Origin of the sequence: Bradyrhizobium sp. SZCCHNR1017 (genome assembly GCF_032381375.1) — a bacterium.
Classification (GTDB): Bacteria; Pseudomonadota; Alphaproteobacteria; order Rhizobiales; family Xanthobacteraceae; genus Bradyrhizobium.
Genome location: NZ_JAUHIR010000009.1, coordinates 56,702 through 283,724, shown reverse-complemented (window position 1 = coordinate 283,724; position 227,023 = coordinate 56,702). Strand labels below are relative to the sequence as shown.

General features: G+C 64.5%; 211 protein-coding genes, 1 tRNA gene and 4 pseudogenes (1 of these 216 only partly in view). 133 read left to right on the top strand and 83 right to left on the bottom strand.

Going from position 1 to position 227,023, the window contains the following annotated elements; all coding sequences use genetic code 11:
- The 4 genes from serA to QW863_RS23000 all read left to right on the top strand — a co-directional run.
- On the top strand, window positions 1–442 hold the 3' end of the coding sequence (serA, locus tag QW863_RS23015; protein ID WP_315714129.1) for a phosphoglycerate dehydrogenase. It extends 1,148 nt beyond the left edge of the window; only the last 442 of its 1,590 coding nucleotides appear in the window; the start codon falls outside the window, past its left edge; the stop codon is at window positions 440–442.
- Window positions 443–897: 455 nt separating this feature from the next.
- Window positions 898–2,565 (top strand): mucoidy inhibitor MuiA family protein, encoded by a 1,668-nt coding sequence (locus tag QW863_RS23010; protein WP_315714384.1) that lies wholly within the window; start codon window positions 898–900, stop codon window positions 2,563–2,565.
- Between the two features lie 130 nt (window positions 2,566–2,695).
- On the top strand, window positions 2,696–4,552 hold the full coding sequence (gene ftsH, locus QW863_RS23005; protein ID WP_315714130.1) for an ATP-dependent zinc metalloprotease FtsH: 1,857 nt from the start codon (window positions 2,696–2,698) through the stop codon (window positions 4,550–4,552).
- Between the two features lie 117 nt (window positions 4,553–4,669).
- A complete protein-coding gene (locus tag QW863_RS23000; RefSeq protein WP_315714131.1) occupies window positions 4,670–6,355 on the top strand; it encodes a methyl-accepting chemotaxis protein in 1,686 nt (561 codons plus the stop codon).
- Between the two features lie 57 nt (window positions 6,356–6,412).
- Here the strand turns inward: QW863_RS23000 and QW863_RS22995 are convergent, their stop codons facing one another.
- The gene (locus QW863_RS22995; RefSeq protein ID WP_315714132.1) at window positions 6,413–7,342 is read right to left on the bottom strand and encodes a DMT family transporter; all 930 of its coding nucleotides are present in this window, start codon (window positions 7,340–7,342) and stop codon (window positions 6,413–6,415) included.
- A 196-nt stretch (window positions 7,343–7,538) separates the two neighbouring features.
- On the opposite strand from QW863_RS22995, the gene QW863_RS22990 reads away from it, so the two are divergent.
- The gene (locus QW863_RS22990; protein ID WP_315714133.1) at window positions 7,539–8,144 is read left to right on the top strand and encodes a TetR/AcrR family transcriptional regulator; all 606 of its coding nucleotides are present in this window, start codon (window positions 7,539–7,541) and stop codon (window positions 8,142–8,144) included.
- Between the two features lie 40 nt (window positions 8,145–8,184).
- The gene (locus QW863_RS22985) at window positions 8,185–8,967 is read left to right on the top strand and encodes a sulfite exporter TauE/SafE family protein (RefSeq protein WP_315714134.1); all 783 of its coding nucleotides are present in this window, start codon (window positions 8,185–8,187) and stop codon (window positions 8,965–8,967) included.
- A gap of 10 nt (window positions 8,968–8,977) precedes the next feature.
- On the opposite strand, the gene QW863_RS22980 is transcribed toward QW863_RS22985, so the two are convergent.
- Window positions 8,978–9,907 carry a DMT family transporter gene (locus QW863_RS22980; protein WP_315714135.1) on the bottom strand — a complete coding sequence of 310 codons (930 nt, stop codon included), beginning with the start codon at window positions 9,905–9,907 and terminating at the stop codon, window positions 8,978–8,980.
- A gap of 143 nt (window positions 9,908–10,050) precedes the next feature.
- Window positions 10,051–12,609 carry a magnesium-translocating P-type ATPase gene (gene mgtA / locus QW863_RS22975; RefSeq protein ID WP_315714136.1) on the bottom strand — a complete coding sequence of 853 codons (2,559 nt, stop codon included), beginning with the start codon at window positions 12,607–12,609 and terminating at the stop codon, window positions 10,051–10,053.
- Window positions 12,610–12,817: 208 nt separating this feature from the next.
- Here mgtA and QW863_RS22970 point away from each other — a divergent pair, with 208 nt between their 5' ends.
- From QW863_RS22970 to QW863_RS22945, 6 genes are all read left to right on the top strand, one after another.
- Window positions 12,818–14,086, top strand: a complete 1,269-nt coding sequence (locus QW863_RS22970; protein WP_315714386.1) for an efflux RND transporter periplasmic adaptor subunit — start codon at window positions 12,818–12,820, stop codon at window positions 14,084–14,086.
- Window positions 14,083–15,309, top strand: coding sequence for an ABC transporter permease (locus QW863_RS22965; RefSeq protein ID WP_315714137.1), 1,227 nt, complete (start codon window positions 14,083–14,085; stop codon window positions 15,307–15,309). Before QW863_RS22970 ends, QW863_RS22965 begins: the two co-directional genes overlap by 4 nt.
- Window positions 15,302–15,985, top strand: a complete 684-nt coding sequence (locus tag QW863_RS22960; protein WP_315714138.1) for an ABC transporter ATP-binding protein — start codon at window positions 15,302–15,304, stop codon at window positions 15,983–15,985. Before QW863_RS22965 ends, QW863_RS22960 begins: the two co-directional genes overlap by 8 nt.
- A gap of 347 nt (window positions 15,986–16,332) precedes the next feature.
- The gene (locus QW863_RS22955) at window positions 16,333–17,625 is read left to right on the top strand and encodes an adenylosuccinate synthase (protein WP_315714139.1); all 1,293 of its coding nucleotides are present in this window, start codon (window positions 16,333–16,335) and stop codon (window positions 17,623–17,625) included.
- Between the two features lie 36 nt (window positions 17,626–17,661).
- Window positions 17,662–19,311 (top strand): hypothetical protein, encoded by a 1,650-nt coding sequence (locus tag QW863_RS22950; protein WP_315714140.1) that lies wholly within the window; start codon window positions 17,662–17,664, stop codon window positions 19,309–19,311.
- Window positions 19,312–19,365: 54 nt separating this feature from the next.
- Window positions 19,366–19,803 carry a DUF5413 family protein gene (locus QW863_RS22945; protein WP_315714141.1) on the top strand — a complete coding sequence of 146 codons (438 nt, stop codon included), beginning with the start codon at window positions 19,366–19,368 and terminating at the stop codon, window positions 19,801–19,803.
- Between the two features lie 24 nt (window positions 19,804–19,827).
- On the opposite strand, the gene QW863_RS22940 is transcribed toward QW863_RS22945, so the two are convergent.
- Together QW863_RS22940 and QW863_RS22935 are read right to left on the bottom strand one after the other, a co-directional pair.
- The gene (locus tag QW863_RS22940) at window positions 19,828–20,076 is read right to left on the bottom strand and encodes a GCG_CRPN prefix-to-repeats domain-containing protein (RefSeq protein WP_315714142.1); all 249 of its coding nucleotides are present in this window, start codon (window positions 20,074–20,076) and stop codon (window positions 19,828–19,830) included.
- Window positions 20,077–20,108: 32 nt separating this feature from the next.
- Window positions 20,109–20,354 (bottom strand): hypothetical protein, encoded by a 246-nt coding sequence (locus QW863_RS22935; protein WP_315714143.1) that lies wholly within the window; start codon window positions 20,352–20,354, stop codon window positions 20,109–20,111.
- Window positions 20,355–20,615: 261 nt separating this feature from the next.
- Here QW863_RS22935 and QW863_RS22930 point away from each other — a divergent pair, with 261 nt between their 5' ends.
- A complete protein-coding gene (locus QW863_RS22930) occupies window positions 20,616–21,575 on the top strand; it encodes an AraC family transcriptional regulator (protein WP_315714144.1) in 960 nt (319 codons plus the stop codon).
- Window positions 21,576–21,650: 75 nt separating this feature from the next.
- Window positions 21,651–22,184 carry a DUF4112 domain-containing protein gene (locus QW863_RS22925; protein WP_315714145.1) on the top strand — a complete coding sequence of 178 codons (534 nt, stop codon included), beginning with the start codon at window positions 21,651–21,653 and terminating at the stop codon, window positions 22,182–22,184.
- Between the two features lie 99 nt (window positions 22,185–22,283).
- Here QW863_RS22925 and QW863_RS22920 read toward each other — a convergent pair whose 3' ends face one another.
- The 3 genes from QW863_RS22920 to msrA form a co-directional block, all read right to left on the bottom strand.
- Window positions 22,284–22,568, bottom strand: coding sequence for a hypothetical protein (locus QW863_RS22920; protein WP_315714146.1), 285 nt, complete (start codon window positions 22,566–22,568; stop codon window positions 22,284–22,286).
- A gap of 397 nt (window positions 22,569–22,965) precedes the next feature.
- On the bottom strand, window positions 22,966–23,376 hold the full coding sequence (gene msrB / locus QW863_RS22915; protein WP_315714147.1) for a peptide-methionine (R)-S-oxide reductase MsrB: 411 nt from the start codon (window positions 23,374–23,376) through the stop codon (window positions 22,966–22,968).
- 112 nt (window positions 23,377–23,488) lie between these two features.
- Complete coding sequence (gene msrA / locus QW863_RS22910; protein WP_315714148.1) at window positions 23,489–24,202, bottom strand: peptide-methionine (S)-S-oxide reductase MsrA; 714 nt, start codon at window positions 24,200–24,202, stop codon at window positions 23,489–23,491.
- A 1,046-nt stretch (window positions 24,203–25,248) separates the two neighbouring features.
- Here msrA and QW863_RS22905 point away from each other — a divergent pair.
- Complete coding sequence (locus tag QW863_RS22905; protein WP_315714149.1) at window positions 25,249–25,506, top strand: hypothetical protein; 258 nt, start codon at window positions 25,249–25,251, stop codon at window positions 25,504–25,506.
- Between the two features lie 177 nt (window positions 25,507–25,683).
- On the top strand, window positions 25,684–25,935 hold the full coding sequence (locus QW863_RS22900; protein ID WP_315714150.1) for a hypothetical protein: 252 nt from the start codon (window positions 25,684–25,686) through the stop codon (window positions 25,933–25,935).
- Window positions 25,936–25,945: 10 nt separating this feature from the next.
- Here the strand turns inward: QW863_RS22900 and ppk2 are convergent, their stop codons facing one another.
- The 7 genes from ppk2 to napE form a co-directional block, all read right to left on the bottom strand.
- Window positions 25,946–27,076, bottom strand: coding sequence for a polyphosphate kinase 2 (gene ppk2, locus QW863_RS22895; protein ID WP_315714151.1), 1,131 nt, complete (start codon window positions 27,074–27,076; stop codon window positions 25,946–25,948).
- Between the two features lie 146 nt (window positions 27,077–27,222).
- Window positions 27,223–28,332, bottom strand: a complete 1,110-nt coding sequence (locus QW863_RS22890; protein WP_315714152.1) for an ATP-dependent RecD-like DNA helicase — start codon at window positions 28,330–28,332, stop codon at window positions 27,223–27,225.
- A 267-nt stretch (window positions 28,333–28,599) separates the two neighbouring features.
- A complete protein-coding gene (locus tag QW863_RS22885) occupies window positions 28,600–29,250 on the bottom strand; it encodes a NapC/NirT family cytochrome c (RefSeq protein ID WP_315768674.1) in 651 nt (216 codons plus the stop codon).
- Complete coding sequence (locus QW863_RS22880) at window positions 29,247–29,717, bottom strand: nitrate reductase cytochrome c-type subunit (protein WP_315714155.1); 471 nt, start codon at window positions 29,715–29,717, stop codon at window positions 29,247–29,249. The genes QW863_RS22885 and QW863_RS22880 overlap by 4 nt, the downstream gene beginning before the upstream one ends.
- A gap of 5 nt (window positions 29,718–29,722) precedes the next feature.
- Window positions 29,723–32,227 (bottom strand): nitrate reductase catalytic subunit NapA, encoded by a 2,505-nt coding sequence (napA, locus tag QW863_RS22875; RefSeq protein WP_315714156.1) that lies wholly within the window; start codon window positions 32,225–32,227, stop codon window positions 29,723–29,725.
- Between the two features lie 15 nt (window positions 32,228–32,242).
- A complete protein-coding gene (locus tag QW863_RS22870; protein ID WP_315714157.1) occupies window positions 32,243–32,563 on the bottom strand; it encodes a chaperone NapD in 321 nt (106 codons plus the stop codon).
- Between the two features lie 16 nt (window positions 32,564–32,579).
- Entirely contained in the window at window positions 32,580–32,765 is a 186-nt protein-coding gene (napE, locus tag QW863_RS22865) for a periplasmic nitrate reductase, NapE protein (RefSeq protein WP_315714158.1), read from the bottom strand.
- Between the two features lie 389 nt (window positions 32,766–33,154).
- On the opposite strand from napE, the gene QW863_RS22860 reads away from it, so the two are divergent.
- The 6 genes from QW863_RS22860 (at window position 33,155) to QW863_RS22835 (ending at window position 37,836) form a co-directional block, all read left to right on the top strand.
- Window positions 33,155–34,111, top strand: coding sequence for an aliphatic sulfonate ABC transporter substrate-binding protein (locus tag QW863_RS22860; protein ID WP_315714159.1), 957 nt, complete (start codon window positions 33,155–33,157; stop codon window positions 34,109–34,111).
- Between the two features lie 36 nt (window positions 34,112–34,147).
- Complete coding sequence (gene ssuD / locus QW863_RS22855; RefSeq protein WP_315714160.1) at window positions 34,148–35,326, top strand: FMNH2-dependent alkanesulfonate monooxygenase; 1,179 nt, start codon at window positions 34,148–34,150, stop codon at window positions 35,324–35,326.
- A complete protein-coding gene (locus QW863_RS22850; protein ID WP_315714161.1) occupies window positions 35,323–36,129 on the top strand; it encodes an ABC transporter permease subunit in 807 nt (268 codons plus the stop codon). The genes ssuD and QW863_RS22850 overlap by 4 nt, the downstream gene beginning before the upstream one ends.
- 9 nt (window positions 36,130–36,138) lie before the next feature.
- Window positions 36,139–36,999, top strand: coding sequence for an ATP-binding cassette domain-containing protein (locus QW863_RS22845; RefSeq protein WP_315714162.1), 861 nt, complete (start codon window positions 36,139–36,141; stop codon window positions 36,997–36,999).
- A 14-nt stretch (window positions 37,000–37,013) separates the two neighbouring features.
- The gene (locus QW863_RS22840) at window positions 37,014–37,589 is read left to right on the top strand and encodes a flavin reductase family protein (RefSeq protein ID WP_315714163.1); all 576 of its coding nucleotides are present in this window, start codon (window positions 37,014–37,016) and stop codon (window positions 37,587–37,589) included.
- A 91-nt stretch (window positions 37,590–37,680) separates the two neighbouring features.
- Complete coding sequence (locus tag QW863_RS22835) at window positions 37,681–37,836, top strand: hypothetical protein (RefSeq protein WP_315714164.1); 156 nt, start codon at window positions 37,681–37,683, stop codon at window positions 37,834–37,836.
- Window positions 37,837–38,280: 444 nt separating this feature from the next.
- Here the strand turns inward: QW863_RS22835 and QW863_RS22830 are convergent, their stop codons facing one another.
- The 8 genes from QW863_RS22830 to QW863_RS22795 form a co-directional block, all read right to left on the bottom strand.
- A complete protein-coding gene (locus QW863_RS22830; protein WP_315714165.1) occupies window positions 38,281–39,660 on the bottom strand; it encodes a sigma-54 dependent transcriptional regulator in 1,380 nt (459 codons plus the stop codon).
- Between the two features lie 53 nt (window positions 39,661–39,713).
- Window positions 39,714–40,061 (bottom strand): flagellar motor switch protein FliN, encoded by a 348-nt coding sequence (gene fliN / locus QW863_RS22825; RefSeq protein WP_015669138.1) that lies wholly within the window; start codon window positions 40,059–40,061, stop codon window positions 39,714–39,716.
- Window positions 40,062–40,091: 30 nt separating this feature from the next.
- Window positions 40,092–40,712, bottom strand: a complete 621-nt coding sequence (locus tag QW863_RS22820) for a FliH/SctL family protein (protein WP_315714166.1) — start codon at window positions 40,710–40,712, stop codon at window positions 40,092–40,094.
- Window positions 40,712–41,806, bottom strand: coding sequence for a flagellar motor switch protein FliG (fliG, locus tag QW863_RS22815; RefSeq protein WP_315714167.1), 1,095 nt, complete (start codon window positions 41,804–41,806; stop codon window positions 40,712–40,714). The genes QW863_RS22820 and fliG overlap by 1 nt, the downstream gene beginning before the upstream one ends.
- 44 nt (window positions 41,807–41,850) lie before the next feature.
- Complete coding sequence (fliF, locus tag QW863_RS22810; protein ID WP_315714168.1) at window positions 41,851–43,449, bottom strand: flagellar basal-body MS-ring/collar protein FliF; 1,599 nt, start codon at window positions 43,447–43,449, stop codon at window positions 41,851–41,853.
- Between the two features lie 335 nt (window positions 43,450–43,784).
- Window positions 43,785–44,060, bottom strand: coding sequence for a DUF1153 domain-containing protein (locus QW863_RS22805; protein WP_002714638.1), 276 nt, complete (start codon window positions 44,058–44,060; stop codon window positions 43,785–43,787).
- A 271-nt stretch (window positions 44,061–44,331) separates the two neighbouring features.
- Entirely contained in the window at window positions 44,332–45,030 is a 699-nt protein-coding gene (locus tag QW863_RS22800) for a flagellar hook capping FlgD N-terminal domain-containing protein (RefSeq protein ID WP_315714169.1), read from the bottom strand.
- A gap of 12 nt (window positions 45,031–45,042) precedes the next feature.
- Window positions 45,043–46,647, bottom strand: a complete 1,605-nt coding sequence (locus tag QW863_RS22795) for a flagellar hook-length control protein FliK (RefSeq protein WP_315714170.1) — start codon at window positions 46,645–46,647, stop codon at window positions 45,043–45,045.
- Between QW863_RS22795 and QW863_RS22790 the strand changes: the two genes are divergently transcribed.
- The 5 genes from QW863_RS22790 to QW863_RS22770 all read left to right on the top strand — a co-directional run bounded on the left by QW863_RS22790 (window position 46,634) and on the right by QW863_RS22770 (window position 49,605).
- A complete protein-coding gene (locus tag QW863_RS22790) occupies window positions 46,634–46,861 on the top strand; it encodes a hypothetical protein (RefSeq protein ID WP_315714171.1) in 228 nt (75 codons plus the stop codon). The genes QW863_RS22795 and QW863_RS22790 overlap by 14 nt on opposite strands.
- 142 nt (window positions 46,862–47,003) lie before the next feature.
- Window positions 47,004–48,200, top strand: coding sequence for a tRNA 2-thiouridine(34) synthase MnmA (gene mnmA / locus QW863_RS22785; RefSeq protein ID WP_315714172.1), 1,197 nt, complete (start codon window positions 47,004–47,006; stop codon window positions 48,198–48,200).
- A 28-nt stretch (window positions 48,201–48,228) separates the two neighbouring features.
- Window positions 48,229–48,864, top strand: a complete 636-nt coding sequence (locus QW863_RS22780) for a class I SAM-dependent methyltransferase (protein ID WP_315714173.1) — start codon at window positions 48,229–48,231, stop codon at window positions 48,862–48,864.
- A gap of 76 nt (window positions 48,865–48,940) precedes the next feature.
- Window positions 48,941–49,291 (top strand): hypothetical protein, encoded by a 351-nt coding sequence (locus tag QW863_RS22775; RefSeq protein WP_315714174.1) that lies wholly within the window; start codon window positions 48,941–48,943, stop codon window positions 49,289–49,291.
- Window positions 49,292–49,528: 237 nt separating this feature from the next.
- Window positions 49,529–49,605: transfer RNA gene (locus QW863_RS22770), tRNA-Met, on the top strand.
- Here QW863_RS22770 and QW863_RS22765 read toward each other — a convergent pair.
- Window positions 49,562–51,193 (bottom strand): recombinase family protein, encoded by a 1,632-nt coding sequence (locus QW863_RS22765; RefSeq protein ID WP_315768699.1) that lies wholly within the window; start codon window positions 51,191–51,193, stop codon window positions 49,562–49,564. The genes QW863_RS22770 and QW863_RS22765 overlap by 44 nt on opposite strands.
- Here QW863_RS22765 and QW863_RS22760 point away from each other — a divergent pair.
- Complete coding sequence (locus QW863_RS22760) at window positions 51,177–51,440, top strand: hypothetical protein (RefSeq protein WP_315707331.1); 264 nt, start codon at window positions 51,177–51,179, stop codon at window positions 51,438–51,440. The two genes, QW863_RS22765 and QW863_RS22760, sit on opposite strands and share 17 nt — an antisense overlap.
- A gap of 218 nt (window positions 51,441–51,658) precedes the next feature.
- Here QW863_RS22760 and QW863_RS22755 read toward each other — a convergent pair whose 3' ends face one another.
- Complete coding sequence (locus QW863_RS22755) at window positions 51,659–51,934, bottom strand: helix-turn-helix transcriptional regulator (protein ID WP_315707353.1); 276 nt, start codon at window positions 51,932–51,934, stop codon at window positions 51,659–51,661.
- Between the two features lie 102 nt (window positions 51,935–52,036).
- Window positions 52,037–55,048: a Ti-type conjugative transfer relaxase TraA gene (gene traA, locus QW863_RS22750; RefSeq protein WP_315714175.1), complete on the bottom strand. Its 3,012-nt coding sequence runs from the start codon at window positions 55,046–55,048 to the stop codon at window positions 52,037–52,039.
- A gap of 169 nt (window positions 55,049–55,217) precedes the next feature.
- Between traA and QW863_RS22745 the strand changes: the two genes are divergently transcribed.
- Both QW863_RS22745 and QW863_RS22740 read left to right on the top strand, forming a co-directional pair.
- Window positions 55,218–55,544, top strand: a complete 327-nt coding sequence (locus QW863_RS22745; protein WP_315706518.1) for a conjugal transfer protein TraD — start codon at window positions 55,218–55,220, stop codon at window positions 55,542–55,544.
- Between the two features lies 1 nt (window position 55,545).
- Window positions 55,546–55,815, top strand: coding sequence for a conjugal transfer protein TraD (locus QW863_RS22740; RefSeq protein ID WP_315706517.1), 270 nt, complete (start codon window positions 55,546–55,548; stop codon window positions 55,813–55,815).
- A 94-nt stretch (window positions 55,816–55,909) separates the two neighbouring features.
- Here QW863_RS22740 and QW863_RS22735 read toward each other — a convergent pair whose 3' ends face one another.
- The gene (locus QW863_RS22735) at window positions 55,910–56,107 is read right to left on the bottom strand and encodes a tetratricopeptide repeat protein (protein ID WP_315706516.1); all 198 of its coding nucleotides are present in this window, start codon (window positions 56,105–56,107) and stop codon (window positions 55,910–55,912) included.
- A gap of 274 nt (window positions 56,108–56,381) precedes the next feature.
- Here QW863_RS22735 and QW863_RS22730 point away from each other — a divergent pair, with 274 nt between their 5' ends.
- Both QW863_RS22730 and QW863_RS22725 read left to right on the top strand, forming a co-directional pair.
- On the top strand, window positions 56,382–57,689 hold the full coding sequence (locus QW863_RS22730) for an MFS transporter (protein ID WP_315706515.1): 1,308 nt from the start codon (window positions 56,382–56,384) through the stop codon (window positions 57,687–57,689).
- A gap of 105 nt (window positions 57,690–57,794) precedes the next feature.
- The gene (locus tag QW863_RS22725) at window positions 57,795–59,267 is read left to right on the top strand and encodes a carboxylesterase/lipase family protein (protein ID WP_315706514.1); all 1,473 of its coding nucleotides are present in this window, start codon (window positions 57,795–57,797) and stop codon (window positions 59,265–59,267) included.
- Between the two features lie 27 nt (window positions 59,268–59,294).
- On the opposite strand, the gene QW863_RS22720 is transcribed toward QW863_RS22725, so the two are convergent.
- A complete protein-coding gene (locus QW863_RS22720; protein ID WP_315706513.1) occupies window positions 59,295–60,293 on the bottom strand; it encodes a LysR substrate-binding domain-containing protein in 999 nt (332 codons plus the stop codon).
- Window positions 60,294–60,567: 274 nt separating this feature from the next.
- Here QW863_RS22720 and QW863_RS22715 point away from each other — a divergent pair, with 274 nt between their 5' ends.
- Window positions 60,568–61,662, top strand: a complete 1,095-nt coding sequence (locus QW863_RS22715; RefSeq protein ID WP_315706512.1) for a hypothetical protein — start codon at window positions 60,568–60,570, stop codon at window positions 61,660–61,662.
- Between the two features lie 27 nt (window positions 61,663–61,689).
- On the opposite strand, the gene QW863_RS22710 is transcribed toward QW863_RS22715, so the two are convergent.
- Genes QW863_RS22710 through QW863_RS22700 form a run of 3 tightly spaced genes read right to left on the bottom strand, consistent with a single transcriptional unit; the run spans window position 61,690 to window position 63,834 of the window.
- Window positions 61,690–62,631, bottom strand: coding sequence for an SMP-30/gluconolactonase/LRE family protein (locus tag QW863_RS22710; protein ID WP_315706511.1), 942 nt, complete (start codon window positions 62,629–62,631; stop codon window positions 61,690–61,692).
- Window positions 62,606–63,178: a hypothetical protein gene (locus QW863_RS22705; RefSeq protein ID WP_315706510.1), complete on the bottom strand. Its 573-nt coding sequence runs from the start codon at window positions 63,176–63,178 to the stop codon at window positions 62,606–62,608. Before QW863_RS22705 ends, QW863_RS22710 begins: the two co-directional genes overlap by 26 nt.
- Complete coding sequence (locus QW863_RS22700; protein WP_315706509.1) at window positions 63,175–63,834, bottom strand: GntR family transcriptional regulator; 660 nt, start codon at window positions 63,832–63,834, stop codon at window positions 63,175–63,177. Before QW863_RS22700 ends, QW863_RS22705 begins: the two co-directional genes overlap by 4 nt.
- 217 nt (window positions 63,835–64,051) lie before the next feature.
- On the opposite strand from QW863_RS22700, the gene QW863_RS22695 reads away from it, so the two are divergent.
- From QW863_RS22695 to QW863_RS22660, 8 genes and pseudogenes are all read left to right on the top strand, one after another.
- On the top strand, window positions 64,052–65,071 hold the full coding sequence (locus QW863_RS22695) for a TRAP transporter substrate-binding protein (RefSeq protein WP_315706508.1): 1,020 nt from the start codon (window positions 64,052–64,054) through the stop codon (window positions 65,069–65,071).
- A 74-nt stretch (window positions 65,072–65,145) separates the two neighbouring features.
- Window positions 65,146–65,655: a TRAP transporter small permease gene (locus QW863_RS22690; protein WP_315706507.1), complete on the top strand. Its 510-nt coding sequence runs from the start codon at window positions 65,146–65,148 to the stop codon at window positions 65,653–65,655.
- Between the two features lie 55 nt (window positions 65,656–65,710).
- Window positions 65,711–66,984: pseudogene (locus QW863_RS22685) on the top strand (TRAP transporter large permease).
- Between the two features lie 28 nt (window positions 66,985–67,012).
- The gene (locus QW863_RS22680; RefSeq protein ID WP_315706506.1) at window positions 67,013–67,507 is read left to right on the top strand and encodes a type II 3-dehydroquinate dehydratase; all 495 of its coding nucleotides are present in this window, start codon (window positions 67,013–67,015) and stop codon (window positions 67,505–67,507) included.
- Window positions 67,508–67,520: 13 nt separating this feature from the next.
- A complete protein-coding gene (locus QW863_RS22675) occupies window positions 67,521–68,177 on the top strand; it encodes a hypothetical protein (protein WP_315706505.1) in 657 nt (218 codons plus the stop codon).
- Window positions 68,177–68,992 carry a sugar phosphate isomerase/epimerase family protein gene (locus QW863_RS22670; protein WP_315706504.1) on the top strand — a complete coding sequence of 272 codons (816 nt, stop codon included), beginning with the start codon at window positions 68,177–68,179 and terminating at the stop codon, window positions 68,990–68,992. The genes QW863_RS22675 and QW863_RS22670 overlap by 1 nt, the downstream gene beginning before the upstream one ends.
- Window positions 68,993–69,007: 15 nt before the next feature.
- Window positions 69,008–70,729, top strand: a complete 1,722-nt coding sequence (locus tag QW863_RS22665; protein ID WP_315706503.1) for an FAD-dependent oxidoreductase — start codon at window positions 69,008–69,010, stop codon at window positions 70,727–70,729.
- A 188-nt stretch (window positions 70,730–70,917) separates the two neighbouring features.
- The gene (locus tag QW863_RS22660; protein WP_315714176.1) at window positions 70,918–72,744 is read left to right on the top strand and encodes a tannase/feruloyl esterase family alpha/beta hydrolase; all 1,827 of its coding nucleotides are present in this window, start codon (window positions 70,918–70,920) and stop codon (window positions 72,742–72,744) included.
- Window positions 72,745–73,023: 279 nt separating this feature from the next.
- Here the strand turns inward: QW863_RS22660 and QW863_RS22655 are convergent, their stop codons facing one another.
- Complete coding sequence (locus tag QW863_RS22655; RefSeq protein ID WP_315714177.1) at window positions 73,024–74,151, bottom strand: LysR family transcriptional regulator; 1,128 nt, start codon at window positions 74,149–74,151, stop codon at window positions 73,024–73,026.
- A 75-nt stretch (window positions 74,152–74,226) separates the two neighbouring features.
- Here QW863_RS22655 and QW863_RS22650 point away from each other — a divergent pair, with 75 nt between their 5' ends.
- The 7 genes and pseudogenes from QW863_RS22650 to QW863_RS22620 all read left to right on the top strand — a co-directional run bounded on the left by QW863_RS22650 (window position 74,227) and on the right by QW863_RS22620 (window position 80,894).
- Complete coding sequence (locus tag QW863_RS22650) at window positions 74,227–75,309, top strand: 2,3-butanediol dehydrogenase (RefSeq protein WP_315706500.1); 1,083 nt, start codon at window positions 74,227–74,229, stop codon at window positions 75,307–75,309.
- A gap of 84 nt (window positions 75,310–75,393) precedes the next feature.
- Window positions 75,394–76,530: an ABC transporter substrate-binding protein gene (locus tag QW863_RS22645; protein WP_315706499.1), complete on the top strand. Its 1,137-nt coding sequence runs from the start codon at window positions 75,394–75,396 to the stop codon at window positions 76,528–76,530.
- A gap of 57 nt (window positions 76,531–76,587) precedes the next feature.
- Window positions 76,588–78,078: a sugar ABC transporter ATP-binding protein gene (locus QW863_RS22640; RefSeq protein ID WP_315706498.1), complete on the top strand. Its 1,491-nt coding sequence runs from the start codon at window positions 76,588–76,590 to the stop codon at window positions 78,076–78,078.
- Window positions 78,075–79,040, top strand: a complete 966-nt coding sequence (locus tag QW863_RS22635; protein WP_315706497.1) for an ABC transporter permease — start codon at window positions 78,075–78,077, stop codon at window positions 79,038–79,040. Before QW863_RS22640 ends, QW863_RS22635 begins: the two co-directional genes overlap by 4 nt.
- A 5-nt stretch (window positions 79,041–79,045) precedes the next feature.
- Window positions 79,046–80,017, top strand: coding sequence for an ABC transporter permease (locus QW863_RS22630; RefSeq protein WP_315714178.1), 972 nt, complete (start codon window positions 79,046–79,048; stop codon window positions 80,015–80,017).
- Between the two features lie 288 nt (window positions 80,018–80,305).
- A pseudogene (locus QW863_RS22625) lies at window positions 80,306–80,383 on the top strand (hypothetical protein); the annotation flags it as partial.
- Between the two features lie 43 nt (window positions 80,384–80,426).
- Window positions 80,427–80,894, top strand: a complete 468-nt coding sequence (locus QW863_RS22620) for a transposase (RefSeq protein WP_315706495.1) — start codon at window positions 80,427–80,429, stop codon at window positions 80,892–80,894.
- On the opposite strand, the pseudogene QW863_RS22615 reads toward QW863_RS22620, so the two are convergent.
- Both QW863_RS22615 and QW863_RS22610 read right to left on the bottom strand, forming a co-directional pair.
- Window positions 80,870–81,025 (bottom strand): annotated as a pseudogene (locus QW863_RS22615) (IS256 family transposase); the annotation flags it as partial. The gene QW863_RS22620 and the pseudogene QW863_RS22615 sit on opposite strands and share 25 nt — an antisense overlap.
- A 675-nt stretch (window positions 81,026–81,700) precedes the next feature.
- The gene (locus tag QW863_RS22610) at window positions 81,701–82,063 is read right to left on the bottom strand and encodes a hypothetical protein (protein ID WP_315714179.1); all 363 of its coding nucleotides are present in this window, start codon (window positions 82,061–82,063) and stop codon (window positions 81,701–81,703) included.
- Here QW863_RS22610 and QW863_RS22605 point away from each other — a divergent pair.
- A complete protein-coding gene (locus QW863_RS22605; RefSeq protein WP_315768668.1) occupies window positions 82,049–82,489 on the top strand; it encodes a helix-turn-helix transcriptional regulator in 441 nt (146 codons plus the stop codon). The genes QW863_RS22610 and QW863_RS22605 overlap by 15 nt on opposite strands.
- A 610-nt stretch (window positions 82,490–83,099) precedes the next feature.
- On the opposite strand, the gene QW863_RS22600 is transcribed toward QW863_RS22605, so the two are convergent.
- Window positions 83,100–83,654 (bottom strand): hypothetical protein, encoded by a 555-nt coding sequence (locus QW863_RS22600; protein ID WP_315714181.1) that lies wholly within the window; start codon window positions 83,652–83,654, stop codon window positions 83,100–83,102.
- A gap of 169 nt (window positions 83,655–83,823) precedes the next feature.
- Complete coding sequence (locus tag QW863_RS22595; RefSeq protein ID WP_315714182.1) at window positions 83,824–85,029, bottom strand: glycosyltransferase; 1,206 nt, start codon at window positions 85,027–85,029, stop codon at window positions 83,824–83,826.
- 116 nt (window positions 85,030–85,145) lie between these two features.
- Between QW863_RS22595 and QW863_RS22590 the strand changes: the two genes are divergently transcribed.
- From QW863_RS22590 to QW863_RS22580, 3 genes are all read left to right on the top strand, one after another.
- On the top strand, window positions 85,146–86,021 hold the full coding sequence (locus tag QW863_RS22590; RefSeq protein ID WP_315714183.1) for a DUF6502 family protein: 876 nt from the start codon (window positions 85,146–85,148) through the stop codon (window positions 86,019–86,021).
- Window positions 86,018–87,217 carry a hypothetical protein gene (locus tag QW863_RS22585; RefSeq protein ID WP_315714184.1) on the top strand — a complete coding sequence of 400 codons (1,200 nt, stop codon included), beginning with the start codon at window positions 86,018–86,020 and terminating at the stop codon, window positions 87,215–87,217. Before QW863_RS22590 ends, QW863_RS22585 begins: the two co-directional genes overlap by 4 nt.
- Window positions 87,218–87,964: 747 nt before the next feature.
- Window positions 87,965–88,093: a hypothetical protein gene (locus QW863_RS22580; protein WP_315714185.1), complete on the top strand. Its 129-nt coding sequence runs from the start codon at window positions 87,965–87,967 to the stop codon at window positions 88,091–88,093.
- Between the two features lie 43 nt (window positions 88,094–88,136).
- Here the strand turns inward: QW863_RS22580 and QW863_RS22575 are convergent, their stop codons facing one another.
- The 5 genes from QW863_RS22575 to QW863_RS22555 are packed head-to-tail and all read right to left on the bottom strand — an operon-like array spanning window position 88,137 to window position 93,097.
- Window positions 88,137–88,988 carry an ABC transporter permease gene (locus QW863_RS22575; RefSeq protein WP_315714186.1) on the bottom strand — a complete coding sequence of 284 codons (852 nt, stop codon included), beginning with the start codon at window positions 88,986–88,988 and terminating at the stop codon, window positions 88,137–88,139.
- Window positions 88,989–89,003: 15 nt separating this feature from the next.
- The gene (locus tag QW863_RS22570; RefSeq protein ID WP_315714187.1) at window positions 89,004–89,852 is read right to left on the bottom strand and encodes an ABC transporter ATP-binding protein; all 849 of its coding nucleotides are present in this window, start codon (window positions 89,850–89,852) and stop codon (window positions 89,004–89,006) included.
- Window positions 89,849–90,895, bottom strand: a complete 1,047-nt coding sequence (locus QW863_RS22565) for an ABC transporter substrate-binding protein (RefSeq protein ID WP_315714188.1) — start codon at window positions 90,893–90,895, stop codon at window positions 89,849–89,851. Before QW863_RS22565 ends, QW863_RS22570 begins: the two co-directional genes overlap by 4 nt.
- 49 nt (window positions 90,896–90,944) lie before the next feature.
- Window positions 90,945–92,162, bottom strand: coding sequence for a CaiB/BaiF CoA-transferase family protein (locus tag QW863_RS22560; RefSeq protein ID WP_315714189.1), 1,218 nt, complete (start codon window positions 92,160–92,162; stop codon window positions 90,945–90,947).
- Window positions 92,162–93,097, bottom strand: a complete 936-nt coding sequence (locus tag QW863_RS22555; protein ID WP_315714190.1) for a hydroxymethylglutaryl-CoA lyase — start codon at window positions 93,095–93,097, stop codon at window positions 92,162–92,164. Before QW863_RS22555 ends, QW863_RS22560 begins: the two co-directional genes overlap by 1 nt.
- 101 nt (window positions 93,098–93,198) lie before the next feature.
- On the opposite strand from QW863_RS22555, the gene QW863_RS22550 reads away from it, so the two are divergent.
- The 6 genes from QW863_RS22550 (at window position 93,199) to QW863_RS22525 (ending at window position 101,337) form a co-directional block, all read left to right on the top strand.
- A complete protein-coding gene (locus QW863_RS22550; protein ID WP_315714191.1) occupies window positions 93,199–94,107 on the top strand; it encodes a GntR family transcriptional regulator in 909 nt (302 codons plus the stop codon).
- A gap of 259 nt (window positions 94,108–94,366) precedes the next feature.
- A complete protein-coding gene (locus QW863_RS22545) occupies window positions 94,367–95,026 on the top strand; it encodes a TetR/AcrR family transcriptional regulator (protein WP_315714192.1) in 660 nt (219 codons plus the stop codon).
- Window positions 95,027–95,199: 173 nt separating this feature from the next.
- Entirely contained in the window at window positions 95,200–96,807 is a 1,608-nt protein-coding gene (locus QW863_RS22540) for a DUF2306 domain-containing protein (RefSeq protein ID WP_315714193.1), read from the top strand.
- Window positions 96,808–96,959: 152 nt separating this feature from the next.
- The gene (locus QW863_RS22535) at window positions 96,960–97,418 is read left to right on the top strand and encodes a 4-oxalocrotonate tautomerase family protein (RefSeq protein ID WP_315714194.1); all 459 of its coding nucleotides are present in this window, start codon (window positions 96,960–96,962) and stop codon (window positions 97,416–97,418) included.
- A gap of 976 nt (window positions 97,419–98,394) precedes the next feature.
- Window positions 98,395–99,597 carry an ABC transporter substrate-binding protein gene (locus QW863_RS22530; RefSeq protein ID WP_315714195.1) on the top strand — a complete coding sequence of 401 codons (1,203 nt, stop codon included), beginning with the start codon at window positions 98,395–98,397 and terminating at the stop codon, window positions 99,595–99,597.
- Between the two features lie 63 nt (window positions 99,598–99,660).
- On the top strand, window positions 99,661–101,337 hold the full coding sequence (locus tag QW863_RS22525) for a long-chain-fatty-acid--CoA ligase (RefSeq protein WP_315768664.1): 1,677 nt from the start codon (window positions 99,661–99,663) through the stop codon (window positions 101,335–101,337).
- Window positions 101,338–101,390: 53 nt separating this feature from the next.
- Here the strand turns inward: QW863_RS22525 and QW863_RS22520 are convergent, their stop codons facing one another.
- Window positions 101,391–101,909: a helix-turn-helix domain-containing protein gene (locus tag QW863_RS22520; protein ID WP_315714197.1), complete on the bottom strand. Its 519-nt coding sequence runs from the start codon at window positions 101,907–101,909 to the stop codon at window positions 101,391–101,393.
- Window positions 101,910–102,154: 245 nt separating this feature from the next.
- Here QW863_RS22520 and QW863_RS22515 point away from each other — a divergent pair, with 245 nt between their 5' ends.
- Window positions 102,155–102,781, top strand: a complete 627-nt coding sequence (locus QW863_RS22515) for a 2-hydroxychromene-2-carboxylate isomerase (protein WP_315714388.1) — start codon at window positions 102,155–102,157, stop codon at window positions 102,779–102,781.
- Window positions 102,782–102,865: 84 nt separating this feature from the next.
- On the top strand, window positions 102,866–104,065 hold the full coding sequence (locus QW863_RS22510; RefSeq protein ID WP_315714389.1) for a CoA transferase: 1,200 nt from the start codon (window positions 102,866–102,868) through the stop codon (window positions 104,063–104,065).
- Here the strand turns inward: QW863_RS22510 and QW863_RS22505 are convergent.
- Together QW863_RS22505 and QW863_RS22500 are read right to left on the bottom strand one after the other, a co-directional pair.
- On the bottom strand, window positions 104,062–104,739 hold the full coding sequence (locus tag QW863_RS22505) for a glutathione S-transferase family protein (protein ID WP_315714390.1): 678 nt from the start codon (window positions 104,737–104,739) through the stop codon (window positions 104,062–104,064). The genes QW863_RS22510 and QW863_RS22505 overlap by 4 nt on opposite strands.
- Window positions 104,740–104,749: 10 nt before the next feature.
- Window positions 104,750–105,493: an SDR family NAD(P)-dependent oxidoreductase gene (locus QW863_RS22500; protein ID WP_315714198.1), complete on the bottom strand. Its 744-nt coding sequence runs from the start codon at window positions 105,491–105,493 to the stop codon at window positions 104,750–104,752.
- Window positions 105,494–105,733: 240 nt separating this feature from the next.
- Between QW863_RS22500 and QW863_RS22495 the strand changes: the two genes are divergently transcribed.
- The 11 genes and pseudogenes from QW863_RS22495 to QW863_RS22445 all read left to right on the top strand — a co-directional run bounded on the left by QW863_RS22495 (window position 105,734) and on the right by QW863_RS22445 (window position 116,090).
- Window positions 105,734–106,471 (top strand): SDR family oxidoreductase, encoded by a 738-nt coding sequence (locus QW863_RS22495; RefSeq protein WP_315714199.1) that lies wholly within the window; start codon window positions 105,734–105,736, stop codon window positions 106,469–106,471.
- 12 nt (window positions 106,472–106,483) lie between these two features.
- Window positions 106,484–107,665 (top strand): acyl-CoA dehydrogenase family protein, encoded by a 1,182-nt coding sequence (locus QW863_RS22490; protein WP_315714200.1) that lies wholly within the window; start codon window positions 106,484–106,486, stop codon window positions 107,663–107,665.
- Window positions 107,666–107,689: 24 nt separating this feature from the next.
- The gene (locus QW863_RS22485; RefSeq protein ID WP_315714201.1) at window positions 107,690–108,829 is read left to right on the top strand and encodes an acyl-CoA dehydrogenase family protein; all 1,140 of its coding nucleotides are present in this window, start codon (window positions 107,690–107,692) and stop codon (window positions 108,827–108,829) included.
- A 14-nt stretch (window positions 108,830–108,843) separates the two neighbouring features.
- Window positions 108,844–110,028 carry an acetyl-CoA C-acyltransferase gene (locus tag QW863_RS22480; protein WP_315714202.1) on the top strand — a complete coding sequence of 395 codons (1,185 nt, stop codon included), beginning with the start codon at window positions 108,844–108,846 and terminating at the stop codon, window positions 110,026–110,028.
- Window positions 110,029–110,047: 19 nt separating this feature from the next.
- Window positions 110,048–111,052, top strand: a complete 1,005-nt coding sequence (locus tag QW863_RS22475) for a nitronate monooxygenase family protein (RefSeq protein ID WP_315714203.1) — start codon at window positions 110,048–110,050, stop codon at window positions 111,050–111,052.
- A gap of 65 nt (window positions 111,053–111,117) precedes the next feature.
- Window positions 111,118–111,948 carry an enoyl-CoA hydratase-related protein gene (locus QW863_RS22470; RefSeq protein WP_315714204.1) on the top strand — a complete coding sequence of 277 codons (831 nt, stop codon included), beginning with the start codon at window positions 111,118–111,120 and terminating at the stop codon, window positions 111,946–111,948.
- Window positions 111,945–112,655 (top strand): SDR family NAD(P)-dependent oxidoreductase, encoded by a 711-nt coding sequence (locus QW863_RS22465; RefSeq protein ID WP_315714205.1) that lies wholly within the window; start codon window positions 111,945–111,947, stop codon window positions 112,653–112,655. The genes QW863_RS22470 and QW863_RS22465 overlap by 4 nt, the downstream gene beginning before the upstream one ends.
- Window positions 112,656–112,761: 106 nt before the next feature.
- Window positions 112,762–113,268 (top strand): annotated as a pseudogene (locus QW863_RS36020) (fumarylacetoacetate hydrolase family protein); the annotation flags it as partial.
- A gap of 99 nt (window positions 113,269–113,367) precedes the next feature.
- Complete coding sequence (locus QW863_RS22455; protein ID WP_315714207.1) at window positions 113,368–114,165, top strand: enoyl-CoA hydratase/isomerase family protein; 798 nt, start codon at window positions 113,368–113,370, stop codon at window positions 114,163–114,165.
- A gap of 1 nt (window position 114,166) precedes the next feature.
- Window positions 114,167–115,432: a CoA transferase gene (locus QW863_RS22450; RefSeq protein WP_315714208.1), complete on the top strand. Its 1,266-nt coding sequence runs from the start codon at window positions 114,167–114,169 to the stop codon at window positions 115,430–115,432.
- Window positions 115,433–115,541: 109 nt separating this feature from the next.
- On the top strand, window positions 115,542–116,090 hold the full coding sequence (locus QW863_RS22445) for a helix-turn-helix domain-containing protein (RefSeq protein ID WP_315768661.1): 549 nt from the start codon (window positions 115,542–115,544) through the stop codon (window positions 116,088–116,090).
- 83 nt (window positions 116,091–116,173) lie between these two features.
- On the opposite strand, the gene fabF is transcribed toward QW863_RS22445, so the two are convergent.
- Genes fabF through QW863_RS22425 form a run of 4 tightly spaced genes read right to left on the bottom strand, consistent with a single transcriptional unit; the run spans window position 116,174 to window position 121,161 of the window.
- Window positions 116,174–117,436, bottom strand: a complete 1,263-nt coding sequence (gene fabF, locus QW863_RS22440) for a beta-ketoacyl-ACP synthase II (RefSeq protein WP_315714210.1) — start codon at window positions 117,434–117,436, stop codon at window positions 116,174–116,176.
- 13 nt (window positions 117,437–117,449) lie between these two features.
- Window positions 117,450–118,304 (bottom strand): xanthine dehydrogenase family protein subunit M, encoded by an 855-nt coding sequence (locus QW863_RS22435; protein ID WP_315714211.1) that lies wholly within the window; start codon window positions 118,302–118,304, stop codon window positions 117,450–117,452.
- Window positions 118,301–120,673, bottom strand: coding sequence for a xanthine dehydrogenase family protein molybdopterin-binding subunit (locus QW863_RS22430; RefSeq protein WP_315714212.1), 2,373 nt, complete (start codon window positions 120,671–120,673; stop codon window positions 118,301–118,303). Before QW863_RS22430 ends, QW863_RS22435 begins: the two co-directional genes overlap by 4 nt.
- Window positions 120,670–121,161: a (2Fe-2S)-binding protein gene (locus tag QW863_RS22425; protein WP_315714213.1), complete on the bottom strand. Its 492-nt coding sequence runs from the start codon at window positions 121,159–121,161 to the stop codon at window positions 120,670–120,672. Before QW863_RS22425 ends, QW863_RS22430 begins: the two co-directional genes overlap by 4 nt.
- A 161-nt stretch (window positions 121,162–121,322) precedes the next feature.
- Between QW863_RS22425 and QW863_RS22420 the strand changes: the two genes are divergently transcribed.
- Complete coding sequence (locus tag QW863_RS22420; protein ID WP_315714214.1) at window positions 121,323–121,817, top strand: helix-turn-helix domain-containing protein; 495 nt, start codon at window positions 121,323–121,325, stop codon at window positions 121,815–121,817.
- A gap of 103 nt (window positions 121,818–121,920) precedes the next feature.
- Here QW863_RS22420 and QW863_RS22415 read toward each other — a convergent pair whose 3' ends face one another.
- Window positions 121,921–123,117 (bottom strand): acetyl-CoA C-acyltransferase, encoded by a 1,197-nt coding sequence (locus tag QW863_RS22415; protein WP_315714215.1) that lies wholly within the window; start codon window positions 123,115–123,117, stop codon window positions 121,921–121,923.
- A 219-nt stretch (window positions 123,118–123,336) separates the two neighbouring features.
- Here QW863_RS22415 and QW863_RS22410 point away from each other — a divergent pair, with 219 nt between their 5' ends.
- Window positions 123,337–123,957, top strand: a complete 621-nt coding sequence (locus tag QW863_RS22410) for a TetR/AcrR family transcriptional regulator (protein WP_315714216.1) — start codon at window positions 123,337–123,339, stop codon at window positions 123,955–123,957.
- A gap of 49 nt (window positions 123,958–124,006) precedes the next feature.
- Here QW863_RS22410 and QW863_RS22405 read toward each other — a convergent pair whose 3' ends face one another.
- Entirely contained in the window at window positions 124,007–125,101 is a 1,095-nt protein-coding gene (locus QW863_RS22405; RefSeq protein ID WP_315714217.1) for an alkene reductase, read from the bottom strand.
- Window positions 125,102–125,214: 113 nt separating this feature from the next.
- A complete protein-coding gene (locus QW863_RS22400) occupies window positions 125,215–126,000 on the bottom strand; it encodes an oxidoreductase (RefSeq protein WP_315714218.1) in 786 nt (261 codons plus the stop codon).
- A 117-nt stretch (window positions 126,001–126,117) separates the two neighbouring features.
- Here QW863_RS22400 and QW863_RS22395 point away from each other — a divergent pair, with 117 nt between their 5' ends.
- A complete protein-coding gene (locus tag QW863_RS22395; RefSeq protein ID WP_315714219.1) occupies window positions 126,118–126,708 on the top strand; it encodes a TetR/AcrR family transcriptional regulator in 591 nt (196 codons plus the stop codon).
- 66 nt (window positions 126,709–126,774) lie between these two features.
- Complete coding sequence (locus tag QW863_RS22390) at window positions 126,775–127,809, top strand: NAD(P)H-binding protein (protein ID WP_315714220.1); 1,035 nt, start codon at window positions 126,775–126,777, stop codon at window positions 127,807–127,809.
- Window positions 127,810–127,846: 37 nt separating this feature from the next.
- On the opposite strand, the gene QW863_RS22385 is transcribed toward QW863_RS22390, so the two are convergent.
- On the bottom strand, window positions 127,847–129,172 hold the full coding sequence (locus QW863_RS22385; protein ID WP_315714221.1) for a 4Fe-4S binding protein: 1,326 nt from the start codon (window positions 129,170–129,172) through the stop codon (window positions 127,847–127,849).
- A gap of 230 nt (window positions 129,173–129,402) precedes the next feature.
- Window positions 129,403–129,729 (bottom strand): Grx4 family monothiol glutaredoxin, encoded by a 327-nt coding sequence (gene grxD / locus QW863_RS22380; RefSeq protein ID WP_315714222.1) that lies wholly within the window; start codon window positions 129,727–129,729, stop codon window positions 129,403–129,405.
- Window positions 129,730–130,227: 498 nt separating this feature from the next.
- Between grxD and QW863_RS22375 the strand changes: the two genes are divergently transcribed.
- From QW863_RS22375 to QW863_RS22355, 5 genes are all read left to right on the top strand, one after another.
- A complete protein-coding gene (locus QW863_RS22375; RefSeq protein WP_315714223.1) occupies window positions 130,228–130,800 on the top strand; it encodes a 2-hydroxychromene-2-carboxylate isomerase in 573 nt (190 codons plus the stop codon).
- Window positions 130,797–131,510, top strand: coding sequence for an SDR family NAD(P)-dependent oxidoreductase (locus QW863_RS22370; RefSeq protein ID WP_315714224.1), 714 nt, complete (start codon window positions 130,797–130,799; stop codon window positions 131,508–131,510). Before QW863_RS22375 ends, QW863_RS22370 begins: the two co-directional genes overlap by 4 nt.
- 145 nt (window positions 131,511–131,655) lie before the next feature.
- The gene (locus QW863_RS22365) at window positions 131,656–132,825 is read left to right on the top strand and encodes an iron-containing alcohol dehydrogenase (RefSeq protein WP_315714225.1); all 1,170 of its coding nucleotides are present in this window, start codon (window positions 131,656–131,658) and stop codon (window positions 132,823–132,825) included.
- 146 nt (window positions 132,826–132,971) lie between these two features.
- Window positions 132,972–134,792, top strand: a complete 1,821-nt coding sequence (locus tag QW863_RS22360) for an AMP-binding protein (RefSeq protein WP_315714226.1) — start codon at window positions 132,972–132,974, stop codon at window positions 134,790–134,792.
- Between the two features lie 235 nt (window positions 134,793–135,027).
- Window positions 135,028–135,516: a MaoC family dehydratase gene (locus QW863_RS22355; protein WP_315714227.1), complete on the top strand. Its 489-nt coding sequence runs from the start codon at window positions 135,028–135,030 to the stop codon at window positions 135,514–135,516.
- Between the two features lie 156 nt (window positions 135,517–135,672).
- Here QW863_RS22355 and QW863_RS22350 read toward each other — a convergent pair whose 3' ends face one another.
- Window positions 135,673–136,608, bottom strand: coding sequence for an alpha/beta hydrolase (locus tag QW863_RS22350; protein WP_315714228.1), 936 nt, complete (start codon window positions 136,606–136,608; stop codon window positions 135,673–135,675).
- Window positions 136,609–136,732: 124 nt separating this feature from the next.
- Entirely contained in the window at window positions 136,733–137,515 is a 783-nt protein-coding gene (locus QW863_RS22345) for an SDR family oxidoreductase (protein ID WP_315714229.1), read from the bottom strand.
- 159 nt (window positions 137,516–137,674) lie between these two features.
- Here QW863_RS22345 and QW863_RS22340 point away from each other — a divergent pair, with 159 nt between their 5' ends.
- Window positions 137,675–138,184 carry a helix-turn-helix domain-containing protein gene (locus QW863_RS22340; protein WP_315714230.1) on the top strand — a complete coding sequence of 170 codons (510 nt, stop codon included), beginning with the start codon at window positions 137,675–137,677 and terminating at the stop codon, window positions 138,182–138,184.
- A gap of 680 nt (window positions 138,185–138,864) precedes the next feature.
- Here QW863_RS22340 and QW863_RS22335 read toward each other — a convergent pair.
- Window positions 138,865–139,563: a helix-turn-helix domain-containing protein gene (locus QW863_RS22335; RefSeq protein ID WP_315714231.1), complete on the bottom strand. Its 699-nt coding sequence runs from the start codon at window positions 139,561–139,563 to the stop codon at window positions 138,865–138,867.
- A 197-nt stretch (window positions 139,564–139,760) separates the two neighbouring features.
- Between QW863_RS22335 and QW863_RS22330 the strand changes: the two genes are divergently transcribed.
- From QW863_RS22330 to QW863_RS22270, 13 genes are all read left to right on the top strand, one after another.
- Window positions 139,761–142,505 (top strand): MFS transporter, encoded by a 2,745-nt coding sequence (locus QW863_RS22330; RefSeq protein ID WP_315714232.1) that lies wholly within the window; start codon window positions 139,761–139,763, stop codon window positions 142,503–142,505.
- A gap of 11 nt (window positions 142,506–142,516) precedes the next feature.
- Window positions 142,517–146,269 carry a nitrate reductase subunit alpha gene (locus QW863_RS22325; RefSeq protein WP_315714233.1) on the top strand — a complete coding sequence of 1,251 codons (3,753 nt, stop codon included), beginning with the start codon at window positions 142,517–142,519 and terminating at the stop codon, window positions 146,267–146,269.
- Complete coding sequence (gene narH / locus QW863_RS22320) at window positions 146,266–147,786, top strand: nitrate reductase subunit beta (protein ID WP_315714234.1); 1,521 nt, start codon at window positions 146,266–146,268, stop codon at window positions 147,784–147,786. Before QW863_RS22325 ends, narH begins: the two co-directional genes overlap by 4 nt.
- Window positions 147,786–148,496, top strand: a complete 711-nt coding sequence (gene narJ / locus QW863_RS22315) for a nitrate reductase molybdenum cofactor assembly chaperone (RefSeq protein ID WP_315714235.1) — start codon at window positions 147,786–147,788, stop codon at window positions 148,494–148,496. The genes narH and narJ overlap by 1 nt, the downstream gene beginning before the upstream one ends.
- Window positions 148,497–148,506: 10 nt before the next feature.
- Entirely contained in the window at window positions 148,507–149,229 is a 723-nt protein-coding gene (gene narI, locus QW863_RS22310; protein ID WP_315714236.1) for a respiratory nitrate reductase subunit gamma, read from the top strand.
- Between the two features lie 3 nt (window positions 149,230–149,232).
- A complete protein-coding gene (locus tag QW863_RS22305; protein ID WP_315714237.1) occupies window positions 149,233–150,057 on the top strand; it encodes a peptidylprolyl isomerase in 825 nt (274 codons plus the stop codon).
- A gap of 10 nt (window positions 150,058–150,067) precedes the next feature.
- A complete protein-coding gene (locus QW863_RS22300; protein WP_315714238.1) occupies window positions 150,068–150,361 on the top strand; it encodes a hypothetical protein in 294 nt (97 codons plus the stop codon).
- A 45-nt stretch (window positions 150,362–150,406) separates the two neighbouring features.
- The gene (locus QW863_RS22295; protein ID WP_315714239.1) at window positions 150,407–150,748 is read left to right on the top strand and encodes a DUF2478 domain-containing protein; all 342 of its coding nucleotides are present in this window, start codon (window positions 150,407–150,409) and stop codon (window positions 150,746–150,748) included.
- Between the two features lie 91 nt (window positions 150,749–150,839).
- Window positions 150,840–152,039 (top strand): IS256 family transposase, encoded by a 1,200-nt coding sequence (locus QW863_RS22290; protein WP_315714240.1) that lies wholly within the window; start codon window positions 150,840–150,842, stop codon window positions 152,037–152,039.
- Window positions 152,040–152,066: 27 nt separating this feature from the next.
- Window positions 152,067–152,441, top strand: a complete 375-nt coding sequence (locus tag QW863_RS22285) for a DUF2478 domain-containing protein (protein ID WP_315714241.1) — start codon at window positions 152,067–152,069, stop codon at window positions 152,439–152,441.
- Between the two features lie 335 nt (window positions 152,442–152,776).
- Window positions 152,777–154,114 carry a hypothetical protein gene (locus QW863_RS22280; RefSeq protein WP_315714242.1) on the top strand — a complete coding sequence of 446 codons (1,338 nt, stop codon included), beginning with the start codon at window positions 152,777–152,779 and terminating at the stop codon, window positions 154,112–154,114.
- A 10-nt stretch (window positions 154,115–154,124) separates the two neighbouring features.
- Window positions 154,125–154,634 (top strand): DUF2249 domain-containing protein, encoded by a 510-nt coding sequence (locus QW863_RS22275; RefSeq protein WP_315714243.1) that lies wholly within the window; start codon window positions 154,125–154,127, stop codon window positions 154,632–154,634.
- Complete coding sequence (locus QW863_RS22270; RefSeq protein ID WP_315714244.1) at window positions 154,631–154,945, top strand: metal-sulfur cluster assembly factor; 315 nt, start codon at window positions 154,631–154,633, stop codon at window positions 154,943–154,945. The genes QW863_RS22275 and QW863_RS22270 overlap by 4 nt, the downstream gene beginning before the upstream one ends.
- Before the next feature lie 139 nt (window positions 154,946–155,084).
- On the opposite strand, the gene QW863_RS22265 is transcribed toward QW863_RS22270, so the two are convergent.
- Window positions 155,085–155,717, bottom strand: coding sequence for a UbiX family flavin prenyltransferase (locus QW863_RS22265; protein ID WP_315714245.1), 633 nt, complete (start codon window positions 155,715–155,717; stop codon window positions 155,085–155,087).
- Entirely contained in the window at window positions 155,714–157,240 is a 1,527-nt protein-coding gene (locus QW863_RS22260; RefSeq protein WP_315714247.1) for a UbiD family decarboxylase, read from the bottom strand. The genes QW863_RS22265 and QW863_RS22260 overlap by 4 nt, the downstream gene beginning before the upstream one ends.
- A 164-nt stretch (window positions 157,241–157,404) precedes the next feature.
- Here QW863_RS22260 and QW863_RS22255 point away from each other — a divergent pair, with 164 nt between their 5' ends.
- The 4 genes from QW863_RS22255 to QW863_RS22240 are packed head-to-tail and all read left to right on the top strand — an operon-like array spanning window position 157,405 to window position 160,044.
- A complete protein-coding gene (locus QW863_RS22255; RefSeq protein ID WP_315714248.1) occupies window positions 157,405–157,902 on the top strand; it encodes an SCP2 domain-containing protein in 498 nt (165 codons plus the stop codon).
- Window positions 157,893–158,870 carry a peptidase U32 family protein gene (locus tag QW863_RS22250; RefSeq protein ID WP_315714249.1) on the top strand — a complete coding sequence of 326 codons (978 nt, stop codon included), beginning with the start codon at window positions 157,893–157,895 and terminating at the stop codon, window positions 158,868–158,870. The genes QW863_RS22255 and QW863_RS22250 overlap by 10 nt, the downstream gene beginning before the upstream one ends.
- 36 nt (window positions 158,871–158,906) lie before the next feature.
- Window positions 158,907–159,797, top strand: coding sequence for a U32 family peptidase (locus tag QW863_RS22245; protein ID WP_315714250.1), 891 nt, complete (start codon window positions 158,907–158,909; stop codon window positions 159,795–159,797).
- A 49-nt stretch (window positions 159,798–159,846) separates the two neighbouring features.
- Window positions 159,847–160,044 (top strand): hypothetical protein, encoded by a 198-nt coding sequence (locus tag QW863_RS22240; RefSeq protein ID WP_315714251.1) that lies wholly within the window; start codon window positions 159,847–159,849, stop codon window positions 160,042–160,044.
- Between the two features lie 11 nt (window positions 160,045–160,055).
- On the opposite strand, the gene QW863_RS22235 is transcribed toward QW863_RS22240, so the two are convergent.
- Complete coding sequence (locus QW863_RS22235) at window positions 160,056–160,991, bottom strand: LysR family transcriptional regulator (RefSeq protein ID WP_315714252.1); 936 nt, start codon at window positions 160,989–160,991, stop codon at window positions 160,056–160,058.
- A 108-nt stretch (window positions 160,992–161,099) separates the two neighbouring features.
- Between QW863_RS22235 and QW863_RS22230 the strand changes: the two genes are divergently transcribed.
- On the top strand, window positions 161,100–161,513 hold the full coding sequence (locus tag QW863_RS22230) for a hypothetical protein (RefSeq protein ID WP_315714253.1): 414 nt from the start codon (window positions 161,100–161,102) through the stop codon (window positions 161,511–161,513).
- Between the two features lie 414 nt (window positions 161,514–161,927).
- On the opposite strand, the gene QW863_RS22225 is transcribed toward QW863_RS22230, so the two are convergent.
- Window positions 161,928–163,265, bottom strand: a complete 1,338-nt coding sequence (locus QW863_RS22225; protein WP_315714254.1) for an MFS transporter — start codon at window positions 163,263–163,265, stop codon at window positions 161,928–161,930.
- Between the two features lie 450 nt (window positions 163,266–163,715).
- Between QW863_RS22225 and QW863_RS22220 the strand changes: the two genes are divergently transcribed.
- Together QW863_RS22220 and QW863_RS22215 are read left to right on the top strand one after the other, a co-directional pair.
- On the top strand, window positions 163,716–164,741 hold the full coding sequence (locus QW863_RS22220) for a histone deacetylase family protein (protein WP_315714255.1): 1,026 nt from the start codon (window positions 163,716–163,718) through the stop codon (window positions 164,739–164,741).
- A gap of 224 nt (window positions 164,742–164,965) precedes the next feature.
- Window positions 164,966–166,399 (top strand): lysophospholipase, encoded by a 1,434-nt coding sequence (locus QW863_RS22215; RefSeq protein WP_315714256.1) that lies wholly within the window; start codon window positions 164,966–164,968, stop codon window positions 166,397–166,399.
- A 13-nt stretch (window positions 166,400–166,412) separates the two neighbouring features.
- Here QW863_RS22215 and ppsA read toward each other — a convergent pair whose 3' ends face one another.
- A complete protein-coding gene (ppsA, locus tag QW863_RS22210; protein WP_315714257.1) occupies window positions 166,413–168,866 on the bottom strand; it encodes a phosphoenolpyruvate synthase in 2,454 nt (817 codons plus the stop codon).
- A 174-nt stretch (window positions 168,867–169,040) separates the two neighbouring features.
- On the opposite strand from ppsA, the gene QW863_RS22205 reads away from it, so the two are divergent.
- Window positions 169,041–170,168, top strand: coding sequence for an SbmA/BacA-like family transporter (locus tag QW863_RS22205; protein ID WP_315714258.1), 1,128 nt, complete (start codon window positions 169,041–169,043; stop codon window positions 170,166–170,168).
- On the opposite strand, the gene QW863_RS22200 is transcribed toward QW863_RS22205, so the two are convergent.
- Genes QW863_RS22200 through QW863_RS22190 form a run of 3 tightly spaced genes read right to left on the bottom strand, consistent with a single transcriptional unit; the run spans window position 170,128 to window position 173,408 of the window.
- On the bottom strand, window positions 170,128–171,066 hold the full coding sequence (locus QW863_RS22200; RefSeq protein ID WP_315714259.1) for a 1-phosphofructokinase family hexose kinase: 939 nt from the start codon (window positions 171,064–171,066) through the stop codon (window positions 170,128–170,130). The genes QW863_RS22205 and QW863_RS22200 overlap by 41 nt on opposite strands.
- 6 nt (window positions 171,067–171,072) lie before the next feature.
- Window positions 171,073–172,053 carry a glucokinase gene (gene glk, locus QW863_RS22195; protein ID WP_315714260.1) on the bottom strand — a complete coding sequence of 327 codons (981 nt, stop codon included), beginning with the start codon at window positions 172,051–172,053 and terminating at the stop codon, window positions 171,073–171,075.
- A 2-nt stretch (window positions 172,054–172,055) separates the two neighbouring features.
- Entirely contained in the window at window positions 172,056–173,408 is a 1,353-nt protein-coding gene (locus QW863_RS22190) for a GH1 family beta-glucosidase (RefSeq protein ID WP_315714391.1), read from the bottom strand.
- A gap of 212 nt (window positions 173,409–173,620) precedes the next feature.
- Between QW863_RS22190 and QW863_RS22185 the strand changes: the two genes are divergently transcribed.
- From QW863_RS22185 to QW863_RS22165, 5 genes are read left to right on the top strand one after another with little or no spacing between them, the layout of a single operon-like run.
- Window positions 173,621–174,571 carry an ABC transporter permease gene (locus QW863_RS22185; RefSeq protein ID WP_315714261.1) on the top strand — a complete coding sequence of 317 codons (951 nt, stop codon included), beginning with the start codon at window positions 173,621–173,623 and terminating at the stop codon, window positions 174,569–174,571.
- Window positions 174,572–174,579: 8 nt separating this feature from the next.
- A complete protein-coding gene (locus tag QW863_RS22180; protein ID WP_315714262.1) occupies window positions 174,580–175,446 on the top strand; it encodes an ABC transporter permease in 867 nt (288 codons plus the stop codon).
- Window positions 175,443–176,453, top strand: a complete 1,011-nt coding sequence (locus QW863_RS22175) for an ABC transporter ATP-binding protein (RefSeq protein WP_315714263.1) — start codon at window positions 175,443–175,445, stop codon at window positions 176,451–176,453. The genes QW863_RS22180 and QW863_RS22175 overlap by 4 nt, the downstream gene beginning before the upstream one ends.
- Entirely contained in the window at window positions 176,450–177,502 is a 1,053-nt protein-coding gene (locus QW863_RS22170) for an oligopeptide/dipeptide ABC transporter ATP-binding protein (protein ID WP_315714264.1), read from the top strand. The genes QW863_RS22175 and QW863_RS22170 overlap by 4 nt, the downstream gene beginning before the upstream one ends.
- A 34-nt stretch (window positions 177,503–177,536) precedes the next feature.
- A complete protein-coding gene (locus QW863_RS22165; protein WP_315714265.1) occupies window positions 177,537–179,024 on the top strand; it encodes an ABC transporter substrate-binding protein in 1,488 nt (495 codons plus the stop codon).
- Window positions 179,025–179,234: 210 nt separating this feature from the next.
- Here the strand turns inward: QW863_RS22165 and QW863_RS22160 are convergent, their stop codons facing one another.
- Together QW863_RS22160 and QW863_RS22155 are read right to left on the bottom strand one after the other, a co-directional pair.
- Window positions 179,235–179,396: a hypothetical protein gene (locus QW863_RS22160; protein WP_315714266.1), complete on the bottom strand. Its 162-nt coding sequence runs from the start codon at window positions 179,394–179,396 to the stop codon at window positions 179,235–179,237.
- Window positions 179,397–179,406: 10 nt separating this feature from the next.
- Window positions 179,407–179,649 carry a hypothetical protein gene (locus QW863_RS22155; RefSeq protein WP_315714267.1) on the bottom strand — a complete coding sequence of 81 codons (243 nt, stop codon included), beginning with the start codon at window positions 179,647–179,649 and terminating at the stop codon, window positions 179,407–179,409.
- Between QW863_RS22155 and QW863_RS22150 the strand changes: the two genes are divergently transcribed.
- Window positions 179,642–180,535, top strand: a complete 894-nt coding sequence (locus QW863_RS22150) for an NAD(P)/FAD-dependent oxidoreductase (RefSeq protein ID WP_315714268.1) — start codon at window positions 179,642–179,644, stop codon at window positions 180,533–180,535. The two genes, QW863_RS22155 and QW863_RS22150, sit on opposite strands and share 8 nt — an antisense overlap.
- 282 nt (window positions 180,536–180,817) lie before the next feature.
- Here the strand turns inward: QW863_RS22150 and QW863_RS22145 are convergent, their stop codons facing one another.
- From QW863_RS22145 to QW863_RS22120, 6 genes are all read right to left on the bottom strand, one after another.
- Window positions 180,818–181,675, bottom strand: a complete 858-nt coding sequence (locus QW863_RS22145; protein WP_315714269.1) for an ABC transporter permease — start codon at window positions 181,673–181,675, stop codon at window positions 180,818–180,820.
- The gene (locus tag QW863_RS22140) at window positions 181,672–182,601 is read right to left on the bottom strand and encodes an ABC transporter permease (RefSeq protein ID WP_315714392.1); all 930 of its coding nucleotides are present in this window, start codon (window positions 182,599–182,601) and stop codon (window positions 181,672–181,674) included. The genes QW863_RS22145 and QW863_RS22140 overlap by 4 nt, the downstream gene beginning before the upstream one ends.
- On the bottom strand, window positions 182,601–183,593 hold the full coding sequence (locus QW863_RS22135) for an oligopeptide/dipeptide ABC transporter ATP-binding protein (RefSeq protein ID WP_315714270.1): 993 nt from the start codon (window positions 183,591–183,593) through the stop codon (window positions 182,601–182,603). The genes QW863_RS22140 and QW863_RS22135 overlap by 1 nt, the downstream gene beginning before the upstream one ends.
- Window positions 183,590–184,564 (bottom strand): ABC transporter ATP-binding protein, encoded by a 975-nt coding sequence (locus QW863_RS22130; protein ID WP_315714393.1) that lies wholly within the window; start codon window positions 184,562–184,564, stop codon window positions 183,590–183,592. The genes QW863_RS22135 and QW863_RS22130 overlap by 4 nt, the downstream gene beginning before the upstream one ends.
- A gap of 4 nt (window positions 184,565–184,568) precedes the next feature.
- Window positions 184,569–186,206, bottom strand: coding sequence for an ABC transporter substrate-binding protein (locus QW863_RS22125; protein ID WP_315714271.1), 1,638 nt, complete (start codon window positions 186,204–186,206; stop codon window positions 184,569–184,571).
- 64 nt (window positions 186,207–186,270) lie between these two features.
- Complete coding sequence (locus tag QW863_RS22120) at window positions 186,271–187,092, bottom strand: sugar phosphate isomerase/epimerase family protein (protein ID WP_315714272.1); 822 nt, start codon at window positions 187,090–187,092, stop codon at window positions 186,271–186,273.
- Window positions 187,093–187,320: 228 nt separating this feature from the next.
- On the opposite strand from QW863_RS22120, the gene QW863_RS22115 reads away from it, so the two are divergent.
- Window positions 187,321–188,454, top strand: coding sequence for a hypothetical protein (locus QW863_RS22115; RefSeq protein ID WP_315714273.1), 1,134 nt, complete (start codon window positions 187,321–187,323; stop codon window positions 188,452–188,454).
- A gap of 30 nt (window positions 188,455–188,484) precedes the next feature.
- Here the strand turns inward: QW863_RS22115 and QW863_RS22110 are convergent, their stop codons facing one another.
- Both QW863_RS22110 and QW863_RS22105 read right to left on the bottom strand, forming a co-directional pair.
- Window positions 188,485–189,129 carry a PQQ-binding-like beta-propeller repeat protein gene (locus tag QW863_RS22110; protein WP_315714274.1) on the bottom strand — a complete coding sequence of 215 codons (645 nt, stop codon included), beginning with the start codon at window positions 189,127–189,129 and terminating at the stop codon, window positions 188,485–188,487.
- A 32-nt stretch (window positions 189,130–189,161) separates the two neighbouring features.
- Entirely contained in the window at window positions 189,162–190,382 is a 1,221-nt protein-coding gene (locus QW863_RS22105; RefSeq protein ID WP_315714276.1) for a helix-turn-helix domain-containing protein, read from the bottom strand.
- Window positions 190,383–190,469: 87 nt separating this feature from the next.
- On the opposite strand from QW863_RS22105, the gene QW863_RS22100 reads away from it, so the two are divergent.
- The gene (locus QW863_RS22100) at window positions 190,470–191,231 is read left to right on the top strand and encodes a DUF899 domain-containing protein (RefSeq protein WP_315714278.1); all 762 of its coding nucleotides are present in this window, start codon (window positions 190,470–190,472) and stop codon (window positions 191,229–191,231) included.
- A 15-nt stretch (window positions 191,232–191,246) separates the two neighbouring features.
- Window positions 191,247–191,534, top strand: a complete 288-nt coding sequence (locus QW863_RS22095) for a hypothetical protein (RefSeq protein WP_315714280.1) — start codon at window positions 191,247–191,249, stop codon at window positions 191,532–191,534.
- Window positions 191,535–191,838: 304 nt separating this feature from the next.
- Here the strand turns inward: QW863_RS22095 and QW863_RS22090 are convergent, their stop codons facing one another.
- From QW863_RS22090 to QW863_RS22070, 5 genes are all read right to left on the bottom strand, one after another.
- Window positions 191,839–192,624, bottom strand: a complete 786-nt coding sequence (locus QW863_RS22090) for an ABC transporter ATP-binding protein (protein ID WP_315714281.1) — start codon at window positions 192,622–192,624, stop codon at window positions 191,839–191,841.
- Window positions 192,621–193,394, bottom strand: coding sequence for an ABC transporter permease (locus tag QW863_RS22085; RefSeq protein ID WP_315714394.1), 774 nt, complete (start codon window positions 193,392–193,394; stop codon window positions 192,621–192,623). Before QW863_RS22085 ends, QW863_RS22090 begins: the two co-directional genes overlap by 4 nt.
- Window positions 193,395–193,607: 213 nt before the next feature.
- Window positions 193,608–194,552 carry an ABC transporter substrate-binding protein gene (locus tag QW863_RS22080; RefSeq protein ID WP_315714283.1) on the bottom strand — a complete coding sequence of 315 codons (945 nt, stop codon included), beginning with the start codon at window positions 194,550–194,552 and terminating at the stop codon, window positions 193,608–193,610.
- 128 nt (window positions 194,553–194,680) lie between these two features.
- On the bottom strand, window positions 194,681–195,418 hold the full coding sequence (hutC, locus tag QW863_RS22075; RefSeq protein WP_315714284.1) for a histidine utilization repressor: 738 nt from the start codon (window positions 195,416–195,418) through the stop codon (window positions 194,681–194,683).
- Window positions 195,415–196,773 (bottom strand): formimidoylglutamate deiminase, encoded by a 1,359-nt coding sequence (locus QW863_RS22070; RefSeq protein WP_315714285.1) that lies wholly within the window; start codon window positions 196,771–196,773, stop codon window positions 195,415–195,417. Before QW863_RS22070 ends, hutC begins: the two co-directional genes overlap by 4 nt.
- Window positions 196,774–196,860: 87 nt before the next feature.
- Here QW863_RS22070 and hutI point away from each other — a divergent pair, with 87 nt between their 5' ends.
- The 10 genes from hutI (at window position 196,861) to QW863_RS22020 (ending at window position 209,124) form a co-directional block, all read left to right on the top strand.
- The gene (gene hutI / locus QW863_RS22065) at window positions 196,861–198,075 is read left to right on the top strand and encodes an imidazolonepropionase (protein ID WP_315714286.1); all 1,215 of its coding nucleotides are present in this window, start codon (window positions 196,861–196,863) and stop codon (window positions 198,073–198,075) included.
- Complete coding sequence (gene hutH / locus QW863_RS22060) at window positions 198,072–199,619, top strand: histidine ammonia-lyase (protein ID WP_315714287.1); 1,548 nt, start codon at window positions 198,072–198,074, stop codon at window positions 199,617–199,619. The genes hutI and hutH overlap by 4 nt, the downstream gene beginning before the upstream one ends.
- 9 nt (window positions 199,620–199,628) lie before the next feature.
- Window positions 199,629–201,299 (top strand): urocanate hydratase, encoded by a 1,671-nt coding sequence (gene hutU, locus QW863_RS22055; RefSeq protein WP_315714288.1) that lies wholly within the window; start codon window positions 199,629–199,631, stop codon window positions 201,297–201,299.
- An 84-nt stretch (window positions 201,300–201,383) separates the two neighbouring features.
- On the top strand, window positions 201,384–202,430 hold the full coding sequence (gene bchI / locus QW863_RS22050; RefSeq protein ID WP_315714289.1) for a magnesium chelatase ATPase subunit I: 1,047 nt from the start codon (window positions 201,384–201,386) through the stop codon (window positions 202,428–202,430).
- On the top strand, window positions 202,427–204,166 hold the full coding sequence (locus tag QW863_RS22045) for a magnesium chelatase subunit D (RefSeq protein WP_315714290.1): 1,740 nt from the start codon (window positions 202,427–202,429) through the stop codon (window positions 204,164–204,166). The genes bchI and QW863_RS22045 overlap by 4 nt, the downstream gene beginning before the upstream one ends.
- A 133-nt stretch (window positions 204,167–204,299) precedes the next feature.
- Window positions 204,300–205,268, top strand: coding sequence for an alpha/beta hydrolase (locus QW863_RS22040; protein ID WP_315714291.1), 969 nt, complete (start codon window positions 204,300–204,302; stop codon window positions 205,266–205,268).
- Between the two features lie 33 nt (window positions 205,269–205,301).
- Window positions 205,302–206,207, top strand: a complete 906-nt coding sequence (gene bchO / locus QW863_RS22035; RefSeq protein WP_315768650.1) for an alpha/beta fold hydrolase BchO — start codon at window positions 205,302–205,304, stop codon at window positions 206,205–206,207.
- Between the two features lie 51 nt (window positions 206,208–206,258).
- Entirely contained in the window at window positions 206,259–207,797 is a 1,539-nt protein-coding gene (locus QW863_RS22030; protein WP_315714293.1) for a phytoene desaturase, read from the top strand.
- The gene (locus tag QW863_RS22025; RefSeq protein WP_315714294.1) at window positions 207,794–208,834 is read left to right on the top strand and encodes a phytoene/squalene synthase family protein; all 1,041 of its coding nucleotides are present in this window, start codon (window positions 207,794–207,796) and stop codon (window positions 208,832–208,834) included. The genes QW863_RS22030 and QW863_RS22025 overlap by 4 nt, the downstream gene beginning before the upstream one ends.
- A 146-nt stretch (window positions 208,835–208,980) precedes the next feature.
- On the top strand, window positions 208,981–209,124 hold the full coding sequence (locus QW863_RS22020) for a hypothetical protein (protein ID WP_315714295.1): 144 nt from the start codon (window positions 208,981–208,983) through the stop codon (window positions 209,122–209,124).
- Between the two features lie 614 nt (window positions 209,125–209,738).
- Here the strand turns inward: QW863_RS22020 and QW863_RS22015 are convergent.
- Window positions 209,739–210,443, bottom strand: coding sequence for a hydratase (locus QW863_RS22015; protein ID WP_315714296.1), 705 nt, complete (start codon window positions 210,441–210,443; stop codon window positions 209,739–209,741).
- A 155-nt stretch (window positions 210,444–210,598) separates the two neighbouring features.
- Complete coding sequence (crtD, locus tag QW863_RS22010; protein WP_315714297.1) at window positions 210,599–212,128, bottom strand: 1-hydroxycarotenoid 3,4-desaturase CrtD; 1,530 nt, start codon at window positions 212,126–212,128, stop codon at window positions 210,599–210,601.
- Window positions 212,129–212,251: 123 nt separating this feature from the next.
- On the opposite strand from crtD, the gene QW863_RS22005 reads away from it, so the two are divergent.
- The 12 genes from QW863_RS22005 to QW863_RS21950 all read left to right on the top strand — a co-directional run bounded on the left by QW863_RS22005 (window position 212,252) and on the right by QW863_RS21950 (window position 223,154).
- Window positions 212,252–213,121 (top strand): polyprenyl synthetase family protein, encoded by an 870-nt coding sequence (locus QW863_RS22005; protein ID WP_315714298.1) that lies wholly within the window; start codon window positions 212,252–212,254, stop codon window positions 213,119–213,121.
- A gap of 336 nt (window positions 213,122–213,457) precedes the next feature.
- Window positions 213,458–214,603, top strand: coding sequence for a methyltransferase (locus QW863_RS22000; RefSeq protein WP_315714299.1), 1,146 nt, complete (start codon window positions 213,458–213,460; stop codon window positions 214,601–214,603).
- An 89-nt stretch (window positions 214,604–214,692) separates the two neighbouring features.
- Window positions 214,693–215,634: a chlorophyll synthesis pathway protein BchC gene (gene bchC, locus QW863_RS21995; RefSeq protein WP_315714300.1), complete on the top strand. Its 942-nt coding sequence runs from the start codon at window positions 214,693–214,695 to the stop codon at window positions 215,632–215,634.
- Window positions 215,631–216,641, top strand: coding sequence for a chlorophyllide a reductase iron protein subunit X (locus QW863_RS21990; protein ID WP_315714301.1), 1,011 nt, complete (start codon window positions 215,631–215,633; stop codon window positions 216,639–216,641). The genes bchC and QW863_RS21990 overlap by 4 nt, the downstream gene beginning before the upstream one ends.
- A gap of 31 nt (window positions 216,642–216,672) precedes the next feature.
- Window positions 216,673–218,223 carry a chlorophyllide a reductase subunit Y gene (gene bchY, locus QW863_RS21985; protein WP_315714302.1) on the top strand — a complete coding sequence of 517 codons (1,551 nt, stop codon included), beginning with the start codon at window positions 216,673–216,675 and terminating at the stop codon, window positions 218,221–218,223.
- On the top strand, window positions 218,223–219,674 hold the full coding sequence (gene bchZ, locus QW863_RS21980; RefSeq protein ID WP_315768646.1) for a chlorophyllide a reductase subunit Z: 1,452 nt from the start codon (window positions 218,223–218,225) through the stop codon (window positions 219,672–219,674). The genes bchY and bchZ overlap by 1 nt, the downstream gene beginning before the upstream one ends.
- Window positions 219,675–219,703: 29 nt before the next feature.
- The gene (locus tag QW863_RS21975; protein ID WP_315714304.1) at window positions 219,704–219,931 is read left to right on the top strand and encodes a hypothetical protein; all 228 of its coding nucleotides are present in this window, start codon (window positions 219,704–219,706) and stop codon (window positions 219,929–219,931) included.
- Window positions 219,932–220,082: 151 nt separating this feature from the next.
- Window positions 220,083–220,316, top strand: coding sequence for a light-harvesting antenna LH1, beta subunit (gene pufB, locus QW863_RS21970; protein ID WP_315714305.1), 234 nt, complete (start codon window positions 220,083–220,085; stop codon window positions 220,314–220,316).
- 16 nt (window positions 220,317–220,332) lie between these two features.
- Window positions 220,333–220,521 (top strand): light-harvesting antenna LH1, alpha subunit, encoded by a 189-nt coding sequence (gene pufA, locus QW863_RS21965; RefSeq protein ID WP_315714306.1) that lies wholly within the window; start codon window positions 220,333–220,335, stop codon window positions 220,519–220,521.
- A gap of 141 nt (window positions 220,522–220,662) precedes the next feature.
- Window positions 220,663–221,508, top strand: coding sequence for a photosynthetic reaction center subunit L (gene pufL / locus QW863_RS21960; RefSeq protein WP_315768644.1), 846 nt, complete (start codon window positions 220,663–220,665; stop codon window positions 221,506–221,508).
- Window positions 221,509–221,526: 18 nt separating this feature from the next.
- Window positions 221,527–222,453: a photosynthetic reaction center subunit M gene (gene pufM, locus QW863_RS21955; protein WP_315714308.1), complete on the top strand. Its 927-nt coding sequence runs from the start codon at window positions 221,527–221,529 to the stop codon at window positions 222,451–222,453.
- A 17-nt stretch (window positions 222,454–222,470) separates the two neighbouring features.
- Window positions 222,471–223,154 (top strand): biliverdin-producing heme oxygenase, encoded by a 684-nt coding sequence (locus QW863_RS21950; protein ID WP_315714309.1) that lies wholly within the window; start codon window positions 222,471–222,473, stop codon window positions 223,152–223,154.
- Between the two features lie 256 nt (window positions 223,155–223,410).
- Here QW863_RS21950 and QW863_RS21945 read toward each other — a convergent pair whose 3' ends face one another.
- Both QW863_RS21945 and ppsR read right to left on the bottom strand, forming a co-directional pair.
- The gene (locus QW863_RS21945; protein WP_315714310.1) at window positions 223,411–225,585 is read right to left on the bottom strand and encodes a GAF domain-containing protein; all 2,175 of its coding nucleotides are present in this window, start codon (window positions 225,583–225,585) and stop codon (window positions 223,411–223,413) included.
- On the bottom strand, window positions 225,586–226,956 hold the full coding sequence (gene ppsR / locus QW863_RS21940) for a transcriptional regulator PpsR (RefSeq protein WP_315714311.1): 1,371 nt from the start codon (window positions 226,954–226,956) through the stop codon (window positions 225,586–225,588).
- Window positions 226,957–227,023 lie beyond the last annotated feature (67 nt).

Sequence of the window (227,023 nt, the reverse complement as noted above, 5' to 3'; positions counted from 1 at the left end):
CGAGGTCAACGTCGTGTCGGCGCCGGTGATCGCCAAGGAGCGCGGCATGATCGTCGACGAGGTGCTGCGCGCCGGCGAGAGCGACTATGAGAGCCTGATCACGGTCGCGGTCACCACCGAGCATCAGGAGCGCGCGGTGTCGGGCACGGTCTACGCCGACGGCAAGCCGCGCCTCGTCGACATCAAGGGGATCCGTGTCGACGCCGAGTTCGGCAAGTCGATGATCTACGTCACCAACGAGGATAAGCCGGGCTTCATCGGCAAGTTCGCAAGCCTCCTCGGCGACGCGAAGATCAACATCGCGACCTTCCATCTCGGCCGTGTCGCGCCGGGAAGCGACGCGATCGCGCTGGTCGAGGTCGACGGTGCGGTGCCGGCCGATCTGCTCGCCAAGATCCAGGCATTGCCGCAGGTCAAGCAGGCCAAGGCGCTGGCGTTCTGATGACGCGCTAGCGCGCGCGGTGCTTCTTGGTTGAATCGACTTAGCCGCTGGCTCGGTTCACCTCTCCCGTCAAGCGAAGCTTCGCTTCGCCAGAGCGGGAGAGGTCGGCGCGAAGCGCCGGGTGGGGGCTTCCTCCACTCGGGCAGCCTCGATCGAGGAGGCACCCCCACCCCAGCCCTCCCCGCAACTGGGAGAGGGAGCGCACATCCTTCGCGGTTCGCAACCAGACCTCAACTCTTCACGCGCTGGGCCAAATTGGCCGACCGGAAAGGGGCTGCACGGCACCGTGGCCGTGCTGCCCCTTTTCTGTGCTCGTCTGTGCTCGGCGGAATTTCAACGGCAAGCTTTGCGGTCGCACGATTTGAACCCGCGGACCTCTCGTGGCGTCTAACGCCCCGCAAGGGACCGGCTCATCCGGTTCTCAGGGGCGCTGGGATACGGAGAGATCGATGGCAATGCGAACGACGTGGCTGGTTACGACAACTCTCGTTCTCGGTGCCTCGCTGGCGGCGGCGCCGGGCCATGCGGCAAACCTCGACGCGACGTCCACCGTCGATGCCGTCACCGTGTATCCCGACGGCGCGACCGTGACCCGGGTCATCTCGCTCGACCTTCCCACCGGCGACACGACGGCGATCGCCAAGGACTTCCCGCTCGGACTCGATGCGTCCTCGCTTCGTGTGGAAGGCGAGGCTGGCGCCAAGCTCGTGATCGGCACCGTCGACGCCAAGCCACCGCGTGCGGCGCCGCCCGTCAACCTGCCCGACATCGACAAGCGCATCGAAGCGCTGAAGGACGAGCGCGCCAATCTCGATGGCACGATCGCCGCGGCCCTGGCGCGCAAGAAATTTGCCGAGCGTTTTGCCGAGGCATCGCCGGCCGGGCTCGGCGAAAAGGGCGAGGCGCGTCCGATCACGGAATGGCGTGCCGCGTTCGCCGCCGTTGCCGACGAGGTCGGACAGGCCGACGCGGCGATCCGTGATGCCGAACGCAAGCAGCGCGAGATCGATCGCGAGATCGCGCGCCTGCAGGACAATCTCACGACGAAGCCCCCGAGCAAGCTGGAGGTGCGGATCGAATTGTCGGCTGCGGCAGCGACCAAGGCGACCTTGCGCGTGACCTACGCGGTGCGCAATGCCCGCTGGGTGCCGCTCTACGACGCGCGTCTCGACACGACGGCGAAGGACCGCAAACCGGCTCTCGAACTGGTGCGACGCGCCGAGATACAGCAGGCCACCGGGGAGGACTGGTCCGAGGTCGCGCTCACGGTTTCGACGGTGCGGACCGGACGCGGCGGCAGCGCGCCCGAGCTCAGGACGATCATCGCGCAATATCCGCCGCCGCCACAGCCCGCGCCGAAGCCGGCCGCTGTCAGCGCGGCACGAGGACTCATGGAGAGCCGGCAGGAGTTTCGCTTTGGCGGAGGGACGACGTTCGGAGATGTCGCGGACAAGGCCGTCGAGCAGCAGACGGTAGCGGAGATCAGCGCCTTTCAGACCGTCTTCCACCTCCCCGGACGCGTCAGCGTCGGTGCCAATGATGGCGCGAAGAGCCTGCGTATTTCCACCGCGACGATCACGCCCGAACTGACGATCCGTTCGGCGCCCGTCATCGATCCCACCGCCTATCTCGAAGCGAGCTTCCCGCAGAGCGAGGAGGCGCCGCTGCTGCCGGGCAAGGTCTCGATCTATCGCGACGGCATGTTCGTCGGCACCAGCAGACTGGCGTCGGCCGGCAAGGACGAGGTCGTTCATGTCGGCTTCGGGGCCGACGACAAGGTCAAAGTCGAGCGCAGTGTCGTCAAACGGAACGAAGGTTCGGCCGGTCTGATCGTGACGACGGCGAAGATCGACGAGCGCGCCTTCAAAACCACGGTCCGCAACGCGCATGATTTCCCGATCAAGGTCGCGATCCATGATCAACTGCCGGTCAGCGAGAACGAGGAGATCACGGTTGAGATGCTTCCCGCGACCACGCCGCCGGCCTCGACCAACGTCCGCGACCGGCGTGGTGTCGTCGAATGGGTGATCGACGCCAGACCCGGCGAGGCCAAGGATATCGCCTTCGCCTGGCGTGTGCGCTGGCCGAAGGACAAGTCGATCGTGTTGCAGCCGTCGGGCTGATTGCCCGGCGTGGGATCGGCGCCGTTTGATCCATGACAAGCCGCCCGGTCCCGGCCCTGTTATGCGCGAGTGGGACCCCGTTCGATCACGTCCTGTCCGGCCGTGATCGATCTCGACCGAGAGCGCCGACATGGAATCCGACCCGAACACCCGCAAGCAGGCCGTCGCCGTCGGCTACATCTTCCTCGCCGGCGTCGGCATGCTGCTGCTGCAATGGCTTCTGACGACCTACAACACGGTCGAGACGATTCCCTATAGCCAGTTCGAGCAGCTGATCGAGCAGGGCAAGATCTCCGAGGTGTCGGTCAGCCAGGACACCATCCAGGGCAAGTTCAAGGACAAGCAGTCCGACGGCAAGACGTCGTTCATCACCGCGCGCGTCGATCCGCCGCTGGCCGCGAAGCTTGCCGCAAAGGGCGTGACGGTGACTGGTGTGCCCTCGGGCGGGCTGATTCAGGCGCTGCTGTCCTGGGTCGTGCCGGCGCTGATGTTCTATCTCATCTGGGTGTTCCTCGGCCGCAAGGTGATGGATCGCCAGGGCTTCGGCGGTCTGATGTCGATCGGCAAGTCGCGCGCCAAGGTCTATGTCGAGACCGACACCAAGGTCACCTTCGCCGACGTCGCCGGTGTCGACGAGGCGAAGTTCGAGCTGCAGGAGGTCGTGCAGTTCCTGAAGGATCCGAAGAGCTATGGCCGGCTCGGCGCGCACGTGCCCAAGGGCATCCTGCTGGTTGGCCCGCCCGGCACCGGCAAGACCCTGCTCGCCCGCGCGGTAGCGGGCGAAGCGGGTGTGGCGTTCTTCTCGATCTCCGGATCCGAGTTCGTGGAGATGTTCGTCGGCGTCGGCGCTGCCCGCGTGCGCGATTTGTTCGAGCAGGCCCGCAAGGCCGCGCCTTGCATCATCTTCATCGATGAGCTCGACGCGCTCGGCCGCAGCCGAAGCGTCGGCGGCCAGTTTGGCGGCTACGACGAGAAGGAGCAGACGCTCAATCAATTGCTGGCGGAGCTCGACGGCTTCGACCCAAGCTCCGGCGTCATCCTGCTCGCCGCGACAAACCGGCCGGAGATCCTCGATCCCGCGCTCATGCGCGCCGGCCGCTTCGATCGCCAGGTGCTGGTCGACCGTCCTGACAGGGGCGGGCGGCTCGCAATCCTCAAGGTGCATGTCCGCAAGATCACGGTCGCCGACAGCGTCGATCTCGACAAAGTCGCGGCACTGACGACCGGCTTCACCGGCGCCGACCTCGCCAACCTGATCAACGAGGCCGCCATCGCGGCGACCCGCCGCAAGGGCCACGAGGTGACGTTCGACGATTTCACGATGGCGATCGAGCGCATCGTCGCCGGCATCGAGAAGAAGAGCCGCGTGCTCAGTCCCGCCGAGCGCCGCCGTGTCGCCTATCACGAGATGGGTCACGCGCTGGTCGCGGCCAATCTCGTCGGCGTCGATCCGGTGCAGAAGGTCTCGATCATTCCGCGCGGCGTCGGCGCGCTCGGCTACACGATGCAGCGCCCGACCGAGGATCGCTTCCTGCTCGCGGTCAGCGAGTTGAAGAACCGCATCGCCGTGCTGATGGGCGGACGGGCTTCCGAGCAGCTGATCTTCGATGGCGATGTCTCGACTGGCGCCGCCGACGATCTGCAGCGCGCGACCGAGATCGCGATCGAGATGGTCACCAAATACGGGATGGATGCGACCGTCGGGCAGCGCACCTACGCGCCGCGTCCACAGGTGTCGTTCCTGCAGCCACAGGATCAGATCGTGTCGGCGGCGGAGGAGACCGGGCGCGAGATCGACCTCGCCGTACGGGATCTGATTGCAGACGGCGATGCCCGTGCCAGGGCGATTCTCGAAAGCCATCGCCCGGACCTCGAGCGCGGCGTCGCGCTCCTGATTGCCAAGGAGACGCTGACCGCCGATGAGTTCGCGCCGTTGCGGCCGGCCTCCGCTGCGGTCCCGGTCCGGGATGCCGTTGCCCCGAGCTGATCCGGGATTCTACGGAGGGCGTTTGCAACCGAACTCTAACCATCGCCTGATCAGTTAACCAGCGGCTCACCTTGACAGATCGAGGTCGTCGATCGGGGACCGGGCGGAGTTCGTTGCGTGCTGCTGAACAACCTGAAGATTGCCCCCAAGCTCGCCATCGTCGTCGGCGTGGCGATGCTGGGCCTTGCCGCGGCCGGTACGTTTGCCGGCACTCTGATGCAAAAGGAGATGGTCAATGCCCGCATCGAACAGTGCCGGGCGATCGTCGAGACCGCGCGTAACATGGCCCTCGGCCTCATCAAGGATGTCGAAGCGGGCAAATTGACGAAGGAGGCTGCTCTCGACGAGTTCGTCAATCGCGGGAGAACGATGACCTTCGACAAGGGCACGGGCTATCTGTTCGCCTATACGATGGACGGCAATGTGGTGCTGTCCCAGGATCCGAAGCAGCGCGGCTCGAACGTGATCGATTTCGAGCTCAACGGCCGTAAGCTCGTCGTCGAGCTGCGCGACGGCGTTGCCAAGGATGGCGAAGTCACCTTGCACTACGAATACCTGCGCCCCGGCCAGGAGCAGCCGACCCGCAAGATCTCCTATGCCGTGATGATTCCCGGTTGGAATACGTTCGTGGGCACCGGCGTCTATGTCGACGATCTCGACGCGAAGATGAAGCCGCTGAAGTGGCTGATCTGGGTGGCCTGCGCAGGCATCGCGGTCGTCGCCGGCGGGATCGCCTGGCTGATCAGCCGCAGCATCAGCGTGCCGCTCGATCGTCTCGGCGTCCGCATGCGCGAGATCGCCGATGGCCGGCTCGAGGGCGAGATTCCCGGTGTCGGCCGCGGCGACGAGATCGGCGGGATGGCCTCCACTGTCCAGATCTTCAAGGACAACGCGCTGCGGATGCGCGAGCTCGAGCAGGCCGAGGCCGCCACCCAGCAGCGTGCGGCCGCCGAGCGGACCGCGGCCATGCAGAATTTGGCCGCCGACTTCGAGCGCAGCGTCAACGGCATCGTCCGCTCGGTGGCGTCGGCGGCCGAGAGCATGCAGCACACCGCGCAATCGATGACCTCGACCGCGAGCGATGCCAGCTCGCGCGCCTCGACCGTCAGCGCCGCCACCCAGAGCGCCAATGACAATGTCGGCACGGTCGCGGCCGCGGCCGAAGAGCTGTCGAGCTCGGTCAATGAGATTTCGCGCCAGGTCGCCCGTTCCAGCGAGATTGCGAGCAAAGCCGTGGGCGATGCGGAGCGCACCAATGCCACCGTTCAGGTGCTGTCGACCGGCGCCGAGAAGATCGGCGAGGTCGTGAAGCTGATCCACTCGATCGCGGCGCAGACCAACTTGCTGGCGCTGAATGCCACCATCGAAGCCGCGCGCGCCGGCGAGTCCGGCAAGGGCTTTGCCGTCGTCGCCTCGGAGGTGAAGGCACTCGCCAACCAGACGGCGAAGGCGACCGAGGAGATTTCGGCGCAGGTCGCGGCGATGCAGACCTCGACCCAGGATGCGGTCACCGCCATCAGCGGCATCACCCAGACCATCGCGCAGATGAGCGAGATCACCAATTCGATCTCGACCTCGATCGCGCAGCAGGGCGACGCGACGCGCGAGATCGCGCGCAACATCCAGTCGGTCGCCGCCGGCTCGAACGAGATCAGCGCGCACATCGGCGGCGTGACCAAAGCGGCGGAAGCGACAGGCATGGCTGCCGCCGAAGTGCTGTCGAGCGCACGTGAGCTCGACAGCCAGTCGAGCCTGCTGCAGCGGGCCGTCGATGGCTTCATGGCGAAGGTGCGCACGGCCTAGTCGCAGCGGTGATGGACCGGGCCTGGCCTTGAAAGCACGGCGTGAGCTTGCAGGCGCTCACGCGACCTTGGTGCGGCCGGTGCGGGAGGCGATGATCACGCCGGCGATGACCAGCGCGTAGCCGATCAGATGAAACGGCTTCAGCTCCTCGCCGAGCAGCAGGATCGCCAGCACCGAGCCGAACAGCGGCACCAGATGCAGAAACGGCGCGGCGCGGTTCGGCCCGATCAGGCCGATGCCGCGATTGAAGAACAGATAGGCGAGCGTCGAGGCGAACACCACGACGTAGCCGAGGGTCAGGAGCGATAACAGATCGAGCTGCAGCACGAAGCCGGACGCGTATTCCCACGCGGCCAGCGGCAGCAGCAGCAGGGCGCCCAAGGCCGTGCAGGACGAGATCAGCGACAGCTGGTGCACGGCCGGCCGCCGCGTCATGACCGCCGAGTAGATCCCGAACACCAGCAGCGCCCCGGCGAACATCAAGTCACCGCGGTTGAACTGAATGGCGGCCAATGCGCCGAGGTCACCGCGCAGCAAAATGACCAGCACGCCGGTCAAGGATATCGCGATGCCGGCGAACTGCGCCGCCGTCAGCCTGACCCCGAACAGCACGAGCGACCATAGCGCTACGAACAGGGGGGCCGAGGATTGGATCAGCAGCCCGTTGAGCGCCTGGGTGTACTGCATCGCCCAGTAGGACAGCGCATTGTTGATGGCGAAGCCGGTCAGCGCCAGCACCAGCAGCAGCGGCCAGCTGGCCAGCAAGGTACGCCAGTCGCGTACGAGATGCGTCCGCGCGAACGGCCACAGCATCAGGAAAGTTCCGATCCAGCGGATGCAGGACAGGGTCAGCGGCGGCACGTGCCCGGCGACATAGCGCGCCAGCACGATGTTGCCGGCCCAGAACAGCGAGGCCAGCGTCAGAAGCAGATAGGGCTGGTTGTTGAGCCAGGCCAGCGGCGAGGTCGGATGCGATGCGGTGGGCAAGGAATCGGCTTCTCTTGTTGACCGGAGCTTGTGCCCGAAATGGCGGGCGGGACAAGAGCGCCGGGCGGAAGGCCGCCATGTCGAAATACCAATGGGCCTCCTTTACAAAACGAATATTCGTTTTGTATGCTCATCGCAGACGGGAACGCCATCGAGCCGACAGCCGCACCCTGCGACCGCTCGGCAGGAGCTGCGCATGCCGAAACTCAAGCCCGAGACGATGGCCGCGCGCCGGGACGAGATCCTGCGGGCCGCCGAGGCCTGCTTCGCCCGGCAGGGATTCCATCAGACCACGATCGCCGATGTCATTGCGCAATCTGGTTTGAGCGCGGGCTGCATCTACGGCCATTTCGCCAGCAAGGAAGAGCTCATTCAGGCGATCGGCGAGCATCGCCATGCCCGTGATGCCGCCCTGTTAGCCACGGCGCGTGAGATTTCTGATCCGTTGGAAGCGTTGCGCGCCATTGCGCGCGCCTCGTTGGCAGACATGCAAAAGGAAGAGGGCCTGCGCCACCGGCGCATCGCGCTGCAGCTCTGGGCCGAGGCGCTGCGGGACGATGACATCCGCGCGCAGGTGACGGACGGTGTGCGCAAGCCGGCCGTCTTGATCACCGAGCTGCTGCAGCGCGGCCAGCGGCTCGGCGTCATCGACCGCTCCGTTCATCCACGCAGCATGGCCCGCACGATCGTCGCGATGTTCCAGGGGTTCGTGCTGCAGCGATTGTGGGGCGAGCCGTTCTCGTCATCCGAAGCGATGGCCGCATTCGAGACGCTGCTGACGGGACTCACGGCGCGGCGATGACCTGAAGGACTGCCTCTCCAACCGTACCGGGCGGGTCTCAATGACGAGCGTTCCTGATCTCATTGCCGGTCTCGGCACCGGGCTGGTCGGCGGCTTCACTTCGGGGCTGCTCGGCGTCACTCCCGGTGGTGGGCTCGTCGTGTTCGCGGTCATGCTGCTCGGCGCCGAGCAGCACACCGCGCAAGGGCTCTCGCTGGTCGCGCAGATCCCGCCGACCAGCGCGGCCGGCATCAGGCGCTATTGGGATAGCGGCAATCGGGTGACGGCTGCGGTGTTGCTCTGGCTCGGCCTGGGATTCCTGGTCGGCGGCATCGTCGGCGCACTGATCGCGAACTGGACGACGGCGGCGGTCCTGCAATGGGCCTATGTGATCTACCTATTCTTGCTCGATGCTCTGCTGCTGCGCAGGCGACGGGCGAAGGAGTCCGCCGAAGCAACTGGCGCCGCGCCGGATCCACATCGAGCAGCGCTCCTTGCAGTTGGCTGCGCGGCCGGCGTGTCCTCAGGCTTTCTTGGGATCGGCGGCGGGCTCGCCACGGTGGTTGGCTTGAGCGCGGTGCTGGGCATGGCACAGCACCGCGCCCAGATGATCAGCCTGGCGCTGACGCTGGTGCCCACGACGCTTCCATCCGCCTGGATCTACTGGCGGCACGGCGCCATGCCGGCCTGGCCCACGCTCGTCGCGGTGATCGTCGGCCTCGCGGTCGGCACCGATGTCGGCGCGCGTCTCGCGAACCGCGTTCCGCCGGAACGGTTGCGCGTCCTGCTGGTGGGCTTCGTGTCGCTGATGGCCGTCTGCATGACGCTCAAGGCGCTCGGATGAACCATTCGCCTCACGTCGCCTGCTTGCGCGAGGCCGCGTAGACGCCGCTCAGGACCAGGGCGAAGCCGATCACGTGGAAGATCTGCGGCCGCTCGCCGAGGAAGACGAACGCCATGATCGAGCCGAACACCGGCACGACATGGAAGAACGGCGCCGCGCGGTTGGCGCCGATCAGGAGCACGCCGCGGTTGAAGCACAGATAGGCGATGGTCGAGGGAAAGATCGCGACGTAGAGCAGTGACAGCAGATTCTGGGTGTCGAGCGCCATCACCGGGCGCGTGTTGAGCTCCCAGATCAACAGCGGAATCAGGCTCGCGGCTCCGCAGCCGAAGGTGAAGGCGACCATCGACAGGCCATGGATCTGCGGTCGCTTGATCGTCAGCACCGAGTAGAAGCCGAACACCGCCATCGCGACCAGGAAGATCAGGTCGCCCTTGTTGAAGCTGATGTCGGCGAGCGCCGCCGGATGGCCGCGCGTGAGGATCAGCAGCACGCCGATCATCGACAGCACGATGCCGATCGCCTGCGCCAAAGTGAGGTGCACGCGCAGCAACAGCATCGACCAGAGCGCCACGATCAGCGGACCGCCGGATTGCAGCAGCAGCGTGTTGAGCGCCTGGGTGTATTCGAGCGACCAGTACTGCAGCGTGTTGAAGGCGCCGATGCCGGTCACCGACAGCGCGATCATGACGCCGAGCTTGGAGCGGATCGCCGGCCAGTCCTGGCGAAGCTGCTTCCAGGCCAGCGGCAGAATGATCAGAAAGGCGAGCGACCAGCGCAGGAACGACAAGGTCACCGGCGGAATGTGCCCGGCGGCGAGCCGGCCGACGATCGCGTTGCCGGCCCAGCACAGCGCGGTGATGCTGAGCAGCACGTAAGGTTGATTGGCGATCCAGCCGCGCGCGGGCGCTGGGGACGCGGTGGGATCGGCGGCAGACATGCGGCGGTGTTGGCCCCGGTTCGTGCGCCGCGGCATCCGGCCCGGTCATCCCGGCCGCTGGTCCTCCCCGGCCTCGTCGACAGACACCAATTGCAGCTGCCTATCAAGAGGGCAGATGCATCGCGACTATGCAGCGGCGCTGGTCATGAACCGCGGTGGTGATGCTGCCGGTGAGTTCGCAAGGTCGTGGACTGTACGGCGACCGATTTGAGACCTTCGGCGCAGACCAGATAGGCGATAACGAGAGCCGCGATGGTGGCCAGCACGGCGATCGGCGGCACCACGAAGCCGAACCAGGCGCCGGCCGGGGTGAAGGGTACGACGAGCGCGACGGCGAGCGCGGTCAGTGACGACGCAGTCAGCATCGGATCGGCGCGGTTGCTCCATGGCCGTCCGTTGGTCCGGATGATGAAGATGACGAGGATCTGGGTCGCCATCGATTCGAGGAACCAGGCGGTCCGGAACTCGTCGGGCGTCGCATGGAACAAATAGAGCAGGGCGCCGAAAGTGAGAAAATCGAACAGCGACGACAGCGGGCCCATGATCGCGGCAAAGCGCAGCAGCCGCTTCATGTCCCAGCGCTGCGGCCGCGCGGTGGCCTGCGGACTCACACGATCGAACGGGATGCCGAGTTCGGAGAGATCATAGAGCAGGTTGTTGAGCAGGATCTGCGTCGGCAGCATCGGCAGGAAGGGCAGTATGATCGAAGCGACCGCCATGGACAGCATGTTGCCGAAATTCGAGCTCGCGCCCATTCGCACGTATTTCAGGATGTTGGCGAAGGTGCGCCGCCCTTCCTCCACACCGTCGGCGACAACCTCGAGATCGGAGGCGAGCAGGATGATGTCGGCGGCGGATTGCGCCACGGCGGTGGCGCCGTCGACCGACAGGCCGATGTCGGCCACCTTCAGCGCCGGCGCGTCGTTGATGCCGTCACCCAGGAAGCCGACGACGTGGCCCGAGGCCTGCAGCGCCTTGACGATGCGCGATTTCTGATCGGGGGCGAGCCGGCCAAACGCGTCGGCCGAGCGCACCTGCACCGCGAGCGCGTCATCGCTGAGTTCGGCGATGTCGCGGCCGGACAGCACGCGATCCGCCCTCAGTCCGACCAGCCCGGCCAGTCGCTTGACCACGACCGGATCGTCGCCGGAAAGGATCTTCAGCGCGATGCCGGCGCGCGCAAGCTGTGCGATAGCCGCGGCTGCGGTCGGCTTGGGCGGATCGGCGAACGCGCACAGACCCTCGAAGATCAGTTCCTGCTCGTCATCGGTCTCGATCTCGCGCGGCGCGCCGGTCCAGGGCCGTGACGCGATTGCGACCGTGCGCAGGCCCTCGCGCGCCAGCGCGTGAACGCGCGCGCACATCTCGTTGCGGCCGCTGGCGTCGATCGGCGTAGTCGCGCTGCCCTGCCGTTGCTGCGTGCAGAGCTCGATCACCGCCTCTGGCGCGCCCTTCACGATCAAGATCTGATCTGCCCCGCGGATCGCCAGCACCGAGCCGAGCCGGCGCGAGAAGTCGAAGGTCTGCTGTCCGCCCAGGGTCCATCCTGCTGCCGCACGGTCCGCGCCGGCGATGAGCGCGGTGTCGAGCGAGCCCCGATCGCCGCCGAGTGCGGCAGCGATCGCGCCGAGCTCCGCGGCTCGCGGGTCGTCGCTGCCGTCGGGCGCGATGCTTCGGGCGAGCGTGATCTCTGCTGAGGTCAATGTTCCCGTCTTGTCGGTGCACAGCACCGACATCGCGCCGAGATCATGGATCGCCGCGAGCCGCTTCACGATCACCTTGCGGTTGGCCATGCGGAGCGCGCCGCGCGACAGGGTCACGGTGGTGATCATCGGCAGCAGCTCGGGCGTCAGTCCGACGGCCAGCGCCACCGAGAACAACAGCGAGTCGAGCACATCACGGCCGAACACGACGCGCACCGCGAGCACGATCACGACCAGCGCCAGCGTCAGCCGCGCGATGACGAGGCCGAACTCGTGCAGGTCGCGCTCGAACGGCGTGCGGGCCTGCGCTTCGGCCAGCGCCGAGGCGGCAGCGCCGAACATCGTGTTCGGCCCGGTGTTGACGACGAGCGCGACGGCCTCTCCGGTCTGAGCCACGGAGCCACGAAACAGCGCATTCGACGTGTCATTCTCATCGCTGGGAATACCGGCCTGTTTCGTCACGGGATAGGGCTCTCCCGTCAGCGCCGCCTCGCCGGCAGTGAAGGCCTTGCTTTCGATGATCAGCGCATCGGCAGGAACGATGTCGCCCGCGCGGACGCGCAGGATGTCTCCGGGAACGACGGCGTCGACGTCGATCTCGCGATAGGCGCCGTCCCGCTTGACCTCGGCCTTCAGGGCCACGGAGCGGCGGAGCTCCTCGGCCGCCTTGACGGCATGCCCCTCCTGAACCGTATCGAGTCCGATCGACAGCGTGAGGATGAGGACGATGATGGCGCCGCCGATCACGTCGCCCGTCACCATCGAGATGATGCCGGCCACCAGCAGGATCAGCGATAGCGGCTCGAGCAGGCGGCGGAGCACGGCGCGCATCGGCCCCACGACATGCGATGGGGAATCGGCATTCCGGCCGTAGCGTTGCAGCCGCTGCTCGGCGTCGGCTCTGCCGAGGCCGTCCAGGTCGCAGGCCAGCGCTGCGCCTGCCTGCGCAGGCGACAGGCGCCAGAACCGGTGCAGGCCGGGGGTCGTATCAGTGCTCACATGCGTCCGTTCATGTTCGTGGATGATTGGTAATGGTCATCATGCCTGATTTGCATGAACGATCGTCCGCCGGTTGACCTAGCGCAACATCCTGCTGTCGCGATCCCCTAGCTTTGTGTGCAATGCGCCGCGGGCTGACGGCCGCACTCAAGGAATGGATGGCGCGTCACTGGGCATCATCCGCATTGACGAGTTTGTGTTGACGATCATGGCCGATCATGCCGCAGCTCTCCCGTCCCCGACGAAAGCCGCCGTTGGTCCGACCGTCCTAGCGGCGGTCTGGGCGCATCGCTGGTTCGCTCTCGCCATCATCGTGCTGCTCGGCCTTGGCGGCTGGCAAAGCGTCCGGGTCATGCTTGGGCCTGCCATCGTGGTCGATCAGGTCCGGCGCGGCGACCTCGTCGAGGCGGTCGTTGCCAGCGGTCACGTCGAGACGCCGTTCCGCGTCGAGATCGGCAGCCAGATCACCGGCACCGTCGAGGAGGTGCTGGTGCTGGAAGGCCAGCACGTCACCAAGGGCCAGCCGCTGATCTCGCTGGAGTCGCGCGAGCTGAAGGCTGCGGTGGTGCAGGCACAGGGGCAGGTGGCGCAGGCCGAGGCGCGGATGCGCCAGCTCGCCGAGCTGACCTTGCCGTCGGCGAAGGAGGCGTTGCGCCAGGTGCAGGCGACCTTGCTCAATGCCCAGCAGACCTATGACCGGACGTCGCAGCTGACCGGCAACGGCTATGCCACGCGCGCGGCGCTCGACGAGGCTCAGAAGACGCTCGACGTTGCGCTGGCCCAGAAGCGTGCCGCCGAATTCCAGGTCTTCACGGCGAGCCCCGGCGGCAGCGACTACGTCATGGCCGAGACGCAGCTGAACCAGGCGCGCGCCAATCTCGACACGGCGCAGTCGCGTCTCGGCTATGCGACGATCTCGGCGCCGCGCGATGGCGTGCTGATCACGCGCAGTGTCGAGCGCGGCACCGTGGCGCAGCCCGGCAAGACGCTGCTCGTCCTGGCGCCTGCCGGCGATCTCCAGCTCGTCCTGCAGATCGACGAGCGCAATCTCGGCAAGCTGGCGCTCGGCCAGACGGCGCTCGCGTCGGCCGATGCCTACCCCGACAGGCGCTTCCCCGCTGTGGTCAGCTACATCAATCCCGGCATCGATATTTCCCGCGCGTCCGTCCAGGTCAAGCTGATCGTCAAGGACCCGCCCGACTATCTGCGCCAGGACATGACGGTGTCTGTCGACATCGAGGTCGCCTCCCGCAAGGATACGCTGGAGCTGCCGGTGCGCTCGGTTCACGATATCACCTCGGGACAGCCCTGGGTGCTCGGGGTGAAGGACGGCCGCGCGGTCAAGCAGCCGGTGCGCGTCGGCCTCCGCGGCAACAGCCATGTCGAGATCGTCGACGGCTTGAACGCCGGTGACATCGCCGTGCCCCAGAGTTCCGGCATCCTGACCGGCCAGCGCTTCCGCCCGGTGCTGCCGTGAACCGCTGGCTGCCCTTCGAGTGGATCGCGGCGGTGCGTTTCCTGCGCGAGGGCCGGCTGCAGACCTTGTTCATCATCGGCGGCATCGCGATCGGCGTCGGCGTCATCGTGTTCATGTCGGCGATGCTCGCCGGCCTCGAGGCCAATTTCATCAAGCGGGTGCTGACCTCGCAGCCGCAGATCCAACTGCTGACGCCGGATCAGGTTGCGCGTCCCCTGCGCAACGACAATGGCGTGATCGAGGATGCCATCGTGCAGCGTCCGAGCCAGCGCGTGATCTCGATCGATCAATGGCCGAAGATCCGCAATCAGATGCTGGCGATGCCGGAGATCACCGCGGTGTCGCCGACCATCTCCGGCTCCGCCCTCGCCATTCGCGGCGACGCCAGCCGCGCCGTGACGCTGTCCGGCATCGAGCCGGAGAGCTACTTCACAATCGTGCGCGTGCCGGACTACATCGTCGCCGGCGAGCCGCGGCTGACCAGCGAGGACATCATCATAGGTACCGAGCTCGCCAGGGATCTCGGCGCGATCGTCGGCGACAAGCTCAATGTTCAGGCGGCATCCGGCGCCAACCGCGTGCTGATCGTGACTGGTCTCGTCGATCTCGGCAGCAAGGGCGCCAATCAGCGCTCCGCCTATGTCGCGCTGCGCACGGCGCAGTCGCTGCTCGGCATGGTCGGCGGCGTCACCACGATCGACATCACCGTACGGGACATCTATGCCGCTGAGGACATTGCGCAGCGCATCCAGGCCGCCAATCGCGTCAAGGCCGACAGTTGGATCAAGACCAACGCGCAGTTCTTCACGGCGGTGCGCGCGCAGGCGACATCCAACACGCTGATCCGCGTCTTCGTCGCGCTCTCGGTCGCGTTCGGCATCGCGGCCGTGCTGATCGTCTCGGTGATCCAGCGCTCCAAGGAGATCGGGATCCTGCGTGCGATGGGCACCTCGCGCGGACAGATCTTGCGCGTGTTCCTGCTGCAGGGCGGGCTGCTCGGCTTCGTCGGCTCGCTGTTCGGCGCGGCAATGGGCGCGGGTGCGCTGATCTATTGGCATGCGGTGCAGCGCCAGGCCGATGGCTCGGAGTTGTTTCCGTTGATCCTCGAACGCCGATTGTTTCTCATCACGGCCCTGCTCGCGACGGTGACGGGCCTGCTCGCCGCGACCGCGCCGGCGCTGCGCGCGGCCAAGCTCGATCCGGTGGTGGCGATCCGTGGCTGAGGTCCTGCTGCGACTGGAGAAGGTCTGCAAGGCCTACAATGTCGGGCTGCCGACCGAGACCGAGGTGCTGCACGACATCGACATCGAGGTCGACCGCGGCGAGTTCGTCGCGCTGATCGGTCCGTCCGGCTCCGGCAAGAGCACTCTGCTGAACATCGTCGGTCTCTTGGACCGGCCGACCTCCGGCCGGTTGACGATCAAGGGCCAGGATACTGCGTCGCTCAGTGATACCGAGCTCACCCATCTGCGCGGCCATACCATCGGTTTCATCTTTCAGTCTCATCTCCTGATCTCTGCCTTCACGGCCAAGGAGAACGTGATGATGCCGCTGCTGGTCGATCGCGGCTTCCCGGGCCCCGAGATCGAGGCGCAGGCGTCGAAGCTGCTCGACCAGGTTGGGCTGGCGAAATTCGCCGACCATCTCGCGAGCAACATGTCGGGCGGCCAGCAGCAGCGGGTCGCGGTGGCGCGGGCGCTGGCGATGAACCCCGATCTGGTCCTGGCGGACGAGCCGACCGGCAACCTCGACACCAAGTCTGCCGAAGCGGTCTTTGGCCTGATGCGCGACGTCAATCGGGAGGTCGGCACGAGCTTCCTGCTCGTCACCCACAACCTTGATCTGGCCCGGCGCTGCGATCGCATCATCGAGGTTGTCGACGGCCGCATCCAGAGCTGAGGGCGGGCCGCTTCGATCGTAGATTCGCCGCCGTTCGGAGGCTTAATGGAACTGCCCGGGTCGATGCGCCGCCAGAAGCGCACGGCCGGGTCGCCCGATCCGCAGCCGGGGCGGCTTGAAATTTTGGGGCTTATCAAAGGCTTGGTGGCGCTCTTGTGTGCTCCGAAGGCCCGTTCTCGCTTGCCTAGCCCGGCGGCTTCCTTTATCCGGTGGGTCGCCTCGCAAGCGAGCGGTCCTGGCCGCGATTTGGGCTGGGCGCATGGTTGGCCAGGCTGGCCCCTCATCGGAAGCGATTTCGTCCGAACCGATCGTGCTGTTTTGGATCTTGGCAGAGGAAAGAGCTGCGAATGGCTAACGTCGTCGTCGTCGGCGCCCAATGGGGTGACGAGGGGAAGGGCAAGATCGTCGACTGGCTGTCGGAGCAGGCCGACATCGTCGTTCGCTTCCAGGGCGGCCACAACGCCGGTCATACGCTTGTCATCAACGGCGCGACGTACAAGCTGGCGCTGCTGCCGTCGGGCGTGCTGCGCACCGGCAAGCTGTCGGTGATCGGCAATGGCGTCGTGTTCGATCCGCAGGCCTTCCTGGACGAGGTCGGCAAGCTCCAGTCGCAGGGCGTCGCCATCAGCCCGGACAATCTGCGCGTTGCCGAGAACGTCACGCTGATCCTGCCGCTGCACCGTGAACTCGACGCGCTGCGGGAATCCGCGAGCGCGGCGACCGCGATCGGCACCACCCGCCGCGGCATCGGCCCGGCCTATGAGGACAAGGTCGGCCGGCGCGCGATCCGGCTGATGGACCTCGCCGATCTCGATACGCTGCCGCACAAGATCGACCGCCTGCTCGCGCACCATAATGCGCTCCGCCGCGGCCTTGGCCTCGAGCCGATCGACGGCCAGCAGATCCTGCGCGAGCTGACCGCCTTCGCGCCGAAGCTGCTGCCCTATGCGGAGACGGTCTGGCGGCTGCTCGACATCAAGCGCCGCGAAGGCAAGCGCATGCTGTTCGAGGGCGCGCAGGGTGCGCTGCTCGACGTGGACCACGGCACCTATCCCTACGTGACCTCGTCCAACACGGTGGCGGCGCAGGCGGCCACCGGCGCCGGCCTCGGGCCGGGCGCGATCGGCTACGTGCTCGGCCTGTGCAAGGCCTACACGACCCGGGTCGGGCAGGGGCCGTTTCCGACCGAGCAGGACAACGAGACCGGCCGCAAGATCGGCGAGCGTGGCCGCGAATTCGGAACGAATACCGGCCGGCCGCGTCGTTGCGGCTGGTTCGATGCGGTCCTGGTCCGTCAGGCGGTCCGGACCTGCGGCATTAACGGTCTTGCGCTGACCAAGCTGGACATTCTCGATGGTTTCGACACCATCGATGTCTGCACCGGCTACAGGCTGGACGGCAAGGAGATCGATCATTTCCCGGCAGGTGAGGGCGCGCAGTCCAGGGTCGAACCGATCTACGAGACGATCGAAGGCTGGAAACAGCCGACGGCGAACGCGCGCTCCTGGGCCGATCTGCCGGCACAGGCCATCAAATACGTCCGGCGCATCGAGGAACTGGTGGGTTGCCCGATCGCGCTGCTTTCCACCAGCCCCGAACGCGAGGATACTATTCTGGTCCAGAATCCCTTCGAGGCGTGACGGGACCCGACAGCTGAGCGCGCGAATTGAGTTGATATGGCCGACTACTACCCGCTGATAGCCCGTGCCATTGCCGGATTGGACCCCAACGCTCCCGGGGAAAGCCGGCGTGCGCTTTACGAGCGGGCCCGGGCGGCGTTGATCGCACAGTTGCGCAGCGTCCAGCCGCCGCTCAGCGAGTCCGAGATCACGCGCGAGCGGCTGTCGCTCGAGGAGGCCGTTCGCAAGGTCGAGGCGGAAGCAGCCCAGCGTGCCCGCGAGGCGCAGCGGGCGTCCAGTGGCGCTGCCCGCCCAGGCGATGCCCTCCGGCGGGCCGGTGCGCGCAATTCGGATGCTCCGGCAGCCCCCTCGGCTCAGCCCACTCCGACTCCAGACCAGGCCGCCACTGCCGCCCCCCGGCCACGACCGGCGGGCCCGGCTGCTGCCCGGGCCGAGCGGCCGCCGCTCGGCGCCGAGACGGCCGAGCTGCGTCCGGCGCGCAATCCGCGACCGGAAGCGCCGCCGGCTGCCGCTGGCGCACCAGCTGTGCCACCGCGGCCCCAGCCGCCTCAAACGCCTCCACAGGATGGGGCGGCGCCTCCCGTGCGCGAACGTCCGGCTGCCGCCCGCCGCGGTGCTCAGGACAACGGCAATCCGGCAACGCCGCCCGCCATGCGCGGCTTCCGCGACATCACCGCTGATGTCGACGATCTCGGCAAGGCCACCGCGCAGGCCAACCGCGCGGCGCGCAAGACCTACGCCAACGTTCCGGCCACCGATCTCGATCGGCTCGAGGGCGACGACGATGACCGGCCGCCGCTGCCCGAGGCGCCGTACTCCTATGACGAGTCGGTCCAGGAGGCCGAGCGCTACGCGCTGCCGGCCACCTCGACCCGCCAGCGTGGCGCCGCTCCGGATCGCGAGGGCAAGAAGAAGCCGGAGCGCAGCGGCTCGACCTTTCCGTTCAAGGCCGCCATCGCCGCCGGGATCGTGCTGATCCTGATCGGCGCCGGAATTCTGTGGGGCCGGCCGCTGGTCGGGATGGTCAACGGCCTGTTCAAATCGTCCTCGACGGTCGAGGCGCCCAAGGACACCGGCGCGCCGCTGAGCAAGCCGAAGATCACCGACCGCGTCGGCCAGTCGCCGTCCTCGGACCAGATCGCGCCGGTCGCACAGCGCGTCGTGCTGTATGACGAGGATCCCGCCGATCCGAAGGGCAAGCAGTACATCGGCTCGGTGGTCTGGCGTACCGAGCAGATCAAGGCGACGGGCACGCAGAAGGCCGATATCGCGGTGCGCGCCGACATCGAGATTCCCGATCGCAAGTTCAAGATGACGATGTCGTTCCGCCGCAACACCGACACGTCGCTGCCGGCGAGCCACACCGCCGAGCTCACCTTCATCCTGCCGCAGGACTTCTCGGGCGGCGGCGTCGGCAACGTGCCGGGCATCCTGATGAAGTCCAACGAACAGTCACGCGGAACGCCGCTGGCGGGCCTTGCGGTGAAGGTCACCGACGGCTTCTTCCTGGTCGGCCTGTCCAACGTCGACGCCGACCGGACCCGCAACGTGCAGCTCCTGAAGGAGCGCTCCTGGTTCGACGTTCCCTTGGTCTACACCAATCAGCGCCGGGCCATCATCGCGATCGAGAAGGGCGCGCCGGGCGAGCGCGCGTTCAACGACGCCTTCGCGCTGTGGGGTGACTGAGCAGGCCGCACGCGCCTCGCGCGTTCGGCGAATCGCCGAGGCAGGAGATTGGGCATGAAGCGATATCTCATCTTCGTTGCCGTAGGCCCGGCGCTGGGCGGCTTCGCGCTGCTCCTGGTCACGACCTACATGTCCGGTTATTGGACCAACACCAATCCGGGCGAAGTGGCCAAGCTGTTCAAGGTCTTCGTCACCTCGCTGCAATACAGCTACCTGTTCGGCTTCTTGCCGGCGCTGATGATGTGCGCGATCGACGACATCCTGTTCCACGTCAGGCGCATCGGGCCGACGTTGCGGATGCTGCTGGTGGGCGGCATCGCCTTCCTGCTCGCGGCCTTCAACTACGCCTCGCATGGCTCCGAATACGGCATCGTGCAGTGGATCCTGTACGGGCTGGTCGGCTTCATCCCGGCGACGGTGTCATCGTGGCTGGTGCACAGATTCGTTGAGGAGCCGCAGCCGGCGGTCGTTACTGAGCCGCCGACTGCGTAAGCCGATCGCACGAGCCGATCAGCCCTACCTGCCGTTGCCGCGGCAGCGGCCGCCGGGGCCGATGTGAAAGCCGCGCGGGCAGGCGTGCGCCGCCGGATTGGCGTAGTTGCGCAGGCATCCGCCATAGGGACCGCGGTGCCAGCCCGGGCCGCAGCCGCCGGCGACCTGGATCACCTCAGGCTTGGATCCGGCGTCGATCGGAGCCAGCGGCATCGCAGATGCGCCGACGGTGAGAACTCCCAACAGGAGCGCGCTGGTGAGGATGGTTCGCATCGATGGTCTCCCTGGTGTGATTTGCGAAAGGGTCAGCCGCCGGCAGCGAAGGCGATGCCGGCACGCACCTCGGTGATGGCCTGATCGATCAGCCCCAGCGCGCGCTCGCGATGGCCGCCCTTGTTCGGTGTCGCCTGAGCCAGCTCGGCCCGCGCCGATTGCAGCATGGTGATAGTCGCGGTCATGTGCGGCTGCGCGCCGAGCGCGTAGCCGATCCCGATGCAACCCGCGAGGGCGGCGCCGAGGCAGAGCTTGCGGGCCGCGGAAGACATGGTCATTTCAATCTCTCCTCGTACTCATGGCTGTTCGACTTGAAGGGTGCAGGCCGCAACGCATGTCCGCGTGCGTCCATCGGCATCGCTAGTTGAACCCGTTGCCGCTGTCTTGGACTCATCGGCATGAACGGTCGCGCGACTTGGACTGATCGGCGCTCCCGATCCCGTCTCGATGAGCTCTGCCGACTTCAGCGGCCGTTCATCCCGCCGCTGCCACATTGATCGCGTTGCTTCGGAAATTCCTTTGCCTCGGGTCCGATTTCGATGACCATCGTCAGGAAAATGCTGTCGACCGACATGCTGCCGAAAGGGCTCGACGACAGGCAGCGCTTCTTGTGCTTTGCGGAATTGTTCGAGCACTTCTCCAACACGGGTGAGCTCGATCCGGCCGAGGACGTGCCGTTTCGCGCCGCAATGAACGCGATCCACATCGGGACCACCCTGCTCGGGCGCTGCGACGGCACCTTCACCCGTGTCAGGCGCGAACGGCGCCAAGTGCTCGCGACCAATGACGACCGCTATTGCCTGGCGCGCAACGCCGGCAGCCGCGAGGCGATGGTCGTCCATCGCGGACGCGAGTTCGTTCTGCGCCCCGGCGCAATGGTGCTGCTCAAGCTCGATGAGCCTTTCTTCAGCGCCGACGGCGCCAGCCACAAGCGCTTCGTCAACGTGCATCTGCCGATGATGACGCTGCGCTCGATGGTCTCCGGTGTCGATGATCTGGTCGGACGCGAATTGGCGCCGGGCGGCGCGCTGTCGCTGGCGATGGATTACAGCGAGCTGCTGCTCGCCCATCCCGCCGCGGCCGACGAGGCCGGCCCGGCGATCGCGCAGCATCTGCTCGATCTGGTGGCGCTCGGGCTCGGTGTGCGCGGCGACGCGATGCGCAAGGCCGGCCGCGGCGGCCTGCGCAGCGTTCGGCTGGCGGGGCTGCTGACGATTCTGAACAGCCGCTTCACCGAGCCGGATTTTTCGGCGCAGAAGCTCGCCGTCGCGGCCGGGCTGTCCGAGCGCTACGTCAATGACCTGCTGCATGAGGCCGGCGCCGGCTTCTCGGCCCGGCTGAACGAGCTGCGCCTGCGCAAGGCCATGGACCTGCTGGCCGGCGGCGGACGCCGCATCAGCGACATCGCGTTTGCCTGCGGCTTCAACGACCTGTCCTATTTCAACCGCTGCTTCCGGCGCCGCTTCGGGCTGACGCCGACCGGCGCCCGGGGCCGCTAGGCGAGACAAGGCGACGGTTCGACGCAACTTGTGCCGAGCCCCGCGCGTTGCCATCTCATGGGTATGCAAGACCACATGGCTCCCTCGCCCCGCCGCGGACGCGCCTCGCAGGCGCACTTCGACGCCAATGAGGCGCGCGGACCGATCATCGACCAGGACGGACGTGAGATCCCGCAGGGCTCCTTCCGGTCCTCGTTCAACGGCGCCTTCGTCGGTCCGGACGGTGTGCGCTTCGATTTCAACACCGCCAATCCCTTCGGCAATCTGACCCGTGAGCAGCGCATCGCGCGGCTGGAGGCCGTGGCGAAGCTGCTCGACGTCGCCTTCGTCCTGCCCGGCACCAACATCCGTTATGGCATCGACGGCATCATCGGCCTGATCCCGGTGGTCGGCGACCTCATCGCGACCGCGCTGTCGCTGTGGCTGGTGCGCGAGGCCCGTGCGCTGGGCGCGCCCTGGCACGTCATTACGCGGATGCTGGGCAATGTCGCGGTCGAGGGGGTGATCGGCATGGTCCCCGTCGCGGGCGACGCCTTCGACGTGCTGTTCCGCGCCAACATTCGCAACGCCAAGATCCTGCGGCGGTGGCTGGATACCCAGTCGCGTTGAGGCGCTGCGAGACCGGGCCAAAACCTCGCAAACCGACCCCCATAAAAAAACTGCCCCGCGCGAGGCGGGGCAGGGTGTTGAAGACTGGTCTGGCAGCCGTCAGGCCGCATCGGCGTCCTGCGCCTTGTCGACCCCCCGGCGCGGCAACGGAAACGCCTCGCTCTCATACAAGGTGCGGATGCCGTTCTGGTCGAAGCGGGCTTCCTCGACCTGCAGGTAGGCGCCATTCAGCGAATCCGCAGGCAACTCCTCCATGGCGAAGCGCACGGCTTCAGCCGCGGTGCCGAACCGCCGGTAGGCGAAGCCCGCCCGCTTCTTCTTGCGGATGGCGGCGGGAAACAGTTCGGCAGAGGTGTTGAAGTTGAACGGACGCAGTGGACGCATGGTCTGAGACCTCTTCTTGTCGGCTGGAAGCGCTGACGCGAGCTTTCAAAACATTCAGCTTGGCAATGACGCCAGCGATTGCGGGGGTGGAGGGCGGGATTTGCCGCTCCAGGCGGCCCGGCCCTGCATAGTCAGTTACGGTCTCTAATATAGGCCGATTTGGCAGAAATGCGAATCCTGCACGCTCACATCGTAAATCCGGCCTGGTTCGGGGCCTACTGAAATATCCTATTTTTTCAATGGTTTAATCGATCCACAACTTGTGAATGCAGGAGAGCCCGATCTGCACGGCTAAAATCTCGCCCCTGGTGGCCGGTTTTGGCCCCCGGCGCCGCGCCGGCCGCCAGCCCAGCGGCCCCGATTACCGTCCGTGACGGAACCGAGGCCGATGGAGACGTCACCGCGGCTTCAGCTTCAGGGCCGCCGAGTTGATGCAATAGCGCAGGCCGGTCGGCCCCGGGCCGTCGGGAAAGACATGGCCGAGATGGCCGGAGCATTTCGAGCACAGCACCTCGGTGCGGACCATGCCGTGGGTATGGTCGGTCTCCTCGTCGATGTGGCTCTCCGTCGCCGGCTGGGTGAAGCTCGGCCAGCCGCAGCCGGAGTCGAATTTGGCGTCGGACTCGAACAGGGTCTGGCCGCAGCCGGCGCACACGTAGGTCCCGGCGCGATGCTCATGCTCGTATTCGCCCGAGAACGGGCGCTCGGTCGCCTTCTCGCGCAGCACGGCGTACTGCATCGGCGTCAGCTCCTCGCGCCATTCCGCCTCGCTCTTGATGACCCTGTCGCTCGTCTTGGTGTCGCTCATCCCGTTGTCCTCCGGGCGGACCGAACTGGTCCGCTCCCTGTCATTGCGCTGATCGGCCTCGGTCGCGGCCGCAGGTCGTCGCCTCAGTTCGTTACCCAGTTAGTTCGTCGCCTCAGTTCGTTGCCTTGGCCTCGCCGACCAGCGTCGGCTTCTCGACATAGTTCTCCGCGAAGATCTTCTTCAGATTCTCGATCTTCGGCAGGTCGTTATAGGCAATATAGGGCTGGTTCGGGTGCAGCGTCAGGTAGTCCTGATGATAGGCCTCGGCCGGATAGAACGCGTCGAGCTTGCCGATCTTGGTGACGATCGGCTTGCCGAACACCTTGGCCTTGTCGAGCTGGGCGACATAGGCCTCCGCGACCTTCCTCTGCGCCTCCGAGGTGGTGAAGATCGCCGAGCGATATTGCGGTCCCGAGTCCGGGCCCTGTCGGTTCAACTGGGTCGGATCGTGCACGACCGAAAAGAAGATCTGCAGAATCTTGCCATAGGAGATCTTCTTCGGGTCGTACTTGATCTGGACCGATTCCGCGTGGCCCGTCGTGCCGCTCGAGACCGTGCGGTAATCGGCCGTGGCCTTGGTGCCGCCGGCATAGCCGGACACCGCGCTGACCACGCCGGCCGTGTGCTGGTAGACGCCCTGGACGCCCCAGAAGCAGCCGCCGGCGACGACAGCGGTTTCCAGCGCGTCGGAGGCCGGCTGGTCCTGGGCCGGCGGCGGGATCACAACGGCCTGCTCGGCGGCGTGCAGCGGCTGCCAGGCCAGGATGCCGGCCGCCATCGCACCGAGCACGGCTGTCTTGACGAAAAGGGAGCGGGTGAGGCGCATCTTCGGATCCTCGTGAGGGGGGCTTGTCTCGTCTCGCCGGCCGGAAACACTGGCCCGGTCCGGCCTCTGCTGCAAGATACGTCGGTGCCCGGCCGGCGTTACGGGGGACGTGACACGACTGCGTGAACAGGCGGGTGGCGCGAGGCGTGCGCTATCGCCCAATGGGTGCCGGGACGGCGCTGGGAGTTGTGGCGAGAGCGTTCCAGGCATGGTGATCTGTTCTCGCGGCCCGAATTGCCCGAGGGATGCCGGTTCATTGGCCCTCCGAAAGCGGAGGGCGCAGGGAAGGCCGGACCTCGACTGAGGCCCGTGGCCCGCCTGCGGAAAAAATGCAGGCGGCAGGTACCACAGGTTCAGCCGGACAGATCCAGCCCTCCCTGCGCGATGGTTTTAACGCTTATACGTGCTCTCCCCGGGGACCGGCTGTCTTGCCCCCGTCGCCGGCGGATCATCACCGCCAGCTTGGCCTCAGCGTCGGGAGGCCAGGACCACACGCTTTCGCCGTCCGCGCCATGCCGTTCGTCCGCAGGCGCTTCGCCCGCTGCAACATGTCGCATCCATCGCATTTCGCTGCCAACGTCCGTGACGATCGCGATACGTCCCCTGCCGTGCAACGAAACGCAGGCATCATAAGCCTGATTTGGGCACGGCGCGAAATGATTTATGTTTTTCAGAAGACCTTGACAGCTTTTGCCGTCGCCGGCCGATTTGCCCGACGGGCCGAACGGCGCTGCCGCATGCGAGGAAGGTGCAGTGATTCATGCATGGGCGGGCAGCTACGAGATTCACCATAGTCGATATCGTCGACGGCGCGACGCGCGACGTCCAACCCGCCAGGTCACGATCCCATCACGCTTCGCCGATCCTCGAACCATGATGTCATTCCATTGTCGCGGTCGTGATGCCGGCGCGGCGGGACGCCGCGAATATTTCCTCCATCCGATGGTCAATACAGAGGCGGTCGCGCCTCGACCGGCAGGGCCCTGACCAGGGCATCGATCAATCGAGTGCGCGCTCTCCGCCCCTTGAGAACCTGGAGAACAATCATGACAATGTGGAAATCGAAGGCGGCAGCCGTGCTGCTGTCGATGGCGACTGCCGCGCCTGCATCGGCGCAGGGTTGGTTCTACGGCGAGCAGGAGCCGGGGGCGTTTCAGGCGATGTATCCCGATCGCGACGTGCTCAACGGCGGCGCACTGACGCCGGCGGGACGAATGGGCCTGGTGCGCGCCTCCGGCGCGGTGCTCGTGTTTCCGCCGCCGGCTCATCTCCGCCCGTATGATCGGCGGCCGCAGCGGCGATGACGCGTCGCCCGGAAGGCGCCCTATGATCGGCTGCCCGGACAGCGGCTGCCGCGCTACGTCTGAGCGATGGGCGCGATCACGAACGGCCGTCGGCTCGCGCGGTCGTGATTGGGATGCCGCTTTCGCCTGCCTACATCATCGCCTGCGTGAACTGGTGCGCAACAGGGAAGACCAATCATGATCGCATTCAGGAGCCTGGCGGCAGCTCTGCTGATGTCGACGCTGGCGGCCACCGCGGCATCGGCCCAATTCTCCGAGCCGGCGGCCTATGCGGCCATGCATCCCGAACGCGACGTGCTCAATGGCGGCGCGCTGACGCCGGCGGCGCAGGCGGAACTGGCCCGCCGTGGCACGTCCGCCTTTCCGAATGCAAATGCAGCGATGCCGCCGGCCGATAGCGTGGGGCCGCATCGGCGTCATCGGCGCTGAGCGCGTCGCTTCAGTTGGCGTGCTCCTCGCGCTCGTGGATGACGCTGGCGCGGCCGACGATGAGATCGTCGACCTGGCCGATGCGTGAGACGTCCTTGCCGGCATAGGGCAGCGAATGCAGCACGCAGCGCATCGCGTTCAGCCGCGCCCGCTTCTTGTCGTCCGACTTGATCACGGTCCACGGGCAGTCGGCGGTGTCGGTGGAGAAGAACATCGCCTCCTTGGCGCGGGTGTAGTCGTCCCATTTGTCGAGCGAGGCGGTGTCGATCGGCGACAGCTTCCATTGCTTCAACGGATGCGCCTCGCGCTCCTTGAAGCGGCGGCGCTGCTCCTCGCGGCTGACCGAGAACCAGAACTTGATCAGGTGCATGCCGCTGCGCACGAGGTTGCGCTCGAACTCCGGCACCTGGCGCAGGAACTCGTCATATTCGGCCTGCGAGCAGAATCCCATCACGCGCTCGACGCCGGCGCGGTTGTACCAGGAGCGGTCGAACAGCACGATCTCGCCGGCGGTCGGCAGGTGCTCGACATAGCGCTGGAAGTACCATTGGCCGCGCTCGACGTCGCTCGGCTTGTCCAGCGCCACGACGCGGGCGCCGCGCGGATTGAGATGCTCCATGAAGCGCTTGATGGTGCCGCCCTTGCCGGCGGCATCGCGGCCCTCGAACAGCAGCACCAGGCGTTGCCGCGCATCCTTCATCCAGTTCTGCAGCTTGAGCAGCTCGGTCTGCAGGATGAATTTCTGCTCCTCATAGTCCTTGCGATACATCCGGTATTTGTAGGGGTAGCCGCCCTGGCGCCAATTGTCGGCGAGCTCGTCGGAGGTGTGGCGCCTGTCGCGCTTGGCTTGTTTGCCTTCGATCAGCGCCTTCATCAGCTTGGCATCGTCGGGTGCTGCGCCGTCCAGCATGGCCCTGATCGGTGCGCTGTCGGCGTCGAGCGCCGGCGGTCCGTTCAGCACGGTCTCGAACGCCGACAGCCCGGTGATCTGCGCAGCCTGCATCTGTTCGTCGACCAGCGACTGGGCGATCGGATCGAGCCCCGCAGCCGATTGCAGGCGCGGGGCGTGCACGGTGGCGGCTGCGCGCTTCATGCGTCGGCCATTGGAGGCCTTGGCTTTCGTGGTCTTGGACTTTGCCATGCGATTCCGCTGCCTGCTGTTGGTTTAACAGAGATGTGAATCGATTTTTATCCGCCAAGGACCCTGCGTCAGGTTGACGTGGATCAACCGGCCGCAGGTGGGTACCAGCGAGGCGAGCGAAATCGTCTCGCGCGGTAAAGCCGGCGTTACACCACGATCGACAGCCGCTTCGCGGCCCGTGTGATTCCGGTGTAGAGCCAGCGGGCGCGGCTCTCCTGGAAGGCAAAGCTCTCGTCGAACAGCACCACGTCGTCCCATTGCGAGCCCTGCGACTTGTGCACGGTCAGCACGTAGCCGTAGTCGAACTCGTCGTAAGGCTTGCGCTGCTCCCACGGGATGTCCTCGATGCCGCCGCCGAAGCATTCGCCGCGCACCGAGACTTTCGTCACCTTGCGTCCGAGATCCTCGTCGGGCGCGACCCGCATCGTCACGATCTTGGATTTCGAGGTCGCGCGCGACTTCACCCGCCATAGCCCGCCATTGAACAGGCCCTTCTTGCGGTTGTTGCGCAGGCAGACCAGCTTGTCGCCGGCGACGGGGAGGGCGTCCTCGATGTCGAGGCGCTGTCGAAAGCGGTTGTTGTAGGCGCGGCGGGTGGCGTTGCGGCCGACCAGCACCTGGTCGGCCTCCATCACGCGCGACGGATCGAGCTCGCGGCGCTCCACCACCTCGCTCTCGCCGTAGCGGCCGATGTCGAGCGTGTTGCCTTCGCGCACGTCCATCGACATCCGCACGATCGGATCGTCCTTGGCCTGGCGATGCACCTCGGTGAGCATCACGTCGGGCTCGCTCTCGGTGAAGAAGCCGCCGCCCTTGACCGGCGGCAGCTGCGCGGGATCGCCGAGCACCAGCAACGGGCAGTCGAAGGACAGGAGATCACGGCCAAGATCGGAGTCGACCATCGAGCATTCGTCGATGATGATCAGCTTGGCCTTGGACGCCGGCGCGTCGTCCCACAATTCGAAGTTCGGCTGCTCCTCGCCGCTCTCCTGCGCGCGATAGATCAGCGAGTGGATGGTGGAGGCATTGTCGCAGCCCTTGCTGCGCATCACGAGCGCCGCCTTGCCGGTGAAGGCCGCGAACTTGACCTCGCCGTCGACGTCTTCGGCGATGTGGCGGGCCAGCGTGGTCTTGCCGGTTCCGGCATAGCCGAACAGCCGGAACACCTGCGGCGTGCCGTTCTTGCCTGGCTTGGCTTTCAGCCAGTCGCCGACGGCCTTGAGGGCGGAATCCTGATGCGGGGAGAAGGTGGTCATGGCTCAACGAAATGGAGCCGCGCGGCGACTCGGGGACATTCCGTGAACCTAAGGGCTGACGGGGAGAGATCAAGCGCTCGATGTGAATGGGTCCACGCCTCCCCCGCTTGCGGGGGAGGTCGCATCGCATCGGAAGATGCGATGCGGGTGGGGGAACGCTCCGGCGGGACTGCCCGTGTGGCGCCCCCCACCCCCAGCCCTCCCCCGCAAGCGGGGGAGGGGGCACAGCGTGCCTGCGGCGATCGCTCGTTCCCCTCCAGAGGAAGCCTACTGCCAGCCCGGGACGCCGCGCATGTCCGGCAGGTGATGCGCGATGCCCTTGTGGCAGTCGATGCAGGTCTTCTCGCCGGTGAAGAGGAAGCGCTGGTGGGCTTCGACGGCGCGCGGCGACTGCTTGGTGATGTCCATCGACTGCGCGCTGTGGCAGTTGCGGCATTCGAGCGAGTCGTTCGCCTTGAAGCGCGCCCATTCGTGCAACGCCAGTTCCAGCCTTCGGTCGGTGAACTTCTCGCGGGTGTCGATCGAGCCGAACAGATGGCCCCAGACCTCCTTGGAGGCCTGCATCTTGCGCGCGATCTTGTCGGTCCAGTTGTGCGGCACATGGCAGTCCGGGCAGCTGGCGCGCACACCGGAGCGGTTGGAGAAGTGGACGGTCGTCTTCAGCTCGGCGAACACGTTGTCGCGCATCTCGTGACAGCCGGTACAGAACTTCTCGGTGTTGGTGATCTCCAGCGCGGTGTTGAAGCCGCCCCAGAAGATGACGCCGGCGAGCACCAGCACGCCGAGCCCGAACACGGAGCTCGGCTTCAGCAGCACGTCGATGAGGTCGAGAATGAACTGCCAGGCGCGGCCGGCAAGGCCGAGCCGCTTTTCGGGGACGGGCGCTTTGGCGCCCTCCGGGATGTCGGCGCTGCTCATCGCTTGCCCCCCGGCCTGTCGTGCGCCAGCAGCGTGTCGATGTCGACGAAGTCGTTGCTGACCGGCGGATTGGCGACGCTCTGCGGCACGTGGCACTGGGTGCAGAAGTAGCGCCGCGGCGACACCGACGCCAGGAACTGGCCGTCGCGATCCATGAAATGGGTGATCGACAGCATCGGCGCCTTCGACTCCGCCGTGCGCGCCCGGGCGTGGCAGGACAGGCATTTGTTGCCCTGCATGTCGACCTGATAACCATCGATGGCATGCGGAATCACCGGTGGCTGCTCCGGATAGTTGCGCACCTCCTTCTCGGCGGTGTTCTTCATCGGCTGCATCGGCGGCGCAGGACCCTCGTCGTTGAGCGGCGCAGGACCGCGCAGCGAGGACGAGACGCTCTGGGCGAGCAGGGCGCTCGATCCGGCCGCAACGCTGGCCGCGATCAGCATGACAGCGATTTTTCTCATCATGATGGTCACACCCGCTCGATGCGCACGGCGCACTTCTTGTAGTCCGTCTGCAGCGAGATCGGATCGGTGGCGTCGAGCGTCACCTTGTTGATCAGCTTCGACTCGTCGAACCACGGCACGAAGACGAGGCCGCGCGGCGGCTTGTCGCGGCCGCGGGTCTCGACGCGGGCGCGGATGAAGCCGCGGCGCGAGGCGACCTTGACCTCGTCACCGCGCCTCAAGTTCGCGGCCTCGGCATCGTCCGGATGCATGAAGCAGACGGCTTCGGGGAACGCCTTGTAGAGCTCGGGCACGCGGCGCGTCATCGTGCCGGAATGCCAATGCTCGACCACGCGTCCCGTCGACAGCCAGAACGGATAGTCCTTGTCGGGCGATTCCGCCGGCGGCTCGTAGGGCAAAGCGAAGATGCGCGCCTTGCCGTCGGGGAAGCCGTAGAACTGCACGCCGGTGCCGGCCTTGACGTAAGGATCAGAGCCCTCGCGAAACCGCCAGCGCGTCTCCTTGCCATCGACCACCGGCCAGCGCAGGCCGCGCTCCCGGTGATAGGCCTCGAACGGCGCCAGGTCATGGCCATGGCCGCGGCCGAACGAGGCGTACTCCTCGAACAGGCCCTTGTGGACGTAGAAGCCGAACGCCTTGGACTCGTCGTTGGCATAGCCCGGCTCGATCTGGTCGAGCGGAAACTTGTCGACCTGGCCGTTCCTGTAGAGCACGTCGAACAGCGTCTTGCCGCGCACGTCGGGCTTCTTGGCGATCAGCTCCTCAGGCCAGACCTCCTCGATCTTGAAGCGCTTGGAGAACTCCATCAACTGCCAGAGATCCGAGCGTGCCTCGCCCGGTGCCGACACGAGCTGGTGCCAGAACTGGGTGCGGCGCTCGGCATTGCCATAGGCGCCTTCCTTTTCCACCCACATTGCCGTCGGCAAAATGAGATCGGCGGCGAGCGCGGTGACCGACGGATAGGCGTCGGAGACGACGATGAAATTGTCCGGATTGCGGAAGCCCGGATAGGTCTCTTCGTTCGCGTTGGGGCCGGCCTGGAGGTTGTTGTTGACCTGCACCCAATAGGCGTTGAGCAGGCCGTCCTTCAGCATCCGGCTCTGCAGCACGGCGTGATAGCCCGGCTTGTCGGGGATCGCGCCTTCCGGCAACTGCCAGATGTGCTCGGCCTTGGTGCGGTGCTCCTTGTTGGTGACCACCATGTCGGCGGGCAGGCGGTGCGAGAAGGTGCCGACCTCGCGCGCGGTGCCGCAGGCCGAGGGCTGGCCGGTCAGCGAGAACGGGCTGTTGCCGGGCTCGGCGATCTTCCCGGTCAGGAGATGGATGTTGTAGACGAGGTTGTTGCACCAGACACCGCGGGTGTGCTGGTTGAAGCCCATGGTCCAGAACGAGACCACCTTGGTCTTCGGATCGGCATAGAGCTCGGCCAGCGCCTCGAGCCGATTCAGCGGCACGCCGGACATCTCGGCGGCCTTCTCCAGCGTATAGTCGGAGACGAACTTGGCATACTCGTCGAACGAGATGTCGGTTGCGTCGTTGGCCTTGGCTGCGCCGGTGGCCTTCTTCTGCAGCGGATGCTCCGGGCGCAGGCCGTAGCCGATGTCGGTCTGGCCCTTCTTGAACACCGTATGCGCCTGGACGAACTCCTTGTTGACGCGGCCGGTCTTGATGATGTGGTTGGCGATCGCGTTGAGGAGATAGAGATCGGTCTGCGGCTTGAACACCATGCCGATGTCGGCGAGGTCGAACGAGCGATGCTCGAAGGTCGAGAGCACAGCGACCTTGACATGCGGCGCCGACAGGCGCCGGTCGGTGACGCGGCTCCACAGGATCGGATGCATCTCCGCCATGTTGGAGCCCCACAGCACGAACGCATCCGTCGCCTCGATGTCGTCATAGCAGCCGGCCGGCTCGTCGATGCCGAAGGTGCGCATCATGCCGGCGACGGCCGAGGCCATGCAGTGCCGCGCATTCGGATCGATGTTGTTGGAGCGGAAGCCGGCCTTGAACAGCTTTGACGCAGCGTAGCCTTCCCAGATCGTCCACTGTCCCGAGCCGAACATGCCGACGCCGGAGGGACCGCGCTTCTTCAGCGCGTCTTTGTACTTCGCGGCCATGACGTCGAACGCTTCGTCCCAGGAGACGGGGGTGAACTCGCCGTTCTTGTCGTACTTGCCGTTCGTCTTGCGCAGCATCGGATGCGTCAGGCGGTCATGGCCGTACATGATCTTCGAGAGGAAGTAGCCCTTGACGCAGTTGAGGCCGCGATTGACCTCGGCCTTGATGTCGCCATGCGTGGCGACGACGCGGTTGTCCTTGGTCGCGACCATCACGCTGCAGCCGGTGCCGCAGAAGCGGCAGGCGGCCTTGTCCCATTTCAGCTCGCTGGCTTCGCGCTCGGTGACGAGGTTCGCCGCAAGCGAGCTGCCGGGCATGCCGGCGGCGGCCGCGGCAATCGCGGCGGCTTCCAGCTTCAGCATCTGGCGACGATCGATCTTCATGTCGGTCATTGGTGTCTCGTGTGATTAGCCGGCGTCGATGGCGTGGAAGACGAGGCAGGCGGAGTGCACGTGCGGCAGCAGGCCGATCCGGTTCATGGTGGCGCCGAGCGCGCCGGCATCGGGCGCATCGACGACGACGATCAACTTGCCGCGTGCGTCGCGGCCGTGAATCTCGCAGCCGGACAGCGCGAGGATGTCGGCTTCGACGCGGTCGAGCTGCTCGGGCCGGGTCTGCACGATGATGCTGGCGATCTCGCCCTTGGCCAGTGCGACGACGGGATCGGCGGTGAGGACTCGGCCGGTGATCAGAGCACGGCGGTCGAGGGAGGTGCGGTGTGAGAGCATGGCGGGGTCCTTCCGATCAGTGCGCCGCGGGCGGCCCGGGTGGCCCGGCCATCATCTGGTAAACCCAGACCGTGAGCCCGTAGGAGCCGACGGTGGCGACCGCGAGCGCGGGCATCAGCACAGCGGTGAGAAACAGGAAGGCAACAATTTCCATGCGTCTGCGACGCGCACGCGCGTTCGCATCGCCGCCAACGAGCGACATGAGAGAATTCTCTGCTAGGGGAGGTTCAGTTCAGGAGGGATTGCGGCATCCGGGCCGCGCCTGATCTTATGTTTAAGAAGGCTCCGGAAACCGGCGTTGACCTGGATCAAGCGGGCGGAACCCCGCGCACACCGGCGCACCGCCAGAGCGGAGTCGCGCCGGTCCCCACTGAGCTCTTGGTTGACGGGCTGTGAAGACGCGTGATCGCAGCTTTGCTTGCGAGAAATTCTCGCTGCTCTGCGCCGCGGTCTCGATACGAACATCCCCTCCGGCCGTAAGCCGATAGGACCCGCATCGCTATTTTTCCGGGACGCTCGACACGCGTTGCGCCTGCCACCATCATTCCGTGCATCGCATCAATGCGGATGCAGTCTTGGTCGGAGAGGGCAATGAAGCGTCGTGATTTTCTGAAATTGTCGTTGGCATCGGCTGCGGTGATGGCCTCAGCGGCGCCGCTGCGCGCCGAGGACAAGCCGAAGGAGATCCGCATCGGCACCCAGAAGGGCGGCTTCTTCCCGGCGGTGAAGGCGCGCCGCACCATCGAGGATACGTTCAAGCCCGTCGGCATCGACATCGTCTGGGTCGACTTCCAGTTCGGCCCGCCGCTGCTGGAGGCCATCAATGTCGGCAGCGTCGATTTCGGCTATGTCGGCGACGCGCCGCCGATCTTCGCGCAGGCCGCCGGTGCCAAGATCCGCTACGCGGCGGCCGTCAAGCAGAACGGCAGCAGCCAGGCGATCATCGTGCCCAAGGACTCGCCGATCAAGTCGCTCGCCGATCTCAAAGGCAAGCGCGTCGCCTTCGGCAAGGGCTCGAGCGCGCACAATCTCCTGGTCGCCGCGCTGGAGAAGGCGGGCCTGTCCTGGACCGACATCACGCCGGCGCCGCTCGCGCCCGCCGATGCCACCGCCGCCTTCGTCAAAGGCTCGGTCGATGCCTGGTCGATCTGGGATCCGTATCTCGCGCTTGCCGAGCTCAAGGAGAATGCGCGCGTGATCGTGTGGGACAAGGATGTCCACAAGCCGAACTCATTCTACATCGTCGGCTCCGACTTCGTCGAAAAGTATCCGGCCGTCGTCGCCAGGCTGAACGCGGCTTTCGCCGCCGAAGGCGTGTGGGCCAACAGCCATCACGAGGAGGTCGCCAAGGCGCAGGCCGAGGCCACCGGCGTCGATCTTGAGGCGGTCAAGCGCTTCGTCGACCGCTCGGTCTATAGCGTCGTGCCGATCGACGACGAAGTGATCAAGAGCCAGCAGGCCGTCGCCGACCGCTTCGCCCGTGTCGGCCTCATTCCCAAAGCCGTCAACGTCGCCGACATCGTCTGGAAATGGACGCCGTCCACCTGACGGCTGTCCCGCCACTCAAATCCGAAAGAGAACGACATGAGCAACGCTTCGTCGAAGCCCAATGTGCTTTGGTTCCTGCCGACCCATGGCGACGGCCGCTATCTCGGCACCTCGCAAGGCGGCCGCGAGGTCAACTTCAACTATCTGCGCCAGGTGGCGCAGGCCGCCGATCAGCTCGGCTATTACGGCGTGCTGATCCCGACGGGACGCAGCTGCGAGGATTCCTGGATCGTGGCGTCGGCCGTGGCGCCATTCACCGAGAAGCTGCGGTATCTCGTCGCGGTGCGTCCGGGTCTGCAATCGCCGGCCGTGGCCGCGCGCATGACCGCGACGCTCGACCGCGTCACCAACGGTCGCCTGCTGGTCAACGTCGTCACCGGCGGCGATCCGGTCGAGAACAAGGGCGACGGCATCTTCCTGTCGCATGAGGAGCGCTACGAGGTCACCCGCGAGTTTCTCACCGTCTACAACGCGCTGCTCGAAGGCGAATCCGTCAACTTCGCCGGCAAGCACATCAAGGTCGAGGATGGCCGGCTGCTGTTCCCACCGGTGCAGTCGCCACGCCCGCCGCTGTTCTTCGGAGGCTCGTCGGATGCCGGCATCGACGTCGCCGTCGATACGGTCGAGAAGTATCTTACCTGGGGCGAGCCGCCGGCAGATGTCGCGGCGAAGATCGCCAAGGTGAGAACCGTCGCCGACAGCCGTGGCCGCAGGCTGTCGTTCGGCATCCGCCTGCACGTGATCGTGCGCGAGACCAACGCGGAGGCGTGGGCGGCCGCCGACGACCTCATCAAGCACGTCACCGACGACACCATCGCCTCGGCACAGAAGATTTTTGCGCGGATGGATTCGGTCGGCCAGCAGCGCATGTCGCAGCTGCACGGCGGCCGGCGCGACAAGCTCGAGATCAGCCCGAACCTGTGGGCCGGCGTGGGCCTCGTCCGCGGCGGCGCCGGCACCGCGCTGGTCGGCGATCCCGACACGGTCGCGGCGCGCATCCGCGAGTACCAGGAGCTCGGCATCGACACCTTCATCCTGTCCGGCTACCCGCATCTCGAAGAAGCCTACCGCTTCGCCGAGCTGGTGTTTCCCAAGCTTGGGCTGAACGTGTCCGAGCAGGCCGGCAACGTGACCAAACTGCGCACCAACACCGGCCCATTCGGTGAGACCATCGCCAACGAGCATCGTCCGTTGCAGAGAGCCTCGCAGTCATGAGCCTGATCGAAAGTCTTCCCAAGGTCCGCAAGCTCGTGGTGCCGCGCGCGGATGCGCTGATCCCCTGGCTGGTGCCGCTCGCGATCATCCTGATCTGGCAGGCGGCCTCGGTCGCCGGCCTGGTGTCGCCGCGGGTACTGCCGGCGCCGACCGACGTCGCACGCGCCGGATGGAAGCTGCTGCTATCAGGCGAACTCGGCCGTAACATCTGGGTCAGCTTCTGGCGCGCCTCGATCGGCTTCTTGATCGGTGGCGGCATCGGCTTCGCCTTCGGGCTCGCCAATGGCCTGTCGCAGCTGTCGGCGAAGCTGACGGACACCACGCTGCAGATGGTGCGCAACGTGCCACATCTGGCGCTGATCCCGCTGGTCATCCTGTGGTTCGGCATCGACGAGAGCGCAAAACTGTTCCTGGTGGCCCTCGGCGTGTTCTTCCCCGTCTACCTCAACACGCTGCACGGGATTCGCACCGTCGATCCGCAACTCATTGAAATGGGCCGCGTCTACGGCATGACCGACGGCGAACTGTTTCGCCGCGTGATCTTCCCCGGTGCGTTGCCGTCGATCTTCGTCGGTCTGCGCTTCGCGCTCGGCATCATGTGGCTCACCTTGATTGTCGCCGAGACGATCGCGGCTTCTTCGGGCCTCGGCTACATGGCGATGCAGGCGCGCGAGTTCATGCAGATCGACGTCGTCGTGCTTTCCATCCTGATCTACGCCCTGCTGGGCAAGGTCGCCGACAGCGCTTCGCGGGTGCTGGAACGGATGACGCTGTCCTGGCATCCGGCCTTCAGCAAACATTGAGGTTCGTAAATGCAGCAAGCGCTCCGAATTCCCGTGTCCGGCGTCGAGGCGATCGACGGCACTGACGTGATCGGGCATGCCGAGGCCTTCCGCCACGCGAGGAAGGCCGGCGTGACCCCGGCCAAACCCGCGACGCGCGGCCTGCCGCTGGTGATCCGCGACCTTCGCAAGGCGTTCGGCGACAACGAGGTGCTGCGCGGCATCGATCTCGAGATTCCGGGCGGTCAGTTCGTGGCGATCGTCGGTCAGAGTGGCTGCGGCAAGAGCACGCTGCTCCGCCTGATCGCAGGTCTGGACAAGCCGACGTCGGGCAGCATCAGCTTCGGTGAAGCCGCGGCGCGGCCCGAGGACGTCCGCGTCATGTTCCAGGAACCGCGGCTGCTGCCGTGGGCGCGGGTGCTCGGCAACGTCGAGGTCGGCCTCGGCCGCGAGCGCAAGGCCGCCGGCGCGCATGAGCGCGCGCGGCAGGCGCTGGAGGAAGTGGGTCTCGCCGACAAGCGCGACCAATGGCCGGCGGTGCTGTCCGGCGGCCAGAAGCAGCGCGTCGCGCTGGCGCGCGCGCTCGTCAGCGGTCCGCGCCTGCTGGCGTTCGACGAGCCGCTCGGCGCCCTCGATGCGCTGACGCGGATCGCGATGCAGCGGCTGCTGGAGCGGGTCTGGGCCGATCAAACCTTCACCGCAATCCTGGTCACCCATGACGTGGCGGAAGCCGTGGCCCTGGCCGACCGGGTTCTGGTCATCGAGAATGGCCGGATCGCCGAGGATATCATGGTCGATCTGCCGCGCCCGCGCCAGCGTGGCTCTGCGGAGCTTGCGGCGCAGGAAGGCTCGATCCTGGGCCAGTTGCTTGGACCGGGCACGGCGGGTTAGGAGAGAATATCGCAATGAACTCCATCGTCCGCCACATGCCCGACGCCACCGCGCTTCAGCCCGATTTCCGCTCCGCGATGCGCCAGCTGGTCGGGGGCGTGAGCGTGATCACCGTCGGGCGCGGCGATGAGGTCACCGGCATGACGGTGAGTTCGCTGTCATCGCTCTCCATCGAGCCGGCGTCCGTGATCGTGAGCCTCAATCGGAACGCCTCGTCTTGGCCGATCCTGCAGCGGGAGCGTGTTTTCGGCGCCAATCTGCTCGCCGCGGACCAGGTCGGCGTGGCCGAGCGGTTCTCGGGTAAAGGCGGTCTCAGAGGCGCCGAGCGGTTCGCCGGCGCGGAGTGGCGCAAGCACGTGACCGGCGTGCCGCTCCTGGTCGGGGCACTCGCCGCGCTGGACTGCGAGGTCGAGGAGATCATCGAGCGGCACTCTCATGGCATCGTGATCGGCCGCGTGGTGCATGTCGAGGTGGCGCCGCAATCGGCAGCCCTGGCATATTGGCATGGCGGCTATGTGCACGTCGACCGCGACGAGGACGTGGCCCGGCTCGCCCCCCTCGGCGGGCCCGATCCGCAGGACGAGCCCTAGGCGGTGAGCGGCGGTTGGCCGCAGGGTGGCGTCCCGAAGCTGGACGCCGTAAAAGCACCGCGGCCTTGAGGCGGTGTTTGCGGCGGAGCTGATGAAACGGATCGGGACCTGGGCGCTCTATGTGATCGGCACGGCCGCGATCCTGTATCTCGCGCTCTATGCCTATGCCGTGCTGACGCAACGCGAGTTCACGCCCGGCGATCCCATTCACATCTTCCGCAATCCCGAGGCGCCGAACTATTCGTGAGGCTGTACCCGGCGACGACGCGCCGGCGTATTCTCGCGAACCCACGGATCCGGGGACTGTTCACAGTCCTGTAGCTGCATCCAATCGTCGGTCAGAAACTGCACGCGGCAGCGGCGCCACACTTTGATGTGTCCGCCATCCGGCGACGTCTCGACATCGGATAGCGACAGGGTGGGCGGCCGCCAGCGATAGCTGCGTTCGTTGTCCCAACCGTCGCAGCCATCCCTGCCACAGGCAACCGTTCGCGAGATCAGCTTGCCCTTGCCTGCGAAGCACCAGCTCCGGGCGCCCCATTCCTGACCCGACGACGGATTGACGAGCGGTGCGTGCGACGTCTGCTCCCAGCAGCCTGACAGCACGCCGCGCGTTGCGGCATCAGCCGGCGAAACGGCAAGCGGCGCGCCGAGGGCCAGCGCGCCGCCGAGAACGAACCGGATGGGCAGATTATACGGGGCTCGGCATGCGCGGCGTGTCGCCGGAGCCCGGCGGCGGGATCGGCACGCCGCCGTCGGCATATTCGTTGAGCTTGTTGCGCAACGTGCGGATCGAGATGCCCAAGATATTGGCCGCATGTGTCCGATTGCCCAGGCAGTGCTTCAGGGTCTCCAGGATCAGGTCACGTTCGACATCGGCGACCGTGCGGCCGACCAAGGCGCGCGTGACCTGCTCCGCCGCCATCGTAGCATGCGCTACGGCGGGTTGGGTCTTGCCGATGTCGAGGCGGGTACCGTCGGGCGTGAGGATGGCATCCGGCCCGATCTCGTCGCCCTGCGCCATCAGCACCGCGCGATGCATCGTGTTCTCCAGCTCGCGCACGTTGCCCGGCCAGCGGTTGGTGGTGAGGATGCGCTTGGCCTCCGCCGAGATCGGCCGCAGCGGTACGGCATTGGCCTCGGAATATTTGCGCGCGAAATGCTGCGCCAGCTCGAGAATGTCGGCGGGGCGCTCGCGCAGGGGAGGGATCTTCAGGTTCACGACGTTGAGCCGGAACAAGAGGTCCTCGCGGAACGAGCCCTCGCGCACGGCGTCGGCAAGGTTGCGGTTGGAGGTCGCGATGATGCGGATGTCGACGGGGACGGGGCGGGTGCCGCCGACGCGGTCGATCACGCGCTCCTGGATGGCGCGCAAGAGCTTCGACTGCAGCCGCACGTCCATTTCCGAGATTTCGTCCAGCAGGAGCGTGCCGCCATTGGCCTCCTCGAACTTGCCGATGCGGCGGGCGACGGCCCCGGTGAAGGCGCCCTTCTCATGGCCGAACAGCTCGGACTCCAGGAGGTGCTCAGGGATTGCGGCGCAGTTGATCGAGATGAAGGGACGCTTGGCGCGGGCCGAGCGGGTGTGGACGTAGCGCGCCAGCACCTCCTTGCCGGTGCCGGACTCGCCGGTGATCATCACCGAAGCGTCGGAGCCGGCGATCTGCTGGGCGAGCTTGATCACCTTCGCCATCGCCTCGTCGCGATAGACGAGGTCGCGGCTGTCATTGGCGACGGCGGCGAGCACGGCGGCGATCAGCTCGGGATCCGGCGGCAGCGGAATGTATTCCTTGGCGCCGGCATGGATGGCGGCGACCGCGGCGCGGGCATCGCTGGTGATGCCGCAGGCGACGATCGGCACGTGGATGTGCTCTGCATCGAGCCGCATCACCAGGTCGCGGATGTCGAGCGCGACGTCGACGAGGAGCAGGTCGGCGCCCTTGCCGCCGCGCAGCACCCGCATCGCCTGCTCGTTGTCCTCGGCATGGGTGACGGTGGCGCCGTTCTCCATGGCGATCTTGGTGGCCGTCGTCAGCTGGCCCTTCAGCGTTCCGACGATGAGAAGCCGCATGTTGGTCTCCTATTCGGTCGTGCCGCTCTCGATCGGCACGCAGGTCATGTCTGTCAGTTGCGGTCGGACTTGATGATTTCGGTCATCGTCACGCCGAGCTTGTCTTCGACCAGAACCACCTCGCCGCGTGCCACGAGCCGGTTGTTGACGTAGATGTCGATCGCCTCGCCGACCTTGCGGTCGAGCTCGAGCACGGTGCCGGGCCCGAGCTTCAGGAGCTCGCCGACATCCATCTTGGAGCGGCCGAGCACGGCCGAGACCTGAACCGGGACGTCGAACACCGCCTCGAGGTCGGCCGCGATGCGCGCGGCATGCTCTTCTTCATTGTAGCCGACGTCCCCGCCCAGCGGAGGCGCGTCCGCCGCATTGAGGTCGGGAAGCGGGATCTCGTTGTCGCTCATGACTTAAACTCCCTCGGCCACCACAGCGGCCTAGTTCTTCTTGGACGCCATGTAGCGTCCGACCAGCTCGTTGATCTTGGCGTCGATCGCAGCGCGCTCCAGCACGACGCCGCCATCCGCCCATTCGATACGGCAGTCGCCGGTCGCGATCTCCGGCTCGGCGAGGATCACGAGGCGCCCCTCGAAGCCGCTCTGCTTGGCGAGCTTCTCGATCTTCTCGCGGGCGAGCTCGTACAGCGTCTCGTTGATGCGCAGCACGAGGTGCGGCGTGGCGACCAGATGCGCGAAGCAGTCGTGCACGAGTCCGATGATCTCGCCGAGCGGCTCTGCCTCAACCAGCGCCGCGCACAGCTTGCGGGCGACGGCGACCGCGACATCGACCGCCTCGGTTTCCATCCGCTGCTCGATGCCTTCGAAGCGGGCGGAGATGCCCTGCAATTGGATGTTGATCTGCTCCAGCGCCGAGGCGACGCGGCGGTCGGCCTCAACCTTGGCTTCGCGCTGCGCCGCCTCGTAGCCGTTGCGATAGGCGGCGGCTTCGGCGGCCGCGACCTTCTGTGCGATTTCCGCGGACGTGGCCGCACGCTCCCGCGTCGTCTTCTCCGGCGCGGCGAAGTCGGTATCGAACAGGAATTTCGCAGGCTGAGCCATCAATACACCAGTTCGTCGTCGGCGCGGTTCTTGCTGAGCATGATCTCGCCCTTGGCGGCGAGGTCCTTGGCGAGATTGACGAGCAGGGCCTGCGCCTCGTCGACGTCGCGCAGCCGTACCGGCCCCATGGCGGCCATGTCGTCCTGCAGCATCTTGGCGGCGCGCGACGACATGTTGCCGAAGAAGAAGTTGCGAACCTCCTCGTTGGCGCTCTTGAGCGCCACGCCGAGCTTGTCCTTGTCGACATTGCGCAGCAGGGTCTGCGCCGAGGCGGAATCGAGCTTGATCAGGTCGTCGAAGGTGAACATCAGCGCCTTGATGCGCTCGGCCGATTCGCGGTTCTCTTCTTCGAGCGACGTGATGAAGCGGGTCTCGGTCTGGCGGTCGAAATTGTTGAAGATTTCGGCCATCACCTCGTGGGCGTCACGGCGGCGGGTCTGCGACAGGTTCGACATGAACTCGACGCGCAGGGTCTGCTCGACGCGCTCGATGACCTCCTTCTGCACCGCTTCCATGCGCAGCATGCGGCCGATGACGTCGAGCGCCATGTCCTCGGGCAGGATCGCGAGCACGCGAGCGGCATGCTCCGGCTTCAGCTTGGACAGCACGACCGCGATGGTCTGCGGATATTCGTTCTTGAGGTAGTTGGCGAGCACCTCTTCCTGGACGTTGGAGAGCTTCTCCCACATGTTGCGGCCGGCGGGGCCGCGGATCTCGTCCATGATGCCGTTGACGCGTTCCGGCGGCAGGTATTGCTGCAGCAGGCGCTCGGTGGCGTCGAAATTGCCCATCAGCGCGCCGGAGGCCGACATGCGCGAGACGAATTCGAGCATCAGGTCCTCGACCACGTCGGCTTCGATGGTTCCCAGCGTCGACATCGCCAGCGACAGTTCACGCACCTCGTCGTCATCGAGCTGCTGCCAGATCTTGCCGCCATACTGCTCGCCGAGCGCGAGCATCATCACGGCGGCGCGCCGTGGGCCGCTCAAGGGCTCGGTCTTCTCGCGCTGCGCCTGGCGGCTCGCCAAGGTCGCGATGACCGTGGAAATGTCGTTGTTGTTGGCGTTGGCGTTCTGGGTCTGCGGCAGCGACATGGCGTCTACGTTCTTCTCAGTTCAGGCGGTTCACGTCGATCGGGTCAGCTCTGCGGCTCGGCGAGCCACTGGCGGATGATGGCGGCGGCTTCGCCCGGGTTGCGGTCGGCCAGCTCGCCCACCCGGTGGACGGACTGAGCGTGGACCTGGCCCTGGACCTGGGCGACGTCGATCATGTTGGCGGTCTGCTGGGCGTGAGCGGCTGCCTGGATGGTTTCGTCGGTGAGGGCCGGCAGGCCGCCGCCCGGGGCGGCGATCTCCTCGCTGGCGATGATCTTCTTCACCAGCGGCCGCACCACCATGAACACGACCACGATGCCGAGCAGCATCATCACCGCGAGCTCGATGACGTACATGACGTCATCCTTGGTGAAGTGGAGCATGCCGAGGAAGCCGGTGGGCTCGTTGATCTGCGGCACGGTGGGAGCGTCGGCGAATTTCAGGTTGACCACCTCGACCTGGTCGCCGCGCTTCTGGTCGAAGCCGATGGCGGAGCGGACCAGTGCGGCGATGCGGTCGAGCTCGTCCTTGCTGCGCTCTTGATAGACCAGCTCGCCCTTTTCGTTCTTCGAATAGGCGCCGTCGACCAGAACCGCGACCGAAATGCGGTTGACCCGTCCGGCCTCGGTGACTTCGGTCTTGGTGGTCCGGGAGATCTCGTAATTGTTAGTCTCTTCGGTCTTCTTGCTCTGGTCCCGCGGCTGTTGCGGCGGCGCGTTCTGCTGGTTGCCCGGCAGCTCGTTGTTGACCGTGACCTGGCCGTTGTTCTCGTTGGTCGCCGACTGCTCTTCGCGGGTTTGGCTCGAGCGCAGCACGCGGCCTTCCGGATCGTAGCGGTCGGAGGTCTGCGTGATGCGGTTGTAGTCGAAGTCGGCGGACAGTTGGACGCGGGCGCGGCCCGCTCCGACCACCGAGGAGACGATGTCCTCGACCTGCTTGCGCATCCGCTTCTCGAAGGCGTTGCGGCGCTCGTCGCCGACCTGCTGGTCGATGTCGGTCTGGGTGCCGTCGGCAAGCAGCTGGCCGGCCTCGTCGACGATCGACACCCGCTGTGGCTTCAGGCCGTTGACGGCGGAGGCGACGAGGTGGCGGATGGCGCGGATCTGCGCCGGCTCAAGGGTGCCGCGCACGCGCACGACGATCGAGGCGGACGGCTCCGGGGTCTCGCGCGAGAACAGCGGCCGCTCCGGCAGGACGAGATGGACGCGCGCCGCCTGGACACGGTCGATGGCGCGGATGGTGCGGGCGAGCTCGCCCTCGAGCGCGCGGAGATGGTTGATGTTCTGGACGAAGCTCGTGGTGCCCAGCGCGTCCGACTTGTCGAAGATCTCGTAGCCGACGCCGCCGCCCTTGGGCAGGCCGCCCTCGGCGAGCTTCATGCGCAGCCGGGTCACCTTGTCCTTGGGCACCAGGATCACGCTGCCTTCATTGCGCATCTCGAAGGGAATGCCCTGCCGCTCCAGATCCTTGATGATGCTGGAGGAGTCTTCCATCGTCAGGTCGGTGAAGAGGGTGGTCATCTGCGGCGCGGTCACGCGCATGATGACGAAGCCGAAGAAGCCGATTAAGGCAGCGGTGACTGCGATCATGGCGGTGAGCCGCGCGGCGCCCAAACCCTTCAGGAAGTCCAAGAGACCTTGCAAGCAACTGCCCCATAGTTCGGCATTCGACGGGTGGCCGCTGAAAGGTGATTTGAGCTTCGCGGGCCTTTACGGCCGGTTGCATAGATCGCGAAATTCAATCCTTAACCTTCACCAGCACCCGCATTCCAGGTGGCGGTCCGATGTCAGCCGCTGCCCCGCCATTCGCGGGACGGGGCGCGGAGGTTGAATCGAACCACTGGGCAATTATTGCCTATGGGAAGGTTTCGATATGGTTAACGGTGGTTAAAGGGTCCTAACAAAGTGTAGACATGCAAAAAATCGGCTTGGCAGGGCCAAGCCGATTTTCGAAGAAATCCCGTCGCGTCGGCAACGATCTATTGGCGATATTGCTGAATTCGGGTGGTGCGCAGGCCGGCGAGACCGTGCTGGTCGATCGAGAACTGCCACGACAGGAATTCGTCGACGGTCAGGGTGTAGCGGCTGCACGCTTCCTCGAGGGACAGCAAGCCGCCGCGAACGGCGGCAACGACTTCAGCCTTCCGGCGAATGACCCACCTCTTGGTGCCTGGAGCAGGCAAATCCGCGATGGTGAGTGGGCTGCCGTCAGGCCCGATGACGTATTTCACCCTCGGGCGATGGGGTTCTGTCATGGCGTACTCACAAACTCTTAACCACTGAACTCACGGTAAGACCCTACGCCGCCTCGCTTAAAATTTGCCTAAGCCGAGGGCGCGAATCCGGCGTTGCGCGCGAACGCCGCCACTTCCGGTGGCGCTGCGCCCCGGGAGCGGAATCGTGGTGAATGATTGGTTAAGAATTTCCGGCGCTTACGCTGACATGTCGTCGCGGCGGCAGAGCTTGATGTTCAAGCTCTGCTGCAGGCGCATCCGCGGTCTCAGGAGCCGGTTGCGGGCCTTGGGGCTAGCCGACGATCTGCCGGATCTGGTTGACCGTGTAGGTCTGGCCGCCGATCGTCAGCAATGGCGGCTGCTGGGTCAGGTCGACCGAGGACACCGCGCCCTGGACCTGGGTCTTGATCGCAACCGGATTGCCGTTGGTGGCGTCGGTCGCCACCGTCGTGATCTTGTACTGTCCATCCGGCCATTGCGTGCCGTCATTGCCCTGGCCATTCCAGCTGTAGGTCTGGTTGTCACCGGCGTTGGCCGTATATTTGCCGGTGAAGACGGTCTGCCCGGCCTTGTTGATGATGTTGACCGTCAGATTGCAGTTCTTGGGGATGGTGAGGCCCCAGCTCGCCTTTCCACTGGACAGGCTGGTGGTGTCGCCGGCGACGACCGCGGTCTTGCCGACGAAGGCCAGCGCCTGGGTCGCCTGTGCCGTCTGCTGCATCGTGAGCAGCGATGCGAGCTGATCGTTGGTCTTGAGCTGCTGCTCGACGCCGGCGAACTGCACGAGCTGCTGGGTGAACTGATTGGTGTCCAGCGGATCCAGCGGATTCTGGTTCTGCAGCTGCGTCGTCAGCAGCGTCAGGAAGGTCTGGAAGTTGCCTGCAATCGTCGAGCCTGCGCTCGAGCCGAGGCTGTTGTTGCCGGTTGACGAATTGGTGTTGGTCGTGCCCGAGACTGGCGGGCTTGACGTGATCGCGTCGCCGATTGCCATGGAAGCCTCCTGTTAAACCCTGATATCCACGCCGCCTTGCGCGCCGAACATCCGTCCATAGGACCGTCCGGCGAGCTGGACCGGGACGTTTTCGTCCTCGGTCACGATCAGGCGTTGTGGGTTGCCATTCTGTTGATAATCGCCGCCATTCTGGCCGGACGAGTTCTGGTCGCGCAGCGAGAACTGCAATCCGCTGTTGTTGCTCTTGAGGCCGGCGTCCTGCAGCGCCTGCTGGAGCTGCGGCGCCGTCTGCTGCAGCATCGCCAGCGTCTCCGGCTTCTCGACCCGCAGATGCGAGGTCACCTGGCCGTTGCGGTCGACGTCGATGCGGACGTCGATGCGGCCGAGCTCGGCCGGATCCAGTCGGATCTCGAAGCGGCTCTTGCCGTTGAGCGCGGAGGCTGCGATCTCGACGGCAAGCCCATGAAGCGGCACAGCGGCCGCCGTAGCGGCCGTCGCGGTCAGGTTGGCCGCGGTGATCTGGCTGGTCGATGCGGCCGGCGTCGACAGCTGGGGCTGCGCGGCGGCCGTGGCCTGTGCACTCGGATCGGGCGCCGGCGCGTTGGTCTGGCTGGTCGTCGGCGCGGCGTTGCGATCATGTGAGGCCGGTGCCTGCAAATTGCCGTTCGCCTTCCCGTCGCCGGCCTCGACGGAGTCCGGCTTGGCTGCAACAGCGGGTTGTTGCGCGAGCGCGCCCTGGCCCGGCTGCTGAGTGGACTGGACGTTGCCATTGCCCGGTTCGGTGACCTTGCCGGCTGCGCCGTCGGCGAGCCCCGTCTTAATCTGTGTGCCCGGCTTGCCCGTCGTCTTGGTGCTGCCGGGAACGGCCGTATCGAGCGCGGCGGTGAAGGTCTGATCGGCAGACGCGGCAGCGTCGCCGGAGGCCGCCGCTGCCGTCTCGGGCGCCGTCGCGGTGGATCCGGCTCCGTCGACATCCTTGGCCGCCCCGGTGGATTTGGCTGCGGCCGCCAGCAGACCTGCCGCGGCATCGACCGAGCCCTGCGGGCCAACACCGGCCACTCCGACGGGCGCGGTCGCGCCGGGCGCATTGGTTTTGCCGTCGCCGCCCGCCGTGCCATCGCCGGTGGCGGGGTTGGCGAGGGTGATGTCGGGCTGGATGACGACGGCGACCGGCGTCGGCACGGCCACGGTCTGCTCGGCTATAGCGGTCGTCGCAGCGCTCGCATCCGTGCTGGCCTGATCGCCGTCCTTCTTGTCGCCCGTCTTGCCGTCGCTGGTCTTTCCGTCGGCGGTCCCGGCCGCATCGGTCTTGGTCGGCGTGCCGGTGGTCGCGTCGGCCGTGGTATCGGGACCGCTGGCGTCGGCGCCCGCAGTGCTGCCGTCGGCCTTGTCCGCCGGCTTGTCCTGCGACTTGGCCTGGGTGGTGCGATCGGCGTCGCCGGCCCGCGCCGGCTCGCGGCTCGGGGTGGAAGCGCTGCCGGCGCGCGGTGACGGCGATGCGGAGGTGGGCGGCGACGCTGTCGACGGATCCGGAGTCGCGGCGTCGACCAGCGCCGAGAAGCTGTCGGACGGCTGCGGAGCGTCCTGACGGGACTGTCTCGGCGCCGTGGTCTTGAGAACCGTGCCTGCCTGGATGTCTGACGTGACGCTGAACACCTTGGACCCTCTCGCGATGAACTCGACCAAGCAGTTCAGCAAGGAGCGGGCCAAGCCGGCGCCGCTGAAAATAGTCAATAAATTCAACTACTTATGGAATCGATCGCGGCGCGGATCCCCCGCCGCGTCCTCGCCATTTCTGCCCGGCCGGCAAGATTTGCCGCCGGCATCTGCGACCGGCGCAATTGCTTCGCAGGAAGTGCGCCTATATTAGAGACAGATGCTTTCGTGTTGTTTCCGATCAGGACATCCTGTCCGGAGATCGCCCGAAGCAAGCCATCCGCAAAGACGGCGCATGCGAGGCGTTCCCGCGCCGGGAACCCGTTGCCTGACGCCGCGATCGCAGTGACCGGATCATGCTCAACAGTCTCGATCTCGAAGGCCGTCCTGAAGACACCAGGGTCGTCGTCGCCATGTCCGGCGGCGTGGACTCCTCGGTGACGGCCGCGCTGCTGAAGTCGGAAGGCTACGACGTCGTCGGCATCACCCTGCAGCTCTACGATCACGGCGCGGCGACGCACCGCAAGGGCGCGTGCTGCGCCGGCCAGGACATCCACGATGCCCGCAACGTCGCCGAGCGCCTCGGCATCCCGCACTACGTGCTGGACTACGAAGACCGCTTCCGCGAGTCGGTGATCGACAATTTCGCCGCCAGCTACGCTTCGGGCGAAACGCCGGTGCCGTGCATCGAGTGCAACCGCGCCATCAAGTTCGGCGATCTCCTGAAGACCGCGCGCGAGCTCGGCGCCTCCGTGCTCGCCACCGGCCACTACGTCGCCTCGCGGCGGCTGGCGGACGGATCGCGCGCGCTCACTTGCGCGGCGGACAGCGATCGCGACCAGAGCTACTTCCTGTTCGCGACCACGCGCGAGCAGCTCGATTATCTGCGCTTTCCGCTCGGCGACATGACCAAGCCGGAGGTGCGCGAGCTCGCGCGCCGCTTCGGACTGGAGGTCGCCGACAAGCACGACAGCCAGGACATCTGCTTCGTGCCGACCGGCCGCTACACCGACATCATCGGCAAGCTGCGCCCGAACGCGATGGAGCCGGGCGAGATCGTCGATCTCAATGGCCGCGTGCTCGGCGTGCATCAGGGCATCGCGAACTACACGATCGGTCAGCGCAAGGGCCTCGGCATCGCTGCCGGCGCGCCGCTCTACGTCGTCAAGCTGGACGTCGCCACCCGCCGCGTCGTGGTCGGCCCGCGCGAGGCGCTGCGCACGCATCGCATCACGCTGCGCGAGGTCAACTGGATCGGTGACGGCGCGCTCGACGCCGCCGCGCGCGAGGGCCTCGAATTGTTCGTGCGGGTGCGCTCGACGCGGCCGCCGCAGCCGGCTTGGCTGCGCGGTGCGGACGGCCGTTACGAGGTCGAGCTCGTCGCCGGCGAAGAGGGCGTCTCGCCGGGCCAGGCCTGCGTGTTCTACGATGCCGCGTCCGGCCGCGCCCGCGTGCTCGGTGGCGGCTTCATCCAGAGCGCTGTTGCGGAAAGCAGCAGCTTGGGCGGCAACGTGATCAGGCCGCAGCGAGTGGCCGAGCCGGTCCGCGGCTGATCAGCATCCATCATTCAGGGCAGGGGGCATGGGGGACATCGACCGCGCGGGGGTCGAAAAGGCCTATGAGCGCTGGGCGCCGATCTACGATCTGGTGTTCGGCAAGGTCTTCGATCAGGGCCGCCAATCGACCATCGCGGAGGCCGATCGCATCGGCGGCCGTATTCTCGACGTCGGCGTCGGCACCGGTCTGTCCTTGTCGGACTATGCCCGGACCACGAAGATCTGCGGCGTCGATATCTCCGAGCCGATGCTGCGGCGGGCGCAGGCCCGCGTGCGCGAGCTGAAGCTCCTCAATGTCGAGACGCTCGCGGTGATGGATGCCAAGCATCTCGCGTTTCCCGACAATTTCTTCGACGCGGTGGTCGCGCAATACGTCATCACCGCGGTGCCGGATCCCGAAGCGACGCTCGATGATTTCATCCGCGTGCTGAAGCCGGGCGGCGAGCTGATCCTGGTCAACCATATCGGCGCCGAGAGCGGCCCGCGCCGCATCTTCGAGCTCGCCTTCGCGCCGATCGCGCGCCGGCTCGGCTGGCGGCCGGAGTTCCCCTGGGCCCGGCTGGTGAACTGGGCCGCAAAGCATAGCGGCGTCACGCTGGCCGAGCGCCGGCCGATGCCACCGCTCGGACACTTCTCGCTCATTCGCTACCGCAAGGGCTGACCGCCAGATCCTCTGGCCGTGCGCTTTGCCACGCCATCCGCGCGGAACGCGAACGCGGGGTTTGCGTTGCCCCGCCATGAGCATCAGGCAATCCTTGTTCCTCTCCTTCGCACTGGTCTCGACCGCGGCTGCGGCCCACGCCCAGGCGCCGCCAACGGCGGCCACACCTCCGCAGGCGACGGCGCCGGCCCCCGACGCGAATGCCGCCTGTGCGCCGAATGCCCGCGCGACGGCGACGCCCGACGGCATCACCACCGGCAGTGCCGGCGAGCCGCTCGGCGACAAGCTGGCGAAGACCAACGGTGTGTTATGTCCGCCGAGCGGGGTCGATCCGGAGATGCACGCGCCGACCCCGAAGGGCGGCACGACGCCGGTGATCCCGCCGCCCGGCAGCCCCGGCGGCAATCCGAACGTGCAGCCGAAATGAGCCTCTTGTGATCTGCATTGCCGAGCCGTCGCTCTTGGCGCACATGTCGGCCTGCGGCCCTCGACGACCGGCGGATACATGCGCAAGGCCTTGGAGAGTCGTCCGGAAATCCCCTGGTGTGAAAACCGCTGCTGCCCGCGAGCTTTGCTTGACAGGGGCGGAGACGCCTCCTTATATGCCGCCCGTTCACAAGGCCCGGCGCCCGCTTCGACCGGTCTTGCCTTGATCGAACATCGTGGCGGGGTAGCTCAGCTGGTTAGAGCACGGGAATCATAATCCTGGGGTCGGGGGTTCGAGTCCCTCCCCCGCTACCACGCGTGACCCACTATTGTAGCTGCCGTCTGGGAACACTCCTTTCCCGAGTAAAGCAGCTAGCTTTCCCTTCACTTCGATCTCAAATCCTTCCCTGGGTCCCTTCGGGTAAATCGTGACGCTGTGCACGAGAGCCCGGAAATCGTCGATGAGCGTGCCTCGGTCGTCCTCGGCAATGGCGTGGTCCGCCAAGGTTTCCGCTAGCGCATCGACGGTTGCGACATATCGGTCCAAGGTTGCCGGGTGAAGGGCAACCGGAACAGGCGCTTCCTCGAGCGCGGCCAGTTCCGCCTCTACCCGCTCTCGCTCCTCTTTGAGCTCGGCGATGCGTTGCCGAGCGTCGTCCTCCGAAATGACGTATCGGACGACAAGATCGATGTTGCGCTGCCGCTCGCCCTCGATCCGATCGCGCTTCGCCTCCAGGCGCGTGCGTGTTGCGGCGGCGTCTCCGGCAAGGCGCTCTCGTTCACGATTATAGTTGCGCACATAGGTCTCGATCAGCCGAGGATCCTTCAGTTCTTCGGCCATGCCGCTGAGGACCAGATTTTCGACGTCGCGAAGGTACAAGATTCTGCGGTTCGAACAGCTGCCGCTTTCGCGCACGGCCGAGCAGCGGACGCGGGTCTTGCCCGTTTTGTCCCGGTCATGCACCGACAGGCCGGATCCGCAGCAACCGCAGCGAAGAAGTCCGGAAAGCAGATGTGGCGTTCGGCGCTTGACGTGGCTGGCGAGACGGCTCTTCTGCGACTTCAACAGATGAGCCTGTTCCCAAATGGACTGTTCGACGATCCGCAAATGGGGGGCTTCGATGCGCTGCCACTCGTCCGGCGGATTGGGCCGAGACAGCCGCTTTCCGGTGTCGGGATCTTTGACCATCCGGACCTTGTTCCAGACGATGCGACCCGCATACAGCTCATTGAAAATGAGGCCGTTCCCGCGCTGCGCGTTGCCGTTGATCGTCGATGCATTCCACCGCGGGCCTCGCGGCGGACGAATTTCCTCGCGATTGAGATCCCGCGCAATGTCGCGAGGTGTTCGTCCGTCGGCATAAGCGGCGAAGATGCGCCGAACGACGGCGGCCTCCTGCTCGACGATTTCGAGCTCGCCGGGTTTGCCGGCGACCGCACGATAGCCATAGGCGCGCCCGCCAGCGTGGCGGCCATCGCGTATCACGCCGGCCATACCGCGCCGGACTTTCTTCGCGCCATCCTCGCGTTGCATCTGTCCGACGAGACCGCGAATCCCTATCAGGATGGAGTCTGCCGTGCCGTCATGCACCGCTTGGATCTGGATCCCCTGAAAGGACAGCCTCTTGTGAATTCCGGCGAGATCCTCCATGTCGCGCGAGAGCCGATCCAACGCCTCCACGACTACGACATCGAATGTGTGCAGGCGTGCAGCATCCATCAGCTGCATCAAGCCATCGCGTCCAAAAACCGAGGCCCCAGACCGGGCCTTGTCCTCGAACGTAGCGACGACTGAGAGCTGATGACGCGCCGCATAGGTCCGACACAAAGCGATCTGATCTTCAGTCGATCTTTCGCTTTGGAGCTCGGTCGAGAATCTGGCGTAAATGGCTGCGCGCTTCATCATGAACACCATTGCTGCGGCACCGAGAGTTGACCGCATCAAGATGGCATTTTGTCAGCGGCTCTCTTTCCCGCAGATGATCGCGCCTCGCATCGGCAATCGCAAGCGCTTCAACGAATTTGGCCAGGGCATTGTCAGTTTCGGCAACACAGCCTGTTGCCCGATGCGATCCCTGTCCGGTCTTTTGTCGCGCCATCTCAACAGGATGCTGCGCGGGGAGAGCCGAGGCGAGATCGGGGAACGATGAAGCGTAGCATTGGATAGAATCGAGAACAGAAACGTCGTTTGGATGCGGATCGCTTTGACCTTGGGCACTGTGCCTGCCGTCGGCACAGTCAAAAGAGGGGTGTCCGGAAACGGAAGAGGATCGGAGACGCGCTCGCCGTTTAGGATGCGCTGGCGAAGGAAAGGGTCCGGGATCGAAAGTGGGCGGTGTATGAAGTGAGGATACGAGAGCACGAGTCTTTACGTTCTGCGGCCGGTTGAAGGATCGGAAATCGAGCTCACCGCGGCTTCCTCGAATCGACCTTCCGCACGCCATCCGGCTGGATCTGCGATCCATCGGTTTATATCGGATTCATGCCAGCCCGAACCGTTGCTGCTGATTTTGAGCTGGGCCGGGAACGTGCCCTCGGCGATCTTGCGGTAGATTGTGGACCGGGACAGCCCGGTCCTGGTGAGGATGGTCTTCAACCTGATGATCTGGTTCGCGCATGGCCGTGATGCCCTTCGCTGGTCGATTCTGAGGTGTTGTGAGACCAGAGAGGCCAAACAGATGCAGGCGGACAATAAGAGTTCGCGCGTTGCCAAGCGTGGCGTAGAGCCGGCGGCAAACGGGATGGGTCAAATTCCAAGGCTTCGGCCTCTGCCGAGATCGATGCCATGGACGAAGGCCAGATCCTGGCCGAGCCGGCGGCCTGATTCGAATGCAATGCCGAGATCGTTCTTGCGACCGGCGAGAATGGATTCCAATTGCGGGTCGCGTTCGAGACTTTTCGCCATGTCGCCCATCGCGGACCGCGTGGCCTTGTAACCGGACATGTCCCCGGCCTGATATTGTCGCTGACTGGTGTGCTCGAGCTTCTGCCAGCGCTCTACGAAGCGATCGGCGCGGCGGCTCGGATCGGTGCGCAGTTCAGTCTCGAGCTGGAGCGCGCGGATGGCGCGGTTGAGGCGTCCGCCAGCGGCCTCGCGGGCCAGCTCGGGGTTCTTCTTGTAGGCGGCCTCAGCGTCGTGGGAGCCATAGGGGCGCACCTTTTCGAAGGCCTGGCGGGCGGTCTGTAGCTCTTTGACCTGTTCGGGGCTCGCTCTGCCGCCCATCTCATGCGCTGCGAAGATCGCATCCACGGCGCGAGCATGGCGCACCAGCGCTCGGGTCCGCACACGACGGGCTTCCGCTTCGGGATCTTGCGCCACGGTCCTTGCCGGCACTTCGGCTTCGCGCCGGTCGGCTGCCGTGCCGCTGTTTTCTTTTTCGGGGGATCCCCGCTCGGGCCGTCGTCCGCCATCCCGGTCGAGCACCTCTCCAGAAACGCTAAGGCCGTCGAACATGCCGCGCAGCGTCTCTGGCACGGCCTTGCGCACGATCTCGGCCACGCGCTCGCGGAACGTGATCCCGCGCCGCTCGGCGTAGCTCTGGACGGGATCGGCACGGTCGTAATCCAAGGCCATGTCCTTCGACCGGTCGCGCGACAGAGCACGGTTGAGCCGATCCGCATCGGTAAAATCGTTGCGGCCATAATGCAGGTCCACGCTGTCGCGATGCCGCGACAGTGCGACATAGCTGCTGTGGGCGTCCATGCCGGGCGTTGCCAGTACATGGACCCGGTCGACCGTCATACCCTGCGCCTTGTGGATCGTCGCGGCATAACCGTGGTCGATCCGGTTGTAATCCTTGAGGTCAAAGCGCACGGACCGGCCATCGTCGATCTGCACGGTCATGGATTGCGCGCTGACCAGTTCAATGGTCCCGAGTGTGCCGTTCTTGACACCAAGCCCACGCTCGTTCCGCAGGAACATGATGCGGTCTCCGCCGGCGAAGCTTCTCGCGCCGCGCTCGACCGTTACACCCACCTCATTGCCCAGAGCGCCGGCGGCCCGCATCCGTCCGCGCGCCGCCTCGTTCAGCGCGCGCACCTCGTCATTGGTATGGGTCAGGATGATCCGGCTCCGGTCCGGCGATACCTGCCGGTCGCGGTCCCAGCGCGCGATCAGATCGCCCCGCGCCTGCTCGCGGGTCATCGCCTCATGCACCATGCCGTTGGCCCGATAGGCTTCTAGCGCATGGCCGACCTTGCCGGTCGCCAGATTGCGCGTGGCGTCGCGCTGCCAGTCTTCGCGCTGACGGCGTATTTCGCCGATCTCCGCCCCGCCGTGACGCTCATGGATCGACCGGAAAGCTGCGCCCGCCTCGATGGCCTGCAGCTGCTGCGGATCGCCGACCAGCACGACCTTGGCGCCCGCCTCGGCAGCACGAGACATCACGCGCTCGAGCTGGCGCGTGCCGACCATGCCCGCCTCGTCGATGACGAGCACCTCGCTCGATTTGAGTAGATCACGGCCCTGCTCCCAGCCATGCTCCAGACTGGCAATCGTGCGCGACGCAATGCCCGACCCGCCTTCGAGGTTTTCTGCTGCAATGCCGGACAGCGCCACGCCCCGGACCTCGAAGCCGGCTGCTTCCCACGCCTCCCGCGCCACCCCCAGCAGCGCGCTCTTTCCTGTCCCGGCATGGCCGACCACGACGCTGAGACCGCGTCCATCCGTGACGTGCGCCAAGGCGTCAACCTGCTCGGATGACAGCACCAGGCCGCGTGCTTCCGCACGCGCCAAAGCGGCCTGGCGATCCTCGTCGCGCACCTGGTGGCGCTCCCGTTCTGCCATCAGCTCAGCGGCCCGGTGCAGGCGCCGTTCTGCTTCGATCATTCCGCGGGTGGTGAACCGATCCTCGCCGCGAGCGTCCTTGCCGAGGTCGACTAGATCTGGCGCTCCCTGCATTGCGCCCAGCACTTCATTGAACTGGTCGAGCCCGTCACTGTGCCGATGCGCAAACTTTGCGAGGTCACGGCGTGTGAAGGTCGATTGCTGTTGGGTGATCGCGTCCAGTCCAAGGGAGGGATCGGCGATGATCCTCCTGCCGTTGTTTCGCGCGATCTCGCGGTGCATCTCGGCCCGGTCAGCCTCAGCGCCCTCGCCTCCGCCTCTCCGCCCCTCAATGCGCTTGGCCGGTGCGCCGATCTGGCTTTGCGGCTCGAGCGCAATGCCCTGGGCTTCCAGGCTGCGGTGATCAATCCGCGCGTCGATGTCGAGCTCGGCCAGCCGCTCGTTGGCAATCTCCGCCCAGCGTTCGCGCCAGCGCTCGACCATCTCCGTGCGGTTCCACTCTCTCACCTTCTGACCAAAGCCGTTCTGATCGACCGAGCGCATTGTCAGCATGACATGGGCGTGCGGCTTGGGCAGGCCGTCTTCGGCCCTGTCCCAATGCACATTAAGATCGGCGATCATGCCGCGACGGACGAACTCGCTCTGAACGAAGTCCCGAGCCAGCTCAATGCCCTGCGCCTCAGTCAGTTCTCGCGGAAGGGCGAACTCGATCTCCCGGGCCAGCTGGGCGTCCTTGCGGACTTCGAATGCTTCGACATCGTTCCAGAGCCGCTCGCGGTCACTCCACGCCTCCGGCGCATTCTCCGGCAGCATCACCTCGGAATGGACGACGCCGCGCTTGGCCGAAAAATCCTGCTCACGGCCCAACCGCTCGTCGCGCAGCCGCGAGCCCGAGCGGTAGGCCGCCGATGCCACCGCGCTGCTCCCGGCCTTCCGGCCAATGACCTTGACGTGAAGATGATAGATCGCCATCGCGAGCAGAGCATCTACACAGCGAAGCGTACGTCGGCACGACGTATAAGCGCGCCCTCCCTCGAAAAAATCTCGGGAGGGATTATCCCATCTCAGCTCGTCCTGACGACCTTACGGCAAGGCGCCGCTAGCCGAGTTATCATTTCTCCGCCGACGTAGGGAGACGACAATGCGCAAACCAAGGGACTTTGATGCGGACCTGAAGGCACTCGACGACAAAGCGCACGAGCTTAAAACCCGCAAGGTGCGGCAGCTAGGCGAGCTCGTCATTGCCACGGGAGCTGACGCGCTTAGCGCAGACGAACTCGCTGGTGCGCTGATCGTGCTGGTCGAGACCAAGGAGGCCGGAAAGAGGGAGGCATGGGCCAAGCGCGGCGTCTCGTTCTTTCAAGGACGGTCGATGCGGAATGCGCCAGCAACTGACCGCGACGCTAATGTGGTTTCGACGCAACCGAGCGGCGCGCAACCGGCAACAAGCCGCAAGGGCACGGCGTGACATGCGCTCTTGGCAGATCACGCGCCGAAAGCGCACCCGCCATCTCATCGAACTCGGTGGCCTCGTCGTCAAAGCCGGTGTCGTGGAGCAAACCGGCGATGATCGCGCCATCATCTATGGCGCGCTGCTCTGGGTTGCTGACAAACTCCAAAGTGATCAGCGCGAACGGGCGCGAGCGCTATGGATGGCAGAGGGGAAGCGGGTGTTTGAGGCGGAAGCGGCGACACCAGACAAGAACGATCAAAATGGCTCAACACCAAGCAAGAGCTGAAACTCTGCCTGCCCAATCGCCAGTGTCCTTGACGCGCAATTGGCGGCTGTGCGGTGTGAGCTTGAGCCGGCGAGAGGCATGGCAGCAATGCCGCTTAGCGCTCCGGCAAGCCGGCGGCGATCATCAGCTTGATCATCCGATCGGCGGCCTGGACGAAGACCGGGCTGGTGTTCTTCATCGGCGGTGCAACGTTGAGGGCCGTCGTGCCAGGCCGCAACCTCAGGCCCTCCTGCATGGCCGCCTTCGCCTCCTCGGTCCGGCCCAACTGCTGGTAGGCCGCCGCCAGATTCATGTGCGGTCGCCCCGAGGCCGCGGTCTGCGCCGCGACGGTGGTCGGCGCATCGTTGCTCAGGCTGCATCAGGGCCACGACGGTCTGATTGGCAACGACCTCGTCACCAGCAACGTCGCCATGCTTGAACATGTCTTCAAGCCAAGTGAGGATCACGGGCTGCGCGTAACAGCTCGCGTCTCAATTATAGAACCGAGCATCCCATTCCTGGAGCTGGACAGCTAGTTTGGAAACCCCTTGAGTTTTCCCCAACGGGATTGGTGTGGAGGCAAAAGGGTGAAGGGCGTAGCGCAAGCAAGTCCGCTAGGAAGCGAAGGCGAAGAATGCGACTCCGGCGTCAACGACACCAGCACGCGCCTTGGGAGCACGTCCGCTGAACGTGTATCGAGATCAGCCTGGATCGCGATCGCGCTCAGCTTCGCAGCGGTCCTGCTCGACGGGCTTGATACCAGTTCGATCGGCGTGGCGGCTCCCGTCATCGCAGCCCACTTCATGGTCTCGCCGGCGTCGCTCACACCTGCGTTCGTGCTGACGAGCGTCGGCGCCGTGCTCGGATACCTGGCGTCCGGCCCGCTGGTCAGCCGTTGGCAGGCGCGTCCTGTCCTGATCGCAAGCGTGGCGGCGTTTGGCGTTCTCTCGCTGGCAACGCCGCTTGCGGGTTCCGTGGAGCAGCTTGCAGCGCTGCGCCTGATCACGGCTATTGGGCTCGGTGCAGCGTTGCCGTCGGCGATTGCCATTGCGACGTCGCAATGTCCGCCAAGGCTGAAGGAGACGGCTGCCGTCATCGTCGGGACCGGGCTCGCCGCCGGCGGCATCCTGGGCGGTGTGCTCGGTGCAGTCCTGACCGCGCGTTTGGGTTGGCAGTCCATCTTCATCATCGGCGGTGCCCTGCCGCTCGGACTCTCCCTCGTTCTGCTGTTTTGGTTACCCAGGCTGACCGCCGCGCGCGATCCGTTGTCGACCAATCAACGCGACCTGCACCTGGGCGGTTTGAAGCTGATCGGAGATCTGCTCGCCACTGGCGTTGCGAGCCGGACCGTCAGCCTTTGGATATTCTCCTTTCTGATCTTCGCTGACGGCTACGCACTGGTGTTCTGGCTGCCGGCGCTGCTCGTCAAGCTCGGATTCTCGACCGAATATTCGCAGCTTGGCATCAGCTTCTTCAGCGCCGGCGGCCTGGTCGCCAACGTCCTCGTGATGCTCCTCGTGAGCAGGCTTCCGATTGCGCGTATCCTGGTGTCGGCCGTGACCCTTGGGGTCATGTCTGCGGCGGGGCTTGCGGCGCACGACGTGGTCCCGCTCGGTGTCTGGCTGCTGATTGCCGGAACCGGTGCAGGTCTGATCTCCTGCAGCGTGGGGCAGTCCGCTCTCGCTGTCGCGATCTATCCCGAAGCGCTTCGCACCCACGGTGTCGGCTTCTCCGCTGCCGCCGGCCGCATCGGCTCGATCGTTGGGCCCGCGTTCGCAGGTCTCCTCGTTTCGAAGGGTGTTGCGCCGAAAGCGATCTTGCTCGCGGCCACGCTTCCCGCATTGCTTGCGATCTTCGCTCTGCTTCCGCACTTGCGGACGACGGAGCGGTCATGATGCGGCGTTTCAAATCTGGAACGCTGCTCGCCATTTTCGGACGCTGGCTGCATTTGGTGAGAGAGCTTAAGCCGTGGGGCCGGGAAGTGCCTTGTCGGAATAGGAATGACCGCTGTGGAGCATGTTGAGCTGGAAACGCCGTTTGGTCGGCTGCGCGGCGCGCGATCAGAAGGAGTGACCGCGTTTCGGAGAGTTCCGTATGCGGAAGCCCCCGTCGGCCCATTGCGCTTTGAGATGCCGTCAGTGCCGCCGCGATGGGGCGGTGTTCGCGACGCCGTCGCGGCCGGGCCGATTCCTCCGCAGAATCCGTCGCGTCTCGACGTGGTGATGGGGACCTACGACGTCGAGCAAAGCGAGGATTGTCTCCATCTGGACGTCTGGACCGGTCATGCGGCAGGCGACCGCGCTCCGGTCCTGGTGTTCATTCATGGCGGCGCCTTCATGACCGGAGGCGGATCGCTGCCTTGCTACGACGGAGGCATCCTCGCGAAGGACAATGGCCTCGTCGTTGTCAACGTCAGCTATCGGCTCGGCATTCTCGGCTTCTTCCCGCATCCCGGCCTCGGCGGTCTGAACCTCGGCCTGCACGACCAGGTCGCAGCGTTGCGCTGGATAGCACAAGCCATCAGCGTGTTCGGCGGAGATCCGCAGCGGATCACGGTGATCGGCCAATCGGCGGGCGCATTCAGCATCGCGGCCCTTGCCGGCATCGAAGCTGGATCGGGGCTGTTCAACCGGGCGATCCTGATGAGCGCGCCGGTCGGCGTCAAGCTGCGTACCGTCGAACAGTCGCGACCGGTCGCCAATGCAATCCTCGATGTTCTCGGCATCGCCGCTGACGAGGTCGACAAACTCCGAACGATCCCGATTGGTCGCGCCCTCGAGGGCTTGCGCATGCTGCAAAGGCGGCCGCCGGCGACCCCGGGAGATATCACGCCTCCCTTCATGCCGGTTCTGGATGATGCCCTCGTGCACCGCGATCCCATCGAGTCAATTCGAAGCGGCGGCGCACGGTGGTGCGACATGATGATCGGCTTGACGCGCGAGGAGTATGCCGCGTTCTCGATCTCGAATCCGTCGCTCGACGAACTGTCCGATGATGCGCTCGAGGACGTGATCCGATCCCAGGGGGACGACGACGCAAGTGCGACGCTGGCACGGCTGCGTTCCTCGCGCGTGCCTGCGACACCTCGCATGCTCCTGGGCGACTTCTACAGCGAACGGATGTTCACAAAGCAGAGCCTGGAGATCGCCGCCACGCAGTCCAGCCTCGGTCGAAAGGCCTTCACCTATCTGTTCGACTGGCAGGCGCCCGTTCCGGGCCTGGGAGCCTGCCATTGCATCGATCTTCCCTTCCTGTTTGGCAACTTCAACATCTGGCAGTCGGCTGCCATGGTCAAAGGCGCGGACCGGCGCGAAGTGCAGGACCTGAGCCGCCTCTTCAGAGGCTCGATCGCCGCGTTCGCGGCAGCGGGAGACCCGAACGCGCGCGGTCTCCCGGAATGGCCCGCCCACGCGGCGGATCAGGCGGTCCTGCATTTTGATCGCCGCATCACGGCATCGCGATACATCGCCTGACTCGAGCAGGAACGGCCGGGAGTTCTCTCAACGCCTGGCCGGTCTGGGCCTGCGCTTCTTCACGGCGCGTTGGGATTTGCGCCTCACGGCGGACGCCGGACCCGATGGCTGCGGACTATCGGACGAGCGCAGCCTGTCCTGAAGAAATTTGGCGAGACCGGCGAGGAACAAACGGCCGGCGACCGTCAGGGATCGGCGCGAAGGATAGAGCGCATAGAACGTCACCGGTGGCGGCGCCCAGTCGGGAAGCGGCAGAACGAGCCGGCCATCGAGCAGGTCGGCGTCGCACATCGGCATCGGCAGTCGCGCGAGACCGAGGCCGCGTAGCGCAGCCTGGCGAATGATGTTGAGGTTGTTGGCTGAAAAGTTGAGCTTGACGTTGATCTCCGTCGTCGCGTCGCTTGCGCCTAACAGACGCCAGCGCGCCATGAAGCCGTCGGCGCCCCATCCGACGCCCGGGAGGCCTTCGAGGTCTGCGGGGGTCGTGCGCGGGCCGAGGCGCGCCATCAGGGCGGGCGCTGCGACTAAGCGGTAAGGCGCTGTCGCGAGCTTCTGGCAGATCAATTCGGAATCCGCCAGATCTTCGCGCACAGGATGGATTGCGAGGTCGTAGTGATCGATCTTCGGGTCGAACGTCCCTTTGGTGTTGTCCAAGGTCAGGCGCACATCCGGATAGGTCTCGGCAAACTGGATGGCAAAATCGGCGACCAGAATCTCGGAGAGGACGGCCGGGCAGGAGATGCGCAGCATGCCCGAGGGGCGGTTCGTGCGGTCCTCCGCAAGCGCCTTGATCGCAACCAGCTCTTCCCTGATCTTCTGGCTCCGCTCGTAGATAGAGAGGCCGATTTCAGTCGCCGCGAAGTTGCGCGGGCCGCGATGAACGAGATGCACGCCGAGCTGACTTTCGAGGTCGCCGATCCGTCTGCTCAAGCTCGACTTCGGAATGCCTGTCTTGCGGCTCGCCGCCGACAGGCTGCCGGCCTCGATGATTTCGACGAGAAGTGTCAGGTCATCGACCGTTCCCATGAGTAATCCTCTGCGGAGATCTCAGACAGAAGTCCGGATTCGATGAGACGATCGAAAGCGGCACTCCAGCAAGCAGGTCGTCGTTCCAATCCTGGAACGTGACTGTACCGATTGCCGGACTTTTTGTCCCGCGTCCACTGCCTATGCTGTTTCACCGAACTGAACGGGGCGGTTCGAGGGACAACACGCCGGACCACGACAGCGTCTGATGTCTTGGACCTGGGCTTAGAGGACATTGGAGGGGGACTTGAGGCATCATATTCAGCCATTACTCATGGCACTGGCTTTTGCGTCGTGCGCAAGCGCGGCAGCTGTCGCGGAGGATTTGCCGGTCAAGGCAAAGCCAGCGGCCTCCGGTCAGCCATTCTTTTCGCTGATCGATGATCGCCTCACCTTCTCCTATATCCCCAAGGCGACGGACCCCGGCGTGTTCTCCAGGAATCCGGACGGGTCGCTCAACAGCACGACCGCGATGCAGGTCTACTCGTTCACGCATTTCGACATCTGGCAGTACGGTACGAACTTCCTGAACATTTCGATGTTCAAGGCGGACCATAACGATCCCGCCAGCCCCTGCACGAACGCGGGCGTCGTGGTCAATCCGGGCACCGGTGTTGCAACACCGGCCAATTGCGCGGGTGCAATCTTTTTCACCGGTCAGAGCCGTTCGACATTTGGCTGGAATGAAATCTTCGATACCAAGGCGTTCACGGTCGGCCCGCTCCGCAACATCTCCTTCGAGGTCGGTTTGGACCTGAGCACGTCGAACTACTATCGCGCCGCCGCTGCGCAGGCCGTATCGGCCGGCCTGCAGTTCCAGTTCGATCTTCCCTACAAGGGTTACGTCAACGTCGCGCCGCTCGCGACATGGATCTACATGGCACACATGGGATTCCTGCAGTGCGGTGGTGGCTTTGCCCCTCCGGGGCCCGGCGTGAGCTGTCTGCCCGACGGCAACCGGCGGTATCAGCCGACCTGGGCGATTGAAACGAACTACTACATGGACCTCGGCTTCTTACCCGAGAGCATGCGCTATTTATCCATCAGCGGCCGCGCCCAGTTGCTCGGCGCGCTCGGCCCCGAGAACAGCCCACTTCCCTATAATCCGCTGCCCGTCGCGGCGCCGGCCAACTCCATGACCAAAGTCTCACTCAACTCCGAGCCGATCCGCCTTACCTTCGATGCCTCCAAAGCGATGTGGGGCCCGAAATTCTCGCACTATCTCGATGTCTGGGTGGCCTATCGCTACTGGCAGAACAAATACGGTCTCGATCACAATGTCAGCAAGCTCTGCACGAGATCGCCAGGGGTGAGCAACAACACCTGCACCGAATCGAGTCTGTCCAGCGGCATCAGCGTGAAGTTCTAGTGCGTCGACAAAACGGGGGAGAGCGGTTTACCTGCCGCGCCTGATGCGACCGTCGTCAGCTTTTTGGCGTCGCACAGCACCGCCCGATGGGAAACGATGTTCGGAGAGGCCTTGTGCGAGGCCGCGGACAGCAAGCAGATGTCCCGCCATGGGTTCGGCACTCAACTGCTTCGGATCCAGGAATTTTCTGGCCGTCGTGATGAACAGCGTTTTGAGGTCGCTGCCTCCAAAGCACACGCAGGTCGGGTTCGTCACCGGCAATGGGACGATGGTGTCGATCTGCCCGTTCGGGCGGTAGCGTACGACGCGGCCGCCCGAGAAGAAGGCTGTCCATAACCCGCCTGCGGCATCGACGCAGGCGCCGTCCGGTCTTTCCTTCGACGTGCTATAATCTGCAAACAGGCGCCGGTTGCTGATGATACCGTCGTCGAGATCGAAGTCGAACGACCAGGTGCAGTATCGCCGCGTATCGGTGAAATAGAGCGTGCGGTTGTCCGGCGCGAACGCGATCCCATTGGTCACGATGACGTCGCCGAAGATGCGCGTCACCTGGCCGTCTCCGGTCACGCGATAGAGCGAGCCGTTCGGGCGATGCAGCTGGTTGTCCATGGTGCCGATCCACAAGCGGCCGCGCGCATCAACCCGGCCGTCGTTGAGGCGGTTGTCGAGGCCGTTTTCGACCTCGACAAACTGCTCCGGATGATCGGCCGCGCGACGGTACAGAGTCAGATCCCGTGCGAGCAGATGCGAGCCGTCCGCCGTCAGCGCCTGGCTGCCAAGGAATTGACACTCATGGGAAACAGCGTGGTGCGCGCCAGTTTCCGGATCGAACGACTGATGCAGCCTGCCGTCGATATCGATCCACCACAGCTTGCGGGTCCGGTCGCACCATAATGGCGTCTCGCCGAGGAGATCGGCGTTGGCCACCGCAATCTCGACCCGATCAGCGGAGATCGAATGAATGGTCATGTCGGAATCCCGTTCCAGCCGCGCGCGCTATCGATCTCAGCTTTTCCAGCGGGCGCATCGCCTGGACGAAGCGGCAGTTCCTTGCGCAGCAGGTCCGCGGCGTCGGCGGAAGGAACGACAACTCCACGCCGACAGCAAGCCCCGGCGTCGCGACGGATCGGACATGCCCGAGCGCGAGCGTCATGGCCTCGACCGAGGTTGACGATCCGAACACGGCCGGCGGCATCCAGTATCCGGCGTCCGTCCTATTGGGGATGCTGTCCCGCTCGTTCCGGTTGGCGGTGTAGACCGTCTTGTCCGGCTCGCCCTTCACATAGATGAGGATCGGCAGGTGCCGGCTGATGCCGATCGCGTCCATGAAGTCGAACTGGAAATGGTAGTAGCCGCCGAGAAGGTACTGATGTTGTGCTTCGACGTGCAGATCAGGACGTCGATGCCGGCCGCGTCGAGCAGGCCGTCGAGCCGGGCGGTCGAGAAGGGAATGTTGGCGCGCATGAATCGTTCTCTGCGTCGACCACCCGGGGGGCGGCAAGGTGAGGGCGATCAATTGCCGGTCCAGGAGGACAGGGCATGCGCGACACAGTTGTTGATGTGCTCGCTCAGGACGGTCCTTGCGCCCTCGATGTCGCGCCTCAGGGCGCATTCCAGCAGCGCCTTGTGCTGGTTGATCGTCTCGCTGCCGCGATAGCGCAGTGCGTAACGGAAATATTTGTCGAACACGATGGAATGCGTATGCATCAGCTCGCGCGACCCGCAACGCGAGATCAGCGCCTGGTGGAATTCGCCGTCGTAGCGCTTTCGCAACTCGGGATCGTCGCCCTCCTTCAGGATGGTGCGCTCGGTCGCGGCCAGCTTGTGATGCGCTGACACCACGCGTCCTTCCCACTCGACGTCTCCGGCGCGGAACGACTCGGCCATGGCGTGATGCTCCAGCAGGATGCGCAGCTCGGCGAGCTCGCGCAGGTTCTGGAGCGAGACCGGTGCCACCTCGAAGCCACGCTGCCCTTCGGCGACCACGAAGCCTTCGGACGCCAGGCGATTGAGGATCTCGCGCAGGGTCGAGATGCTGACGCCGTAATCCTCCTTCATCGCCTCGAGCCTGAGGCGTCCCGACGGCGTGAGCACGCCGAAAATGATGTCGGAGCGGATGCGCCGATAGCCGCTGTCGCCCGCCGACAGCGGCCGTTCCTCAAGATCCGTCATGCCTTCTGATCCCGCTCGCCCGGAGCGCCGCCCTGTGGGAGCGGGCCACTCGCCGGCATTATAGCAGAGTCGCGGCATCTGATGTCCATTGAAATCTCATATGAAATTATGATTGTCGTTTGACATCGATATTGATGTGTGTTTTCTCGATAAACAGAGGGTACGGAAAATAAGCGCTCAACCCGCCGCGTGCCCCGAAGAAACCAGGGAGGACACGATGAGCTTGTTCGCACGGGCGCTGTCTGCCGCCGCGATCTCGGTGGCGCTGACGGTCGGCGCATCTGCCGCCGATGACATTCAGGAGCGGACGATCCGGTGGGGGCACCTGAACAACACCGATCACCCCGTCAGCTTCGGCGTGCAGAAGTTCGGAGAGATCCTGCTGGCCAAGAGCGGGGGTAAGATGAGGGTCCGCGAGTTCGCGGCCTCGCAGCTCGGCAACGAATTGCAGCAGCAATCCGCGCTGCGCGGCGGCACTCAGGAGATGCTGTCGGCCTCGACCACGTCGCTTGCGACCGTCGTGCCCGAGTTCGGCCTGATCGATTTCCCGTTCCTGTTCAACACGACCGAGCAGGCCGATGCGCTCGCGACCGGCAAATTCGGCAAGGCCATGCTTGAGGGCCTGCCGTCGAAGAACCTGATCGGCCTCGGTTATTGGGGCCTTGGCTTCCGCAACGTCACCAACAGCACCCGGCCGATCACCAAGGTCGAGGACTTCGCCGGCCTGAAGCTGCGCGTCATTCCGAACCCGGTCTATCTGGAGAGTTTCAGCGCTTTCAAGGCCAATCCCGTCCCGATGGCGTTCGGCGAATTGTATTCGGCGCTGGAGACTCGCACCGTCGACGGGCAGGAGAATCCCTACACCGTCATCCTCTCCAACAAGTTCTACGAGGTGCAGAAGTACGTCTCGGCCACCAACCACACCTTCACCCTCAACATCATCCTGGTGAGCAAGACGTTCTGGGACAAGTTGTCGCCGACCGAGCAGCGCCTGATGCGCGAGGCCTATGAGGAAAGCCGCAACTATCAGAAGGAGCAGACGCGCCTCCAGACCGAAAAGGCGCTGGCGGAATTGCAGGCCAAGGGCATGCAGTACAATGCGATCGCTCCCGAGGAGACCGAGCGCATGCGCAAGGCGGTTCAACCGGTCGTGGACAAGGTCTCGGCCAATCTTCGGCCCGAGACGGTGAAGCTGTTCAACGAGGAAGTCGAGCGCATCCGCAAGGACGTAAAGTAATCGCCTCTCCATCACGATAGGCGGCGGAGCCGGCCCATGCCGGCTCACGTCCCACATCTGCTCGGACCTGACGCATGGCGCAGTTTCTCGACCTCTATTGCTCGTTTCTGAAAGCCGTCATTGCCGCGTGTCTCGCGGCCATGGTGGTGCTGGTCTTCGGCAACGTAGTGCTGCGCTATGGCTTCAACTCCGGCATCACGGTGTCCGAGGAGCTGTCGCGCTGGCTGCTGGTGTGGCTGACCTTCCTCGGAGCCATCGTCGCGCTGCGCGAGCACGCCCATCTCGGCGTCGACAGCCTGGTGCGGAAGCTGCCGGCCTCCGGCAAGCGCATCTGCTTCCTCATCAACTACGGCCTGATGCTGTTCGCCGATTGGCTGCTGCTCTCCGGCAGCTGGCGTCAGACCCTCATCAACATCGACGACCGCGCGCCGGCGACCGGTCTGTCGATGGCCATCTTCTACGCCGTCGGCGTGATCTTCGGTGTGTCGGCCGCAATTATCCTTCTCTACGACCTGTACCGGGTGATCAGCGGGCAGGCGAGCGAGGAGGACATGGTGGCGGTCAGGGAATCGGAGGAGCAGTGATGGCCTCGATCGTCTTCGCGCCCTCTCACTCTCTCCGCGTCACCCGGATCATGCCATGACGATCGTCGTCTTCACCGTCTCTCTGCTGGGCGCCATGGCGCTGGGCATGCCGATCGCCTTTGCGCTCCTCATCTGCGGCGTCGCCCTGATGAGCACCATTGACATGTTCGATCCCCAGATCGTCGCCCAGAACGTCATCAACGGCGCCGACAGTTTTCCGCTGATGGCCATCCCGTTCTTCATGCTCGCGGGCGAGATCATGAACAAGGGCGGACTGGCCAAGCGCATCGTCAATGTCGCACTCGTGGCGGTGGGGCATTTCCGGGGCGGCCTGGGCTACGTCACGATCCTGGCCGCCTGCATCCTGTCGTCATTGTCGGGGTCGGCGGCGGCCGACGCCGCCGCGCTGGCGGCGCTGCTGGTGCCGATGATGGTGGCGGCGGGACACAAGAAGACCTATGCGGCGGGTCTCGTGGCGGCCGGCGGCGTGATTGGCCCGGTGATTCCGCCCAGCATCGGATTCGTGATCTTCGGCGTGGCCGCCAACGTCTCGATCTCGAAGCTGTTCCTTGCCGGCATCGTGCCCGGCCTTTTCCTGGGATTGGGCCTTTGCGCCGCCTGGTACTGGGTGGTGCGCAAGGAAAACCTGTCGCCGCCGCCGCGCGCCGCGAGGTGTGGCATGCGATCACCGACGGCTTCTGGGCACTCATGCTCCCCGCCATCATCATCGTCGGCCTGCGCTTCGGGATCTTCACGCCAACCGAGGCCGGCGTCGTCGTCGCCGTCTATTCGATGTTCGTCGCGACGTGCATCTATCGCGAGCTGAAATGGTCCGAGATCTACGCGGTCCTGGTCTCGTCGGCCGTGACCACGAGCGTCGTCATGTTCCTGGTCGCTGCGGCCTTGGTGTCGTCCTGGCTGATCACGGTGTCTGAGATCTCCAACCAGGTCGTCGATCTCCTGAAGCCGTTCATGAGCAACAACACCATCCTGATGCTCGCGATCATGGTGGTCGTCGTGATCGTGGGCACGGCGCTCGACATGACGCCCACCATCCTGATCCTGACGCCGATCCTGATGCCAATCATCAAGGCGGCAAATATCGACCCCGTCTATTTCGGCGTGCTGTTCATCATCAACAACTCCATCGGCCTGATCACGCCGCCGGTCGGCATCGTGCTTAACGTCGTCTGCGGCGTGTCCAAGATCAGCATGGAAGACATCATCAAGGGGGTCTGGCCCTTCATGATCGCGCAGCTGATCGTCCTGTTCGCGATGGTCCTGTTTCCCGGCCTGGTGACGGTGCCGGCGCGATGGTTCGGCGGCTGATCGGGCTGCGTTGGCAAAGGAGTCGAACATGGCCGCACGGATCGTGATCTTGAATGGACCCAATCTCAATTTTCTCGGCATTCGGGAGCCCGACATCTACGGCTCGACGACGCTGAAGCAGATCGAGGACAGCTGCCACGCGCTCGCGGACCAACTCGGCGTATCCGTCTCGTTCCACCAGTCGAACATGGAAGGCGAGCTCGTTGGTCTGATCCAATCCGCTCACGGCCAGGCGGATGCGATCATCATCAATCCGGCAGGCTATTCTTTCACATCGGTCGCGCTGATCGATGCGCTGAACATCTTCGATGGGGTGAAGATCGAGCTGCACATCTCCAACATCCATGCGCGGGACGAGCTGCACCGCCATTCGATCACCTCGCGGGCCTGCACAGCGGTGATTTGCGGACTTGGCGCTTACGGCTATCTCGCTGCGATCCTGGCGGTCGTCCAGCGGCTCGGGCAATTGCCTGAAACGATTCCGCCGGCCCTGCACGGGCTTGCGCTAACCGGCAAGATGTAATCAGGAGACAAGCATGCGCGGAACAGGGTTTCTCGCCATCTGGAGCGACGTCGAGGCGCATGATCTGACCGACTACCGGCATTGGCTGACGCGCGAGCACACCACCGAGCGCGTGACGACGCGGGGCTTCCTGGCGTCGCGTGTGTTTCGTGCCGTGCGCAGCGACGTCAACCGCTTCTTCATCCTGTACGAGCTCGAAACGCCCGAGGTCCTCGACGGCAAGGACTATCTGGCGCGGCTCAACGCGCCCACCCCGTGGTCGCAGCGCATCATGCCGAAGCTCGGCAATTTCATGCGTGGCGGCGGTGTGATCGTCGCGCGCGCCGGGCGGGGCGAGGGCGCCACGATCGTGGCGCTGCGGATCGACAAATTGCCCGCCGACCCGCAACGGCTGGCCACCGCGCTCGTTGGCTGCGACGGGATCGCTGCCGTGCAGATCGGGGCGACCGACGCGCCGCGGACATCCGTACCGACCGCTGAAAAGGGCATGCGGAAGCACGAGGGCTTCTTCTCGGGGCTTCTGTTGATCGAGGCGCTCGATGACGCTTCGTTGCAGAGGGCCTTGCGGCAGGCGCGGACACTTGCATCCGATGTCATGGAGGGAGCCAGCGAGCCTGACTTCTATCAGGGCATGTTTGCGCTCGACGCACGCATCGCGGATGCTTGCTGATGGCGACCTTTTCGCTCGCTGCGCTGACCGTGCTCGACTTGGCGCCGCCCGAGATGATCGATCTGGCGGCCCGCTGCGGCTACGACAAGGTCGGCCTCAGGCTGCTGCCGGCCGTGCCCGGTGGACTGGCCTATCGCCTGATGGATGACGCCGCGCTCCTGCGTACGACGCTCCAGCAGTTGCAGTCGACGGGTGTAACCGTTGCCGATCTCGAGGTCGTCGCCTTCAGACCTGAGACGAGCGTCGCGTCGTTCATGCCGTTCTTCGAGACAGGCGCACGCCTCGGCGCCAGGCACATCCTTGTCGCCGGCTATGACCCCGACCTGGCGCGGTTCTCCGATCGTTATCGGCAGTTTTGCGAGGCGGCTGCTGCGTTCGGTCTGACCGCCGATCTGGAATTCATGCCCTGGACCAGCGTTCCTGATCTGACAACCGCGATGCGGATCGTTGACGATGTCGACCATCCCGCGGCCGGCATTCTGGTGGATGCGCTGCATTTCGATCGATCGCGAAGCAAGCTCGCGGATCTCCGCTCCATCCCGGCCGATCGGCTGCACTATTGGCAGCTCTGCGACGGTCCGGCCGAGCGCCCCGCGACGACTGAGCAAATGATCCATGCCGCGCGCGAGGAGCGCATGTTCCCGGGCGAGGGCGGCATCGATCTCGTCGGTCTCACGCGGGCGATGCCGGACTGCCTGACCATCAGCATCGAGGTGCCGACCGTTGTGCTGGCGAAGACCGTCGATGCTGAAACGCGGGCGCGGCGCGCCCTTGCAGCGGGCAGGGCCGTGGTCGAAAAGGCGCAGGCGCTGTGACGGAAGAGGCTGGTGATGGCGCACAACGATCGCCCGTGGGACGTTGAGACCGATCTGCTGGTCGTCGGTACCGGCGCTGCCGGCATGACGGCCGCGCTGGTGGGCGCGCTCGAAGGGCTCGACGTCGTCCTGTGCGAGAAGTCGGACATGGTGGGCGGCACCACCGCAACCTCCGCCGGCACGGTGTGGATCCCGGGCAACCGGCAGGGCCGCCTTGCGGGGACGCCTGATACGGTCGAGGCCGCGCGCACCTATCTCGCTGCAATGCTCGGCGAGCACGCCGCCGACCGCCGCGTCGACATGTTCCTTCGGGCAGGGTGGGTCGTGCTTGATGATCTCGAGCAGAAGACGAGCGTTCGATTTGCGGCGCCTCCGATCCACCCCGACTACAAGCAGCTTCCGGGCGCTGCGATCGGCGGACGCGCGCTCACGGCCATGCCGTTCGAGGGCCGAAAGCTCGGACCGGATTTTGCCCGTGTCAGGCCGCCGCGTCGGGAGTTCATGGTGCTCGGCGGCATGATGGTGAGCAAGGCGGACATCCCGGCGCTGCTGGCGCCATTCCGCAGCTGGAGCAGTCTTAGGCATGTCCTGGGTCTGCTCGCCCGGCATGCGATGGACCGGATCAGCCACACGCGCGGAACGCGCCTGGTCATGGGAAACGCGCTCGTCGCGAGGCTCCTCGACAGCCTCCGCCGCGTCGCCGTCGACCTGCGCTTCGAGACCGAACTTCGCGATCTCGTTTGCGAGGGGGATCACATCATGGGTGCGGTTCTTTCGTCTCCTGGCGGAGAGCTCAGGATAAGGGCCCGCAAGGGCGTCGTGCTGGCGAGCGGAGGCATCGGCTGGAGCCGTGAGCTAAGAGAGCGTCTATTCCCCGAGCCGGCGCGTCGACTTTCGCTCGCGCCCACCTCGAACACCGGCGATGGCATCCTGGCGGCGGAGCGCGTCAGTGCAGCGATCGCCCGAGACCTCGACAGTCCGGCGTTGTGGATGCCGAGTTCGGTGATGACGCAGGCCGACGGTCATGTGTCGATCTTCCCGCACATCATGCTCGATCGCGCCAAGCCTGGATTGCTGGCCGTGAACAGGTCAGGCCGCCGTTTCGTGAACGAGGCCGATTCCTATCATGACTTCGTCGCCGCGATGCTGCGATCGAACGCGCCGTCTTCAAGTCCGGCCTTCCTGATCTGCGATGCGACGTTCATCAAGGATTTCGGCATTGGGCTCGTTCGTCCGGGGACGCGAAACCTGAAGGCGTTCGTGCAAGCCAGCTATCTGGTCGAGGCGGAGACGATCGAGCAGCTGGCGCGAAGGATCGGCGTCGACGCCGGGCAGCTTGCGGCAACGGTCGAGCAGTATAATCGCTACGCGGACAGCGGGATCGACGAAGACTTCGGCCGAGGGTCCAGCGCGTTGAACCGGTTCAATGGCGATCCGGAGACCAAGCCGAACCCATGTCTGCGGCGGATCGGTCAGGGGCGCTATTATGCCGTCGCCGTGTGGCCGTCGGATCTCGCCAGCAGTTGCGGTCTACTTACGGATGAGCGCGCCAGAGTGTTGTCACGCAACGGAACGGTCTTGCCCGGACTGTATGCCGTCGGGACCGATGCATCCTCCATTTTCCGCGGCATGTACCCCGGACCTGGAACGATGATCGGCCCCGCCATGGTCTTTGCATGGTGCGCCGCGCTCGATTGCGCAGGAACGCTCGCTGACCGAATGAGGCTGTCTGAGTGACCAACGGGAGGTTCGCAGGCGATTCTGATTCGCGACAATTTTGCCTTCGGGTTCAGGCGCCGGGTTGGCGCCCCCGGAGTCGCGGCTCGGCTGCGCCGCACAGACCCATGAGCCGCTGACGGTACCGATTGTAGACTAAGGCGGCCCCGGGCTGCCAACAGAGAACGATAAGCAAGAGGAGAGAACTGATGCCGATCGCGCGAGGAATTTTTTGGGCAATGCTGCTGGTGGCTGCGACTTGCCAGGTGACATCGGCGTTCGCCGAGCCGATGGCTTGTGACGACGGCATCAAAGCCGCCTTCCATCCCGACGAGATCACGACCGTGATCGCGGTCAGCCGGGTCAACAAGGGTGAGGAGCTTTTGGCGCCCGATGCGCCGAAGCCGATCACGGCGGCAGCCGATCTTTGCCTCGTGAAGCTGTTGGTCGGTCCCGGCGTCACAGCGGAGAAGGACAAAAACGCGCGCTCCTATTCAGAAGGTATCGGCATCGAGGTCTGGCTGCCGACGCAGGCCAACTGGAACGAGCGCATCCGTAACTATGGCGGTGGCGGCTGGGTCGGCGGCGGCCATCGCTTCGCCGACAAGATCGGGAGCAAGGTGCCGGCAATTGTCAACGCCAATATCGGCTATGCTTCGGGCACAACGGATGCCGGCCAGCCGTGGTATCAGGACGGTTCGTTCGCCTTCCTCTCTGACGGCAAGGTTAACGTCGAGGGCCTCCGCGACTTCTCGGTACGGGCGATGGTCGAGCAGGCGATCAAGACCAAAGCGCTGGTCAATCTCTACTATGGCAAGGCGCCGAAATTCGTCTACTACGATGGACACTCGCAGGGCGGCCGCCAGGGCCTGAAGATCCTGCAGGAATATCCAGAGCTCTATGACGGCTACATGATCGCGCAGCCTGCGCCGAACATCGCGCGGTTCGGCACCACCAGCCTCTATCCGCAGATCGTGATGAAGACCGAGCTCGGCTTCTCTGCCATCAACAAGCCGGAGGCTGCCGCGTTCGCCGCCAAGGTCGACGCTGCCAACAAGCGCGCCGTTGCAACCTGTGACAAGGCCGGGCTCGGCTTCCTGCTTGATCCCTTCGCCTGCGACTACAATCCCGCCCGCGACGCGGTGCTGCTCTGTACGGGCGAAACGAGCGACGGCGTCACCGGAAGCAACGCCGACAAGGCAGCTTGCATGAGCTCGAAGGAAGCGGGTGCGCTCAACAAAATCTGGTACGGCGCGACCCGCGATGGCAGCGTCGATCCGGCTCAGACGGCGGAAGCCCGCAGCGGCAAGGCGCTCGGCGTGAAGCAGATGTGGTGGACCTTTACCAAGGGCACGTCGATCTCAACGCAGATCACGAGCCCGTCGACTGACAATTTTGCGCTCGGCATGGAGGACGTCAGCTACGCCGCTGATGCCAGCGCGACCTCAGCCATTCCGATCACCAACACCTCGACCGCAAGGCGCAACCGCTGGCTCGAGCTCGATTATGCCGCCTTCGCTGCTGGCGTCGACAAGAATGTCGAACTGCAGCCCACGCTGTTCAGCAATCTGATCACCGACAAGGCCGATCTCTCGAAGCTGCGCGATCTCGGCCGCAAGGTGATCATATGGAGCGGCCTTGCGGATGATGCGATCCCGCCGGCCGGCAACGTCAATTATCACGAGCGCGTGCTTGCTGCGATGGGCGGCGACGCCGAGGTCTCAAAATTCATGCGGATGTATCTGGTCCCGGGGGCTGCGCATTCCTCGCAGGGCCGCTCGTACACCGTGACCGGCAAGAACGACGCCGTGCCGCTGCCGAAACTGCCGGGCAATGCCAACCAGACGCCGACCCGCGACAAGGACCAGTTCTTCTCCGCATTGACGGATTGGGTCGAGAAGGGAGTGCCGCCGGGCGAGATCACGTTGACCTCGCGCGATGGCAGCGTGAGCTATCCGGTCTGCGTCTATCCGCAGCGGACGACGTGGGATGGCCGCGGCCCTGCGACGCAGCCTTCGAGCTTCAGCTGCCGCTAGTCACTACAATCAAGAAATTCTCGACAGAGGGGAGACAGACGAGAGGCGATGGCGGTCTCAGTTGTCGTTGGAAGAGCCTGACTCTTTCACCGTTGCATGTCGCAGCTCCGTCGTCAAAATAGGAATGAAGAACCATTGGTTTGGGATTGGCAGCGGACTTCGCTACCAATCCTACTATCTCATGCGCCAAACTACGATTTTTCGTGATTCGTACTCCCGCTGCTGGCAGTCCTCGTCCGCGAACGGCACGCAATTTCCGCCGAAGGACGTTGAAACAGGTCAGTCGCTCTCAGTCGGACGTCCGCGCAGTGAAGTCTCTGCGCTGTCCCAGGGCGGTTCCGGCCGCCAAGCCTCTATCAACGCATCGATGAATGTACGCACCTTCGGCGACAAGTGCCTGCTCGAAGGATAGACGGCGCGAATGGGTGCACCATCGGCGTCGACCTCTTTGAGGATCGGCACCAGCCGACCTGCACGCAGATCGTCGCTGACCAGGAATGTGGCAAGCCGAGCGATGCCGAAACCCGCAATCGTCGCGTCGCGCAAGGCTTCAGCGTTGGTCGCGACGAAACGCCCATTGATGGCGATCACGCGAGCTTGTCCGTTCTCGTTGAATCGCCAGTCGACGGAGCGCCCGCCGTGCACGAAGGCGAGGCAGCTATGCTGCGCCAACGCGTCGATGTTTCTCGGCGTTCCTCGCTCGGCAAGATAGGCCGGCGACGCACAGGTCACCAGGCGATGGCGCGCCAGAAACCTATTCATCAGCCGAGAATCTTCGCTGCTGCCGATCCTGATCGCGAGATCCACGCCCTCGTCGATGAGATCGACATAGCGATCGCCGAAGGAGGCGCTGACGGATATCTCCGGCCATTTGCGAATGAACTCATTGAGGACCGGAAGCACGTGCAGCCGGCCGAAGGATACGGGCAGATCCAGCCGCAACCGCCCCCGCGGCGCCTGCGAGTGACTGAGCATCGCCATCTCCGCTTCGTCGAGATCGGCGAGCAGCCTCACGCACCGCTCGTGGAAGGCGGCTCCCTCTCCGGTCAGTGAGACGCTTCGCGTGGTGCGCTGGAGCAGCCTGACCCCGAGCCGGTCCTCGAGCCGAACGATGCTCTTGCCGACTGCCGATCGCGAAAGGCCGATGCGTTCGGCCGCTGCCGTGAAGCTCTTGGCTTCGGCGACATGGACGAACACGCTGATGTCCTTCATCCGGTCGATAGCCATTGCGCCTCCTGAAACAGCCCCGAGCTGCAGCCGCGGCCATTCAAATCCGCCACGAACGGTCCGATCATTGGGGCAATACGTTCCCCAGTGAAGGGAAATCACCGGATATTGTGGCTCCAAGGCGCCTATTCTAACCTTTTTGAAACTGGCTGCACCAGCATGGGAAGTAAAATTCCCCATTCAATCAGATCAATGCAAACCGGTAACATGGTAGTGCGAGGCCAATAACCTGCCGCGCAGAAGGGGAAGCGCACCGTGAAGGCTGTTCGCTATTACGGACGGAAGGACATCCGTGTCGAAACCGTCGATGAGCCCAAGGAGATGGGCGCCAGCCAGCTCCTGGTGAAGCCGCTGTGGACCGGCATCTGCGGCACGGACCTCCACGAATACATTGCAGGGCCGATCGTCACGCCCGCGTCGCCGCACGTGTTCACTGCAGCAACCTTGCCGCAGATCCTGGGACATGAGTTCTCGGCCGAGGTACTGGACGTCGGGCGCGACGTCACTCATGTGCGGCGCGGCGACCGTATTTCGGTGCAGCCGCTGATGATGCCGATGAACGACTATTACAGCCGGCGGGGTCTCAACCATCTCAGCGAAAAGATGGCTTGCATCGGCCTCAGCTGGGCCTGGGGCGGCATGTCCGATCTCGCCGTCATCAACGACTACAATGCGGCGAAAGTGCCCGACTCCATCACCGACGAGGAAGCCGCCATGATCGAGCCGGCGGCGGTCGCGCTCTATGCGGTCGACCGCGGCGGTGTCCAGGCTGGCAGCACCGTGCTGATCGCAGGTGCAGGCCCGATCGGCGCGCTGACCATTCTGTGCGCCCACGCAGCCGGCGCCGCCAGGATCTACGTGTCGGAGCCCAACGCATCGCGGCGTCGAACGATCGAGAGCTGGGGTATTTGCGCCGGCGTCTACGATCCCAAGACGACGGACGTGGTCGCGCGCGTCAAGGAGCAGACCGAAGAGAATGTCGGCGTCGACGTCGCCATCGAATGCGTCGGTAACGAAAGCGCATTGAACACCTGCGTCGAAGCCGTGCGGCGGCGCGGTGTCGTGGTGCAGGCCGGCCTGCACGTCGGCAAAGCCTCGACCGATCCGATGTTGTGGGCCCTGAAGGACATCACCATCGAGGCAACCTGGTGTTACCCGATCACGATGTGGCCGCGCATCATCGGACTGGTCGAGTCTGGCAAGCTGCCAATCTCGAAGATCATCGATGGCCGTATCCGCGCCGAGGACGTGGTCTCGAAAGGCTTCGACGTCCTCACTGCGCCAAGCAACGACAAGCTGAAGATACTCGTGTCGACGCAGCTGGCGGCACCGTCGTGAGGCGGCGTAGGCAAGACCAGGGTTGATTGTCCAGAGCGACGCTCAAGTCGCCACGATCAGTGAAACCAAAGGGGAGGAACACCAATGAGAGTGACTATCGCGAGCTGCCTGTCACTGGCCTGCCTGGCCATGGTGACACCAATTGCCGTCCAGGCGGAATATTCCGGCGCGCCGCGCACGTTCCTGTTCAATCCAGCGCTCGACGTCTGCATTCGCGACACCGCGAAGTTCAAGAAGGCGCCGCCCTACACCATCGGCTTCTCCAATGCCGGCCTCGGCGACAGCTGGCGCGTGGTTGGCCTGCACTCGCTTCAGAAAGCTGCGCACGACCATGCCGACGTCGTGAAGAAGCTGCTGATCACCGATGCGGGCCATGACGATGCCAAGCAGGTCGCCGACATCCAGGATCTGGTCTCCCGCGGCGTCGATCTCCTGATCGTCAGCGCCAACACGTCGCAGGCGCTCGATCCCGCCGTCACCCAGGCGACCGAACGCGGCATCCCCGTCGTGATGGTGGACCGCCGGGTGGATTCTGACAATTTCGTCACCTTCGTCACAGCGTCCGACGCGATGATGGGGCGCCTGTTCGCGCAATGGATCGTCGAGAAGCTGAACGGCAAGGGCAACGTGATCATCCTCGGAGGCCAGGCCGGCTCCAGCCCGAACGAGAACCGTGTCAAACCAGCGATGCAGGTGTTCTCGGCCTATCCCGGTATCAAGATCCTGGAGACCGTCTACTCCGACTGGAGCCCGGTGAAGGGCAAGCAGGTGATGCAGGCCATGATCGCCAAGTACGGCCATAGCATCAATGCCGTGTTCTCGCCGCACGGATTGCAGGTGCCCGGTGCGATCGAGGCCTTTCTCGATGCCGGCTGGAAGGGAAGCGAAATTCCGCCGATCACCTCGGCCGACATGAACGGACCGATGAAGATGGCTATCAAGAACAAGTTCCCGCTGCTCGACATCGACTATCCGCCCGCGATGATGGGCACGGCGCTCGACGTCGCGCTCAAGGTGCTGTCCGGCGCCGCGGTGCCCTGCGTCTATACCATCAACAGCAATATCGTTCTGACCCACGGTGACGAGACGCCTTCCATTCCGAAGCCTGACATGTATGCGGAGCAGCACATCGTGCCCGACGGTCCCGACGACATGCTCGTGTCCGGCGGCATGGGCCCGACCTACAATCCGAGCACGTTCAAGATCGACTATCCGCACTGAACCCGGAACAATGGCGTACCGGCGAGGCCGGCACGCCAAAGGGGCAAGACGGACCGAATGCTCACACTCAAGGCCATTTCCAAGAGTTTTCCCGGCGTGCGCGCCCTCCACGGCGTAAACTTAGACGTCAAACCTGGCGAAATCCACGGCTTGCTCGGCGAGAACGGCGCCGGCAAATCCACCCTGATCAAGATCATCGCCGGCGCGGTTGCGCCCGACGAAGGCGAGATCACCCTCGCCGGTCAACGCGTGAGATGGTCGTCACCGCGCGAGGCGAAGCTCGCCGGAGTCCACGTCGTCTATCAGGAGTTCGCGCTGTTTTCGCAGTTGTCCGTCGCCGAGAACATCTTCCTCGGCAACGAGCGGCGCAACGCGCTCGGCCTGGTCGATCACGGACGGACACGGAAAGAGGCCGCTGAGCTGATGCGCAAGCTTGGCATCACCCTTGACCCTCGCGAGACGGTGGCCTCTCTCTCGGTCGCCGACCAGCAGATGGTCGAGATCGCGCGCGCGATGACGCACAATGTCCGCCTGTTGATCCTCGACGAGCCCACCGCCGTCATTGCCGGGCGCGAGGTCGAACTGTTGTTCGAGCGCCTGCGCCGGCTGCGCGAGGCCGGTGTGTCCATTCTCTTCATTTCGCATCGGCTCGACGAAGTCTTCGCGCTGTGCGATCGTGCCACGATCCTGAAGGACGGCCGTCTGGTCGGCACGACGGATACCGTCGCCGTCACGCGCGAACGGCTGATCTCGATGATGGTGGGGCGCGATCTCGGCGAGCTGTTTCCCCCGCGCTCGACCGCGTCGCGACCGGATCAACCCGTGCTACGCACCGACGGCATCTGCGTCGGCGACCGGGTCCGTGACGTCTCGATAGAACTGCATGCAGGCGAGGTCGTCGCGCTGGCGGGCATGGTCGGCGCCGGACGCACCGATCTGGCGCTCGGTCTGTTCGGCGCAGCTCCTATCTCGAAGGGCACTCTCCACATCGCCGGCGAGCGCTTTACGGCAATGACGCCCGCCAAGGCGATCGGGCTCGGCATGGGCCTCGTCACCGAGGATCGCAAGTCGCAGGGGCTTGCGATGCTGCTCGACATTGCTGCGAACATCACTGGGCCAGCACTCGGCGAGGTCACCCGCTACGGAGTGATTGATCGCGAGGGCGAACTGGCGATCGCCGCCCACGAAATCGAACGATACCGCATCGCCTGCCGCGGACCGGCAACGCCGGTCGCAACCATGTCGGGCGGAAATCAGCAGAAGGTGATCATCGCGCGCTGGGCACGCCTGTGCAGGTCGATACTGATCCTCGATGAACCGACACGCGGCGTCGACGTCGGCGCCAAGGCCGATATTTACCGGATCATGCGCGAACTTGCCGATTCAGGCCTCGCAATCCTGATGATCAGCTCGGAAATGACCGAGGTCATCGGCATGGCCGATCGCGTGATTGTCATGCGCGAGGGACGGATCGCCGGCGAGCTGCCGGGATGCGACGCCACGGAGGAAAGCATCATGTACCTGGCCACGAGCGAGCGCGCCGCATGACCGCGATCGCCGCCCGTCTCGCGATGCCTTGGTGGCTGCGCAGCAATGCGGGGCTTGCCGGCGTGCTCGTCCTGATCTGCGCGGTATATCTTGTTGGCGCAACGGTCTCCGACCGATTCCTGACGCTGGGCAACCTGCTCAATGTCTATGAGCAGACCACCGACCTTGCGCTGGTCAGTATCGGGCAAACCCTGACCATTCTCAGCGGCGGCATCGACCTCTCGGTCGGCTCGCTGATCAGCCTCACCTCCTGCCTGACATCAGGCCTGATCAACGGCAATCCGGATCGGGTCGTTCCGGTCGTGCTCGGCGTGCTCGCGCTCGGGACATTCGTCGGCGTGCTCAACGCCGGCCTGGTCGTCACCTTGCGCGTTCATCCGCTGATCGTGACGCTCGGCATGGGCGCGGTCCTGCAAGGCGTGACCTTGCTCTACGCACTGGGACCGGTCGGTCGGGTGCCGCGCAGCTTCACCGTGCTCGCCTATGGACGCATCTCGGGCATCCCCATCGGAGCGACGCTTGCAGTCGTCCTTGGCATCCTGGTCGCGCTGCTGCTGCGATATTTGCCGCTCGGCCGCCAGATCTACGCCCTTGGCGATGATGCGAATTCCGCGCGTCTCGTGGGATTGCGGCGGACGCGCATCCTGATGCTGGTCTACGGCATCTCGGGCTTCTGCTGCGGGGCGACCGGGCTTTATCTCGCCGCGAGGTTCGGCGTTGGACAGCCCTACACCGGCGTCAACTACACCTTGGCTTCGATCACTCCGGTCGTGCTCGGCGGTACCTTGCTGAGCGGTGGCAAAGGCGGCGTGATCGGCACGCTGTTCGGCGCCTTTCTGATCACGCTCCTGAACAACCTGCTCAACTTCATGGACGTGTCGAAGCACTATCAATTGGTCGCGCAGGCGGTCATCATCATCCTTGCCGTCTCCATCTATGTCGAACGCCGCAGGATCGGGTGAGCAGGATGTCAGGCTCCGTAGAAATCGCCGGCTCCGTCACCCCGTCCTGGTCGGTCCGCAGCGTCATGGAAAGCTATGGCACAGCCCTCGCTCTGCCGCTGCTGCTCGCGCTTGGTGGCGTGATCTCACCGGCCTTCGTCAGTCCCGGTAATTTGTCCAACCTGCTGCTACAAGTCGCGCCGCTCGCGATCGCAGCCATGGGGCAAAGCCTGATGATGATCGTTCGCGGCCTCGATCTCTCTGTCGCCTCGATGATGGCGACCGCCGCCGTGATCGCGACCGGTTTCTCGGGCCTCGACCAGAATGTCCCCGCCATCGTCGCGACGGCCTTGGTGGTCGCTGTCAGCGTTGGCCTGCTCAACGGCTTTCTCGTCACCAAGCGTCAGGTGTCCCCGTTCCTGGCAACGCTCGCCACGATGATCCTGCTCCAGGGATTCAGGTTCGCCTACACGCAGGGCGCGCCGTCCGGCAACGTGCCGCCGGTACTGCGGCTGCTCGGCTCCGGAAAATTTCACGGCGTGCCCTATAACGTACTCGTTCTGCTGTTCGCAGCGGTCTTGCTGGCTGGGGTCCTGCACCGTTCCGCTTTCGGAAGGAGGATTTTCATTGTCGGCGGCAATCCAGTGACGGGGCGCCTGTTTGGCATCCGCTCCGACGCGGTCATGATCGGCTGCTACCTGATCTCGAGCTGCCTTGCGGCGCTCGCCGGGCTGATCCTGAGCGGTTATGTCGGGCTCGTCGACAACTGGGTCGGGCAGGGGTACGAGCTCGACTCGATCGTAGCCTGTGTCGTCGGACGGGTGTCGCTGCGGGGCGGCCGCGGCTCGATCCTTGGCGCCCTCACGGGAGCCGCCATCATCGTCATCCTCGCCAACGAAGTGGTGCTGCTCGGCGTGCCGGTCCAGGTCCAATTGATCATCAAGGGCGTCGTCATTGTCCTCGCTGCTGCAATCTACACTCGTAGAGATGCACCATAGCGTTTTCTAAGGATGCGATGAGAGGAAACCCACCATGAGCGAGCATTGAGAGGAAACTGTTCCGGGTAGAAAACCGGGTACTCTCAAAAAAGTCCAATTGATTGTGCCGCTGCACCGAAGTTTGTTGCACGAGCGGACAGACCGGAGCGTTGCACGTGTTGTAGCCCCTGCGGAAGAGGTCTCCACAAGCGCATTGTTATTCGGCGATTGCTGAGGACATTCCGTGTTCATTACGATTGCCGTCAGCGACAATATTGGCTGGTTCATGGAGAACTTGCCGAGCGTTGGATGTCAGCCACCAGCGGCCATGACCCACCCCACCCGCACGTGCACATGATCGTACCGGGCGGCGGCATCTCGCCCGACGGCCAGCGCTGGGTGTCCTGGCGGCCAGGATTCTTCCCTGCCAGTGCGGGCGCTTTCACGCCTGTTCCGTCGGCTGTTCCTGGAGCGCCTGGCCACCCTCCACCAGGCCGGGCGCCTGATCTTCGGCAACGACGCCCACCTCGCCGGAGAACAATCATTAGCAACGTTGCTGGCAGCGTCGGGCAAGATGGAATGGGTCGTTTATGCCAAGCGTCCGTTCGGTGGCCCCGAGGCAGCGCTGGCCTATCTGTCGCGCTATTCCCACCGCGTCGCTATCGCCAACAGCCGCCTGCTCGCCTGCGGCCAGCAAGGCGTCACCTTCAGATGGAAGGATTACCGCGTCGAAGGGCCGCGACCGTCAAAAGCGGATGACGCTCGCGACGGACGAGTTCATTCGCCGCTTCCTCATCCACGTGCTCGCCTCCGCCGCATCCGCCACTACGGCCTGCTGGCGCGAGGCGCCTGCACCGACAACGTCGCACGCGCGCGCGAGCTGCTCTTCTCGCCATAGGCGGCTCCAGTCAGCCCGGCGACCTCCATCTCCATCAACCGCTGGGCGGCAAAGCCGATCATCTCGCGCAGAAGATCCGCGTCCGGGGCCTCCTCGACGAGCGCGCGAAGGTTCATCATCTCGTCGGTCATCGGTGGTTCCTCGAATCGAGTTGGTGTCAGCAACCCGACCCTACCGGGCAATCACCGGTGACCACCGCAAAGCCGTCCGCCCGCTACGGCGCTATGGGAGAGCGCGCGGGCGGACGGCTTTGCTCTACCAAGTTACACCACGCCCGGGAACACCGCCCTTAAAAGTATCGCAAAGCGGCAACCCGGACAAGCGCAACGACGGCTCTGGGTCGCGGGCGGAAGTCTCATGCAGAGTAAATCTCGTCTGCACAACCTCGGGCAACTGATACGCGTGGCCCTGACGGGCTTCACCTGAACCGCCTCCGTACCGCGATAGGAAATCTGTGCGTCTTCTCCGTCGTGACCGAAGCGCGACCCTTCTGGCGCCCTAGCGTCCACCCGAAGTCGCCTCCGGATCCTCACCAAGGGCCTACCTCGCCACCCTCGGTCTCGCCGCTTGGCGCGGCAAAGATCGATGTTTGATAATGCGATAGGCCCCGGACGGCTAAGGCCTTGAGCCGGTTCACGGCCTATCGGGTGCTGCGGCGCTTGGTCCTGCGGCCGAGGTCCATGCCGTCAATTGGCCAGGAGACTAAGGCCGCTATCCTACTCGACTTGCCGGCCGACCATTTGGCGGCCACTGATCGCTCACGAACGGCGGTTTTTGGGCGGGTCTTCGAGATCCGACCTTCCGAATTAGGCTGCTCTCCTGTAACAAAATAGGGCTTCTGCGATAGTGGGCTTCACGATGTAGCGGACCCCCGCTACCACCTTTCCCCACACTCCCTTTACTCTGCTTGGGTATGCCTCCCCGCCAATCAGCGAGTTGAGACGGCCAGCAATTTCAACACAGACCCCGCCCGGGCGCGTGTCATCTCTCGACACCGTCACCGTCTCCACAAGATCTCGAATTGCTTCGGCAGCCTCCTCGTCGCCTGCGCTCACACCTTTGCCGAGCGCATTTTCGAGCCGCGCCAATTGCTCTTCGTATCGCCGAAGAATGACGGGGTGGAGCGCAATCGGCTGCGGAGCGGAGGGCTGGCTTTGCAATTCAGCCATGATCCGCTTCCGATCGGCATCCAGAGCCGTGGACCGCGGGCCGAGAATCGAAGGATCGCGATGCCCCTTGGCGATGGCGTCAGCTGGATGCCGCAGCGAAGAAAAAGAAGCTCAATTATCCAGTATGATTGCGGGAACGGGTTTGCCGGCCGCTTCACAGACTGCCTCGATAAGCAGGCGAACCGCTTTGGCATGCCAATCGATTTTCGCTCACGAATGAACGATTTGCGGGATACTGTTGCTCGGAATTTGCGTCGCCTCCGAACGGGGAAGGGCTGGACGCAGGAGGAGCTTGCGTTCCGAGCAAAAGTCGATCGGAGCTATGTCAGTCAGCTGGAGACAGGGGTATACAGCGCATCTGTGACGATGCTCGGTAAGCTGTCCAAGGCGCTCGGCGTAGAGCCCAGCGAATTTCTAAAGCCTTGACCAGAGCCTCTGGTGCTCGTTTCGCTGGGGTGCTCTGGCAGAATTGGCGACAATCGCTCGGGCTGTCCCCTATAGTGAAGACCAGCCACGTCGGCCGATCGGCCAGCGCCAGTAGCCCTCTATACTTGGGAGTCGCGCGACCGGGCCCAGCTTGGTGCGGTATTGGTGCGTGAGGATTTGAAGTAAGTACTGATCCCGCTAACGCGTTGATCGTCCGTGAGACCTTATCACGCTAGGGCTGCGACCGGGCCGTTATGGGCGGCAAGGTATCGATCGGCTTCGTTGATTTTGCTGCGTTCTCGTTCGTTTTCGATTGAGTTCGTTGCGGTTTGTTCGGATCGTTCTGGTGCGAGACTGGTGCGGCCCGTTGAGGGCAACATCCTCTCTAGGCTGAAACAGAGGGCGATTCTAGGAAACCTTAAGATCACTTGGCAATCAGGGGCCACCTCGTGTTGTCCGGAAGCCATCATTGGTACACAATGCATTTTCCGAGAGCTGGGAAGCGGGTATCGACAAATTCACGATACACGACTTGAGGCGCAGCTTACGCACCGTCATGCCGCGCGCGTCTACGTCCCATCAATAAAAAGCCCGCCGGCAATCTGGGCCATCAGCGCGAGAGCAGGGGTGGTCCGGCAGAGGGCAGCGGATGAGGCACTGACGACTGCAAAGTCGATGACTGCGCCCGGGGTTGCGAGAGTCTATGCTGCGGGATCGGGGCCGCCTGCTGCTGGGACAGCGACGAAGGCGGGGTTGTCGACATTCTCTGTCTGATGTCGTCTGCGACAGCTTGCAGCGTCGCAATGTTCTGGGCCATCAGCTCTTGCTTGGCGGTGAGTTGCTCTAAGCTGCGCCGCACGACATCGAGATTGAACGCCAGGGGCTCAAGCTGCTGCATCGGGTCCGGGGCAGTTGAAGCAACGGCTGGCGACTTCGTCCTCGAGACGGATAACAACCAGCCCAGCGATGGAACCCGGGCCACTACCTTGTCCCTTGCTGCGTCGCCGTAGGACTGCCAGGCAAGGGTGGCGCCGATACCGATGAGAACTGCAATAACAAACCGGGCAGGGGTGTGGAGTGTTCGCCTGCCAATCGACGGCCGGTCGCTCGCGATATTGTCGTCCTTGAGGCCGGAGGGGCGAGGAGAACGGCCAGGCGGTTTCATGGGCCGTCCAATCCGCGGATCGAATCGGGCGTTTGGATCGCGCGCAGGCCCGTCCCACGCATTCTCTACGAGAGGCATGCTTTGCGAGTACATAAGTAGCTCCTTCCTGACTATTCACGGATCGTGATCGCGAGCTGAGCCTGCGCGACGAGTTTCAGCACAATCAGTCTCAGCAATGTCGTTTTTCCGGACCCGTTCCGATTGTTCCGGGGCGTGAAGCCAGGGTCGACCGGCTTGATGCCTTGGTCGTCACGGCATGGCGATAGACGGTTTCGATTCCTTTCCCGAAGGCGTCGACGGAATATTGCGTCGTTGCGCGAAGCCGGGCGGCATGGCCCATGCGCCAGCGCCGCTCCGGATCGCGGAGCAATGTTTCGATCGCTTCCGCCAACCGAACATGATTGCCGGGTGGAACGGTGATGGCCTCGATGCCGTGGCGCGCCACGCGTGGAACGGCCGTGTCAAGCCATGTATTGATGATCGGCCGTCCCGCCGCCATCGCTTCCAGTTGAGCGATGCCAAACGTTTCCGCATTGGTCACGGACGGCAGGACAAAGACGTCCGCTGTACACATGAGACTGGCGAGTTTGGCCTTCGGCGCTGAGCCGAGCAGGCGGACGCGATCCGCGACGCCGAGGCTATGAATCATTCGTTCAAGCCGTGCCCGGTCTGGACCTTCGCCGATGATCCAGACCTCGAAGCGGTGGCCGACCGCCGCTCGCACCAGCACATCGAAGCCCTTGTAGGGAACAAGTTGCCCGCAAGCCAGCACGAGCCGTCCACGATCGCGTTCGGCAGCGTCATTGTCGCGCGGCTCCGGCCAATCGTACTTCGAGGCATCGACGCCGAACGGAACGACGTGACATTTCTCAGCGAATTCCTGCAGCAGCGGGCTGCTGTACAGCAGAATGGCATTGGACACGATGATTGCGTCCGCCTGCCGCAGCGTCCGGCGCAACAGCGGTTTCATAAACCACCTCAGTCCGGCATGCGAAGCGATGTCCGCATGGTAGTGCACGACCAAAGGTCGATCGCGGCCCAACCCCAGGGCGAGCATGAGATCGGCGAGCGAAAACGGTGCATGAAGCGCGAGCAGATCGTGATCGGCGACCTGGCGCCACAACCGCAGCGGATAAGTCGGCGCGGCCGGAAGCGAACCTACATCGCCGAACGAGCGCACGCGCTCGATCGTAACGCCGTTCACGACGATGCGCCGTTGCCCGTTCGACTTGGAGCAGACCAGCACGCAGGCGGTGAACGCGTTTTTCAGTCCTGCGCATATGTCGCGGATCACCGACGGGGCTCCGCCGAACAGGTCGGGATAGCAGTCATTGAAGATGTGAAGCACCGAGAGGCGCCGAGAGGGAGCGAGCATAGCCGAACTCTCCATGACTGAGCGCCTCCTGTATATGTGGGAAAATTTCACACGTCAATTGATCTCGACGGAAAAGTGGGATTGTATCCCACGGGACTCGCCGCTACAATTTCGCCATGAACGCCAAATCCCGGAGATCGAAGTCGGCTTCACATCAGCCGATTGCGGCGGCGAGCCTGCGCGCGCCCTTGGCGCGCCTGCTGCGCCCGCTGGTGCGGCTATGCATCCGCGGTGGAATGACATTTCCTGAGCTGGCTCAGCTGTTGCGAGAACTCTTCGTCAATGTTGCCGAGCACGACTTTGCCCTGGAGGGAAAGGAGCAGACCGACAGCCGCGTGAGTCTGCTCACCGGAATTCACCGCAAGGAGGTTGCGCGGCTGCGCGGCGCCGGTGCGCCGGTCAATGAAACGCCTGCCACTCTGTCGCTGACCAGCGCGATCATGGCACGCTGGCTCGCCGCTCCGGAGTTCACGGACGCGAACGGCGATCCGCTGCCCTTGCCGCGCATGGCCAGTGGCGATGCGCCCTCGTTCGAGCAGCTCGTCAGTTCGATCACGAAGGATGTCCGCCCGCGCGCAGTGCTGGATGAATGGCTGGACCGCGAGCTCGTGACCATCAACGGCGATGAAGAGATCGTGTTGGTGGATACCGGCTTCGTTCCGCGCGGCGACGACGAGCGCAAATGGCACTATCTCGGCCGTAACCTGCATGATCATATCGCGGCAGCCGCCGAAAACGTATCCGGGCCAGCACCCCGTTTCCTCGAACGCGCGGTGCACTATGACGGCCTTTCAGCCAAGCTCGCAAAACGTCTCGAAGGGCGTTCGCGCGAACTGGCCATGGACGCCCTGAAGATCGCCAACCGGGAAGCAAACCGCGCGCTCGCCAGGGACAAGGGCGGCGACCACCGCTGGAATTTCGGCATCTACATTTACAGCGAAGGTCCGGACGACGCGGCGAATGGTGATGCTGACGAAGGCGGCTCGTCATGACCAGGCAGCCCGTCATCTCGCGCCGCTCGTTGCTTATGGGACTCTGGCTTGCCGGATCGTCCTCCGCCTGGGCGCAGGTGCGCCGCGGCAGCGATCAGGGTATCGGCGGCACCGGTATCACACGTGGCCACGATCAGGGCATCGGCGGCACCGGCATTGTTGGCGTCATTCAGCGTTTCGGCAGCATTTTCGTCAACGGCCAACGCATCAGCTATGCGCCGAACGTCCCGGTGCGGATCGATGGCGAACCGGTATCGGCGAAGGCGCTCAAGATCGGACATCTGGCTCGTGTGCTGGCGCTGCCGCAGGCGAACGGTTCGCTGATCACCCGCGGCGTCAACGTGGTCAGCGAGGTGATGGGGCCGATCGAAAGCGTCAGGGACGGCGAGATGACCGTGCTGGGCCAGCGGATCATAGCGGCCGGCCACGAAAGCTGGCGCCATCCGGGCGTCAATGTCGCGGTCTTCGGGGTGCGCCGCATCGACGGCGTGATCGTCTCAAGCCTGGTCGAGCAACGCCTTAACGCGACAACGCGGGTTTCCGGACCACTCGAACGCGATCGCGGCGGCCTGCGAATAGGCGGGTTGCGACTCAACGGCGCCGATGCCGCACTCGTCGGACAACGTGTTCAGGCTGAGGGCCGCGTTACGCAAGGCGTGATGCAGATCTCGCGCATAAGGGCTGACGACCTCTCTGATTTCTTCGGCGCGAACCGTCTGTCGATCGAAGGCTATGTCCGCCGCGTCGGCAGCTATCTGCAATTCGGCTCGGGCTATGTCGCGCATGACAATAGTCGCTTCGCATCCTCAGGCAATGCCCGCGTGGTCGTGAACGCCACCTTTGACAGTTCCCGTGGCTTGCGGGTTGAATCCATCCAGTCCGTCAACAAATTTCCGGGTGACTCGATCCAAGGTACGAGATCCGAGCAAACTCCGGGCGCGACGCCCGGCGGCTCGGACGTCCCGGGCGGCGCTACTGTGCCAGGCGGCGGTCCTCCCGGGCTGGGCGGTGGCGGTCCTCCAGGCCTTGGCGGCGGCGGTCCTCCCGGCCTTGGCGGCGGCGGTCCTCCCGGCCTTGGCGGCGGCGGTCCTCCCGGCCTTGGCGGTGGCGGTCCTCCAGGCCTTGGCGGCGGCGGTCCTCCCGGCCTGGGCGGCGGCAGTCCTCCCGGCCTGGGCGGCGGCCGCGGCCGGCGATGAGCAACGAAGATATGGCAGAGCGGGCGAGAGGCGCGCGCTCGCAGCGTCGTCCAGCTTCGCTATGCGATTCATCGCGAGCAACTTGCGCTGCGAACAGCTAGCCCGAGTTCGCGGATTCGCGCTCGAAAATCGGGATTTTGCGATTTTTTTGGCGAGCTAAGTAATTGATCTGCAAAGGGTGGGGTGTTCGATTTCGGGCGAGAATGGTTGTAGTGAAGACCTCCCCGATTCCCAAGGGCGTGGCGATGCGGGTGGATCCGCCGCGCGATGTTTCTGCGACGCACGGAGCGACGAGCCCGCGGCTGAGCAGAATATGAACAACCCGACGGCGCTCGCCGCTCTGGCGAGCGCCGTCTCGCAGACGGTGCGACGACAGAAGATTGGCTGAGTTTCCGCTGATCGGCGGAGAGACGTTTGGTGGATCGAAGCGGATGCGGAGAGCACGCTATCTTGCCGGCGATGACAACTCGATTGAGACGTCGAGCGCGCTATTGTGTCTGTGTTGCCCCGCGATCCTGACGAGGACATGTGCGCCCGCTTGGCAGGCGGGGCTGAGCACGGACTCTCGGATGGACCACCAGATGTCATCACCGCGAGATCACGACGGAAGCCGGACCAATGCTATGTTGTCGACCGCTCGTGTGCAGCCGTGTAGTATCGAACAGAGGAGACGATCACGTCGAAGATGAAGGCGGAGAGACGCCCGATGTAAGCGTCCGGCCGCTGCACATGGCCTCAGATCTTGACATGATCGGCCGGCTCGATCGCCGCCGGGTGCACGGTGACGATGTCGGAAGCGGCCGCGATCTGTGCAAGCTCGGCGTCTACGCGCTTACGTTCTGCCGCGAGCTCATTGACCTTCGGGTTGTGCGCTGAGCGGGATCAGCAGTCCGAGACGAGCTATGGACAGTCGTCTTGGTCAGGCCGCGCGCTCGAACTGCGGCTGCCAGCGGAGCAAGTAGGATTGCAGCGACTGGACGGCGAGCGCCAGCAGGATGCCGACGAACATCATGATGAAGATCGCCACCATCATCTCGCTCGCATTGGCGCGGGCCTCGGCCTCGATGATCAGCTTGCCGAGCCCGCGCTCGGCGCCGATGAACTCGCCGACGATGACGCCGACGAGCGCGAAGGAGACCGCTGGAAGCAGCGAGGCGAACACCCAGGCCAGTGCGGACGGGACGACGACGGTGCGCAGCACGGTCAGCTCGCTCGCGCCCAGCAGCCGGGCCGCGGCGATCTGGTCGCGGTCGACCGCGCGGGTGCCCTCGAAGGTGTTGAAGAAGACGACGAAGAACACGACGAGCCATGCGGTCGCGATCTTGGAGAGATCGCCGAGACCGAAGATCAAGATGACGAGCGGCACCAGCGCGATGCGCGGGATCGAGTTGAGCGCGATGATGTAGGGACCGAACACGCGGGCGAGAAAGTCCGACCGCCCGAGCACCACGCCGGCGGCGATGCCGGTCAGCGCGCCGAACAGAAAACCCCACCAGGTGTTCTTGAGCGTGACGAGGGTCGCGGTCCACAGATTGTTGTCGGTGGCTCCGATGCAGGCGACGACTCCGGCGGGGTCGCTGAAGCAGCCGAGGCGCAGAAAACTCTGCCAGATCAGCGAGGGCTTTGCGACGAAGTAGGGATCGAGGATCTTCGGCACATAGGCTTTGGGCAGCAGCGCCTTGCTCCACTCGAAGCCCCATTGCCAGACCACGAGCACAATGACCAGGATGGCGATCTGCCAGAACAGGATGGCGGCGCGACGGGTCGACATGATCGGTCAGCCTTCTCAGTCAGCCTTGGTGCGGCGGAATTCTTCGCCGAGCGAATGCCAGATATGGGAATAGAGCCGGCCGAACTCGGCGGTCTCGCGCAGGCTCACGGGGTCGCGCGGCCTGGAGAATGACACTTCGAAATCATCCTTGAGGCGCCCCGGCCGGGCCGACAGCAGGATGATGCGGCTGGCGAGCGTCAGCGCCTCGCCGAGATCGTGGGTCACGAACAGCACGGTCTGCCGCTCGCGCTCCCAGATCTCGAGCAGGGTCTTGTGCATCTCGAGCTTGGTGTGGGTATCGAGCGCGCCGAACGGCTCGTCCATCAGCAGGATCTCCGGCGCGAGGATCAGCGTGCGCATCAGCGCCACGCGCTGCCGCATGCCGCCGGACAGCATGCGCGGAAAGCTGCGGCCGAAGCCTTGCAGCCCGGCCTTGCCGATGGCCTCGGTGACGCGCTGCGCGCGCTCCGGCTTCGGCACGCCGGCGATCTCCAGGCCGTAGCCGATGTTCTGCTCGACCGTCCGCCACGGAAACAGCGTGTCGCGCTGGAACACGTAGCCGACCCTTGGATTCACCTTGCCGGTCTCGACCGTGTCGCCGTCGATCAGGATGCGCCCGCCCGAGCGCGGCAGCAGCCCGGCGACCATGTTGAGGATCGTGCTCTTGCCGCAACCGGACGGACCCAGGAGGGCAACGAATTCGCCCTCCCGCACATCGAAGGACACGTTGTCGACGGCGACAAATTCGCGGCCGCCGGTGCTGTAGGTCTTCATCAAACCCTGCACCGCGATCCGGGTGCGTTCCGCGGCAGGGCTCTCCGCGCCGCGCACCGAGGCGAGGCCTGCATTGGAGGGCGGCATCATTTGGTCTTCGCCTTCGCCGCCGCGAGGAAGCTGGGATCGACGATGTCCTCGTACTTGATCTCGGGAATGTCCGTCCCCTTGCGGTACCAGGGCTTGGCGCCGCGTGCATAGGACGCGGGGTCGATGCTGCCGTCATAGGCCCAGGTGGCGGTGTCGAAGCCGAGCTCGGCGCTGACCGCTTCGGGATCGATGCCGGAGAAGTACTTCGGCGTCATCAGCGCCTGCACCTCGGCGAGCGGCGTGGCCTTGACCCAGGCCATGGCGCGGGTGATCGCATTGACGAAGGCCTGCACCAGCGCCTTGTCCTGCTCGATCGTGTCCTTCAAGGCGTAGATGACGAGCACCGGGACCGTGCCGCCGAAATCCTTCTCGAACAGTCCGGGCTTGGAGGTGTCGTAGATCACCTTGCCGAAGCCCTTCTTCTCGACCTCGACGATCCAACTCGGCGGCGCCATGATGGCGTCGAACTGCTTGGTCTGCAGCGATGGAAACATCGTGTTCGGTCCGCCGCCTGCGACCCAGTTCACCTTGTCGCCCAGGCCGCGCGACTCGAACACATAGGTGCCGTAGACCCAGGTGCCCGATCCGATCGCCGTGGCGGCGACGATCGGCTTCGCACCGTCGGCGCGCCTGGAGGCGGCGAGCGCCTCGACCGAGGTGATGCCGCTGTCGTAGAGATCACGTCGCACCACGATGTTGGCGTAGGAGCAGACCATCTCGGTTGCCAGCAGGATCTTGCACGGTTTGCCGCGTGCCGTGAGCTGCAGCGGGTGGCTGGCGTCGCCATGCGCAAACAGCGCTTGATCGGCGGCGAGCGTCTGGCGGCCGAAGGTGCCGGAATTGCCGGTGAGGAGCTTGGGATCGAGGCCCTCGTCCTTGAAGTAGCCCTTCAGCTCCGCGATCATTGCAATCGCATAGACCGGCGACACCGGTCCGAACGCGATCGACGCAGGCCGCGTCTCGGCCAGCAGCCGTCCTGGCAGCAGCGAAGCGCCCGCGAAGGCCGCGCCGGACGCGAGCGCGCGGCGCCGTGTGATCGTCATGGAATCCTCCCGCAGTTCTTATGTTCTCGACGATGTGCGACGTGACCGCTCACCCTGGCGGCTTCACAGGCGAAATCGTTCCGTCCGCTTCCAGCATGGCAATCTCGTCGGGCAGCAGCCCGATCTCGGCCAGGACGTCGCGCGTGTGCTCGCCGACATCAGGCGGATCGTAGCGGTTCGGCAGCCGTTGCCCGTCCAGCGACACCGGCAGCACCGGCGTCTTGGCGCGACGGCCGTCGGGCATGCGGATCTCGGTCAGGCCGCCCGATGCGTTGAGATGCGGATCGTCGAACAGGTCGCCGGGCTTGTTGACCGGCGCGTAGGGCAGCTCGAGCCGCTCCAGCACCGCGGCGAGATCGTCCCTCGCCCACGTCCTGAAGATCGCGGCGATCTCGGGGATCAGCCAGCCGCGATGATCGACCCGGCCCTGCGCGGTGGCGAAGCGCGGATCGTCCAGCCATTCCGTGCGCTCGAAGGCGCGGCAGAACGCCACCCATTGCTCCTCGCCGACGATGGTCACGAACAGCTTCGAGCCGTCCTTTGTGTCGAACAGATCGTAGACCGGCCACGGGCTGTCCTTGATCGAATAGGGGATCGAGGGCTGGCCGGTGACGACCTCGTACATCATGGCCTGCGCCATCAGGAACACGTTGTTCTCATACAGCGCGCTCTGCACGTAACGGCCACGCCCGGTGCGCTGACGCTCGGCCAGCGCGGCCTGGATCGCGATCACCCCGAACATGCCGCCCATGATGTCGTTGACCGAGGCTCCGGCGCGCATCGGGCGATCAGGCAGGCCGGTCATGTAGGCGAGGCCCCCCATCATCTGCACGACCTCGTCGAGCGCGAGGCGGTTCTCGTAAGGCCCCGGCAGGTAGCCCTTCAGCGAACAGTAGATCAGCTGCGGGGCGACCGCCGCCACGGACTCGTAGTCGAGCCCAATGCGCTTCATCAGCCCGGGGCGGAAATTCTCGATCAGCACGTCGCTGCGCGCGATCAGCTTGCGCGCAACATTCTGGCCCTGCGCCGTCGACGTATCGAGCGCGATGCTGCGCTTGTTGCGGCAGTAGGTGGCGAAAAAGCCGGCCGCCGGTCCCTTGAAGGAACGGGTGCGATCGCCCTTGATCGGCTCGACCTTGATCACGTCGGCGCCGAGATCGGCGAGGATGAGTCCGCAGCTCGGACCCATCACCATCTGGCTGAACTCGACGACGCGCACGCCCTCGAGCGGCCGAAGCGGAGCGTCGTGCTCTCGGGCCGCGCCCATCACGCTGCCCTCCGCAGCACCTTGGGGATGCCGGCCTCGTGCAGATGGCCGGTGAGGTGCTTCGGCGCGATGTGACGGGCCAGGATCTCGCGCGTGAGCATCAGCCGGTCCAGATCGATCCCGGTCGATAGACCCATGCGCTCGAGCATGAACACGAGATCCTCGGTGACGATGTTGCCGCGGGCGCCCGGCGCGAACGGACAGCCGCCGAGCCCGGAGACCGCGGCATCGAAGCGGCGGATGCCGGCCTCAAGGCCGGCGACCGCGTTCGCGAGGCCGGCGCCGAGCGTGTCGTGCAGGTGCAGGCGCAGCGTGATATCCGGCCCGATCTCGCGCCGGACGGCCGCAACGACCTGCTTGACGAGCGTGGGCGTCGCGTAGCCGACGGTATCGGCAAGACCGATCTCGTCGGCCCCCGCCTCGACGAAACGGCGCGCCAGATCGCAGACCGCCGCCTCGCTGACATCGCCTTCGAGCGAGCAGCCGAACGAGGTGGAGATCGCGCCCATCAATTGCGGCCGCTCGGCGGCCGGCCGGGCATCGATCGCGGCGCGCACGGCATGGAAGGCTTCGACCTGCTCGGCGACCGTACGGCGGACATTGGCGCGGTTATGGGTCTCGCTGGCCGAGATCACAAAATAGATGTTGTCCACGCCTGCGGCGATGGCGCGCTCCGCGCCCTTGAAATTGGGGACCAGCGCGCCGATCCTCGTCTCTCGATGAGACAGCGCATGGGCCATCACCGCATCGACATCAGCGAATTGCGGCACGACCTTCGGCGGCACGAAGGAGCCGGCATCGATCTCGCGCACCCCTGCGGCCGCGATGGCGTCGATCAGCGCGCACTTCGCTTCGGTCGGCACGAACATGTCGAGGTTCTGCAGGCCGTCGCGCGGCGCGACCTCGCAGATATGGACGTCCGGCTCACGGATCATTGGCGTTGCTTCCCCGTCGCTCGCTTCTCGATTGTACATTTTTCATATAAAGAACAATCCGGCCGACGATCTGTCAAGCTGAAAGAGGTTTCCTCGGCATCATGACCGATTGGGACACATCGCCCTCCGCTGCACGGACGGGCACGACCGACCGCGCCGAGCAGCTCGCCGGCCTGATCCTGGCGTTCGCACGCCGCGAAGGCATGAAGGCCGGGGACCGCCTGATCGAGCAAAGGCTGGCCGATGCGCTCGACGTGTCGCGTGCGCCGATCCGGCTCGGGCTGAAGGCCCTGGAGGCGGCGGGGCTGGCGCGGGGCGAGCCCCATCGCGGCTTCGTGCTGACCCAGAACCCGACGAGCGGTGCGGCACGCCCGACGCTCGCCGCGGTGAGCCGCGCCGAGCAGGCCTATGCGGACATCGCGGCCGACGTTCTCGACCGGCGCATCGAGGCCGACGTCACCGAGGCCGAGCTGATGCGCCGCTACGAGCTGAGCCGCACCGAGCTGCAGCGCCTGCTCGATCGCATCGCGGCCGAGGGCTGGATCGCCCGCCTGCCCGGCTATGGCTGGCGCTTCGCCGAGACGCTGTCGAGCCCAGAAGCCCAGGACCAGGCTGCGGCCTTCCGGGCCGTGATCGAGCCGGCAGCGATTCTGCAGCCCGGCTTCGGGCTTCAGCAGGACGTCATCGCGAAGCTTCGCCAGCATCAGCAGCGCGTACTCGGTGGCGAGCTCGACAAGATGACGATCGGCGAGGTCTATCAGTCGGGCTGCGAGTTTCACGAGGAGATCGCGCGCGGCGCCCGCAATCCGTTCTTCGTCGAGTCGCTGCGACGCGTGAACTCGATCCGCCGCCTGTTCGCCTATCGCAGCTTCGCCGATCGAGATGGCATGCGCCGGCACGTCGAGGAGCATTTGCGCCTGCTTAATCTGCTCGAAGCAGGACGTAATCAAGATGCCGCCGAGCTGATGCGAAGTCACCTTCAGCGTCCGCTATCATCGCGCTTGCCTTGAGCTTTTTGGCTCCGCGGCATGTAGTCGGAGCGGAACAGCAAGTAGCAACTTCTGAGCCGTTCGATTGCGATCCCTGGAAGGAGTAACAGCCGGCTATGGGCCGCAAAGGGGAAGCAAGCGTTCGAGGCGGACCCGACGACATACGAGGGGACAGATTGAAGTGTGCCAGAAGTTCGTTGTGATGCACGCCGAATAACACTTTTGAGGTTTTTCTTTTGAGCTTCTGTAGCGCGCAACGATAGTGGTAATAATGTCAATTATGGCTACCGGCACGGCGTTTCCTGATCTCCGCACCAAGTTGATTCATACCACGATCAAGCTGCTGGCCGAGCAAGGTCCGGCGGCCGTTCAAGCTCGGTCCGTGGCCAATGAGGCTGGCGTCTCTACGATGGCTGTTTACAGCCATTTCGGAGGCATGCCGGAGCTATTGCGCGCAGTTGCCGATCAAGGGTTCCGATATCTGGCCTCTGCCTTTGAGGGGACGCCGAAGACCGATGATCCCGTTACAGACGTCTTCCGTTTGGCGTTGTGTTACCGCGACGTGGCCCGGCAGAACCCGCACCTCTACGATCTCATGTTCGGGCTATCAACTCGAGGAGCCTATCGGGCGATCGAGTATGATCCTACTCCGCTGTCTCGCTCGGAATCCCCTGCATTTCAAGAAGCCTTTGGCCATGTGGTTCGAGCCGCGACTCGTCTTATCGAGGCTGGCCGGATCCGCGACGATGATCCGAATGTCATCGCGGTACAGCTGTGGGGCTTCGTTCACGGGTTCATTACCCTCGAATTGGCTGGCCTCTTGGCTCGCTTTGATGACAGCGTCGAACAGATACTTTTCCCGATGGCAATAAATATGTTGGTTGGCCTCGGCGACACGCCGGAACGCGCCGTCACCTCCATGACGCCATGCGTCAGGTGAGGGCATCCGCTCTCTGTTGATCCTTACGCCCGTTCCCTGAAACGAATAGGGACATTCAGCACTCCTTGCGTCTGCACTATAACGATGTTATTGTCGGTTAATAACATCGTTATGGCTGCTCAAGCAGTGACGCCAGCATCTGAACTGGCGCTCGTAACAGAGGGAGGATTTGTATGGCTGTATCAGTTCTGCCTGATTCGCCTCAGGGCCGGTCGACGCCGCTTGTTCGGCTACCAGCAATTCCGTTGCGCATCTGGCTGCTCCGCGCCATCGCGCTGGCGCTCCTCCTGGCTGCGTCCCTTGATGGGTTCGCGGCGATTATGGCGGGGATCGCGTATTACAAAGGAGCCGGGAATTCTGAGATTGCTGCAAAGCGCATCGCGCTGCTGAACGCCGCCGAAGCCGGCCAAGCCGTGGATACTCCCTCAAAAGTCGAGGAGTACGCTGGCAGCACGGTCGCGCTGGTGGGATCGGTCAGTTCGTCCACTTATGCTTATGGCAAGGAGAGCATCGCCGAGCATCTCCTCGTCTACAATGTCATGAGCAAGGAAAAGGCCGCAATGCTCATGGTCCATTCCTTGCTGGGCGGCGTATGCATGCTTTTCGGCGGCCTGCAATTCTGGCCCGCTTTTCGCCGCCGCTTTCCCAAGTGGCACCGCATATCCGGTGGCATCTATATCGTCGTACTGCAGGGCACGATGATCACCGCCATGATCCATCTTGTGCGCACGTCGGTTGCCGACACGCTGGATCATCTGTTTTTCTACGTGGGACTGTGGGGCCTGGCCCTGGGCATATCGTTCAGCCTCTGGATGGCCGTACATGCGTTGTGGCGCAAGCAGATTGCCAACCACCAAGCCTGGATGTGCATAAGCTACGGGCTCTTGCTGAGCACACCCATCCAGCGTTACGGCTGGCTGCTTTTTGGAGCGCTGGATCCGGGCATCCGCTTTACCGAAGCAAATTATGCCGTCACAGGGGTGCTGATCCCCCTTTCTTTGACGGTCGGCTACCTTCTGTTTACGATCAACCGCTGGGTGCAGCCGGTTCGCCGGGCCGAGTCCGCAAGCATGACTGCGGCTTCCGAAAAGCGCGCGCGTCTTGCACGCAACCTCGTGCTCGTGAGTTTCCCTGCCCTCGTCGCCGCCGCCGCCATTGTTGTTCAATACTACATGGTGACCCCCGCGCTGGAGCAGGCTTTCAGCGCCCGAGAATTGGTCCCGGCGGGTGTCATCCACCTTCATGACACCGTGATTGCAAGCGATGTCGTAAGCCGCGCGACGTTTGCTCTGGCGACGTTAGTTGGTTTGTTGAGCGGAGCGCATCTGCTGTGGATCGCCTTCGTCCGACGGCAACCGAAAGGTGTTCTGGTTGCGTCGTCCTGGGCGTTGGCGTTCTCCGGCGCCGTCGCGGGAATTGTATTGATGTACTGGGGCCTGCGGATGGGTATGCCGAGCTTCGCTACCCTTGCAGGCGGTTCGATGCACATGATTGGAGGAGCCGCCACTCTGTTGTTCGCGATTCTGCTTGCCTTCGCCTTGCGCCGCGGAGAGGTGGCCTGGGTCAAGGAATGGGGCGTATTCGTCCTCGCCTGCATCGCGGCTACGCCCACCTTCTACTTTCTACTGCCCGTTATGGGCGCGTCCGGATTTGACGCACAGTGGGTGAGGGAGGGCCACATCTTCCGCCTGGCCCTCGCTGGCCAATGGTTGGTGGCGATAATGGGCGCCTTCATCTACGCGGCCTATGGACAAGCAACCCAAAGCAGACTGGCTCGCTGAAACCGGAGCCGCGGTGGCCATCAAGGGCGGGGACGAGTCTTCCTCGCCCACGCGCCGCGACGTGCAGAGCCCGACCCGACGAGTCCAACTGGTGCGATAACCAGAGGGTTTCTCCTGATAGGAGAGGCCACCTACAAAAAGGAGTGATGTCAATGCCAACCTATTATTGCTCCAGCATCGAGGGACGCCTTTCGGGCAGGCAGAAGAGTGCGATTGCGGCTGAGATCACGCGGATCCATGCGGAGGTGACGGGAGCGCCGACCTACTTCGCGCAAGTCATTTTCGACGACGTGAAAGCTGAGAACTACTTCATGGGCGGCGCGCCACTGACGCATGACCAGGTGTTTGTCTACGGTCACATCCGAGGCGGGCGCGCTGCGATCGACAAGACACGAATGATCAAATTGATGGCAGAGGCCGTCGCGGTTGCCGCCTCTGCCGCGGATCACCGCAGCGTATGGGTATATGTCGGCGAGCTTCCAGCGCGGCAGATGATCGAATTTGGTCACGTACTGCCAGAGGCCGGCGATGAACCGGCGTGGACGGCCAATCTGCCGGCAGCGGATCGCGATTTCATGCAATCCGTGGGACCGCAGACAAAGGGCAAATGACAGAAGGGCGGCAACGCCCGCGCCGCGGTTAGCTCGTCGGCAAATAGCGCTCGGACTGCCTGCAAGAGGCTGGCGATTCGATACGCGAAAATGTCAATCAGGGAAGGTCTTCAATGCGTGGCTATACCCGATTCGACATCGACGGCGCTGGGTGGAACCGCTTGGTGGCAACGCGATCCAGGTGATCAATCCCGCCGGCGAGCAGCCGGCAGGACTAATCACTCTAGGAGCGGCTGCGGACGTAGATCGCGCTGTGAAGGCCGCGCGAACGCATTTGCCAGCGTCTCCCGCGGCAGCCGCCAGGAACGGATCGATATCCTTTCCAGAATTTTGAACGTGTACGCGAGGTGTCATGCTGATCTCGGCGCCGCTCGGCAGCAGGTCCCAGCAACAGACCCGGCGGTCGTTGCGCGCACGGTCGGAGATGAACGCGCGGCGCCGGCTCGTCCAGTCCGTAGTAGTTGAGCCGAGCCCTCGCATGGTCGTTGAGGGGAACTCATATCGTGGGCGAGCCTTTCGGCGGCGACTTTGGTCGTCCGAAGGAGCCAACCGAAGTCGGTATGGACGATCAAAATCGAGAGATGTGGCTTGGCTGCGGCGCGTAAAAGCGTGAACGTCTGCTCGCCACCGGTCGGACCCGAAGTAGTTCTATAAAAGAATTGAAATCAGCTTTCGAAGGCGAGCCTCCAGGAGGTACGGTGGCTCAGGGGGCAGCGCACGCATAATCGCGGGCTGCAACAAGTAGATAGTTCAAAGATGACTTCATTTTTCGCTTTTTCGGCCGAAGCGAGCGTGCGCCTAGGTGGTCGTGAGCTTGAGCGGATGGGTCCCGCTCTGGCGATCGAGGGGAAGACTCGGGCGGCTTGACTAGTTCCAAAAAAGAACGTTAGATTGGCGAGGAACGACGGTCGATCAAGGCCGCGCTTTGTTGGATCGTGCCACTCGGGCATGCAATCCTCATTTTTGGGAGGAAGTGATGCTGGGGCTCTTCAGGTCTGCTTTCGCGGTGCTGCTTCTGGCGTTCGGGTCATCGGCTTCTGCTGCCGATATGCCGGGGATCACGCCAACGGAGATCAGGATCGGGGGCATCTTTCCCTTTAGCGGTCCTGCTTCGTCGATCGGTCTCGTTGGTCGAGGGCTTCTCGCGTATGTCCAGTCGATTAACGACCGCGGCGGAGTAAACGGCCGAAAGGTCAACTACATTGCGTATGACGATGCCTATAGCCCACCAAAAGCGGTTGAGCATGCGCGAAGGCTCGTCGAAAGCGATGAAGTGGCCTTCATGTTCAGCCAGCTCGGCACGCCCGGCAACTCGGCCACTGCAAAGTATCTGAAGTCGAGGGGCGTGCCGGCGATCGGCATCGTCTCGGGATCGAACAAGTTCACGAATGTGGCGGAGTTTCCGCTGACGACGACCAGTCTGGTCAGCTTCGACACCGAAGGGAAAATCTACGCCAGGTTCCTGACCAAGACGCTGCCGAACGCGAAGTACGCGATTCTGTATCAGAACGATGATCTCGGAAAAGACTACCTCAACGCTTTCAAGGGGGTCCTTAAAGACGAGTTCGACAAGAAGGTCGTCGCAATTGCCTACGAGGTCAGCGAGCCGACGGTGGATTCGCAGGTGGTGAGTCTCAAGAGTTCGGGCGCCGAGGCATTGTTGGTGGCTGGTACCCCGAAGTTCGCGGCGCAGGCAATCCGCAAAGCTGCCGAAATCGGTTGGAAGCCGATGATCGTACTGAACTACCCATCAAGCTCGGTTGGCGCCACGCTGAAGCCCGCAGGTCTCGACAATTCAATAGGCGTCATCGTTGGAACGGTGGCGATGGACCCGACCGACTCGCAGTGGGATAACAACGACGGAATGAAGAACTTTCGAGCATTTGTCGCGCGGTATTTGCCCGGAATCGATATTGCCGACACGAACTATCTGTTCGGGTATACGCAAGGCATGCTGCTCGAACGCCTGCTCAAGCAGTGTGGGGACGATCTGTCGCGCGAAAACATCATCGGGCAGGCCAAGAACCTCAAGAACGTCGCGCTTTCCACGCTGCTGCCTGGGATCACGGTCAATACAAGCGACAAGATCAACATGAATTTCACGCAAATGAGGCTACAGCGCTGGACCGGAACGCGGTGGGATCAATTCAGCGAGGTTCTCGATGCCAGCTCGGAGTGATGAGGTTGGTGGTGTCTCGCTAACGCCGGTGGCGTCAATCGCTGCAGCTGAAATGAGGTTATCGTGAAAGGATTGATGCAGAACCAGCCTTTGCTACTGTCCTCGCTCTTGAAGCATGCGGAGCGCGTCCATTCGCGGACGGAGATCGTTTCGCGCACCGTGGAGGGCTCGATTCATCGCTATACGTATGGGGATGCGGCGCGTCGCACCAGAAAGCTTGCCGATGCTTTGACCCGCCATGGGATCTTGCAGGGCGATCGTGTCGCAACTCTTGCCTGGAACACGTTCAGGCATTTCGAGATCGAGCATGGCGTCACGGGAACCGGTGCAGTATGGCATGCGATCAACCCGAGGCTTATCCCGGATCAGATCAGCTACATTGCTAATCACGCCGAAGACAAAATCCTGTTCTTCGACAGCTCGTTTCTTCCCCTCGTGGAGAAGCTGGCGGCCGGGCTTTCCTGCGTGAAGATGTTTGTCCTGATGGCGGATCGAGCCGGCATGCCAAGGACGACGCTGCCGAATTTGCTGTGCTACGAGGAATTCGTGGACTTGGGAAAGGAGGAGTTTGAATGGCCGGTATTCGACGAACTTTCGGCCTCCTCCCTGTTCTACACGTCGGGGACCACAGGCAATCCCAAGGGCGTTCTCTACTCGCATCGATCGGATATCCTGCATTGCCTCTGCATCTGCGGTGCGTACGCAATGGGCATTGCGCCGCGCGACACGCTTCTGCCGATGACCCCGATGTTTCACGCGAACGGGGCCTGGGGCCTGACCCATGCAGCTCCCATGGTCGGTGCCAAGCTGGTCCTGCCAGGACCCAAAATGGACGGCGCCGCCATTGCGGAGTTGATCGACAGGGAAGGCGTGACCATGACCGCCGGGGTCCCGACACTCTATTCAAACCTACTCCAGTACTTAGAGTCCAGGGGTACCGGTGCTGGGACGCTCGAGCGCATCATAGTTGCCGGTTCGGCGCCCGCGCCCAGCCTGATCGAGGGTCTTGAGCGCCTGGGCGTCTCGGTCAACCATCTGTGGGGCATGACTGAGACGAGTCCTTGCGGTACGTCTTCGCAGCCGTCGCGACGCACGGCGAGCCTTTCCCCGCAGGATCGGCTTCGACGCAAGACCAGCCAGGGGCAGCCGATCTACGGCGTCGACATCAAGATCGCTGACGAGCGGGGCAGTGAGATGCCACGCGACGGAAAATCCAGCGGCCGATTGATGGTGCGTGGACCGTGGATCATCAGCGGTTACTACGGGGAGGACAAGCCGCTGCTGGAGGACGGCTGGTTCAATACCGGGGATCTCGCTGTGATGGATGATGATAATTACATCCAGCTGACCGATCGCGCCAAAGACGTTGTGAAGTCAGGCGGTGAATGGATTTCGTCCATCGACCTGGAAAACCTGGCGAAGGGATGCCCGGGAGTCACGGAGGCGGCCGTGATCGGCGTTCCTCATCCGAAATGGGAGGAGCGACCGCTGCTTATCGTCGTGCCGACATCCGGAGCGACCGTAACGGCGCAATCGATCAGGGCCTATCTGGACAACAAAATCGCCAAATGGTGGATGCCTGACGATATCGTCTTCGTTGACGCGCTCAGCTATGGCGCGACGGGCAAGATCCAGAAGATGGAGCTGCGCCAACGCTTCTCAGGGCATTATTCCGCGCCAGCGCGAGGGGACAGTGCAAGAGTGCCACAGGGCACTTCAGCGCAGAGCAACGCATCGTGATGCGAACCTCATCGAGCCGTCGCCAGTCCCCGCCGAAAGGCAAACGCCCGGGATCACGCTGCTTGTCTGCGGGTCCTTGCCTTGCTCGGCTTCTGTTCGGGAGAGGCCTTCTCGAGCTTCCCGCGCGCGCCGGGGCCCGGATGGGTATGAACTTCCTTCGCCGACAGCGGTTCGCCGCATTCCGAGCACACCATTACGGGATCGAAGACCTTGCCGCATTTCTTATGCTCATGCAGCAGAGGTCGCCCGCGTTCGTCGACCATGTGCGTGTCGCCCCAATGGACGAGCGCCATCATGATCGGATAGAGATCGAGGCCCTTTTGCGTCAGGATGTACTCATGGCGCTTGGGCGAATCCTGATAAGGAATTCGCCGCAACACGCCGTTCCGCACCAGCTTCTTCAGCCGCTCGGCAAGCAGATGGCGCGTGATCCCGAGCGCAGACTGGAAGCCTTCAAATCGTCGGGTGCGCAGAAAGCATTCGCGTAAAATCAGAAGGGTCCAACGGTCGCCAATTACACCTATGGTTCGCGCCAGTGAACATGGCTCTTCCTCGAGGGCATCCCACTTCATTCGTACTTCTCCACTCTTCCAGCGACGGGTCGCTCGAATCGCCAACGCAACCGTCTTTTCAAGAACCATTCTAGATAGGGACTACGTTCCAAACAACCTCTAACCGATCTGGGCCAAAATAGCAGAAACTGCCAGTTTATTGACAGTTCGTTTTTAGAACTGTATGAGAGTTGGCGATACGGTTCGTGCGGACCAAACATGACCACTTCAACAATGCCTATGCGGGAGAGGCCGGCGTGACAGCTCTGAAGGTTGAATTCCAGTTCGATTTCGGCAGTCCCAACGCCTATCTGGCGGAACGCGCAATACCTGGCGTCGAGCGACGGACAGGCGTGAAGTTTGATTATGTGCCGATACTTCTCGGCGGCATCTACAAGGCGACCGGCAACATGTCCCCGGCGGAGTCGCTGCACGGCATCAAGAACAAGCCCGAATACATGGCGCTCGAGACGCAGCGCTTCATCCGTCGCCACAACATCACGACATTTCGGCAAAACCCGTTTTTCCCGGTGAATACGCTGATGCTGATGCGCGGTGCGGTCGCCGCTCAGTTCGAGGGTATGTTCGAGCCGTATTTCCGGGCCGCTTACCATCACATGTGGGAGGATCCGAAGAAGATGGACGACGTCGAGGTGTTCCGCGCGGCTTTCAAATCCTCAGGGCTCGACATCGACAGGCTGATGGCACGAGCTCAGCAGGACGACGTCAAGAAGAGGCTCATCGACCTGACCACGGATGCGGTCAACCGCGGAGCATTCGGTTCGCCGACGTTCTTCGTCGGCAAGGAGATGTTCTTCGGCAAGGACCAGCTCCGGGACGTCGAGGAATCGATCGTCGAGCAGATGCGACAGCCTGCCGCCAGCATTGCGTGACTCGAAACGCAGCACGAGATAATGCGCCTGGCCGAAGGAGTTGGCGTAATGGCCGGAAGAACCAGCCAGGAGAGGGGAAACGTCATGCCAGGGCCGCTTAGCGGAGTTCGTGTGCTCGATCTGACCGGTGTGGTATCAGGTCCGTTCGCGACGATGTTTTTGGCCGACCAGGGCGCCGACGTGATCAAGATCGAGCCCATTGGTGGCGACATCACCCGCCGCAGCCGCGCCACCATCGACAAGCGCGGTGAGTTCTCGGCGTTGTTCATCTCATCAAACCGTGGCAAGCGTTCGCTTGCGCTCGACGTCAAGAGCGAAGCCGGTCGCGAGGTGCTTGCCAAACTTGTCGCGCAATCCGACGTGCTGGTGCAGAATTTTCGGCCCGGCACGATGGAACGCCTCGGGCTCGGGGCCGCCGAGTTGCGCGGCCGCTATCCGCGGCTGATTTACGTTTCCATCAGCGGCGTCGGCGAAACCGGCCCTTATGTCAAGAAGCGCGTCTACGATCCGATCATTCAGGGTCTCTCGGGGTTCGCCGACATCCAGTCGCAGCCCGTGACCAACCGGCCACAGATGATCAGAACCATCGTTTGCGACAAGACCACGGCCGTCATGACGGCACAAGCGGTTGCAGCAGCGCTCTATGCGCGAGAGAAGACCGGACGAGGGGATCACATCCAGGTCGCGATGCTGGATGCAATGATCTCCTACCTCTGGCCAGAAGGTATGATGCAATACACTGTGGTGGGCGCCGAGGCTGCTGCGGCCGATCCCAATGATCGCCCCGACCTCGTGTTCAAGACCAGCGACGGCTACATCACTTGCGGTACTATCTCGGATTCGGAATGGCAGGGGTTTTGTCGGGCGACAGGTGATCCGGAGCTTGGCACCGACCCACGTTTTGCGACGCCGGCGGCGCGTTCCGTCAATGCGACTGCTCGCATCAACAAGATGGCTGAATACATCGCGCAGCACAACACCGCCGAATGGCTGGAACGGCTCGATGCAGCGGACGTCCCCTGCGCGCCGATCCTGCGCCGTGGGGAGATCATTCACAACGAGCAGGTGATTGCGCGCGATCTCATTGCCGAGTTGGACCAGCCCAGTGTTGGTCGCATTCGACAGCCCAAGCCGGCCGCTCGCTTCGAAGTCAATCCGGCTGCGATCGGTGGCCCTGCCCCCCGAATCGGCGAGCATTCGCGCGAGATCCTGGGTGCGCTCGGCTATGACAATGCCGCAATCGAGAAGATGGCGACCGAAAAATCGGTCCGGATCTCGGGTTAAGCCGGCGGAGCTTTTGGCAGCACCGGCGTAATTGGAACGAGCGGAATGTTAGCTTCCTGGCCGAGCCGATAGGCAGGCCGGGCGTGGATGCGCTCCAGATAGGGCAGGGCGTTATCGCAGACGCCCACCTCATAGGTGATCGCCCATTCGAGACACGTGGTCAGCAGGATATCGGCGCTGGTGAACTGATCGCCCATCAGGTATCGGCGTCCATCGGCAAGCGCGACCTCCACATGGCGCAATTGCTCGCGGAAATACTCGCCTGCCCTGGCGACGACTTCGGGAGCAATGCCGTAGATGGTGCCAAGCCCATCTGCCCGATGGCGCCGCATTACATAGAGGCTAGTGGAATCAAGCTCTGCAACGATGAAGAAGCACCATTCCAGCCAGGCAGCATAGTCGCGCTGCTTTTCTGGGATCAGCGCCCGGTCCCGCGTGGAGTAAGTGCGTGACAGGTACGCGACGATAGCGGCACTCTCGCCGATGCAGAAATCGCCGTCCTGTAGCAGCGGGACCTTCTGCCGCGGATTGAGCGCGGTATATTCCGCCGTCTTGGTTTCCCCAGTACGCGGCCCGATCGGCTTGCTCGTGTAGGCGAGATCGAGCTCGTACATCGCCCAGTGCGCCCGTACGGTCCGGCTGGTGCCTGCTCCCCACAGCGTCAGATTCGGCATGGTGTCCATCTCACCATTTCTCCGCGGAAGGACGGAGGTCGAGTTCATGTGTCCAGCCATCTCTCGTCTGCCCGTGCGCGAACCAATAGGCTTCCGCGATCGATGATGTTTTCGTCAGGCTATCCGGTGGAATCTCGCTCGCCTCCATGCCTTTAGCCGCCTTCATGCGGGCATGGATCGCCGGGCTGTCGACGCCGGCATCGATAATGAGGTGCACCACGTGGATATTTTTTGGGCCCAATTCCCGGGCCATTGACTGCGCGACAGCGCGTAGACCGAATTTCGCGCTGGCGAAGGCCGCATAGCCCGTTCCGCCGCGGAGGCTGGCGGTCGCGCCGGTGAACAGGATGCTGCCCCGACCGCGCGATACCATGTAGCGTGCGGCCTCGCGGCCGACCAGAAATCCGGCGTAACAGGCGAGTTCCCACGCTTTAGAGAACAGCTTCTCGGTTGTCTCCAGTAAAGGCTTGTTGACGTTCGATCCGGCGTTGAAAAGGCAGACCTCGATTGGCCCGATCTCCTTCTCGATGCGCGCGAATATTTCCTGAACCCCGGATTCCTGGCGAGCATCGACACTAAAGGCGTGAATCCTGTGACCCGCCGCTCTCAGCTCCGCCACAAGCGCCTGCGATTTTGCTGCCTCCCGCCTGCAGATACAAACGGTATATCCGCCCTTCGCAAAGCGGCGGGCGACGGCCGCCCCGATCGCGTCGCCAGCGCCGACAAGTATCGCCACTCCGCGGGCTCTCGCCATCTCGATTCCTCCCGATCAGTTCTTATTTGAAACGGTTTAAATAGACTGTGTCGACGATGCTGTAAACGACGTATGCGAGTGATAGAACCAGTTTCGATGCACAGGCCAGATAAATCAATCTGAAAATGTCGATTGACTAGTTCTAAAAAAGAACGTTCAATCGTCGTTAGATGCGGTGAGTGAGCGGGCTGCCGGCGCTAAGCCAAAGACGCCAGATCTAGCCTGATCGGAGGAAAAGCCATGCAAAAGCGGAGCGCGACCGTCGCTGTGATCGGCGCCGGTGACTATATCGGTGCCGAGATCGCGAAGAAATTTGCTTCGGAAGGCTTCACGGTCTTCGCCGGTCGCCGCAACGGCGACAAGCTGGAGCCCTTGGTCAAGGAAATCGAGAAGGCAGGGGGCGAGATTCATGCGCGTTCGCTCGACGCGCGCAAGGAAGATGAGATCGTTTCATTCCTCGGCGATGCCGACAAGCACGCTCCGCTCGAGGTCTGCATCTTCAACATCGGCGCCAATGTCAATTTTCCCATTCTCGACACCACTGAACGGGTGTTCCGCAAAGTTTGGGAAATGGCGTGCTATTCCGGTTTTCTCGCGGGGCGCGAAGCCGCGCGGCTGATGCTGCCCCGCGGCAAGGGCAACATCTTCTTCACAGGCGCGACCGCCAGTCTCCGCGGCGGAACGGGCTATGCGGCGTTCGCCAGCGCAAAGTTTGGCCTTCGCGCGGTTGCGCAGGCGATCGCGCGCGAATTGGGCCCCAAGAACATCCACGTCGCGCACCTCGTCATCGATTCCGGCGTCGATACCGAATGGGTTCGCCAGAGACGGATCGAGGCGCTTGGGCCGAATGCACTGGACAATCCCGACCTGCTGATGCCCCCAGCCTCCGTCGCAGAATCGTATTGGCAGCTCTATCAACAGCCCCGCAGCGCGTGGACGTTCGAGATGGAAATTCGACCGTTCGGCGAAAAGTGGTAACGAGGCCTTTCGATGGAGCTTAAGCTTTCGAAAGAGGATGCTGCTTTCCGCGATGAAGTGCGTGCATTCATCGTGGAGCACTATCCGCAGGAAATGCGGGTGCCGAACCCGGAGACTGACCTGACCAAGGAGCAGACGCTCCTTTGGCATCGCATCCTCTACAAGAAGGGCTGGATCGCGCCGCTGTGGCCGAAGGAATATGGTGGGCCCGGCTGGTCGATCACGCAGCGCTTCATCTTCGAGCAGGAAACCAGCCGAGCCGGGACGCTGCCGCCTTTGGCATTCAGCGTCACCATGGTCGGGCCCGTCATCTACACTTTCGGTAGCAAGGCGCAGAAGGAGAAATTCCTGCCGCGCATTCTCTCCGGCGAGGACTGGTGGTGTCAGGGCTATTCGGAGCCCGGCTCAGGATCGGACCTTGCGTCGGTCAGAACCAAGGCCGTACGTGATGGCGACCATTACGTCGTCAACGGCCACAAGACCTGGACGACGCTGGCGCAGCACGCCGACTGGATCTTTTGCCTGGTGCGGACCGACCCGGCGGCTAAACCGCAGGCCGGCATATCCTTTCTCCTGATCGATATGAAATCGCCCGGCGTGACCGTGCGCCCGATCATCACCATCGACGGCAGCCACGAGGTCAATGACGTCTTCCTGGAAAATGTCCGCGTTCCGATCGAAAACCTGATCGGTGAGGAGAATAAGGGCTGGACCTACGCAAAATTCCTGCTCGGAAACGAGCGCACCAGTATGGCCGGCATCGGCCGTTCGACGCGCTACCTGGATCGGCTGAAGCAAATCGTGAAGGCCGAGATTCCCGAAGAAGATCCGACGTATCTCGAATTCGTACGGGATATCGCACGGATCGAGCTGGACGTGTTGGCCTTGGAAGCAACCGAGCTTCGCGTGGTGGCACAAATGGCCCGCGGGATCGATCCAGGCGCCGCCGCGTCGTTGTTCAAGATTCGGGGTACGGAGATCTTCCAGAACATCACCGAGCTGACGCACCGGGCAATCGGTAATTACGGTCTGGCGATCCGGGAGCATCCCGTCAGTGCCAACCGCTTCATGCCGGGCCCGGCCTACGGTCATACTGCGTCCGAGAAGTACCTGAATTCACGCAAGCTCTCAATCTACGGCGGATCGAACGAGATCCAGCGCAACATCATCGCCAAGGCCGTGCTCGGACTTTAGGCCGAGCGGAGTACGGGGGATCGGATGGATATTCAGTTCACAGAAGAGCAGGCACTATTGCGGTCCAGCGTGCAGCGGCTTCTGCGGGATCGATACGACTTCGAAGCGCGTCGCAAGATCGTAGCCAGCGAAGAAGGCTTCAGTCGCAAGCACTGGGCCTCGTTCGCCGAACTCGGCCTGCTTGCCGCACCTTTTTCGGAGGATGCGGGCGGCCTCGGCGGTGGCCCCCTGGCGACCATGATCGTGATGCAGGAATTCGGCCGTCACCTCGTGGTCGAGCCATTTTTGGAGACGGTCGTTCTGGCCGGCGGCCTGATCGAGAGTGAAGCCTCGCCTGCACAGAGGGATCAGTTCATTCCCAACATCATCTCCGGGAAATCAATCTGGGCGCTGGCCTGGGCCGAAAAGGGCTCGCGCTACGATTTCGCTGACGTCACCACAACGGCGCGCCGCGAAGGTAGTGACTATGTCCTGAACGGCGAAAAGGCGGTCGCGATCGCGGCCCCCTGGGCGGATTACCTGATCGTCTCAGCACGCACCTCGGGCCACCGTCTCGATTCGGAAGGCGTCAGTCTGTTCATCGTTGATCGTCGCGCCGCCAATCTTCACCTGCAAGGCTTCAAGACGATCGACGGCCGCCGAGCGGCCGAGGTCAGCCTCAAGGACGTGCGCGTCGGCAACGATAGCTTGCTAGGCGAAGAAGGAGGGGGCGCTGGCGCGCTAGAGGCGATTTCCGAACGCGTCATTGGCGCGCTGTGTGCCGAGGCCGTCGGCGCGATGGCCGAATTGAACTCGGCGACGCTGGAATACACCAAGACGCGAAAGCAGTTCGGCGTGGCGCTCGGCACCTTCCAGGTTTTGCAGCATCGGATGGTAGACATGTTCATCGCGCATCAGGAAGCGGTGTCCCTGATGCAGCATCTCAACTTAGGTCTGGCGGCAAACGAATCGGGCCTATCGAGACTGGCGTCGGGAGCCAAGGCAAAGGTCGGCTACGCCGCTAGATTCGTGGCCGATCAGGCCGTGCAACTGCATGGCGGCATGGGCATGAGCGACGAGCTCAATGTCGGCCACTACTTCAAGCGGATTTCTTCCATCAACATCCAGTACGGCGATCCCGCATTCCATGTTCTGCGCTATGCGCAGACCGATGCGGCCGCTTAAATCAGAGGCAAAATATGACAGAAGCAGTCATCGTATCGACCGCGCGCACCGGGGTCGGGAAGGCCTACCGCGGGGCGTTGAACAACACCGACGGACCGACCATGGCGGGCCATGTGATCGCGGAAGCCGTCAGGCGCGCCAAGATCGAGCCCGGCGAAGTCGAGGACATCGTGATGGGTTGCGCGATGCAGCAGGGCACCATGGTTATGAACGTCGCTCGCAAAGGCGCGATCCGTGCCGGATTGCCGGTGACGGTTGCCGGCACGACCATTGATCGGCAATGCGCATCCGGCTTGCAGGCCATCGCGGTCGCCGCGCGCTCGATCATGCTTGACGGCGTCGATGTCGCCATCGGAGGCGGCATCGAATCCATCAGCCTCGTCCAGAACGAGTATATGAACAAGTTTCACGCTGTCGACGCCGATTTGATGGCGATGAAGCCGGAAATGTACATGTCGATGCTGGAGACCGCCGAAGTGGTCGCCGAGCGCTACAAGATCGGGCGCGACCGCCAGGATGAATATTCGCTCGACTGCCAGCGTCGCGTCGGAGCCGCGCTGCAGGGTGGGCGCTTCAGTGACGAGATCGTTCCGATCACGACGAAAATGGCTGTCGTCGACAAGGACACCAAGGAGATCTCCTACCAGGAGGTTACCCTGGCACAAGACGAAGGTCCGCGCCCGGAGACCACGGCCGAGGGCTTGGCCAAAATCAAGCCGGTGTTCGAAGGCAAGACCATCAGCGCCGGCAATGCCAGCCAGCTCTCCGATGGCGCGTCGGCTTGCGTAATCATGAGCGACAAGATTGCTGCAAAGAAGGGAATCCGGCCGCTTGGCATTTTCCGCGGCTTCGTCGCCGCGGGTGTCGAGCCCGACGAGATGGGTGTCGGGCCGGTGGCCGCGATCCCTCGCTTGCTGAAACGGCACGGCTTGCGAATCGACGATATCGATCTGTGGGAGCTGAACGAGGCCTATGCGGTTCAGGTGATCTACTGCCGCGACAAGCTGGGCATTGATCCGGACAAATTGAACGTCAACGGTGGGGCGATCGCCATCGGCCACCCCTATGGCATGACGGGCTCGCGACTGGCCGGCCATATCCTGATCGAGGGCCGGCGCCGCAAAGCGAAATTCGGCGTGGTGACGATGTGCATCGGCGGCGGTATGGGCGCGGCCGGACTTTTCGAGATCGTGCACTGATCGGAAACTGGAGGCTTACGTGAAGACAGCTATCACTGAACTATTTGGCATCCAGCATCCGATTATTCAGGGCGGCATGCATTATGTCGGCTTTGCCGAACTGGCTGCAGCGGTGTCCAACGCCGGCGGCCTTGGCATCATCACCGGCTTGACGCAGAAGACGCCGGAGCTGTTGGCCAAGGAGATCGCGCGCTGCCGCGATATGACGGACAAGCCGTTCGGCGTAAACCTCACCTTCCTGCCGACCTTTTCGGCGCCACCCTATCCCGAATACATTCAAGCCATCGCCGAAGGCGGCGTCAGGGCCGTCGAGACCGCGGGCCGCAGTCCCGAGCAATACATGCCAGCGCTCAAGGCGGCTGGCATCAAGGTGATCCACAAGTGCACGTCCGTCCGGCATTCGCTCAAAGCCCAGGAAATCGGGTGCGACGCCGTCAGCGTCGACGGTTTCGAATGCGGCGGTCATCCCGGCGAAGACGACATGCCCAACATGATCCTGTTGCCGCGCGCCGCCGATGAGTTGTCGATCCCATTCGTGGCCTCGGGCGGCATGGCGGATGCCCGCAGCCTGGTCGCGGCGCTGGCGATGGGCGCGGCAGGCATCAATATGGGCACGCGTTTCATCGCTACCAAGGAAGCGCCGGTGCACGACAACGTCAAGAACGCGCTGTTGGAAGCTACCGAACTCGACACCCGCCTTGTAATGCGCAACTTGCGCAACACCGAGCGTGTGTTGAAGAACAAGGGCGTCGATCGCCTGCTGGAGATCGAGCGTGAAAAGGGCAAGAGCCTGAAGATCGAGGACATCCTCGACCAGGTCGCGGGCGTCTACCCCAGGGTCATGATCGATGGCGACATGGATGCCGGGGCCTGGAGCTGCGGCATGGTCGTCGGCCTCATCCATGACATTCCAACGGTGAAGGAACTGATCGATCGCATCATGACCGATGCGGATGCGATCATCCGTCAGCGACTAACCGGCTTCCTCGACGCCGACGAAAATTCCGCCCGAAAGAGGGCTTGAGGCGACAGACGTCCGCTAACGAGGTGGCGGATTGCTGATGGTCCTGGGCCGGGAGGCTGCGTATCATGACCGATGGATCAATTTCGATTGACACCGGAACGGACGAACTACTCTGCTCGGTCCGAGATCGCGTTGCCATTATCACGCTGAACCGGCCCGAAGCGCGGAATTCACTATCGGACCATTTGACGCCGGCGCTGCGCCGGATGATCAGGCAGACTGGCAGCGATCCTGATGTCGGCGCTCTGCTGATCACCGGCGCCGGCACCGCGTTTTGCTCCGGCGGTGATGTCAAGGGTATGGGCACAAAGTCGTCCACGAGGCCCATGGCCTATGGAGACAAGGTCGTACGCCTGATGGAAGGGCAGCGGACGCTGACCGGGGCGCTTGTTTCTCTCCGCAAGCCAACGATCGCGGCGCTTCCGGGGCCGGCCGCCGGCGCCGGCCTTGCCATCGCGCTTGCTTGCGATATCCGGATTGCCTCCGAATCTGCCTTAATGACTACTGGTTATGCCAAGATTGCATTGACCGGAGACTACGGAATTTCCTGGCTGCTGACCCGGTTGGCCGGAACGGCGCGCGCGCGAGAGCTGATGTATTTGTCAGAACGGATCGATGCCCGCCGCTGCGAGGCGTTGGGCCTTGTCAACCGTGTAGTACCCGATGCAGATCTGCTAAGCGAAGCGTTTGTCATCGCAAGAACACTCGCGAATGGTCCGGCCCATGCGTATGCAGCGATCAAAGACAATCTCGATCTGGCGCTGTCGACAGATTTTGTGACATCGCTGGACCATGAAGCCAAAAACATGGTCATGGCGGCGGAGACTGCACAGCATGCTGAAGCCGTAAAGGCGTTCATCGAGAAGCGCGCGCCTGATTTTCGAGGCATTCCATGAAGACAGCAATTGTCATCGGAGTGGGCCCAGAGCGGGGACTGGGGGCCCAGTTGTGCAAGAGATTCGCCGCTGAAGGTTTGAGGGTGATAGTCGCCGGCCGTACGAAACTCGCGCTCGAGACGATCGCAAATGACATTACCTCATCGGGCGGACAGGCTCTCCCGATAGTGGCGGATGCGACGAACGAAGCCGATGTAGTCGCAATGTTCGACAGAGCCGGCGATGAACTCGATCTGGCGATCTATAATGCGGGCAACAACACACCCGGGCGTATTCTGGAGATGGAAGCGGGGTACTTCGAGCAAAGCTGGCGTGTCGTCTGCTTCGGTGGGTTCCTGTTTGGCCGCGAGGCCGTTCGCCGCATGCTGCCGAACAAGGCCGGCACGCTTTTGTTTACCGGCGCCAGTGCTTCGCTGCGCGGAAAAGCGGGGTATGGCGCGTTCAATTCGGCGAAAGCTGGCTTGCGGATTCTCGCGCAGGCCATGGCAAAGGAATATGCCAGCGAAGGGATCCATGTAGGGCACGTCGTTGTCGACGGAGCCATCGCCGGTGACAAGATCTTCAAGCGCATACCCGACGCAGCCCAGCGGGAGAACAGCCTGGTCAGTATCGAGGGCATAGTCGACGCATTTGCGTTCCTCTACCGGCAATCACTGCGAGCATGGTCGTTTGAAGTTGATGTCCGTACCTCCCAGGAAAGGTGGTGATCGCCGTCAAGCCGGTGCCTCATTCATGGGAGGCGGGCCCGTGGCCACCTGAAATTTCTCAGCGTCATGACGTGCAATTGCAAGCCGTGGCCTATGCTCCGCTTCACGGTGCAGGAAGGTGATGGACTACGAACTGGCGTTCGGATTCGTCACTAAGCGTAAAGGCGCGAACATGGCTGCGAAGGCGCGCGATCACATATTTGGCTACACGATTTTCAATGGTTTTTCCGCGCGAGATGCCCAGCTCATAGAGATGGCAGGCCGGCTCGGGCCGGCCAAGGGTAAAAGCTTTGATGGGGGCAATGTGTTGGGGACCCTGGATCGTCACGCATGACGAAATTGACGACTCCTACAAACTCAGGATGGAAGCTCGCGTGAACTGAGAACTTCGTTCTCAAGGTACCAGCGAAGGCGTGCTTTTCTCATTCGAGGAAATCATTGCACACGTCACCCTGGATGAGACGTTGATGCCCGGCGAGTTCATCGAGTCTGACACGGTTGGCAATGGCTGCGGCCTCGAACTCGGTGGTACCTCGAGCATGGAGAGGGCATTGAGCTCGAAGTCGAGAAGATCGGCATCCTGAAGAACCGCGTGGAACGCCGGACTGGTTGATATCGATGACGACTTGCAAAACGCAAGTCATCATGTATTGTGCCTGCAAGAGCCGGAGTGTGCATCTGCAGGTGAGGGGCCGGAAAACAGGAGGCAACTTTGTCCGAGGAAGCGATGGTTGCGCGCGAGGAGCGTGGCAATATCTCCGTTTTGACGATGGTTTACCGGCCGTACAATCTGCTCGGCCCGAAGCTCATCAACGCTATCGTGGAGCAGGTGGAAGCATCGCGAAAGGCGGGTAGCCGTGCCATCGTGATCCGGAGCGGATTGCGCCACTTTTCTGCCGGCGCCGACCTGGACATCTTTGACAAGCGCGTAGCGGAGGGCACATCTGATCAGAGCGGTGAAAATCGGCTGCTGAGCGGGGTCGAGTTCCTCCGCTTCATGGAATTATTGCCGATTCCGTTGATCGCCAGCGTTCATGGCGTTTGCCTCGGCGGCGGGCTCGAGCTCGCGCTGTCATGCGACTATGTCATCGCAGCTTCGTCAGCAAAGATCGGCTCGGTCGAGGCGACGCTTGGGTTGCATCCGCTACTTGGCGGAATCCAGCGGCAAGTTCAGCGGATCGGGGCACAGCGAGCCAAAGAGATGTCGATGTTGGCACGGCGCTACGATGCGCCGACATTGGAGAAGTGGGGCCTGATTAATCTTACCGTGCCCGAGGAATCCTTGGAAAAGGCGACGATGTCTATCGCGGAGGAGTTCGCGCAGGGGCCGACGGTAGCGCACGCGGCGACCAAGGAGCTAGTGCATATTGCGGTCAACGACGGTGTGGTGGCGGCAGACGAGGCGATGGCAAGAGTGCAGGCGCCGATCTGGGCATCGGAAGATCTGAAAACCGGTCTTGCGTCATTCCGCAAGAACGGCCCGGGTCTCGCCAAGTTCGCGGGGCGCTGACATGGGCGGTCCTCTCAACGGAATCCGTGTCGTCGACTTCTCCCGTGTGTTGGCAGGCCCCTTATGCGCGCGAACCTTGCAGGATCTCGGTGCCGAGGTCATCAAGGTGGAGCCGCCAAGCCCGGACGTCTCACGCTTCGCGTTTCCCTCAACCGACGGGATGTCGGGCTATTACGCGCAGCAGAACGCCGGTAAACGCAACGTCAGCATCAATCTCAATGTTCCCGGTGCTTATGAACTCGCACTGAAGCTCTGCGATACCGCCGATGTCGTCGTGGAAAACTTCCGCGCGGGCACGCTTGGTTTCTTCGGCCTTGATTATGAAACCCTGTCCAAGCGCAATCCGCGATTGGTATATGCCTCGATCACCGGCTATGGCCAGGGCGGACCCTGGCGCAGCCGGATGGCCTATGCGCCGACCGTGCAGGCCGAGGCCGGCTTCACCGAAAACAGCATTCGTCACTATGGAGAGGCGTTGACTGAACCGCGCACGGACAGCCTCTCGCACGCGGACGTCTACGCCGGCCTGCAGGCCACCATCGCGATTCTTGGCGCGCTGAATAGCCGCCAAAGGACAGGTCAGGGCCAATATATCGATGTCGCGATGGCTGCGACACTGCTCGCGGTCAACGAACGTGCACATGTCGATCTTTCCGACGATGATATTGGAGCCGAGCCCGCCGTGCTCGGCGCGACGGACTGCTCATTCTTTACCGGACCTAATGGAGAGCATTTCACGGTTGCGACGAGCATTGTCGGCAGCCGGACCTTCCCATCCTGGCTGCGCGCGATGCGTCGCGTGGATTTGATGGACGACCCGCGCTTTGCGAGCGCGGCCGCGCGTCGCTTGAATTTCGGTGTGCTGCACCAGATGATCCAGTCGTGGATCTTGACCTTCCCCGACATGGCGACGCTCGATGCCCAATTCGACGAAGCCAAGATCGCGATGGGCGAGATCCGCTCGATCAAGGAACTAAGCGCGTCGGAATGGAGCGATTATTGGGGCGCAGTGCAGCACGTGCCGGACCGCAGCGGCGGCGAATATCGACTGCCGGGTCGGCCGTGGCGGTTCTCGGCGGAGGAGTTGAAGCCGATCGGAGCACCTGCGTTCCAGGGAGAGCACAATTTCGAGGTGTTCAGCGAACTGGGCGTGAGCCAGGAGGAACTGAGACGCTTGAGCGAAGCGGGTGTGCTGGTCACGCATCCCCGCGCTCTGGAGCCCGAGATTGGCGTCAAACCGCCGGCCGAGTCGGGCCGTGCGGCCTGAGATCCGAGAGAACCATTCGGCTGCGAAGGTTTGCAACCCCCTAGCTGGCACTGGACATACTGGGATTCCGCTCAATATGGTATGAGCTGAATTCGAAGCTAGGAAAACGATGTCCGGTGCGAAGCAGAGCCGTCTTGCCAATAAGGAATGCTCCATGGCTCGTGCCATGGAGGTGGTCGGCGACCGCTGGTCCATCCTGATTCTCCGTGAAGCCTATTATGGCGTGAAGCGGTTCGATGAGTTCGAACACTACATTGGTATTGCTCCCAATATCTTGAGCAATCGCTTGAAGAAGTTCGTCGATGCTGGTGTGATGACGCGCGTGCCGCTGCCCGAACATTCCGGACGATACGAGTACGTGCTGACCGAGAAGGGGCGCGCTTTCTTTCCGGCCTACCTGGCTCTCAAGAAGTGGGGCGATGATTGGCTCGCAGAGCCTGAGGGACCGCAGGTCGTCTTCCGCGATCGTGTCGCTGGGCGCCCGATTGAATTTCCCGTACTGCGGACGTCCAGCGGCAAGCCCCTGCGGCTCGAGGACGTCGAAGTGGTGCCGGGCTCGGGCGCCGTTCCCTTCAATCGCAAGCGATTTGGTGGCACGGCTTCTGCGGAAGCCTCGGCTGGTGTGAGGGCAAGCGCCCAAAGACGAAAGCGGAAGTAGCGGCTTGCCAAGATGCGGCTGAGGCGGCCGGGAGAACGCAGCAGCCGTGGCCCGCTCCGCTTTTACCGGAGCTGAACCCCGCTCTACTGCCAGCGCCGAAAAATGATGCTCGCGTTGACGCCTCCAAAGCCGAAACCGTTGGAGATCGCATGCTCCATCGTCATGGGCCGGGCCTGACCGGCGACAAGGTCGACACCTGCCGCGGCGGCATCGCAAGTTTCGAGATTGAGAGTAGGTGGCGCGACTTGATCGCGCAGCGCCAGAATCGTGAAGATTGCTTCCGCTCCGCCGGCCGCTCCGAGCAGATGGCCAGTTGCGGATTTGGTGGCACTCACGGCAATCTGCCCCTCGCGGCCGAAGACCGCCTTGATCGCCTCCAGTTCGGAAACATCGCCAACTGGCGTTGACGTGGAATGCGCGTTGAGGTGCTGGACGTCACCGGGTTTGAGGCCGGCCTGCCGCAATGCGCCTTCCATGGCGCGGCGCGCACCGTCGCCGTCCTCGGGCCCTGACGTGATGTGGTACGCATCTGCCGTCGTTCCGTAGCCGACGATTTCCGCAATCGGCTTTGCGCCGCGGCGGATCGCATGCTCCAGCTCTTCTATGACCAGGACGCCCGCGCCTTCGCCCATGACAAAGCCGTCGCGATCACGGTCGAAGGGACGGGAAGCGCGGGCGGGCGTTTCATTGAAGCCGGTCGAAAGCGCACGCGCAGCGGCGAACCCGCCCAGGCTCACGAGATCGATGCAGGCTTCCGAACCGCCGCAAACCGCGGCGTCGGCTTCTCCAGATCGGATCAGGCGTGCGGCATCGCCGATTGCCTGCACGCTCGCGGCGCAGGCGGTGACCGGCGCGCCGATGGGACCCTTGAAGCCGTAGCGGATCGAGATGTGGCCAGCCGCGAGATTTGCGAGAAAGGACGGCACGGTGAAAGGCGAGAGACGCCGGACCCCGCGCTGGTCTGTGGTGCGGACCGCTTCCACGATCGCCGGAAAGCCTCCGATGCCGGAAGCGATCACTGTCGCCGTGCGCTCAAGCGAATGCGCGTCGGACGGAGTCCATTCCGCCTGGGCAATGGCCTCGGCCGCGGCGGCAAGCGCGAACAGGATGAAGCGATCCATCCTTCGCTGATCCTTAGGCGCGACGGTCAGATCCGGATCGAATCCGCCCTCTTGATCTTTGGCCCTTGTCGGCACCATTCCTGCGACCCGCGCCGGCAGGGCCGCCGCCCACTCGGGAAGGGCGGCAAGCCCCGAACGGGCCGCGAGCAGCCGTGACCACGCCAGCTCGCTGCCGCAACCCACCGGCGATACCAATCCCAATCCCGTAACGACGACTCGGCGCATCACGGATTCCGTCTCACGAGGAAAGCGCAAGTAGCGCGCGTCTGGTCTCGGTCCGGATCAGATTCGCCCGATACTCCGCCGAAGCGTAGCGATCCGAGAGGCATTCGGTGGTCTCGCTCAGCAATGTGGCCGCCTGGTCGATATTCTCCCGCGACAATGTCTTTCCGGTCAGGAAATCGGCAGCGGCCTGGCCGGCGAAAGCGTGGTTCGCCGCGCCTGTCACGCCGAGGGAGACCTCGGCCACCACGCCGTCTCGCATGCGCACGCCGACCGCAATGCCCACGACAGCAAAGCCGCTCGCGGGATGCCGGATCTTTCGGTATATGAAGCGCATGCCGGCTGTCGGCCGCGGGATATGAATGCTGGTGAGAACCTCGTCCGGTTCCAGCACAGTAGAAAAGATATCGACAAAGAAATCCTGCGCCGCGACCCGTCTGTGGCCGTTCGCGCCAGCGATCTCGATCTCTGCCTTCAGCGCGACGACGACCGCCGGCCAGTCAGCTGCCGGATCGGCATTCGCAAGCGAGCCGCCGATCGTGCCACGGTTACGCACCTGGGGATCGGCTATCAGACTCGCCGCCTGGCGAAAGATGGGCAATTCCTCGAACAGCGTCTCTGATGCAAGCAGGTCGGCATGCCGCGTCAGCGCGCCGATCCTGACTCCGGCTTTGCCGATCTCGATGCCCTTGAGCTCGGTGATGCCTCCGATATCGATCAGAAGTTCGGGCGACGCCAGCCGCAGCTTCAGGGCCGGAAGCAAGGTATGGCCACCGGCCAGGAGCTTCGTTCCGTCGGGATCTTCCCGTAGCAGATCGATGGCCTGGGCGAGCGAAGCCGCGCGGACATAGTTGAAGGCTGCCGGGATCATTGGAGTTCTCCCGAGCTCGCCTCTTGTACCGCCTTCCAGATTCGCGGCGGCGTCAGCGGCATATCGAGATGTTTGATACCGAACGGTGACAACGCATCGAGTACGGCGTGGACCATGCAGGGGGGCGCCGCGATCGAGCCACTCTCGCCGATGCCCTTGACGCCAATCGGATTGGTCGGCGAGGGCGTCTCCTGGAACTGCGAGCGGATGTTCGGCACGTGCTCGGCGCGCGGAACGGCATAGTCGAGCAGCGAGCCGGTCAGGAGTTGTCCATTGTCTGGATCGTAGCTGACCTCTTCATAGAGCGCCTGCGCGATGCCCTGCACGACGCCACCATGAATCTGGCCCGCCGCGAGACGTGGATTGATCAGGGTGCCGACGTCGTCAACCGCGACATAGTCGAGAATGTCGACGATGCCAGTCTCAGGATCGACCTCGACGTAGGTGAGGTGGACGCCTGACGGCGAGCCCATACCGGTTGGGTCGTAAAACTCCGTTTCGTCCAGGCCCGGTGTAACGCCATCCGGCAGCTTGTGGCCGACATAAGCCATGCGGGCCACCTTCGAGAACGTTAACGGCGCGATATCCGTGCCAGGCACGCTGAACGCACCGGCGGAATAGGAAACGTCCTTCTCATCCACTTCCAGCATGCTCGCCGCGATCTTCTTTGCTTTGGCCACGACGCGCTGCGAGCATACATGCACACTGGATCCGCCGACCGCCATCGAGCGGGAATTGAACGTGCCGTGGCCGGCCTGCACTTGCCGCGTGTCCCCCTGCACGATGTCGATGTCCTCAACGGGAATCTGCAGCACGTCCGCGGCAATCTGCGACAGCGACGTGATATGGCCCTGACCCTGGTTCATCGAGCCTGAATAGATCGTCGCCCGGCCGCTGGAATCGATGCTGACCCGCGCACTTTCCCAGCCGCCGCGATCAAATCCGCTGAGCGCCAGCCGCCGCGACGGCGCCATGCCACACATATGCGTATAGGCGGCGATGCCGACGCCGCGATAGACACCGTTGGCACGCAAGGCATCACATTCCTTTCGGCGCCCTTCGTAGTCGAAGGCGGCAAGCGCCTTGTCGAGCAGTCCCTGATAATTACCGCTGTCGTACATCACGCCCGTGCTGCCATACGGTCGATACGGAAATTCCGCTGCTTGAACGAAATTCTTCCGCCGCACCTCGACTTGGTCGAGATGAAGGTGACGCGCGACCGCATCGATCGCCCGCTCGGCGATATAGGCGCCCTCTGGCCGTCCATAGCCGCGATAGGCATCCACCGGCACCGTATTGGTGACAACGACTCGGGATATCGCCTCGTAGTTATCGATCTTATAGGTTCCGGTACCGAAGTTGACGGTGTTCACGGTGGGACCGCCGCTCGCCATGTTCGACAGATAGGCGCCGACATTACCAAGGGTTTCGACTTTCAGGCCCAGGATATTGCCGTCGTTTTTGAACGCGATCTCGATATTCTCCGTGTGCGCGCGACCGTGGCTGGTCGATTGATGGCTTTCGGAGCGGCTTTCCCACCATTTGACTGGCACGCCGAGCTCGCGTGCGAGATAGGGGCAGAGCAAGTCTTCAGGGTAGAGGTGCATTTTGGCGCCAAACCCACCTCCGATATCAGGCGCGATCACCCGCAACTGATGCTCGGGAATACGAACCGTCTCGGCGATCCAGCGCCGGTGCATGTGCGGAACTTGGCTGCCAATATAGACCGTCAGCGTCCCGTCTGGCTCCGGCGTGGCAACGATCGCGCGCGTTTCCATGCAGGTCGGGATCAGGCGGTTGTTGACGACGCGCAGTCCGATGACCTGATCGGCCTCGTGGGCGGCCTTCTGGTAGTCGCCGCCACGCACCTTGTAGATCGTAGTGATGTTGCCGGGAACGTTGTCATGAAGTTGCGGCACGTCCTGCCGGATTGCGGTCTCTTCGTCGATCACGGCAGGCAGCACTTCGTAACCGACGTCGATCAGCCCGACGGCGTCGTAGGCTTCGGCCAACGTTTCCGCCACTACCAGCGCTACGCATTCGCCGACAAAGCGGACGCGGTCGGTCGCGACTACAGGGCGGAACGGCACCTTGCTGCCCGGAAGAACCCAGTTCGGAACAATCGGGCCAATCTTGCCGGCGAGCGCCATCCCGGAAAGGACCAAGCGAACCCCTGGTGCGGCTTTTGCTGCAGAGAGATCGACGCTTCTAATCTCGGCGTGGGCGTGCGGCGATCGCAGTACCGCCATGTGCAGCATGCCCGGCAGCCTGACGTCATCGACGTAGCGGCCCTTGCCAGCGAGCAGCTTGAAATCTTCGCGCCGCTTTAAGGGCCGACCGATATGGCGGATCGCAGGCGTGTCGTTCAAGGCTGCTGCTCCTTCGCTGCGAGGCTTTCAACGGCGCGGACAATGTTGTGATAGCCGGTGCAGCGGCAGATATTGCCGGCAAGTCCATGGCGGATGTCGTGCTCGCCGGGATTGGGATGATCCCTCAGGAGCTGCCGTACGCTCATCACCATGCCCGGCGTACAGAAGCCGCATTGCAGCGCGTGATGTTCGTGAAAGGCGGCCTGAACAGCGCTGAGTTCGCCACCGGGATCGGTCAATCCCTCGACCGTGGTGATCGACGCGCCGTCCGCCGTCACGGCCAGTACCGTGCAGGATTTGACCGCCAGTCCATCGATTTCGACGGTGCAGGCACCGCATTGGGAGGTGTCGCAGCCGACATGGGTGCCGGTGAGGCCAAGATCCTCCCGGATCAGATGGACCAGCAACTTTCGCGCTTCAACGAAAACCGTCTTGCGCGATCCGTTTATCTCGAATGTCACCAAGTGCCGGCTGTGAGGGTCGGGCATTTATCCTCCTGGGATCGGCGCGCGGTTTTTGTTATCCAATAGTCACTCTAATAATAAGAGTGACAAAAATGCAAGACATTTCTTGTCGATGTTCGCGGCTTGGCGCTTGGATGGCGTCCCGAGCATGATTATTCTGCTGAGAAGTGTTGTTAGGAGGGATGATGCGCTCGAAGGGCTTTGAAGGAATGGCGTGCTCGATCGCCGGCGTATTGAACGCTGTCGGTGACCGCTGGGCCATGCTCATCCTGCGCGATCTGTCACTGGGATTGAGCAGATATGACGAGTTGAGGAAGTCGACCGGCGTCACACATGCCACCCTGTCCGATCGGCTCAAGCATCTCGAAGAAAATGAACTGCTCGAGCGGCGTCGGTATCAGACCGGCCCTGAACGCTACGAATACCTTCTGACCCGAAAGGGCAGGGACATTATCCTGGTGATCCAGGCGCTTGCCCAGGTCGGGGACAAGTGGGCGATTACGGGGGATGCGGGTCCGCCGCTCAAATTCATCAACAAGAACAGCGGACGTCCGGTTAAGCTCGCTCTTGTCGATGACAAGTCGGGAGAATTGGTGCGCATGAGGGATGTCCGGCCGTTGGCCGGACCAGGGGCTGACGACCTTGTTCGGTGGCGGCTCGCCAAGTTCGACCAGCGATGATTCGGATTGCAGAAGGTGGACCGGGGGTGAGCTTCCCGATAGAAAATCGGCAAGCGACACCATGTGGGCCGCTTGCCAAGTTCTTTTTGCGAGCTGGCCTCGACTAGCGAACGATGCGCTGGACGGCGATTGCAGTGGCTTCACCGCCGCCGATGCAGAGTGCGGCGACGCCGCGTTTGAGGTTCTGCGCTTCCAGCGCATGCAGCAGCGTCACGATCAATCGCGCGCCGGTGGCGCCGATCGGGTGGCCGAGCGCGCAGGCGCCACCATGGACGTTGAGCTTTTCGCGGGGAATGCCGAGGTCCTTCTGCGCGGCCATCGCCACCACCGCAAAGGCTTCGTTGATTTCAAACAGGTCGACGTCGCCGACGCTCCAGCCGACCTTGTCCAGGAGCTTGCGGATCGCCGGGATCGGCGCGGTGGTGAACCATTGCGGTTCTTGGCTATGGGTGGCGTGGCCCCTGATTTCCGCCAGCGCCGGCAGTCCCTCGCGATCGACGAGCGAGCGCTTCGCCAGGATCAGGGCGGCGGCTCCGTCCGCGTTCGCCGAGGAGGCGGCAGGCGTGATGGTGCCGTTGGCGCGGAACGCCGCCTTCAAGCCTGGGATCTTGGCAGGGTCTACCTTCAGCGGATGCTCGTCATTGGCGATGACGCGCGGCCCTGCTTTTTCGGCCAGAGTGATCGGTGCGATTTCGGCCTTGAACGCGCCGCTTTCCACGGCCTTGCGTGCTCGGATCAGCGTCTCCATCGCATAGGCGTCTTGGTCCTTGCGGGTGAACTGATAGGCTTCGGCCGTGGCCTCGCCGAAGTCACCCATCGAACGGCCGGTCTCATAGGCATCTTCCAGGCCGTCCATCAACATGTGGTCGATGATCCGGTCGTGGCCGGCCCGATAGCCGGCGCGCGCCTTTGCCAGCAGATATGGCGCGTTGCTCATGCTCTCCATGCCACCGGACAGCACGATGGCGGCAGAGCCCGCATTGATGATGTCGTGGCCGAGCATGGTCGCCTTCATGCCGGAGCCGCAAACCTTGTTGATCGTGGTGGCCCCGGTCGCATCAGGCAGTCTGGCGCCGCGCGCAGCCTGGCGGGCCGGCGCCTGCCCCTGGCCGGCCGGCAGCACGTTACCCATGAAGACCTCGTCGATCCGCTCCGGCGCGAGCTTGGCACGCTCCAGCGCTGCCGCGATCGCGTGAGAGCCGAGCTTATGTGCCGAGAGCGGCGACAACTCACCCATGAAACGTCCCAAAGGCGTGCGTACGGCCGAAAGAATGACAACGGGATCGGTGACTGCGGACATGGTGAAATCTCCCCGACAAGCGGTGTTGTTTGTATGACGATAATCATATAATTTGGCTCATCTTGCAATGAAATGTTGCGGGGAGGCATGGCGCAAAATCCAGGACTGAAACGCCGGCGCCGATGCTTAGATGTCGGCTGGAATCGGAGCGGCCGGCCATGGGGCGTTTGGTGTCTGATGAGCCGCCCAGCAGATCTTCTGCAAATCGGATGAAGCACGATGCGTTACGTGAAAGATCATAAGCGTCAGACCCGCGACCGGATCGTCGAGAATGCCTCCTACGGTCTGCGCAAGAAAGGTGCCGAAGCGCTCAGCGTTGTCGATTTTATGCAGCTCGTCGGTCTGACACATGGCGGCTTCTATAACTATTTCGCGTCCCGTGCGGCTCTCGTTGCTGAAGCAACCGGCTTTGCAATGGATCAGACTATCGAGCGCTGGAAGCGGCTGACGAATGGGAGCGCTGTCCCGACGTGCGTTGATGCGATCGTTGCCGATTACCTCAGTCCTCGCCACCGTGACGATCCCACGCACGGTTGCGCGCTTCCGGCGCTCGCCGCCGACATCGGGCGATCAGAAGCGCGGGCACGCCGGAGCTTTGAGCGTAAGCTGGATCAAATGGTCGACGTCCTAGCTGAGCTAAATTCCGGCGCTTCTTCTCAAGAGGCACGCCAGATCGCCACAGGCATCATCTCGACCATGGTAGGTTCAATTCTGCTCGCCCGTGCTGTCAACAGCAAAGCGGCTTCTGACCATATTCTTGGGGCCGGTCGAGAGATCATTGGTGAACTTGGTGCTCGACGGTCCGACCGCGCGGCCAGGAGCTTAGTTCAAAAAAAATGATCGTGATGGCGCCTCTGTTCCACACCGAGGTGCTCGGTGAGGCCCGCTCCTATGTTTTCGCCGGATCTTCGCGCCCCACGTTCTCCGGAGATTTCGGTAGTGTAGGATAGTCGGTATAACCGTGGGCATCCGGACCGTAGAAAGTTTCGGGGCGGGGCTGATTGAGCGGCGCGCCGAGCGCCAAGCGCTTAGGCAGATCCGGATTGGCAATGAATGCCTTTCCGAAGGCAACCGCATCGGCCCAACCCGCATCGAGAACCGCCTGGGCGGTTTCCGCAGTGAAACCTTCATTTGCAATATACTTTCCGCCGAAGGCGGCCTTGAGAGACGGTCCCAAGCTGTCGGGTCCCAAGCGCTCGCGAGCGCAGATGAAGGCGATGCCGCGCCGTCCGAGTTCAGCTGCCACGTATCCGAACGTCGAGGCACGGTCGGAGTCGCCCATGGAATGCACGTCAGCCCGAGGCGCAAGATGCATTCCCACCCGGTCGGGTCCCCATACCGACACTGCAGCATCTGTGGCCTCGAGCAAGAGCCTGGCGCGGCTTTCGATTGAGCCTCCGTACCGATCCGTCCTTTGGTTGGAGCTATCTTGGAGGAATTGGTCCAGCAAATACCCATTCGCGCCGTGTAGCTCCACGCCATCGAAGCCAGCTATCTGGGCAAACTTGGCAGCATTGCGAAATGCTTCGACAACCTCCAAGACTTCTTCTGTCGTAAGCGGGCGCGGCACGCTGAAAGCCCGTTCCGGACGGACAAGGCTGACGTTGCCTTTCGCGGCGATCGGGCTGGGGCCGACCGGCGCCTGACCATCCAGGAATATTGGATCGGAGATCCGGCCGACGTGCCAGATCTGCATGAAAATCCGCCCCCCACGTGCCTTCACCGCGCGTGTAACGGCTTTCCAGCCCTCGACGTGGTCTGCCGACCAAATGCCGGGAACGCCGGCATAGCCCACTGCCTGAGGCGAAACAGGAACACCTTCTGTGATGATCAGACCCGCCGAAGCCCTCTGCGCGTAATACTCCGCCATGATCGCATTGGGGATCCGGCTCTGGCCTGCGCGTAGCCTGGTCAGCGGGGCCATGATGACCCGGTTCGGCAGATGCAGATCGCCAATAGTTACGGGGTCAAACAGCGACGGCATTTAGCCTCCGGAATGCGGTTGCAAGGCGTTCGCGCGAAGTTGTTGATCGGGAGGTTCAAACATCCTGTCGCGGCGATCGTGGAAATCGCTCGCGATCGACTGTTTCGACGGGATCACCCCGGCAGCCCCATCTGCTTGCGAAGGCTTTTGTCGAACATTCCTTCAGGCACAAAACGACGAAGGATGCTCACCTGGCGCGCAACCTTTCCGCAGGTGTATCGCCGACGAGGTGATGGCGTTGTCGCGGCCAAAATCACCTTCTCGGCAACAACCTCGGGACTCTCGGCTGTATTCATCACATCGCGTAGCAGCGCGCTGGCTCGGGTTCGCGCCGACACATATTCCTTCAGGTTCCGGTCCGGAAGCACCATGTTCTGCTCAAACGAGGTGCGGGTATAGGCCGGCTCAAGCAGGCAAACGCGAACGCCAAAGATCCGCACTTCGTGGTCGAGAGATTCGGAGTAACCCTCGATGGCATGCTTCGTAGAAGAATAGAGGGCGGAAAACGGCGCAGGTATCAATCCCAAGACCGAACTAATGTTGATGATCCGTCCGGCTTTTCGATCTCGCATGGTCGGGAGGACCGCATTTGTCATGCGCATCACTCCGAAGACGTTCACGTCGAACAAGGCCTTGGCCTGATCGGCCGAGGATTCTTCGGCCCCGCCCAGCAAGCCGAAGCCTGCGTTGTTCACCAGAACATCGATCCTGCCGGTCGCAGCCAGTACCTTGTCGACGGCCGCTTTCACCGAGGCGTCGTCCGTCACATCGCAGCTTAGCATCTCAGGATCGCTCGCGGCAGCTCGTCGGCTGGTCCCGAACACCCGGAATCCCGCCTCGCGCAATGCTCTTGCGGAGGACAGCCCGATTCCCGTCGAAGCCCCGGTCACAATCGCCACTTTTCCGTCCTGTCGCACAGAAGCTCTCCGTTGACGCAGTTGAACCCTAGGTTAGATTAAGGTATACATATCACATGATTTACATCATACAATAGGCTGTTCGTTCGGAGGGCCTGCATGCGGTATGCCAAGGGGCACAAGGATAGTTCGCACGAGCGGATACTGAAGGTCGCCGCAAGGAAATTCCGGCGCCAAGGCATTGCGGCGACTGGAATGACGGGAATTATGTCCGAGGCGGGCCTTACGAATGGCGGCTTCTATTCTCACTTCGGCTCGAAAAGCGATCTCGTTCGGGAAGGGCTTGAGCGGGCGCTGGACGAGCAGTTGCGGCGACTGAGCGAAGCCGACGTTGTCCCCGGGGAACTGAGCACGCTGATCCGGTCTTACCTGTCTGCGGAGCATCGCGATCGGCCGGACGTTGGATGCGCCTCGGCTGCACTGCTTCCAGAGATCGGTCGCCAACCTCGATCCGTCCGAAAGGCCTACACAGCTAGATTGCGCGAAATATTCGAGCAGCTAAAGAGGCGATTGCCGCGGAAAACGTCCAGCCGCGCCGCGCAAGAGGCCGCAATCGGAATTTTCGCTGTACTCGTCGGCTCTCTCCAGCTTGCTCGTGCCGCCGAAGACTCGTCGATGTCGGATGCGATACTTGCGGCTGGCATTCATGCAGCAAATGCGCTCGCGCTCGTACCTCAACAAGAGCGCTGAGCTTGTCCCGTCCGGCTTTCAGATAATCAGACCAAGTAAACGATCGAGATCAGGGAGGACACGAGTATGAAGAGCAAGGCGCCAATTCTGGTGACGAGCGCCGGTGGACAAACCGGCTCGGTTGGCCGAACCATTGTTCGCGGCCTGCTGCACCGCGGCCTTCCCGTCCGTGCGTTCGTGCGGAAAAATGACGAGCGGGCGCAGAGTTTGCGCGACATGGGAGCCGAGGTGTTCGTGGGCGATCTCCTAAATCCGCGTGACGTCACGCAGGCCGTCAAGGGTGTGCGGCGCATCTATTTCAGCATGAGCCTGAACCCGTCCTACGCCGATGCCACCATCTTAATGGCCGCAGCGGCCAAGAAGGAAGGAGGCACCGAGATATTCGTCAACATGTCGGACTATGAGCAATGTCACATGACGCTCGAGACCATGTCGGCGCCGGACGCGGAGCGCATCGCCGTGCTGGGCGTGGACGTCCAGTGGTCGCCCCAGCAAAGGGCGCATTGGGCGGGCGAGCGAGCCCTCGATTGGTCAGGCCTGCCGATCGTTCATATCCAGGCGGCGATGTTCGTCGAGAACCCAATCACACTGTGGGTGCCGGCTATGACCATCAAGGAGGACGGCACGATCCGTCTGCCATTCGGCCTGGGAAAGACCGCGCCGGTGGCAACGGCCGACGTCGCTGATGTCTGTATTGAGGTGTTAGCTGACCCAGCCGGCCACGCTGGGAAGTCCTACGAGTTGACGGGGCCGGAACGAAAGGACATGTACGGGTTTGCCGAGGATTACTCGGCGGCGCTCGGTCGAAAGATCGAATACCTGCCGACGACGATGGAAGAGTTTCGGCAACGTATGCGTAAGCTCATGCCTCATATCGCTGAGCATCCTGCGTTGCATCTGGAAAACCTGTGCATGCAAAATGGCGGTGATCGGTATATTGCCGAGGTAACGCAGGACGTCGAGAAGCTGCTCGGCCGGCCGGCCACCACATTCAGGAAGGTCATTGAAAAGGAGGCGTGGCGCTTCGAGAGGGGGACGCCAAACCATCTGCAGCACCGCGAAGTGAAGGATCTGAACCCGACCCGTGTCTTGCAGGCATAGCGGCTTTGCCTCGCTCAAAACTCCGGACCTGAAAGCCCTAGAATGGAAAGCAGCGCATATAGGCGGCGAACAGATCTGCATCGCTTGGAACGATGAGCCGCGACTCGATCGCCTCCGCAAGCTCGAGATCGCGGCTAAGCACTCGGAGCCATGCCTCGCTATCGGCCGTGATCGAAAGCCGGGCGTCGCCGGCATGGGTTCCGGGCGTTACATCCAGAATCTTGTCGTTGATGCGCACTGTCCCTTGGAACGGAGTTTTTCCCGTAAAGGTCCAATGAGTGACCAGATCGAGCTTCTTTGCCTTTCCACGCTGGAAGCCGAGCCTCAGTGTAAAGAGGTACGCCTGAACGCTTCCGATCGGACGTCCTGCGCGCACATGCCGGATCGTCTTATTCGGGAACCGTCGTGGCGCACTCTCCTCGGCGTCCGATCCAGGAATCACGAACAGCGTCTCTTCTTTCTCGAGCAGAGGTTTGACCACATCATTCACATAGGACACCCGGTCATCAAGATATGGTCCGATTACATCCTCGCCAGCCGGGCAGACCGATACGCAATATGCAGCCTTGTACCCGGGCTTGAATGAGAGAGATTGCCAAATGCTCTGAGTCTCGGAAGGGCTCACGCGGGACCTGTAGTCCTTCGCATCACGCGAGTCCGCAACCTCTTCGACCCATTTGGTAAAGTTTCCGAGAAAATCGTGGTAGTTGTGCGTGAAGCAGGTCTGAAAATCGAAGTACCCATCGTGCTTTATCGCGCCGACGGGGCAAGCTCCGACACATAGTCGGCATTCCAAGCAAGGATTATAGTCGATCGGCTGGTCATAGGCATCGATCTCGTCCGCCAGCAAGATCGTTCCAAGCAGGATGAAGCTGCCAAATTTCGGGTGGATGATGTTGCGATGAATCCCCATGCGACCCAGCCCGGCCTCGACGGCGACCGGCTTGTGCTGCACCATCATGATGCGTGCCTGGTCCATCTCCATGGGAAATGCGGCAACCGAATTGCAGGCCGCGATGCCGTGCTCCGCCAGGGCGCGGACAATTGCGCGCGAAGTCTCGTTCACATGGTCATAGGTTCCATGAAATTCCTCATTAGCCACCGAGCGAGTGGGAGAGCGTACCGGCTCGCGATTCATATGACATGCGATCGCCATCAAGGACTTCGTGCGGCCATAGACCTTTCGGATGTAGTCGACTTGGGGACTGATTGCCGGACGGCCAATCTCGACCAGCCCGACATCGTCCGCTCCACAGCTCATCGCGATCCTCTTGACGAGCTCCGCCGACAGCGGCGCCGCGTCGGTCCGGGCCAGGCTGCGCGACCGAAAGGCCTTTACCGTCGGATGATCCTCAATGGTCAATTTTCGTCTCCTCAGATGCGTCGAGTGTCATTCCGACTGGGAAGCGACCTGCGATTGATGCAACGAAAGAATGCTGAGACTGCCACCAGGCGCTGCTCCATCCTCGATAGCGCTTGGCCCTGCACATCACACGGCAAATGACCAAACATTGCGCGGACGCTCATGTGTTTTCGCGACATCGGCGCCCTCTGATGACGGGGTAGGCCATCGACAGAGAGCCCAGCCGTGGTTCATGATCGCGCCGCTTCCTGCGGCTCCGAGAGAATGGCCTGCAGCTCTCCAGACCGGAACATCTCCGTCACGATATCGCAGCCACCTACGAATTCGCCCCGTACATACAGCTGTGGAATGGTCGGCCAGTCCGAGTAGTCCTTGATACCCTGCCGCAACTCCTCCGACTCGTAGATGTTGTGCGATTTGAACGAAACTCCCAGATGATCGAGGATGCGAACTACCTGCGCCGAGAACCCGCAGGCCGGCGACGAGGGCGTACCTTTCATGAACAGGACGATCTCGTTGGACTCCACCTCACTGCGAATGAACTGCGCAACGCTCATGTTGGTCTCTCCATCTGTCCGTCGCATCAGTTCGAATTTAGCACTTAATGGTCGGGCCAGAAAAGAGCGAAATTGCCTTGAAGCCTGCTTGGCCGGCCTCGCGCTAAGGCGCGGTAGCTATTATTTTCCGCAGAGTCCACGAAGGATGCCGGTCGATCGGACAGTCGACCATCGCTTGGAGGGATTAGAACGACCGGGCGCTCGATTGGATCGAATATCAATTCTAAAAAGGAATTGACGAGCGTTCTGTGGCAGCTAAAGTCGGGTCAATCACAAGAAGAGACTGATGGCTGTCGTCTGCGCCGAAGCCACTGTTTCAGGAGGGAAAATGGGCGCTCGACCCCAATTTTTGGAATTTGGAGGTTGTCCGCGCATCAGGGGGCGGCAAGCTCAAGGCGACCGGGGCGGTCGAATTCGTCTGGCCCAGACTCAAGGCGTCTTAACATTCCGTCTTGGCAGGCTCCGCTGCTTCTGCCGGGGAGTTGGATGACGAGCGCAATGACCAGCATCGACTTCTATTTCGACTTTCGCAGTCCTTATTCCTATCTCGCCCACTCTCAGCTCGGCACGCTGGATGCTGAGCTGAGCTACCATCCTGTAGATATCGTCGCAGCCATGAAGCAGGGCGGTAACACGCCGACGACCTTGACCTGTCCGGCCAAAGGCAAATACGCCGGCGCAGATCTACAGCGCTGGGCGAAGAGATACGGCGTACCGCTGAGCCGGCATAAGGACATAAAATCGATCGACGGCCGCAGGCCGCTGCGCGCGGCGGAAGATTGCGGTCTCGCCAAGGAGGTCGTTGCGGCGATCTTTCCGGCGTTCTGGCGACATGGCTTGCCGCTGAGCACAGCCGGGGATCTGGTGCGGATCCTTGAAGCTTCCGGAATACGTGACCCCCAAGTTGCTTCCAGTGTCGATAGCAGCGAATTGGATGATCGGTTGACGCAGAGAAATGAAGCAGCGGGAGCGCGTGGCATCTTCGGCGCGCCGACTTTCATCGTGAACGACGAAATGTTTTTCGACAATGACCGCCTTGAATTCATTCGCGAAGAACTGAGGGCAGCATGAGCAAGATTGATGCGCAGCCGCTGGCAATTGTCACCGGAGTCGGACCTGGTACCGGCTCTGCTATCGTCAGGCGGTTCGCGGCCGGAGGGTATCGCGTCGCGATGCTCGCGCGCGACAAGGCGCGCCTGGACGCGCTATCGGCGGAGATTCCGTCGAGTATTCCGATGGCGTGTGACGTCTCGGACTCGGCAGCGCTCGCGCGGGTGCTCGACGAGATCGACCGGCGGTCCGGCCCGCCGAAGGTCGTTGTCCATAACGCGGTTGGCGGGGCGTTCGGAAAGTTTCAGGAGGTAGGTCCCGAGGTTCTCCGAGCCAATTTCGAGACGAACGTGATGGCACTGCTCCATCTCGCGCGGCACGTCGCGCCCCCAATGATAGCGGCTGGCGGCGGAGCGCTCCTCGTAACGGGCAACACGTCGGCTCTGCGAGGAAAGGCGAACTTCGCGGGTTTTGCGCCGACGAAGGCAGCCCAGCGTATCCTCGCCGAGTCGATCGCGCGCGACCTCGGCCCGCAAGGGATTCACGTGGCTTATCTGGTCATCGATGCGGTCATTGACGTGCCATGGCAGCGGGAGCGAATGAAGGACGCGCCCGACGAGTTCTTCATCAAACCCGCGGCGATCGCCGAGGAAATCTACCACATCGCGCATCAGGACCGCTCGGCGTGGTCTTTCCTCTCGGAAGTGCGACCGTACCGCGAACCCTGGTAGATCCAGGGCGAGCGGTCCGTCGTCGTTCGCGGTGTTGGCGCCGCGCTCCACATCTGAACGTCATCGGGCAGCCCGCCTGACTGATCGGGAGGAAACAGCCAACTCCCGGTTGGTGCGACGACAACCTCTTTTTAGGAGAGAGCCCATGATCAAGGTTGGACTTCATCAATATCCCCCGATGGATCAGGTGATCTTCGGAAAGCCTGCCGGGCAAGCGCTGGCCGAGGAGGCGGAGCGGCTCAACGCGCACAGGGTGTTTCTGATTGCCAGCCATACGTTGAATACGAAAACCGACGAGATCGAAAAGATCCGCAAAGCATTAGGTTCTAGGTATGCGGGGACGTTTGATGGGGTCCCGCAGCACACCACCCGTACGTCTGCCGTAGCTGCAGCCGCAAGGGCGGTCGGGGCGGGCGCCGACCTGATCGTGGCCGTCGGCGGTGGTTCTGTCGTCGACGCGGCAAAAATCGTTCTGATGTGCATTGAGCACAAGATCACCGATGAGGGCGGCCTCGACGGGTTTGAAGTAGTCTCGACCCCGGAGGGCCCGCGCCCTGGTCCGTTTCGAGCCCCGCGCGTCAGGATGATCGCCATCCCGAGTACATTGTCCGGCGGCGAATACAACGCCGGTAGCCTCGTTACCGATACACGGCGGAAACTGAAGCAGATCTTTCACCATCCCTTGATGATGCCTCGTTCGATCATCCTCGATCCCGCGATTACGGTTCACACGCCCCAAAACTTGTGGCTCGGCTCCGGAACGCGCGCGATGGACCACGGGATCGAAGCCGTCTGCTCGCCGAGAGGCGATCCCCTCGTCGAAAGCGTTTGCCTGCGAGGACTGCGCTATCTCTATGACGGGCTGCTCGCGACAAAAATGAATCCGGACGATCTTGAGGCCCGGCAATCCTGCCAACTCGGGTCGTGGCTGTCCGCCTTCGGGCTGCAGTGTCGGGTTCCGATGGGGGCGAGCCATGCTATCGGACACGTGCTTGGCGGTACATGCGATGTGCCGCATTACTTTTGCACCGCGGTTATGATGCCCAGCGTGCTGGAGTTCAATCGCCCGGATACGGCTGGAGCACAAGACAAGCTCGCCGAAGCTTGGGGAGTGCCGGGGGCGAAAGCAAGCGAGACCTTCGCCGAATTTATACGACAGTTGGAGCTCCCGCGTCGATTGTCTGAAGTTGGCGTGACCGAGGACAAATTCGATCTGATCGGACGGAACGCGATGCTTTCGGTTTTCACGCGCGCAAACCCGCGTCCGATCAAAGGCCCCGAAGACATCGTTAAGATTCTCCGGATGGCCGCTTAGCGCGTGTCAGCCCGGCGGCCAGGGGATGCGGTGGGCCGTACGGTCGGTACAAAGCTCGTCTATTTCAATCGGATAGACCGGCCGAACGGAAGGCGAGCAAATTGCAGAGTGTTCAAGTCGCTCGTGAATGGGAGCGGAGGAAATCCATGACGACGAATGTTGCCGCGCGCGCCACGTCTGACGTCAACTTCGCTCCACGCGAGGTCAGTATCGAAGCGCATCCCGATGGAAGCCTCATCCTGAGGTCGCCGATCAACTTCGTCGAGCCGAGCTGGTCGGTCACCGACTTTCTACCCGTATGGGCGATGCAGGAGCCCGATCGCGTCTTTCTGGCGCAACGCGAAGCTGCCGGGTGGCAAAAGATATCGTATCGGCAGATGTGGCTACGGACTCAGTCCGTAGGTCAGGGGTTGATCGATCGCGGAGCTCAGCCGGGCGACAGGATTGCAATTCTCTCCGGGAATTCGATCGAGCATGCAATCGTCATGTTCGCGGCCATGTCGATCGGGATGGCCGTCGCTCCCATTTCGCCCAACTATACATTGATGCCGGGCGGGCTGTCCCGCTTGACGGACATCGCTCGGCTGCTCAAGCCATCATTTGTATTCGTCCAGGACGGCAGCGCCTTTGCGGCAGCCCGATCAGTTAGTGGGCTGGAGGAGGCGACTTGGATCGCATGCGGTGGATCCGACGGGCTTCTGCCGCTTGAGGCCCTGTACGAGGGACGACCAACCTCGGAGTTTCAGCGGCGGTTCGGAAACCTCGATCGTGACGCCATCGCAAAAATTCTGTTCACGTCGGGCTCGACCGGCCTGCCGAAGGGCGTCATCAACACGCATCGCATGATGGCATGCGCCCTCGAAATGGGCAGTCTGCTGGCGCCGGCAAACCAAGCTCCGGTTCAGGTCGAGTGGTTGCCCTGGCATCACACGATGGGGGGCAATGTCATTCTGCAGGGCACCCTGAAGAATGGGGGGACGCTCTACATCGACGACGGACGCCCCGTCCCGCAACTCTTCCATAAGACCGTCGCCAACCTGAGGGAAATTTTCCCCACAGCGATGTTCAACGTGCCCGGCGGCTACACGCTCCTGTGTGATGTTCTCGAAGCGGACGAGCATTTCAGAAATACATTCTTCAACCGCATGGAGCGAATGACCTACGCCGGAGCGGCAATTCCGCAGTCCACACTGGACAAGCTCTATGACCTGTCATTGCGTGCGACCGGCCGCCGCATTCCCGTCATGTCTGGGTACGGCACGACCGAAACGGCGCCAACGATCAGCACGACGCACTGGGCCACCGAGGAACCGGGAGAGGTCGGCCTTCCTGGACCTGGTCTCAGGCTCAAGTTGCTGCCTGCGGGAGACAGTTACGAGGTTCGCGTAAAGGGGCCGAACGTCACGCCGGGATACTTCGGCAGATCCGATCTCACGGAAAGTGCATTCGACGAGGAGGGCTACTACCGGGTCGGAGACACCGTGGCTTTCCTCGATCCGAAGCAGCCGCATCTCGGATTGAGATTCACGGGACGTCTTTCCGAAAACTTCAAGCTCACGAACGGGACCTGGGTGGTTGTCGGGAACCTCAGGGCGACCATCCTGGGCGCAACGCGTGGCGTTCTTCAGGACGTCGTCATTGCGGGCGAAAACCGGGACCAATGCGCGGTTCTCGCCTGGCTAAATCCCAGCCAAGCCAAACAACACGCCTCCGCGCCCGTTGGCGATCTCGAGCGAGATCCAGGCGTGCTGGCATTCCTGAGAGAGTGCTTTCGGGCACACAACGAAACAGTCGGAAGCAGCGAACGAATCCGCTCATTCAAGTTGCTGAAGGAGCTTCCGTCGCTTGCCGCTGGTGAAATCACCGACAAGGCCTATGTAAATCAGCGGGCTGTACTCGGCCACCGAGCGCATAGCGTTGAGGAATTGTATGCCGGGTCACCTGCTGAAGATGTGACCTTCATCTGAGTGCCCCAACTTCGCAAGGAGTGCTCCTGGAAGTGAAGGTCCGAGGTGGCGCTGAACCGGCTCTGAGCAAGGTCCGTCCATCTCAGACGTTGTCGTCGCGGCGAAGCCATCGGCTGAAGTTGAGACGCTCGTCGGCGCCGGACAGTCGACCTCATCAGAGGAGAGCCGATGGTCGGTGCGGCGCAGACTCGGCTCACGCGGAATAAATCATCGGTCTCTAACGAGGAAGAGGGCAATGAAAGGATCGAGCCTGCCTGACATTTCGCCGAAGGAATATGCGGCAATGGTGGGCAAGGAGGTCGGCGTGTCACGCTGGTTCGAGATTGACCAATCTCGCATCGACCAATTCGCCGACATTACGGAGGATTGGCAATTCATCCACATAGATCCGGTGAAGGCCGCCGAGACGCCGTTTGCCGGAACCGTCGCTCACGGCTTCCTGACGCTTTCTTTGCTTGCGCCGATGGCGTTTGACGCGCTTCCGAAGCTTTCGGGGAGAGTCATGGCGGTCAACTATGGTTTCGACAGGATACGATTTGTGTCCGCCGTACGATCCGGAGGTCGGGTGCGGGCCAGATTCAAACTTCTGGATATGACGGCTCGCAATCCGAAGGAGGTGGCCACCAAGTTGGAGGTCTCTGTTGAGATCGAGGGGGCGCAAAAACCCGCGTTGATCGCCGAATGGCTCGGAGTGGCCTATTTCGCCGAAGCAGTCGTCGTCTAATTTGCCGCGGATACTTTCCACCTGCGTCCGGTCGACATAGCAAAGAAGAGCCGCGAACATTATGCTCTGCTCGCAAGGTCTGCCGCGGAAGAGAGGGAGCAGTTAGCGGTTATCTCTTTTGTCCAACTGCCCCTCGCTCCGCGCCCTCGAAGATGTTCAGCCCTTGCTGGTGGCCTTGATGAAAGCGCCGATTTGGGCGGAAGCCTCGTCCGGATATTGATGATGCGGCCCGTGCCCGGCTCGCGCATAGGTGATCAGATGAAGGGTCGGCAGCTGTCGATTCAACGCATACCAGTTCTCGATCGGGAACACGATGTCGTGGTCGGCTCCCAGGTGCAGGATCGGAACCGACGTCGTCTTCAAGAGCTGCAAAATCTGGTCTGATGGAAACACCGGGTTACGCGGCGTGTTGCCGATCTGCGCCATGGCCCAGTCGGCCGGAACGTCGGGGCTGCGGTCTTTCTTTCGCGCCATGATGCGATCGAACGAGCGCTTTGAAGCCGCCCGGCTGCCTGCGTCCGCAGGTTCGAAGAACACAGTCGTGAACTGCTCCAATGCGATGCCGGGGATTGCCGCGGTATCATAGAAGAGTTGTTCGCCCGTCTTGACCAGCGGGCCCGGAGGTGTCGTGGCCAACAGAACCACATGAGTTGCCATCGGCCCGGTCATTGCCAGCAAGATCTGCGCGGCGATCCCACCGATCGACCATCCACCGATCGCGACGTCCTTGAGGCCGAGTGCCTCGATGAGATCCTTACCATCCTTCGCGAGCGACATCGGATTGTAGGATTTTTCGCCAGTCGACTGGCCGAGACCTGAATAGTCGAAGGTTACGACCTGAAAGCCCTGAGCGGCCAATCCGTCGATGAAGGCGGGATCCCAGTGATCGAGGACGCCTCGAAAACGGTTGCACAGGACCAGCGGCTTGCCCGTGCCGACGGATCGATAGGCGAGGCGGCGTCCGCCAACGTCGACGAACTGGGTGGAGGCGGTCGCCGAACTGGCGGCGGCCTGCGCCTTCAGCGGTAGCGCAAGTGCCGCAGCGCCCAGCGCTCCGGCGGTGATCATCGTGCGACGAGATTGAGAGTTCATGTCCGCAATTCCTGATGAGGCAGCATTGAGGCTGCACGCTGGATCGAAGGGATGGCTACGCGTTTCGAGATGAGGAGCGGGAGTACCGATCGGCCGGTATCGCCGGCCGATCGGAGCGTTGTGACTAGGCGCTGGCGCGCGCGCGGTAGCGCTCGGCGGGCTGCGCACCCAAACCTGAGGGCAGAACCGCTCGTGCGCCCTCGAACGCCTCCCAGAGGCCCAGGTCCGAAAGGGGCGGTATCGTCACGGCTTCGCGGCGATCGAAGCCGACCAGCGCCGCGTCGACCAGGTCCTCGACGCCCATGAGATTGGGAATTTTCGAGAGATCGGCACCCGCCCGTTCCCAGATTTCGGTCCTGGTTGCCGCCGGTACCACGGCCTGGACGTAGACGCCCTTGGGCCCGACCTCGGCCGCCAGCCCCTGCGAGAACGTGAGCACGTAAGACTTGGTCGCCGAATAAATCCCCGGAAAAAACGCGGGCATGAACGACACCACCGAACCGAGATTGATGATGGCGCCGCTTCCGCGTTTCACCATGCCCCCGATCGCCGCCGAAGCCAGCAGCGTCGGCGCAGTCACATTGAGCTTGAGCAGTTGCTCCATGGCGGCGGGATCCGCCGCCTCGAACGGGCCGAGCAGCGCCGCGCCAGCGTTGTTGACCAGAATCTCGACTGGGCTGCCCGAATGGAGCCGGTTCGCCACCATTTGCAGCTGCGCGGCATCCGTCAAATCCGCTGTCAGGACTTCGACGGCAATCCCGTGCGCCTTGCGCAGTTCCGCAGCCAGGGCCGCCATTCGCTCCGTCGCGCGAGCGACGAGGACGAGGTCATGGCCGCGCGCGGCGAGGCGCCGCGCATAGACGGCGCCGATGCCGCTGGAGGCGCCAGTAATGAGTGCAGTGGACATGTCTTCTTCTCCGTGGGAGGGGCCAATCTGTCCCCAAAATGTAGATGACAATCATCATCTACTTGCAAAGATGATGTTTGTCATCTACATTTTTTGAACTGAGGGAGATTTATTTTGGCGAGAAGCCGGGAGCAGAAGGCGGAGAGCAGGCGGGCGATCGTGAACTCGGCCGCTAAGTTGTTCCGGGAAAAGGGAATTGACGGTGTTACCGTCGCCGAGATCATGGACGCAGCGGGGCTGACGCACGGCGGCTTTCCAAGGCACTTTGCGAGCAAACAGGAGCTCGTGACCGAGGCCCTGGCGGACGTTTTCGAGGCCAGCAGGCGTCAACCCCTGCTGCCGACGGATGTCCGTGGCTTCGCCCGCGCGTATCTGCGGCCAGAACATCGGGATGCGGCGGGGGCGGGATGCGTCTTCGCGGCGCTCGGGCCCGAGATGTCGCGGGCGCCGGCGCCCACACGCCGCGTCCTGACCGAGGAGATGCGACGGCAGATCGAACAATTCATGGCCTCGGCGCCAGGTGACGATCCGCACCAGAAGCGTGTCGCGGCGATCGGCAGTTGGGCAGCGATGATTGGGGCGATGTTGCTCGCGCGCATCTCCGATTCAGAAGAACTGTCGGACGAAATCCTACAGGCGACCCGCGCGTTCCTCGGCGCGGAGCCCTGAGAGCTGGAATTCCCAAAGCGCGGTCATAATCGCCTGTCCAAAGCCGTCGCGCAGATCCTCGCTGGCGAAGCGGGCGGTCAATTCGATACGTGCTCGAAGAGGGCGCAACGCCGAAGATCGCCAAAAGGCGGTCCTGAAGGTGCTCCGGTCTAGTAGGCGCCAAACCTTTCTGTGCGCATCGCAATCACCTCTGCCGATGTCGGAACGCTTCATGGACCCCTTAGCGCAGAAATCCAACGGCGGCCCGAGCCTCGCCTGGAACGCGGGTCCGAGGCCGGAAGCGATGGTCCAGCATGAGGTGCTGACCGAGCCAGCACCAAGGAGCCTCGGTATGCGTAGGATTGCAGGAAGTATCGTAGGTCCGCCGGCTGTGGGGAAAGGCGGTAGCGCTCCCCCGCGACCACCTTTCCCTGCACTCGCTTCATTCGGCTCGGATACGCCTCTCCGCCAAGCGGTGAGGCTGTGACCGTTTCCACCGGGTCCGGTTTGCTTTCCTCAGCATCGCCCGCGATCACGGCTTTGCCGGCCGCACGTTCCAGGGCCGATCGGTTTCGGGGCGTCCCAGCGACTGCCACACGGGGTGGGTGTGCGGCGGAGAAGAACTATATCGACGGCACCGTTTCCGTACTCTGCTGATTTGCCGTTCCCAACAGAGGGGCAGGACCGATCGCAAAAGAAGCCTACGAGCCGGGATCGTCGATCAGGGGCTTTGGCCGGGCAAACAGCTCCAACTGCTCCTTGTGGTCGATGACGATCTCTCGTCCGCGGACGCGAACCCCATGGCTCGTAAGTTGGGCAAGACTGCGTGACAGGTTTTCGCGCGTCGTGCCGATGTGGGAGGCCAGCGTGCCGCGGTCGAATGGGATGACGATATTCGCATGCCCCGGTTCGCGCTGGGCTTCGGCGAGGATCCAGTTGGCGAGGCGCTCGATGCTCGACCGGGCCAGGGTGCCCTTCAGTTTCTTGACAGAAGCGCGATAGGCATACGCCAGCTCCTGAGCAACAATCCGTGCGAATGCGATGTCTTCGTCGAAGAGTGCCCTTACATCGCGGGCCGGGATCAGCAGCACCCGCGACTCCGTCAGCGTGCGGGCTGAATTGAGATACGCCTGATCGACCACGACTGCAGCAAGTATGAAGGTCGACACGGGACGAAGCAGTGAGATGCCCCACTCGGCCTCGTCCTGCTCGGTGTAGATTTCCACCAACCCGCCAATCAGCACATGCAGGAAGTCGGCCTGATCTCCCTCGCGAGCCAACCGCACCCCGGGCGGAAATTGCTGCAGCAGAGCCGCGCCGAGCAACCGCTTCAGGTTCTCCTCGCTGAGGTCCGCAAACAGCGGCAGCGTCTTCAACTGGGCGAGTTCGTCGGGGCGCAAGCGAAGCTCCAAGAGTCACTCACCCGCTATCGCGCCGAACTGTGACAAAAGTCAATTGTATACGTGCAGTCTGACAATTCGATCTGGGACATTTGGCAGATTGTGGCCGACCGGACCGTCCGGTTGATGCATCGCAAAACCTTTTCATGGTCCCCCGAATAACTGCTGCGGCGTCGAAGCCATACGTCGAGGCCACCATGGACGCCGTAGATTTCAGCCCTGAGCACCGAACGCGAGCACTCTGGCTCTCAACAATCTCGTTCACGATCTGCTTTGCGGTGTGGACGATCTTCTCGATCATCGGCATCCGGATCAAGCAAGAGCTGGATCTGAACGAAACCGAGTTCGGTCTCCTGATCGGCACCCCGATCCTGAGCGGCTCGCTGATCCGGCTGGTGCTCGGCATCTGGACCGATCAGTATGGCGGGCGCCGCGTCTACACCGTCGTGATGCTCGCCGCGGCGGTCGCGACCTATCTCCTGACCTGGGCGCATACCTATCCGCAATTTCTCGTCGCCGCGCTCTTCGTAGGAATCGCCGGTGGCTCGTTCGCGGTCGGCGTCGCCTACGTGTCGCGGTTCTATCCGACGGCCAAGCAGGGCACTGCGCTGGGAATCTTCGGCGCCGGCAATGTGGGCGCCGCCGTCACCAAGTTCGTCGCGCCGTTCGTGCTGGTCGCCTATGGCTGGCAGACCGTGGCGCAGATATGGGCGCTCGCGATCGGCGTCATGGCGATCGTCTTCTGGCTGTTCTCCGAGGAGGACCCGGTGGTCCGCTCGCGAAGGCAGCGCAAGCAGAAGGCCGGCAGCGCCTGGCTCGAGCTCGCGCCGCTCAAGAACATCCAGGTCTGGCGCTTCGCGCTGTATTACTTCTTCGTTTTCGGCGCCTTCGTCGCGCTGTCGCTGTGGCTGCCGCAATACCTGATCAAGGTCTACGGCGTCGGAATCCAGTCGGCCGGCATGATGGCCGCCATGTTCTCGTTTCCGGCCAGCGTGTTTCGCGCCTATGGCGGACACTTGTCCGATCGCTTCGGTGCCCGGCGCGTGATGTACTGGACATTTCTGGTCGGTGTCGCCGCGACCTTCCTGTTGTCCTACCCGCCGACGGACTACGTCGTGACGACCGTCAACGGAAAGGTCGGCTTTCATCTGGAGATGGGGCTCGTCCCGTTCGTCGTCATCGTCTTCGTGCTCGGCTTCTTCATGGCGCTCGGCAAGGCCGCCGTCTACAAGCACATCCCCGTCTACTATCCGAACAATGTCGGAGCCGTCGGCGGCCTGGTCGGCATGATCGGCGGGCTCGGCGGATTCGTGCTCCCGATCGCGTTCGGCGCGCTGGTCGATCTCACCGGTCTGCGAACCAGCTGCTTCATGCTGCTCTTCCTGCTCGTCGGGGTCGCGCTGGTCTGGATGCATCTCTCGATCCGGCAGATGGAGCGCGGCGTTGCCGGCGAGGCGCTGAAGCGGCTGCCGGAGCTGCCGGAAATGGAGGAGATCCACCGGCCCGAGCACATCGGAGCCCTGTCCGGCGCGGTTCTCACCGACTGGCGGCCTGAGGACGACACGTTCTGGAGGGAGCAGGGCCGAGCCATCGCGCGACGCAATCTCTGGATCTCCATTCCGGCGCTGCTGTTGTCCTTCGCGGTCTGGCAGGTCTGGTCTGTCGTGGTTGCGAAGCTGCCTTCGGTCGGCTTCAAGTTCACGACCGATGAGCTGTTCTGGCTGGCGTCGCTGCCTGGGATCTCCGGTGCAGTTCTGCGCATCTTCTACTCCTTCATGGTGCCGATCTTCGGCGGCCGGCTGTGGACCACGCTGGCCACGTGGTCGCTGCTGATACCCGCGATCGGAATCGGCTATGCGGTGCAGAATCCCGCAACGCCCTATCCGGTGTTCCTGATACTGGCGCTGTTGTGCGGCTTTGGCGGCGGCAATTTCGCCTCGTCGATGTCCAACATCTCCTTCTTCTTCCCCCGCGCCGAGAAGGGCAACGCGCTCGCGCTCAATGCCGGCCTCGGCAATCTCGGCGTCAGCGTGGTCCAGTTCGTGGTGCCGATCGTCATCACGGTCGGCGTGTTCGGCTGGTTCGGCGGAGATCCGGCGATGGCGACGAGCGGGTCGCAGCCGATGCCGATCTGGCTTCAGAACGCCGGCTTCGTCTGGGTGCCGTTCATCGTCGCCAGTGCTTTCGCCGCCTGGTTCGGGATGAACGACATCGCCTCCGCGAAAGCGTCCTTCGCGGATCAGGCCGTCATCTTCCAGCGGCGGCACAACTGGATCATGTGCTGGCTCTACACCGGCACGTTCGGCTCGTTCATCGGCTATTCTGCGGGCTTCCCGCTGCTGGCGAAGACCCAGTTCCCGGCCGTCGACGCGTTGCAGTTCGCATTCCTCGGGCCGCTGGTGGGTGCCTTGTCGCGGTCCGCGACGGGCTGGATGGCCGACAAATGGGGCGGCGGGCGCGTGACCGTCGGGGTGTTCCTGCTGATGATGGCCGGCGTGCTCGGGGTGCTCTATTTCCTCGGCATCAAAGATCAGCCCGGTGCATTCTGGGGCTTCTTCGCGATGTTCCTGCTGCTGTTCTTCGCGACCGGCGTCGGCAATGCGTCGACCTTCCAGATGATCCCCAACATCATGCGCCAGGAAATGACCCGGCTCATGCCGACCGCGGACGCGGAAACGCGGCTGCGCCAGGCCGAGAAGGAATCCGCCGCCATCACCGGCTTCACCTCCGCGATTGCCGCCTTCGGCGCATTCTTCATTCCCAAATCCTACGGCACCTCGATCGACCTTACCGGCGGCGTGCAGTCCGCCCTATGGGGCTTCTTCGGCTTCTACGTCACCTGCGTGCTGATCACCTGGGCCGTCTACACTCGCAAGGGCGGCGTCCTGCACGATGTCGAACGGCGCCGGGCGATCGCGGCCGCTGCCCAACCCGCTGAATGAGGACGTAAAAGATGAGCCATTTTCTCGATAGGCTGACCTTCTTCACCCGGGCCAAGGAGGAGTTCGCAGGCGGACACGGCGTGACGACGACCGAGGACCGTTCCTGGGAGGAGGGCTATCGCAAGCGCTGGCAGCACGACAAGATCGTGCGCTCGACGCATGGCGTGAACTGCACCGGCTCCTGCTCGTGGAAGGTCTACGTCAAGGGCGGCATCGTCACCTGGGAGACCCAGCAGACCGACTACCCCCGGACGCGCCCTGATCTTCCCAATCATGAGCCGCGCGGCTGCGCCCGCGGCGCGAGCTACAGCTGGTACCTCTATTCCGGAAACCGGGTGAAATATCCGCTGGTGCGCTCGCGGCTGCTCAGGCTGTGGCGCGAGGCGCGAGCGCGGATGACGCCGGTCGCAGCCTGGAAGTCGATCGTCGAGAATCCGGGCAAGCGCTCGGACTATGTGCAGAGGCGCGGACTGGGCGGCTTCGTGCGGGCGAGTTGGGCCGAGGTCAATGAGCTGATCGCGGCAGCCAATGCCTATACGGTCAGAGCCCATGGTCCGGACCGCGTGTTCGGATTTTCGCCGATCCCGGCGATGTCCATGGTGAGCTACGCGGCCGGCGCGCGCTATCTGTCGCTGCTCGGCGGCGTCTGCATGTCGTTCTACGATTGGTATTGCGACCTGCCGCCGGCCTCGCCACAGACCTGGGGCGAGCAGACCGACGTACCTGAAAGCGCGGACTGGTACAATTCAGGCTTCCTGATGCTGTGGGGCTCCAACGTGCCACAGACGCGTACGCCGGATGCGCACTTCTACACAGAGGTACGCTACAAGGGGACCAAGAGCGTCGTTGTCTGCCCGGATTATTCCGAGGCTGCGAAATTCGCCGATCTCTGGCTGTCGCCGAAGCAGGGCACCGACGCGGCGCTCGCGATGGCGATGGGGCACGTGATCCTCAAGGAGTTTCACATCGACCGGCAGACCCCGTACTTCAACGACTATGTGCGCCAGTATACGGATATGCCATTTCTGGTGCGGCTGGTGAAATCCGAGGGACGGCTCGTTCCTGAGCGGTTCGTGCGCGCCTCGGATTTCGCCACATCTCTCGACGAGGCCAACAATCCCGAATGGAAGACCGTCGCCTATGATGAGATCAGCGGGACCATTGTCGTGCCCAAGGGATCGGTCGGCTTCCGCTGGGGCGAAAAAGGCAAGTGGAGTCTGGAAGAGAAGAGCTCGGCGAACAACGATACCCGGCTGCGGCTGTCTCTGGCCGGCATCGAGGACGACATCGCACCGGTGGGATTCCCCTATTTCGGCAACCGTCAGCACGACCACTTCAGCGGCACCAATCATCCGGATGTGCTGACCCGCAACGTGCCGGTGAAGCGACTTCGTCTTGCCGATGGCGAGGCGGTCGTGGCCACTGTGTTCGATTTGTTCGCCGCCAATTATGGCGTCGATCGCGGCTTCGGCGGCGACCACCTCGGCAGGAGCTACGACGATCTGGAACCGTACACTCCGGCATGGGCCGAGGCGATCTGCGGCGTGCCGCGCGGCCAGATCATCGCGGTTGCCCGCGAGTTTGCCTCGAACGCGTCCAAGACCCGGGGGCGCTCGATGGTCATCGTCGGGGCCGGTCTGAACCACTGGTACCACATGGACATGAACTATCGCGGCATCATCAACATGCTGGTGATGTGCGGCTGTGTCGGCCAGTCCGGCGGTGGCTGGTCGCATTATGTGGGGCAGGAAAAGCTGCGGCCGCAGTCGGGCTGGACGCCGCTCGCCTTTGCGCTCGATTGGGGGCGCCCGCCGAGGCAGATGAATTCGACTTCGGCGTTCTACGCTCACACCGACCAATGGCGCTACGAGACGGTCAATGTCAGCGAGATTCTCTCACCGACCGCACCGGCCGGTTCTTGGGAGGGAGCGCTGATCGACTACAATGTCCGCGCGGAGCGCATGGGATGGCTGCCGTCCGCGCCGCAACTGCAGGCCAATCCGATCGAGGTATCGAAGCGCTCCGCCGCCGCGGGCCTGGAGCCCAAGGACTACGTCGCGAAGGCCTTGAAGTCGGGCGAGCTGAAGCTCGCCTGCGAGGATCCCGACCATCCGAAGAACTGGCCCCGCAACCTGTTCGTCTGGCGCTCCAATCTGCTCGGCGCCTCAGGCAAGGGCCACGAATACTTCCTCAAGCATCTGCTCGGCACCAAGCATGGCGTGATCGGCAAGGATCTCGGCGACCAGGGCCACAATAGACCGGTCGAGGTCGCTTGGCACGAAGAGGCCCCGGAAGGAAAGCTCGATCTGCTGGTCACGCTCGACTTCCGGATGTCGACCACGTGCATGTATTCGGACGTCGTGCTGCCGACGGCCACTTGGTACGAGAAGAACGACCTCAATACGTCCGACATGCATCCATTCATCCATCCGCTCTCGGCGGCGATCGATCCGGTGTGGGAATCGCGCAGCGATTGGGACATCTACAAGGGGATCGCCGAGGCCTTCTCCAGGGTCGCGCCCGAAGTGCTCGGGGTCGAGAAGGACGTCGTGCTGACGCCGATCATGCATGACAGTCCGGGCGAAATCGCGCAGGCGTTCGACGTCAAGGACTGGAAGCAGGGCGAGATCGATCCGATCCCCGGCAAGACCATGCCAGCAGTCACCGTGGTCGAACGTGATTATCCGAATCTCTACAAGCGCTTCACCTCGCTTGGACCGTTGATGAACAAGCTCGGCAATGGCGGCAAGGGGATGGCCTGGAACACCGACCATGAGGTCGAGCTCCTGAAGCGTCTCAACGGCGTCGTCGCCGACGACGGGCCGACCCGGGGGCTGGCTCGCATCGACAGTGCGGTCGACGCTTGCGAGGTGATCCTCAGCCTGGCGCCGGAAACCAATGGCGAGGTCGCGGTCAAGGCGTGGTCGTCCCTGGAGCAATTCACCGGCCGCGACCATGCTCATCTCGCCATTCCGAAGGAGGACGAGAAGATCCGATTCCGCGACGTCGTCGCGCAGCCGCGCAAGATCATCTCGTCGCCGATCTGGTCGGGGCTCGAGTCGGAGAAGGTCTGCTACAACGCCGGCTACACCAATGTCCACGAGCTGATCCCCTGGCGGACACTGACCGGCAGGCAGCAGCTCTATCAGGATCACCTATGGATGAGGGCCTTCGGCGAGGGCTTCTGCGTCTATCGGCCGCCGATCGATACCAAGACCGTCAAGCCGGTGATCGATCGCAAGCCGAACGGCAATGCGTCCGTCATCCTGAACTTCATTACGCCCCATCAGAAGTGGGGCATCCACTCCACCTATACCGACAATCTCCTGATGCTGACCCTGTCGCGCGGCGGTCCCATCGTGTGGATCAGCGAGATCGACGCAAAGGGTGCCGGTATCGCCGACAATGACTGGATCGAGGCCTACAACACCAATGGCGCGCTGGTTGCGCGCGCCGTGGTCTCGCAGCGGGTCAAGCAGGGCATGTGCATGATGTATCATGCTCAGGAGAAGATCGTGAACGTGCCGGGCTCCGAGCAGACGGGGCAGCGCGGCGGCATCCACAATTCGGTCACGCGTGTCGTTCCGAAGCCGACGCACATGATCGGGGGCTACGCTCAGCAGGCCTATGGCTTCAACTACTACGGCACGGTCGGCGCCAACCGCGACGAGTTCGTCATCGTCCGGAAGATGTCGAAGATTGATTGGCTGGACCAGCCGACTGCTGACCGGTCGGCCACGACCCCCTCGGAGGCTGCAGAATGAAGATCCGTGCTCAGATCGCAATGGTGCTCAATCTCGACAAGTGCATCGGCTGCCACACCTGCAGCGTGACCTGCAAGAACGTCTGGACCAGCCGCGAGGGGATGGAATACGCGTGGTTCAACAATGTCGAGACCAAACCGGGCGTTGGCTATCCCAAGGATTGGGAGAACCAGTCCCGCTGGAAGGGAGGCTGGTCGCGCAATCGCGACGGGTCGATCCAGCCGCGGATCGGCGGCAAGTGGCGGGTTCTGGCGAATATCTTCGCCAATCCCGACCTCCCCGAGATCGATGACTACTACGAGCCGTTCACCTTCGACTATCAGCACCTGCAAAGTGCGCCCGAGGCATCTGCGATGCCGACGGCACGGCCGCGCTCGCTGGTGTCTGGAGAGCGGATGGAAAAGATCGAGTGGGGACCGAACTGGGAAGAGATCCTGGGCGGCGAATTCGCCAAGCGCTCTCATGACATCAATTTCGACGGCGTGCAGAAGGAGATCTACGGCCAGTTCGAGAACACCTTCATGATGTATCTGCCGCGGCTGTGCGAGCATTGCCTCAATCCGGCATGCGTCGCATCCTGCCCGTCCGGCGCGATCTACAAGCGTGAGGAGGACGGCATCGTCCTCATCGATCAGGACAAGTGCCGCGGCTGGAGAATGTGCGTCTCCGGCTGTCCATACAAGAAGATCTATTATAACTGGTCCTCGGGAAAATCGGAGAAGTGCATCTTCTGCTATCCTCGGATCGAGGCAGGGCAGCCGACCGTGTGCTCCGAGACCTGTGTCGGGCGCATTCGCTATCTCGGTGTCGTGTTGTATGACGCGGACCGTATCGCAGAGGCCGCGGCCAAGCCCGACGAGGGCGATCTCTACCAGGCCCAGCTCGACATCTTTCTCGATCCGAGCGATCCGAACGTGCTTGCGGAAGCCGAGCGCCAGGGCATCCCTCATGCATGGCTGGAGGCGGCGATACGGTCGCCGATCTGGAAGATGGCGATGGAATGGAAGGTCGCCTTCCCCTTGCACCCGGAATATCGGACCCTGCCGATGGTCTGGTATGTGCCGCCGCTGTCGCCGATCACGTCGGCGGCCTCGTCCGGCAAGATCGGGCACGATGGCGAGATGCCCGACGTCAAATCCTTGCGCATTCCGATGCGGTACCTCGCCAATCTGCTGACTGCGGGCGACGAGAAGCCGGTGACGCTGGCGCTCGAGCGAATGCTGGCCATGCGTGCCTATATGCGGGCCAAGACCATCGACGGCGTGGTCGACGAGGCGATCGCAAGGCGCGTCGGCCTGAGCGGCCCGCAGATCGACGACATGTACCACATCATGGCGATCGCCAACTACGAGGACCGCTTCGTGATCCCGACCGCGCACCGCGAGCTCGGTGCCGACGCGTTTGATATCCGCGGCTCCTGCGGCTTCTCGTTCGGCAACGGCTGCTCCGGGGGCGAAAGCGAAGTCAACCTGTTCGGATCGCCGCGTAAGGCCAAGAACCCGATGGAGGTCGCCTGATGAAGACGTTCAAGGTGCTGTCGGCATTGCTGAACTATCCGAGCGGGGAATTGATCACGGCCATCCCGGAGCTCGCGCGGGTGCTCGACCAGGAAGGCCTCGTCCAGCCTGGCATTCGCCGGGAGCTCGATGTGCTGCTGCAGGAGATCGCCACGGGCGACGTCTACGACCTGCAGGAGCGCTACGGCTTGCTGTTCGACCGCAGCAAGACCCTGGCGCTGCATCTGTTCGAGCACGTTCATGGCGAAGGCCGCGACCGCGGCCAGGCCATGGTCGACCTGCGGGCCATGTATGACCGAGCGAACCTCGTCATCGCCGGCAACGAGCTGCCGGATTATCTGCCGCTGTTCCTCGAATTTCTCGCCACCCGGGAGATTTCGGACGCGCGCGAGTTGCTTGGCCAGACCAGCCACATCATCGCCGCGCTCGCGGAACGACTGGGGCGTCGGCAGTCGAGCTATAGGGCGGTGTTCGATGCGCTGCTCCAGATCGCCGCGGAGCAGCCCCGCGCGGAGATCGTCGATGAGCTGCTGAAGGCGGCGGACGTGGATCCGATGGACCTGCACGCGCTCGACGCGGCCTGGGAGGATGAAGAGGTCAGGTTCGGCCCGGGAGGGGGCGACCAGGCAGCCTGTGGGCACGACAATCTGATCGCAAAACTGCGCCACGCCAAACGTGCGGTCAACGCGCCGCCGTCACAGTTGCAATGAGGGATTGGCCATGCAAACACTCAATGCCATCGTCTTCGGCTGGTATCCCTATCTCTGCCTGACAGTCTTTCTGGTCGGCAGTCTGATTCGATTCGACCGCGAGCAATACACGTGGCGCTCAGGCTCGAGTCAGCTGCTTCGGCGGCGCCAATTGATCTGGGGCTCGAACCTTTTCCATGTTGGGATCCTCTTCATTTTTGCGGGTCATTTCGTCGGGCTGCTGACGCCGATCTGGGTGTTTGACATGCTCGGCGTGTCCCACGGCTTCAAGCAGATGCTCGCGATCGTCGCCGGTGGCGGCGCCGGACTGATGTGTCTGGTCGGCATTTCACTCCTCGCGCATCGCAGGCTTTTCGATCCCAGGATTCGGGCGACGTCGTCTTTTGCTGACACGGGTATCCTTCTGGTGCTGTTCGTCCAGCTGCTGCTTGGCTTGGCGACCATCCCCGTGTCGCTCGGTCATCTCGATGGTCATGAAATGGTCAAGTTCATGGCCTGGGCGCAGGGCATTCTCACGTTGCAGCCCGGAATCGCCGCCAACATCGTCGACGTCCATCCGATCTTCAAGGCGCATCTGGTCCTGGGAATGACTATCTTCCTGCTCTTCCCCTTCACCCGCCTTGTCCACATCTGGAGTGCGCCGGTGTGGTATCTCGGCCGCCGCGGCTATCAGGTGGTGCGCAGCCGCGACGGGCGCCGTCATCTTGTGCAACCAATTCAGCCCGCGGAGTAGCCGATGGACTGTTCATTGGGCGCGGCGCTTCCAAAGCCGAAGCTGGTCAGTGTGAACGGGGTCGTGATCGAACGCGACGTCATTGCCCGGGAAGTTCAGAACCATCCGTCGGACAAGCCGATCCTCGCCTGGCAAGCGGCGGCGCGCGCGCTTGCGGTGCGCGAATTGCTGAGACAGGAGGTCATGCGGCTCGGCATAACGGCCGCTCCTCTGCGCGATGCCGAAGGTCGCAGCGAAACCGAGGAAGAGGCGGCGATGCGGGCGCTGATCGCGCGTGAGGTTCTGATACACGAGCCGGACGAATCGACGTGCCGTCGCTTCTACGATCAGAACAGGCAGCGGTTCCTGGTCGGAGAACTCTACGAAGCGTCTCACATCCTGCTGATCGCGCCGAGCAGCGATTCGCTGGCTCGGTCGGCTGCGCGAGACGAGGGGCGGACGATCGTGGAGGCCGTGCAGAGAAGCCCGGAACTGTTCGAGACCATCGCGCGCGATCGCTCCGATTGCAGGGTCTCGGCGGAGAATGGTGGCAGGCTCGGGCAGCTGTCGCGTGGGCAGACGACCGCAGAGTTCGACGCCGCGCTGGTCCGGATGTCGGTTGGAGAGGTCGGTCTGATTGAGACACGCTTTGGTATCCATGTCGTGCGCCTCGACCGACGGGCCCTCGGACAAGTCCTGCCGTTCGACATGGCAAGGGCGCGCATTTCGCAATATCTCACCGAGCGTGTGCGGCATCAGGCGCTCGCGCAATATGTAGCCAAGCTGGCAGACCGCGCGGAGATCGTTGGCGTGACGTTGCCGGCGCCGCAATCGGTACTGCCGCAGTAGGGGGGCGATCATGCTGCTCGGGGATCTCATTCACGATCTCAGTGACGACGCGAAGTCGAGTGCGGTGTTGCAGGGGTGCGGCGACCTCACGCTCCTGGTGCGCATCAGCTCTGTCGCGGATCGCCTCGGCGAGGATGTCGGTGAGTATGCGTCGGCTGCTGTCCGGCGCTTTGCAAATCTCGCAGAGAACGAGGATTGGCTCGGGTTGATGAGCGCTATCGACCGCGCCGCCGACCCCGCGATCGTCTGTCTGACGTCCATGATCAATTGGTCGCTGCAGAGGGATGAAATCGAGCTCTCCTAGAACGGATCCACCGCAGGCTATCCGTGCTGGAGGGGCGGGTCAAAAATGTCGAAGCGTCAAATTGATGTTGGGATTCGCATGCACGATGAGATGGTAGAGAAAGTCGGCGTTGCGGCCGCGCCGCTGGTGGCGCTCATATACGACGACGGGAAATATCCCTACGAGACGTTCGATCACCTCGTGGATCACTCGCGTCGAGCGCGATTGAAGGTCGCCGGCGCACTGCAGCGAAGGCTGTTCCTCGACGAAAATCGCAGGTGCGACGTCCTGCTCGAGGAGATCGACACGGCAAATCAAACCCCGATCTTCGAGGATCGTGGAGGTCGTGTCCCCGGAGGTGGTGTAGCTCGGTGGAGCAAAGCCGCCCGGACGCGCGCTCCCAAATAGCGCCGTAGCGGGCGGGCGGCTTTGCGGTGGTCACCGGCAGTTCTCCGGTAGGATCGGGTTGCGACACGCCAACGCAACCGAGGAACCACCGATGACCGAAGACATGATGAACCTGCGCACGCTGGTAGAGAAGACCCCAGACGCCGATCTGCTGCGCGAGATGATCGGCTTTGCGGCCCAGCGCCTGATGGAGCTGGAGGTCGAGAGCCAGACCGGGGCTGCCTATGGCGAGAAGAGCCCCGAACGTCTGGCCCAGCGCAATGGCTACCGCGACCGGATCTGGGAGACCCGCGCCGGTGCGGTGGAGCTGCGCATCCCAAAGCTGCGCAAGGGCTCCTATTTCCCCGGCTTCCTGGAGCCGCGGCGCATGGCCGAGAAGGCGCTCACCGCCGTGGTTCAGGAGGCTTACGTTCAGGGCGTCTCGACCCGTTCGGTCGACGATCTGGTGCAGGCGATGGGCATGACCGGCATCTCCAAGAGCCAGGTCAGTCGGTTGTGCGGCGAGATCGACGACAAAGTGAAGGCCTTCCTCGGCCGTCCAATCGAGGGTGACTGGCCCTATCTTTGGATCGACGCCACCTATGTGAAGGTGCGCCAGCAGGGGCGCATCGTCTCCGTCGCGGTGATCGTTGCAGTCGGCGTCAACAGCGACGGCCGGCGCGAGGTTCTCGGCATGGACATCGGGCCGTCCGAGGCCGAGACGTTCTGGACCGCCTTCCTGCGCAAGCTGGCCCGCCGCGGCTTGCGCGGCGTCAAGCTGGTGGTGTCCGACGCCCACGAGGGCATCAAGGCCACCGTGACCAAGGTGCTCAACGCCAGCTGGCAACGCTGCCGCGTCCACTTCATGCGGAACGTGCTGGCTCATGCCGGCAAGAGCGGACGGCGCGTGGTCTCCGCCTTCATCGCCACGGCCTTTGCCCAGGACGATGCCGAGGCCGCTCGCACCCAATGGCGCAAGGTCGCCGATCAGCTCCGTCCCAAGCTGCCCAAGCTTGCCGGCTTCCTCGACGAGGCCGAGACCGACGTGCTTGCCTACATGACGTTCCCGCCGCAGCATCGGACCAAGTTGCACTCCACCAATCCGATCGAACGCCTCAACGGCGAGATCAAACGGCGCACCGAGGTGGTCGGCATCTTCCCCAATGAGGACGCTATCGTCCGCCTCATCGGAGCTGTCCTGCTCGAACAGAACGATGAATGGGCGGTCCAACGCGCCCGCTACATGACGCTGGAAACCATCGCGCCATTGAGCGATGATCCGAACGTCAGCCTCACGGCTATCGCCAGCTGACAGGCCCGGCTCCAGCCGGCGAACGCGGTGGGCCGCCAGCTACACCACGCTTGGGGACACGATCATCGTGGATCGGGAGCGAGAGGTTGCCGGCTGGATGAATCGGCGCTTGCAGAGGTGACAGTTCGGGTCCTCGCCAGCCTGGATGCGCGTCCAAACATCCTGGTGTTGAACAAATTTGGTAAGGCAGAGTGCGGGGGAGGCGGAACGCTTGATCTGATCGCCCGCGCGTTGGACCTTGCGATACCGACGATTGTCGGCGTGCCGCGCAGCAATATCGATGCCTGGAGAGGTTTCGCCGGAGATATGGGGGTTGAGCTCGAAGCCCGCGGAGACGTGGAGCGGTGGCTGGAAAGTGTTCGGCAGGATCGAACCATAGACTCAGCGAGCCAGCTGCGCTGATTGCGATTGCGAGCAATCGAGGGGTCGGGGACACAGAACTGCCAAGCCAGACCGTCGAAGATGTCTGCCGGCTGACATGGATGTTCCTCGACGAGACAGGAAACCCGCCGGTCGATCTGGAGTGGTCATCACGACGCTGATGACGCGGAATGTTGCGCTCCGACAAAGAATGGCCGGTTGGGCCAGTTTAGCATCTTTCCGATCGCCGGGGATTGTATGGCGCAAGCTCATTGTTCGCGCCCCCTTGGCTGCGTTCCTCCGGGCGCCACGGCAACTGCCGAATGGCGCATCGTCGTGGCGAGTGCTGCGTCCGCGATCAAGAACTGGAGCCGCTCATGATTGGGGCGAAAATCTCGCGCTGGACGATGAGCTATTTCGCGGCAGCGCTGGGGTGGCTGCTCGTTGCCTTGGCAATGCTGGTCGGCGGACTCGGTTACCCCGCCGCAGAGCTCGGCGCTCCCGATACGCTTGTCGTTGTGCATGCGGTCTGTATCGGTTGGCTCACTCTCTCGGTATGCGGCGCCTTGTTCCAGTTCGTTCCCGTTCTCGTCGCAAGGCCGCTCTCCTTCGACAAATGGGCCTTGCCGGCCTTGTTCCTCATCAACGTCGGTCTGGTCTGCTTGATATTGGGTTTCCTCTCACTGGCCGGACGAATTGCTCCAGCCGTTTGGCTTCTGCCGGCGGGCAGCGTTGTGCTCGGCGCGGGTCTGGCGATGGTCGCGCTTGATCTGGGCCTGACTCTCGTCAGCCAGCCGAAGGGATCTGCTCTCTTTGTCATCGCCGGACTTGGCGCGCTATGCGCAACTGTCGCGCTCGGCGCCGTGTTCGCGTTTGCTCTCGCCGGATCGGCGGGCGCCTTCGGCGACGCGCTCCTGGCCGCGGCGATTCCGATCCATGCGATTGCCGGGCTGGGAGGCTGGCTGACCCTGACCGCCATGGGGGTGAGCTATCGCCTGCTGGCCATGTTCATGCTCTCGGCGGACCTCGGCGAGCGACAGAGCACAGCCGCGCTGAAATTTGGTGCGCTCGCGCTATCGGTCGCAGTCGTGGGCGGATTGTTCGCGATCGGCCTCGGGGCCGGGCTCGGAGCCGTGCTCATCCTCGCCGCCGTTCTTGGGGTGATCTCGCTTGCGCTCTATGGACGGGACATCGCGACGATCTATCGCTTCCGCAAACGGCGCCAGCTCGAGCTGAACATGCGGATGGCAACCGTGTCTTTCGCCAATCTGGCGGCGACGGTGACGCTCGGCACCGTCATCATCGTCAGCGGAAAGGTCGGCGTTCATGTCGGCGCGTTCGCGTTCTTGGCCGTGTTCGGCTGGCTGTCTGGTCTCATATTCGCGAAGCTCTACAAGATTGTCGCCTTTCTGACCTGGCTCGAAACCTACGGTCCCGTGATGGGGCGCGCCCCGACGCCACGGGTTCAGGACCTGGCGGTGGAACGTCGGTCCGAGAAGTGGTTCATCATCTATTTTCTAGGCGTCTGGGCGGCGACCATCACGTTGATGATGGGCGAGGGCCAGGCGTTTCGCGGCGCCGCGGCGGTCATGGCCGTGGGCAGCATTGGAATCATACACGAGCTTGTGCGAGTCCGACGTCTTTCCGATGTTGCGGGCTCCCGTAGGCTTCCGGCCGGAGCCATCGCGCCAAGCCTGTTGTTCGCCAGAAACTAGGAGGAGAGCCATGACCGCGTACATTGACGTCGACGTCCGACCGATTCTCAGGGCCGGAGGCGAACCGTTCTCCATCATCATGGACGCGGTCGACCGGCTGGCGCCAGGCCAGGGTGTGCGGCTGATCGCGAGCTTCAGGCCGGTTCCGCTGCTCTCCGTCATGGCAAGAAAGGGCTTCGCCCACACCGATCGACCGCTCGACGATGGCGATTGGGAAGTGCTGTTTTCGCCGCAGGCTGCCGAGGACGCCGGTCAGGAAGACGCTGGTGCCGGCCTCGCATTCGAGCAATGGCCAGATCCCGTAGTCACGCTCGACAACCGAGAGCTCGACCCACCCGAGCCGATGGTGCGCATCCTCGCGGCCGCGGAGGAGCTGGGCCCTGGAGAGACCTTGTCGGCACTTCTGGGCCGTGAGCCGGTCTTCCTGTTCCCTGAACTTGAGAAGCGCGGCTTTCGCTGGCTCGGCGGGTTTACGGCGGATGAATCGACCTACGAACTGTCGGTGAGGGCTCCGCTATGAGCCGCGATGTCATCGACCGCATCCGCGACGCAATGCGCGTGGTCATCGATCCGGAACTGGGGGAAAACGTGGTCGATCTCGGCTTCATCTATGAGATCACGGCGACGGATGGCGTCGTGCATGTCACGATGACGGCCACAACGCCCGGGTGCCCCGCAACAGTTTTTCTCAAGGAAGGGGTCGCAAGCAGCATCGCGGAGATTGCGGGCGTCGAAGCCGTGGACGTGACCATGACATTCGATCCGCCGTGGACCCCATCCAGAATTGATCCGGCCGTTCGTGCTGCGCTGGGTTTCGACAACGTCAATTGACTGAACGAAAGCGAAAAGCTGGCAGCGGCTCGGCCGGAGAGGCGGCGTCGTTACTCCCGCTCGTCGAAGAACACGTCAACCGTCGTGGACGCCTTCGGCCCATCGCCCGAGTGCGTCTGTCGTGTTCTGTCTTCAAATCCTATCGCCTGTCTTGCTTCCCTATCTCAACAAGGTTGCCTGCTTCGGTCGTCCGGTCCGGAAGCCACTCACGCGCGTTGGCGTGGAGCCCGGGGACGCCGAGCAGGTTGATCGCGCGACAGGCGATCTGCTCGATGACGTCATCGAGCGACTGGGGCTTCAGGTAGAACGCCGGCATTGGCGGCGCGATGATCGCGCCGATCTCGGTGGCCTGCGTCATCGCTCGGAGATGACCGAGATGCAGCGGGCTCTCCCGCACCAACAGTATCAGCCGGCGGCGCTCCTTGAGTTGAACGTCGGCGGCGCGGACCAGCAGGTTGTCGAGCTGGCCCCAGGCGATCGCCGAGAGGGTGCGGATCGAGCAGGGCGCCACGATCATGCCGGCTGCAGAAAACGAGCCGCTGGCGATGCTCGCACCGATGTCGGCGACATCATGAGCATGCGCCGCGAGATCGCGCAGCCGCGCGAGGCCGCCCTGGCCGACCTCCTCGTGCAAGGTGCGCACGGCAGCGTCGGACACCACGAGATGGACCGCGCATTGCGGCTGCTCCGCGAGCCGTTCGACGATGCGCGCACCGATCGCGGCGCCAGAGGCGCCGCTGATGCCGACGATGACGTGATGCCGCCCGTTCATGTCGACGCCGTTCGGTCGGCTATGGCGTCGCCGAGGCCGAGGCTCGGCCACATCGCGTCGATGCGCGCGGCTACAGCAGGGTCCATCGCCAGCACCTCGCCCCAGGCGCGTTCGGTCTCGACCCCGAGCTTGGTTGTGGCGTCGATGCCGAGCTTCCCGCCGAGGCCGGATTTCGGCGAGGCGAAGTCGAGATAGTCGATCGGCGTGTTGGCAAGCGGCACGAGATCGCGCGAGGAGTCGCTGCGCGTCGCGACGGCCCACATCACCGCGCGCCAGTCGCGGACGTCGATGTCTTGGTCGACCACGATGAGGAGCTTGGTGTAGCTGAACTGCGGCAGCATCGACCACAGGCCGAGCATGATGCGCCTTGCCTGGCCCGGATAGCGCTTTTTGATCGCCACCACGGCGATCCTGTAGGAACAGGCCTCCGGCGGCAGATAGCAGTCGACGACCTCCGGGAATTGTCGTCGGATCAAGGGGACGAACAGCGTGTTCAGCGCCTCGCCAATTCGAGACGGCTCGTCCGGCGCGCGTCCCGTGAACGTCGACAGATAGAGCGGACTTCGACGCGTGGCGATCGCGGTGACCTGAAGCACCGGAAAGCTCTCGACGGCGTTGTAGTAGCCGGTGTGATCGCCGTAGGGCCCCTCCGGCGCGGTCTCCGTGGCCGACACGATGCCCTCGATCACGATCTCGGCGGCCGCCGGCACCGTCAGGGGCACGGTCAGGCATTCGACCAGCTCGGGACGGTCGCCGCGCAGGATGCCAGCGAAGCGGAGCTCGGAGATAGTTTCGGGCAATGGCAACACGGCGCTGAGGATGGTGGCGGGATCGGCCCCGATCACGATCGCAATCGGCATGTCGCGCCCATGCGCCTGCCACTGCTGGTGGTGGCGGGCGCCGCCGCGATGGGCGAGCCAGCGCATGATGGCGCGATCGCGGCCGAGCACCTGCATGCGGTAGACGCCGACATTTTCCTGCTCGCCGGCGGACGCGTCCGGCGGCACGGTGATGACGAGCGGCCACGTCAACAGCGGCGCCGGCTCGCCCGGCCAGCAGATCTGGGCCGGCAAGGTGGTCAGGTCGATGTCATCGCCCATCGTGACACGTTCATGCACCGGCGCGGCTGATCGCAGCCTCGGCCGGGTCGACAGTGCTGCGCGTGCCAGCGGCAGCTTCTGCAGCGCGTCCCTGATGTCGCGCGGCGGCTGCGGGGCGCGCAACTCCGCCATCATCTCGCCGAGCTCCGCCAATCGTTCCGGCTGCACGCCCATGCCCCAGGCCACCCGCTCCACGGTGCCGAAAAGATTGGTGACGAGCGGCATTGCCGAGAGCGATCCGCATGCCTTGATCGGCCGTTCGAACAGCAGCACGGGCCCTTCGGCGGAGATGACGCGTCGATGGATCTCGGTGATCTCGTGGACGACCGAGACGCTGTCGCGAATGCGTCGCAGCTGTCCCCGCTCGTCGAGAAAGCGCAGGAAATCCGACAGCTCGCGGAAGCGAGGGACATCACGTCGCAACGACAGGCTCCGTTCAAAAAACGCCTCGTAGCTGGAACAATCAGTGTGATCTTTGTTCCGGGTCAAATACTTCCCCCGCCGATCCGGCCAGAGCTTGTGCCATGAGCTCTCTTCAGGACGCGTCTTCGACCTCACTGCCCCTGTTGCCGCCACTGCTCAGGCAGATGCTGCGTCCGTTGCCGTTGCTGCCCCTGCAGATCGCGCTCGGCACTTTCCTGCGTGGGCTTTTGCGCCGGCATCCGCATCTGCTCGACCGGCTCGGGTCGCATCGCGGAAAGCGCTTTGGCATCAAGCCGACCGATCTGCCGTTCGCATTCGTGATTCAGGCGGGCCCACAGCAGCCGCAACTTGCGGCGGTGCGCGAGCTGCCCACCGGCCTCGATGCCTCCATCTCCGCGTCGATCGTGAGCCTGCTGGCGCTGGTCGAGGGCCGGCTCGACGGCGATGCGCTGATGTTTTCGCGTCAGCTCGTCATCGAAGGCGATATCGAGGCGGTGCTGGCGCTCCGCAATGCGATCGACGATGCCGGTCTGGATCTGGTCGGCGAGATCGCAGCGCTTTCGGGGCCGTTCGGCGTGCCCGCGCAACGCCTGCTGGCGGCCGCGCGTGCCTCGCTGCTGAGATCAACGACGAACGAAAGCGGGATGCGACGATGGAGCTGATCTGTCCGGCAGGGACGCCGGCGGCGCTGAAGAGCGCGGTCGAAGCCGGTGCCGATGCCGTCTATTGCGGCTTCGCCGATGAGACCAATGCCCGCAACTTTCCCGGGCTGAATTTCAGCCGCGAGCAGATGCGCGAAGGAGTAACGTTCGCGCATCGGCGCGGCGCCAAGGTGCTGGTTGCGATCAACACCTTCCCGCGCGCCGGCGCCGTCGAGCTGTGGCGTCGGGCGGTCGACGATGCCGTCGAGGCCGGGGCCGACGCGCTGATCCTTGCCGATGTCGGGCTGATGCACTATGCCGCGCGGCGCCATCCCGAACAGCGACTGCATGTCTCGGTGCAGGCGGCGGCGGCGAATGTCGACGCGATTGCGTTCTATGTCGAGAATTTCGGCGCCCGCCGCGTGGTGCTGCCGCGCGTGCTGAGCGTGCCCGAGATCGCCGAGATCACCCGTGAGACGGCATGCGAGACCGAGGTGTTCGTGTTTGGCGGACTATGCGTGATGGCCGAGGGGCGTTGCTCGCTGTCCTCCTACGCCACCGGCAAGTCGCCGAACATGCAGGGGGTGTGCTCGCCGGCCAGTCATGTCGTCTATCAGGAGACGATACTGGGCACGACCTCGCGGCTTGGTGCTTTCACAATCAACCGCTTCGGACGCAACGAACCTGCCGGCTATCCAACACTGTGCAAGGGGCGTTTCTCGACCGCACAGGGCTCTGGCTACATCTTTGAGGATCCGGTCAGCCTCGATGCCACGACCCTGCTCGCAGGCTTGCGCGAAGCCGGCGTCACCGCGCTCAAGATCGAGGGCCGCCAGCGCGGCCGCGCCTATGTCGACGGGGTCGTGCGGCATTTCCGCAGCGTGCTGGCAGCGCTCGATGCCGGGCGGCCCGCCGACGCGTCCGACCTCACGGCGTTCACCGAAGGGCAGGCCACCACGCAGGGCGCCTACCGCAAGACCTGGCGCTAGGACGACATGACAATGGCGGAACAAGGCGCAGGCCGAATGCAGCTCACTCTGGGGCCCGTGCTCTACAATTGGCAGCCCGAGCGCTGGCGTGATTTTTACTTTCGAATGGCCGACGAGGCCCCGCTCGACCGCGTTGTGGTCGGCGAGGTCGTCTGCTCGAAGCGCGCGCCGTTCTTCGAACCCTATTTGCCTGAAGTCATCGAGCGGCTTATGGCTGCCGGCAAGCAGGTGCTGCTGGGTTCGCTGGTCCTGGCGTCGTTGCGACGCGAGCGCCGGCAGACGGCAAGCCTCGCCGAGTTTGGCCACGGTCTGGTGGAGGTCAACGACCTCACCTGCCTCAAATCGATCGCCGGTCGGCCGCATGCCATCGGGCCATTCGTCAACATCTACAACGAGGCCAGCGCCGCGTTTCATGCCGCCCAGGGCGCTACCCGGATCTGCCTCCCGCCGGAGCTGCCGCTGTCCTCGGTTGCCGCGATCGCCGGCGCCGTGCCGCAGGTGGCGATCGAAGTGTTCGCCTTCGGCCGTGTGCCGCTCGCGATCTCCGCGCGCTGCTATCACGCCCGCCTGCACAAGCTAGCCAAGGACAATTGCCGCTTCGTGTGCGAGCAGGATCCGGACGGCCTCGTCGTGACGACGCTGGACAATGAAGCGTTCCTCACCATGAATGGCGTGCAGACGTTGTCGCATGGTTGCTGCAACCTGCTCGGCGATCTCGATCGTCTGACGCAGAGCGGCGTGAGATCGCTGCGGCTGTCACCTCAGGCCTGCGACATGGTCGCGGTGTCCGAGCAATTTCAGGCGGTCCTGGCGGGCCGCGTGGAAGCTGGGGCCGCCAGGGACCGCTTGCGCGAGATCTATCCGGACGTTCCATTCGCCAACGGCTTCTTGCACGGCGCCCCCGGTGCCTCCTACGTCTCGGGGTAGGTACTGCCGTGTCCTTCTGTCGAGGTGAACTCGGATGTGCTCAGTGTGCATGTCGACCCATCTCAAATTGACTGACCACGGATGGACGACGTTGAGAGACGGCGCGCAGCCCGTTCTTGCCGGCGTGCTGCAGATTGCTGACCGCGCCAAGGCGGAAGCCCAGGAAGCCGGGGAAATCGTGGTCGGTCCCCGATTTCCCCTCCCAAGCCGGCTGGCGTCCGACGCGCCGACCGCAGAGCCCAACTGACGGCCGACGCCTCATCCCGATTTGTCGCTGAACGCGGCGGGAAGCGTAGCGAGGAACGCCATGACGCGCTGCGTGCGCAGCGGCGGCCGGCGGTTCGAGGTGCGCAGCATCCATAGGGGCTCCGCCGGCGCGCGCCACGGCTCAAGCACTTCGACGAGCCGACCTGTGCGCAAGTCGTCGTGGACGAGCCATGCCGGGCCCCAGCCAATGCCGAACCCATTCGCGATCAAAGCGACCGAAGCGTGCGCGTCGTCGCAAATGTGCTTGGGCTTGGGCGCGACGCGAACGAGTTTTTTGCCGCGTGGGTCGGTGAAGCGCCAGGTCAGGATCTGCCCGCTCGCGGGATTGCGGAAGCCGACGTGGCCATGTTCGGAAAGCTCGTATGGAGTCGCCGGCGCACCGCGCGCGTTCAGATAGGCGGGCGAGGCGCAAGCGATCCAGGAGAACGTGCAAAGCCGCCGCGCCAGATGACCGGGCGCGCGATCGAGGGGTCCTGAGCGGATGGCGATGTCGACGCCTTCCGCCGCGAGATCAAGAATCTCGTTGCGGAATTTGATCTCGATCTCGATTTCGGGCCGCTCCCGCAGGAACGCAGGCAGTCGCGGCAGGATGCAGGCACGCGCGAACGAGGCGGGGGCGGTCACTCGCACCCGTCCGCCATCGTTACGCGCGGCTTCGCTGAGCGCGGATTGGACGCGATCGAGACTTTCGGCCAGCGCGCGTCCCGCTGCCATCAGCCGCTCGCCCTCTTCGGTCAGCGCCAGCGAGTGGGTCGTGCGATGCAAAAGCCGTATTCCGCGAGCCTGTTCGAGGCGGGCGACCGCCTTGGACATCGCCGAGGTGGTCGTCCCCGCCCGCCGCGCGGCTTCGGCGAAGGAGCCCGCCTCGACGACGCGGACGAAGGCGAGGAGGCGCGAGAGGTCGGGAGGCAAGGCCGTTGTGGACATCCAGTCCACATAGTCATGGCGACGGGGTCGCTACAAGAGGCCGTTCCGATGGACCAAATGGGGAGCGTCAGCGCGCATGCTGCGCCGCTAGAAACCGCGAGAAGTCCCATGAACCCCATCGAAATCACGCTGCAAGCCCTCGACGTCGCCGAGCGCGCGATTCCCCCCGGCCAGCCGGTCTACATGCTCAATCTGTTGCGCTACCGCGCTTATGCGCGTTATGAGGACGGCTTCGACGCCGCGCCCTGTTCGGGCCGCGAAGCCTTTAACGAACGCTATAGACCGGCCTTCCGGCGTCTCGCAGCCGGTAAGCCGCTGGTGCGGATGTTTTCCGGGCCGGTCCTGGCGAGCCTGGCCGGCCCGCAAGGCGAACGCTGGGACGAAGCGGCGATCAATGAATACGGTGATTTCGCCGCCTTCCGCTCGATCGTCGACACCGAGACCTACCAGCGCGACGTCGCTCCGCATCGGCACGCGGCGCTCGAGGATTTCCGGTTGTTCGCGCTCGCCAAGGCGATGTGAACGCATTGAGGCGGCGGCCTCATGCATTCGCCTTAACCAAGCGTGACGCTCCGACGAGCCCGGGAATCCGTTCCACCGATCGCAAGAATTGGTGTCGCGGGCCCTGGGGATTTGGACTTGTCCATCGGCATTTGGGCTACCCGCCGATAGAAAACAGGGATTCCGAAATAGTGGGTCTAGCGATGTAGCGGACCCCTGCTACCAATGTTCCCCGCGTTCCCTTTTTGCTGGGCTCGACATGTCTGTCCGCTGATCGGCGGGTTGAGATAATGAGACCCGGTCCGTTTCCACGGGTCCGGGTTGCTTCTGATGGCTGTCGCGCGTCGCCCTGGAATGGCGGCGAGGCGCCGACAAAAAAACGGCGGCCGGGGGGCCGCCGTTGGAGTCGAGACCACGCGACGCTAATCGTGGTGCTCAGGAGGTTCGGAGCTGGACGCGCTGGATCTTGCCGACGATCAGCAAGTAGGCACACGCCGCGACCAGGGCGTTGAGGCCGACGAACACCAGCGCGCCGTTGAAGGAGCCGGTGGCCGACAGGATGTAGCCGATCACGATCGGCGTCGTGATGCTGGAGAGGTTGCCGAAGGTGTTGAACAGGCCGCCGGAGACGCCGCCGGCTTCCTTCGGCGAGGTGTCGGAGACGACCGCCCAGCCGAGCGCGCCGATGCCCTTGCCGAAGAACGCCAGCGCCATCAGGCCGACCACCAGCGCCTGGCCGTCGACATAGTTGCAGCCGATGATCGCCATCGACAGCAGCATGCCGCCGACAATCGGGATCTTGCGGGCGAGTGTCAGCGATCCCGTCTTGCGCAGGATGGCGTCGGAGATGAAACCGCCGAGCACGCCGCCGATGAAGCCGCACAGCGCCGGCAGGGTGGCGACGAAGCCGGCCTGCAGGATCGAGAGGCCGCGCTCCTTGACGAGATAGACCGGGAACCAGGTCAGGAAGAAATAGGTCAGCGTGTTGATGCAGTACTGGCCGATATAGACGCCGAGCATCATGCGGTTCGACAGCAACTGCCCGATATGCGACCAGGTCGGACCACCGGAGCTGGCCTTGGCGTCTTTCGCGCCTTCCATGTCGACCAGCGCGCCGCCGTCCTTGATGTAGTCGAGCTCGGCCTGGTTGACGCTCGCGTGCTCCTTCGGTCCGTACATGGTCCTGATCCACATTAGGCCCATGAGAATGCCGAGCGCGCCCATCACGGTGAAGACGTGGCGCCAGCCGAATTCATGCGCGATCCAGCCCATCAGCGGTGCGAAGATCACTGTCGCGAAATACTGGCCCGAGTTGAAGAACGCCGACGCCGTGCCGCGCTCGTTGCTCGGAAACCAGGCGGCGACGATGCGGGCATTGGCCGGGAAGCTCGGCGCTTCGGCGAGACCGACCAGGAAGCGCAGCGCGAACAGCGCGGTGACCGCGGCGGCGCCGGAGAAGAAGCCGATCCAGCCCTGCATCATGGTGAAGATCGACCAGATCACGATGCTGCAGGCATAGACCCAGCGCGAACCGAAGCGGTCGAGCAGCCAGCCGCCCGGCACCTGCGCGAGCACATAGGACCAGCCGAAGGCGGAGAACACATAGCCCATCGCGACGGGATCGAGATGCAGCTCCTTGGACAGCGAAGGTCCTGCGATCGACAAGGTCGCCCGGTCGGCGTAGTTCACGGTCGTGACCAGGAACAGCATGGTCACGATGAATAGCCGCACGCGCGATCGGCGCAATTCGGCCGTGGTTACGATTGCGCTCATGCGCTCCACCTCTCTTGTCACGTTCCTCGATGACTGTCCTAGAGGAGAGGGAGGGCCGGGGTCCAAACCGAAGCCTGTATCGATCGATCCAAATTTTGGATCAATCCCGGGGTCTCCATGCCGGACAAAGGCGCTCTTTCGTGAGCAGCCGCGGCGTGCGACGCATGAGCCGATCAGGCTTGCACGTCGAGGTTTTGCAGATTTCGTCGCGCATTCCGACGGCCGTCGCGGCAATCGCCAGCATGCGGATCTCTCCTCACGTCCACCGCGCTTCGCGCCAGATCGCCCGGATCCCGGCGAACCCGCTGCCGGCAAGATGCGAGGCGCAGCGTTCCGTTCCGCCGGTTGGAAGCTGCGGGCACGGACCAACGGACGTGCGAACCATCTGTGCTTGTATCGGCTGCGACTGCGTGCACAATCGTCGGTGCAAGCGAACAGGAGCCACTGCGCGTGAAGGCCGTCTACACCGAGCTGCATCGCAGCCATGATCCGCAATTCTATCTGGTGCGCGGCGTCGTCAAGCGCACCACCGAGCAGCCCGAGCGGGCGGATCGTCTGCTTGCGGGATTGAAGGCCGGCCATCACGAGGTGGTCGCGCCGCTTCATTTCGGCCAGGAAGCTCGCGCGCGCGTGCACAGTCCGGAATACCTCAGTTTCCTGGAAGAGGCTTGGGACGCTTGGGCCGCGCTCGGCGATGCCGGTGCGGAGATGATCCCGAACATCCATCCCGTTCGCAATGCCGCCACCTATCCGACGCACATCGTCGGGCGGCTGGGCTGGCACACGACCGATACCTCGGCGCCGATCGGGCCGGGGACGTGGGAAGGCGCCTGCGCCGCGACCGACGTGGCTGCGACCGCGGCGCAACTGCTGCTCGATGGCGAGGATGCGGTGTACGCGCTGTGCCGGCCGCCGGGCCACCATGCCTATCGAGACATGGCCTCGGGCTTCTGCTTCTTGAACAACTCCGCCATCGCGGCCGCGCATCTGCGTCAGCGCTACGAGCGCGTCGCCATCCTCGACGTCGACGTCCATCACGGCAACGGCACGCAGGGCATCTTCTACGAGCGGCCCGACGTGCTCACCATCTCGATCCACGCCGACCCCACGCATTACTACCCGTTCGTCTGGGGCTATGCGCATGAGCGCGGCGCAGGCGCGGGGCTTGGCGCCAACCTCAACATTCCGCTGCCGCTGAAGAGCGGCGACGACACCTATCTCAAGGCGTTCGAGACCGCGGCCAAGACGATTCATGCGTTCGCGCCCGGCGCGCTCGTGGTGGCGCTCGGTCTCGATGCCTCCGAGCACGATCCGCTCAAGGGGCTCTCCGTGACGACGCCGGGTTTCCGTCGCATCGGCGGCGCGATCGCGCGGCTCGGCCTTCCCACGGTGTTCGTGCAGGAGGGCGGCTATCTCTCGGACATTCTTGGGCAGAACCTGACCGCAGTGCTCGGAGGTTTCGAGGCCGCGCGGTAGGCCATCATCTCTTCCTCGCGATCTCTTCTTGGTGTGTACCCCAGAACGCCATCGCAAATCATTCGCATGGCGGCATCTGACGTGTGGAGGCGAGCCGCGACGCGACCACTCGAGGCTCGACGGTGCAGGCGACCGTCGAAACATCCGGCTCCAATTGCTGCACCATTTAGCAAGTGCTAGGCTTTGTGAACTACCCTCGGCTGTAGGCGGCTCGGAGGGACGTGATGAAGCGGCGAATGATCGGCCTGGAGACCCTGGTCACGGGATCCGAAGAGGCGTTGGCTCCGCCGAAGTCCAAGCCGACCGGGCCGGAGCTCAGCTCTGCAGCCTCGGCCGGCCGGCCATCCCGCCGAAGGCTGCTGGCCTCAGCCGGCCTTGGCTTCGGCGCTGCGGCATTGTCGTTCTCCGCCGGCCCGGCTGTCGCGCAGCCAGGTGACGGCGCAAGCCTCGGCCAGCCGGTGCGCGTCAGCAAGGATCGGCTCGATGCGCTCGCAGCGAAGCTCCACGCCGTCTTCAATGAGCACAATATCTTGCCGCCATTCTCGGCCGACAAGCACGGGGCGCGGGTCGACGTCGAACTGCGTCGGCTGACGACCTACACGCGCATTCCCGGCACCGGTGAGCGCGTCAAGGTCAGCGGCCTGCTCGCGCTGCCCGCCGATCACAAGGGCGCACTGCCGGTCGTGTCGTGGCAGCACGGCACCATCCTGTCGTTCGACCAGGTCCCGTCCAATCTCGTCAAGCTGGCCGATCCGAACTACGAGCCGCGCGACAATGTCGATTCGATCGAGACGCTGTTCAACGTCCAGCGCCTTGTCGGCAACGGCTTTGCGTTGATCGCGGCCGACTATCTCGGCAAGGGACCGTATCGCCAGGGGCGAGGCGAGGCCTATGCGGTGAAGGACGCGACCGTGCAGTGCTGCCTGGACGTGCTGAGCGCGGGTCTGCTCGCGCTCGATCATCTCCGCCTGCGAAAGTCCGGGCTGTTCCTGAACGGCTGGTCGCAGGGTGCCTTGAACACGCAATGGCTGCGCCAGGAATTGCAGCGGCGGCGCGTCGCGGTGGCGGCGAGCGCCACGCAGAGTCCGTTCAACAATCTTGCGGATTCGATGCGCTATTGGGTGTCGGCCCAATCGGGCAGCGCGTCGACCGACAGCACCTATCCGAAGCAGCCGATCTGGATAACGCCCTGCGTCATCGTCCTCCTGGGCAGCTATCGCCAGTATTACCGGCTCGGCGACCTGTTCAAGACTGCGATCAAGCCGCAGCACCTCGCGCTGGCCGAGAAATACTGGGCCGACTACAGCATGGACGAGGCGTTCAGCAAGTCGGTGCCGCAGCCCTCGGACCTGCTGGTCGACGGCTTCTTCGAGCGCTTCACCCACGAGACCAACAGCCGCTTCCTCCGTCGTCTGGCCGGCAATAGCTCGACCTATTGGGACTATGACGCCCCGATGCGGTTCTATTACGGTCTTCTCGACGAGGCGCTACCGCCGAGCCTCGTCAAGATGCCGCTGGCGGCCGACGGCCGCTTTGCGCAAGGCATCGCGGTCACCGGCGCCAGCCATCGCGGCACGTTCCTGGCAAGCCTGTATGGCGGCGGCGACGTCGTCGGCGGCGCTTCGACCGTGCTGGACTTCTTCAAGAGCAGCTCCTGAATTTCGGCCATGATCAGCTTGCCAGCGCTTGCGGCGTGTGGGTCGCGAGCTCCCGCTCAGCGGTACGGACGATCTCCATGGTGCGCACGATGCTCGCCGGATTGACGCTGATCGAATCGATGCCGAGTTCGGCCAGATAGCGCGCGACTTCCGGATAGTTTGCCGGCGCCTCGCCGCAGATGCCGACATGGCGATGGTTGCGGTGCGCGCCCTCCACCGCCATCCGCAGCATCGCCAGCAGGCCGGGATCGCGCTCGTCGAAATCGAACGCGACGATGTCGGAGTCGCGGTCGACGCCGAGCGTGAGCTGGGTGAGATCGTTGGAGCCGATCGAGAAGCCGTCGAAATGTTTGGCGAACTCATCGATCAGGATCACGTTGTTCGGGATCTCGCACATCATGTAGATTTCGAGCCCGTTTTCGCCTCTGACGAGGCCATGCCCGGCCATCGCCGCGATCACCTTGCGTGCCTCCTCGACCCGGCGGCAGAACGGGATCATGATCTTCAGATTGGAGAGCCCCATCGTGTCGCGCACGCGCTTCATCGCCGCGCATTCCAGCGCGAAACCGGCGGCGTAGGCGGGATGCGCATAGCGCGAGGCGCCGCGGAAGCCGAGCATGGGGTTCTCTTCCTTCGGCTCGAAATCGGAGCCGCCGATCAGGCTGGCATATTCGTTGGTCTTGAAGTCCGAGAGGCGCACGATCACCGGCCGCGGGTGGAATGCCGCGGCGATGGTGCCGACGCCTTCCGACAGCCGCTCGACGAAGAAGTCGGCGGGCTTCTTGTAGCGCGCGGTCAGGCGCTTGATCGTCGCGCGGTCCTTTGCCGCGGTCACCTTTGCGGGCGTCGCCAGCGCCATCGGGTGGATGCCGATCGCCTGGTTGATGATGAACTCCATGCGGGCGAGGCCGACGCCATCGTTCGGCAGCAGCGCGGTCTTGAAGGCCAGTTCGGGATTGCCGAGATTGACCATGATCTCGGTGCGCGGCTTCTCCAATCTGTCGATCGCCAGGCGCTCGACATCGAACGGCAGTGCGCCGTCGTAGACATGGCCGGCGTCGCCCTCCGCGCAGCAGACAGTGACCGTCGTTCCGGTCTTCGCGCGCTTGCTGAAATCCTCCGTGCCGACCACGGCCGGCACGCCGAGCTCGCGAGCGACGATCGCGGCATGGCAGGTGCGGCCGCCATGATCGGTGACGATCGCCGCCGCGGTCTTCATCACCGGCTCCCAGTCCGGACTGGTCGACGCGGCGACCAGCACCTCGCCGGGGCGGAACGCGTTCAGATCCTTGGGAGTGCGGATCAAGCGGATCTTGCCGGTGGCGATCTTTTCGCCCACGGCGCGGCCGGTTGCCAGCGTTCTGCCGGTCTTCTTCAGAACGTAGGTCTCGATCGCCTCGGGCCGCCGCTGCGAGGCCACCGTCTCCGGCCGCGCCTGGATGATGTAGAGCGCACCGTCGCGACCGTCCTTGGCCCATTCGATGTCCATCGGCGTCGGCCTGCCGGCCTTCTGCGAGTAGTGCTCCTCGACTACGATGGTGGCCTGCGCGAGCTCCAGCACGTCGGCATCGCTGATGCAGAATTTCGCCCTGTCAGCCGGCGGCGTCGCCTCGGTGCGCGTCGTCGGGCCACGGCTGCGCGCGCCGGCCTTTGCGCTGGCTTTGGCATAGACCATCCGCTTGTCCTTGGCGCCGAGCCGGCGCGACAGCACGCTGCGGAAGCCGGCCGCGAAGGTCGGCTTGTGGACGTAGAACTCGTCCGGATCGACCGTGCCCTGCACGATGGTCTCGCCGAGGCCGTAGACCCCGGTGATGAAGGCGACGTCGCGAAAGCCGCTCTCGGTGTCCAACGAGAACATCACGCCGCTCGCGGCGCGGTCCGAGCGTACCATCTTCATCACGGCCACCGACAGCGCGACCTTGTCGTGGTCGAAGCCGTTGTCGATGCGGTAGGAGATCGCGCGGTCCGTATAGAGCGAGGCGAAGCAGCGGCGGCACGCCTCGAACAGGTCCTTGGCGCCGCGAATGTTGAGAAAGCTCTCGTGCTGGCCTGCGAAGCTCGCATTCGGCAGGTCCTCGGCGGTGGCCGAGCTGCGCACGGCAACCGCGACGCCGCGGCCATACTCCTGCTCCAGCTGCTTGTAAGCCTCTGCGACCTCGTGGCGTAGATCGTCACGGTCGGTCGCCGCGAACACGATCGCGCGCGCCTTCGCCGCGCGTTTGGCGAGATCGGCGATGCGGCGCTTGTCGAGGCCGGCGAGCAGCTTGCGCAGCGCGTCGTCGGCGCCGGTCGCGCGCAAGGCGTCGCGATAGGCGGCGGCCGTCAGTGCGAAGCCGTTGGGTACGCGCACGCCTTGCGACGCCAGCGCCGAATACAGCTCTCCGAGCGAGGCCGTCTTGCCGCCGACGCCGGGCACGTCCTCGATACGAAGGTCCTTGAACCAGCGGATGTAGCCGGGTGCCGTCATCGGTGATCTCCCGCATCGCAGCGCGAACTTCAGTTTGTCGCGGCGGGCGGCGACTGCCTTGCGCAAGATCAAGCAAGGCGCTCCGCGAGCCCCTTAAATCGCGGGATGACAACGGTTCCACCATAGGCGAGGATGTTTGTTAAGACCCATCAATCGTACCCATCCGGATCACCAATGATCTCCGACGACGAGAACGAGGACGGCAATCGCGAATGGTCGCGGTTCTGGCTCACGGCGCGGCAATTCTGGCTCGGATCGACGGCATGGCGGGTCTGGCTGCTCTGCGTCGCCCTGATCGTCCTCGTGGTGCTTCAGCTCTACGTGCAATTTCGGTTCAATTACTGGAACAGGGATTTCTTCGACGCATTGGAGGGCCGCGATCCGACGCGGCTGCGGCAGCAGGCCGTTCTGCTCATTCCGCTTTGTCTGGCGAGCGTCGTGCTGGCGATCGTCTCGGTGTGGGGCCGCATGGTGATGCAACGCAACTGGCGGCAATGGTTGAGCGCCAAGGTGATCAACTACTGGGTCGAGAACGATCGCTATGCGCGGCTCGCGACGGTGCAGGGCGATCTGAAGATTCCGGAGTATCGTATTGCCGAGGATGTCCGCATCGCCACCGATGCACCGATCGACTTCGTGGTCAGTGTGATCTCCTCGCTGCTGACGGCGGTCGTGTTCGTCCAGGTGCTGTGGCAGGTCGGCGGATCCATCGGCTTTGCCGTGGCCGGGCACCAATTGTGGATTCCAGGCTACCTGGTGGTCAGCGTCGTCATCTATTCCGGGCTGGTGACCGGGGCCATGCTGTGGGTCGGTTCGCCACTCACGCGCGTCATCCAGACCAAGAACCAGGCCGAGTCGGAGCTGATCACCGCAGCCCATCACTTGCGCGACATCGGCGAAGGCATCGCGCCCAAGCAGGAAGAACGCAGCGTCGTTGCCGGGCTGTGGATGGCGCTCGACCGCACGATCCAGCAATGGAAGCGGCTGTGCTGGCAGCTGATGCGCAACACCCTGGTGTCTCATCTGAATACGCTGCTCGCGCCGATCATCGGCCTCGTGCTGTGCGCGCCGAAGTTCCTCGGCGATCAGATGACCCTGGGCGAACTCACCCAGGCAGCCGCTGCGTTCACGCTGGTGCAGGGGTCGTTCAATTGGATGGTGGACAATTTCAACCGCCTCGCCGAGTGGATGTCGTCGCTGGAGCGCGTCGGCGGGTTGCTGCTCTCGCTCGATCGGCTCAACGGTGATGCGGCGAGCGATGTCACGCCGTCTCAAGCCGCACGTCAGCCTGCAGACGGCTGACGTCGGCGGGATCGGACAGCGCGGTGCCGGTGCGCAGCAGCGCCGCGGCACCTGCGGCGACCGCAAAGCGAAACGCGTCGTCCAGCAACTCGCCCGCGGCGAGCTTCGCGACCAATGCGCCGAGAAAACTGTCACCGGCGCCGACTGCGTTGACCGGCACCATCGTCAGCGGCTGAGCGCGCAGCACGCGGTCGCGGGTGACCAGCAGGGCGCCGAGATGACCCATGGTCAGCGCGACGGTGCCGGCCTTGCCGCTCGCGACCAGCGCGTGGGCGGCTTTCTCCCACGCCGTGGCATCGGGCAGCGCGCCGCCGACCAGCTCTTGCATCTCGTGCAGCGACGGCTTCATCAGGTCGATGCCGCCGGCTACCGCCGCGGCCAAAGCTGGCCCCGAGGTGTCGAGCACGAATTGCGCGCCGCGTGACCGTGCAAGCGTCGCAACGCGCGCATAGAAGTCGGTCGGCACGCCGCGCGGCAGGCTGCCGCTGCCGACGACGAAGCGGGGAAACGGATCCTGGGCTGCGAGCAAGGCAAGGCCGGCCTGCCATTCGGCCTCGGTCAGCGTCGGACCCGGCAGGATGAAGCGATAGGGCTGGCCGCTGACGCGCTCCTGGACGAAGAAGTCCTCGCGCGTGTCCTCGGCCGTTGCCCAGGTGCGGCTGGCGACGCCTTCCTTCTCGACGAGCTGCTTCAGCAGCAGGCCGGTCGGACCGCCGACCGGATAGAGCGCGGTGACGTCGCCGCCGAGGCGGGCGATGACGCGGGCGACGTTGATGCCGCCGCCGCCGGGATCTCGCTGTTGCGTCGTGCCGCGCAGCTTGGCCACCGGCACGATTTTCTCGACGGTCGTCGAGACGTCGACGGCCGGGTTCGGCGTGATCGTGACGATGTCGCTCATTCGATCTCAGTGCGTCGGGGAGCCGCCGCTCGCGGTGATGCCGGCCTCGAAGAACGATTTGAGACCGAGAAAGCTGATGTCGGGCTTGATAACGAGATGAACCGGGATCGGACGCAGATAGCTGTCATAGCGCCCCTTGCCCTCGAACTGCCGGCGGAAATCGGATCTGGCAAAGTAGTCCGGAAACCGCGGCGGGATGCCGCCGGCGATGTAGACGCCGCCGCGGGCGCAGAAGGTGAGCGCGAGGTTGCCGGCGACGGCGCCGAGCCAGGCGCAGAACATGTCGAGAGTCGCGCGGCTGGTGGCGCAACTGCGGTCCAGCGCGGCGTGAGTGATCGCTGCGGCATCGCGCGGCGGCACCGTGACCCCGTCGACCGCGGCAATGGCCTGATAGACGTTCGCAAGGCCCATGCCCGACAGCGCACGCTCGATCGAGACATGGCCGAAGCGCTCGCGCATCTTGGCGAGCACGGCGGCCTCGCGCGCCGTCGTCGCCGGCAGCGTGGCATGGCCGGCCTCGGTCACGGCAACCGTGGGACGGCCTTCTGCCGGGAGATAGCACGCGGCGCCGAAGCCGGTGCCGGGGCCGATCACCAGCATCGGCGCGCCGTCGACCGCGGCGCTTCCGCCAAGCGGAAACAGGTCGTCGGGATGCAGCACCGGCAGCGACCAGCCGACCGCCTCGAAATCGTTCAGGAGCTTGGCCGAGCGCAGCTTGAACCGCTCCGCCAGCTCGGCGCCGTCGATCACCCAGGTCGAGTTGGTGAGCATGCCGCGATTGCGCTCGATCGGGCCGGCGATGTCGAGCACGGCCGCGGTGGGCGGGCCGCCGGCGGCGTGTCGCAACAGGAAGTCGGTGATCGCGTCCGTGATGGTCGGGAAGTCGGCGACCTTGAGATGCGCGACCTCGCCGATGACGTGGCCGTCAAGCAGCGCGAACCGCGCATTGGTGCCGCCGATGTCGCCCAGAAGAACGCGTTCGCTCATCCTCACTCTTCCGCCCGGTTGTGCCGCCCGGCGGGATCGTCGGATACCCGGTGAGCGGCAATCATGTTCGAATACCACCGCGCCGACGCCTTGGGAATGCGGCGCTGGGTGGCGCGATCGACATAGACAATGCCGAAGCGCTGCGAATAGCCCGCTCCCCATTCAAAATTATCCAGGAGCGACCAGACGAAATAGCCGCGCACGTCGGCGCCCGCCGCGATCGCCTGTTCCATCGCGGTCGTATAGGCCTTGAGATAGCCGATCCTGCCGTCGTCCTGGATGCAGCCGGATGCATCGACGGTGTCATTGGCCGCCGTTCCGTTCTCCAGCACGTAGATCGGAAGCCGGAACCGGCTGTGGATGTCCAGGAGCGTATCGCGGAACGCCTCGGGCACGACGGGCCAGCCGATTGCGCTGCGCGGCACTGCCGCGGGAGGCGCTCCGAAGCTGGCGCCCATCAGGTTGCTGCCCGCCTTGATGTAATGCGGCGAATAGTGATTGAGCCCGAACCAGTCGACGGGGCGGGCGATCTGCGCCATGTCGCCGGGTGCGATATAGGGCGCGACGGCGTCCTGGAGCTCCGGCGGGTAGCAGGCAAAGGCCTGCGGAAACGGGAAGGCATCGTTCCAATAGGCGGCGAGCCGCAAGGCGGCCGCGGCGTCCTCCGCACTGTCGCTCGCAGGGTAGCAGGGCTGCCGATTGTGGATGGCGCCGATCGAGGCGCCGGCCACGTCCCTGCGCAGCACGTCGACGGCGCGGCCGTGGCTGAGATTGACGTGATGAATGGCCTTGTGCAGGGCCGCTCCGTCGGCGATCCCCGGCGCGTGCCAGCCGAGGCCGTAGCCGAACAGCGTGAACACGCAGGGCTCGTTGAAGGTGGCGAAGCGCTTGACCCGGTCGCCATAGCGCCGCGCGACCAGCGCGGCATAGTCGGCGAACCAGCCGACGATGTCGCGGTTCTGCCAGCCGCCGAGCGCCTCCAGCGCCTGCGGCAGGTCCCAGTGGTAGAGACAGAGCCACGGCTCTATCTCAGCGGCAAGCAGGGCGTCGATGAGGCGGTCGTAGAAGGCGAGGCCGGCTTCGTTGGCCGCGCCGCGGCCTTGCGGTAGCAGCCGCGGCCAGGCGATCGAGAACCGATAGGCATTGAGGCCGAGATCGCGCATCAGCGCCACGTCCTCCGCGTAGCGATGATAGTGATCGCAGGCGGTCTCGGCGGTGTCGTTGTGGCTCACCCGGCCGGGGGCGCGCAGATAGACATCCCAGATGCTGTCGGCGCGGCCGTCGAGGTGCGCCGCGCCCTCGATCTGGAAGGCCGAGGTCGAGGCGCCCCAGAGAAAGCTCGGACGGATGGTCATGATCGAGATGGGCCCTTGCGTTGTTGCGATCAGCCGCATGATGGCGGTCGCCGGCGCTCCGCCGTTGACCGGGATCAAGCCGGCGATACCCCGGCGGATGCGGTGTGTGAAGGTGCCTCCGCCCGGCAATGGCAATCATGCAGGCAACGGGCTTGCATCGGAGCCGAAAGCTGTGGAACGTGCGGCCGCCGAAAACTGGAGTCCCGGCGCGAATGAGCGTTTTTCTGCTGCGGCGCTTCCTGACCTTGCTGGCGACCCTCGTCGGCGCGTCACTGATCATATTCCTGGTGCTCGACGCGCTGCCGGGCAATGCCGCCCAGATGCTGATGGGCGCGGATGCCTCGCCGGATGCGGTCAGGGCGCTGACCGTCAAGCTCGGGCTGGATCAGCCGCTGGCGTTGCGTTACCTGCACTGGATCGGCGGCCTGCTGAGCGGCGATCTCGGCAACAGCTACGCCTATGGCACGCCGGTGGCCGAACTGATCCGCGAGCGGCTGGCGATGACCATTCCGCTCGCGATCCTGGCCATGGGGCTCACGACCGTGCTGGCGCTCACGGCCGGCATCTACACGGCCGCCAATCACAACCGTCTCGGCGATGTCGGCGTCATGTCGCTGACCCAGATCGGCATCGCCTTGCCGAACTTCTGGTTCGCGATCCTGCTGATCCTCCTGTTTGCGGTGAAGCTGCAATGGCTGTCGGCCGGCGGCTTTCCCGGCTGGGAGGACGGCATCTGGCCGGGTCTGCGCGCGCTGCTGTTGCCGGCTGTGGCGCTGGCAGTGGTGCAGGCCGCGATCCTGGCGCGGGTGACGCGCTCGGCCGTGCTCGACGTTCTGCGCGAGGATTTCGTCCGCACCGCGCGCGCCAAGGGCCTGACGAAGCGCGAGGTGCTGTGGCAGCACGTGCTGCGCAACGCCATGATCCCGGTGCTCACCGTGATGGGGCTGCAATTCGCCAACCTGCTCGCCGGCACCATCGTGATCGAGAACGTGTTCTATCTCCCGGGCCTGGGGCGCCTCATCTTCCAGTCGATCGCCAATCGCGACCTGATCGTGGTGCGCAACTGCGTGATGCTGCTGGCGGCCATGGTGATCATCGTCAACTTCGTGGTCGATGTCCTGTATGCGGTGATCGATCCGCGCATCAAGGTGCACGAGCTGTGAGTTCCGCCGTGGTCGTTCAAACGGGCGCTGCGCCTGCGTCCAACGCGTTCTGGCGCCGCGCGCTGCGCCATCGCAGCTTCACGGTCGGCGCGCTGCTCTGTCTGCTGGTGCTCGGCGCCGCGCTGCTGTCGCTGCTCTGGACGCCATGGTCGGCCTATGAGATCGATGTCGCGTCCAAATTGCGGCCGCCATCAGCAGCGCATTGGCTGGGCACCGACGTGCTCGGCCGCGACATCGTCTCGCTATTGCTGGTGGGTGCGCGCGCGACCATTCTGGTCGGCATCATCGCCGTCGGCATCGGTCTCACCTGCGGCGTCTGCCTTGGCCTGGTCGCAGCCGCGCAGCGCGGCTGGACCGAGGAACTGATCATGCGCTTCAGCGACTTCACCTTCGCCTTTCCCGCGGTGCTGTCGGCGATCATGCTGGCGGCGGTGATCGGGCCGGGCATGGTGACGTCGATCACCGCGATCGGCATCTTCCAGATCCCGGTGTTCGTGCGCGTCACCCGCGGCTCCGCCGGTGCGGTCTGGGCGCGCGAGTTCATCCTGGCTGCGCGCGCCGCCGGCAAGGGCCGCTTCCGCATCACCATCGAGCACGTGCTGCCGAACATCTTGTCGATTCTGATCGTGCAGGCGACGATCCAGTTCGCGCTGGCGATCCTGGCGGAAGCGGCGCTGTCCTATCTGGGCCTCGGCACGCAGCCGCCGCAGCCGTCCTGGGGACGCATGCTGAACGATGCGCAGACCCTGTTGTTCCAGTCGCCAAGCCTCGCCGTGTATCCCGGTGCCGCCATCGCGCTCGCGGTGCTCGGCCTGAACCTGCTCGGCGACGGCCTGCGCGATCTGCTCGACCCACGGCTGGCGAGGCAGCGATGACGGTAGGCGATCAGCCTCTGCTCGATGTGTCGGGTCTCGGCATCCGCCTCAATACCAGCCGCGGCTCGGCGCAAGCCGTGCGCGAGGTCTCCTTCACGCTCCGGCGCGGCGAGACGCTCGGCATCGTCGGCGAGTCCGGTTGCGGCAAGTCGATCACGGCGCTCGCTCTGCTTGGCCTTCTGCCTGACAGCGCCGTCGTCAGCGGCAGCATCACGCTCGATGGCCGCGAGCTGGTCGGTCTCGGTGATGCCGATTACTGCAAGCTGCGCGGCAACCGCATCAGCATGATCTTCCAGGAGCCAATGACCGCGCTCAACCCGATGCATACGATCGGTCATCAGGTGGCCGAGCCGCTGCTGCGGCATATCGGCTGCACGGCGACCGAGGCGAAACGACAGGCGATCGCGCTCCTCGACCGCGTCGGTCTGCCGGATCCCGCCCGACGCTACGGCGCCTATCCGCACCAGTTCTCCGGCGGCCAGCGCCAGCGCATCACCATCGCGATGGCGCTCGCCTGCAAGCCCGACGTGCTGATCGCCGACGAGCCGACCACTGCGCTCGACGTCACCATCCAGCGCCAGATCCTCGACCTCATCGCCGATCTGGTCGCCGAGCGCGGCATGGCGATGATCTTGATCTCGCATGATCTCGGTGTCATCGCCGAGAACGTCCAGCGCATGATCGTGATGTATGGCGGCACGGTGGTCGAGAGCGGCACCACGGACGCCGTGTTCTCGCGCATGGGGCATCCCTACACGCAGGGCCTGTTCCGCGCGCGGCCGCGGCTCGGGGCCCGCAAGGGCACGCGCCTTGCGACCATCGCGGGTACCGTGCCGGAGCTCGCCGATCTTCCGGCCGGTTGTCCGTTCGCAGATCGCTGCGGGCTGGCGATCGACGCCTGTCGCACGGCGCTGCCGCCGTCGATCGAGATCGGCGCCGGGCACGGCGTCCGGTGCATCCGGACCGGCGTCGCGCTCGCGTGTGATCCGGCGGGAGTGGTCGCTTGAGCACCGCCGCGCAAGGAGTTGCAGAGACGCCGCTGCTCGAGGTCAGGGATCTCGTACAGCGCTACACGCTGCCGCGAGAGAGTCTGCTGCGGCCGCCCGGCGAGGTGCTCGCGCTGAACGGCGTGTCGCTGTCGTTGAAGGCGGGCAAGAGCCTCGGCATCGTCGGCGAGTCCGGCTCTGGCAAGTCGACCCTGGCGCGGCTGATCATGGCGCTGGAGCGGCCGTCAGCGGGATCGGTGCTGATGGTGGGCCGCGATCTCAACCGCCTCCCGGTGGATGAGCTGCGGCGGGCGCGCCGCGATTTCCAGATGGTATTTCAGGATCCGTACGGATCACTCGATCCGCGCCAGACCATTGCGCGCATCGTCGCCGAGCCGCTGACCGCTCTCGAACACTCGGATCGCGATTCTCTCCGCAGGCGCGTCGCGAGCGTGCTGCGGCAGGTCGGATTGCGCGATGCCGACATGGACAAATATCCGCATGAATTTTCCGGGGGGCAGCGCCAGCGCATCGCGATCGCGCGGGCCCTGATCACCCAGCCGAAGCTGATCGTCGCCGACGAGCCGGTGTCGGCGCTGGATGTCTCCGTGCAGGCGCAGGTTCTCAACCTGATGCAGGATCTGCAGGAGCAGTTCGGCCTGAGCTACGTGCTGATCAGTCATGATCTCGCGGTCGTCGACTATCTCTGCGACGAGGTTGCGGTGATGTATCTCGGCCGCATCGTCGAGCGCGGGCGGCCGGAGGACTTGTTCGGAAGTTGCGCGCATCCCTACACGCGGGCGCTCCTCGACGCCGTGCCGCGGGCCCAGGCCGGCGCGGTCCGGCGCCGTCGCGAGAGCGTTGCGATCGCTTCGCAATCCCTCGGCGCGGCCGGATGCGCCTACGCGCCCCGTTGTCCGCTCGCCGATGCCCGGTGCCGCGCGACGGCCCCCGCGTTGCGAGCGCTCACCGGACAGCATTCCGCTGCCTGCCATCGGGCGGAAAGCGTAATGGCGCTGCCGGCGCTCGTCGCAACGGAACTGCAGCCACTTGTCTCGAAGCCGCTTTGACGCGTAATTTGGCTTCCTCAGGGAGAAACAAACAATGTTCAAGAAACTATCGATCATCGCCATGGCCGCGCTCGTTGCGGCCGTCGCGCCGGCTCTCGCGCAGAGCAAGAAGGATAGCGTCGTTGTCGGCATGACCTTGGAGCCGCCGGGGCTCGATCCGACCAGCGCGGCCGCGGCGGCCATCGCCGAGGTGACGCTCTACAACGTCTATGAGACGCTGACCAAGATCAACGAGGACGGCTCGGTCTCGCCGCTGCTGGCCTCGAGCTGGCAGGCCTCGTCCGATCTGAAGAGCTACACGTTCAAGCTCGCCAAGGGCGTGAAATTCCAGAACGGCGAGGCGTTCGATTCCGCCGCGGTGAAGTTCTCGTTCGAGCGCGCCGGCGCCGCCAACAGCACCAACAAGGACAAGGCGCTGTTCCAGGCGATGGAGTCCGTGACGGCTCCCGACGCGGAGACCATCGTCGTCAAGCTGAAATATTCTGAGCCCAACCTGCCGTTCCTGCTCGGACAGGCCACCGCCTCGATCGTCGAGCCGAAGAGCGCGCCGACCAACGCGACGCAGCCGGTCGGTACTGGACCGTACACGCTGGGGAGCTGGGCCAAGGGCTCGTCCCTGACCTTGAACAAATGGCCCGACTATCGCAACGCCGCAGCCGTGAAGCTGTCCAAGGTGACGATCCGCTTCATCTCCGATCCGGCAGCGCAGGTCGCTGCGCTGTTGTCGGGTGACGTCGATGCCTTCCCGCGCGGCACCACGGCGCGCACCATCGCGCAGTTCAAGTCCGACCCGCGCTTCACCGTGCTGATCGGCGGCTCAAAGGCGAAGACGATCGTCACCATCAACAACAAGAAGAAGCCGCTCGACGACGTCCGCGTCCGCCGCGCGATCCTTGCTGCGATCGATCGCAAGGCGATGGTCGAAGGCGCCGTCGACGGCCTGGGTACGCCGATCGGCAGCTTCTACGTGCCGGGCTCGCTCGGCTATGTCGACACCACCGACATCAATCCCTACGACCCGGAGAAGGCCAAGAAGCTGCTCGCCGAAGCCGGCGTGACCACGCCGCTGCAACTGTCGCTGCGGCTGCCGCCGCCGGCCTATGCGCGCCAGGGCGGCGAGGTGCTCGCGGCTCAATTGGCCAAGGTCGGCATCGTCGCCAAGATCGAGAATCTCGAATGGGCGGCGTGGCTGTCACAGGTCTTCAACGGACCGCATGATTTCGACCTGACCATCGTCTCGCATGTCGAGCCGTTCGATCTCGTGAAGTTCACCGACAAGAATTACTACTTCGGCTATCAGTCCGAGGCCTTCGACAAGCTCTACCAGTCGATTGTCGATACGCCGAACGAGACCGAGCGCGCCAAGCTGCTCGGCGATGCCCAGCGCATGCTGGCGACCGATGCCGCTGCGGGCTTCCTGTTCCAGCCGCAGTGGATCACAATCATCAACAAGAAGCTCAAGGGTGTCTGGAAGGACGTGCCGCAGTTCGAGAATGATTTCTCGAGCTGGTCGTGGGAATGATGACGACCCCGCTTCGCGCGGCTTTGCGGTGACACTGCAGAATACAGCGCCCTCTCCCCTTGTGGGAGAGGGCATCGCAAGCCTGTCCGCAAACTCTGTCCTACTTGCCTCCCACAAGGGGAGAGGGCGCAATAACGACCGCCGCGCTGTCTGGTCGAACGCAATACTTCAACTTGAGCGCTGAGGTGAGCCCCACGATCCCTTGCCCAATCAGTTCGGCCAATCGATCGGCGTGAAGCGCAACTGCCGCCGCCGCATCTCGGCCTGGAGCTCCTGCGCATACTGCTTGGCCCGATCGCCGATCAAACGGTAGGGGCCCCCGATCCGGCTGTCGGCGGCCACCTGCTTTCGGACACTTTCGTAGTACGCCATCAAGCTTTCATCAGTCGAATTTACAAATCGCATCCACGCGCCCTCGCAACAAATCCCCTCGCTGCCAAGTTTGCACGGCTTTTCCGCCGCGGCAGTGACATAGGTTAACGTCCCTCAGTGGCAAAAGTTCCACTTGTGTTCCAGAGAGTTCCGGGTCGATTTCATCGACACGTTTGCCGAAATGTTTTCCGCGCGAGAACTTTCTGCTCCGATGCAGCTTGAGCCAGGACTGGAGCAGGGCGGCAATGCGCACCGAAGTCCTCGTCATAGGCGGCGGGCCAGCTGGACTGATGGCCGCGATTTACCTGGCCCGGTTCCGGCGTGGGGTCGTGGTCGTCGATGGCGGCGCATCGCGGGCAGCGCTGATTCCGCGGAGCCACAACCTGCCGGGGTTCCCGAACGGCATGCCCGGAAGCGAGCTGCTCGCACGAATGCAGCGGCAGGTCGAGGAACTTCACGTTCCTATCGTCCGGAGGACGGTGAGCGCTCTCGAGACGCATGACGGAGATCTGGTCGCGACTCACGAGCGCGGTGCGGTCGCGGCACAGCGCGTCATCCTCGCGACGGGTATCGTCGACAAGCAGACGTCGCTCGCCGATTGGAGAGCGGCGGTCCGTGACGGCGAGCTGCGCTATTGTCCGGTCTGCGACGGCTTTGAAACCATCGACCACAAGATCGCCATCGTGGGCGCGCTCGGTCACGCCGCTGGCAAGGCGCTGTTCATGCGCGTCTACAGTTCGGACGTCACCTTGATCCCGATCGATGATGAGCAGGATGCGGCGAAGCGGCAGGAGCTCGCCGCCGCCGGCGTTCGGGTGACGCCACAACTTCATGCGTTGCAGCGCCAAGACGGTGCGATCGAGGCGTCATTCGTCGACGGCAGCAGCGAACGGTTCGAGATCGTGTATCCTGCGATGGGCGCCGATGTTCGCTCCGAGCTCGCCATCAAGCTCGGCGCGCGGCATACATCCGATGGCTTTCTCGAGGTCGATGCCAAGCAGCGCTGCGGCGTCGCGGGACTCTATGGCATCGGCGACGTCGTCACCGACCTGCATCAGATCGCGGTGGCATTCGGCCATGCCGCGGTCGCCGCCTGTCACGCGCATCATTCATTGCCGATGCGTCATGCGGAAGCGTAGCGGCTAGGCAGCATCGAATTGATCGCAATCTGAAGTCGCGATATTATATGTAAGTGCCGTTTAAGTTGATGTTTCGGACCATGATTCATGGACAGAAGATCGGCGTGCATGACTGCGGCATTGAGCTGTCGCGAGGAGGCCGAACGCGATCCGGCTCGCCGCGATCAGTGGTTGCAGCAGGCGTCGAGATGGATGGCGCTGGCGGGCGAGCAAGCGGGGCATGCCCTGATCATCTGCGAGCATAGTGCCGCGGCGAGTCACGAGGCTCGTCGCTGATCGAGGCTATTGCAGCGTCGGATCGAGCCGGTCGCGCAGCCAGTCGCCGATCATCGAGACGGCGAGCGTCGTCACCACGATGGTGATCGCCGGTGCCAACATGATCCATGGTGCGCGCGTCAGATATTCGCGGCCATAGCCGACCATGTTGCCAAGGCTCGTCATCGGCGGCTGCACGCCGAGGCCGAGGAAGGAGAGACCGGACTCCAGCAGGATGACTTCGGGAAACACCAGCGTCATCGACACGATGAGGGTCGAGGCGATGTTCGGCAGGATGTGCCTGAGATAGACGCGCTGCGGCGTTGCGCCGAGCTGTCGGACGGCGGCGGCATAGCCTTGTGCATTGGCGGAGATGGCGAGGCCGCGCGCGATGCGCGCATAGCGCTCCCAGCCGAACAGGCCCATCAACCCGATCAAGAGCGGCAGCGAGTTGCCGAAGAAGGCGAGCACGGCGAGCGCCAGAATCAGGAACGGCATGCTGGCCTGGAAGTCCGCCAGCATCAGCACGGCCTGCTCGACCAGGCCGCGGAAATGCGCGGCGAGAAAGCCGAGCGTGGTGCCGGCGATGGCGGAGATCGCGGTCGCGCCGAACGCGATCAAGAGCGAAATCCGGATCGACACGATCAGACGCGACAGCACGTCGCGACCGAGCTCGTCGGTGCCGAGCCAATGCGCCGGGTTGCCCGGCAGCGACAGGCGATGGCGCAGATCGAATTTGGTGAAGCCATGCGGCGCGAGCTGATCGGCGAAGATCGCCAGCAGCAGCATCGCGACGATCCAGCCGACTGCGATGGTCACGGAGACGGGAATGTTCGGCCAGCACAGCCGCCGCGCGGCAGGCGATTTCAATGCAAGGTCGGTCATGCCTCGGCTCCCTTGCTGCGCAGCCGCGGATCCAGCAGGCCGTAGAGGAAGTCCACCATCAGGTTCGACGTGACCATGGTCATCGCCACCAGCAGCAGGATGCATTGCACGACCGCGAGGTCGCGGTTGGCGACGGCGACGACCAGGAGACGGCCGACGCCGGGCCAGGAGAACACGCTCTCGACGACGACCGCGCCGGCGATCAGGCTGCCGACCATGAAGCCGAGAATGGTGACGGTGGGGATCGCCGCGTTGGGCAGCGCGTGATCCGTGATCACCCGGCGCCACGGCACGCCCTTGGCCGACGCCGTTCTGATGTAGGGCTGGCCGAGAATTTCCAGCATGGCGCTGCGCGTGAACCGCGCCAGCACCGCGGCGCCGCCGAAGCCGAGCGTCACGATCGGCAGGATGGCGTGCCGCCACGAGTCCTGTCCGCCCGACGGCAGCCAGCCGAGCTGCACGGCGAAGATCAGCACCAGGATCAGGGCCAGCACGAAGCTCGGCACCGTGAAGCCCGCCACCGCCGTGATCATCACGGCGCGGTCGATCGCCGATCCGCGGTGCAGCGCGGCGTAGATGCCGGCGGGAATGCCGAGCAGCACTTTCAGCAGGAACGCCGGAATGGTCAGCGCCAAGGTCGCGGGGATGCGCTCGATGACGAGCTGGATCGCGGGCCGGCCGTCGCGCATCGAGCGTCCGAGCTCGCCCTGGCCGATCGCCTTGAAGTAGTCGAGATACTGCATCCAGATCGGATGATCGAGACCCCACGCCTTGCGGAAGGCGGCGATGACCTCGGGCGGCGCCTCGGGCCCCATGATCATCAGCGCGGGATCGCCCGACAGCCGCAGCACGATGAAGGCAAAGGTGACGACGAGTGCGATGGTCAGCAGCGCACGCGCCAAGCGGATGGCGAAATAGCGCAGCATCACGCGGCGACCTCGGTCTGCGACTGCAGCCCCGAAACGAGATGACAGGCCACCTGGCGCTGCCGATCCAGGGCGGCGAGCGCGGGCAACTCGTTGGCGCAGCGGGCGGTCGCGTGGCTGCAGCGCGGGTGGAAGGCACAGCCGGCGGGGCGCGCCGCCGGATTCGGCGGGTCGCCCGTCAGTACGATGCGGCTGGTGCTGCGGCGTCCCGGAGCAGGGGAAGCGGACACCAGCGCCTGCGTGTAGGGATGTTGCGGCCGCGCGAACAGGTCGTCGGCATCGCCATATTCGACGATGCGGCCGAGATACATCACGGCCACCTTGCTGCTGATCTGCCGGACGACGCGCAGATCATGGCTGATGAACAGCATCGTCAGACCGAGCCGGACCTGGAGATCGACCAGCAGGTTCACCACCTGCGCCTGGATCGAGACGTCGAGCGCGCTGACCGGTTCGTCGCAGACGAGGAAGTCGGGCTTGGTCGCCAGCGCACGGGCGAGCACGATGCGCTGGCGCTGACCGCCCGACAGCGCGCCGGGATAGCGGGCGCCATGGCCGTCGTTGAGATCGACAGCCTGGAGCAGCTCATGCACGCGCGCGTCGCGCTCGGCGGCCGTGCCGATGTCGTGGATGTCGAGCGGCTCGCGGATCTGCGCGGCAACGGGAAGTCGTCGATCGAGCGCGCCGAGCGGATCCTGGAAGATCATCTGCATGCGCGCGCGCTGGGCGCGCCACGCCGCCGAGCCTGGTGCTGCGATCGGGGCGCCGTCGAAGCGCACACTGCCGCGGTCGGGCGGCTCGAGACCGAGCACCATGCGGCCGGTGGTGGATTTGCCGGAGCCGGACTCGCCGACGATGCCGAGCGTCTCGCCCTTTTGGATCGAGAAGCTCAGGCCGTCGACGGCGTGGACGGATGCGGCGCGTCCGAACAGGCCGGTCCTCATCCGATAGGTGCGCGAGATCGCCTGGACCTCGACCAGCGGCGCTGTCATTCGGCGGCGAGCTCCATCGGCAGGCGCTGCGGCCGCAGGCAGGCCACCGCGCGGTCCGGCTCGACCGGCGCCAGCGGCGGCACGCCGGCATGGCAGCCGTCGCCGGCAAACGTGCAGCGCGGCGCGAAGGCGCAGCCGCTGGGCAGTGCGCGCGGATCAGGCACTGTTCCGGGAATGGCCTGCAGCCGCCGCCTGACGCCATCGAGCGGCGGCAGCGCGCCGATCAGGCCCTGCGCATAAGGGTGCCAGGGATCATCGAACAGCCGCGTCGCGGGCGCGCGCTCGACGATGCGGCCGGCATACATCACGCAGACGTGGTCGCAATTCTCCGCGACGACGCCGAGGTCATGGCTGATCAGGACCATCGCCATGTTGAACTCGCGCCGGATGGCCGACAGCAGATCGAGGATCTGCGCCTGGATGGTGGCGTCGAGCGCGGTGGTGGGCTCGTCGGCGATCAGCAGCTCGGGCAGTCCGGCCAGTGCCATTGCGATCATGATGCGCTGGACTTGGCCGCCGGAGAACTCGTGCGGATAGGCGGACAGCCGGCGTGCCGCATCGGGGATGCCGACGAGATCGAGCAGCCTGAGCGCCTCGGCCCGCGCAGCCTCGCCGCGCAGCCCGCGATGCAGCGCGAGGCTTTCGCACAACTGGCGCCGGATCGTGAGCACCGGATTGAGCGCGCTGGCGGGATCCTGGAAGATCATCGCGATGCGGCGGCCGCGCACCTGGTCGAGCACCTTGCCGTCAGCGCCGAGCAGCTCGCGGCCTTCGAGCCTGGCCGAGCCTGATACTTTCGCCTTGCCGGGCAGGAGACCCAGCGCCGCGAGCCACGTCACCGACTTGCCGGATCCGGACTCGCCGACGAGGCCGATGGCCTCGCCCCTACCGATGTCAAGATCGATGCCGTGCAGCACGGGCGTGCCGTCGAAGGCGACCTTCAGTTCGGAGATGCTGACCAGCGGCGCCACGGCGTCACGCACCGTAGTTGCCGGTGCGGAAGTCCATCGCGAAGGCCGGCGAGGCCTTCCACTTGATCGACTTCGGCTTGGCGGTGAAGGTCGCGTTCTGGTGCAGCACCGTGTAGGCGGGGTCCTCGCGCTCGGCGATCTCCAGCATGCGGCGGAACGCCTTCTTGCGCGCCTCGCGATCGGTCGAGGTCTCCAGGAATTCGGAAAGACGATTGAGCTCGTCATTGCTCCATTCGCCGACCTGCTGCTGCTGGCCGTTGGGGCCATGCTGGGCGACGAGCGAGGAGACGGGATCGTTGAACGCGGCCGAGTTGGACCAGTCGCGCACCGCGCGGGTCGGAGCGCGCTCGAGAATCTGGGACCAGTTCTCCTTGGTCTCGATCTGAACGTTGAGGCCGACCGCCTGCCACATCTCGACCAGCACCTGCGCGGTCGCGACCTGGTTGGTGTAGTAGTTGTTGAGCAGTCGATACGGGATCGGGTCACCCTTGTAGCCGGCCTGCTTGAGCAGGTCCTGTGCCAGCTTCGGATCGAATGCCGGCACGCTCCAGTCGGCGATGAACATGTCGCCGTAGAATTCCCACTGCAGGCCCTTCGGCACCCGGGTGCGGCCGGCCCACAGGCTGTCGACGATGGCCTGGCGGTCGATCGCATGGGTGAAGGCGCGGCGCACCAGCGGATTGGCGAGCTGCGGGTGGTTCTTGTCGAACACGGTGAGACGGTGATTGAGGATGGTGCCGCCCTGGACCTCGAACGCCGCGTTCTTCTCGATGCCGGCGATCTGGTCCGGCGGGATGTCGCAGGCGAACTGATATTCGCCAGACAGGAGCCCGTTGATGCGGCTCGCGACCTCCGGCACTTCCAGGAATCGGATGCGCTTCAGCGGCGGACGGCCGCCCCAATATTCGTCATGGGCTTCGAGCGTCAGCGACACGTCCGGCTTGAACTCGACGATCTTGTAGGGACCCGTCGTGATCGGCTTGCGCGCCCAGTCGAGATAGCTCGCCGCTTCCTCCCAGCCGCGCCGGCTCATGATGTCGGAGCCATAGCGCATCAGGCGGCCTTCGATGGTGACGTCGGGCGTCGCGTTGACGAAGCGCACGGTGTATTTGTCGACGGCGTCGACGCGAACCAGGTCCGGCCACATCCGGCGCGCGACGCCAATCACGTCCGGCGGCAGCTCCTTGCCCGGGCGCGGCGTCGGGATCTTCTCGAACGCCTTGATGGTGGTGCGGCTCTTGGCCTCGCTGTCGCCGAACATGCGCTCGCGGCTGAACGAGAACACGACGTCCTCGGACGTCATCTCGTCACCATTGTGGAACTTGACGCCCTGGCGCAGCTTCAATTCGACGGTCTGGTCGTCGATGCGCTTCCACTCGGTGGCGAGGCCGGGGACGGCTTCGAGATTGCCGCGGAAGTTCTTCGAGATCAGGCTTTCCCACAGCGACGAGTAGAACACGCGCTCGCCGACATTGGACTGCTCGCGCAGCACGTCGAGCACGTTCGAATTGGTCACCTTCTGCACGGCGATGGTGACCGAGGGACGGTTGTCTCCCTGCGCGATCGACACGCGCGGCAGGATGAAGCTGCCGCCGATCGCGGCGCCGGCGCCGAGCAGGCCGCGGCGGGTGAGCTTGGTCATGGCAATCTCTCTGTCGTCTGAGGTTGTCTGAAACGATGGGATCGGGTCGCGCGGACGCGTTGGCCTATCGGGCGAGGCCGAGCGAGGCGAGATACGCGGCGCCGGCCTTGACGTGATCATGGTTGCGCAGTTCGAGGATCAGGCGCGGATTGGAATTGAGCTTCGCCAGTGCGCGGAACACGGCGACCCAGCGGATGTTGCCTTCGCCCGGCGCCCAGTGACGGTCGGCGTAGCCATCGGTGTCCTGCAGATGGACATGGGTCAGCATGTTGCCGGCAGCATCAACGTAGTAGTCGACGGGTGGCGCGCCGGTCGAATGGTGCGCGTAGTTGGCATGGCCGGTATCGAGCGAGACCCGCACCTTGCTGCTGCCCAGCGCCTTGGCCAGGGTGACGCGGTCCTGCGGATCCTTGTCCTCGATGTTCTCGATCACGATCTCGCAGTTGGCCTGCTCGGCAGAGGCAATGACGTCGGTCAAGGTCGCCCTGACACGCTCGATCAGCGCCTCGCGATTGTCCGGCAGCATGTCGATGTTGTTGGCGTCCCACGTCGTGTAGGGCGAGTGGATCACCATCTGCGTGGCGCCGAGAAACTCGGCGACCTCGAGCCCCTGCAGCAGGCGCTTGGTGACGGCGCGGCGGATCATCGGATCGTGGCTGTCGATCTTGAAGCCCCAGAACGGACCGTGGATGCCGAGCCGGCCGGTGTGGCCCGACAGCATCGACTTGATTTCCTTGGCGGTGCTGCGCCAGTCGCTGTCGAGAAGGTCCGCGCGGAAGAAGTCCTGGATCTCCAGATCGCGTTGATGTTCGAGCAGCCAGTCGCAATGCGCGGGAATGGACTTGACGGAGAGGGCGGCGCCGAGCACCGGCAGCGTGGTGGTCATGTCGAGGAAACCCTTTCGAGGAAGCCCTTGCCTGCGTGGGGCCCGGCAAGCGCTAGCGGAGTTCGATGACGCGCCCATGAAGGGCTGTGGAGGACGACCGCGACATGTTGTGTCCTCGCGGGCATGAAGGCGGTCAGCGGATCAATCTCTGGGGTAGTCGCGTGCCGGCTGCTGCTACTTGACGTAGCCGCGGGAATTGCAACAATGCGGCGAAAACGGGGAATTGGGATGACGGTACGGCGTGCAATCCTTGGAATGGTTCTTTCGCTCGTGGCGCTGACGATAGGCGCGTTGATTGAGCCTGCGCATGCAAAGGGGCCTTACGGCTCCATCTCCGTCGCCGGATGGTCAGGCGGTGCCTACACCGACGACAAGACCGGACGGTTCACGAGCTGCATCGCGAGCGCGAGCTACCAGAGCGGCATCACGTTCGGTGTGCTTGCAACGCCGACATATGGTTGGGCTCTCGCCTTCATCCATCCGGGCTGGGCGCTATCCCCCGGGCAAAAGTTTCCGATCGTTCTGAGCTTTGACGGAAAGGCGTCGTACAATGTCGAAGGCGCGGTCTGGACGGCCAACATGGTCGCCGTGCCAATGCCGAACGACTCCACCCTGATCAAGGCGTTCCGCGCCGCGCGGACGATGTCGGCCTTCGCGCAGGGCAACCTGTTCCAGTTCAATCTGAACGGCACGGCCGTGCTGATGCCCACGCTTGCCAATTGTGTGCGCGTGATCAACGCCGGCGGGCTGGCCGCCGCGACCAATTTCAACGCTCAGCCGGCGGCGGCGTCAGTGCAGCGTCCGGCGGCGCCGCAGGCCGCGGCTGCGCCGACGGCCAGCGCGCCGCCACAGCGGATGTCGGAGGACTCTCCCGAGCTGCAATTGGAAGCGATGCAGATCGCCTCCAACTTCATCCTCAAGGCCTCGCTGTCGCATCCGGCCATTCTGGGCGGAGGCGAGCGGCCGGTGTGGCTGACTTCGGGCGGGGTCGCCTGGAAGGCGGACAACGCCACCGGCTTCGTTCGCATCGTGCCGCCGCAGCGCAATGTCGACGGCCTGGAAGTCGCAGCCACGATCATCGGCAACGATGCGCGCGACTGCAAGGGCAAGTTCATCTCGGCGCGCAACAGCGAGCTGGTCGACAGCGCCGTCGTGTTCCGCGGCATGTCCTCCTGCGAGGACAGCGAGAAGTCGGATATCGCCGAGTACTTCATCTTCCCGCGCAAGACCGGCGGCTTCGTGCTGTTTTCGGTCGTCACGCCCACCAAGCCGGTCGGTGGCGGCGGTGGCCAGCAGCTGCAGACGCGCGAGGAAGCCAACGCCAATTTCCGCAAGGCGGCCTACACGTCGATCGGCAAGTAGGCCACTTCCATTCGCGGAGCCGTCAGCGGCTCACCCGCGCACCCGCTTGGGGCGCCTGATCGCGCGCACCTTGCCGCTGTCGCCGCCGCCGCAATACAGCGTCTCGCCTCCGTCGGATTCCATGCCGGAGACGCCGGTGCCGGCGGGCATGTCGAGCTGGTCGAGCACCTCGCCGGTCTCGGGATCGATGCGCCTGATGTCGCTGACGTCGTCTTCCCAGGTGCCGTGCCAGAGCTCGCCATCGACCCAGGTGACGCCGGTGACGAAGCGCGTGCACGGGATGCTGCGCAGGATCTCTCCGGTCGCAGGGTCGATCTGGTGGATCTTGCGATCGCGATAGGCGCCGACCCAGAGCGACCCCTCGGCCCAGGCGAGCCCGGAGTCGCCGCCGCCCGAGGGCGCCGGGATCGTCGCGAGCACGCGGCCATTCTCGGGATCGACCTTGTGAATGCGATCTTCCGCGATCTGATAGAGGTGCCGGCCGTCGAACGCCGTGCCGGCGTGAGAGGGGAGATCGAGCGACTTCCGCACCGTGCCGTCGGCCGGATCGAACGCCTTGATGCTGCTGCCGGTCGCGATCCACACCTGCCGGCCGTCATAGCTGACGCCGTTGACGCGCCCGGCGTCGTCGAAGGGGCCGTACTCGTGAATGATCTCTGCGGCTGCTCGTGTCATGCCTGCCATCCTCTGCTTCCGATGGACCCACGCTAGTCGAGCGACGACCACGCCGGGAGTAACAACGCAGTCGCGAATTCCGGCACGACCGGGCAGGTCCAGCGTTGCGCGCGGCCGCGGCCGAACGACTGCACCTTGCTCGATGATGCGAGCTCATCGAGGGCACGCTGCACCGTCCGCTGGCTCGCGCCCAGCGCCAGCGCAAGGGCGGAGCTCGACCATGCCTCACCGTCGGCGAGGCAAGCAAGCACCGTGGCATTCTCGTCCTCGACCGGCTGTGCCAGTACGACGACGTCGTGATCGCGACGCGGCACCAGGGCAAAGCCGTCTCGCGTGGCATTGATCTCGGCCAAGCCATGGAGCAGCTGGCGCAACCGTCCGATCTCGACGCGCAGGCGGGCGCGGTGCGACTCGTCGGCTTCCTTGCCGTGGAATGCGTGCGCGATCAGCGCGGCCCGCGGCACACCATCGGGGACCCCCTCGGCCAGCCGCCGGGCGAGTGCAAACAGCACCGGCCGCCGCGCCAGCGGCACGATCCGGCTCCCCTGACGTACCGCCAATCGGCAGGCATCGACGATCAGCCGGTCCGACCGGAACAGCGCCTCGACATCGTCGAGCTGTAGCAGTCGCTGCTCGCCGCGCAGGATCATCCGCGCCGCCGGTGCCGACAGAGCCGACGAGGCCCGCTCGATCTCCGCCTGAAGCTCCGGGATGCGGGCCTGCCGCGCCGACCGCGTCGCGCGTTCGAGCGCCGATCGCGCGGTCTTTGTTTGCAGCCGGCGCAAGGCCAGGCCGGCTACGATCAGCTCGTAGATCGTGCGGGCCGCCGGCAGCAGCGGCGAGGGATCGAGCTCGGCGAGGCCTCGCTCGGCGTCATCGAGCTGCCCGACCAGGACCATGCGGCGGATCTCGAGGCTGCGCGCATAGGCGGCATTGGCGCGGTCGCCGTGCTGCTCCAGCGTTTCACGCGCCGCCGCGAGCGACTTCGTCGGCCAGCCGAGATCGCGCGCCGCGAGCGCGATCTCGGCCTCTGCGACGGCGCAGCGGGCGCGGGCCAGCACGGCCCTGGGCCCAAAGCTTCGCGCGGCCTGCCGCAGCAGCGCCTTCGCACGCCCGAAATCGCCAAGCCGCGCCATCGCAATACCGCGCAACGCCAGCGCCGGCGGATCATCGCGCAATGCGACGCGGTTCAATGCGCCGAGCGGGTCGCCGGCGGCGAGCGCCTGCGCCGCCGCCGAGATCAGCGAGTCCATGCAAATCCCGCCATACTTGTCACTCCCGGTCGCTCTCCTGCCGATCCTAGTCTGAGCTGCGGTCAACACGCAAAAAGGATGACGACCATGACCATGCATATCACCGGAACGCGCGAAGATTGGTTGAAGGCCCGGCTCGACCTGCTGCAAGCCGAGAAGGAACTCACTCGCCGCAGCGACGAGCTGGCGGAGCGCCGTCAGGCCATGCCATGGGTGCGCGTCGACAAGGCCTATCGCTTTGACACCGAAGACGGGCCGGCGACGCTGCCCGACCTGTTCAAGGGCCGCTCGCAGCTGCTCGTCTATCACTTCATGTTCGGCCCCGACTTCCAGGCCGGCTGCCCATCCTGCTCGATGATTGCCGACGGCTTCAACGGCTTCCAGGTCCATCTCGCCAATCACGACGTGATGCTGTGGGCGGTGTCACGCGCGCCGCTGGCGAAGCTGAAGGCCTACAAGGCGCGGATGGGATGGTCCTTCCCATGGGCGTCATCGGCGAGCAGCGACTTCAATTTCGACTTCAACGTCGCGATCACCGAGGAGCAGCAGCGCCAGGGCGGCAGCGAGTACAATTATCGCACCAGTCCTCCGCTCGGGACATCGGACGTGCCGGCGATGGTGGCGGAGATTGCCGCGGGCGCCGGGACCGACGGCGCCACGTTCATGCGCGATCGTCCGGGCATGAGCGCCTTCGTCCTCGAGGATGGGGACGTCTATCACACCTATTCGAGCTATGCCCGCGGCCTCGACGGCCTGTGGGGTGCCTATCAATGGCTCGACCGTGCGCCCAAGGGACGCAACGAGCAGGGCGTCTGGTGGCGCCGCCGCGACGAATACGGCAAGCGCTGACGACGGAGCGGAGCCATGGCGTTCTTCCCGATCAGGATGCGCGCGATGCCCGGCATCGCCACTGGTCTCCGCTACGCGGCGGCGCCGACCTTCGCGCTGATGGCGGTGCTGAACGCCATGGCCCGTGACGGCCGTTCAGACGTGATCTGCTCGGCCATGCCGGCGGGCGCACCGCTCGGCGACATGACCGTGATGTACCTCCTGATGAGCGCGTTTCATCTGGTGCCGTGGTTGAGGCGCATGGGGCGGGGCATCACGGGTGCGCGGTCCGACGACGTTCGCGTGCGGCAGCCTAGGAGTTAATTGTCGAGCAGCTTTGCTCGCGGAGAGAGACCCCTCACCCGAGCGGGCCTGCAGAGGGGCCGGCGATGCCCTCTCCCACAAGGGGCGAGGGCACTGTACCGCGCAGTCTTGCCGTGGCGATTTTGGAAGGATACAGCTCGCGATTTCAAGTCAGTACGGTGCCCGTTACTGCGCCTTCTCCCCTTGTGGGAGAGGGCATGTAGGACAGCGCGACAATCTCACTCGGGTGAGGGGCATGTCTCTGCATCCATCACCGAAAATTGAGAGCGTTCAGCCGAACCAACGCATAGCCGACGAAGAGAGCTCACGCCTCCGCCGCGACCTTCAGCGCCTCGGCGCGGATCTCCTCGACCAGCCGCTCCTTGAGCGCGACGAACTCCGGCGAGGTCTTGATCTTGTAGGAGCGGGGATGCGGCAGCTCGATCTTGATGTCGGCCTTGATGCGGCCCGGGCGGGCGCTCATCACCAGCACGCGGCTGCCAAGGAAGATCGCCTCCTCGATATCGTGGGTGACGAACAGCACCGTCTTCTGGTCGCGCTCCCAGATGCCGAGCAGCATCTCCTGCATCAGCACGCGGGTCTGGTTGTCGAGCGCGCCGAACGGCTCGTCGAGCAGCAGGATTTTGGGATCATTGGCGAGCGCCCGCGCGATCGCGCAGCGCTGCTGCATGCCGCCGGAGAGCTGCTTGGGCCAATGGTTCTCGAAACCCTTCAGGCCGATCTGCTGGATGAAGCGGTCGGCGACGGCGTTGCGCTTGTCCTCAGGCACGCCGCGCTCGCGCAGGCCGAAGGCGATGTTCTCACGCACGGTGAGCCAGGGAAACAGCGTGTAGGACTGGAACACCATGCCGCGGTCAGCGCCGGGTCCGGTCACCTCGCGGCCGTCGAGCAGCACCTTGCCGCTCGTCGGATGATCGAGCCCGGCGACGATGCGCAGCAGGGTCGACTTGCCGCAGCCGGAGGGGCCGAGGATGGTGACGAAATCGTTGTTGCCGATGGTGAGCGCGACCGGCTCCAGCGCGCGCGTCGGCGCGTGGCCCTGGCGGGCCGGGAACGTGCGTGAGACCTTGTCGATGACGAGCGTGGTCATGCGAGCTTCCACGGGAACAGCCAGGCGTTGAATGCCTTGAACAGGAAATCCGAGATCAGCCCGATCAGGCCGATGATGATGATGCCGAAGATGATCTGTCCGGTGTTGAGCAGCGCCTGGCTGTCGGTGATCATGTGGCCGATGCCGGAGGACGAGCCGATCAGTTCGGCGACGATGACATAGGTCCAGGCCCAGCCGAGCACGAGCCGCAGGATCTCGGCAATCTCAGGCGCAGCCGACGGCAGCAGCACGCGCGCGATGATGCCGCGATCGCCGGCGCCGAGCGTGTAGGCGGCTTCGACGAGGTCGCGCCGTGTGTTGCCGACGGTGACGGTGATCATCAGGATGATCTGGAACACCGAGCCGATGAAGATGATCAGCAGCTTCTGCAACTCGCCGATGCCGGCCCACAGGATCAGGAGCGGGATGAAAGCGGAGGCGGGCAGATAACGCGCGAACGAGACGAACGGCTCGAGGAACGCCTCGATCGGCTTGTAGGCACCCATCAGGAGGCCGAGCGGAACGGCGATGATGGCCGCGAGCACGAAACCGCCGACGACGCGCCAGACGGTCATGCCGATGTCGGTGAGGAAGCCGAACTTGACCAGCAGGTCCCAGCCCTCGCGCAGCATGGTCAAGGGATCTGCCAGGAACGTCTTCGGCACATAGCCGCCAACCGTCGCCAGCGACCACGCCGCGACGAACACGACGAAGAAGGCAAGGCCGAGCGCGGTTCTCGATCTGGCGCTGACGGGTTCGAGAGGTCGGATCACGGATCGGGCTTTCGTGTTGGGTGCGGCTCGCGAGGGGGTGGGCCGCTCATGTTGAGTTGGCTTCGGAATACGCTGCTCAATATCGGGCAGGATGCCTCAACACCGTCATTGCGAGGAGCGAAGCGACGAAGCAATCCAGAGTCTCACGCTGGGCCCTGGATTGCTTCGCTTCGCTCGCAATGACGGATCGTGCGGGGCACGCTTCAGCGCCTACTTGATGAAGCTCGCATCATACAGATCCTCGATCTTCGGGATCTGCTTGATGATGCCGACCTCGAGCAGGAGCTCGGCCGCGTCCTTGTTGAAGGTCTTGAACTCCGTTTCAAAGAACTTCTGGCTCGCGGCCTTGTCCTGCCAGCGCAGATACTTCGCGGAGTTGCCGAACTGCTCAGCCGTCTGCTTCACGTCGGCACCCATGATCTCATAGGCCTTGGCCTGGTCCTTGGCGATCATGTCCAACGCCTCGAAATAGCTGTCGGCGAGCGCCTTGGCGGCCTTCGGATTCTCGGACAGGAACTTCGGTGTGCAGCCGAAGGTGTCCATCACCATCGGATAATCCAGGGTGGTGGCGATGATCTTGCCCTTGTCAGGGGCAGCTCGGACGGTCGACAGATACGGCTCGTAGGTCATCGCCGCATCGTTCTGGCCGGAGACGAAGGCCTGCGCAGCGGCGGCCGGCTCCAGGTTCACGATGGTGACGTCCTTCACCGTGAGGCCGTTCTTCTTGAGCATCCAGGCCAGCCCGAAATAGGGCGAGGTGCCGGGCGCGGATGCTGCGACGGTCTTGCCCTTGAGGTCCTTGATGGAGGCGATGTCGTTGCGCACGGCCATGCCGTCGGCGCCGTAGCTCTTGTCGAGCTGGAAGATCTGCTTGGTGGCGACGCCGTTGGCGTTCCAGGAGATCCAGGTCTCGACCGTGGTCGCCGCGCACTGCACGTCTCCAGCGGCGATGGCGAGGTGGCGATCCTTCTGCGGGATCTTCTTGATGGTGACGTCGAGGCCGTTCTTCTTGAAGATGCCGGCTTCCTTCGCCAAGGTCAGCGGCGCAAAACCGGTCCAGCCGGAAATGCCGATACCGACCTTGACGTCGTCGGCATAGGCGGTCGTCGAGGCCAGGAGCGCGGCAGTTACTGCGAGTAGCCCAAATCTGCGCATCGTCATCGTCCTTTGCTGTGAGAAGAAAGCCCTTCGTGCGGCTCGCAGCCGTGATGGCTGCGATCTCCGCTCATCTCTGCAAGCGTGCTTGCAAATCCCATGCTCAGTTCGGGCGCGGGTGAGCTGTCTCATTCGCTGCCCCTGAACCGCGCCACGAGGCGATGCTGCTCGCCGGGATAGATCAGCCTGACAGCCGTGAGCGGCTGCCCCTTGCGCCAGGTGTGGCGCTCGATCACGAGGCAGGGTGCGCCGACCGCGATGTCGAGGCCTTCGGCGATTGCGTCGTCGGCGACGATGGCGCTGATCGCGTGCTCCGCCTCGGTCCAGGGCACGTGATGCAGCAGCCAGGAGCCCGGTGGATCGATCTTGAAATTGGCCTTCGCGGCATCGGGTACGGCGTCGAGATCGATCAGCCGGTCCTCGATCGCGAACGGGACGTTGTCGGCGCTGTGCCGGCAGCGGATCGCGATGACCTTGCACGGTGTCTTGACGCCGAGGCGCTCACGATCGGCGGCGTTGGCGGTGCGGCGCGTCGATGAGATCAGTTCATAGCCATAGGCGCGGCCGAGCGCGCTGATCTCGGCGCGGATGTCCGGGATCTTCAGCACCGCCGACAGGAACTGCGGACGCCGCACGAACGTTCCGGCACGGCGACGCCGCTCGATCAGGTCGGCCTGGGCGAGCTCCGATAGTGCCTTGTTCACGGTCATGCGTGAGCAGCCGTAATGCTCCATGATCTCGTGCTCGAACGGGATGCGGTGGCCGGGCGGCCATTCGCCGGTGAGGATGCGGCGCTCGATGTCCTGCCGGATCGTCTTGTAGAGCGTGCCGGCTCCCGGCTTGGCGCTGTCATCGGCGAGGCTCATGCGAGCAGCCTCCGCACCGCCGTGTTAAAGCCGCGCCTTGCCGCCTCGCGCGACCGATGATGGCCTCCCTGCACGACCTTGGCGCCGCCGGCCCAGACACAATCGATGGCGCCGTGCGACGTCGCGAAGATCCAGCCGTCGAGCAGCGCATCGCGCGTTCGCCCTGCGAGCGACGGATGCGACAGATCGAGCGTGAGGATGTCGGCGCGGCCGCCGACCTGCAGGCCGGCGAGCGGTTGCGCCAGCGCCTGTGCGCCGCCAGCAAGAGCGGCATCCAAGAGCGTGCGGCCTGTCGACGCATCCGGACCTGACGTCAGCACGTTGCGCTCACGATGCGTCAGCCGCTGGCCGTATTCGAGCTGGCGCAACTCGTCGCTCACGCCGACCAGCACGTTCGAGTCGGTCCCGACGCCGATGCGCCCACGCGCGCGCAGATAGTCGCGCGCCGGGAAGATGCCGTCGCCGAGGCTGGCTTCGGTGACCGGACAAAGGCCGGCCGTCGCGCCGCTCCTCGCAAGCGCCGCGGTTTCGTCCGCCGTCATATGCGTCGCGTGGATCAGGCACCAGCGGTCATCGACGTCGTGGTGATCGAGCAGCCATTGCACCGGGCGCTGGCCGGACCAGGCGAGGCAGTCCTCGACCTCCTTCACCTGTTCGGCGGCGTGAATGTGGATCGGGCCACCCTCGGCGAGCGGCAGCAGCGCGGCCAGTTCATCCGGCGCGACCGCCCGCAGGCTGTGTGGCGCGATGCCGAGATTGGCGCCATGAAGCGAGCTGATCGCCTTGCGGGAGGCCGTCAGCAGTTTGGCGAACTGATCGATATCGCAGATGAAGCGCCGCTGGCCGTCATGCGGCGCCGCGCCGCCAAAGCCGCCATGCGCGTAGAAGCTCGGTAGCAGGGTCAGGCCGATGCCGGATGTCTGGGCCGCCGCGGCGATGCGCCCCGCCATCTCGGAGACATCGGCGTAAGGCGTACCGTCGCGATCGTGGTGCAGATAATGGAATTCACCGACCCGCGTGAAGCCGCGCTCCAGCATCTCGACATAGAGCAGGACCGCGACCGCCTCGACATCCTCGGGGCGCATCGACAGGGCGAAACGGTACATCGTCTCGCGCCAGGTCCAGAACGTATCCGTCGAGTGGCCGCTGATCTCGGCAAGCCCGGCCATGCCGCGCTGGAACGCGTGGCTGTGCAGGCTGGCGATGCCGGGGATCGCGACCTCATGTTGCTCGTCGTCGGAGGTCGGAGGCACGCCGGCGGATACCGACTCGATTGCGCCATTGCTGATGACGACCTGCACGTCCTCGGCCCACCCCCTGGGCAGAAGCGCGGATGCGAAGTGCAGTGACGCCATGATCGATAAGCCCGCTGGACAGGACGGCGGAGCTAAGTTTATGTATAGACATATCGCCCGTCAAGCTTTCGTGAAGGGGGAGGCAGCATGGCCCAGCGTTTCGACCGGATCTGGCAGAATGCGCGGCTCGCGACCTTGTGCGAGGGGCAGCCGGGCCTCGGCGTGATCGAGCAGGGCGTGATCGCTGCGCGCGATGGCCGCATCGCCTTTGCCGGTCCGCAATCGGAGTTTCCGGCAGATGGAGATGCGCCCGAGCGCATCGATTGCGAGGGACGCTGGATCACGCCGGGTCTCGTCGACTGCCACACCCATCTTGTCTTTGGAGGCGACCGTGCGCACGAGTTCGAGCTGCGGCTCGCCGGCGCGAGCTATGAGGAGATCGCGCGTGCCGGCGGTGGCATCGTGTCCACCGTCGCGGCGACGCGCGCCGCCAGCGAACAGGAATTGATCGCCCGCGCGCTGCCGCGGCTCGATGCGCTACTCGCCGAAGGCGTCACGACGATCGAGATCAAATCCGGCTATGGCCTGGAGGCCGCGACAGAGCTGCGACAATTGTCCGCAGCCCGCGCGCTCGGCAGCCAGCGGCCGGTCAGCGTGCGCACCAGCTTTCTCGGCGCGCATGCGTTGCCGGTCGAAGCCGGTGGCGACAAGGACCGCTACATCGACCTCGTCTGCAACGAGATGCTGCCGGCGGTTGCCAGGTCAGGCCTCGCCGATGCGGTCGACGCGTTCATGGAAAATATCGCTTTCTCCGCTGCGCAGACATCGCGCGTGTTCGCGGCGGCCAAGGCGCTCGGCCTGCGGGTCAAGCTGCATGCCGATCAGTTGTCGAACCTCGGCGGCGCCGCGCTCGCGGCCGAGTTCGGCGCGCTGTCCGCCGATCATCTCGAGCATACCGACGAAGCGGGTGCTGTTGCGATGGCGCGGAGCGGCACGGTGGCGGTGCTCCTGCCTGGCGCGTTCTACTTCATCCGCGAGACGCAGAAGCCGCCGGTCGAGCTGTTTCGCAAGCACGGCGTAAAGCTCGCGCTGGCGACCGACTGCAATCCGGGCTCGTCGCCGCTGACCTCGTTGCTGCTGACCATGAACATGGCGGCGACCTTGTTCCGGATGAAGGTCGATGAATGCATCGCCGGCGTCACGCGCGAAGGCGCCCGGGCCTTGGGCTTGCTGGCCGAGACCGGCACGCTGGAGGCCGGCAAGTGGTGCGATCTTGCGATCTGGGACATCGGCCGTCCCGCGGAGTTGGTCTACCGCATGGGCTTCAACCCGCTGCACCGGCGCGTGTGGAGGGGCCAATGAGCACGATCGTCGCAGAGCCCGGCCACGTCAGCCTCGATGATCTCGTGCGCGTCTACGCAGGCGCGTTGCTCACGCTGGATCCGGCGTATTGGCCGCGTTTCGAAGCGGCAGCAGGGATTGTGGCGAAGGCGGCGCAGGGCGCCGAGCCGGTCTATGGCATCAACACCGGCTTCGGAAAGCTGGCTTCCAAGCGCATCCCGCCTGACCAGACGGCCCAGCTCCAGCGCAATCTCATTCTCTCGCATTGCTGCGGCGTCGGCCCCGCGACGCCTGAGCCGGTGGTGCGGCTGATGATGGCGTTGAAGATCATCTCGCTCGGCCGCGGCGCCTCTGGCGTGCGCTGTGAGATCATCGAACAGTTGCAGGCGATGCTGGCGCGCGGCGTATCGCCCTTTGTGCCGCAGCAGGGCTCGGTCGGCGCCTCCGGCGATCTCGCGCCGCTCGCGCATATGACCGCCGTCATGATCGGCGAAGGCCAGGCCTTCGTCGACGGCCGGCTCGTGCCGGGCCGCGAGGCGCTGGCGCGCGCCGGCCTCACGCCGGTTACGCTCGGGCCGAAGGAAGGGCTGGCGCTGATCAACGGCACGCAGTTCTCGACGGCCTATGCGCTCGCCGGTCTGTTCCGCGCGCATGATCTGCTCAACGCTGCCCTGGTGACGGGCGCACTGTCGGTCGATGCGGCGATGGCTTCGACGGCGCCGTTCCGGCCCGAAATTCAGGCGCTGCGCGGTCATCCCGGCCAGATCGCAGCCGGCCGCGTGCTCACCGAACTGCTCGACGGCAGCGCCATCCGGCTGTCGCATCTGGAAGGGGACGAGCGCGTGCAGGATCCGTATTGCCTGCGATGCCAGCCGCAGGTCGCCGGCGCGGCACTCGATCTGCTGACACAGGCCGCGCGCACGCTGGTCACCGAGGCCAATGCCGTCACCGACAATCCGCTGGTGCTGGCCGACACCGGCGAGATCATCTCCGGTGGCAATTTTCACGCCGAGCCGGTGGCGTTTGCCGCCGACCAGATCGCGCTGGCATTGTCCGAGCTCGGCGCGATCAGCGAGCGGCGCATCGCGACGCTGGTCGATCCCGCGCTGAACTTCGGCCTGCCGCCGTTCCTGACGCCGGAGCCGGGCCTGAACTCCGGCTTCATGATCGCCGAGGTGACGGCCGCGGCGCTGTTCGCCGAAAACAAGCAGCGCGCGCTGCCGTGCTCGATCGACTCGACGCCGACCAGCGCCAACCAGGAAGACCACGTCTCGATGGCTGCACATGCGGCGCGCCGGTTGTACGACATGGCCGACAATCTCGCTGCTATCATCGGCATCGAGCTGCTCGTCGCCGCCCAAGGCATCGAGCTGCGAGCGCCGCACGGCACCAGCGCGGCGCTGTCTGCTGTCATTGCCGCGCTTCGCGCGCATGTGCCGGCGCTGGTGCACGACCGCTACATGGCCGACGATCTCGCCAATGCGGCCGCGCTCGTCGGTGGCGGTGTGCTGGCCACGGTTGCAACGCATGCACTCGGACGCGATCCGTTTCCCAAGCTTGGATGAGAGGGACCCATGAACCGACGCCTGGACAACGAACGGGTGATCCGCGCTCCCCGTGGCAGCGACATCAGCGCCAAGAGCTGGCTCACCGAAGCGCCCTTGCGCATGCTGATGAACAATCTCGATCCTGATGTGGCGGAGAAGCCGAGCGAACTGATCGTCTATGGCGGCATCGGCCGCGCCGCGCGCGACTGGGACAGCTTTGATCGCATCGTCGCCTCCTTGCGCAAGCTCGAGGCGGACCAGACGCTGGTCGTGCAGTCGGGCAAGCCGGTCGGCATCTTCCGCACCCATCCGGATGCGCCGCGCGTCTTGATCGCCAACTCCAACATCGTGCCGCATTGGGCGACGCTCGATCACTTCAATGCGCTCGATAGAATGGGCCTGATGATGTACGGCCAGATGACGGCCGGCTCCTGGATCTATATCGGCAGCCAGGGCATCGTGCAGGGCACCTACGAGACATTCGTCGAAGTCGGCCGCCGTCACTACAACGGTGATCTCTCCGGCAAGTGGATTCTGACCGCGGGCCTCGGCGGCATGGGCGGCGCGCAGCCGCTTGCGGCGACCATGGCTGGCGCCTCGATGCTCGCCGTCGAATGCCAGCCGAGCCGCATCGAGATGCGGCTGCGCACCGGCTATCTCGATCGCCAGGCCACGACGCTCGACGAGGCGCTGGCGCTGATGGCCGACGCCGCGACGACCAAGAAGGCGGTGTCGGTCGGCCTGCTCGGCAATGCCGCCGAGATCTTCCCCGAGCTCGTGCGTCGTGGCGTGCGGCCGGATATCGTCACCGACCAGACCAGCGCGCATGATCCGATCAACGGCTATCTGCCGAAGGGCTGGACTCTCGCAGAGTGGGAAGCCAAGCGTGCTTCGGAGCCGAAGGCGGTCGAGCAGGCGTCGAAGACGTCGATGGTCGGCCACGTCCAGGCCATGCTCGATTTCCACGCCATGGGCATCCCGACGCTCGACTACGGCAACAACATCCGCCAGATGGCGAAGGACATGGGCCTCGCCAATGCCTTCGACTTCCCGGGTTTCGTGCCGGCCTATATTCGCCCGTTGTTCTGCCGCGGCGTCGGCCCGTTCCGCTGGGCGGCGCTGTCCGGCGATCCCGAGGATATCTACAAGACTGACGCCAAGGTGAAGGAGCTGCTGCCCGACAACAAGCACCTGCACAACTGGCTCGACATGGCGAGGCAGCGCATCAAGTTCCAGGGCCTGCCGGCGCGGATCTGCTGGGTCGGCCTCCGCGATCGCCATCGCCTTGGGCTTGCCTTCAACGAGATGGTCGCCCGCGGCGAAGTGAAGGCGCCGATCGTGATCGGCCGTGACCATCTCGATTCCGGCTCGGTGGCGAGCCCGAACCGCGAGACCGAGGCGATGAAGGATGGCTCGGACGCAGTGTCGGACTGGCCGCTGCTCAACGCACTGCTCAATTGTGCGAGCGGCGCCACATGGGTGTCGTTGCATCATGGCGGCGGCGTCGGCATCGGCTATTCGCAGCATGCCGGCATGGTGATCGTCGCCGACGGCACGGCGGACGCTGCGCGGCGGCTGGAACGCGTGCTGTGGAACGACCCGGCGACCGGCGTGATGCGCCACGCCGATGCCGGCTATGAGGACGCCATCGCCTGCGCCGAGGCCAATGGTCTCGATCTGCCGAGCCTCGTCCGTTAAGCGCTGATGGGTTGAAGAGCGGCCCCTGATTGTGGTCTCATGCTGGCAACGCGGCGGGAACGCGTCGCGGCGCAGGGGACGCTCATGGGAATCGCCTTTCCGTTCTCGGCCATCGTCGGCCAGGACGAGATGAAGCTGGCGCTGATGATCGCTGCTGTCGATCCCAAGGTCGGTGGCGTGCTGGCCTTTGGCGATCGCGGCGCCGGAAAATCCACCGCGGTGCGGGCGCTCGCCGCGCTCTTGCCGCCGATGAGCGCCGTGATCGGCTGTCCCTATCAATGCGATCCGGCCGACGTCGCCGCGCAATGCGCCGCGTGTCGCGCGCGCTCCAAGCCGAGCGGCAAGACAAAGAAGCCGGCGGCGTTGAAGGCGCACCAGGTGCCGGTTCCGGTCATCGACCTGCCGCTCGGCGCCACCGAGGACCGCGTCGTCGGCGCGCTCGATCTCGAGCGTGCGCTGGCTCATGGCGAGAAATCATTCGAGCCGGGGCTGCTTGCTCGCGCCAATCGCGGCTTTCTCTATATAGACGAGGTCAATCTGCTGGAGGATCATCTCGTCGATCTCCTGCTCGACGTCGCCGCGTCAGGCGAGAACGTGGTCGAGCGCGACGGTCTCAGCATCCGCCATCCCGCCCGCATCGTGCTGGTCGGCACCGGCAATCCGGAGGAGGGCGAGTTGCGGCCGCAATTGCTCGATCGCTTTGGCCTATCGGTCGAGGTCAAGACGCCCAATGATCTGCCGACGCGCATCGAGGTGGTCAAGCGGCGCGATGCCTTCGAGACCGATCCCACCGCCTTCGTTGCACATTGGGAGAAGGAGGAGGCGAAGCAGCGCAAGCGTATCCTCGCGGGCCGTGAGCACATCGGAGCGGTCAAGGTCGCCGATCGTGAGCTCGAGCAGGCCGCACGCCTCTGCATGGCGCTCGGCACCGATGGCCTGCGTGGCGAACTCACCTTGATGCGGGCGGCGCGCGCGGTAGCGGCGCTGGAGGGCGCAAAGGCGGTCGATGACCGCCATCTGAAGACGGTCGCGCCGATGGCGTTGCGGCACCGTCTCAGGCGCAATCCGCTCGATGATTCCGGCTCGTCGGTGCGGGTCGAGCGCGCGCTCGACGAGCTGTTCGCGCCGTGAGCGATGGCGCCGCGATCTGGGCCGATGCGATGATCGCGGCCGCTCTGGCCGCGATCGACCCGTCCGCGTCGGTGCTGCTGCGTGCGGGCGCAGGTCCGGTGCGCGAGCAGTGGCTGGAGCTGTTGCACGAGCTGATGCCGCCGTCGACACCCTTGCGCAAGCTGCCGCCGTCGATCTCGGACGATCGCCTGCTTGGCGGCCTCGATCTCGCCGCGACGTTGCAGGCGGGGCGGCCGGTGCTGCAACGTGGGCTGCTCGCCGATGCCGATGGCGGCGGGCTGATCGCCGTGATGGCCGAGCGCATGTCGCGGTCGACGGTCGCACATCTCTGTGTTGCCGTCGACACCGGGGCTATCAGCATCGAGCGCGATGGCATGTCGCTGCGCGCACCGGCTCGGCTCGGACTGATTGCGCTCGACGAGGGCATCGGTGATGAGCGCGTGTCGCCTGCCTTGGCCGACCGCCTGGCCTGCCATCTCGATCTCAGCAAAGTTGCGCGCGTCGATCTCGGCGAGAGCCTGTTCAAATCGTCCGACATCGCAGCAGCGCGTGCGCTGCTGCCGCGGGTCCGTTCGTCGGACGAGGCGGTCGCGGCGCTGACGATGACGGCCGGCGCGCTCGGCATCGACTCGCTGCGCGCGCCGCTGCTCGCCTGTCGCGTCGCGCGCATCGCAGCGGCCCTTGATGGCGAGGTCGAAGTCGCCGAAGCGCACATCGCCTGCGCCGCGCGGCTGGTGCTGGCGCCGCGCGCCACCCGGCTGCCCGCAGCAGATGACGAGACTGAGAACAGCGAGGCGCCGGAGCCCGAGAATGAGTCGGCCGAGAGTGAGGACGACGACCGCAGCGAGGACGGTCCGCTCGAGGATCGCGTGGTCGAAGCGGCGCAGGCGGCCGTCCCAGCCGACCTGCTGAAGCGGCTGCAGGAGGAACGCGCGACCCGCGTCCGCAGCAGCAGCGTCAGCAAGCAGGGCGCTGCTCAGAAGGTGCCGAAGCGCGGCCGTCCGATCGGCGCGCGTCGCGGCGAATGGCGCGCCGGCGCGCGGCTCAACGTGCTCGAGACCTTGCGCGCGGCAGCGCCGTGGCAGCCGCTGCGGCGGCGGACGCAACATTCCGGCAAGAGCGGCCGGCTGATCGTGCACAAGGACGACATTCGGATCACCCGCTTCAAGCAGCGCTCGGGCACCACGACCATCTTCGTCGTCGATGCTTCCGGCTCCTCGGCCTTGCAGCGGCTTGCGGAAGTGAAGGGCGCCGTCGAGCTGCTGCTGGCCGAATGCTACATTCGCCGCGACGAGGTCGCGCTGATCGCGTTCCGCGGCAGGGGCGCCGAGCTGCTGCTGCCGCCGACGCGCTCGCTGACGCGCGCCAAGCGCAGCCTCGCGGCGCTGCCCGGCGGCGGCGGCACGCCGCTGTCGGCAGCGATCTTCGCCGCAACCGAGCTCGCGCTCGCCGTGAAGGCCAAGGGCCAGACGCCGACGATCGTTTTGATGACCGACGGCCGGGCGAATGTCGCGCGCGATGGCGGCGGCCGCAGCGAGGCCGAGGCGGAGGCGCTGGTGGCCGCACGGCAGCTCGCGCTGACCGGCATTCCGGTCGTGCTGGTCGATTCCTCGCCGCGCCCGCAGGACAAGGCCGCGCAGCTCGCCGGTGCGATGCAGGCGCGTTACGTCGCGCTGCCTCATGCCGATGCCGTACGGTTGTCGCAGGCCGTTATGGCGCAAGCCGGCCGCGGCTGATTGCGGTGGAACCCCCGGCGTCAAGCTGCGTTCCCAACGGCGACTGACAAGAGGATCGGTCATCGCTATGCTCACCCACTCGTATGGCAGCGCTTGCCTGCCGTCGCCCGATATCGTCACACAGGAGCACGCCATGCAGGTCGCCTCGACTACACAGAGTGATCATGCGGCTGACACGCGCGCTGTGACGATGCCGCCGCCGCTTGCAGCGCCAAGCTTCGAACTCGCCGATCTGCGTACGGGCCGCATCACCTGCTATGGCGACGGCCCCGCCGCCCCGGCGGAGCAGCGGCCGCTGCTCTTGATTCACAGCGTCAACGCCGCGGCGACGGCCTACGAGATGAAGCCGCTGTTCGAGCACTACCGCCAGACGCGTCCGGTCTATGCGCTCGACCTGCCGGGCTTCGGCCTGTCGGACCGCGCCGACCGCATCTATACGCCGCGCATCATGACCGATGCGATTCTGCTCGCCACGAACGAAATTCGCCGCCGTCATGGCGACGTCGCGATCGACGCCATCGCGTTGTCGCTCGGCTGCGAGTTCGCCGCGCGCGCCGGCACCGAGGCGCCGAACCTGTTTCGCACCTTGGCGCTGCTCAGCCCGACCGGCTTCGATCGCCGCGCCGAGGCCGCGGCCGAGTCGGCGGGCACCAAGGACACGACCCGCGCCATGCCGTGGGTCCGCAACATCCTCAACGTCCCGCTGTGGAAGCACGGCTTCTTCACCCTGCTGACCTCGCGCGCCAGCATTCGTTTTTTCCTGCAGAAGACCTTCGGCCGCAAGGACATCGACGAGGGCCTGCTGGAGTATGACTACATCACGACCCATCAGCCCGGCGCCGAGAACGCGCCGTATTCCTTCGTCTCCGGCTATCTGTTCAGCACCAATGCCCTGAAGCTCTACCAGGCACTGGCGATGCCGGTCTGGATGGTGCATGGCGTGCGCGGCGATTTCGTCGACTATCACGGCAAGCACGCCGTCGAGGCTCTGCCCAACTGGCAGATCGAGGTGATGCAGACCGGCGCGATGCCGCATTTCGAACAGCTTGATAAAGTCGTCGCCAGCTACGATGATTTCCTGACGCGCGCGGCCGATCGTTGACGATGCCGGCGGCGTCCAACCGCGTGGGCCGGCATGAGCGACAAGCCGAACTGGAGCGTCGACGGCAGCGACTGGCCCAACCGCGCAGCCAGCCGCTTCGTCGAGGCCGCGGGCCTGCGCTGGCATGTTCAGATCATGGGCGAGGGGCCCGTTGCGCTGCTCGCCCATGGCACGGGAGCCGCGACCCATTCCTGGCGCGATCTCGCGCCGCTGCTCGCCAGGCACTTCACCGTCGTCGCGCCGGATCTCTCCGGCCACGGCTTCACCTCCACGCCGCATGGGCGGCGGCTGTCGCTCGACGGCATGTCGCGCGATCTCGCTGGCCTCTGCGAGAAGCTTGCGATCGCGCCTGAAATCGCGATCGGCCATTCCGCGGGCGCGGCGATCCTGACGCGCATGACGCTCGACAATCTCATCAGGCCGAAGCTGATCGTCAGCCTCAATGGCGCCTATCTGCCGTTCGGCGGCGCGGCCGCGCAGTTCCTGTCGCCGCTCGCCAAGATGATGGCGCTCAATCCGCTGGTGCCGCGGCTGTTCGCCTGGCGGGGCCGCGATCCGGCGGCGGTGCATCGGCTGCTGAAGGGCACGGGCTCGACGATCGACGCGACAGGCGAGCGGCTGTATCGGCGGCTGGTCGGCAGCCCCGGCCATGTCGGCGCCGCGCTCGAGATGATGGCGAACTGGGACCTGCATCCGCTTGGGCGCGAGCTGCCGCGGTTGAAGACCGCGCTGCTTCTGGTCGCGGCCGCGAATGACCGCGCCATCCCGCCAGACGTCGCGCGTCGCGTCCAGCGATTGGTGCCCCAGGCGCAGCTCGAACTCATTGATGGCCTTGGTCATTTGGCCCATGAGGAGCAGCCGGCCAGGATCGCGGGCCTGATCGTCAACGCCGCCGAGCGCGCGGGCGTCCTTGCAGCGCAGCAGGAAGCGTCCAGTTAAATTGACATTTTTGGCTGGCGAAAGCGTCAATTTCAATTTACGCTTTCGCCCATGCTCGACGTCTCCACCATCAAGGCCGCTGTCCCGGCTGTGCTCGGAGACCGGCCGCATGCGGTCGTGATCGGCTCCGGCTTCGGCGGCCTCGCCGCAGCGGTCCGGCTCGGTGCGCGCGGTTATCGCGTCACGGTCTACGAGCAACTCGATGCGCCCGGCGGCCGCGCCTATGTGCATCGCCAGGACGGCTTCACCTTCGATGCCGGCCCGACCATCGTCACCGCGCCGTTCCTGTTCGAGGAGCTGTGGCAGCTGTGCGGTCGGAAGATGTCCGACGACGTCACGCTCAAGCCTATCTCCCCATTCTATCGCATCCGCTTCGACGACGGCACCGTGTTCGACTGCTCGGGCGACGCGGCCGAGATGCGTGCCGAGGTGGCGCGCCTGGCACCCGGCGACGTCGATGGCTACGAGCGCTTCATGAAGGCGAGCGAGGCGATCTTCAGAAAGGGTTTTGAGGAGCTTGGCGACGTGCCGTTCCTGTCGTTCATGGACATGGCAAAGATCGCGCCGGCGATGATCAAGCTGCAGAGCTTTCGCTCGGTGTATGGGCTGGTCTCCCAGCATGTGCGCGACGAGCGGCTGCGCGTGATCTTGAGCTTCCATCCGCTGCTGATCGGCGGCAACCCGTTTACGACCACGTCGATCTACTGCCTGATCGCCTATCTCGAGCGTCGCTGGGGCGTGCACTTTGCGATGGGCGGCACCGGCGTGCTGGTCAACGGCCTCGTCAGCCTGATCGAGGGGCACGGCGGCCAGGTGCGCTGCTCGGCGCCCGTGGCCGAGATCACCACGAAGAACGGCGTTGCGACCGGCGTGCGGCTCGCATCCGGTGAGACGATCGCCGCCGATGTCGTCGTCTCCAACGGCTGCGCGGCCTGGACCTACAAGCATCTGCTGCCGAGCGTGCCGCGCCGGCGCTGGACCGATGCGCGCATCGACCGTGCGCGCTACTCGATGAGCCTGTTCGTCTGGTATTTCGGCACGAAGCGCCGCTATGATGACGTTCAGCATCACACCATCCTGCTCGGCCCGCGCTATCGCGGCCTGCTCGACGACATCTTCCGCCGCAAGGTGCTGGCGGATGATTTCAGCCTCTATCTGCATCGCCCCACCGCGACCGATCCGTCGCTGGCGCCCGATGGCTGCGATGCTTTCTACGTTCTGTCGCCGGTACCGCATCAGCAGAGCGGCATCGACTGGTCGGCGACGGCCGAGCCGTTCCGCCAGCGGATCGAGACCGCGCTGAGCGACACGCTGCTGCCGGACCTTGCCGGCCAGCTCGTTACGTCGCGGCTGCTGACGCCGGATGATTTCGAGCATCGCCTGTCGTCCTATCGCGGCGCGGCGTTCGGGCTCGAGCCGGTGCTGATGCAGAGCGCCTGGTTCCGGCCGCACAACAAGAGCGAAGAGGTCGAGCGGCTCTATCTGGTCGGCGCGGGCACCCATCCCGGCGCCGGCCTGCCGGGCGTGTTGTCCTCGGCGCGTGTGCTCGATGATCTCGTGCCCGCGCCGCATGAGCTGGAGCGACGATGAGCTGGCAAACGGACATTGCGATCTGTCGGCGGATGTTGCGGGGCGGATCGAAGACGTTCTTTGCCGCCTCGAAAGTGTTGCCTCGCGCGGTTGGCGATGCCGCCGTCGCGCTCTACGCGTTCTGCCGCGAGGCCGATGATGCGATCGACGGGCCCGGCCGCCGCGTCGACGCCGTCGAGCTGCTGCACGAACGGCTCGACCGGATCTATCATGGCACGCCGGACGACAGTCCCGTCGATCGCGCGCTGGCCGGTGTCGTGGCGCAGTTCACGATTCCGCGCACGCTGCCGGAGGCGCTGCTCGAAGGTCTCGCCTGGGATGCGCAGGGCCGCCGCTATGAGACCCTGAGCGACGTGCTCGCCTATGCCGTGCGCGTCGCCGGCACGGTCGGTGTGATGATGTCGCTGCTGATGAACCGGCGTGAGGCCGAGACGATCGGACGCGCCTGCGACCTCGGCATCGCCATGCAGCTCACCAACATTGCCCGCGACGTCGGCGAGGACGCGCGCGCCGGCCGGCTCTATCTGCCGCGGCAATGGCTGCGCGAGGCGGGTCTCGATATCGAGACCTGGCGTGCCGCGCCGTTCTTCGACGACCGCATCGGGCGGGTCACGGCGCGACTGCTCGCGGTCGCCGACGTGTTCTATGCGCGCGCTTCTGCGGGCATCGCCGATCTGCCGTGGACCTGCCGGCCCGGCATCCATGCGGCGCGGCTGATCTATGCCGAGATCGGCCGCGAGGTCGCACGTGCCGAATTCGATTCGCTGTCGCGGCGCGCATTCGTCTCGATGCCGCGCAAGCTGCAGCTTCTCGGCAAGGCGGCGGTGATGTCGCTGCTGCAGGAGCAGCCGTCGCTGGCGCCGCCGCGGCCGGAGGCGCGCATTTTGATCGAGGCGGTCGTCGCGGCGGATGCGCAGCGCCCGCACGCGATCGCGCCGCCGCGCCGGACTGTTCACGATCGCGCGCTGTGGGTGCTCGATCTGTTCGAGCGCCTGGAGCGACGCGATCAGTTGCTGCGCTCGGGGCGGATGTCGTAGCGAGGCGAGGTCGTCGCCATCACGTATGAGACGACTCGCGGACGACGGTACGACCGCGTTGGCGCGACCAGTGTGGCTCGGCTGCGATGTCATGACACGCGAAGTCATGAGCTGGACACCAGGTGAGACGCGATGAGTGACGCGCCATGAGCGAGATGGGCGGCCTGCTCGAATTCGTCGTCGTCACCATGTGTGTGCTCGGCTGGCTCGTGCTCGAATGGCAAGGCCGCCGCCTCGACCGCCAGCGCGCCGAGCGCGAGGCCAGGGAGCGCGAGGCGGAGAAGCGGTAGGGTGGGGGAGGCGGATTCACGTCTCAAACAGCGATCGACATGGCTTCGCGTTCTCGCGGCAGAGGTTGCCCGAGTCTGCGATGATCTTGTCCCTCGCAAACAGTGCAGAGGGCGCAGGGAATGCCGGGTGAAGGCCTCACCCATGGCCCGCCTGCAGAAAAAATGCAGGCGGCAGGTACCACAGGCAAAGCCGATTCAACCGGCATTCCCTGCGCGACGGTCTTCACGCTTATACGCAGTCTCCCTGGTGCGCCGGGCTTGTTGGCCACCATCACCACGCGGCACATGAGCGCCATCGCGGCTTGATACCAGCGTCGGGGTATCAGGACGCTGCGACTTCACGTCCGCAAGACATCGTTCGTCGGCACCCTCGTCGAAGAGAATGCTGCGATCTCTCGCGGCCATCGCATCCCCACCTCGCGTGTCGTGACGATCGCGCGCTACGCCCCTCTGCGGTGAGGCGGGATGCGCGTAGACAATCATGATTTCAGATAAATAGCAAGAGATTTATTATTATCGGAATCTGTCTCGCCGCATTCCGCCGTCGTTCCGCGACCATTGCAGGTCCGCTGCGCTCGCCAGCGACTGCAGCCAACGTCGCCCCTGTCCCATCCTCACCACCGCGGCATCCGGAACGGCAGCATGGCCTGGACGATCGGCATCTGGAAGCGGTCGAGCGACAGGCTCTCATGCATCACCTCGACATCCTCGCCGTGCAGACGGGCGGCGAGATGGGAGCGCGCGTAGAACGGGGCGTCCTCCAGCGTGTTCACGACGCGCACCGGTGCGCCGGCGTCGGCGCGGGCGCTGCGGTCGACGCGCCACAGCGTCTTGCGCAAAGGCGCCTCCGTGAGCGGCGTGATCGATTCCAGACGGCCCGCGGGGTCGACGTGCAGCGCGAGCGACGTATTGGCGCCGTCGCGTGCGACCGTGTCATACGAGATCACGGTGCCGGTGCGCGTCGCCGCGCGCGACCATTGCCAGCTCTGGAAGTCGCGCTCCAGCGGCGCGTCGCCATGGTTGGTGTCGAAATAGCCGTCGCCGCGCCAGCGCAGATCCGGATGATCGAAATCGACCGACACGCGGCAGCATGGCGCGATCGGCTGCCAGCGATGGCGTCCCTCGGCATCGAGCGTGAACGCGATCTCGGTCAGCGCCGTCGGCACGACGCGGACGCGACCGCGCAGTGGCAGCGGCCAGGGCACGCTGACCTCGCTGATCTCGATAGTGAGTTCGCGGCCGTTCCAGGCGAGGCTGCTCGGACCGAGCCTGAGGCTCGCAGGCTCACGCGTGATCGCGCCGCGTCCGCGCTCGGTCATGGCCCAGCGCCGCGCGCGCGCGCCATAGAGCGCAACGTTGAGCGCACAGTGATTTTCGGGATCAGCCGCTCCCCGCCGCCGCGACCACGCGTAGTACGGCGAGAACACGCTGCCGACGAAGGCAATGAGCGTAATGCCGAAGCGGCCGTCATCGCTCAGCGCGTCGACATACCACCACGCATAGCCGTGTTCCGGGACAAGGCGGTCGAAGCGAGGTCCGCGATCGCCCGTGCAGCGGCCATCCGGCCCGACAGCGCCGCCATCGGCACGCCCGGTCCCGGATGTGCGCTGCCCCCCGCCACGTAGAGCCCCGGCAGCTTCGTCGGCGCGCCCGGCCGCTGGAACGATGCCATCCAGCCGTGCGAGCTGCGGCCGTACAGCGCGCCCCCCGTGCCCGGAAACATCCGGTTGAAGTCCGTCGGCGTCGTCACGCGGGTCAATTCCGGCGTCGTCGCGATGCTGAGGCCGCAGCGCTGCAACAGGTCGAAGGTCTGGCGGGCACATTGGCTGATCTCCGGGGGAGCAAAGCTGTGATGGTCGCCGGTGGCGGGGGCGTTGATCAGCACGAACAGCGGCTCGCTCGTCGCAGCCTTGCGCGGCTGGTCGTCGCGCGCCTGCGCGCAGACATAGACGGTCGGCTCCTGCGGCATCGTGCGACGGTCGATCAACTGCTCGAACTCGGCGCGGGAGTCGCGCGAGAAGAACACGTTGTGACGCAACAGCGGAAAGCCGTCGGCGCGCGCCATGCAGCTCCAGGTCATCGCCGAGAGCGAGCGCGCCGATTCCGGGATGGCGGGGAGGGCTCGCGCCGCCTCGGGTCCGAACAGGCCCTGCGCCAATGCCGCGACATCGGCGGTGGCGATGACGGCGTCGGCGGCGATCTGCTCGCCATTGGCGAGCCGCACGCCCGCAGCGCGGCCGGCGTTCGTCGCGATGCCCGCGACCTCGGCGTCATAGCGGATGGTGACGCCGCGGCGCCGCGCCAGCGCCGCGAGGCACGCGGCGAGCTCGTGCATGCCGCCGTCGATCAGCCAGACGCCGGACTGCTCGACATGGGCGACCAGCATCAGCGTCGCCGGCGCATGGAACGGCGACGAGCCGCAATAGGTCGCGTAGCGGCCGAACAATTGCTGCAGGCGGGCATCGCGGAAATAGCCGCCGAGCGCCTTCCACAGCGTCTGGAATGGGCGGATCGCGGTGAGGTCGCGAAAGCCGGCGGTGCGCAGGAGATGCGTCATGCTCGGCGCCGGCGTGCGGATGAACGGATCGCGCAGGACCTCGAAGATGCGGCGGGCATCGCGGCAGAAGGCGCGATAGCCCTCGGCCTCGCTGCGTCCGGCGAAATGACCGATGGCGTCGGCCGATTGCTCCTCGTCGGCGAACAGATCGAGCGTGCGGCGATCGGTCCAGGCGTGACGAGCGAGAACGTCGAGCGGCGTCAGGGTGAGATGATCGTCGAGTGCGGTGCCGATCTCGGCAAATAGCTCGTCGAACACCCAGCGCATCGTGAACACGGTGGGACCGGAGTCGATGCTGACAGGTCCGATCGCGATCTGGCGCATCTTGCCGCCGGGCGCGGGCGCGCGCTCCAGCACCGTCGCCTCGGCGCCGCGCGCGGCGAGCGTGAGCGCAGCGGCCAGCCCGGCGATGCCGGCGCCAACCACGATCAGGCGGTGATCGGCCATTTCCTCGCACCTCCCGTCCGCAGGACCTGACACGGGAAATGTCTAGCATGATTTACATTATGGGTGTAAGCTGTAATTTACATAAGCGAGGGCCGGGTGGACCTCGCGATAGGGGAGGCGGACATGGACGTGGTGGCCCGGATCGAGAAATCCCTCGTCGCAGCGGTCGCTTTGGCCGACCGGCCCGGATGTCCGCCACGGCTGTCGGCGGCGATGCAGGCCGCAGTGTTCCCCAAGGGCGCGCGGGTCCGGCCCCGGCTCTGTCATGCCGTGGCCGCAGCCTGTGGCGACGACGAGCCCGCGGCGACCGACGCCGCCGGGTCGGCGATCGAGCTGTTGCACTGCGCCTCGCTGGTGCATGACGATCTGCCGTGCTTCGACAACGCGGCGCTGCGACGCGGGCGGCCCTCGGTGCATGCCGCGTTCGGCGAGCCGCTCGCGGTGCTCGCGGGCGACGCGCTGATCGTGCTCGCGTTCCAGACGCTGGCCAAGTCGCGCTGCTCGCCGCTGCGGCTGGCGCAGCTGATCGCGACCATCGGCGATGCCGTCGGCGTGCCGCATGGCATCTCGGCTGGGCAAGCCTGGGAATGCGAGCCGCAGATCGATCTGTCGCGCTATCACCGCTCCAAGACTGGCGCGCTGTTTGCGGCGGCCACCGTGTCGGGTGCCGCTGCGGCAGGGCATGAGAATCCGGAAGCGTGGCGCACGCTCGGCGAGACCATTGGCGAGGCCTATCAGGTCGCCGACGACATTCGCGATGCCGCCAGTGATGAAGAGGAGGCGGGCAAGCCCGTCGGCCAGGACGCCGCGCATGGTCGGCCCAACGCCGTGCTGATCTATGGGCTCACCGGCGCCGTCAGCTATCTGCACGACCTCGTCGCCGACGGTATCCGCACCATGCCGCCCTGCGCCCACGCGCACGAGCTGCGTTTGCTGATGGAGCAGGAAGCCAAGCGCCTCGTGCCGCGCCGCCTGGCGGCGTCGGCGGCGTGATTGTTCGGCCGCATGGGATGGCGACGGTCTCACCACACGAGCGTTGCTCACCCTCCCCTGGAGGGGGAGGGTCGAAGCGCGCGAAGCGCGCGGCGGGGTGGGGTGACAGCCCATCCGCGCGCGCAGTGCCGGTGATACCCCGCAGGCTTAGGCAGGCGCAGCGAAGGGCATCGGGACTCATAAGCACCAATTTCCGAGCCCACCCCACCCCGCCGCGCGCTTCGCGCGCGGCGACCCTCCCCCTCCAGGGGAGGGTGGGCACCTGCGTGTGTCGAGCCATTCGGACCAATCAACTGCGTCAGCCAGCGCAACCTTCGTGGTTGGAGCCGTAGCGCCATGCCTGGGGCCATCCGCCACAACACGCCGGCGCCGGTCAGCTTCGGCGATCGCTGGCGCGGCTGGCGGGACGGGCTGCTGGCGAGTGCGGCATTCCAACGCTGGGCGGCGGCGTTTCCGTTGACGCGGCCGATCGCGCGCAAGCGTGCCGCGCAGCTGTTCGATCTCTGCGCCGGCTTCGTCTATTCGCAGACCTTGGCGGCCTGCGTGCAGCTCGATCTGTTCGAAGGCTTGCGTTCCGGCCCCCGCGATGTCGCGACACTGGCGTCGCGCGCGGCGATGGCCCCCGACGCGATGCTCAGCCTGTGCGAGGCGGCGTCCGCGCTTCAGCTGCTCGAGCGCCGCGGTGCGGCGCGCTACGGGCTCGGGCCGCTCGGCGCGGCGCTGGTCGGCAATCCCGGGATCGCCGCCATGGTTCGACATCACGCCGCGCTGTATGCCGATCTCACCGATCCCGTGGCGCTGCTGCGCGGACATGACCGCCAGCGCCGGCTCGCGCAGTACTGGCCGTATGCGCTGGACAAGACCGGCGATGCGCTGACACCCGACAGCGTCGCGCCCTACACGGCGCTGATGGCGGCGTCGCAGCCGATGATCGCGGACATCGTCCTCGCAGCCTATCCCCTGAGCGGCCACCGTTGCCTGCTCGATGTCGGCGGTGGTGACGGCAGCTTCCTCGCCGCCGCCGCGCGGGCTGCGCCGCAACTGCAGCTCGAGCTGTTCGATCTGCCCGGGGTCGCCGCGATCGCGCAGGAGCGTCTCGCCAGGGCCGGGCTCGCCGATCGCGTCACGATCACGGCCGGCAGCTTCTACGATGATGCGCTCCCGACCGGCGCGGACGTGATCTCGCTGATTCGTGTCGTGCACGATCACGACGACGACGCCGTGGCGCGGTTGCTCGCGAAGGTGCGCGCCGCCTTGCCTGACGATGGCGTGCTGCTGCTGGGCGAGCCGATGCGCGAGGCGGCCGGCGGGGCCGACGGCGTCAGCGCCTATTTCGAGATCTATCTCCGCGCGATGGGACAGGGGCGGCCGCGCAGCGCCGCCCGCTTGCGCGACCTGCTCCAGGCGGCGGGTTTTTCGCAGGTGCGAGTGCTTCGTACGCGAATTCCGCTGATCGCAAGCGTGATTGTCGCGAAAAGCTGACACCCGGACTGTAAATAAATATTGACACTTCTTTCAGTCAGGCTAACCTGACACCCGTAACTAAGCGGGCGTCGCTGGGGAGTTGGGCTATGGACGCGATCGCCGTCGTACTGGGGAGGCCGAGGCAATTGTCGCTGCAGCACCTGGTGCTCGCAGACGTCCCGGACTGCCTGACCGTCGACATCGAATGGAGCGCGATCAGCACCGGTACCGAACGGCTGCTGTACGAGGGCCGCATGCCCCAGTTTCCCGGCATGGGCTATCCGCTCGTGCCGGGCTACGAGGCGGTGGGCCGCGTCGCGCACGCCGCCCCGCATTCCGGTTTTCGCAAAGGCGAGCGCGTGTTCGTGCCGGGCGCGGCGCGCTGCTTCGGCGAGGTCAGGAGCCTGTTTGGCGCCGCCGCCTCGCGCCTCAACGTTCCCGCGCAGCGCATTGTTGCGATCGATGAGACGACGGGCCGGCGCGGCGTGCTGCTGGCGCTGGCGGCCACCGCCTATCATGCATTGTCAATCGGTGGTGACGGCCAGGCCGAATGCGTGGTTGGCCATGGCGTGCTCGGCCGTCTGCTGGCGCGGCTGATCGTGGCGATGGGCGGCGATCCGCCCGTGGTGTGGGAGAGCAATCCGGAGCGCGCCGTTGGCGCGACGGGCTATCGCGTCATCGATCCCGCAGAGGACAGCAGACGCGACTATCGCCTGATCTTCGATGCCAGCGGCGATGCCGGCCTGCTCGACAGCCTCATTGCTCGCCTGGCGCCACGTGGCGAGATCATCCTCGCCGGCTTCTACAGCGCGCCGCTCTCCTTCTCCTACCCTCCGGCCTTCATGCGCGAGGCGGCGATCCGCGTCGCCGCCGAATGGAAGCACGAGGATCTGCTCGCGGTGCGCAATCTCATCGACACCGGCAGGCTGTCTCTGGATGGGCTGATCACGCACCATGCCGACGCTCTGTCCGCGGAGAGCGCCTACCGGACCGCGTTCGACGATCCGTCATGTCTCAAAATGGTCTTGGACTGGAGAGCTGCAGCATGAACGCCCCGATCAAGATCAGTGCCGAAATTAGTGAGATGACCGATGCCCTGCGCGCCGAAGCGGCGATCGAGCCGGATGCGCCGTCGACGGCTGCACCGAAGAAGGCCACGCAGATCATCGCGATCTACGGCAAGGGCGGCATCGGCAAGAGTTTCACGCTCGCCAACCTGTCCTACATGATGGCCCAGCAGGGCAAGAAGGTGCTCCTCATCGGCTGCGATCCGAAGAGCGACACCACCTCGCTGCTGTTCGGCGGCAGGGCCTGCCCGACCATCCTCGAGACCTCCTCGAAGAAGAAGCTTGCCGGCGAGGAGGTCAAGATCGGGGACGTCTGCTTCAAGCGCGACGGCGTGTTCGCGATGGAGCTCGGCGGGCCCGAGGTCGGCCGCGGCTGCGGCGGACGCGGCATCATCCATGGCTTCGAGCTGATCGAGAAGCTCGGCTTCCACGATTGGGGCTTCGACTACGTGCTGCTGGACTTCCTCGGCGACGTCGTCTGCGGCGGCTTCGGCCTGCCGATCGCGCGCGACATGTGCCAGAAGGTGATCATCGTCGGCTCCAACGATCTGCAATCGCTCTACGTCGCCAACAATGTCTGCTCGGCGGTGGAGTATTTCCGCAAGCTCGGCGGCAATGTCGGCGTCGCCGGCATCGTCATCAACAAGGACGACGGCACCGGCGAGGCCGCCGCATTTGCCGAGGCGACCGGCATTCCGGTGCTGGCCTCGATCCCGGCGGACGACGACATCCGCCGCAAGAGCGCGAGCTATCAGATCATCGGCCGGCCTGGAACGCCCTGGGCGCCGCTGTTCGAGCATCTCGCCAAGAACGTCGCCGAGGCGCCGCCGCAGCATCCGCACCCCCTGACGCATGACGGCCTGCTCGGTTTGTTCAAGGGCTCGGATGTGGGACGCGGCGTCGTGCTGGAGCAGGCGACGCTCGAAGACATGTGTGGCAGCGCCGCGGTGACCAAGCCGTCGCTCGAAGTGATCTACGACAATTTGTGATGGGATCGGCCGACGAGCGGAATGTAATGCAATGAGCGATCCTGTGGTCCATCAGGCAATGAGCGCGCAGAGCGGCGCAGAGGCAGGCCTCCTGCCGGTGCAGCCCGAGGCGCTCGGCTGTCATGCCGGCAAAGCCGAGCTCAAGAAGGCGGCGGATGCCGCCGGCAAGAGCGAGGTGCTGGCGCGCTATGCCGCGGATTATCCGGCGGGACCGCACGACCAGCCGCAGAGCATGTGTCCGGCGTTCGGCTCGCTGCGCGTCGGCCTGCGGATGCGGCGCACCGCGACCGTGCTGTCGGGCTCGGCCTGCTGCGTCTACGGCCTGACCTTCACCTCGCACTTCTACGGCGCGCGGCGCAGCGTCGGCTACGTCCCGTTCAACTCGGAGACGCTGGTCACCGGAAAACTGTTCGAGGACATCCGTGAGGCGGTCTTCAAGCTGGCCGATCCCGCCAACTACGACTGCGTCGTCATCATCAATCTCTGCGTCCCCACCGCCTCGGGCGTGCCGCTGCAGATCCTGCCGAAGGAGATCAACGGCGTCCGCATCATCGGCATCGACGTTCCAGGTTTTGGTGTGCCGACCCATGCCGAGGCCAAGGATGTGCTCGCCGGCGCGATGCTGAACTACGCGCGCCGCGAGGCGGAGCAGGGCCCGGTGCAGGCGCCGCGGGCGCCACGCGGCGACAAGCCGACCATCACCCTGCTGGGAGAGATATTCCCCGCCGATCCCGTTGGCATCGGCATGATGCTGGCGCCGCTCGGCCTTGCCGCTGGTCCGACCGTGCCGACGCGCGAATGGCGCGAGCTCTATGGCGCGCTGGATTGTGCGGCGGTGGCGGCGATCCACCCGTTCTACACGGCTTCGATCCGCGAGTTCGAGACGGCGGGCCGTCCGATCATCGGCTCGGCGCCGGTCGGCTGCGATGGCACCGCGGATTGGCTGGAAGCTGTCGGCAAGACCTGCGGCGTCGGGCGCGCGCAGATCGACGCGGCGAAGAACGCGGTGCTGCCGGCAATTCGCGCGGCGCTTGCGGCCACGCCGATCCGCGGCCGGATCACGCTGTCGGGCTATGAAGGCTCGGAGCTGCTGGTCGGGCGCCTGCTGGTCGAGAGCGGCGCCGATCTGCGTTATGTCGGCACCGCCTGTCCGCGCACGCGCTGGTCGGAGGCCGATTGCGCCTGGCTCGAGAGCCGCGGTGTGCGCGTGCAGTACCGCGCCTCGCTGGAGCGGGATCTCGCGGCGGTCGATGAGTTCGCGCCGGATCTCGCCATCGGCACCACACCGGTCGTGCAGAAGGCCAAGGCGCGCGCGATCCCGTCGCTCTACTTCACCAATCTGATCTCGGCGCGGCCGCTGTTCGGCGTGTCCGGAGCCGGCTCGCTGGCGCAGGTCGTCAACGCGGCGATCGCAGGCAAGGCGCGCTTCGACGAGATGCGCGACTTCTTCGAAGGTGTCGGTGAGGGCGACAATGCGGGCGTGTGGCAGGGCACACCGGTCGAACGTCCCGAATTCCGCGACAAGTTCCGCAAGGCGGTCGCGGCGCAGACCAGGAAGCGCACGTCCGGGGAGATGGTGTGATGCTGATCCTCGACCACGATCGCGCCGGCGGCTATTGGGGAGCGGTCTACGCGTTCACCGCGATCAAGGGCCTGCAGGTCATCATCGACGGCCCCGTGGGCTGCGAGAATTTGCCGGTGACCTCGGTGCTGCACTACACCGACGGCCTGCCGCCGCATGAGTTGCCGATCGTCGTCACGGGTCTCGGCGAGGACGAGCTCGGCCAGAAGGGCACCGAGCAGGCGATGAAGCGCGCCCGCGCCGCGCTCGATCCGGATCTGCCGGCGGTGGTCGTCACCGGCTCGATCGCCGAGATGATCGGCGGCGGCGTCACGCCGGAAGGCTCCAACATCAAGCGCTTCCTGCCGCGCACGATCGACGAGGACCAGTGGCAGAGCGCCAACCGCGCGTTGAGCTGGCTGTGGAGCGAATACGGCCTGCGCAAGATCCCGGAGCGCAAGCCGCGCAAGGACGGCGAGAAGCCGCGCGTCAACATCATCGGCCCGATCTACGGCACCTTCAACACGCCGTCGGATGTCGCCGAGATCCGTCGCCTGCTCGAAGGCATCGGCGCCGAGATCAACATGGTGTTTCCGCTCGGCAGCCATCTCGCCGATGTCGGAAAGCTGGTCGATGCCGACGTCAACGTCTGCATGTATCGCGAGTTCGGGCGGCTGTTGTGCGAGACCTTGGAGCGGCCTTATCTGCAGGCGCCGATCGGGCTGCATTCGACGACGAAATTACTGCGCTCCCTGGGCGAGATGCTCGGCCTCGATCCCGAGCCGTTCATCACCCGGGAGAAGCATACGACGATCAAGCCGCTGTGGGACCTGTGGCGCTCGGTGACGCAGGACTTCTTCGGCACCGCGAGCTTCGGCATCGTCGCGTCCGAGACCTACGCGCGGGGCCTGCGCAATTTCCTGGAGACCGAGCTCGGGCTGCCCTGCAGCTTCGCGATCTCGCGCTGCGCCGGCGCCAAGACCGACAACGACGCCATCCGCAAGGCCATCCATGAGCGGCCGCCGCTGGTGCTGTTCGGCAGCTATAACGAGCGCATGTATGCGGCGGAAGCCGGCAACCGGTCGATCTACATCCCGGCCTCGTTCCCGGGGACGGTGATCCGCCGCCACACCGGCACGCCGTTCATGGGCTACTCCGGCGCGACCTACGTCGTGCAGGAGGTCTGCAACGCGCTGTTCGATGCGCTGTTCAACATCCTGCCGCTCGCCACCCAGCTCGACCAGATCGCGGCGACGCCGGCGCGACTCGAGCGCGAATTGCCGTGGGATGACGGCGCCAAGTTCGCGCTGGATCAGATCATCGAGACGCAGCCGGTGCTGGTGCGGATTTCGGCGGCCAAGCGGCTGCGCGACGCGGCCGAGCGCGGCGCGCGCCAGGCCGGGTTGGACAAGGTGACGGAGGACGTTCTCGCGCATGCGCGGTCGCAGCTCGCAACGGGCCAGGCCGCATAGGCACGGGGATAGCGGAGAGGGAGAGGACGATGTCGTTATACGAGCGCATGGATCGTGACGTCGCGCCGAGATCGCGCGAGCGCATCGACTATCTCCTGGTCTACGCGGTGTGCTTCGCCGTGCTGATGGTCGAGGGCGTGCTGCGCCGGATCGGCTCCATCATCACCGGCCACCGGCCCGCGCCGCTCGGCGCGATCGTCGGTGAAGCAAGGATCAAGGCCGCGAACTGCGCGACCTCGTCCTTCATGGGACTTTGAGTTCGAGAGCTGTGAGTTCGCTCTCCAAGTATTGCAAGGAATTCGTGCGGCTCGCCGCATGGATGTCATCCTGGTGACGGGATGGCGCTTCGACGCCGCTCATCTCGGTGAGTGGCATCCGGCCGAAAGGCCAACACCAGGAGGTACCACTATGGTGGACGTACCAAACAAGGGAGGCTCTCTGTCGGGGCTGACCGAAGCGGAGGCGAGGGAATTCCATAGCATCTTCATGACGAGCTTTGTGGTCTTCACGGCGGTTGCGATCGTCGCCCACATTCTCGCCTGGATGTGGCGTCCCTGGCTGCCCGGGCCGACTGGCTACAAGGCGGCGGCGCTGGATGGGGCGACCCACTACGCCAATATCGTGCTCTCCTACCTGACCTGATCGAAAGGAGAAAACTATGTGGCGCTTGTGGTTGTTGTTCGATCCCCGCAGGGTTCTCGTGGCTCTCGGCGTGTTCCTGTTCGGGCTGGCATTGGTGATTCACTTCATCCTGCTCAGCACCAACCGGTTCAACTGGCTGGAGGGACCGCGTGCAGCGAAGACGTCGTCGATCTCCGAGCCGGCGACCCCGCTGAAGCTCAGCTAACAGCTCGACGACCAGAGGGAAGCGGACGTGCGACGGCGGCAGACCCCGTTCGCCCGCTTCCCAAATCCTCTTGTCCACGAATTCACGACACGACGATACGACACGCAGCATATCGAGCGACGGGCAGCGGAGGCAGGACCGATGGCAATGCTCAGCTTTGAACGAAAATACCGCGTCCGCGGCGGCACGTTGATCGGCGGTGACCTCTTCGATTTCTGGGTCGGACCGTTTTATGTCGGCTTCTTCGGCGTGACGACGATCTTCTTCACCTTCGTCGGCGTGGCGCTGATCCTCTACGCCACGGCGCTCGGACCGACGTGGAATCTCTGGCAGATCAGCATCAATCCACCCGATGCCAAATACGGGCTGTCGTTCGCGCCCCTCACCAAGGGCGGCTTCTGGCAGCTCATCACGGTGTGCGCGCATGGCGCATTCGTCTCCTGGGCGCTGCGGGAGGTCGAGATCTGCCGCAAGCTCGCGATCGGCTATCACGTACCGTTCGCCTTCGGCTTTGCGATCTTCGCCTATTTCACGCTGGAGGTGATCCGTCCGGTGCTGATGGGCTCGTGGAGCTACGCCTTCCCCTACGGCATCATCACCCATCTCGATTGGGTGTCGAACACCGGCTATCAGTTCGGCAACTTCCACTACAATCCCGCGCACATGATCGCGATCACGTTCTTCTTCACGACGTGTCTCGCGCTCGCGCTGCACGGCGGACTGATCCTCTCGGCGAGCAATCCGGGCCGGGGTGAGGAGATGAAGTCGCCGGAGCACGAGAACACGATGTTCCGAGATCTGATCGGCTATTCGGTCGGCACGCTCGGCATCCACCGGGTCGGCCTGTTCCTGGCGTTGTCGGCCGTGTTCTTCAGCGCGGTGTGCATCGTCATCTCCGGTCCCGCCTGGCTGCTGCCGGAAGGCAATGCCTGGTCGGACTGGTGGGAGTGGTGGCGCAGGGTCCCGATCTGGTCGCCGCCGCAATGAGTTCAAGGAGAGGTCACCATGGCCCAATACCAGAACATCTTCACGCAGATCCAAGTTCGCAGTGCGATCCACCCGGGCATCCCGATCGAGCCGGGAATCTGGGAGCGGCTCGGCAAGGGCAGCTTCAACTACTGGTTCGGCAAGGTCGGCGACGCACAGGTGGGGCCGGTCTATCTCGGCTTCCTTGGCCTCGCCTCGCTGATGTCCGGCTTCGTCGCGATCGAGATCATCGGTCTCAACATGCTGGCGTCGGTGAACTGGAGCCCGCTCGAGTTCATTCGACAGTTCCCGTGGCTGGCGCTGCAGCCGCCGGCGCCGGAATACGGCCTGCAGATATTCCCGCCGCTGCAGGAGGGCGGCTGGTGGCTGATGGCCGGCTTCTTCCTGACGACGTCGATCCTGCTGTGGTGGGCGCGCACCTATCGCCGCGCCCGGGCGCTCGGCCTCGGCACGCATGTGTCGTGGGCGTTCGCGGCGGCGATCTGGCTCTATCTGGTGCTCGGCTTCATCCGGCCGATCTTCATGGGGAGCTGGAGCGAGGCGGTGCCGTTCGGCATCTTCCCGCATCTCGACTGGACCAACAACTTCTCCATCACCCACGGCAATTTGTTCTACAACCCATTCCACATGCTCTCGATCGCCTTCCTGTACGGATCGGCGCTGCTGTTCGCGATGCATGGCGCGACGGTGCTCGCGATCAGCCGATACGGCGGCGAGCGTGAGCTGGAGCAGATCGTCGACCGCGGCACGGCCTTCGAACGCGGTGCGCTGTTCTGGCGCTGGACGATGGGCTTCAATGCCACGGCCGAATCGATCCATCGCTGGGCCTGGTGGTTCGCCGTGCTTTGTCCCTTGACCGGCGGCATCGGTATCCTACTGTCGGGCACCGTCGTCGACAGCTGGTTCGACTGGGGCGTGAAACACGGGCTGGCGCCGCCGCGCTGACTCCTGCAGGTCGAGGCATGTTGGACAGAGTCGAATTGGATCGGATCGAGACGGCCGGACGCAGTGCGCGCCCGGCCAGTCTCTTGCAGGCGATGCGCGAGCGTACCAAGACGCTGCACGTCACCGCGGAGCGGACCGGGATCGTCGCCGAGCTGCTGCGGGGGCGCGGCACGCGGCAGGCCTACGCGTTGTTGTTGCGCAATCTGCTGCCGGTCTACGAGACGCTCGAAGCGGAGCTGCTCCGCCATCAGGGAACGCCGGTGATGGGCCGCATCGTGCGGCCGGAGCTGCATCGCAGTGCTGCGATCAAGCTTGATCTTGCGTGGTTCGACGCGAGCCCTCTGCCGCTGCTGCCCGAGGCCATCGCCTATGTCCGGGTCATCCAGGAAGCGGGAGCCGGCTCCGGCCATCGGCTGCTGGCCCATGCCTATACGCGCTATCTCGGTGATCTCAGCGGCGGCCAGATCATCAAGAAGATTCTCGCGCGTTCGCTCGAGCTACGGCCCGAGGCGACGTCGTTCTACGAATTCCCCGAGATCGCTGATATCCCGCGGTTCAAGGACGACTACCGCGACGTGCTGGAGCAGGCCGGCGCGGCGATGGCGGAGCATGAGACCGTCGTCGAGGAGGCGGCATTGGCGTTCGAGATGAACATCACGCTGTCGCAAGCGCTGCAGGAGGCGGCCGGGCTGAGAACGTGATGTGCGGAGGCCTGATTGATCCTTCGCCATCGGTTTGGTCGAATACGATCGCGTGAGACCCCGCGTCCTCCCCCGGGGGCGGTGGGCTCCGCTCCTCCTTTCCGGCAGGGCAATCGCATATGCCCTTCCAATTCGGCCCAGCCGCAACTTGGATCGCAGAGGCCGACGTCGGGAGATTTTCGAATCCAGATTGGCTCTCCGGAGGCAGGACGGACAAGGCAGTCGAGGTCGCCCGGACGAGAGCTGCGGCCCGCCGTCACTCTTCGCTCTGCGAGCGGTACCACACCAGGTGCTCGAGGATCTCCAGTGTCCGCGTGGTCGAATTGCGGATGCTCTCCAGCATCTCCGGCATGCTGCCGGCCTGTGCTCCGTGCGTCACCTCGAGCGCCGCGAGCTGCGCGTTCTCCACGGTGGAGGCAGCGAGCTCCTTGTAGATCAGGCTTGCGCTCTGATCGAGCCGCAGCGTCGGCCGGCGGGCGCCGTCGATCTCTTCCTGGAAGCGCGCGCGGGCCGCCTCGGCGGTCTTGCGCTCGGTCAAGTCCGAGAAGATCAGCACGAAGCCGAGCACGCGATCATACGGTGCGATCACCGGGTCGGCGCGCACCATCAACGGCCGTTGCGGCGAGGCGCCGCCCGTCAGTGTCAGCTCGCCGCGCCAGCTCCGCTTGTTGCGCATGAGGTCGTCGAGATTGGCGCGGAATTCCGCCGGCGCCGTGCAGTAGCTGCCGAGATCGCGCAGATGCGGGATGTGCGGATGCGGGGCGCGCAGCTGCTGCTCGAACGCTTCGTTCATCAGCAGGATGCGGCCCTCGACATCGGCGATGATGACCGGCTGCTCCGAGCGCAGCACCTGAGCGCTGATCGTGGCGAGCTGGTCCTGCGCGATCACCATGCGGACCGAACGTAGCTGCAGCGCCACGTCGGCGACCGTTTCGCTCACCGCGCGGGCGGAGGCGAGCTCGGCGCTCGACCACGGCTCGGACTTGCCTTCGACCAGCTGATGCCATTTCGCAAACGAGCGCCGCGGCGACAGATCCGACGGATCGTCGCCGATGATGACGGCCTTGAGCGGATCGCCGCCCCAGGTCACCGTCCGGACCTGCTCCGGCCGGAACCACAACAGATACTCGCCCTCGCTCGCCGACAGCGGAGCGGCGATCAAGCCGCTGGCGATCGAGCGGATGTCGGCAAAGGACGGCTCATCGAGCGTCAGCGAGCTGGTCGCCGTCAAGCCCTCGGGGGCTGCTCCCGGAGTGTTGCGCCGGCGATCGAGCCAGGCGGCGAGGTCGCGGATGCGCTGCGTCGACGGGACGTCGCCGGCGGTCGTGACCTGGCCCTCGAACAGCAGCGCCGCGCCGCTGGCACCGAGCGGCTGCAGCAGCGACTGCGAGCCGTCGAACAGCGCGGCCTGCCATTCGCCGTCGCGCGACACCGCTTCGACCAGCCGCTGCTCCAGCCGGCGCACGACCAGCTCGGACTGGCTTTGGGCAAAGCTCTCCAGCGCCGCGATCCGGATCGCGCAGGTCTCGGCCAGCGCCTCGCCTGCCGCGCGAATGTCGAACGGCACGAAGCGCGGCTCATAGTGATGGCAGGCGATCAGTCCCCACAGCCTTCCGCTGACCATCAGCGAGCACACCAGTGTCGCGCCGACACCCATGTTCTGCAGATATTTCTGGTGGATCGGCGACATGCTGCGCAGGCAGCTCAGGGACATGTCGAGATCGCGGCCGTTGAGCGGCGAGATGCGCGGCTGCAGCGGCACAGGCCTGTAGTTGACGTCGACCAGGAGGCGCACCCGGTTGCGCTCGTAGAGCCGGCGCGCGATCTGCGGAATGTCGGACGCCGGATAGCGGTTGCCGAGAAAGGCCTCCAGATCCGGCCGCCGCCGCTCCGACAACACCTCGCCATGGCCATCTTCGTCGAAGCGATAGACCATGACGCGGTCGTAGCCGGCGATCTCCCTGAAGATGGTCGCCGTCTCGTCGCACAGGCCGAGCAGCGATGAGGCTGAGGTGATGCGGTGGAAGGCGCCGTCGAGCGCAGGCGCGATGTTGGTCGTCTTCGTCGCCGGCTCCAGCTCGACGATCAGCCCGCCATTCGAGGGCCGGTGAAGCGTGCAGTCGACCCGGCGCGGCGGCGCCCCGGCGGTGCATCGCAGGGTCATCGGAGCCAGATGAAGCGGGCTGTTGAGATGCGGCAGGATCTGCAGCGCGAGATCGCCGCCAAGATCGCGTAACGGACGTCCGACCACGGAGCCAGTGTTGAGGAAGGCGGCCGCATTGGTGCTGGCCTGGATGACGATGTTGTCGGGCTCCTTGACCGCCAGGAGAATGCCGTGCGGCTGGATCGAGCCTGCGAGATGAATCTGTTCACGCTCGCAATCCGCAAGAGTAGCGTGGCCGAAGGCCGGCGTTGTCAGCGGAACGGGCAACTATCTCCCCTTTTCGGTTTCCTCGTCGCTTTCTTCGAGCTGGCTCAGATTATACCGATCGAGCTTGGCGTAAAGACTCTGGCGGCTGAGGCCGAGAATTTCGGCAGCCGACGTCCGGTTCCCGTTGGCGAGCTCGAGCGCAGCGCGGACGTAATGCTGCTCGACGACTTCGACCGTGCTCCTCACCAGGTCGCGCAATGGTGTTTTGCCGACCGATTCGTTGATGCCCGCGAGGGCGACCCGCAGATTGTCATGCTCCGCCGTGGGCGACAACCGCCTGGCGATGTTGCGCAACACCAGGCCGATCCGGCGCTGGCCGTCGAGGCCATGGGCGGCGGCCGAGATCTCGACCTCGGTCTCGGTTCCGAGCTCGCCCTGGATCGTGGTCGACAGCAGTCGGACGGCTCCATGGCGCTCGACGTTGGAGATCAGCACCGAAAGGTCGGCGCCGGGGCGCGTCAGCCACCGGCTGAGCTTCTCGCCGATCAGCGCCTCTTTCGATCCGACCTCGACCAGCTCCAGGAAGGCCCGATTGGCGCGCTTGACGGCACCGGTGCCATCGATGCTGATGACGGCATCGGGAAGATTGTCGATCAGCGCCTCGGGATCGTCGGGCAGCGGACCGGGCTGCGCGGCCTTGCCGATCGGCGCCATCTGCAGCAGGAACATCGGGGCGGTGTCGCTGCTCATCAGCGATCCCCGGAGCATCCAGGGGGCGGTGTCCTGGCCGAGGTGAATCACGATGCCCGGCGCCTTGCCCTGGTCGCGGACGCGCCTCAGCATCAGCTCCACCGGCTCGCGATCCTTTTGCGGGATCTCCTGCAGGAACTCGCGGCCCACCAGATTGTCCCGGCGCCGGCTTGAAACGCCGAGCGCGGCTGCCGCCGTCCGATTCGCTTCGACGATGCGCAGATCTGACACCTTCGTCAGCAGCACAGCCTCGTTGGAATCCTCGATGACCAGGCGGTAGCGCGTCTCGATCTCGCGCAGCTTCCAGTAGTCGCGCTCGATGGTCTGCTGGGCCGAGATCAGCCGGGCCTGGAGCTCCGCGACCGCCTGCAGATTCTTGCCGATCGCCAGCATGCCGGCCCGGCCACCGAGCAGCACGGTGGTGAATTCCATCGGCAGCTCGAGACCGCTCGGGAATCGCTGCGTGATCTGTCGGAACGCGGAAATGCCGGTCCGCCTGGTGTCCTGCATGATGCGCTCGATCTTCTCGCTCGCATCATCGACGATCTCGGACCAGGGACGGCCGAGCCAGATGTCGACATTCTCGGCTGACATGTTCGGCGACAGCGTCGCCTCACGGATCACGCCGTCCATGTCCAGCAGCAATGTCACGTCGGGTCGTGGACCGTGAAACTCGGCCATGGTCTTGGCACCCGTTATCTTGGCACCCTCTTGAGACGCTCGGGGGATCGCGGCCAGTTCATTTGGC

What these genes read in the sequence shown, in the direction of transcription:
- QW863_RS22090 (WP_315714281.1), bottom strand. Translation starts at nt 192,624, where the DNA reads ATGACCACGCTCGTCATCGACAAGGTCTCACGCACGTTCCCGGCCCGC.
- QW863_RS22245 (WP_315714250.1), top strand. Translation starts at nt 158,907, where the DNA reads ATGCAGCTCACTCTGGGGCCCGTGCTCTACAATTGGCAGCCCGAGCGC.
- QW863_RS22505 (WP_315714390.1), bottom strand. Translation starts at nt 104,739, where the DNA reads ATGCCGAATCTGACGCTGTGGGGAGCAGGCACCAGCCGGACCGTACGG.
- QW863_RS22445 (WP_315768661.1), top strand. Translation starts at nt 115,542, where the DNA reads ATGTCCGGTGCGAAGCAGAGCCGTCTTGCCAATAAGGAATGCTCCATG.
- QW863_RS22190 (WP_315714391.1), bottom strand. Translation starts at nt 173,408, where the DNA reads ATGACCATCCGTCCGAGCTTTCTCTGGGGCGCCTCGACCTCGGCCTTC.
- QW863_RS22510 (WP_315714389.1), top strand. Translation starts at nt 102,866, where the DNA reads ATGCCAGGGCCGCTTAGCGGAGTTCGTGTGCTCGATCTGACCGGTGTG.
- QW863_RS22545 (WP_315714192.1), top strand. Translation starts at nt 94,367, where the DNA reads ATGGCTACCGGCACGGCGTTTCCTGATCTCCGCACCAAGTTGATTCAT.
- QW863_RS22700 (WP_315706509.1), bottom strand. Translation starts at nt 63,834, where the DNA reads ATGACGGATCTTGAGGAACGGCCGCTGTCGGCGGGCGACAGCGGCTAT.
- QW863_RS22495 (WP_315714199.1), top strand. Translation starts at nt 105,734, where the DNA reads ATGCAAAAGCGGAGCGCGACCGTCGCTGTGATCGGCGCCGGTGACTAT.
- QW863_RS22600 (WP_315714181.1), bottom strand. Translation starts at nt 83,654, where the DNA reads ATGAAACCGCCTGGCCGTTCTCCTCGCCCCTCCGGCCTCAAGGACGAC.
- QW863_RS22740 (WP_315706517.1), top strand. Translation starts at nt 55,546, where the DNA reads ATGCGCTCTTGGCAGATCACGCGCCGAAAGCGCACCCGCCATCTCATC.
- QW863_RS22405 (WP_315714217.1), bottom strand. Translation starts at nt 125,101, where the DNA reads ATGCCGTCGCTGTTTGACCCCGTAACTATTGGCGATCTGCATCTGCCG.
- pufM (WP_315714308.1), top strand. Translation starts at nt 221,527, where the DNA reads ATGGCCCAATACCAGAACATCTTCACGCAGATCCAAGTTCGCAGTGCG.
- bchY (WP_315714302.1), top strand. Translation starts at nt 216,673, where the DNA reads ATGAGCGATCCTGTGGTCCATCAGGCAATGAGCGCGCAGAGCGGCGCA.
- QW863_RS22585 (WP_315714184.1), top strand. Translation starts at nt 86,018, where the DNA reads ATGACCAGGCAGCCCGTCATCTCGCGCCGCTCGTTGCTTATGGGACTC.
- grxD (WP_315714222.1), bottom strand. Translation starts at nt 129,729, where the DNA reads ATGAGCGTTGCGCAGTTCATTCGCAGTGAGGTGGAGTCCAACGAGATC.
- QW863_RS22715 (WP_315706512.1), top strand. Translation starts at nt 60,568, where the DNA reads ATGGCACTGGCTTTTGCGTCGTGCGCAAGCGCGGCAGCTGTCGCGGAG.
- QW863_RS22030 (WP_315714293.1), top strand. Translation starts at nt 206,259, where the DNA reads ATGCTCGACGTCTCCACCATCAAGGCCGCTGTCCCGGCTGTGCTCGGA.
- narJ (WP_315714235.1), top strand. Translation starts at nt 147,786, where the DNA reads ATGAAGACGTTCAAGGTGCTGTCGGCATTGCTGAACTATCCGAGCGGG.
- QW863_RS22325 (WP_315714233.1), top strand. Translation starts at nt 142,517, where the DNA reads ATGAGCCATTTTCTCGATAGGCTGACCTTCTTCACCCGGGCCAAGGAG.
- QW863_RS22345 (WP_315714229.1), bottom strand. Translation starts at nt 137,515, where the DNA reads ATGTCCACTGCACTCATTACTGGCGCCTCCAGCGGCATCGGCGCCGTC.
- QW863_RS22575 (WP_315714186.1), bottom strand. Translation starts at nt 88,988, where the DNA reads ATGTCGACCCGTCGCGCCGCCATCCTGTTCTGGCAGATCGCCATCCTG.
- QW863_RS22780 (WP_315714173.1), top strand. Translation starts at nt 48,229, where the DNA reads ATGGGGGACATCGACCGCGCGGGGGTCGAAAAGGCCTATGAGCGCTGG.
- QW863_RS22850 (WP_315714161.1), top strand. Translation starts at nt 35,323, where the DNA reads ATGAGCCTGATCGAAAGTCTTCCCAAGGTCCGCAAGCTCGTGGTGCCG.
- QW863_RS22395 (WP_315714219.1), top strand. Translation starts at nt 126,118, where the DNA reads ATGCGGTATGCCAAGGGGCACAAGGATAGTTCGCACGAGCGGATACTG.
- QW863_RS23010 (WP_315714384.1), top strand. Translation starts at nt 898, where the DNA reads ATGCGAACGACGTGGCTGGTTACGACAACTCTCGTTCTCGGTGCCTCG.
- QW863_RS22555 (WP_315714190.1), bottom strand. Translation starts at nt 93,097, where the DNA reads ATGATCCGTGAGCCGGACGTCCATATCTGCGAGGTCGCGCCGCGCGAC.
- ppsR (WP_315714311.1), bottom strand. Translation starts at nt 226,956, where the DNA reads ATGGCCGAGTTTCACGGTCCACGACCCGACGTGACATTGCTGCTGGAC.
- QW863_RS21975 (WP_315714304.1), top strand. Translation starts at nt 219,704, where the DNA reads ATGTCGTTATACGAGCGCATGGATCGTGACGTCGCGCCGAGATCGCGC.
- QW863_RS22990 (WP_315714133.1), top strand. Translation starts at nt 7,539, where the DNA reads ATGCCGAAACTCAAGCCCGAGACGATGGCCGCGCGCCGGGACGAGATC.
- QW863_RS22205 (WP_315714258.1), top strand. Translation starts at nt 169,041, where the DNA reads ATGATCTCCGACGACGAGAACGAGGACGGCAATCGCGAATGGTCGCGG.
- QW863_RS22905 (WP_315714149.1), top strand. Translation starts at nt 25,249, where the DNA reads ATGACAATGTGGAAATCGAAGGCGGCAGCCGTGCTGCTGTCGATGGCG.
- QW863_RS22240 (WP_315714251.1), top strand. Translation starts at nt 159,847, where the DNA reads ATGTCGACCCATCTCAAATTGACTGACCACGGATGGACGACGTTGAGA.
- QW863_RS22465 (WP_315714205.1), top strand. Translation starts at nt 111,945, where the DNA reads ATGAAGACAGCAATTGTCATCGGAGTGGGCCCAGAGCGGGGACTGGGG.
- QW863_RS22120 (WP_315714272.1), bottom strand. Translation starts at nt 187,092, where the DNA reads ATGACCACCACGCTGCCGGTGCTCGGCGCCGCCCTCTCCGTCAAGTCC.
- QW863_RS22005 (WP_315714298.1), top strand. Translation starts at nt 212,252, where the DNA reads ATGGACGTGGTGGCCCGGATCGAGAAATCCCTCGTCGCAGCGGTCGCT.
- QW863_RS22590 (WP_315714183.1), top strand. Translation starts at nt 85,146, where the DNA reads ATGAACGCCAAATCCCGGAGATCGAAGTCGGCTTCACATCAGCCGATT.
- QW863_RS22920 (WP_315714146.1), bottom strand. Translation starts at nt 22,568, where the DNA reads ATGCGTCCACTGCGTCCGTTCAACTTCAACACCTCTGCCGAACTGTTT.
- hutC (WP_315714284.1), bottom strand. Translation starts at nt 195,418, where the DNA reads ATGAGCCTCGCCGATGACAGCGCCAAGCCGGGAGCCGGCACGCTCTAC.
- QW863_RS22435 (WP_315714211.1), bottom strand. Translation starts at nt 118,304, where the DNA reads ATGATCCCGGCAGCCTTCAACTATGTCCGCGCGGCTTCGCTCGCCCAG.
- QW863_RS22295 (WP_315714239.1), top strand. Translation starts at nt 150,407, where the DNA reads ATGTCGAAGCGTCAAATTGATGTTGGGATTCGCATGCACGATGAGATG.
- QW863_RS22695 (WP_315706508.1), top strand. Translation starts at nt 64,052, where the DNA reads ATGAGCTTGTTCGCACGGGCGCTGTCTGCCGCCGCGATCTCGGTGGCG.
- QW863_RS22125 (WP_315714271.1), bottom strand. Translation starts at nt 186,206, where the DNA reads ATGACCAAGCTCACCCGCCGCGGCCTGCTCGGCGCCGGCGCCGCGATC.
- QW863_RS22645 (WP_315706499.1), top strand. Translation starts at nt 75,394, where the DNA reads ATGAGAGTGACTATCGCGAGCTGCCTGTCACTGGCCTGCCTGGCCATG.
- QW863_RS22635 (WP_315706497.1), top strand. Translation starts at nt 78,075, where the DNA reads ATGACCGCGATCGCCGCCCGTCTCGCGATGCCTTGGTGGCTGCGCAGC.
- QW863_RS22670 (WP_315706504.1), top strand. Translation starts at nt 68,177, where the DNA reads ATGGCGACCTTTTCGCTCGCTGCGCTGACCGTGCTCGACTTGGCGCCG.
- QW863_RS22255 (WP_315714248.1), top strand. Translation starts at nt 157,405, where the DNA reads ATGCTGCGTCCGTTGCCGTTGCTGCCCCTGCAGATCGCGCTCGGCACT.
- QW863_RS22550 (WP_315714191.1), top strand. Translation starts at nt 93,199, where the DNA reads ATGACCGATTGGGACACATCGCCCTCCGCTGCACGGACGGGCACGACC.
- QW863_RS21990 (WP_315714301.1), top strand. Translation starts at nt 215,631, where the DNA reads ATGAACGCCCCGATCAAGATCAGTGCCGAAATTAGTGAGATGACCGAT.
- QW863_RS22410 (WP_315714216.1), top strand. Translation starts at nt 123,337, where the DNA reads ATGCGTTACGTGAAAGATCATAAGCGTCAGACCCGCGACCGGATCGTC.
- narH (WP_315714234.1), top strand. Translation starts at nt 146,266, where the DNA reads ATGAAGATCCGTGCTCAGATCGCAATGGTGCTCAATCTCGACAAGTGC.
- hutU (WP_315714288.1), top strand. Translation starts at nt 199,629, where the DNA reads ATGAACCGACGCCTGGACAACGAACGGGTGATCCGCGCTCCCCGTGGC.
- QW863_RS22330 (WP_315714232.1), top strand. Translation starts at nt 139,761, where the DNA reads ATGGACGCCGTAGATTTCAGCCCTGAGCACCGAACGCGAGCACTCTGG.
- QW863_RS22020 (WP_315714295.1), top strand. Translation starts at nt 208,981, where the DNA reads ATGAGCGAGATGGGCGGCCTGCTCGAATTCGTCGTCGTCACCATGTGT.
- bchO (WP_315768650.1), top strand. Translation starts at nt 205,302, where the DNA reads ATGAGCGACAAGCCGAACTGGAGCGTCGACGGCAGCGACTGGCCCAAC.
- fabF (WP_315714210.1), bottom strand. Translation starts at nt 117,436, where the DNA reads ATGCGCCGAGTCGTCGTTACGGGATTGGGATTGGTATCGCCGGTGGGT.
- QW863_RS22805 (WP_002714638.1), bottom strand. Translation starts at nt 44,060, where the DNA reads ATGACAGAACCCCATCGCCCGAGGGTGAAATACGTCATCGGGCCTGAC.
- QW863_RS22955 (WP_315714139.1), top strand. Translation starts at nt 16,333, where the DNA reads ATGGCTAACGTCGTCGTCGTCGGCGCCCAATGGGGTGACGAGGGGAAG.
- narI (WP_315714236.1), top strand. Translation starts at nt 148,507, where the DNA reads ATGCAAACACTCAATGCCATCGTCTTCGGCTGGTATCCCTATCTCTGC.
- bchI (WP_315714289.1), top strand. Translation starts at nt 201,384, where the DNA reads ATGGGAATCGCCTTTCCGTTCTCGGCCATCGTCGGCCAGGACGAGATG.
- msrB (WP_315714147.1), bottom strand. Translation starts at nt 23,376, where the DNA reads ATGAGCGACACCAAGACGAGCGACAGGGTCATCAAGAGCGAGGCGGAA.
- pufA (WP_315714306.1), top strand. Translation starts at nt 220,333, where the DNA reads ATGTGGCGCTTGTGGTTGTTGTTCGATCCCCGCAGGGTTCTCGTGGCT.
- QW863_RS22945 (WP_315714141.1), top strand. Translation starts at nt 19,366, where the DNA reads ATGAAGCGATATCTCATCTTCGTTGCCGTAGGCCCGGCGCTGGGCGGC.
- QW863_RS22200 (WP_315714259.1), bottom strand. Translation starts at nt 171,066, where the DNA reads ATGAGCGACATCGTCACGATCACGCCGAACCCGGCCGTCGACGTCTCG.
- QW863_RS22610 (WP_315714179.1), bottom strand. Translation starts at nt 82,063, where the DNA reads ATGGCTGAATTGCAAAGCCAGCCCTCCGCTCCGCAGCCGATTGCGCTC.
- fliN (WP_015669138.1), bottom strand. Translation starts at nt 40,061, where the DNA reads ATGAGCGACAACGAGATCCCGCTTCCCGACCTCAATGCGGCGGACGCG.
- QW863_RS22040 (WP_315714291.1), top strand. Translation starts at nt 204,300, where the DNA reads ATGCAGGTCGCCTCGACTACACAGAGTGATCATGCGGCTGACACGCGC.
- QW863_RS22215 (WP_315714256.1), top strand. Translation starts at nt 164,966, where the DNA reads ATGAAGCGGCGAATGATCGGCCTGGAGACCCTGGTCACGGGATCCGAA.
- hutH (WP_315714287.1), top strand. Translation starts at nt 198,072, where the DNA reads ATGAGCACGATCGTCGCAGAGCCCGGCCACGTCAGCCTCGATGATCTC.
- QW863_RS22150 (WP_315714268.1), top strand. Translation starts at nt 179,642, where the DNA reads ATGCGCACCGAAGTCCTCGTCATAGGCGGCGGGCCAGCTGGACTGATG.
- QW863_RS22265 (WP_315714245.1), bottom strand. Translation starts at nt 155,717, where the DNA reads ATGAACGGGCGGCATCACGTCATCGTCGGCATCAGCGGCGCCTCTGGC.
- QW863_RS22280 (WP_315714242.1), top strand. Translation starts at nt 152,777, where the DNA reads ATGATTGGGGCGAAAATCTCGCGCTGGACGATGAGCTATTTCGCGGCA.
- QW863_RS22970 (WP_315714386.1), top strand. Translation starts at nt 12,818, where the DNA reads ATGGCCGATCATGCCGCAGCTCTCCCGTCCCCGACGAAAGCCGCCGTT.
- QW863_RS22535 (WP_315714194.1), top strand. Translation starts at nt 96,960, where the DNA reads ATGCCAACCTATTATTGCTCCAGCATCGAGGGACGCCTTTCGGGCAGG.
- QW863_RS22375 (WP_315714223.1), top strand. Translation starts at nt 130,228, where the DNA reads ATGACCAGCATCGACTTCTATTTCGACTTTCGCAGTCCTTATTCCTAT.
- ppsA (WP_315714257.1), bottom strand. Translation starts at nt 168,866, where the DNA reads ATGACGGCACCCGGCTACATCCGCTGGTTCAAGGACCTTCGTATCGAG.
- QW863_RS22480 (WP_315714202.1), top strand. Translation starts at nt 108,844, where the DNA reads ATGACAGAAGCAGTCATCGTATCGACCGCGCGCACCGGGGTCGGGAAG.
- ppk2 (WP_315714151.1), bottom strand. Translation starts at nt 27,076, where the DNA reads ATGGCAAAGTCCAAGACCACGAAAGCCAAGGCCTCCAATGGCCGACGC.
- QW863_RS22305 (WP_315714237.1), top strand. Translation starts at nt 149,233, where the DNA reads ATGGACTGTTCATTGGGCGCGGCGCTTCCAAAGCCGAAGCTGGTCAGT.
- QW863_RS22415 (WP_315714215.1), bottom strand. Translation starts at nt 123,117, where the DNA reads ATGTCCGCAGTCACCGATCCCGTTGTCATTCTTTCGGCCGTACGCACG.
- QW863_RS22370 (WP_315714224.1), top strand. Translation starts at nt 130,797, where the DNA reads ATGAGCAAGATTGATGCGCAGCCGCTGGCAATTGTCACCGGAGTCGGA.
- pufL (WP_315768644.1), top strand. Translation starts at nt 220,663, where the DNA reads ATGGCAATGCTCAGCTTTGAACGAAAATACCGCGTCCGCGGCGGCACG.
- QW863_RS22145 (WP_315714269.1), bottom strand. Translation starts at nt 181,675, where the DNA reads ATGACCGACCTTGCATTGAAATCGCCTGCCGCGCGGCGGCTGTGCTGG.
- QW863_RS22290 (WP_315714240.1), top strand. Translation starts at nt 150,840, where the DNA reads ATGACCGAAGACATGATGAACCTGCGCACGCTGGTAGAGAAGACCCCA.
- QW863_RS22900 (WP_315714150.1), top strand. Translation starts at nt 25,684, where the DNA reads ATGATCGCATTCAGGAGCCTGGCGGCAGCTCTGCTGATGTCGACGCTG.
- QW863_RS22870 (WP_315714157.1), bottom strand. Translation starts at nt 32,563, where the DNA reads ATGCTCTCACACCGCACCTCCCTCGACCGCCGTGCTCTGATCACCGGC.
- QW863_RS22830 (WP_315714165.1), bottom strand. Translation starts at nt 39,660, where the DNA reads ATGCGGCTTCTCATCGTCGGAACGCTGAAGGGCCAGCTGACGACGGCC.
- QW863_RS22390 (WP_315714220.1), top strand. Translation starts at nt 126,775, where the DNA reads ATGAAGAGCAAGGCGCCAATTCTGGTGACGAGCGCCGGTGGACAAACC.
- QW863_RS22115 (WP_315714273.1), top strand. Translation starts at nt 187,321, where the DNA reads ATGACGGTACGGCGTGCAATCCTTGGAATGGTTCTTTCGCTCGTGGCG.
- QW863_RS22935 (WP_315714143.1), bottom strand. Translation starts at nt 20,354, where the DNA reads ATGACCATGTCTTCCGCGGCCCGCAAGCTCTGCCTCGGCGCCGCCCTC.
- pufB (WP_315714305.1), top strand. Translation starts at nt 220,083, where the DNA reads ATGGTGGACGTACCAAACAAGGGAGGCTCTCTGTCGGGGCTGACCGAA.
- QW863_RS22925 (WP_315714145.1), top strand. Translation starts at nt 21,651, where the DNA reads ATGGCTCCCTCGCCCCGCCGCGGACGCGCCTCGCAGGCGCACTTCGAC.
- QW863_RS22765 (WP_315768699.1), bottom strand. Translation starts at nt 51,193, where the DNA reads ATGAAGCGCGCAGCCATTTACGCCAGATTCTCGACCGAGCTCCAAAGC.
- QW863_RS22860 (WP_315714159.1), top strand. Translation starts at nt 33,155, where the DNA reads ATGAAGCGTCGTGATTTTCTGAAATTGTCGTTGGCATCGGCTGCGGTG.
- QW863_RS22985 (WP_315714134.1), top strand. Translation starts at nt 8,185, where the DNA reads ATGACGAGCGTTCCTGATCTCATTGCCGGTCTCGGCACCGGGCTGGTC.
- QW863_RS22235 (WP_315714252.1), bottom strand. Translation starts at nt 160,991, where the DNA reads ATGTCCACAACGGCCTTGCCTCCCGACCTCTCGCGCCTCCTCGCCTTC.
- crtD (WP_315714297.1), bottom strand. Translation starts at nt 212,128, where the DNA reads ATGGCCGATCACCGCCTGATCGTGGTTGGCGCCGGCATCGCCGGGCTG.
- QW863_RS22580 (WP_315714185.1), top strand. Translation starts at nt 87,965, where the DNA reads ATGATCGGCCGGCTCGATCGCCGCCGGGTGCACGGTGACGATGTCGGA.
- QW863_RS22980 (WP_315714135.1), bottom strand. Translation starts at nt 9,907, where the DNA reads ATGTCTGCCGCCGATCCCACCGCGTCCCCAGCGCCCGCGCGCGGCTGG.
- QW863_RS22135 (WP_315714270.1), bottom strand. Translation starts at nt 183,593, where the DNA reads ATGACAGCGCCGCTGGTCGAGGTCCAGGCGATCTCGCGCACCTATCGG.
- QW863_RS22950 (WP_315714140.1), top strand. Translation starts at nt 17,662, where the DNA reads ATGGCCGACTACTACCCGCTGATAGCCCGTGCCATTGCCGGATTGGAC.
- QW863_RS22595 (WP_315714182.1), bottom strand. Translation starts at nt 85,029, where the DNA reads ATGCTCGCTCCCTCTCGGCGCCTCTCGGTGCTTCACATCTTCAATGAC.
- glk (WP_315714260.1), bottom strand. Translation starts at nt 172,053, where the DNA reads ATGAGCGAACGCGTTCTTCTGGGCGACATCGGCGGCACCAATGCGCGG.
- QW863_RS22640 (WP_315706498.1), top strand. Translation starts at nt 76,588, where the DNA reads ATGCTCACACTCAAGGCCATTTCCAAGAGTTTTCCCGGCGTGCGCGCC.
- QW863_RS22470 (WP_315714204.1), top strand. Translation starts at nt 111,118, where the DNA reads ATGACCGATGGATCAATTTCGATTGACACCGGAACGGACGAACTACTC.
- QW863_RS22885 (WP_315768674.1), bottom strand. Translation starts at nt 29,250, where the DNA reads ATGAGCAGCGCCGACATCCCGGAGGGCGCCAAAGCGCCCGTCCCCGAA.
- QW863_RS22570 (WP_315714187.1), bottom strand. Translation starts at nt 89,852, where the DNA reads ATGATGCCGCCCTCCAATGCAGGCCTCGCCTCGGTGCGCGGCGCGGAG.
- bchC (WP_315714300.1), top strand. Translation starts at nt 214,693, where the DNA reads ATGGACGCGATCGCCGTCGTACTGGGGAGGCCGAGGCAATTGTCGCTG.
- hutI (WP_315714286.1), top strand. Translation starts at nt 196,861, where the DNA reads ATGGCCCAGCGTTTCGACCGGATCTGGCAGAATGCGCGGCTCGCGACC.
- mnmA (WP_315714172.1), top strand. Translation starts at nt 47,004, where the DNA reads ATGCTCAACAGTCTCGATCTCGAAGGCCGTCCTGAAGACACCAGGGTC.
- QW863_RS22140 (WP_315714392.1), bottom strand. Translation starts at nt 182,601, where the DNA reads ATGCTGCGCTATTTCGCCATCCGCTTGGCGCGTGCGCTGCTGACCATC.
- QW863_RS22655 (WP_315714177.1), bottom strand. Translation starts at nt 74,151, where the DNA reads ATGGGGAATTTTACTTCCCATGCTGGTGCAGCCAGTTTCAAAAAGGTT.
- QW863_RS22735 (WP_315706516.1), bottom strand. Translation starts at nt 56,107, where the DNA reads ATGAATCTGGCGGCGGCCTACCAGCAGTTGGGCCGGACCGAGGAGGCG.
- QW863_RS22420 (WP_315714214.1), top strand. Translation starts at nt 121,323, where the DNA reads ATGCGCTCGAAGGGCTTTGAAGGAATGGCGTGCTCGATCGCCGGCGTA.
- QW863_RS22175 (WP_315714263.1), top strand. Translation starts at nt 175,443, where the DNA reads ATGACGGTAGGCGATCAGCCTCTGCTCGATGTGTCGGGTCTCGGCATC.
- QW863_RS22105 (WP_315714276.1), bottom strand. Translation starts at nt 190,382, where the DNA reads ATGGACTCGCTGATCTCGGCGGCGGCGCAGGCGCTCGCCGCCGGCGAC.
- QW863_RS22100 (WP_315714278.1), top strand. Translation starts at nt 190,470, where the DNA reads ATGACCATGCATATCACCGGAACGCGCGAAGATTGGTTGAAGGCCCGG.
- bchZ (WP_315768646.1), top strand. Translation starts at nt 218,223, where the DNA reads ATGCTGATCCTCGACCACGATCGCGCCGGCGGCTATTGGGGAGCGGTC.
- QW863_RS22530 (WP_315714195.1), top strand. Translation starts at nt 98,395, where the DNA reads ATGCTGGGGCTCTTCAGGTCTGCTTTCGCGGTGCTGCTTCTGGCGTTC.
- QW863_RS22365 (WP_315714225.1), top strand. Translation starts at nt 131,656, where the DNA reads ATGATCAAGGTTGGACTTCATCAATATCCCCCGATGGATCAGGTGATC.
- QW863_RS22095 (WP_315714280.1), top strand. Translation starts at nt 191,247, where the DNA reads ATGGCGTTCTTCCCGATCAGGATGCGCGCGATGCCCGGCATCGCCACT.
- QW863_RS22485 (WP_315714201.1), top strand. Translation starts at nt 107,690, where the DNA reads ATGGATATTCAGTTCACAGAAGAGCAGGCACTATTGCGGTCCAGCGTG.
- ssuD (WP_315714160.1), top strand. Translation starts at nt 34,148, where the DNA reads ATGAGCAACGCTTCGTCGAAGCCCAATGTGCTTTGGTTCCTGCCGACC.
- QW863_RS22225 (WP_315714254.1), bottom strand. Translation starts at nt 163,265, where the DNA reads ATGAGCGCAATCGTAACCACGGCCGAATTGCGCCGATCGCGCGTGCGG.
- QW863_RS22820 (WP_315714166.1), bottom strand. Translation starts at nt 40,712, where the DNA reads ATGGCTCAGCCTGCGAAATTCCTGTTCGATACCGACTTCGCCGCGCCG.
- QW863_RS22300 (WP_315714238.1), top strand. Translation starts at nt 150,068, where the DNA reads ATGCTGCTCGGGGATCTCATTCACGATCTCAGTGACGACGCGAAGTCG.
- QW863_RS22890 (WP_315714152.1), bottom strand. Translation starts at nt 28,332, where the DNA reads ATGACCACCTTCTCCCCGCATCAGGATTCCGCCCTCAAGGCCGTCGGC.
- QW863_RS22425 (WP_315714213.1), bottom strand. Translation starts at nt 121,161, where the DNA reads ATGCCCGACCCTCACAGCCGGCACTTGGTGACATTCGAGATAAACGGA.
- napA (WP_315714156.1), bottom strand. Translation starts at nt 32,227, where the DNA reads ATGACCGACATGAAGATCGATCGTCGCCAGATGCTGAAGCTGGAAGCC.
- QW863_RS22450 (WP_315714208.1), top strand. Translation starts at nt 114,167, where the DNA reads ATGGGCGGTCCTCTCAACGGAATCCGTGTCGTCGACTTCTCCCGTGTG.
- QW863_RS22540 (WP_315714193.1), top strand. Translation starts at nt 95,200, where the DNA reads ATGGCTGTATCAGTTCTGCCTGATTCGCCTCAGGGCCGGTCGACGCCG.
- QW863_RS22230 (WP_315714253.1), top strand. Translation starts at nt 161,100, where the DNA reads ATGAACCCCATCGAAATCACGCTGCAAGCCCTCGACGTCGCCGAGCGC.
- QW863_RS22490 (WP_315714200.1), top strand. Translation starts at nt 106,484, where the DNA reads ATGGAGCTTAAGCTTTCGAAAGAGGATGCTGCTTTCCGCGATGAAGTG.
- QW863_RS22745 (WP_315706518.1), top strand. Translation starts at nt 55,218, where the DNA reads ATGCGCAAACCAAGGGACTTTGATGCGGACCTGAAGGCACTCGACGAC.
- QW863_RS22185 (WP_315714261.1), top strand. Translation starts at nt 173,621, where the DNA reads ATGAGCGTTTTTCTGCTGCGGCGCTTCCTGACCTTGCTGGCGACCCTC.
- QW863_RS22660 (WP_315714176.1), top strand. Translation starts at nt 70,918, where the DNA reads ATGCCGATCGCGCGAGGAATTTTTTGGGCAATGCTGCTGGTGGCTGCG.
- QW863_RS22500 (WP_315714198.1), bottom strand. Translation starts at nt 105,493, where the DNA reads ATGGCGAGAGCCCGCGGAGTGGCGATACTTGTCGGCGCTGGCGACGCG.
- QW863_RS22845 (WP_315714162.1), top strand. Translation starts at nt 36,139, where the DNA reads ATGCAGCAAGCGCTCCGAATTCCCGTGTCCGGCGTCGAGGCGATCGAC.
- QW863_RS22565 (WP_315714188.1), bottom strand. Translation starts at nt 90,895, where the DNA reads ATGACGATCACACGGCGCCGCGCGCTCGCGTCCGGCGCGGCCTTCGCG.
- QW863_RS22250 (WP_315714249.1), top strand. Translation starts at nt 157,893, where the DNA reads ATGGAGCTGATCTGTCCGGCAGGGACGCCGGCGGCGCTGAAGAGCGCG.
- QW863_RS22940 (WP_315714142.1), bottom strand. Translation starts at nt 20,076, where the DNA reads ATGCGAACCATCCTCACCAGCGCGCTCCTGTTGGGAGTTCTCACCGTC.
- QW863_RS22520 (WP_315714197.1), bottom strand. Translation starts at nt 101,909, where the DNA reads ATGAAGTGGGATGCCCTCGAGGAAGAGCCATGTTCACTGGCGCGAACC.
- QW863_RS22690 (WP_315706507.1), top strand. Translation starts at nt 65,146, where the DNA reads ATGGCGCAGTTTCTCGACCTCTATTGCTCGTTTCTGAAAGCCGTCATT.
- QW863_RS22080 (WP_315714283.1), bottom strand. Translation starts at nt 194,552, where the DNA reads ATGCGCAGATTTGGGCTACTCGCAGTAACTGCCGCGCTCCTGGCCTCG.
- QW863_RS22165 (WP_315714265.1), top strand. Translation starts at nt 177,537, where the DNA reads ATGTTCAAGAAACTATCGATCATCGCCATGGCCGCGCTCGTTGCGGCC.
- QW863_RS22360 (WP_315714226.1), top strand. Translation starts at nt 132,972, where the DNA reads ATGACGACGAATGTTGCCGCGCGCGCCACGTCTGACGTCAACTTCGCT.
- QW863_RS22560 (WP_315714189.1), bottom strand. Translation starts at nt 92,162, where the DNA reads ATGGGCGCGGCCCGAGAGCACGACGCTCCGCTTCGGCCGCTCGAGGGC.
- QW863_RS22160 (WP_315714266.1), bottom strand. Translation starts at nt 179,396, where the DNA reads ATGGCGTACTACGAAAGTGTCCGAAAGCAGGTGGCCGCCGACAGCCGG.
- napE (WP_315714158.1), bottom strand. Translation starts at nt 32,765, where the DNA reads ATGTCGCTCGTTGGCGGCGATGCGAACGCGCGTGCGCGTCGCAGACGC.
- QW863_RS22675 (WP_315706505.1), top strand. Translation starts at nt 67,521, where the DNA reads ATGCGCGGAACAGGGTTTCTCGCCATCTGGAGCGACGTCGAGGCGCAT.
- QW863_RS22835 (WP_315714164.1), top strand. Translation starts at nt 37,681, where the DNA reads ATGAAACGGATCGGGACCTGGGCGCTCTATGTGATCGGCACGGCCGCG.
- QW863_RS22025 (WP_315714294.1), top strand. Translation starts at nt 207,794, where the DNA reads ATGAGCTGGCAAACGGACATTGCGATCTGTCGGCGGATGTTGCGGGGC.
- QW863_RS22775 (WP_315714174.1), top strand. Translation starts at nt 48,941, where the DNA reads ATGAGCATCAGGCAATCCTTGTTCCTCTCCTTCGCACTGGTCTCGACC.
- QW863_RS22710 (WP_315706511.1), bottom strand. Translation starts at nt 62,631, where the DNA reads ATGACCATTCATTCGATCTCCGCTGATCGGGTCGAGATTGCGGTGGCC.
- QW863_RS22355 (WP_315714227.1), top strand. Translation starts at nt 135,028, where the DNA reads ATGAAAGGATCGAGCCTGCCTGACATTTCGCCGAAGGAATATGCGGCA.
- msrA (WP_315714148.1), bottom strand. Translation starts at nt 24,202, where the DNA reads ATGCGCCTCACCCGCTCCCTTTTCGTCAAGACAGCCGTGCTCGGTGCG.
- QW863_RS22070 (WP_315714285.1), bottom strand. Translation starts at nt 196,773, where the DNA reads ATGGCGTCACTGCACTTCGCATCCGCGCTTCTGCCCAGGGGGTGGGCC.
- QW863_RS22630 (WP_315714178.1), top strand. Translation starts at nt 79,046, where the DNA reads ATGTCAGGCTCCGTAGAAATCGCCGGCTCCGTCACCCCGTCCTGGTCG.
- QW863_RS22350 (WP_315714228.1), bottom strand. Translation starts at nt 136,608, where the DNA reads ATGAACTCTCAATCTCGTCGCACGATGATCACCGCCGGAGCGCTGGGC.
- QW863_RS22015 (WP_315714296.1), bottom strand. Translation starts at nt 210,443, where the DNA reads ATGACCGAGCGCGGACGCGGCGCGATCACGCGTGAGCCTGCGAGCCTC.
- QW863_RS22000 (WP_315714299.1), top strand. Translation starts at nt 213,458, where the DNA reads ATGCCTGGGGCCATCCGCCACAACACGCCGGCGCCGGTCAGCTTCGGC.
- QW863_RS22840 (WP_315714163.1), top strand. Translation starts at nt 37,014, where the DNA reads ATGAACTCCATCGTCCGCCACATGCCCGACGCCACCGCGCTTCAGCCC.
- QW863_RS22800 (WP_315714169.1), bottom strand. Translation starts at nt 45,030, where the DNA reads ATGGCAATCGGCGACGCGATCACGTCAAGCCCGCCAGTCTCGGGCACG.
- QW863_RS21950 (WP_315714309.1), top strand. Translation starts at nt 222,471, where the DNA reads ATGTTGGACAGAGTCGAATTGGATCGGATCGAGACGGCCGGACGCAGT.
- QW863_RS22110 (WP_315714274.1), bottom strand. Translation starts at nt 189,129, where the DNA reads ATGACACGAGCAGCCGCAGAGATCATTCACGAGTACGGCCCCTTCGAC.
- QW863_RS22665 (WP_315706503.1), top strand. Translation starts at nt 69,008, where the DNA reads ATGGCGCACAACGATCGCCCGTGGGACGTTGAGACCGATCTGCTGGTC.
- ftsH (WP_315714130.1), top strand. Translation starts at nt 2,696, where the DNA reads ATGGAATCCGACCCGAACACCCGCAAGCAGGCCGTCGCCGTCGGCTAC.
- traA (WP_315714175.1), bottom strand. Translation starts at nt 55,048, where the DNA reads ATGGCGATCTATCATCTTCACGTCAAGGTCATTGGCCGGAAGGCCGGG.
- QW863_RS22760 (WP_315707331.1), top strand. Translation starts at nt 51,177, where the DNA reads ATGGCTGCGCGCTTCATCATGAACACCATTGCTGCGGCACCGAGAGTT.
- QW863_RS22720 (WP_315706513.1), bottom strand. Translation starts at nt 60,293, where the DNA reads ATGGGAACGGTCGATGACCTGACACTTCTCGTCGAAATCATCGAGGCC.
- QW863_RS22270 (WP_315714244.1), top strand. Translation starts at nt 154,631, where the DNA reads ATGAGCCGCGATGTCATCGACCGCATCCGCGACGCAATGCGCGTGGTC.
- QW863_RS22725 (WP_315706514.1), top strand. Translation starts at nt 57,795, where the DNA reads ATGACCGCTGTGGAGCATGTTGAGCTGGAAACGCCGTTTGGTCGGCTG.
- QW863_RS22275 (WP_315714243.1), top strand. Translation starts at nt 154,125, where the DNA reads ATGACCGCGTACATTGACGTCGACGTCCGACCGATTCTCAGGGCCGGA.
- QW863_RS22880 (WP_315714155.1), bottom strand. Translation starts at nt 29,717, where the DNA reads ATGATGAGAAAAATCGCTGTCATGCTGATCGCGGCCAGCGTTGCGGCC.
- QW863_RS22680 (WP_315706506.1), top strand. Translation starts at nt 67,013, where the DNA reads ATGGCCGCACGGATCGTGATCTTGAATGGACCCAATCTCAATTTTCTC.
- QW863_RS22930 (WP_315714144.1), top strand. Translation starts at nt 20,616, where the DNA reads ATGACCATCGTCAGGAAAATGCTGTCGACCGACATGCTGCCGAAAGGG.
- fliG (WP_315714167.1), bottom strand. Translation starts at nt 41,806, where the DNA reads ATGTCGCTGCCGCAGACCCAGAACGCCAACGCCAACAACAACGACATT.